The sequence below is a fragment of the Nitratireductor aquibiodomus genome (assembly GCF_900105565.1).
Classification (GTDB): Bacteria; Pseudomonadota; Alphaproteobacteria; order Rhizobiales; family Rhizobiaceae; genus Nitratireductor; species Nitratireductor aquibiodomus.
In genome coordinates this window covers 56,354-281,976 of the sequence record NZ_FNSL01000002.1, presented here as the reverse complement: position 1 = coordinate 281,976, position 225,623 = coordinate 56,354, and the positions used below count along the sequence as shown (strand labels likewise).

217 protein-coding genes, 1 pseudogene and 4 riboswitches (2 of these 222 running past the window's edge) are annotated in these 225,623 nt (G+C 62.5%); of the genes and pseudogenes, 111 read left to right on the top strand and 107 right to left on the bottom strand.

The genetic code is table 11. The features are described from left to right. Window positions 1-1,054: pseudogene (locus BLW55_RS20510) on the top strand (sn-glycerol-3-phosphate import ATP-binding protein UgpC); it begins 19 nt to the left of the window's first position. A 3-nt stretch (window positions 1,055-1,057) separates the two neighbouring features. Here BLW55_RS20510 and BLW55_RS20505 read toward each other — a convergent pair. The 5 genes from BLW55_RS20505 to BLW55_RS20485 are packed head-to-tail and all read right to left on the bottom strand — an operon-like array spanning window position 1,058 to window position 5,385. Then, on the bottom strand, window positions 1,058-1,543 hold the full coding sequence (locus BLW55_RS20505; protein WP_090330224.1) for a hypothetical protein: 486 nt from the start codon (window positions 1,541-1,543) through the stop codon (window positions 1,058-1,060). 27 nt (window positions 1,544-1,570) lie between these two features. Beyond that, window positions 1,571-2,629, bottom strand: coding sequence for a D-TA family PLP-dependent enzyme (locus tag BLW55_RS20500; RefSeq protein WP_090330223.1), 1,059 nt, complete (start codon window positions 2,627-2,629; stop codon window positions 1,571-1,573). A 4-nt stretch (window positions 2,630-2,633) separates the two neighbouring features. Next, a complete protein-coding gene (locus tag BLW55_RS20495; protein ID WP_007007188.1) occupies window positions 2,634-3,545 on the bottom strand; it encodes a MurR/RpiR family transcriptional regulator in 912 nt (303 codons plus the stop codon). 2 nt (window positions 3,546-3,547) lie between these two features. Beyond that, the gene (locus BLW55_RS20490) at window positions 3,548-4,615 is read right to left on the bottom strand and encodes an ABC transporter ATP-binding protein (RefSeq protein WP_007007189.1); all 1,068 of its coding nucleotides are present in this window, start codon (window positions 4,613-4,615) and stop codon (window positions 3,548-3,550) included. A gap of 11 nt (window positions 4,616-4,626) precedes the next feature. Beyond that, the gene (locus BLW55_RS20485; RefSeq protein ID WP_090330222.1) at window positions 4,627-5,385 is read right to left on the bottom strand and encodes an SDR family NAD(P)-dependent oxidoreductase; all 759 of its coding nucleotides are present in this window, start codon (window positions 5,383-5,385) and stop codon (window positions 4,627-4,629) included. A gap of 286 nt (window positions 5,386-5,671) precedes the next feature. Between BLW55_RS20485 and BLW55_RS20480 the strand changes: the two genes are divergently transcribed. From BLW55_RS20480 to BLW55_RS20455, 6 genes are all read left to right on the top strand, one after another. Continuing rightward, complete coding sequence (locus BLW55_RS20480; protein WP_007007191.1) at window positions 5,672-6,904, top strand: ABC transporter substrate-binding protein; 1,233 nt, start codon at window positions 5,672-5,674, stop codon at window positions 6,902-6,904. Window positions 6,905-7,000: 96 nt separating this feature from the next. Then, window positions 7,001-7,876 carry a carbohydrate ABC transporter permease gene (locus BLW55_RS20475; RefSeq protein ID WP_090330221.1) on the top strand — a complete coding sequence of 292 codons (876 nt, stop codon included), beginning with the start codon at window positions 7,001-7,003 and terminating at the stop codon, window positions 7,874-7,876. Beyond that, window positions 7,873-8,697: a carbohydrate ABC transporter permease gene (locus BLW55_RS20470; protein ID WP_007007193.1), complete on the top strand. Its 825-nt coding sequence runs from the start codon at window positions 7,873-7,875 to the stop codon at window positions 8,695-8,697. Before BLW55_RS20475 ends, BLW55_RS20470 begins: the two co-directional genes overlap by 4 nt. Before the next feature lie 26 nt (window positions 8,698-8,723). Further along, window positions 8,724-9,089: a RidA family protein gene (locus BLW55_RS20465; protein WP_090330220.1), complete on the top strand. Its 366-nt coding sequence runs from the start codon at window positions 8,724-8,726 to the stop codon at window positions 9,087-9,089. Window positions 9,090-9,113: 24 nt separating this feature from the next. After that, a complete protein-coding gene (locus tag BLW55_RS20460) occupies window positions 9,114-10,601 on the top strand; it encodes a M81 family metallopeptidase (protein WP_090330219.1) in 1,488 nt (495 codons plus the stop codon). A 118-nt stretch (window positions 10,602-10,719) separates the two neighbouring features. Beyond that, window positions 10,720-11,181, top strand: coding sequence for a pseudoazurin (locus tag BLW55_RS20455; RefSeq protein WP_007007197.1), 462 nt, complete (start codon window positions 10,720-10,722; stop codon window positions 11,179-11,181). Window positions 11,182-11,242: 61 nt separating this feature from the next. On the opposite strand, the gene BLW55_RS20450 is transcribed toward BLW55_RS20455, so the two are convergent. The 3 genes from BLW55_RS20450 to BLW55_RS20440 are packed head-to-tail and all read right to left on the bottom strand — an operon-like array spanning window position 11,243 to window position 12,642. Next, window positions 11,243-11,701 (bottom strand): Rrf2 family transcriptional regulator, encoded by a 459-nt coding sequence (locus tag BLW55_RS20450; RefSeq protein WP_306306740.1) that lies wholly within the window; start codon window positions 11,699-11,701, stop codon window positions 11,243-11,245. Window positions 11,702-11,711: 10 nt separating this feature from the next. After that, entirely contained in the window at window positions 11,712-12,182 is a 471-nt protein-coding gene (locus BLW55_RS20445) for a hypothetical protein (protein ID WP_090330218.1), read from the bottom strand. Then, window positions 12,175-12,642, bottom strand: coding sequence for a group III truncated hemoglobin (locus BLW55_RS20440; protein WP_090330217.1), 468 nt, complete (start codon window positions 12,640-12,642; stop codon window positions 12,175-12,177). The genes BLW55_RS20445 and BLW55_RS20440 overlap by 8 nt, the downstream gene beginning before the upstream one ends. Window positions 12,643-12,843: 201 nt before the next feature. On the opposite strand from BLW55_RS20440, the gene BLW55_RS20435 reads away from it, so the two are divergent. Beyond that, window positions 12,844-13,302 carry a GyrI-like domain-containing protein gene (locus BLW55_RS20435; RefSeq protein ID WP_090330216.1) on the top strand — a complete coding sequence of 153 codons (459 nt, stop codon included), beginning with the start codon at window positions 12,844-12,846 and terminating at the stop codon, window positions 13,300-13,302. 172 nt (window positions 13,303-13,474) lie between these two features. On the opposite strand, the gene BLW55_RS20430 is transcribed toward BLW55_RS20435, so the two are convergent. Both BLW55_RS20430 and BLW55_RS20425 read right to left on the bottom strand, forming a co-directional pair. Then, window positions 13,475-13,738, bottom strand: coding sequence for a hypothetical protein (locus BLW55_RS20430; RefSeq protein ID WP_007007202.1), 264 nt, complete (start codon window positions 13,736-13,738; stop codon window positions 13,475-13,477). 305 nt (window positions 13,739-14,043) lie between these two features. After that, the gene (locus tag BLW55_RS20425) at window positions 14,044-14,865 is read right to left on the bottom strand and encodes a GntR family transcriptional regulator (protein WP_007007203.1); all 822 of its coding nucleotides are present in this window, start codon (window positions 14,863-14,865) and stop codon (window positions 14,044-14,046) included. A gap of 196 nt (window positions 14,866-15,061) precedes the next feature. On the opposite strand from BLW55_RS20425, the gene fahA reads away from it, so the two are divergent. Genes fahA through BLW55_RS20405 form a run of 4 tightly spaced genes read left to right on the top strand, consistent with a single transcriptional unit; the run spans window position 15,062 to window position 19,079 of the window. Beyond that, a complete protein-coding gene (gene fahA / locus BLW55_RS20420) occupies window positions 15,062-16,387 on the top strand; it encodes a fumarylacetoacetase (protein ID WP_007007204.1) in 1,326 nt (441 codons plus the stop codon). A 19-nt stretch (window positions 16,388-16,406) separates the two neighbouring features. Beyond that, window positions 16,407-17,435 (top strand): ABC transporter substrate-binding protein, encoded by a 1,029-nt coding sequence (locus BLW55_RS20415; protein ID WP_007007205.1) that lies wholly within the window; start codon window positions 16,407-16,409, stop codon window positions 17,433-17,435. Beyond that, complete coding sequence (locus BLW55_RS20410) at window positions 17,435-18,253, top strand: ABC transporter ATP-binding protein (RefSeq protein ID WP_007007206.1); 819 nt, start codon at window positions 17,435-17,437, stop codon at window positions 18,251-18,253. Before BLW55_RS20415 ends, BLW55_RS20410 begins: the two co-directional genes overlap by 1 nt. Next, window positions 18,246-19,079: an ABC transporter permease gene (locus tag BLW55_RS20405; RefSeq protein WP_007007207.1), complete on the top strand. Its 834-nt coding sequence runs from the start codon at window positions 18,246-18,248 to the stop codon at window positions 19,077-19,079. The genes BLW55_RS20410 and BLW55_RS20405 overlap by 8 nt, the downstream gene beginning before the upstream one ends. 117 nt (window positions 19,080-19,196) lie before the next feature. On the opposite strand, the gene uxuA is transcribed toward BLW55_RS20405, so the two are convergent. The 11 genes from uxuA to BLW55_RS20350 form a co-directional block, all read right to left on the bottom strand. Continuing rightward, complete coding sequence (gene uxuA / locus BLW55_RS20400) at window positions 19,197-20,357, bottom strand: mannonate dehydratase (protein WP_090330215.1); 1,161 nt, start codon at window positions 20,355-20,357, stop codon at window positions 19,197-19,199. Beyond that, window positions 20,354-21,814 carry a mannitol dehydrogenase family protein gene (locus BLW55_RS20395; RefSeq protein WP_177175154.1) on the bottom strand — a complete coding sequence of 487 codons (1,461 nt, stop codon included), beginning with the start codon at window positions 21,812-21,814 and terminating at the stop codon, window positions 20,354-20,356. Before BLW55_RS20395 ends, uxuA begins: the two co-directional genes overlap by 4 nt. Before the next feature lie 6 nt (window positions 21,815-21,820). Beyond that, the gene (locus BLW55_RS20390; RefSeq protein WP_090330214.1) at window positions 21,821-22,882 is read right to left on the bottom strand and encodes an ABC transporter ATP-binding protein; all 1,062 of its coding nucleotides are present in this window, start codon (window positions 22,880-22,882) and stop codon (window positions 21,821-21,823) included. A gap of 2 nt (window positions 22,883-22,884) precedes the next feature. Next, a complete protein-coding gene (locus BLW55_RS20385) occupies window positions 22,885-24,126 on the bottom strand; it encodes an AGE family epimerase/isomerase (protein WP_090330213.1) in 1,242 nt (413 codons plus the stop codon). Continuing rightward, window positions 24,123-24,953 carry a carbohydrate ABC transporter permease gene (locus BLW55_RS20380; RefSeq protein ID WP_025030173.1) on the bottom strand — a complete coding sequence of 277 codons (831 nt, stop codon included), beginning with the start codon at window positions 24,951-24,953 and terminating at the stop codon, window positions 24,123-24,125. Before BLW55_RS20380 ends, BLW55_RS20385 begins: the two co-directional genes overlap by 4 nt. A 47-nt stretch (window positions 24,954-25,000) precedes the next feature. Beyond that, window positions 25,001-25,888: a carbohydrate ABC transporter permease gene (locus tag BLW55_RS20375; protein WP_007007211.1), complete on the bottom strand. Its 888-nt coding sequence runs from the start codon at window positions 25,886-25,888 to the stop codon at window positions 25,001-25,003. A gap of 78 nt (window positions 25,889-25,966) precedes the next feature. Then, a complete protein-coding gene (locus BLW55_RS20370; RefSeq protein ID WP_090330212.1) occupies window positions 25,967-27,289 on the bottom strand; it encodes an extracellular solute-binding protein in 1,323 nt (440 codons plus the stop codon). A 144-nt stretch (window positions 27,290-27,433) separates the two neighbouring features. Next, window positions 27,434-28,696, bottom strand: a complete 1,263-nt coding sequence (locus BLW55_RS20365; RefSeq protein ID WP_090330211.1) for a neutral/alkaline non-lysosomal ceramidase N-terminal domain-containing protein — start codon at window positions 28,694-28,696, stop codon at window positions 27,434-27,436. Next, the gene (locus BLW55_RS20360) at window positions 28,693-29,844 is read right to left on the bottom strand and encodes an N-acetylglucosamine-6-phosphate deacetylase (protein WP_090330210.1); all 1,152 of its coding nucleotides are present in this window, start codon (window positions 29,842-29,844) and stop codon (window positions 28,693-28,695) included. Before BLW55_RS20360 ends, BLW55_RS20365 begins: the two co-directional genes overlap by 4 nt. Beyond that, window positions 29,841-30,611 (bottom strand): sugar isomerase domain-containing protein, encoded by a 771-nt coding sequence (locus BLW55_RS20355; RefSeq protein ID WP_090330209.1) that lies wholly within the window; start codon window positions 30,609-30,611, stop codon window positions 29,841-29,843. The genes BLW55_RS20360 and BLW55_RS20355 overlap by 4 nt, the downstream gene beginning before the upstream one ends. Then, window positions 30,604-31,302 carry a 6-phosphogluconolactonase gene (locus BLW55_RS20350; RefSeq protein WP_040664725.1) on the bottom strand — a complete coding sequence of 233 codons (699 nt, stop codon included), beginning with the start codon at window positions 31,300-31,302 and terminating at the stop codon, window positions 30,604-30,606. The genes BLW55_RS20355 and BLW55_RS20350 overlap by 8 nt, the downstream gene beginning before the upstream one ends. A gap of 258 nt (window positions 31,303-31,560) precedes the next feature. On the opposite strand from BLW55_RS20350, the gene BLW55_RS20345 reads away from it, so the two are divergent. Beyond that, window positions 31,561-32,571, top strand: a complete 1,011-nt coding sequence (locus BLW55_RS20345; protein WP_007007216.1) for a LacI family DNA-binding transcriptional regulator — start codon at window positions 31,561-31,563, stop codon at window positions 32,569-32,571. A 205-nt stretch (window positions 32,572-32,776) separates the two neighbouring features. Here the strand turns inward: BLW55_RS20345 and BLW55_RS20340 are convergent, their stop codons facing one another. After that, entirely contained in the window at window positions 32,777-33,685 is a 909-nt protein-coding gene (locus tag BLW55_RS20340) for a LysR substrate-binding domain-containing protein (protein WP_007007217.1), read from the bottom strand. A gap of 137 nt (window positions 33,686-33,822) precedes the next feature. On the opposite strand from BLW55_RS20340, the gene BLW55_RS20335 reads away from it, so the two are divergent. The 16 genes from BLW55_RS20335 to thiD all read left to right on the top strand — a co-directional run bounded on the left by BLW55_RS20335 (window position 33,823) and on the right by thiD (window position 49,004). Further along, the gene (locus BLW55_RS20335) at window positions 33,823-34,797 is read left to right on the top strand and encodes a Bug family tripartite tricarboxylate transporter substrate binding protein (protein ID WP_007007218.1); all 975 of its coding nucleotides are present in this window, start codon (window positions 33,823-33,825) and stop codon (window positions 34,795-34,797) included. A 26-nt stretch (window positions 34,798-34,823) separates the two neighbouring features. After that, window positions 34,824-35,336: a tripartite tricarboxylate transporter TctB family protein gene (locus BLW55_RS20330; protein ID WP_007007219.1), complete on the top strand. Its 513-nt coding sequence runs from the start codon at window positions 34,824-34,826 to the stop codon at window positions 35,334-35,336. Window positions 35,337-35,363: 27 nt separating this feature from the next. Further along, window positions 35,364-36,857 carry a tripartite tricarboxylate transporter permease gene (locus tag BLW55_RS20325; protein WP_007007220.1) on the top strand — a complete coding sequence of 498 codons (1,494 nt, stop codon included), beginning with the start codon at window positions 35,364-35,366 and terminating at the stop codon, window positions 36,855-36,857. Continuing rightward, window positions 36,850-38,040, top strand: coding sequence for an acetylornithine deacetylase (gene argE / locus BLW55_RS20320; RefSeq protein ID WP_090330208.1), 1,191 nt, complete (start codon window positions 36,850-36,852; stop codon window positions 38,038-38,040). Before BLW55_RS20325 ends, argE begins: the two co-directional genes overlap by 8 nt. Before the next feature lie 93 nt (window positions 38,041-38,133). Beyond that, window positions 38,134-39,051, top strand: coding sequence for a LysR family transcriptional regulator (locus BLW55_RS20315; RefSeq protein ID WP_162129836.1), 918 nt, complete (start codon window positions 38,134-38,136; stop codon window positions 39,049-39,051). A 98-nt stretch (window positions 39,052-39,149) separates the two neighbouring features. Further along, the gene (locus BLW55_RS20310) at window positions 39,150-40,154 is read left to right on the top strand and encodes a TRAP transporter substrate-binding protein (RefSeq protein ID WP_025030181.1); all 1,005 of its coding nucleotides are present in this window, start codon (window positions 39,150-39,152) and stop codon (window positions 40,152-40,154) included. 34 nt (window positions 40,155-40,188) lie between these two features. Continuing rightward, window positions 40,189-40,692, top strand: coding sequence for a TRAP transporter small permease (locus BLW55_RS20305; RefSeq protein WP_007007224.1), 504 nt, complete (start codon window positions 40,189-40,191; stop codon window positions 40,690-40,692). A 15-nt stretch (window positions 40,693-40,707) separates the two neighbouring features. Beyond that, window positions 40,708-41,991: a TRAP transporter large permease gene (locus BLW55_RS20300; RefSeq protein WP_007007225.1), complete on the top strand. Its 1,284-nt coding sequence runs from the start codon at window positions 40,708-40,710 to the stop codon at window positions 41,989-41,991. A 37-nt stretch (window positions 41,992-42,028) separates the two neighbouring features. Beyond that, window positions 42,029-42,835 (top strand): carbon-nitrogen hydrolase family protein, encoded by an 807-nt coding sequence (locus BLW55_RS20295; RefSeq protein WP_007007226.1) that lies wholly within the window; start codon window positions 42,029-42,031, stop codon window positions 42,833-42,835. 11 nt (window positions 42,836-42,846) lie between these two features. Further along, entirely contained in the window at window positions 42,847-43,506 is a 660-nt protein-coding gene (locus tag BLW55_RS20290) for an RraA family protein (RefSeq protein WP_007007227.1), read from the top strand. Window positions 43,507-43,681: 175 nt separating this feature from the next. Continuing rightward, window positions 43,682-43,807, top strand: a riboswitch (TPP riboswitch). Between the two features lie 112 nt (window positions 43,808-43,919). Beyond that, window positions 43,920-45,734 (top strand): phosphomethylpyrimidine synthase ThiC, encoded by a 1,815-nt coding sequence (thiC, locus tag BLW55_RS20285; RefSeq protein ID WP_090330207.1) that lies wholly within the window; start codon window positions 43,920-43,922, stop codon window positions 45,732-45,734. A gap of 3 nt (window positions 45,735-45,737) precedes the next feature. Further along, entirely contained in the window at window positions 45,738-46,706 is a 969-nt protein-coding gene (thiO, locus tag BLW55_RS20280) for a glycine oxidase ThiO (RefSeq protein WP_090330206.1), read from the top strand. After that, complete coding sequence (gene thiS / locus BLW55_RS20275) at window positions 46,690-46,887, top strand: sulfur carrier protein ThiS (protein ID WP_090330205.1); 198 nt, start codon at window positions 46,690-46,692, stop codon at window positions 46,885-46,887. The genes thiO and thiS overlap by 17 nt, the downstream gene beginning before the upstream one ends. A gap of 1 nt (window position 46,888) precedes the next feature. Beyond that, window positions 46,889-47,662 (top strand): thiazole synthase, encoded by a 774-nt coding sequence (locus BLW55_RS20270; protein ID WP_090330204.1) that lies wholly within the window; start codon window positions 46,889-46,891, stop codon window positions 47,660-47,662. Continuing rightward, window positions 47,659-48,264 carry a thiamine phosphate synthase gene (locus BLW55_RS20265; RefSeq protein WP_090330203.1) on the top strand — a complete coding sequence of 202 codons (606 nt, stop codon included), beginning with the start codon at window positions 47,659-47,661 and terminating at the stop codon, window positions 48,262-48,264. The genes BLW55_RS20270 and BLW55_RS20265 overlap by 4 nt, the downstream gene beginning before the upstream one ends. A gap of 2 nt (window positions 48,265-48,266) precedes the next feature. Beyond that, on the top strand, window positions 48,267-49,004 hold the full coding sequence (gene thiD, locus BLW55_RS20260; protein ID WP_244509190.1) for a bifunctional hydroxymethylpyrimidine kinase/phosphomethylpyrimidine kinase: 738 nt from the start codon (window positions 48,267-48,269) through the stop codon (window positions 49,002-49,004). Window positions 49,005-49,011: 7 nt separating this feature from the next. Here the strand turns inward: thiD and iolG are convergent, their stop codons facing one another. The 5 genes from iolG to BLW55_RS20235 all read right to left on the bottom strand — a co-directional run bounded on the left by iolG (window position 49,012) and on the right by BLW55_RS20235 (window position 53,963). Next, window positions 49,012-50,013, bottom strand: coding sequence for an inositol 2-dehydrogenase (iolG, locus tag BLW55_RS20255; RefSeq protein ID WP_090330201.1), 1,002 nt, complete (start codon window positions 50,011-50,013; stop codon window positions 49,012-49,014). A gap of 37 nt (window positions 50,014-50,050) precedes the next feature. Next, complete coding sequence (locus BLW55_RS20250; protein WP_090330200.1) at window positions 50,051-50,836, bottom strand: ATP-binding cassette domain-containing protein; 786 nt, start codon at window positions 50,834-50,836, stop codon at window positions 50,051-50,053. Between the two features lie 16 nt (window positions 50,837-50,852). Next, the gene (locus BLW55_RS20245) at window positions 50,853-51,839 is read right to left on the bottom strand and encodes an ABC transporter permease (protein WP_333782879.1); all 987 of its coding nucleotides are present in this window, start codon (window positions 51,837-51,839) and stop codon (window positions 50,853-50,855) included. A gap of 122 nt (window positions 51,840-51,961) precedes the next feature. Beyond that, complete coding sequence (locus BLW55_RS20240; RefSeq protein ID WP_007007237.1) at window positions 51,962-52,906, bottom strand: sugar ABC transporter substrate-binding protein; 945 nt, start codon at window positions 52,904-52,906, stop codon at window positions 51,962-51,964. Between the two features lie 223 nt (window positions 52,907-53,129). Continuing rightward, window positions 53,130-53,963: a TIM barrel protein gene (locus BLW55_RS20235; RefSeq protein WP_177175153.1), complete on the bottom strand. Its 834-nt coding sequence runs from the start codon at window positions 53,961-53,963 to the stop codon at window positions 53,130-53,132. Window positions 53,964-54,215: 252 nt separating this feature from the next. On the opposite strand from BLW55_RS20235, the gene purU reads away from it, so the two are divergent. Beyond that, window positions 54,216-55,070: a formyltetrahydrofolate deformylase gene (purU, locus tag BLW55_RS20230; RefSeq protein WP_090330198.1), complete on the top strand. Its 855-nt coding sequence runs from the start codon at window positions 54,216-54,218 to the stop codon at window positions 55,068-55,070. 21 nt (window positions 55,071-55,091) lie between these two features. Here the strand turns inward: purU and BLW55_RS20225 are convergent, their stop codons facing one another. Genes BLW55_RS20225 through BLW55_RS20210 form a run of 4 tightly spaced genes read right to left on the bottom strand, consistent with a single transcriptional unit; the run spans window position 55,092 to window position 58,753 of the window. Further along, window positions 55,092-56,600: a tripartite tricarboxylate transporter permease gene (locus BLW55_RS20225; protein ID WP_007007240.1), complete on the bottom strand. Its 1,509-nt coding sequence runs from the start codon at window positions 56,598-56,600 to the stop codon at window positions 55,092-55,094. 4 nt (window positions 56,601-56,604) lie between these two features. After that, window positions 56,605-57,036, bottom strand: coding sequence for a tripartite tricarboxylate transporter TctB family protein (locus BLW55_RS20220; RefSeq protein WP_025031717.1), 432 nt, complete (start codon window positions 57,034-57,036; stop codon window positions 56,605-56,607). Beyond that, entirely contained in the window at window positions 57,033-58,001 is a 969-nt protein-coding gene (locus BLW55_RS20215; protein ID WP_090330197.1) for a Bug family tripartite tricarboxylate transporter substrate binding protein, read from the bottom strand. Before BLW55_RS20215 ends, BLW55_RS20220 begins: the two co-directional genes overlap by 4 nt. Window positions 58,002-58,060: 59 nt before the next feature. After that, window positions 58,061-58,753, bottom strand: a complete 693-nt coding sequence (locus BLW55_RS20210; RefSeq protein WP_090330196.1) for a GntR family transcriptional regulator — start codon at window positions 58,751-58,753, stop codon at window positions 58,061-58,063. Between the two features lie 149 nt (window positions 58,754-58,902). On the opposite strand from BLW55_RS20210, the gene BLW55_RS20205 reads away from it, so the two are divergent. From BLW55_RS20205 to nhaC, 4 genes are all read left to right on the top strand, one after another. Then, window positions 58,903-59,868: a hydroxymethylglutaryl-CoA lyase gene (locus tag BLW55_RS20205; protein ID WP_090330195.1), complete on the top strand. Its 966-nt coding sequence runs from the start codon at window positions 58,903-58,905 to the stop codon at window positions 59,866-59,868. 4 nt (window positions 59,869-59,872) lie between these two features. After that, complete coding sequence (locus BLW55_RS20200) at window positions 59,873-61,105, top strand: CaiB/BaiF CoA transferase family protein (protein WP_090330241.1); 1,233 nt, start codon at window positions 59,873-59,875, stop codon at window positions 61,103-61,105. Window positions 61,106-61,349: 244 nt separating this feature from the next. Beyond that, on the top strand, window positions 61,350-62,336 hold the full coding sequence (locus BLW55_RS20195; RefSeq protein WP_090330194.1) for an LLM class flavin-dependent oxidoreductase: 987 nt from the start codon (window positions 61,350-61,352) through the stop codon (window positions 62,334-62,336). A 54-nt stretch (window positions 62,337-62,390) separates the two neighbouring features. Then, window positions 62,391-64,037 (top strand): Na+/H+ antiporter NhaC, encoded by a 1,647-nt coding sequence (nhaC, locus tag BLW55_RS20190; RefSeq protein ID WP_483143538.1) that lies wholly within the window; start codon window positions 62,391-62,393, stop codon window positions 64,035-64,037. A gap of 26 nt (window positions 64,038-64,063) precedes the next feature. On the opposite strand, the gene BLW55_RS20185 is transcribed toward nhaC, so the two are convergent. Together BLW55_RS20185 and cobD are read right to left on the bottom strand one after the other, a co-directional pair. Beyond that, window positions 64,064-64,570 carry a tyrosine phosphatase family protein gene (locus tag BLW55_RS20185; RefSeq protein WP_090330192.1) on the bottom strand — a complete coding sequence of 169 codons (507 nt, stop codon included), beginning with the start codon at window positions 64,568-64,570 and terminating at the stop codon, window positions 64,064-64,066. Then, entirely contained in the window at window positions 64,570-65,616 is a 1,047-nt protein-coding gene (cobD, locus tag BLW55_RS20180; protein ID WP_090330191.1) for a threonine-phosphate decarboxylase CobD, read from the bottom strand. Before cobD ends, BLW55_RS20185 begins: the two co-directional genes overlap by 1 nt. Here cobD and cbiB point away from each other — a divergent pair. Continuing rightward, a complete protein-coding gene (gene cbiB / locus BLW55_RS20175) occupies window positions 65,609-66,574 on the top strand; it encodes an adenosylcobinamide-phosphate synthase CbiB (protein ID WP_090330190.1) in 966 nt (321 codons plus the stop codon). The genes cobD and cbiB overlap by 8 nt on opposite strands. A gap of 39 nt (window positions 66,575-66,613) precedes the next feature. On the opposite strand, the gene cobO is transcribed toward cbiB, so the two are convergent. From cobO to BLW55_RS20160, 3 genes are read right to left on the bottom strand one after another with little or no spacing between them, the layout of a single operon-like run. Next, window positions 66,614-67,228: a cob(I)yrinic acid a,c-diamide adenosyltransferase gene (gene cobO, locus BLW55_RS20170; protein ID WP_090330189.1), complete on the bottom strand. Its 615-nt coding sequence runs from the start codon at window positions 67,226-67,228 to the stop codon at window positions 66,614-66,616. Window position 67,229: 1 nt separating this feature from the next. Beyond that, window positions 67,230-67,748: a bifunctional adenosylcobinamide kinase/adenosylcobinamide-phosphate guanylyltransferase gene (gene cobU / locus BLW55_RS20165; protein WP_090330188.1), complete on the bottom strand. Its 519-nt coding sequence runs from the start codon at window positions 67,746-67,748 to the stop codon at window positions 67,230-67,232. Window positions 67,749-67,763: 15 nt separating this feature from the next. Next, a complete protein-coding gene (locus BLW55_RS20160) occupies window positions 67,764-68,384 on the bottom strand; it encodes a HupE/UreJ family protein (RefSeq protein WP_090330187.1) in 621 nt (206 codons plus the stop codon). Between the two features lie 35 nt (window positions 68,385-68,419). After that, window positions 68,420-68,619, bottom strand: a riboswitch (cobalamin riboswitch). 61 nt (window positions 68,620-68,680) lie between these two features. Next, a riboswitch (cobalamin riboswitch) is annotated at window positions 68,681-68,883 on the top strand. A 175-nt stretch (window positions 68,884-69,058) separates the two neighbouring features. On the opposite strand from BLW55_RS20160, the gene cobW reads away from it, so the two are divergent. The 6 genes from cobW to BLW55_RS20130 are packed head-to-tail and all read left to right on the top strand — an operon-like array spanning window position 69,059 to window position 76,748. Next, window positions 69,059-70,096, top strand: coding sequence for a cobalamin biosynthesis protein CobW (gene cobW, locus BLW55_RS20155; RefSeq protein ID WP_090330186.1), 1,038 nt, complete (start codon window positions 69,059-69,061; stop codon window positions 70,094-70,096). A gap of 4 nt (window positions 70,097-70,100) precedes the next feature. Beyond that, complete coding sequence (gene cobN, locus BLW55_RS20150) at window positions 70,101-73,433, top strand: cobaltochelatase subunit CobN (RefSeq protein WP_090330185.1); 3,333 nt, start codon at window positions 70,101-70,103, stop codon at window positions 73,431-73,433. After that, complete coding sequence (gene cobG, locus BLW55_RS20145; RefSeq protein ID WP_090330184.1) at window positions 73,430-74,617, top strand: precorrin-3B synthase; 1,188 nt, start codon at window positions 73,430-73,432, stop codon at window positions 74,615-74,617. The genes cobN and cobG overlap by 4 nt, the downstream gene beginning before the upstream one ends. Beyond that, window positions 74,618-75,250 (top strand): precorrin-8X methylmutase, encoded by a 633-nt coding sequence (locus BLW55_RS20140; protein ID WP_090330183.1) that lies wholly within the window; start codon window positions 74,618-74,620, stop codon window positions 75,248-75,250. After that, window positions 75,247-75,987, top strand: coding sequence for a precorrin-2 C(20)-methyltransferase (locus tag BLW55_RS20135; RefSeq protein ID WP_090330182.1), 741 nt, complete (start codon window positions 75,247-75,249; stop codon window positions 75,985-75,987). The genes BLW55_RS20140 and BLW55_RS20135 overlap by 4 nt, the downstream gene beginning before the upstream one ends. Beyond that, window positions 75,984-76,748 carry a precorrin-3B C(17)-methyltransferase gene (locus tag BLW55_RS20130; RefSeq protein ID WP_090330181.1) on the top strand — a complete coding sequence of 255 codons (765 nt, stop codon included), beginning with the start codon at window positions 75,984-75,986 and terminating at the stop codon, window positions 76,746-76,748. The genes BLW55_RS20135 and BLW55_RS20130 overlap by 4 nt, the downstream gene beginning before the upstream one ends. Here the strand turns inward: BLW55_RS20130 and BLW55_RS20125 are convergent. Next, the gene (locus BLW55_RS20125) at window positions 76,712-77,485 is read right to left on the bottom strand and encodes a cobalt-precorrin-6A reductase (RefSeq protein ID WP_090330180.1); all 774 of its coding nucleotides are present in this window, start codon (window positions 77,483-77,485) and stop codon (window positions 76,712-76,714) included. The two genes, BLW55_RS20130 and BLW55_RS20125, sit on opposite strands and share 37 nt — an antisense overlap. On the opposite strand from BLW55_RS20125, the gene cbiE reads away from it, so the two are divergent. Genes cbiE through cobF form a run of 8 tightly spaced genes read left to right on the top strand, consistent with a single transcriptional unit; the run spans window position 77,484 to window position 84,502 of the window. Beyond that, window positions 77,484-78,731, top strand: coding sequence for a precorrin-6y C5,15-methyltransferase (decarboxylating) subunit CbiE (cbiE, locus tag BLW55_RS20120; RefSeq protein WP_090330179.1), 1,248 nt, complete (start codon window positions 77,484-77,486; stop codon window positions 78,729-78,731). The two genes, BLW55_RS20125 and cbiE, sit on opposite strands and share 2 nt — an antisense overlap. Continuing rightward, window positions 78,710-79,114 (top strand): cobalamin biosynthesis protein, encoded by a 405-nt coding sequence (locus BLW55_RS20115; RefSeq protein WP_244509189.1) that lies wholly within the window; start codon window positions 78,710-78,712, stop codon window positions 79,112-79,114. The genes cbiE and BLW55_RS20115 overlap by 22 nt, the downstream gene beginning before the upstream one ends. Next, the gene (gene cobM, locus BLW55_RS20110) at window positions 79,111-79,875 is read left to right on the top strand and encodes a precorrin-4 C(11)-methyltransferase (protein WP_090330177.1); all 765 of its coding nucleotides are present in this window, start codon (window positions 79,111-79,113) and stop codon (window positions 79,873-79,875) included. The genes BLW55_RS20115 and cobM overlap by 4 nt, the downstream gene beginning before the upstream one ends. Further along, window positions 79,872-80,648, top strand: a complete 777-nt coding sequence (gene cobA / locus BLW55_RS20105; protein WP_090330176.1) for a uroporphyrinogen-III C-methyltransferase — start codon at window positions 79,872-79,874, stop codon at window positions 80,646-80,648. Before cobM ends, cobA begins: the two co-directional genes overlap by 4 nt. Then, window positions 80,645-81,958, top strand: coding sequence for a cobyrinic acid a,c-diamide synthase CobB (locus tag BLW55_RS20100; RefSeq protein ID WP_090330175.1), 1,314 nt, complete (start codon window positions 80,645-80,647; stop codon window positions 81,956-81,958). Before cobA ends, BLW55_RS20100 begins: the two co-directional genes overlap by 4 nt. Window positions 81,959-81,962: 4 nt before the next feature. Continuing rightward, window positions 81,963-82,715, top strand: a complete 753-nt coding sequence (gene cobS / locus BLW55_RS20095; RefSeq protein ID WP_090330174.1) for an adenosylcobinamide-GDP ribazoletransferase — start codon at window positions 81,963-81,965, stop codon at window positions 82,713-82,715. Between the two features lie 9 nt (window positions 82,716-82,724). Next, window positions 82,725-83,738: a nicotinate-nucleotide--dimethylbenzimidazole phosphoribosyltransferase gene (cobT, locus tag BLW55_RS20090; RefSeq protein WP_090330173.1), complete on the top strand. Its 1,014-nt coding sequence runs from the start codon at window positions 82,725-82,727 to the stop codon at window positions 83,736-83,738. 2 nt (window positions 83,739-83,740) lie between these two features. Beyond that, complete coding sequence (cobF, locus tag BLW55_RS20085; protein WP_090330172.1) at window positions 83,741-84,502, top strand: precorrin-6A synthase (deacetylating); 762 nt, start codon at window positions 83,741-83,743, stop codon at window positions 84,500-84,502. A 201-nt stretch (window positions 84,503-84,703) separates the two neighbouring features. Here cobF and BLW55_RS20080 read toward each other — a convergent pair whose 3' ends face one another. The 10 genes from BLW55_RS20080 to BLW55_RS20035 all read right to left on the bottom strand — a co-directional run bounded on the left by BLW55_RS20080 (window position 84,704) and on the right by BLW55_RS20035 (window position 95,129). Next, window positions 84,704-85,921 (bottom strand): GTP-binding protein, encoded by a 1,218-nt coding sequence (locus BLW55_RS20080; RefSeq protein ID WP_090330171.1) that lies wholly within the window; start codon window positions 85,919-85,921, stop codon window positions 84,704-84,706. Between the two features lie 312 nt (window positions 85,922-86,233). Further along, window positions 86,234-87,064, bottom strand: coding sequence for an amidohydrolase family protein (locus tag BLW55_RS20075; RefSeq protein ID WP_090330170.1), 831 nt, complete (start codon window positions 87,062-87,064; stop codon window positions 86,234-86,236). A 2-nt stretch (window positions 87,065-87,066) separates the two neighbouring features. Further along, complete coding sequence (locus BLW55_RS20070) at window positions 87,067-87,507, bottom strand: RbsD/FucU family protein (RefSeq protein ID WP_090330169.1); 441 nt, start codon at window positions 87,505-87,507, stop codon at window positions 87,067-87,069. Further along, window positions 87,507-88,547: an aldo/keto reductase gene (locus tag BLW55_RS20065; RefSeq protein WP_090330168.1), complete on the bottom strand. Its 1,041-nt coding sequence runs from the start codon at window positions 88,545-88,547 to the stop codon at window positions 87,507-87,509. Before BLW55_RS20065 ends, BLW55_RS20070 begins: the two co-directional genes overlap by 1 nt. Continuing rightward, window positions 88,544-89,839 carry an L-fuconate dehydratase gene (locus BLW55_RS20060; protein WP_090330167.1) on the bottom strand — a complete coding sequence of 432 codons (1,296 nt, stop codon included), beginning with the start codon at window positions 89,837-89,839 and terminating at the stop codon, window positions 88,544-88,546. The genes BLW55_RS20065 and BLW55_RS20060 overlap by 4 nt, the downstream gene beginning before the upstream one ends. Beyond that, the gene (locus BLW55_RS20055) at window positions 89,836-90,693 is read right to left on the bottom strand and encodes a fumarylacetoacetate hydrolase family protein (RefSeq protein ID WP_090330166.1); all 858 of its coding nucleotides are present in this window, start codon (window positions 90,691-90,693) and stop codon (window positions 89,836-89,838) included. The genes BLW55_RS20060 and BLW55_RS20055 overlap by 4 nt, the downstream gene beginning before the upstream one ends. 65 nt (window positions 90,694-90,758) lie before the next feature. Then, window positions 90,759-91,706, bottom strand: a complete 948-nt coding sequence (locus BLW55_RS20050; protein WP_007007277.1) for an ABC transporter substrate-binding protein — start codon at window positions 91,704-91,706, stop codon at window positions 90,759-90,761. An 84-nt stretch (window positions 91,707-91,790) separates the two neighbouring features. Then, the gene (locus tag BLW55_RS20045; RefSeq protein ID WP_090330165.1) at window positions 91,791-92,798 is read right to left on the bottom strand and encodes an ABC transporter permease; all 1,008 of its coding nucleotides are present in this window, start codon (window positions 92,796-92,798) and stop codon (window positions 91,791-91,793) included. Further along, the gene (locus BLW55_RS20040) at window positions 92,795-94,369 is read right to left on the bottom strand and encodes a sugar ABC transporter ATP-binding protein (protein WP_090330164.1); all 1,575 of its coding nucleotides are present in this window, start codon (window positions 94,367-94,369) and stop codon (window positions 92,795-92,797) included. The genes BLW55_RS20045 and BLW55_RS20040 overlap by 4 nt, the downstream gene beginning before the upstream one ends. A gap of 10 nt (window positions 94,370-94,379) precedes the next feature. Then, complete coding sequence (locus BLW55_RS20035; RefSeq protein ID WP_090330163.1) at window positions 94,380-95,129, bottom strand: SDR family oxidoreductase; 750 nt, start codon at window positions 95,127-95,129, stop codon at window positions 94,380-94,382. Window positions 95,130-95,270: 141 nt separating this feature from the next. Here BLW55_RS20035 and BLW55_RS20030 point away from each other — a divergent pair, with 141 nt between their 5' ends. From BLW55_RS20030 to BLW55_RS20005, 5 genes are all read left to right on the top strand, one after another. After that, the gene (locus tag BLW55_RS20030; RefSeq protein ID WP_090330162.1) at window positions 95,271-96,035 is read left to right on the top strand and encodes an IclR family transcriptional regulator; all 765 of its coding nucleotides are present in this window, start codon (window positions 95,271-95,273) and stop codon (window positions 96,033-96,035) included. Window positions 96,036-96,151: 116 nt separating this feature from the next. Next, complete coding sequence (locus BLW55_RS20025) at window positions 96,152-97,276, top strand: extracellular solute-binding protein (RefSeq protein WP_090330161.1); 1,125 nt, start codon at window positions 96,152-96,154, stop codon at window positions 97,274-97,276. A gap of 197 nt (window positions 97,277-97,473) precedes the next feature. Next, window positions 97,474-98,538, top strand: a complete 1,065-nt coding sequence (locus BLW55_RS20015; RefSeq protein WP_090330160.1) for an ABC transporter ATP-binding protein — start codon at window positions 97,474-97,476, stop codon at window positions 98,536-98,538. Then, on the top strand, window positions 98,531-99,412 hold the full coding sequence (locus BLW55_RS20010) for an ABC transporter permease (protein ID WP_025031030.1): 882 nt from the start codon (window positions 98,531-98,533) through the stop codon (window positions 99,410-99,412). The genes BLW55_RS20015 and BLW55_RS20010 overlap by 8 nt, the downstream gene beginning before the upstream one ends. A gap of 325 nt (window positions 99,413-99,737) precedes the next feature. Next, entirely contained in the window at window positions 99,738-100,544 is an 807-nt protein-coding gene (locus BLW55_RS20005; protein WP_090330159.1) for an ABC transporter permease, read from the top strand. Between the two features lie 205 nt (window positions 100,545-100,749). Here BLW55_RS20005 and BLW55_RS20000 read toward each other — a convergent pair whose 3' ends face one another. Further along, complete coding sequence (locus BLW55_RS20000; RefSeq protein ID WP_090330158.1) at window positions 100,750-101,181, bottom strand: Lrp/AsnC family transcriptional regulator; 432 nt, start codon at window positions 101,179-101,181, stop codon at window positions 100,750-100,752. Between the two features lie 137 nt (window positions 101,182-101,318). Between BLW55_RS20000 and BLW55_RS19995 the strand changes: the two genes are divergently transcribed. Continuing rightward, window positions 101,319-102,422 (top strand): saccharopine dehydrogenase family protein, encoded by a 1,104-nt coding sequence (locus BLW55_RS19995; protein WP_090330157.1) that lies wholly within the window; start codon window positions 101,319-101,321, stop codon window positions 102,420-102,422. A gap of 95 nt (window positions 102,423-102,517) precedes the next feature. Further along, on the top strand, window positions 102,518-103,453 hold the full coding sequence (locus tag BLW55_RS19990) for a DMT family transporter (protein WP_090330156.1): 936 nt from the start codon (window positions 102,518-102,520) through the stop codon (window positions 103,451-103,453). Between the two features lie 14 nt (window positions 103,454-103,467). On the opposite strand, the gene BLW55_RS19985 is transcribed toward BLW55_RS19990, so the two are convergent. The 8 genes from BLW55_RS19985 to BLW55_RS19950 all read right to left on the bottom strand — a co-directional run bounded on the left by BLW55_RS19985 (window position 103,468) and on the right by BLW55_RS19950 (window position 112,937). Further along, complete coding sequence (locus BLW55_RS19985; protein WP_090330155.1) at window positions 103,468-104,496, bottom strand: histone deacetylase family protein; 1,029 nt, start codon at window positions 104,494-104,496, stop codon at window positions 103,468-103,470. A gap of 9 nt (window positions 104,497-104,505) precedes the next feature. Next, the gene (locus tag BLW55_RS19980; RefSeq protein WP_090330154.1) at window positions 104,506-105,471 is read right to left on the bottom strand and encodes an NAD(P)-dependent oxidoreductase; all 966 of its coding nucleotides are present in this window, start codon (window positions 105,469-105,471) and stop codon (window positions 104,506-104,508) included. After that, complete coding sequence (locus BLW55_RS19975; protein WP_090330153.1) at window positions 105,464-106,765, bottom strand: ArgE/DapE family deacylase; 1,302 nt, start codon at window positions 106,763-106,765, stop codon at window positions 105,464-105,466. Before BLW55_RS19975 ends, BLW55_RS19980 begins: the two co-directional genes overlap by 8 nt. A gap of 245 nt (window positions 106,766-107,010) precedes the next feature. After that, a complete protein-coding gene (locus BLW55_RS19970) occupies window positions 107,011-108,633 on the bottom strand; it encodes an ABC transporter ATP-binding protein (protein WP_090330152.1) in 1,623 nt (540 codons plus the stop codon). Between the two features lie 9 nt (window positions 108,634-108,642). Then, the gene (locus BLW55_RS19965; protein WP_090330240.1) at window positions 108,643-109,482 is read right to left on the bottom strand and encodes an ABC transporter permease; all 840 of its coding nucleotides are present in this window, start codon (window positions 109,480-109,482) and stop codon (window positions 108,643-108,645) included. Beyond that, window positions 109,482-110,450: an ABC transporter permease gene (locus BLW55_RS19960; protein WP_007007294.1), complete on the bottom strand. Its 969-nt coding sequence runs from the start codon at window positions 110,448-110,450 to the stop codon at window positions 109,482-109,484. The genes BLW55_RS19965 and BLW55_RS19960 overlap by 1 nt, the downstream gene beginning before the upstream one ends. Before the next feature lie 76 nt (window positions 110,451-110,526). After that, the gene (locus BLW55_RS19955; protein ID WP_090330151.1) at window positions 110,527-112,074 is read right to left on the bottom strand and encodes an ABC transporter substrate-binding protein; all 1,548 of its coding nucleotides are present in this window, start codon (window positions 112,072-112,074) and stop codon (window positions 110,527-110,529) included. Window positions 112,075-112,157: 83 nt separating this feature from the next. Next, a complete protein-coding gene (locus BLW55_RS19950) occupies window positions 112,158-112,937 on the bottom strand; it encodes a class II aldolase/adducin family protein (RefSeq protein ID WP_090330239.1) in 780 nt (259 codons plus the stop codon). Between the two features lie 213 nt (window positions 112,938-113,150). On the opposite strand from BLW55_RS19950, the gene BLW55_RS19945 reads away from it, so the two are divergent. Beyond that, window positions 113,151-113,825, top strand: a complete 675-nt coding sequence (locus tag BLW55_RS19945; protein WP_007007297.1) for a GntR family transcriptional regulator — start codon at window positions 113,151-113,153, stop codon at window positions 113,823-113,825. A gap of 24 nt (window positions 113,826-113,849) precedes the next feature. Here the strand turns inward: BLW55_RS19945 and BLW55_RS19940 are convergent, their stop codons facing one another. The 3 genes from BLW55_RS19940 to BLW55_RS19930 form a co-directional block, all read right to left on the bottom strand. Continuing rightward, entirely contained in the window at window positions 113,850-114,257 is a 408-nt protein-coding gene (locus BLW55_RS19940) for a DUF4168 domain-containing protein (RefSeq protein ID WP_090330150.1), read from the bottom strand. A gap of 224 nt (window positions 114,258-114,481) precedes the next feature. Further along, a complete protein-coding gene (locus BLW55_RS19935; RefSeq protein ID WP_090330149.1) occupies window positions 114,482-117,568 on the bottom strand; it encodes an efflux RND transporter permease subunit in 3,087 nt (1,028 codons plus the stop codon). After that, window positions 117,565-118,767, bottom strand: a complete 1,203-nt coding sequence (locus BLW55_RS19930; protein WP_210184121.1) for an efflux RND transporter periplasmic adaptor subunit — start codon at window positions 118,765-118,767, stop codon at window positions 117,565-117,567. The genes BLW55_RS19935 and BLW55_RS19930 overlap by 4 nt, the downstream gene beginning before the upstream one ends. A gap of 170 nt (window positions 118,768-118,937) precedes the next feature. On the opposite strand from BLW55_RS19930, the gene BLW55_RS19925 reads away from it, so the two are divergent. After that, window positions 118,938-119,501 carry a TetR/AcrR family transcriptional regulator gene (locus BLW55_RS19925; RefSeq protein WP_007007300.1) on the top strand — a complete coding sequence of 188 codons (564 nt, stop codon included), beginning with the start codon at window positions 118,938-118,940 and terminating at the stop codon, window positions 119,499-119,501. A gap of 6 nt (window positions 119,502-119,507) precedes the next feature. Here BLW55_RS19925 and BLW55_RS19920 read toward each other — a convergent pair whose 3' ends face one another. Next, complete coding sequence (locus BLW55_RS19920) at window positions 119,508-120,560, bottom strand: LacI family transcriptional regulator (RefSeq protein ID WP_090330147.1); 1,053 nt, start codon at window positions 120,558-120,560, stop codon at window positions 119,508-119,510. Window positions 120,561-120,809: 249 nt separating this feature from the next. Here BLW55_RS19920 and BLW55_RS19915 point away from each other — a divergent pair, with 249 nt between their 5' ends. From BLW55_RS19915 to BLW55_RS19895, 5 genes are all read left to right on the top strand, one after another. Beyond that, the gene (locus tag BLW55_RS19915; RefSeq protein ID WP_007007301.1) at window positions 120,810-122,066 is read left to right on the top strand and encodes an ABC transporter substrate-binding protein; all 1,257 of its coding nucleotides are present in this window, start codon (window positions 120,810-120,812) and stop codon (window positions 122,064-122,066) included. A gap of 216 nt (window positions 122,067-122,282) precedes the next feature. Next, complete coding sequence (locus tag BLW55_RS19910; protein ID WP_090330146.1) at window positions 122,283-123,161, top strand: carbohydrate ABC transporter permease; 879 nt, start codon at window positions 122,283-122,285, stop codon at window positions 123,159-123,161. Next, window positions 123,158-124,036 (top strand): carbohydrate ABC transporter permease, encoded by an 879-nt coding sequence (locus BLW55_RS19905; RefSeq protein ID WP_025031298.1) that lies wholly within the window; start codon window positions 123,158-123,160, stop codon window positions 124,034-124,036. Before BLW55_RS19910 ends, BLW55_RS19905 begins: the two co-directional genes overlap by 4 nt. A 4-nt stretch (window positions 124,037-124,040) precedes the next feature. Further along, window positions 124,041-125,156, top strand: a complete 1,116-nt coding sequence (locus BLW55_RS19900; RefSeq protein WP_090330145.1) for an ABC transporter ATP-binding protein — start codon at window positions 124,041-124,043, stop codon at window positions 125,154-125,156. Between the two features lie 83 nt (window positions 125,157-125,239). After that, the gene (locus BLW55_RS19895; RefSeq protein ID WP_007007305.1) at window positions 125,240-125,455 is read left to right on the top strand and encodes a DUF4287 domain-containing protein; all 216 of its coding nucleotides are present in this window, start codon (window positions 125,240-125,242) and stop codon (window positions 125,453-125,455) included. Here BLW55_RS19895 and BLW55_RS19890 read toward each other — a convergent pair whose 3' ends face one another. The 6 genes from BLW55_RS19890 to BLW55_RS19865 form a co-directional block, all read right to left on the bottom strand. Beyond that, on the bottom strand, window positions 125,456-126,277 hold the full coding sequence (locus BLW55_RS19890; RefSeq protein WP_090330144.1) for a carbohydrate ABC transporter permease: 822 nt from the start codon (window positions 126,275-126,277) through the stop codon (window positions 125,456-125,458). Beyond that, entirely contained in the window at window positions 126,277-127,143 is an 867-nt protein-coding gene (locus tag BLW55_RS19885) for a carbohydrate ABC transporter permease (RefSeq protein WP_090330143.1), read from the bottom strand. Before BLW55_RS19885 ends, BLW55_RS19890 begins: the two co-directional genes overlap by 1 nt. A gap of 112 nt (window positions 127,144-127,255) precedes the next feature. Further along, window positions 127,256-128,587 carry an extracellular solute-binding protein gene (locus BLW55_RS19880; protein ID WP_025031293.1) on the bottom strand — a complete coding sequence of 444 codons (1,332 nt, stop codon included), beginning with the start codon at window positions 128,585-128,587 and terminating at the stop codon, window positions 127,256-127,258. 14 nt (window positions 128,588-128,601) lie between these two features. Next, a complete protein-coding gene (locus BLW55_RS21125) occupies window positions 128,602-129,471 on the bottom strand; it encodes an ROK family protein (protein ID WP_090330142.1) in 870 nt (289 codons plus the stop codon). Then, a complete protein-coding gene (locus BLW55_RS21120) occupies window positions 129,468-130,145 on the bottom strand; it encodes an N-acetylmannosamine-6-phosphate 2-epimerase (RefSeq protein ID WP_090330141.1) in 678 nt (225 codons plus the stop codon). The genes BLW55_RS21125 and BLW55_RS21120 overlap by 4 nt, the downstream gene beginning before the upstream one ends. 72 nt (window positions 130,146-130,217) lie before the next feature. Continuing rightward, window positions 130,218-130,967, bottom strand: coding sequence for a GntR family transcriptional regulator (locus BLW55_RS19865; RefSeq protein ID WP_090330140.1), 750 nt, complete (start codon window positions 130,965-130,967; stop codon window positions 130,218-130,220). 203 nt (window positions 130,968-131,170) lie between these two features. Between BLW55_RS19865 and BLW55_RS19860 the strand changes: the two genes are divergently transcribed. From BLW55_RS19860 to BLW55_RS19845, 4 genes are all read left to right on the top strand, one after another. After that, a complete protein-coding gene (locus BLW55_RS19860; protein ID WP_090330139.1) occupies window positions 131,171-131,584 on the top strand; it encodes an MbcA/ParS/Xre antitoxin family protein in 414 nt (137 codons plus the stop codon). Further along, window positions 131,581-132,288 carry an RES family NAD+ phosphorylase gene (locus tag BLW55_RS19855; RefSeq protein ID WP_090330138.1) on the top strand — a complete coding sequence of 236 codons (708 nt, stop codon included), beginning with the start codon at window positions 131,581-131,583 and terminating at the stop codon, window positions 132,286-132,288. Before BLW55_RS19860 ends, BLW55_RS19855 begins: the two co-directional genes overlap by 4 nt. 61 nt (window positions 132,289-132,349) lie before the next feature. Further along, a complete protein-coding gene (locus BLW55_RS19850; protein WP_025031291.1) occupies window positions 132,350-132,637 on the top strand; it encodes a hypothetical protein in 288 nt (95 codons plus the stop codon). Continuing rightward, complete coding sequence (locus BLW55_RS19845; RefSeq protein WP_086008133.1) at window positions 132,628-132,954, top strand: type II toxin-antitoxin system PemK/MazF family toxin; 327 nt, start codon at window positions 132,628-132,630, stop codon at window positions 132,952-132,954. The genes BLW55_RS19850 and BLW55_RS19845 overlap by 10 nt, the downstream gene beginning before the upstream one ends. A gap of 12 nt (window positions 132,955-132,966) precedes the next feature. Here the strand turns inward: BLW55_RS19845 and BLW55_RS19840 are convergent, their stop codons facing one another. After that, window positions 132,967-133,980: a 1-aminocyclopropane-1-carboxylate deaminase gene (locus BLW55_RS19840; RefSeq protein WP_090330137.1), complete on the bottom strand. Its 1,014-nt coding sequence runs from the start codon at window positions 133,978-133,980 to the stop codon at window positions 132,967-132,969. 144 nt (window positions 133,981-134,124) lie between these two features. Here BLW55_RS19840 and BLW55_RS19835 point away from each other — a divergent pair, with 144 nt between their 5' ends. After that, window positions 134,125-134,604 (top strand): Lrp/AsnC family transcriptional regulator, encoded by a 480-nt coding sequence (locus BLW55_RS19835; RefSeq protein WP_007007316.1) that lies wholly within the window; start codon window positions 134,125-134,127, stop codon window positions 134,602-134,604. A gap of 23 nt (window positions 134,605-134,627) precedes the next feature. Here the strand turns inward: BLW55_RS19835 and bla are convergent, their stop codons facing one another. Further along, complete coding sequence (gene bla / locus BLW55_RS19830) at window positions 134,628-135,512, bottom strand: class A beta-lactamase (protein WP_025031288.1); 885 nt, start codon at window positions 135,510-135,512, stop codon at window positions 134,628-134,630. Between the two features lie 167 nt (window positions 135,513-135,679). Here bla and BLW55_RS19825 point away from each other — a divergent pair, with 167 nt between their 5' ends. After that, complete coding sequence (locus tag BLW55_RS19825) at window positions 135,680-136,555, top strand: LysR family transcriptional regulator (protein WP_090330136.1); 876 nt, start codon at window positions 135,680-135,682, stop codon at window positions 136,553-136,555. Between the two features lie 9 nt (window positions 136,556-136,564). Here BLW55_RS19825 and BLW55_RS19820 read toward each other — a convergent pair whose 3' ends face one another. Next, entirely contained in the window at window positions 136,565-137,359 is a 795-nt protein-coding gene (locus BLW55_RS19820; protein ID WP_090330135.1) for a crotonase/enoyl-CoA hydratase family protein, read from the bottom strand. An 87-nt stretch (window positions 137,360-137,446) separates the two neighbouring features. On the opposite strand from BLW55_RS19820, the gene BLW55_RS19815 reads away from it, so the two are divergent. After that, on the top strand, window positions 137,447-138,049 hold the full coding sequence (locus BLW55_RS19815) for a TetR/AcrR family transcriptional regulator (protein WP_090330134.1): 603 nt from the start codon (window positions 137,447-137,449) through the stop codon (window positions 138,047-138,049). On the opposite strand, the gene BLW55_RS19810 is transcribed toward BLW55_RS19815, so the two are convergent. The 7 genes from BLW55_RS19810 to BLW55_RS19780 all read right to left on the bottom strand — a co-directional run bounded on the left by BLW55_RS19810 (window position 138,018) and on the right by BLW55_RS19780 (window position 147,872). Next, window positions 138,018-139,148, bottom strand: coding sequence for a M20/M25/M40 family metallo-hydrolase (locus tag BLW55_RS19810; protein ID WP_090330133.1), 1,131 nt, complete (start codon window positions 139,146-139,148; stop codon window positions 138,018-138,020). The genes BLW55_RS19815 and BLW55_RS19810 overlap by 32 nt on opposite strands. 19 nt (window positions 139,149-139,167) lie before the next feature. Next, window positions 139,168-140,331 (bottom strand): M20 aminoacylase family protein, encoded by a 1,164-nt coding sequence (locus tag BLW55_RS19805; RefSeq protein ID WP_090330132.1) that lies wholly within the window; start codon window positions 140,329-140,331, stop codon window positions 139,168-139,170. Between the two features lie 351 nt (window positions 140,332-140,682). Beyond that, the gene (locus tag BLW55_RS19800) at window positions 140,683-142,344 is read right to left on the bottom strand and encodes an ABC transporter ATP-binding protein (protein ID WP_025031744.1); all 1,662 of its coding nucleotides are present in this window, start codon (window positions 142,342-142,344) and stop codon (window positions 140,683-140,685) included. A 306-nt stretch (window positions 142,345-142,650) separates the two neighbouring features. After that, window positions 142,651-143,484 carry an ABC transporter permease gene (locus BLW55_RS19795; protein WP_244423343.1) on the bottom strand — a complete coding sequence of 278 codons (834 nt, stop codon included), beginning with the start codon at window positions 143,482-143,484 and terminating at the stop codon, window positions 142,651-142,653. Window positions 143,485-143,534: 50 nt separating this feature from the next. After that, the gene (locus BLW55_RS19790; RefSeq protein WP_090330131.1) at window positions 143,535-144,476 is read right to left on the bottom strand and encodes an ABC transporter permease; all 942 of its coding nucleotides are present in this window, start codon (window positions 144,474-144,476) and stop codon (window positions 143,535-143,537) included. Between the two features lie 150 nt (window positions 144,477-144,626). After that, window positions 144,627-146,252 (bottom strand): ABC transporter substrate-binding protein, encoded by a 1,626-nt coding sequence (locus tag BLW55_RS19785; protein WP_090330238.1) that lies wholly within the window; start codon window positions 146,250-146,252, stop codon window positions 144,627-144,629. A gap of 87 nt (window positions 146,253-146,339) precedes the next feature. Further along, on the bottom strand, window positions 146,340-147,872 hold the full coding sequence (locus tag BLW55_RS19780) for a M81 family metallopeptidase (RefSeq protein WP_090330130.1): 1,533 nt from the start codon (window positions 147,870-147,872) through the stop codon (window positions 146,340-146,342). Between the two features lie 213 nt (window positions 147,873-148,085). Here BLW55_RS19780 and BLW55_RS19775 point away from each other — a divergent pair, with 213 nt between their 5' ends. From BLW55_RS19775 to BLW55_RS19750, 6 genes are all read left to right on the top strand, one after another. Further along, window positions 148,086-148,895 (top strand): IclR family transcriptional regulator, encoded by an 810-nt coding sequence (locus tag BLW55_RS19775; RefSeq protein WP_007007330.1) that lies wholly within the window; start codon window positions 148,086-148,088, stop codon window positions 148,893-148,895. Window positions 148,896-149,661: 766 nt separating this feature from the next. After that, window positions 149,662-150,912, top strand: coding sequence for a plasmid partitioning protein RepA (repA, locus tag BLW55_RS19770; protein ID WP_090330237.1), 1,251 nt, complete (start codon window positions 149,662-149,664; stop codon window positions 150,910-150,912). Beyond that, on the top strand, window positions 150,909-151,985 hold the full coding sequence (repB, locus tag BLW55_RS19765; protein ID WP_090330129.1) for a plasmid partitioning protein RepB: 1,077 nt from the start codon (window positions 150,909-150,911) through the stop codon (window positions 151,983-151,985). The genes repA and repB overlap by 4 nt, the downstream gene beginning before the upstream one ends. A gap of 274 nt (window positions 151,986-152,259) precedes the next feature. Then, a complete protein-coding gene (repC, locus tag BLW55_RS19760; RefSeq protein ID WP_244509188.1) occupies window positions 152,260-153,579 on the top strand; it encodes a plasmid replication protein RepC in 1,320 nt (439 codons plus the stop codon). A gap of 99 nt (window positions 153,580-153,678) precedes the next feature. Then, a complete protein-coding gene (locus tag BLW55_RS19755) occupies window positions 153,679-154,050 on the top strand; it encodes an antitoxin Xre/MbcA/ParS toxin-binding domain-containing protein (protein ID WP_025031423.1) in 372 nt (123 codons plus the stop codon). Beyond that, a complete protein-coding gene (locus tag BLW55_RS19750; RefSeq protein ID WP_090330127.1) occupies window positions 154,043-154,555 on the top strand; it encodes an RES family NAD+ phosphorylase in 513 nt (170 codons plus the stop codon). The genes BLW55_RS19755 and BLW55_RS19750 overlap by 8 nt, the downstream gene beginning before the upstream one ends. Here BLW55_RS19750 and BLW55_RS19745 read toward each other — a convergent pair whose 3' ends face one another. Beyond that, a complete protein-coding gene (locus BLW55_RS19745) occupies window positions 154,556-154,792 on the bottom strand; it encodes a WGR domain-containing protein (protein ID WP_025031422.1) in 237 nt (78 codons plus the stop codon). Window positions 154,793-154,877: 85 nt separating this feature from the next. Further along, complete coding sequence (locus BLW55_RS19740) at window positions 154,878-156,065, bottom strand: tyrosine-type recombinase/integrase (protein ID WP_244509187.1); 1,188 nt, start codon at window positions 156,063-156,065, stop codon at window positions 154,878-154,880. 123 nt (window positions 156,066-156,188) lie between these two features. Here BLW55_RS19740 and BLW55_RS19735 point away from each other — a divergent pair, with 123 nt between their 5' ends. The 5 genes from BLW55_RS19735 to BLW55_RS19715 all read left to right on the top strand — a co-directional run bounded on the left by BLW55_RS19735 (window position 156,189) and on the right by BLW55_RS19715 (window position 160,463). Further along, window positions 156,189-157,130 carry a DUF1403 family protein gene (locus BLW55_RS19735; RefSeq protein ID WP_090330125.1) on the top strand — a complete coding sequence of 314 codons (942 nt, stop codon included), beginning with the start codon at window positions 156,189-156,191 and terminating at the stop codon, window positions 157,128-157,130. An 87-nt stretch (window positions 157,131-157,217) separates the two neighbouring features. After that, window positions 157,218-157,330, top strand: a riboswitch (TPP riboswitch). Then, window positions 157,324-157,932 (top strand): YkoF family thiamine/hydroxymethylpyrimidine-binding protein, encoded by a 609-nt coding sequence (locus BLW55_RS19730; protein ID WP_025031419.1) that lies wholly within the window; start codon window positions 157,324-157,326, stop codon window positions 157,930-157,932. Its footprint overlaps the riboswitch before it by 7 nt. Window positions 157,933-157,936: 4 nt before the next feature. Beyond that, entirely contained in the window at window positions 157,937-158,725 is a 789-nt protein-coding gene (locus BLW55_RS19725) for an ABC transporter permease (protein WP_025031418.1), read from the top strand. Next, window positions 158,722-159,477 (top strand): ABC transporter ATP-binding protein, encoded by a 756-nt coding sequence (locus BLW55_RS19720; protein WP_007007341.1) that lies wholly within the window; start codon window positions 158,722-158,724, stop codon window positions 159,475-159,477. The genes BLW55_RS19725 and BLW55_RS19720 overlap by 4 nt, the downstream gene beginning before the upstream one ends. Next, on the top strand, window positions 159,474-160,463 hold the full coding sequence (locus BLW55_RS19715) for an ABC transporter substrate-binding protein (RefSeq protein ID WP_090330124.1): 990 nt from the start codon (window positions 159,474-159,476) through the stop codon (window positions 160,461-160,463). Before BLW55_RS19720 ends, BLW55_RS19715 begins: the two co-directional genes overlap by 4 nt. Before the next feature lie 128 nt (window positions 160,464-160,591). Here BLW55_RS19715 and BLW55_RS19710 read toward each other — a convergent pair whose 3' ends face one another. The 8 genes from BLW55_RS19710 to BLW55_RS19675 form a co-directional block, all read right to left on the bottom strand. Then, a complete protein-coding gene (locus BLW55_RS19710) occupies window positions 160,592-161,470 on the bottom strand; it encodes a DUF1684 domain-containing protein (RefSeq protein ID WP_090330123.1) in 879 nt (292 codons plus the stop codon). 65 nt (window positions 161,471-161,535) lie between these two features. Beyond that, window positions 161,536-162,852 (bottom strand): acyl-CoA thioesterase/BAAT N-terminal domain-containing protein, encoded by a 1,317-nt coding sequence (locus tag BLW55_RS19705; RefSeq protein WP_090330122.1) that lies wholly within the window; start codon window positions 162,850-162,852, stop codon window positions 161,536-161,538. Between the two features lie 61 nt (window positions 162,853-162,913). After that, window positions 162,914-163,825 (bottom strand): Ldh family oxidoreductase, encoded by a 912-nt coding sequence (locus BLW55_RS19700; protein ID WP_090330121.1) that lies wholly within the window; start codon window positions 163,823-163,825, stop codon window positions 162,914-162,916. Continuing rightward, on the bottom strand, window positions 163,822-164,541 hold the full coding sequence (locus BLW55_RS19695; RefSeq protein WP_090330120.1) for a GntR family transcriptional regulator: 720 nt from the start codon (window positions 164,539-164,541) through the stop codon (window positions 163,822-163,824). Before BLW55_RS19695 ends, BLW55_RS19700 begins: the two co-directional genes overlap by 4 nt. A 21-nt stretch (window positions 164,542-164,562) precedes the next feature. Then, a complete protein-coding gene (locus BLW55_RS19690; RefSeq protein WP_007007346.1) occupies window positions 164,563-165,378 on the bottom strand; it encodes an ABC transporter permease in 816 nt (271 codons plus the stop codon). A gap of 1 nt (window position 165,379) precedes the next feature. Beyond that, window positions 165,380-166,186: an ABC transporter ATP-binding protein gene (locus tag BLW55_RS19685; RefSeq protein ID WP_244439639.1), complete on the bottom strand. Its 807-nt coding sequence runs from the start codon at window positions 166,184-166,186 to the stop codon at window positions 165,380-165,382. Further along, window positions 166,183-167,202, bottom strand: a complete 1,020-nt coding sequence (locus BLW55_RS19680) for an ABC transporter substrate-binding protein (RefSeq protein WP_007007349.1) — start codon at window positions 167,200-167,202, stop codon at window positions 166,183-166,185. The genes BLW55_RS19685 and BLW55_RS19680 overlap by 4 nt, the downstream gene beginning before the upstream one ends. Window positions 167,203-167,715: 513 nt before the next feature. Continuing rightward, complete coding sequence (locus BLW55_RS19675) at window positions 167,716-168,759, bottom strand: class I SAM-dependent methyltransferase (RefSeq protein ID WP_177175151.1); 1,044 nt, start codon at window positions 168,757-168,759, stop codon at window positions 167,716-167,718. Window positions 168,760-169,019: 260 nt separating this feature from the next. Here BLW55_RS19675 and BLW55_RS19670 point away from each other — a divergent pair, with 260 nt between their 5' ends. The 4 genes from BLW55_RS19670 to BLW55_RS19660 all read left to right on the top strand — a co-directional run bounded on the left by BLW55_RS19670 (window position 169,020) and on the right by BLW55_RS19660 (window position 173,706). Further along, window positions 169,020-170,999 (top strand): putative bifunctional diguanylate cyclase/phosphodiesterase, encoded by a 1,980-nt coding sequence (locus tag BLW55_RS19670; RefSeq protein WP_025029393.1) that lies wholly within the window; start codon window positions 169,020-169,022, stop codon window positions 170,997-170,999. Between the two features lie 104 nt (window positions 171,000-171,103). Next, window positions 171,104-172,582, top strand: a complete 1,479-nt coding sequence (locus BLW55_RS19665; RefSeq protein ID WP_177175150.1) for a serine hydrolase domain-containing protein — start codon at window positions 171,104-171,106, stop codon at window positions 172,580-172,582. A gap of 27 nt (window positions 172,583-172,609) precedes the next feature. Beyond that, on the top strand, window positions 172,610-172,774 hold the full coding sequence (locus BLW55_RS20870) for a hypothetical protein (RefSeq protein ID WP_155983364.1): 165 nt from the start codon (window positions 172,610-172,612) through the stop codon (window positions 172,772-172,774). 248 nt (window positions 172,775-173,022) lie between these two features. Further along, a complete protein-coding gene (locus tag BLW55_RS19660; RefSeq protein WP_007010290.1) occupies window positions 173,023-173,706 on the top strand; it encodes a DeoR/GlpR family DNA-binding transcription regulator in 684 nt (227 codons plus the stop codon). A gap of 15 nt (window positions 173,707-173,721) precedes the next feature. Here BLW55_RS19660 and BLW55_RS19655 read toward each other — a convergent pair whose 3' ends face one another. The 10 genes from BLW55_RS19655 to BLW55_RS19610 all read right to left on the bottom strand — a co-directional run bounded on the left by BLW55_RS19655 (window position 173,722) and on the right by BLW55_RS19610 (window position 184,053). Further along, window positions 173,722-174,810, bottom strand: coding sequence for an ABC transporter ATP-binding protein (locus BLW55_RS19655; RefSeq protein WP_007010291.1), 1,089 nt, complete (start codon window positions 174,808-174,810; stop codon window positions 173,722-173,724). Between the two features lie 2 nt (window positions 174,811-174,812). Further along, on the bottom strand, window positions 174,813-175,598 hold the full coding sequence (locus tag BLW55_RS19650; RefSeq protein ID WP_090330117.1) for an ABC transporter permease: 786 nt from the start codon (window positions 175,596-175,598) through the stop codon (window positions 174,813-174,815). Beyond that, complete coding sequence (locus tag BLW55_RS19645; RefSeq protein WP_007010293.1) at window positions 175,595-176,581, bottom strand: ABC transporter permease; 987 nt, start codon at window positions 176,579-176,581, stop codon at window positions 175,595-175,597. The genes BLW55_RS19650 and BLW55_RS19645 overlap by 4 nt, the downstream gene beginning before the upstream one ends. A 114-nt stretch (window positions 176,582-176,695) precedes the next feature. Next, window positions 176,696-177,805 (bottom strand): ABC transporter substrate-binding protein, encoded by a 1,110-nt coding sequence (locus BLW55_RS19640; RefSeq protein WP_090330116.1) that lies wholly within the window; start codon window positions 177,803-177,805, stop codon window positions 176,696-176,698. A gap of 89 nt (window positions 177,806-177,894) precedes the next feature. After that, window positions 177,895-178,986 (bottom strand): NAD/NADP octopine/nopaline dehydrogenase family protein, encoded by a 1,092-nt coding sequence (locus BLW55_RS19635; protein ID WP_210184124.1) that lies wholly within the window; start codon window positions 178,984-178,986, stop codon window positions 177,895-177,897. A 41-nt stretch (window positions 178,987-179,027) separates the two neighbouring features. After that, window positions 179,028-179,603, bottom strand: coding sequence for a peroxidase-related enzyme (locus tag BLW55_RS19630; protein WP_090330114.1), 576 nt, complete (start codon window positions 179,601-179,603; stop codon window positions 179,028-179,030). Continuing rightward, window positions 179,600-180,106, bottom strand: a complete 507-nt coding sequence (locus BLW55_RS19625) for a CMD domain-containing protein (RefSeq protein WP_025029390.1) — start codon at window positions 180,104-180,106, stop codon at window positions 179,600-179,602. Before BLW55_RS19625 ends, BLW55_RS19630 begins: the two co-directional genes overlap by 4 nt. 8 nt (window positions 180,107-180,114) lie before the next feature. Next, window positions 180,115-181,626: an NAD(P)-binding domain-containing protein gene (locus BLW55_RS19620; protein WP_090330113.1), complete on the bottom strand. Its 1,512-nt coding sequence runs from the start codon at window positions 181,624-181,626 to the stop codon at window positions 180,115-180,117. Continuing rightward, the gene (locus BLW55_RS19615) at window positions 181,623-182,600 is read right to left on the bottom strand and encodes a LysR family transcriptional regulator (RefSeq protein WP_090330112.1); all 978 of its coding nucleotides are present in this window, start codon (window positions 182,598-182,600) and stop codon (window positions 181,623-181,625) included. Before BLW55_RS19615 ends, BLW55_RS19620 begins: the two co-directional genes overlap by 4 nt. 112 nt (window positions 182,601-182,712) lie before the next feature. Next, window positions 182,713-184,053: a sodium-dependent transporter gene (locus tag BLW55_RS19610; RefSeq protein ID WP_090330111.1), complete on the bottom strand. Its 1,341-nt coding sequence runs from the start codon at window positions 184,051-184,053 to the stop codon at window positions 182,713-182,715. A gap of 533 nt (window positions 184,054-184,586) precedes the next feature. On the opposite strand from BLW55_RS19610, the gene scpB reads away from it, so the two are divergent. From scpB to BLW55_RS19540, 14 genes are all read left to right on the top strand, one after another. After that, window positions 184,587-185,249 carry an SMC-Scp complex subunit ScpB gene (gene scpB / locus BLW55_RS19605; protein ID WP_025029387.1) on the top strand — a complete coding sequence of 221 codons (663 nt, stop codon included), beginning with the start codon at window positions 184,587-184,589 and terminating at the stop codon, window positions 185,247-185,249. 169 nt (window positions 185,250-185,418) lie between these two features. Next, entirely contained in the window at window positions 185,419-186,639 is a 1,221-nt protein-coding gene (locus BLW55_RS19600; protein ID WP_007010305.1) for an ROK family transcriptional regulator, read from the top strand. Next, entirely contained in the window at window positions 186,636-187,895 is a 1,260-nt protein-coding gene (locus tag BLW55_RS19595) for a M20 family metallopeptidase (protein ID WP_090330110.1), read from the top strand. The genes BLW55_RS19600 and BLW55_RS19595 overlap by 4 nt, the downstream gene beginning before the upstream one ends. Window positions 187,896-187,936: 41 nt before the next feature. Then, window positions 187,937-188,995: a substrate-binding domain-containing protein gene (locus BLW55_RS19590; protein WP_090330109.1), complete on the top strand. Its 1,059-nt coding sequence runs from the start codon at window positions 187,937-187,939 to the stop codon at window positions 188,993-188,995. 57 nt (window positions 188,996-189,052) lie between these two features. Continuing rightward, a complete protein-coding gene (locus tag BLW55_RS19585) occupies window positions 189,053-190,117 on the top strand; it encodes a substrate-binding domain-containing protein (RefSeq protein ID WP_090330108.1) in 1,065 nt (354 codons plus the stop codon). Between the two features lie 73 nt (window positions 190,118-190,190). Then, window positions 190,191-191,150: an ABC transporter permease gene (locus BLW55_RS19580; protein WP_025029382.1), complete on the top strand. Its 960-nt coding sequence runs from the start codon at window positions 190,191-190,193 to the stop codon at window positions 191,148-191,150. A gap of 21 nt (window positions 191,151-191,171) precedes the next feature. Further along, on the top strand, window positions 191,172-192,377 hold the full coding sequence (locus BLW55_RS19575) for an alanine racemase (RefSeq protein ID WP_090330107.1): 1,206 nt from the start codon (window positions 191,172-191,174) through the stop codon (window positions 192,375-192,377). Window positions 192,378-192,379: 2 nt separating this feature from the next. Continuing rightward, window positions 192,380-193,135, top strand: a complete 756-nt coding sequence (locus BLW55_RS19570; protein WP_007009155.1) for an ATP-binding cassette domain-containing protein — start codon at window positions 192,380-192,382, stop codon at window positions 193,133-193,135. A gap of 256 nt (window positions 193,136-193,391) precedes the next feature. Beyond that, window positions 193,392-194,456: an ABC transporter ATP-binding protein gene (locus BLW55_RS19565; RefSeq protein WP_090330106.1), complete on the top strand. Its 1,065-nt coding sequence runs from the start codon at window positions 193,392-193,394 to the stop codon at window positions 194,454-194,456. A gap of 124 nt (window positions 194,457-194,580) precedes the next feature. After that, window positions 194,581-195,897 (top strand): ABC transporter substrate-binding protein, encoded by a 1,317-nt coding sequence (locus BLW55_RS19560; RefSeq protein WP_090330105.1) that lies wholly within the window; start codon window positions 194,581-194,583, stop codon window positions 195,895-195,897. 74 nt (window positions 195,898-195,971) lie between these two features. After that, window positions 195,972-196,901, top strand: a complete 930-nt coding sequence (locus BLW55_RS19555; RefSeq protein ID WP_090330104.1) for a carbohydrate ABC transporter permease — start codon at window positions 195,972-195,974, stop codon at window positions 196,899-196,901. Window positions 196,902-196,912: 11 nt separating this feature from the next. Beyond that, window positions 196,913-197,815 carry a carbohydrate ABC transporter permease gene (locus BLW55_RS19550; protein WP_025029380.1) on the top strand — a complete coding sequence of 301 codons (903 nt, stop codon included), beginning with the start codon at window positions 196,913-196,915 and terminating at the stop codon, window positions 197,813-197,815. Window positions 197,816-197,841: 26 nt separating this feature from the next. Beyond that, window positions 197,842-198,738: an L-threonate dehydrogenase gene (ltnD, locus tag BLW55_RS19545; RefSeq protein ID WP_090330103.1), complete on the top strand. Its 897-nt coding sequence runs from the start codon at window positions 197,842-197,844 to the stop codon at window positions 198,736-198,738. Window positions 198,739-198,868: 130 nt separating this feature from the next. Continuing rightward, the gene (locus BLW55_RS19540; RefSeq protein WP_007009162.1) at window positions 198,869-199,309 is read left to right on the top strand and encodes a PACE efflux transporter; all 441 of its coding nucleotides are present in this window, start codon (window positions 198,869-198,871) and stop codon (window positions 199,307-199,309) included. 3 nt (window positions 199,310-199,312) lie between these two features. On the opposite strand, the gene BLW55_RS19535 is transcribed toward BLW55_RS19540, so the two are convergent. From BLW55_RS19535 to BLW55_RS19510, 6 genes are all read right to left on the bottom strand, one after another. Further along, entirely contained in the window at window positions 199,313-200,236 is a 924-nt protein-coding gene (locus BLW55_RS19535; RefSeq protein WP_025029379.1) for an NAD(P)-dependent oxidoreductase, read from the bottom strand. A 21-nt stretch (window positions 200,237-200,257) separates the two neighbouring features. After that, window positions 200,258-201,100, bottom strand: a complete 843-nt coding sequence (locus BLW55_RS19530) for a fumarylacetoacetate hydrolase family protein (protein WP_090330102.1) — start codon at window positions 201,098-201,100, stop codon at window positions 200,258-200,260. A gap of 27 nt (window positions 201,101-201,127) precedes the next feature. Beyond that, window positions 201,128-201,862 (bottom strand): SDR family NAD(P)-dependent oxidoreductase, encoded by a 735-nt coding sequence (locus BLW55_RS19525; RefSeq protein ID WP_007009165.1) that lies wholly within the window; start codon window positions 201,860-201,862, stop codon window positions 201,128-201,130. Between the two features lie 125 nt (window positions 201,863-201,987). Next, window positions 201,988-202,866 carry a GntR family transcriptional regulator gene (locus BLW55_RS19520; RefSeq protein ID WP_244509192.1) on the bottom strand — a complete coding sequence of 293 codons (879 nt, stop codon included), beginning with the start codon at window positions 202,864-202,866 and terminating at the stop codon, window positions 201,988-201,990. A gap of 46 nt (window positions 202,867-202,912) precedes the next feature. Continuing rightward, entirely contained in the window at window positions 202,913-203,899 is a 987-nt protein-coding gene (gene denD, locus BLW55_RS19515) for a D-erythronate dehydrogenase (protein ID WP_090330101.1), read from the bottom strand. A 41-nt stretch (window positions 203,900-203,940) separates the two neighbouring features. Then, window positions 203,941-205,758 carry an IlvD/Edd family dehydratase gene (locus BLW55_RS19510; protein WP_090330100.1) on the bottom strand — a complete coding sequence of 606 codons (1,818 nt, stop codon included), beginning with the start codon at window positions 205,756-205,758 and terminating at the stop codon, window positions 203,941-203,943. Between the two features lie 279 nt (window positions 205,759-206,037). Between BLW55_RS19510 and otnK the strand changes: the two genes are divergently transcribed. From otnK to BLW55_RS19495, 3 genes are read left to right on the top strand one after another with little or no spacing between them, the layout of a single operon-like run. After that, window positions 206,038-207,300 carry a 3-oxo-tetronate kinase gene (gene otnK, locus BLW55_RS19505; protein WP_090330099.1) on the top strand — a complete coding sequence of 421 codons (1,263 nt, stop codon included), beginning with the start codon at window positions 206,038-206,040 and terminating at the stop codon, window positions 207,298-207,300. Next, window positions 207,297-207,944 (top strand): 3-oxo-tetronate 4-phosphate decarboxylase, encoded by a 648-nt coding sequence (gene otnC, locus BLW55_RS19500; protein ID WP_007009169.1) that lies wholly within the window; start codon window positions 207,297-207,299, stop codon window positions 207,942-207,944. Before otnK ends, otnC begins: the two co-directional genes overlap by 4 nt. Beyond that, complete coding sequence (locus BLW55_RS19495) at window positions 207,944-208,714, top strand: hydroxypyruvate isomerase family protein (RefSeq protein ID WP_177175149.1); 771 nt, start codon at window positions 207,944-207,946, stop codon at window positions 208,712-208,714. The genes otnC and BLW55_RS19495 overlap by 1 nt, the downstream gene beginning before the upstream one ends. Before the next feature lie 10 nt (window positions 208,715-208,724). On the opposite strand, the gene BLW55_RS19490 is transcribed toward BLW55_RS19495, so the two are convergent. Continuing rightward, window positions 208,725-209,399 carry a GntR family transcriptional regulator gene (locus BLW55_RS19490; RefSeq protein ID WP_007009172.1) on the bottom strand — a complete coding sequence of 225 codons (675 nt, stop codon included), beginning with the start codon at window positions 209,397-209,399 and terminating at the stop codon, window positions 208,725-208,727. 103 nt (window positions 209,400-209,502) lie between these two features. Here BLW55_RS19490 and BLW55_RS19485 point away from each other — a divergent pair, with 103 nt between their 5' ends. From BLW55_RS19485 to BLW55_RS19470, 4 genes are all read left to right on the top strand, one after another. Then, window positions 209,503-210,552: a 4-hydroxythreonine-4-phosphate dehydrogenase PdxA gene (locus BLW55_RS19485; RefSeq protein ID WP_007009173.1), complete on the top strand. Its 1,050-nt coding sequence runs from the start codon at window positions 209,503-209,505 to the stop codon at window positions 210,550-210,552. A gap of 66 nt (window positions 210,553-210,618) precedes the next feature. Continuing rightward, a complete protein-coding gene (locus BLW55_RS19480) occupies window positions 210,619-211,605 on the top strand; it encodes a TRAP transporter substrate-binding protein (protein WP_090330098.1) in 987 nt (328 codons plus the stop codon). 92 nt (window positions 211,606-211,697) lie between these two features. After that, entirely contained in the window at window positions 211,698-212,255 is a 558-nt protein-coding gene (locus BLW55_RS19475; RefSeq protein WP_025029371.1) for a TRAP transporter small permease, read from the top strand. After that, window positions 212,252-213,538 (top strand): TRAP transporter large permease, encoded by a 1,287-nt coding sequence (locus BLW55_RS19470; protein ID WP_007009176.1) that lies wholly within the window; start codon window positions 212,252-212,254, stop codon window positions 213,536-213,538. The genes BLW55_RS19475 and BLW55_RS19470 overlap by 4 nt, the downstream gene beginning before the upstream one ends. Before the next feature lie 85 nt (window positions 213,539-213,623). Here the strand turns inward: BLW55_RS19470 and BLW55_RS19465 are convergent, their stop codons facing one another. Continuing rightward, a complete protein-coding gene (locus BLW55_RS19465; protein ID WP_090330097.1) occupies window positions 213,624-215,222 on the bottom strand; it encodes a putative bifunctional diguanylate cyclase/phosphodiesterase in 1,599 nt (532 codons plus the stop codon). Window positions 215,223-215,226: 4 nt separating this feature from the next. After that, window positions 215,227-217,026, bottom strand: a complete 1,800-nt coding sequence (locus BLW55_RS19460; protein ID WP_090330096.1) for an ATP-binding protein — start codon at window positions 217,024-217,026, stop codon at window positions 215,227-215,229. A 222-nt stretch (window positions 217,027-217,248) separates the two neighbouring features. Here BLW55_RS19460 and BLW55_RS19455 point away from each other — a divergent pair, with 222 nt between their 5' ends. Both BLW55_RS19455 and BLW55_RS19450 read left to right on the top strand, forming a co-directional pair. After that, complete coding sequence (locus BLW55_RS19455; protein WP_007009179.1) at window positions 217,249-218,544, top strand: sulfite oxidase; 1,296 nt, start codon at window positions 217,249-217,251, stop codon at window positions 218,542-218,544. Window positions 218,545-218,632: 88 nt separating this feature from the next. Next, window positions 218,633-219,373 carry a c-type cytochrome gene (locus BLW55_RS19450; protein WP_090330095.1) on the top strand — a complete coding sequence of 247 codons (741 nt, stop codon included), beginning with the start codon at window positions 218,633-218,635 and terminating at the stop codon, window positions 219,371-219,373. Window positions 219,374-219,435: 62 nt separating this feature from the next. Here BLW55_RS19450 and BLW55_RS19445 read toward each other — a convergent pair whose 3' ends face one another. After that, entirely contained in the window at window positions 219,436-220,179 is a 744-nt protein-coding gene (locus tag BLW55_RS19445; protein ID WP_090330094.1) for a hypothetical protein, read from the bottom strand. Then, a complete protein-coding gene (locus BLW55_RS19440) occupies window positions 220,176-220,682 on the bottom strand; it encodes an RNA polymerase sigma factor (RefSeq protein ID WP_007010739.1) in 507 nt (168 codons plus the stop codon). The genes BLW55_RS19445 and BLW55_RS19440 overlap by 4 nt, the downstream gene beginning before the upstream one ends. Before the next feature lie 229 nt (window positions 220,683-220,911). On the opposite strand from BLW55_RS19440, the gene deoC reads away from it, so the two are divergent. From deoC to BLW55_RS19425, 3 genes are all read left to right on the top strand, one after another. Continuing rightward, window positions 220,912-221,871, top strand: a complete 960-nt coding sequence (gene deoC / locus BLW55_RS19435; RefSeq protein WP_090330235.1) for a deoxyribose-phosphate aldolase — start codon at window positions 220,912-220,914, stop codon at window positions 221,869-221,871. An 11-nt stretch (window positions 221,872-221,882) separates the two neighbouring features. Continuing rightward, a complete protein-coding gene (locus BLW55_RS19430) occupies window positions 221,883-224,279 on the top strand; it encodes an aldehyde dehydrogenase family protein (RefSeq protein ID WP_177175148.1) in 2,397 nt (798 codons plus the stop codon). Between the two features lie 212 nt (window positions 224,280-224,491). Further along, window positions 224,492-225,623 carry the 5' portion of an ABC transporter substrate-binding protein gene (locus BLW55_RS19425; protein WP_090330093.1) on the top strand. 383 nt of this gene lie beyond the right edge of the window, so only the first 1,132 of its 1,515 coding nucleotides appear in the window; its start codon is at window positions 224,492-224,494; the stop codon falls past the right edge of the window.

Below are 225,623 nucleotides of genomic sequence, written 5' to 3'. Positions count from 1 at the left end.
GCGACGTTCGCAAATCCTACGGCAAGACCGAGGTCATCCATGGCGTCAGTCTGGATGTGGCCGATGGCGAATTCATCGTCATTGTCGGCCCGTCCGGCTGCGGCAAGTCCACACTCCTGCGCATGGTGGCCGGTCTTGAGCGCATCACCGCCGGCACGATGGAAATCGGCGGGCGGGTGGTCAACGATCTGGAGCCGCGCGAGCGCGACATCGCCATGGTGTTCCAGAACTATGCGCTCTATCCGCATATGTCGGTCTTCGACAACATGGCCTATGGTCTGAAGATCGCCGGCAAGACGAAGGACGAAATCCGCCAGCGGGTCGATCAGGCCGCCGCCATGCTGCAGCTCGAACCCTATCTCGACCGCAAGCCGCGCGCGCTTTCCGGGGGCAGCGGCAGCGTGTTGCCATGGGCCGCGCGCTCGTGCGCAACCCGGCCGTGTTCCTGTTCGATGAGCCACTGTCCAATCTCGATGCGAAGCTGCGCGTGCAGATGCGACTTGAGATCAAGCAGATGCAGCGCTCGGTCGGCACCACCGCGCTTTACGTGACGCATGATCAGGTGGAGGCGATGACGCTGGCCGACCGGCTCGTGGTCATGAATGCCGGCATCGCGGAGCAGATCGACACGCCGATGGCCGTCTATGAACGCCCCGCGACACGCTTCGTTGCGGGCTTCATCGGATCCCCGGCCATGAACATTCTGAAGGGAAGCGTTTCAGGCTCCGACTTCGTGCTGGAAGGAGGCGGAAAACTAGCGCTCGACACGAAGCCGGCCGAGACCGGCCGTCCGCTGCTCTTCGGCGTGCGTCCCGAGCACCTGCAGATCGCCGCGGCGAAAGAGGCGACGCTCAGTCTCTCCGTCACGGCGGTGGAGACGCTGGGAGCCGACACGCTCGCCCATGGCACGCTTTCAGGCGCCAATGGTGCCGGCGGTGAGCTGATTGCCCGGCTTCCCGGCAGCGCCAGGGTCGCGCCCGGCGACACACTGCCGCTCACCGTTCAGGAGAACATGACCCATCTCTTCGATGCGGAGACGGGCAAACGCGTTTGAGCCTCAGCCGCCCAGCGGATGCGGCATGTAGCCGACAAAGCCGGTGATCTTCCAGCGCCCGTCAATCCTGGAGCAGAAATAGAGCGTCTGCCAGTTCAGCCGGTCGACGCTGCCATCGGCCTTGGCAACACTGCCATTGAACTTCTTGTGCAGCACGGCGCGGTCGCCATCGATGTCGATGTCGCGCATGTTCGTCACGCGGAAGAGCGCATCGCGCAGCGGCTCGGCAAACTCCGTTGCCGCCGTTTCCCTGCCCTGACGCAGCCATTCGTCGCGATAGGTTTTAACATCGGGAAACTGGAGCCGCCAGGAATCCGCGTCGTTGAGGAAATGCGCATGCATGCCAAAGAACCGGTCCTCGGCAAAATCCCCTTCCACCATCGACCAGTCCTGCGCGAGAAACGCGTCGATGTCGCGCCGCACCAGCATCTCCCAGAGATAGTGACGGTCGGCATCGCCTTCAGGGAAGGGGTTCTTGTCATAGGTCATTTGCTTGTTCCTCGGAATGACTGGTTCTCAGGTCAGGCGGCCGCGTGCGGCCACCGGAACCGTTTCGGTCACGCGGTCGCCATCGACGAGGTTCACCACGTCGTAAAGGTTCGACACCGGGCAGACATGATTGGGAATAATGCGTAGTTTCTCCCCGATCTCAGGCTTCGTCGCACAGTTCGAAAGGTCGACAATGCCGTGCTCCTCGCTAAGCGAGTCGATTACCGCATCGGGATACTCCACGATGTGCCCATGGCCGGGAACGGGTGCCGTGTCGGCGGCAAGCGCCTTGGAGCCGGCATCGATGATCGCGCGGTTTTCCGTGGGCCGGCTCACCACCGTGGCCAGCACTGTCAGCGCGCAGTCTTCCAGCGTGCCATGACCGAAAGCCACCTGCATGCGATCGGAATAGATATAGGTGCCGGGCCGGTGCTCGGTCGCGCTGGTCACCTGCTCGGCCCGATAGAAGTCGGGCGATCCGCCATTGGAAACCGTGTTGACCGCCAGCCCGCTCTCCTTGAGCGCGGCGATGGCATCGGCCAGCCAGCGCTCCACCATTTCCGGCTCGCCGCGCGGCGGGTAGGTCATCAGCCCTTCGAAGCGCAACCCCGGTGCTGCATCGATCTGTTTCGCCAGCGAAACGACTTCTTCCACCGTCTGCACGCCGCAACGGCCCATGCCCGTATCGCATTCCACGAGCACGGGGAGGGGATGGTCGGGATCGGTGAAATGCCCGGCATAGCCGGCAATCGTCACCCCACTGTCCGCCGTCACCATTAGCTTCACACGTTTGTGCAGGGCCAGAAGCCGGTCGAGCCTGGCAGTGCCCAGAATGTTGTAGGGAATGAAGATGTCGGTCAGCCCCGCATCGGCCATCACTTCGGCCTCGCCCACCTTCTGACAGGTGATGCCGGTCGCCCCCATCTCGCACTGCAATTTCGCGAACAGGGGCAGTTTGTGGGTCTTGATGTGCGGGCGCAGTTTCAGCCCATGAGCGCCTGCATGGGACTGCGCGCGGGCGAGGTTGGCCCGGACCTTCGCAAGGTCGATCACCACGGCGGGCGTTTCAAGGTCGAGAATGCGCAAGGCATCAGTCTCCGATGGGCAGGTTGGGGTTCTTGATGTTCTGGCTCGCCAGGCTGTGGCGCACACGCCGGAGCGGCTCCAGCACCTTCTTACCGAGCGTGAGCGCCGTCGCCATGGCGATCATGTCCACCGCCGAGAGCAACGCATAGCGCATGGAGGAGGGCTTGTAGAGATTGCCGTCCTCCTTGAAGGTGAGCGGCAGAATGTCGTCGCCGGCAGCGGCCAGCGGCGAGTTGGGTGTGGTCACGACAAAGGCGCGCGCGCCATATTGCCGGGCAATCGTCACCGCATCCATCACCGAGGCGGCCTGCCCCGAAACGGAAAAGCCGATCACCACCGCCTTGGGCTCCAGCACGGAGGCGCTCATGCGCTGAAGCTGCGGGTCGGTGTGAGCGGTCACGTGCAGCCCGAGCCGGAAGAGCCGGTTTTGCAACTCCACCGCCGCGAAGGAAGAGCTGCCGCCCGTGCCATAGACAAGGATCTGGCTCGCGCGGCTGATCTCTTTCGCCATGGGCTCAAGATCAATGTCTGCGAGCGCCATCGACATGAGGTCGAGCGCGGCATGGGCGCCCGAGGCAACCTTGGCCACCACCTGTCCGGAGAGTGGTAATTCTTCCACCGGTGCGCTCGGCTCGCGCAGATAGGCGCCACCAATGGCGAGCGCCTGCGCCAGATGAAACCGCATCTCCCGCGTGCCGGGAAACCCCAGCGCCCGCGCCAGCCGCGTGATGGTCGGCTCGCTCACGCCTGCGCGCTCGGCGATCTGCGCGATCGGCGCATGGGCGGCAAGTTGCGGATCGGCCAGAATGCTCTCCACCAGGCGGATTTCCGCGCCGCGCCCGCGCTCAAGGCGATCCTGCAACCGGGCGATGATATCGACCGTGCGTTCGCTGTCATCGGGCACGCGCTTGTCCATGATCAGTGCGCCTCCAGCCTTTGTCCGCCATCGTGGTCAAACAAATGCACATGTTCGACCGGCACGGAAAGCGCCAGCGTTTCCCCCGGTTTCGGCAATTCCCTGTCACGCAGCACGACGCGCACGTCCTCTCCGGCAATGGTGCCGAACACATGGATCTCCGGACCGGTCGGCTCCACGACTTCGACATGGAGTTTCAGCGGCCCTTCCGGGTCCCTTTGATAGGATTCGGGGCGAATGCCAACCGTCACGGTCTCATGGCCGAACCCCTGCGCGATGGGGAGGCTCGTCCCATCCTGAAGCACCGCCACCGGTGTCGCGCCCACCATGCCCGTTTCAGCTTGCAGAAAGCTCATCGCCGGCGAGCCGATGAAGCCGGCAACGAAGGTGTTGGCGGGCCGGTCGTAGAGTTCCAGCGGTGTGCCCACCTGCTCGATGTTGCCGCCATTCATGACAACGATCCGGTCGGCCATGGTCATGGCCTCGATCTGGTCATGCGTCACATAGACGATGGTCGTGCCAAGCTTCTGGTGCAGCGCCTTGATCTCGGTACGCATCTGGATGCGCAGTTTCGCATCGAGGTTCGAAAGCGGCTCATCGAAGAGAAACACTTTCGGATCGCGAACGATGGCCCGGCCCATGGCGACGCGCTGGCGCTGGCCGCCGGAGAGCTGGCCCGGCTTGCGGTCGAGATAGGCATCGAGATTGAGAATTTCCGCCGCCTTGCGGATGCGCCGCTCGGTCTCGTCTTTCGGTTCGCCGCGCACACGCGGCCCGAAGCTGATGTTCTCGCGAACGCTCATATGCGGGAAGAGCGCATAGGACTGGAACACCATGGAGGTGTCGCGCTTCTGGGGTGGCACGTCGTTGGCCCGGGCGCCGCCAATGACGAGGTCTCCGCCGGTGATCGGCTCCAGCCCGGCAATCATGCGCAGTAAGGTCGACTTGCCGCAGCCAGACGGCCCGACCAGAACCACGAATTCGCCATCGTCAATCGCCAGTGAGAGTTTCTCGATCACGGTCAGCGAACCGTAGCGCTTGGAAATGTCCTTCAGTTTCAGCTCTGCCATGAAGGGTCTCCTCAGCCGGCTATCTGTTCAAGAAAGGGCAGGTTCCCGGCGGAAATGCCCGCATCCACTGGAAGCACCGTGCCGGTGATGCCGCTTGCAAGCGGGGAGGCGAGGAACGCGGCAGCGCGCGCCACTTCCACAGGCTCAACCATGCGCCCCAGCGGATAGAGCTGCCGCACCTTGGCTAAGATGCCCGGGTCGCGTTCGATGCGGTGATCCCAGGCCATGGTGCGCACCGAACCCGGCGTAATCGCATTGGCGCGGATGCCGTGTCTGCCTTCCTCCGTGGCGATGGCGCGCATCCAGGCGATCAGCCCGGCCTTGGCTGCCGCATAGGCGGGGTTGCCATAGTGCGAAAGCGCGTTGATCGAGGAAATGAACACGAAGGCCACCTCCTTTCGGCCTGCGCGCAGGGCAGGCAGGAAAGCCTGTGAAAGCCGCGCCGCGCTGCGCAGGTTGAGATCCAGTTCATGGGAGAGCGCCTTGGGCGTCACATCGTCCAGCGTTTCGGCACGCGTCCAGCCGGCGTTGGAGATCACGGCATCCGGAACGCCCCCATCGCAGATGCGCCTGACCGCCGCTTCGACCGCGCTGTCGTCCAGAAGATCGAAGCGCTGGGCCTCCCCAACACCGTCAAGAGACAGGTCGGCTTCCTCCAGGTCGCATGCGACCACAAAGGCGCCAAACCCCGAAAGGACGTCCACCATGGCCCGGCCGATGCCACCGGCCGCACCCGTCACGACAATTCTGTGACCATTGAGATCGATCATTGCGCTCCCGTTCTTCCCCTCATCCGCCCGCTTTCGTGGGGTCTCTTCGTTCTTTCCAGGCAATCTGGCGCTGCCTGAAACACAGGCCGGCAGCCAAAGATTTGCCGATAAATCGTAATTTAGCAACATGAATGTGTGATTTCACTTGCTTATTTCCAATTTCTGTAAAAAAATTACACGAAAGATCGCTGCTCGCGCCGTGTGGCAATCCGCAAGAACAGTCAAGGCGCAGGTGCCCTTCACCGGGCACGCATCAGGAACCCGAGAGAGGAACAGGGAGACAGGAATGAACAGGACCGCATTGAAAGCCACCGTCGCCGGTGCCGCGCTTCTATCCATGGCTGGGTGGGTGCAGGCCGAGACCGTGCGCGTCACCGTGGCTGAATACAGCTCCAAAACCGGCCCCTATTTCGAAGAGGCCGCCAAGGCATTCGAAGAGGCCAATCCCGGCTCCGATATCCAGATCGAGGTGGTGCCCTGGGATGTGCTTCTGCAGAAGCTGACCACCGACATTTCCGGCGGCGCCAATGCCGATCTGTCGATCATCGGCACACGCTGGCTGATCGACTTTGTCGATCAGGGCATCGCCGCGCCGCTGGACGATTACATGACACAGGACTTCAGGGACCGGTTCTTCCCGGTCTTCCTCGAGCCCTCCGTGATGCAGGAAAAGACCTATGGTCTGCCCATCGCCGCGTCGGCCCGCGCCATGTACTACAACAAGGCACTGTTCGAGCAGGCCGGCATCGCCGAGGTTCCCGACACATGGGACGAGCTTGCCGAAGCGGCCAAGAAAATCGGTGCGCTGGGTGACGACATTGCCGGCTTCGGCCTTCAAGGCAAGGAGATCGAGACCGACGTCTATTTCTACTACGCTTTCTGGGCCTATGGCGGCCAGCTTGTTGAGGAGGACGGCACGTCCGGCCTCGACACGGATGCCGGCTACAAGGCTGCGGAGATGTACAAATCGCTGATCGATTCCGGCGCGACGCAGCCCGGTGTCACCTCCTATAACCGCGAGGATGTGCAGAACCTGTTCAAGCAGGGCAAGGTCGGCATGATGATCACCGCGCCGTTCCTCTCGAACCAGATCAAGGAAGAAGCGCCCGATCTCGAATATGGTGTTGCTGCCATTCCGGCGGGACCGGATGGAGACCGCGGCACTTATGGCGTGACCGATTCCATCATCATGTTCGAGAACTCAGAGAACAAGGAAATGGCCTGGAAATTCCTCGACCAGCTCTTCACCACCGAATGGCGCGCGAAGTTCACTTCGGGCGAGGGTTTCCTGCCGGTCAATCCGGAGGTCGCGGCGCAGCCGGCTTTTGCCGACAATGCCGACCTGAAAGCCTTCACGGGGCTTCTGCCGGACGCGCGCTTTGCCCCGGTCATTGCAGGCTGGGAGGAGATCGCCGCCACCACGTCGGATGCGGTGCAGACCATCTATCTCGGCAATGGCGAGCCCAAGGCAACGCTCGATGCCGCCGCTGGGGAGATCAATGGCATTCTTGGTCAGTAGGCCAAAAATCCGGTGAAACAGACATGCGCGGCGAGAAACCGCGCATGCTTCTCCTGACGTCCATCCGGCAAGGCGCCGGACAACCGTGACGGGACCATGATCCGCTCGCCCCTGACAAATCCCTATCTTCTGATCCTGCCGGGGTTTCTTCTCGCCGCGTTCATCATCCTGTGGCCGCTTTACCAGCTCGGCACGATTTCACTCAACGACGTCAACCGCTTCGGCCAGTTGCGTGGTTTCAACGGCGTCGAAAACTATGTCGCCGTCTTCACCGATCCGGATTTTCTGGGCGCGCTGTGGCGCACCTTCATCTGGACCGGCGGCATCGTGTTCGGCACGCTCATCATCTCCGTGCCTGTTGCCATGATCCTCAACGAGGATTTTTATGGCCGCTCGCTTGCACGCGTCATCATCATGCTGCCCTGGGCCGTGTCGCTCACCATGACCGCCATCGTCTGGCGCTGGGCGCTGAATGGCGAGAGCGGCATGCTCAATTCGGGCCTGCAGAACATTGGCCTGATCGATCAGAACATCCAGTGGCTTGCCCGCGCTTCGACCGCCTTCCCGGTGCAGATCATGATCGGCATTCTGGTCACGATCCCGTTCACGACAACCATCTTTCTCGGCGGCCTCTCATCCATTCCCGACGATCTTTATGAGGCGGCGAAGCTTGAAGGTGCATCGCGCTGGCAGACCTTCCGCGAGATCACCCTGCCACTGATGAAGCCGTTTTTGAACATCTCGATCGTGCTCAACATGATCTATGTGTTCAATTCATTCCCGATCATCTGGGCGACCACGCAGGGCGGGCCCGCCAACTCGACCGATATTCTTGTTACCTATCTCTACAAGCTCGGTTTCCGCTTCGGCAAACTGGGCGAGGCGTCCGCCCTGTCGGTGATGATGTTCGCGCTGCTTCTGGTCTTCACCATCCTCTATGTTGCGCTGGCCATGCGCAGGGAGCGGACATGAACCCCAAACTGAAGAAATCGCTTCTCTACTGGGCACTGCTGTCACCGCTCATTGTGCTGATCCTGTTTCCGTTTGCCGTGATGTTCATCACTGCGATCAAGCCGGCCAACGAGGTGCTGTCGCCAACCTGGTGGCCGCGTGAGGCGGCATGGCGGAATTTCATAGACATGTGGGCCGTCACCAATTTCGGCACCGCGCTCTGGAATTCGATCTATGTCTCGGTGCTGTCGACCGTTCTGGCGCTCGCGGTCTCCATTCCAGCGGCTTACGCCATGAGCCGTTTCCGCTTCAGGGGGCAGGGCTTTTTCCGCCAGTTCCTGCTCGTCACGCAGATGCTCTCGCCCATCGTGCTTGTCATCGGCCTGTTCCGGCTGGTGGTGTGGCTCGGCCTGCTCGACAATGTGAACTCCATCGTCTTCGTCTATGGCGCGTTCAATGTCGCTTTCACCGTGTGGATGCTGCAGAGCTATTTCTCTACCATTCCGAAGGATCTGGAAGAGGCCGCGTGGATCGAGGGCGCGAGCCCGGCAAAGGCGCTGGTGATGGTGTTCCTGCCGCTCGCCCTTCCTGCGATGACGGTCACCGCCATCTTCTCCTTCATCAATGCGTGGAACGAGTTCGTCATCGCGCTCACCATGCTGCGGCGTCAGGAAAGCTACACGCTGCCGATCCAGATTTTCTCTCTCGTCGCCGGCCGCTACACGGTCGAGTGGCACCATGTCATGGCGGCCACTTTTGTCGCCACGATCCCCGTCGCCGTCATCTTTGCCTGGTTGCAGCGCTATCTGGTGCGCGGCCTGGCCATCGGTGCGGTGAAATAAAGCAATTCCAGGAACGGAGTATATTCATGACCAAGCAGTGCTTTGGCACCTCCCATGTGCCGCTTTCCCCCGCCGTACGCGCCGGCGATTTCGTCTACATCTCCGGCCAGGTTCCGGTGGGTGCCGATGGCGTTGTCGTCAAGGGTGGCATCACCGAGCAGACCGGGCAGGTGATGGAAAACGTCAAGGCGGCGCTGGCGCTCGCCGGCTGCACACTCGACGATGTGGTGAAAACGACCGTCTGGCTGGAAGACGCACGCGATTTCGGCCCGTTCAATGCGGTTTACGGCAAGTATTTCCCCAAAGATCCGCCGGCGCGCACCACGGTTGAATCGCGGCTGATGATCGACATCAAGATCGAAGTCGAGGCCGTCGCCTACAAGCCGCTCTGATCCATAAAGCCGGAACCTTATCGCATGCGTGTCTTTACCGCCTCGCTCGCCACCGAAACCAACACCTTCTCGCCGATCCCGACCGATCGCGGGGATTTCGAGATGGCGTTTTATGCCGGGCCGGGGGAGCACCCCGAGACTCCGACGCTCTGTTCGGCACCCATCCCGGTTTTGCGGCGGCGGGCGCGGGAAGAGGGTTTCACCCTGATCGAGGGCACTGCCACCTGGGCGGAGCCGGGCGGCTATGTCCGGCTCGATGTCTATGAGGCGCTGCGCGATGAGATTCTGGATCAGCTTCGTGACGCCATGCCGGTGGACTGTGTGGTGCTTGGCCTGCACGGCGCAATGGTCGCGCGCGGGCTCGACGATTGCGAGGGCGATCTTCTCGCCCGTGTGCGCGAGATCGTCGGCCCGGACGTGATCGTCGCCGCCGAGCTCGACCCGCACAGCCATCTGACGGCGAAGCGCGTTGCGGCGGCGAACATCCTCGCCGCCTTTCTCGAATTCCCCCACACCGATTTTCTCGAACGTGCCGAGCATGTGGTGGATCTCGCCCTGCGTGCCATGCGCGGAGAAATCCGCCCGGTGATCTCCACCTTCGACTGCCGCATGATCGACGTCTTCCCGACAAGCCGCGAGCCCATGCGCGCCTTCGTGGACCGTATGAAGGCACTGCAGGGTAGGGAGGGCATCCTCTCCGTCTCGCTCATCCACGGCTTCATGGCGGGTGATGTGCCGGAGCTCGGCACGCAGGTCATGGTCGTCACCGACAATGTGCCGGAGAAAGGTGCGGCGCTGGCCGAAAAGCTCGGGCAGGAGGTGCGCGGCATGCGCGGCATGACCGCCATGAAAAGCCTCTCCGCCGCAGATGCCATCGCCAGGGCGAAGGCCGGCGGCGCAGGCGGCAAGCCACTCGTCATCGCCGACATGTGGGACAATCCCGGCGGCGGCACGGCGGGCGACAACACCGTTCTCCTGCATGCGCTCGTTCAAAGCGGCATCACACGTGCAGGTGTTGCCACCATCTGGGACCCGCAGGCCGTCGGCTTTGCGCATGGCGCGGGCGAGGGCACGATTCTCGACATGCGCATTGGCGGAAAGGCAAACGCCGCCAGCGGCACACCGTTCGACGGGTCGTTCGAGATCCGCAAGCTGGCTGAGGAAGGCTGGCAGACCTTTGGCACAAGCCGCGTCACGCTCGGCCCTGCCGCGGTGGTTCGGCTTGTCGGCACCGAAATCGACATCGTGCTCAACACCAATCGCACCCAGACCTTCGAGCCCGACATCTTCTCCAATCTCGGTGTCGATCCGCTCGAAAAACAGGTGCTTCTGGTCAAGTCGACGAACCACTTCCATGCGGGCTTCGCCCCCATCGCAGAAGAGATCGTTTATGCGGCGGTGGAGGGTTGCTACCCGAACAACCCGAAGACGGCCGGCTACAGGAAGCTCGCGCGCCCGATCTGGCCCATCGCCGAAGACATCTTCGATCGGGAAAACGCAATGCCTCTTTGACCCATCGCAAAGCGTGTCTCCATAACGGCGGCTAGAAAGAACCGTCGAACCAAAAAGCAATTCCAGGAAGCGTGGAAACTGGTTTCCCGCCTGGAATTGTCAGAAACGGAGACCGTTCATGACTGCGATCAAAACCGCCGCCTTTCTGGCGGCGGGCCTTGTTCTTGGCATCACTGTAGCGCCTGGCCTTGCAGCCGAGTTTGAGATCAGGATGCTCAACAAGGGCGAGAAGGGGGTGATGGTCTTCGAGCCGGATTTTGTCCGCGCCCAGCCCGGCGACACCATCAAATTCGTGTCTGTCGATCCCGGCCACAATGCCGAGACCATCAAGGGTATGCTCCCGGAGGGGGCAGCCGCGTTTCGCAGCAAGGTGAGCAAGGATTTCTCCGTGACACTCACGGAAGAAGGCGTCTACGGCGTCAAATGCACTCCGCACTATGGCATGGGCATGATCGCGCTGATCGCCGTGGGCGAACCCGTGAACGGGGAGGCCGCCGCAAGGGTGAAGCACCCCGGCAAGGCCAAAAAACATTTCGCCACGCTCTTCGAGGCGTTGCCGGAAAAACTTGCCGCGAAATAATTTCAGGAACCATGGAGGCCCGCCTGGAATTATGGGCCCAGGGGCGGGCAGGGGGCGGTTTTCATCCAGATGTGATTGCCATCGGGGCTTCTGCTCCGAGCCCGAGAAGGCCGGCAAGAGTCTGTCGATTGGCCACAAGATCGGCGAGGGAATAGCGGTCGAACACGGCAAGATAGGCGTCGAGAGCTTCCTTTACGACGCCTTTCAGCCGGCAGGCCGGCGTCAGGACGCAGGCGCTTTCTCCGGTCCCCATGCATTCGACCAGGGCGAGGCTCTCTTCCATCCCCCGAATGATCGTGCCCAGCCCGATTTCCTCGGGCGCGCGCGCCAGCGCGATCCCGCCTGCGCGGCCACGCAGCGTTTTCACAGCGTCCAGCTGTCCCAGCCGACGCGCCACTTTCAAAAGGTGATTGCGCGAGAGGCCGTAGGTCTCGGCAACATCGCTCACGGTGCAGGGCGCACCCTGTTTTGCCGCCAGATAAATCAGCATCCGAAGTGCATAGTCCGTGTGGAGCGTCATGCGCATCGCACTACCTTTCGGGTCGCGCGAGCGTGGCAAGCGCAACAAGGCCTGCTCCGGCAAGCAGAAGTGCCTTCACCGCCTCACCTCCCGCATAGAGGAAATGATGCATAGAGGCCGGCAGTGGATTGCCGGCAATCACGGCAGCGACCCGTGCATCCAGCGCGGGCAGAAGCCAGAATGTCTGCGCCAGGACGATAGCCACCGCAATGCCCGTCACAGCCAGAAGAGAGCGTTGCCTGTAAGCGAAAACCGTCGCCATCATCAGCAGGACCGCAAATCCCCACTCGACCCTGGAGAACGCCGCGAAGGTGACATTGCCCACTTCCAGCGCCACGGGCAGCGACAGGGCCTGCGCCTGAAACTTCACCGGGGTCGCAAGAAAAGAGACCCCGCAGACCATGCCCAGCCAGAAAAGCGCTACCAGTCCATAACCTGCAAGCGCATAGGGGTTGGCCTTCTCCCCTTCGGTGTCACGCATCGTCTCTGGTCCGGGCTCGTGCAGCATCGGGGCCAAGCGCGGCGGGCAGGCGGAAGAACATTGCGAGTTTCAGGCTCTTTGCAATGCGCTCAGCCCGTTCGATGAACACCGCGGCAACCGCTGGCGTGCAAAGATCTCCGACGGTCTGCCGAAAATGACCGAGCCAGATATCGAAATCCGCTTCCACCACCGTCTTGAGCCTCAGATGCGCGGGCACCGGCCGGCCATGATAGCTGCCGTCCTTGAGGATCACGGCGCACCAGAAATCGGTCATCTTCTCGAGATGCGGTTCCCAGTTGTCCTTTATCTCGCCGGCGAAAATCGGCCCAAGCCGCGCATCGCTGCGCACCCGTCGATAGAACTCCCGCACCAGCCGGCCGATGAAGTCCCTGTTCACGGCGGGGTCTTTCAAAGCCTCCTCCGGCCGAGGCTTTGGCCGGGCGATATAGGTGTCGCTCATGAAGCCCTCCTAAACTGGCATTTTACATACCTCTTTTATCATTCCAATGACCCGCCTCAACTGACGTGATGTCGCACATTCATAATTGGGAATGAAATTCTCATTCTTCTTTCCATGGAGCGGTAAATTGGAAATCTATCCTGCAAATTGTCTTGTGGCGAAACTCATCCCAGCCTAACCCTCGCGTACAAGGAGAACGCGATGGACATCAAGGAAACGCCCGACATGTGGGTTTTGAGCCTGCAGCAGCGGCTAGAGATTCCAGATATCAGGAATGCAGCCGCCCATTGTGCCGCCGAGATCGAGAGCTCGATCGAGAAGGAAGGGCTCACGGCTTCGGGCCCCTGGACATTCATATCCTGGAACCTTCCGCGAGACAGCAAGACCCTGTTCGACTGGCGCATATGCAGGCCGGTGGCGAAGCCCGACCTTTACCGGGGCAAAATCCCACTGCTTCACCTGGAGCCGATCATGGTTGCGGCACGCACCCATCTGGGTTCGCTGCGAACTCTGTTCACGCAGGGCTATGCACCGCTGGTGCAGGAGATACACATGTCACGGCATGCGTTTTCCGGCGAAAGCCGCGAGGTTTATCATGACTGGCGTGGTCCCGGCGTCGGCTATCAGCGCATCGAAATTCAATTCGGTCTGTCGCGGTGAACACAATGGAACAACGGTCTATCGGGCAGGCAGGAATGGCGCCTGGTCTTTCGCGCGCGGTGCCGCAGACTAGATCACCGCGCGTCCATCCGGACGCACAAAGGACGATTTAAACTGTTGATGGAGCATCGGAATAAACCGAAAACCGGATCCCACTTTTCGGTCCGATGCTCTAGTCCGTATGCGGCTTCCACATGGGCATTCCAAGCGCGATCGCCGAGCACGCAAAACCGATATGCGCCGGAGCGCCTTCCTGGCGGTATTTGGCAATTGTCGTTCTGGATATCTGCAATATTCTCGCCGCATGCCGCTCGCTGAAGTCGACATGCTTCAGCCACGCGCTGAACTCTTCCGCCGACATGGCAGGAAGCCGGGGTTTTCTGACGGTCTTTTCGGCATGCAGACGTTCCGGATCGTCAAAAGCGAGAATGTTCACCCGTTCCCCACCACGAAGAAGCTTGCAATATCTATGCCGCGTTAAAGTTGAAATGCACTACGCTGGATTGCATAATACAACCTGAGGCTACTGGCTACCCGCACCCTCAACATTTTTGTGGAATGCGATTGAGGGGAATGTTTCCGGTCGTCCGGTCCGGGCGCAGTCCCATCGCTATCCGCATGGCGATGCATCACACAACATGGCGGCTCATCACACAACCCCCCTGGCGAAAACACCCCGAACAAGGGGCGTGTCAAATTGTCTGGTGCAGTATCCGGGCCTCGGGCTTTGTCATCCTGACCCTAAAGCAGCTTGTAGAACTTTTCGAATGCGAGATAGGTCGATTTGACGTGCTGACGGGCGACCAGCTCGGCTTCCGCCGGGTTTCGAGCGGCAATCGCATCGGTGATCAGCTCGTGCTGCTGCTGAAAAAGTGCAGCCTCTTCTCGGGACACGAACTGTGCAAAACGGTGCGCGAAATAATATTGCATGTTCTTTCTGATCGAGCTCACCAGGCGTTCATTGCCGGAAGCAGCGAAGATCAGCCCGTGCAGTTCCCGATTCGATGTCAGGCGATCCGAGATATTGTCGAAATCGAGTTCCGAGCGGGCCTCTGTGGCGGCCGCGATTGATGCGACCTCTTCTTCACTCGCGCGAATGGCCGCCTGCGCCGTGGCGAAACCCTCCAGCGCCATACGCACTTCATAGGATTCGCGTATCTGGACGAGATCCAGTTTTCGAACCTCCCAGCCACGTTTGCGGCGGGAAAGAAGACCATCGGCCGAAAGCCGCTGCATCGCTTCGCGCACAGGCGTGCGGCTGACAGCCAGTGCGTCCCCGATCTCGGCTTCGATCAGCGGCGTACCGGTGGCCAGGGCACCGGTACGAATTGCGATCCGGAGCATTTCGTAGACGATCTCGACAAAGGGAACGGCCTGCGCACCGGTTTTCACAGGGTCGGCCTGTTGCGCCTTGTCATGGCGCAGCTCCCCGGCGATCTGCCAGAAATCATCGCCGGCAATGACGCGCTCCTCCAGCTCACGCAACCAGGAAGGCGATGTCTGGCCGGCAGGCGCCATGCGGTCGCGCGGCAGAGGCCCATCGATGATCCAGGCTCCGTTCATGTGATGCTGCTCCCGAGACTTGCTCATACGGCTCAAACTGCTCCTCAACCAGCCTGCGGAATCCGGCCTGCCGGTGCGGAATGAATATTCCACAAACCGTTCTGCCTTCAAACCAATATTTGCATCCCTTGACGTATTCGGATTTGGATGCTTTTTTGTATGCAAACTTTGTAACTATTCATCGGCACAACAATCAATGACAATCTGGACGCTCGACGAAACGCATGATCCCAACGCGGAAAGCTGGATTTCCAGCGCCAATCTGGAGAGCTCGGCGTTCGGCCTGCAGAACCTGCCTTATGGTGTTGCCACGGCGGGCAATAACGCGGAACCGGTGATCGTCGTTGCGATTGGCGACCAGGCGCTCAATCTCTCGGCCTGTGCCGCAGCGGGGCTTCTCGATGAAATCTTCGGTGTGGATGCATGCGGCATTCTGTGCCGGGACGATCTGAACGCGCTGATGGCGCGTTCGCCGGCTGAATGGCGTGCGCTGCGCCTGTGGCTGCACCGCGCGCTGCGTGCCGGCTCCGAGATGCAGTCCGGCATTGAAGGCTTCCTTTTGCCGATCGAAACCCTGCGGATGCGCCTGCCGGCGCGAATCGGCGACTACACGGATTTCTACTGCTCGGTCGAGCACGCCACCAATGTCGGCAAGGTGTTTCGTCCGGACAATCCGCTGCTTCCGAACTTCAAGAGTCTGCCGGTCGGCTATCACGGGCGCGCGTCGTCCATCATTGTGTCGGGAGCGGAGGTGCGTCGTCCCAACGGTCAGATCCGCGTGGATGGCGACATCGTGTTCGCGCCAAGCCGCATGCTCGACTACGAGCTGGAGCTGGGTGCCTTCATCGGCGGCGGCAAAAATGACAGTGGCGTGCACCGTCTGCCGGAAGCGCGCGAACGGCTATTTGGCGTGTGCCTCGTCAATGACTGGAGCGCGCGTGACATTCAGGCCTGGGAATACCAGCCGCTTGGTCCGTTCCTCTCCAAGAGCTTTGCGACGACCATCTCGCCCTGGGTGGTGACGATGGATGCGCTGGCTCCTTTCCGGGTGGCCGCGCGCGAGAGGCTGGCCGACGATCCGGCGCTGCTCGACTATCTCGCCGATCAGGACGAGGCCAGGGGCGGCGCTCTGACCATCGATCTGGCCGTGCGTCTTGAAAGCGCGGCGATGCGGGAGCGCGGCGATGCCCCGCTCACCGTGACACGCACCAATGCGGCGGGGCTCTACTGGACCTTCGCGCAGATGATCACCCACCACATGTCCAATGGCTGTCCGATGATGCCGGGTGATCTGATTGCCAGTGGCACGATCTCCGGTGAAACGCAGGGCTCGCAGGGCAGCCTGCTTGAGCTGACGCGTCGCGGCGCGGAGCCGCTGGATCTGGGCAATGGAGAGAGCCGCGGCTTTCTGCAGGACGGGGATGAAATCGTACTCGAAGGCCGATGCGAACGGGAGGGTTTCCGGGCAATTGGCTTTGGCGAGTGCCGTGGAGCCGTGCTCCCGGCATCTGACTGGTCGTAGGCAAAACAGGGAGGACCGAATGTTTAACGACTGCAAGACAATGGCACAGAAGGCATCGCGCTGGATGCGCCATATGGGCGTGGCGGCTGCCGCGCTCGCAATCACCGGCGGGGTCGCCATGGCCCAGGAGCTGAAGCAGGTCACGGTGGTTCTGCCGGGCTCTTCCGCGATGGCCTGGTATCCGATGATCGTCGCGCAGCAGCGCGGGTTCTTCAAGGAAGAAGGCCTTGAAGTCACGATCAAGAGCCTGGATGGATCGGGCGCCGTTCTTCAGGCTATGGAAGCCGGCCGTGCCGAGTTCGGCGCGCCTGGACCGGGCCCGGTGCTCAATGCCGTTGCGCGCGGCGCTGACGTAAAATTCTTCTACAATCTGTTCTCGCGCGGCCTGTTCGTGCTTGCCGGTGACCGCAATGACGGCATCGAAAGCGCAGAAGGCCTGCGTGGAAAGCAGATTGGCGTCTCAACGGCTGACGGCGCCGAGGTTTCGTTCGCCCGCAGCGCGCTTGCATCCGTGGGTGTCGAGCCGGACGAATACAAATTCGTCACCATCGGCCAGGAAGGCATGGCCGTAACGGCGTTCGATCGCGACACGATCCACGCATTTGCGGCATCCTTCACCGGTATCGCGGTGTTGAAGGACCGTGGTGTTGACGTGGTCGACCTCACGCCTGAGGGCCTCGACCTGTTCGGCAATGGTCTGGCTGTTCGTGGCGAGATCTACCGTGACAACCCGGAGATGGTGGCCGGCTTCGCAAAAGCGATCCACAAGGCAACCAAATGGGGCATGGAAAACCCGGAAGGCGTTCTCGAAGACGGCGAGACCTACAATCCGCAGGAAGTCGAACGTCGTGAATATGCGCGTGCTCTTCTCGACACCGTGAACCAGCAATATGCGCCCATCGGCGACAACACGCTCGGCTACCTGCCGGAGAGCGGCTGGAACGCATGGCACAAGAGCCTGCTCGACACGGGCGAGCTTGATGCAGCGATCGAGGATCTGTCGGTCGTCTACACCAACGAGTTCGTCGAAAATCTGGAGGCCAAGTGATGCATGATGTGCGGTCGGACGGGGACGCGATCCTTCGTCTTGATAATGTGAACAAGCATTACCGCCGCGCACGATCAGGCCAGGCTGACATCATCCATGCCGCCAAGGATGTGTCGTTTGAGCTGGAGAGGGGCCAAATGGCCTCTCTCGTCGGCGCGAGTGGGTGTGGCAAGTCGACTGTTCTGAAGATGATTGCCGGCCTGATCCCGCCGACGGGCGGAGAAATCACGCTCAGAGGCGAGGCTCTGACCGGGCCGAATGAGCATATCGGCATCATGTTCCAGCAGCCCACGCTTCTGCCCTGGCGCAGCGTGATGGAAAACGTGCTGCTTCCCATCGAAATCCGCGAGGGGCGAAAGGCAGCGAACGCTGCGCGCGAACGCGCTACGCAGCTTCTCGAGATGGCGGGGCTTGCCGAATTTGCCAGTGCGGTGCCATCGGAGCTTTCCGGCGGCATGGCGCAGCGTGCGGCCATTTGCCGGATGCTGGTGACACAGCCGGAAATCCTTCTCCTGGACGAACCGTTCGGCGCGCTCGATGAATTTACACGCGAGCAGATGAATGTGGAGTTCGAACGGATCTGTCGCTCGCGCGAGGCCACGGCCATCATCGTTACGCACTCCATTCAGGAAGCGATCTTCCTGGCGGATTCCGTCTTCGTGATGTCGCCGCGACCGGGCCGGATCGTCAAGCGCATCGACATCGATCTGCCGCGTCCGCGTACGCCCGACATGATCACCGGCAACCGCTTCAACGAATATGTCCGCGAAATTCACGACCTGTTGTTCGGAAGCGGAGAGGGGGCCAGCCATGACTGACCAGCAAACTGTCGATCCCGAGGTGCTGATCGCGCTTGCCGAAAATGAGCGCAAGACGCTGATCGAGCGCACGCCGCAATGGCTGCTCGTGCTGCTGTTCGGTGCGGCCGTTGTCACTGTGTGGCATCTGGCTGTCACCTATAGCGGCATCTCGCAGCTGGTTCTGCCGGGGCCCTATCAGGTTCTGCAGGATCTCATCTTCACGCTCAACAACCTGTTCACTGGCGGTTATGTGGCCCATGCCACCTGGATCACGCTGGTCGAGGTTGTCTTCGGCTTCCTGCTGGCTTCGGCCATCGGTCTCACGCTCGGCATGATCATCGGCGCGACCACGTTCGGCCGCAAGGCAATCATGCCCTATGTGGTGGCGATCAACACCATGCCGAAGGTCGCCTTCGCGCCGCTGTTCGTCGCGTGGTTCGGCTTTGGCATCGAATCGAAGATCATGATGGCCGCGTTCATCTCGTTCTTCCCCGTGACGATCAACACGGCGGCGGGTCTGGCGGCAACCGACAGCAACATGTCGATGCTGTTCAAGTCTCTTGAGGCAAACCGCTGGCAGACGCTCATCAAGCTGCAGATGCCCTATGCGACGCCCTATATTTTCGCGGGCCTCAAGCTGGCGGCGGTGTGGAGCGTGATCGGCGTTGTCGTCGGCGAATATATGGGCGGCGGCGAAGGGCTCGGCGAGCTGGTTCGTGTCGCGGCAAGCCAGCTGCGCGTTGGCCGTGTTTTCGCACAGATCCTTCTGCTCAGCCTGATGGGGCTCTCGGTGTTCGGCTTCGTGACACTGCTCGAGCGCTATTTTGTGCGCTGGAGGCGCTAGGGTTTTTACGTCAGGTTTCGGTTCCTGAGACCGCCCGCATCCGTTCTATCGCGGATGCGGGTGGTTCTTCTTTGTAGAGAATCCGTGGCGGGCTTGCGGCGCGGGAAGCCACCGGTGTCACGTCCGCACGTACTCAAGTGTCCGCATCACGCCGCGCAGTTCGGCCAGCCCTTTCAGCCTGCCGATACCCGAATAGCCGGGGTTCACCCGTTTGCCGAGATCGTCCAGTATCGCGTGCCCATGGTCGGGGCGCATGGGTATCTGCCCGCCACGTCGCCTCTCTTCATTCATCAGGGCAGCCACCACGGCAATCATGTCCGTGTCGCCTTCCAGATGCTCGGCCTCATGGAAAGAGCCGCATGGCTCCCGCTTCACGTTGCGCAGATGCGCGAAGTGAATATGCGGCCCGAGAGCCTTCGCCATGGCCGGAAGGTCGTTTGCCGGGTTCGCGCCGAGCGAGCCGGTGCAGAATGTCAGTCCGTTTGCCTCTGAGGGGACAGCCTCGAGCAATGCCTTCAGGTCGTCATGCGTGGAAACGATGCGCGGCAGGCCGAACAGAGGGAACGGTGGATCGTCGGGATGGATCGCCATCACCACGCCTTCCTCCTCCGCCACCGGCATGATCTCCCGGTGGAACTCGGCCAGGTTTTCGCGCAGGCCATCGGCCGAGATGTCGCGGTATGTGTCCAGCATGCGCCGGAAGCTCTCGCGGTCGTAGACGAATTCGCGGGCCGGCACCCATTCGATGAGATTGCGTTCCAGCCGCGCCAGATCGCTTTCGCTCATCGTCTTCAGGCGCTCGCGCGCAGCCTCCACCCGCTCGGCCGGGTGATCCGCCTCGGCACCCGGACGCGCGAGAATGAAGACATCGTAGACACAGAACTCGACTGCATCGAAGCGCAGCGCCGTCCCGCCATGCGGCATCGGATAGTCGAGATCCGTGCGCGTCCAGTCGGTGATGGCCATGAAATTGTAGCAGATGGTGCGCACCCCGGCGCGGGCCACATTGCGGATCGAGGTCTTGTAATTGTCGATCAGCGCGCGAAAGTCGCCGCTGCGCGTTTTCACATGCTCATGCACGATCACGCTTTCGACGACCGACCATTCAAGGCCGGCCTGTTCGATTTCGTGCCTGCGCTTGTCGATCTCGTCCTGCGGCCAGGCGCGTCCGTCATTGAGGTGGTGCAGGGCGGTGACAATGCCCGTCGCACCCGCCTGCCGCACATGGGCGAGCGTCACCGGATCGTCCGGACCGAACCACCGCCAGGTCTCTTTCATTGGATGATGTCTCCTCGAGCGTAATGGGCAAGGGTCGCCGAAACGCCATGATCCGAGATGCGCTGACAGGCTTCGAGGACGGCAGGCAGGTATCGGTCGACGCTGTCGAAACGGGCAGCCTGAAGAACGGCGGCGACAGTGTCAGCGGGACTGGTTGTGTTTGCGATGGCCGCTTTCAGCGCCTCATCCAGCGGATCGGTAAAGGCCGGCGGCTCGCCTCTATCGGCGAGCGCTGCAATCCAGAGTGCAACACCGGCTGCAAGATGCGGTGCATCCTCGCCTGCATCGAGCCGCTCCAGCAGCGGATTAATGAAGCGCTGCGGCAGTTTCTGCGAACCGTCATTGGCAATCTGCGCCGTGCGATGGCGCAGCGCCGGATTCGCGAAGCGGTCTGCAAGCCGCGCCATGTATTCGTCCGGCTTTAGGCCGGCGTCGCCGGAAAGCGTCCAGGCAGATTCCCGCCAGAGCCCCTTCACGAAACCATGGATAACCGGATCGGCAAAGGCATCCGCCACCGTCTCGTGCCCGAGCAGCTGTCCCGCATAGGCGATGGCTGAGTGCGCGCCGTTTAGAAGCCGAAGCTTCATCTCCTCGAAAGGGGCGACATCGGCCACCATCTCGACGCCATGGCCTTCCCAGGCGGGCCTGCCCATCGGGAATTTGTCTTCCACCACCCATTGCATGAAGGGCTCTGTCACCACGGGCCAGGCATCTTCAACACCGAGCGCCTGCGCAACCCTTTGGCGGTCGTCATCCGTGGTCGCCGGAACGATGCGATCCACCATGCTCGAAGGGAAAGCAACATTCTGCTCGATGTAACGGCCCAGTTCGGGATCGCGCAGAGTCGCAAATTCGGTCACCAGCCCGTGTAGCGTTTTACCGTTAGCGGGCAGGTTATCGCATGAAAGGACGGTAAAGGGAGGGATGCCGTCAGCCCTTCTTCGGGAGAGGGCTTCGGTCAGAAAACCAAGTATGCCGGTCGGCCGGTCGGGGTTGGCAAGGTCCGCCGCCACTGTGCGATCCTGCACATCCAGCGTGCCGTCCGCATTCCGCGGATAGGCCTTCTCCGTCACAGTCAGCGTCACAATCCGCGTCTGCGGACTGCTCATCGCGGCAAGAACGGACTGCGGATCCTCCGGCGCCACCAGCACCTTCATCACGGACCCGATGACCTTCAGCGTTTCACCGGAACCATCACGCTGTGCAAGTGTGTAGAGACAGTCCTGCGGGGCGAGGGCGTCGCGCATGGCGGAATTGCGGAGGGAGACACCGACGATGCCCCAACTGGCATCTCCCTCCGCGAGACAGGCATCCACATAGGCGGCCTGGTGGGCGCGGTGAAACGCCCCGATGCCGATATGCACGATGCCCGCGACCAATTGGGTTGGATCGTAGGCCGGACCCTGAATGGCGCCGGCCAGATGCGAAAGACTGGAGCGGTTAAGACGCTGCGCCATCACGGATCAGCCAAGCCTCTGGCTTGTCTCCGCGTCGAAGAGATGCGCCTTGGCCGCCTGCACACCAAGGCGCACTGTGTCGCCCGCGCGAATGTGGACGCGATCACGAAGCTGCGCCGAGACGATCTGCTCCCCCACGCGAACCTGAACGAGGGTTTCAGACCCTGTCGGCTCGACATTGGTCGCAACGGCCTCAAACCCTTCGCCGTCAGTGGCCAGGTGCAGATGCTCGGGACGGATGCCGTAGATCACCTTGCCGGCGGCAGGTGATGTGCCTTCAAGCGGCAGTTCCGCGCCACTTTCAACACGGACGTTCTTGCCACCATTGGTAAGGAGGCCCGGCAGAAGGTTCATCGAAGGCGAGCCGATGAAGCTTGCCACAAAGGTGTTGTTCGGCCGGTCGTAAAGGTCCAGCGGCGCGCCCACCTGCTCCACAATACCATCGCGCATCACGACAATGCGGTCTGCCATGGTCATGGCCTCGATCTGGTCATGCGTGACATAGACGGTGGTTGTCTTCAGGCGGGCGTGAATGTCCTTGAGCTCGGCTCGCATCTGAACGCGCAGCTTCGCGTCGAGGTTGGAAAGCGGTTCGTCGAACAGAAAGACCTGCGGATTGCGCACGATGGCACGGCCCATGGCGACGCGCTGGCGCTGACCGCCGGAAAGCTGGCGCGGATACCGGTCGAGATAGTCCGACAGGCCGAGAATGGCGGCGGCCTCGCGGACCCGCTGATCGATCTCGTCTTTCGGGCGCTTGGCGAGCCTGAGCGAGAAGCCCATATTCTCGGCAATCGTCATATGCGGATAGAGCGCATAGTTCTGGAACACCATGGCGATGTCGCGGTGCTTGGGTTCCACATCGTTGATCACACGCCCGCCAATGCTGATCGTGCCACCGGAAATGTCCTCAAGCCCGGCAATCATGCGCAGCAGGGTGGACTTGCCGCAGCCGGAAGGGCCGACCAGAACCACGAAGGCGCCATCCGGCACTTCGACGGTTACGCCCTTGATGGTTTCGAGCTGTCCGTAGAATTTGCGGACATCCTGGATGTCGACTGAAGCCATGGTTACCTCGAGGCGTAAGCGGTGTGTGACGTTGAAAGAGCCTCCGCAACGCGGATCGCGGCAAGAAGGCTCAGACCGGTGTGATATCCGGGGTCGAGATCGGGCGTGGCCGGCACATAGTCCGTCGGGCCATCCGCAGTGCGGGTCTGGTAGGCGATGGCCGGCGCACCGCGCCAGTAATGGTCGAAGAATGCGCTGTCCGCCTCTTGCCAGATGGCAAGGCTGTCGGCGCTTCCGGTCAGCTGGTGGCAGAGCGCGGCGGTGCGGATCGTTTCCGGCAAAGACCACCAGGGCCGGTAGGGGCTGAGCTTTTCGCCGGACGAAACCGAGACGGTCAGATGCAGCCCGCACTCGGCAAAGCTTGCCCGAAAGGACGCGATCAGGATGCGCTCCAGCGTGGCCACCAGCGCCGCGTTCCGGCGAACGGGCGCATGGTCCAGCGCAAAGCCTGCAAACTCGATGCCGTGGCCGACATTGCACTCATCGCCGCCGGGCACATTGCGCAGCAATCCGGTTTTCTCGTCCAGATGGTTCTTGATGACATGATCGATGAAACGCTGCGCATAGGCGGTGTGATCTGAAAGGCCGCAGCGTTCCAGCATGCCGGCACCGCCGAGCAGGATCATGCGCGGCCCGAAATCGTCCGGTTCGCCGGCGAGCGCTTCGCCCCCCAGAGGCTTTTCCTCACTCATCTGGAAGCGGCCATCCTCGATTGCCGCAATCACATCGGCGAGGTAGCGCAAATATCCGGGCCGTTCTTCAGGCGCATAGCGGGTGGCTGCCGCCACCAGTCCCTTGGCGGCGAAAGCATCGGAATAGGTGAACACGTCTCCCGCCGGTTCCTGCGCGGTCACCGTGCCATCGCCGTCCGCGCGAACAGGGCGAAGCCCGGCATCATAGCGGAAATAGACATGGCCATCGCGCGCCTGCAGTTCCTTGATGCGCGCGAAGAGCGAGCGCCCGGCATCATCGAGCCGCTGAGACAGCGCCGCATCGCGCGTCTCGAAGAAAGCCGCATGCGTGACCAGCGCTTCGAGACCACGCCCCTGAATCCAGCCATAGGTGTAGTCCGGCCCGCGCAGCCCGTCGGCCGCGCCATAATCGGCAAGCGTCAGGCTGTTGACCTTGGTGTTCAGGAAGCCCGCCCCAAGCAGGGGGCGATCCAGCATCCACCTGAGCGTGCCGGCATTGGCAGATGCATAGCGGTCGGCGGCCTCTGGAAAGAAGGCGTTCTCAGCGGTCATTCCTTCATCCCCGTGCTGGCGACGCCCTGCACAAAGTTGCGGCGCAGGATCACGAACAGGGTGATGGAGGGCACGAGCACGGCCGCAGACGCTGCACTCAACCGGCCGAGATCGACCGTGAAGCCGGTCTGGAACAGAGCGAGGCCAACCTCAATCGTGTAGCTGTTGCGGGTCGTCGTCACGATCATCGGCCAGGCAAATGACGTCCATGCCTGGAAGAAGGCGAGGACGGCAAGCGCGCCCAGAGCCCCGCGCAAGAGCGGGAGCACGATCCTCCAGAAGATCCAGAACTCTCCCGCCCCGTCGATGCGCGCAGCCTCGAGCAGTTCGTCTGGAATGGAATGCATCACATTCTGGCGGATCAGAAAGATGCCGAAGCTCATCACCAGATAGCCAAGCAGCAGGCCCCAGAGAGAATTGAGCACACCCAGCGCCTGTGCCTGGAAATAGAGCGGGATCATATAGACCTCGAACGGCACGATGGCTGTGGCGAGAATCAGGATGAAGATGATGTTGAGCGAGCGAAACGGAAACTTGGCCAGCACATAACCGGCGATTGCCGAGGTCATGACAATCGCCACCATGGAAAGGGTGGAGAAGGCGACGCTGTTGAAAATCCACAGCGGCAGCGGTGTGTCCGCCAGCACCGAGCGGAAATTCTCCAGCGTCGGATCGCTCGGGATGATGCGTGGCGGCCAGGCGACGATCTCCTCAGGTGTCTTGAACGCGTTCGACACCAGAAACACCAGCGGCAGGATCATCAGGATTGAGAAGCAGAACAGGAACACATCGATGGCGAAATCGATGAGTTTGCCCCGCGTTTTCATGCGCCCACCTGCTTTCGGGCGTGGTGTGGAAGCGGCTATCGTTTGTGTCATTTCCGCCCCTTTTCCCGAAGAAGACCGAACTGGATGAGAGTCAGCACGAGGACGATGGCCAGAAGCACCACGGCTTCGGACGCGGCATAGCCGACGCGATAATTGCGGAAGCTGTTTTCAAGCATGTCGAGCACCAGAACCCGCACTTGCCTGCCCGGCGCGCCTTGCGAATCCGAGGCAAGCACGAAGGCCTGCGCATAGACATTGAACCCGGAGATCAGCGTGACGACTGAAACATAGAGCGTGATGGGTTTCAGCATGGGCACCGAAACATGCCAGAAGCGCTGCACGCCGGACGCGCCATCAAGCTTGGCAGCCTCGAAGAGAGAGACCGGAAGGTTCTTGAAGCCGACGAGATAGATCAGCACGGCATAGCCGAGCGCCTGCCAGGAACACAGGACGATGATGCAGATCACCGAAAGAACGGGATCGAAAAGCCATGCCTGCGCCGGGATGCCGAAGAATTCGAGCAAAGCGTTGAGCGGGCCGAGCTTGGCGTCGAAAATCCATTTCCAGGCCATCGCCGCCGGCACCAGCGACACGACATGCGGGATGAAGACCGATGTCTCGTAGAACCCGGAGAAGCGCGAATGCGTGCGGTGGTGAATGAGCCCGGCGATCACCATGGCGGTGGGCACCGTGAGAATGACCACGCCGAAAGCAATGATCGACGTGTTTGTCAGGGCGTTCAGGAAGAGCTGGTCCTGAAAGAGCTCGCGGAAATTCGCCAGGCCGATGAACGGTTTGTTCTTCGACAGGATATTCCACTGATGCAGGCTCAGCCGCAATGTCTCGACGATCGGGTACATGCGCACCCAGGCAAAGATCGCCAGCGTCGGTAGGATCGCCAGAATGGCAAAGCGCCATCGCTTTTGTTGCAGCATTTTGTTCCCGTCCGCCTGAAGTCACTGATCGGAAACGGCGCGGACGCCGTTTCCGGGATGAGGGTATCGTTGAAGCGCTTACTCGGCGAGAAGGCCTTCGCGCTTCAGGATGTTGTTGGTCTCTTCGGCAGCCTTTGCAAGCACGGCGTCGATGGCGGCGTCATCCTCGGCAAGCGAGGCATCGCCATAGGCGTTGGTAAGCTGGGCGGCGAGACGGGTCAGCACCTCCTCGATCGGACCGATGGCCGGCAGGGTGAAGAACTTGTAGTCGGCCGGATAGTCGACGAATGCGCCGTAGGCGGGAACCTTTTCCGTGACAACGCCGTAGTCGACGCCCGAACGGTTGGGCAGCCAGCCGACATTGTCCAGAAGCCAGACGAGGTTCTCCGGGTCGTTGGCGGCCTGCACATAGGCCCATGCAGCCTCTGCGTCCTCACCCTCGACGGAGTTCACATAGAGATTGGCCGGCAGGGCGATGGAGCCGACCGGCAGCGGTGCGGTCGCATAGTTCAGGTCGGGTGCCTTGGCCGCGATGTCGGCGATAACCCAGGACTCGCGAATGAACATGGCCGTCTGACCGCGCTCGAAAGCCTCGGCATCTGCCGGCATTTCGGGCGTGACCGTCTTCAGCACATGCACGTTCTCGAGATACTGCTTGAGTGCCTTGCGGCCAGCCTCGTTGGCGTAGTTCGCCTGCCATTTGCCGTCGCTCACCTCTTCGATGACCGAGCCGCCATACTGGAACAGGTTGATCCAGAATTTCTCGGCAATGCCCTGACCCCCGCCCGAAAGGCGCAGGCTCCAGCCTGAAACGGTCGCCTTGCCGTCAGCGTCGCGTTGGGTCAGCTTCTCGGCATACTCCGTGTAGGCCTCCATGGTCTGCGGCGGCTCTTTGAGCCCCGCCGCTTCGAACATGTCGACATTGTAGAAAAGCGCGCCCTGTCCGCGGAAAAGCGGAACGCCGTAAACGGTGCCGTTCTTGGAAGCGGCGTCGACGAAGAACTCGCCGAAATTATCGCTGCTGGTAACAAAATTCGCCACGGCTTCCGGTGCCGCCGGCAGCAGATCGTTTTCGATGTAACGGCTGGCCGTGGAGCCCGCGAGTTCGATCACGGTCACGCCGGCGGAGCCGGAGGTGAGGCCGAGCGCAATGCGCTTTTCATGCTCGCGCAGGGCAATCGCTTCAACGTTGACCGTGAGATCAGGATATTTTTCCTTCAGCCCTTCCGCCACATGCTCATAAAACGGCGCCATTTCGGGGTAGCCGCTCCAGACATTGATCGTCTGGGCAAATGCGGAACCGGAGATCGCGGCAATCGCCGCCCCCAGTGACAGCGTCGCCACCCGAGCCGTGAAGCTCGTGCTGCCGGATTTTGTGTTGCTGGACCTGTACGCTCTCATCTTTTGTTCTCCCTTTCGACGTGAGCAGACTGCAATTTCGTTCCCAATGAAAAACTGCCATGCAACCGGTTGCGCGTCAAGCCGACTTCCTTTTGCATCAGCATGGGCCGCCCGCATTTTGCGAAGGCGCCGCCTCGTCTCCCTCTAATCCCTGCCAGAGTGCGTTTTCTTCAAAAGCGTCACACTGGCCGCAGCGAGTGCTTCTGCGCAACCGGGTGCGAAACTTGCCGGCTGGCCGTAATAGCGGTGCGCTTCATCCACCTCATATCCGCCGAAAGAAAATTCCTCTGACGGCGGGATATAGCCGGGATTGTCTTCCGCGAACCCGGCGATGAAGGCCGGGCGCTCGCCGCATGCAGCCCGCAGGCTAAGCGCGGTCGCCGCAAAGATCTCTCCGGGCAGGCCAATTACGGGCAGACCACCCCAGTCGAGCACGGAAACCCGGCCCGACAGGGCGTCGGCTGGCTCAAGCGCAATGGTCTCCGCCCAGTGGGTCCAGGCGTCGAGCAGCGCTGCCTGCGCGGGTTCAGCCCCAGCGCGCTCAGCGCGCCACCGCGCTGCCAGTTCTGCCGGCGTCTCTGTCTCACGCCGCTCGAATGGCAGGGAAACCTGCGCTTCCAGTGCCGTCACATCCCCGCCAAGCGCCAGTTCAGGTGCATCCATTGCCGCCTTTGCGATTTTTCCGCCAATCCGTTCGGCCGCGGCAAAGCTGCGATCCGGGTTGGCGGCAAGGCTGATCGACGCATGGGCGCTGTGGCCCGTGTTCGCGTCGCCCACACATCCGGTCACGAACAGGGCGGTGGCTCCGGGATAAGAGGTTTCCAGCGCCCGGCGCACATAGTGCGGATAGTCGGCGGTCCACAGCCTGTTGTCTGCGCCCAGCACGACTGGATGGCAGGCATAGCCTGTCATCAAGGCGATCATGTCGCCGCTCTCGTCGCGCACGCGCAGTAGCGGCAGAGCGCGATCCACCGGGCCGTCCGGATGGCGGCGATTGCGGGCAATGTCGGGGTCGGATCCGAGCCCGACCGAGAGCGTTGCAGGCCTTTGCGCGGCAACAGCCTGATCGATGGCCTCGACACAGGCATCTTCCAGCCTTTGCAGATAGGCCTCGTCGGTCTCAATCGTCAGGCGTCCGGCCATGGAAACCGGGCCGCCATGATTGTGCAAAGCGCTGATGATGACATTCGCGTCAGGAAGGGCGCAGCGGCGGCGGATGCGCGCGCTCATGTCTCCGTGCAGGCCGATCACATCGGCAACCACCATCGCCGTATCGTTGACAGCCAGCGCACGCACTGTCAGCGGGTCATGTGCACCAGTGGCCGGCAGGGTGCGGGCGGCAAAGCCGGAAAGCGGCAAGCCCGCGGGCGGGGTGATGTCTACCGTGGCGACGCCTGCGCGGATCATGCGGAGTACACCTCCTCGCCGTGAACAAGCGTGGTTTTCAGTTCAAAGGCTCCGGTTTTCCCGTCAATCGAAAAACGGATCAGATCGGCCGGTGCATCCAGCTTCATCACGCCCCGCCCATCGACAAACGCGCCGGGATTGGCCGTGGCGAGCCTGAGCGCCTGCGCCAGCGAAAGCCCGGCCATGCGCATCGCGATGGGAATGTTTGCAATCAAAGGCAGGCCGGCTCCGGCCAGATAAGGTGTTCCGGCAATGCCCACGCGCCCGTCGGCGCGCACTTCGACATCGCCGCCAATCGGCTGGCGGTAGATGCCCGGCTCCATGCCGGCCAGCGCCACGCTGTCGGAAACCAAAAGGGTGCGTTCCAGCCCCTTGGCGCGCAGCATGGTCTTGAAGGTGTCGTCCGGCAGGTGATGGCCATCGGCGATGAGCGTGGCCGTCAGCCGGTCATCGGCGAGCTGCGCCCAGATCAGGTTCGGATGGCGCGGCATGAGCGCGGCTGCACCATTGCCCAGATGTGTCGAGAGCCGCGCACCGGCCTCGGCTGCCGCATGCACCTGCTCGGGTGTGGCAGAGGAATGCCCAATGGCGACATGAACACCCTGCGCCGTGATGGCGCGAATATAGGCCGGGGCCTCTTCATATTCGGGCGCAAGGGTCACGAGGCGGACAAGGTCGCCGCTCGCCTTTTGCCATGCATTGAATTCATCGAGGGAGGGCGGCCTCACATGCTCTGCGGGATGCGCGCCGCGCGGCCCGTCCTCGGGCGCGATGCTCGGGCCTTCCATGTGAACGCCGGGGATCATGCGCGCGCAGAGAGGATCTTCGCGCCGCGCCGTAGCGATGGCATCAAGCCCATCGAGCAGCCGCTCGCGCGATCCGGTCACAAGGGTTGGAAGATAGGTGGTCACGCCGAGCCCGGCCATGATGCGGGTGAGCTCGGAAACGCGCTTCGGCGTCAGCGCGCCGTCGTTCAGGTCGAGGCCCGCATAGCCGTTGACCTGAAGGTCGACAAGGCCGGGCGTGAGATAGGTTTCATCCTGCGAATCCGTCTCGGCAATTGCCGCGATCCGCCCGTCGCGCATCGTGATGGCGATGCCGCCTCCGGTAACGGGATCGCGCCCGGTTATGGTCTTCTCCGTGCTCACAGCGCGCGAACCCGGTCGCGGAAACGGGCCAGAAAGCGGGCGTTTGCCTCATCGCCGCCCGGTGCATTTCCGCTGCGCCAGACCGGCGGTTCGACGCCACGGTCGAGCAGTTTGGCAACGGTGCGGATCACGAGGCAGTTCAGTGCGAACGCATTGGCAAATGTGGAGATGGCGGAGATGTTTTCCGTCATGCCGGGCAGGCTGACCACCGCATCGCCGATCGGGACTTTCGTGTCGATGGCGATGTCGACCACATCATGCAGGTTCTTCTTTTCCGGGTGGCGCGCCGGGTGATCCGGGCTCGTGCTTTCGGCATGTTCACGCGAGCTCACGCCAATGAGAAAAGCCCCGCGAGACTTCGCCTCCAGTGCAGCGTCGATCAGGGCTGCGTTGATGCCGTAGGCGTTTGCGAGGATCAGCACGTCGCCTTCGCCAAGCCGGGCATCGGCAATGACAACGCGGCCATAACCCGGCGTGCGCTCGATTGCCATGGAGCGCAATGCCCCGTTGGAAAGCAGCGTGCCTTCATCGAGAATGGCGCTCATGTGCATCAGGCCGCCGGCCCGGAAAAACACCTCCTGGCTGGCGAGATTGGAGTGTCCGCCGGGGCCGAAAATGTGGATAAGCCGGTCTGCCTCGATCTGGGAGGCGAGGCGCTCGGCAGCCTTGTCCAGAGTGTCGCGCTCTTCGACAAGGATGCGCTGCATGAGCGCGTGGCTCGTTGCGAGATAGTCTGCGCAGATCGCGTCGGCGTTGATCTCAGGCATCGGGGTCGGCCTCTTTGTCCAGATAGAGTGTGCAGTTCTCATGCTCGCGCAGAATGCTTGCCGGGCAAGCCGTTGTCCGCTCTCCGTGCAGCGTTCCGCGCACGGCGTCGCGCTTGTGAGCGCCGGGCACGATGCAGAACATGCGGTCGGCGCGCAACAGCCTTGGAATGGTGAGCGTCAGCGCGGTGCGCGGCACCGCATCGAGGCTCTCAAAGCCGCCATCATCATATTGCTGCTGGCGGCAGACCGCGTCGAGCTCCACGAGTTTGACGTCCAGCGGATCGTCAAAGTCGGCGATGGGCGGATCGTTGAACGCGATATGGCCGTTGACGCCGATGCCGAGGCACACAAAGTCGATGGGCGCTTCGTTAAGCAGCGCCGCGTAGCGTTGCGCTTCTCTCTCCGGGTCTGCGCCGGGATCGATCCGGTGTGCGGCAGCCAGTGGAAGCGCATCGAAAATGTGCCGGTTCAGCCAGTGCGCGAAGCGCTGGGGCGCATCCGGCGCAAGGCCGATGAACTCATCCATGTGAAAGGCGGTCACGCGCGACCAGTCGATGTCGGGCATGGCGCGAAGCTGCTCGATCATCGAGGCCTGGCTCGGCGCGGAGGCGAAAATGACGCGCACATTCTCCTGGCCGGCCAGCCGTTCGCGCAGCGCTTTGGCGATGTCGGCGGCAGCGGCGGCTCCCATCGCATCGCGGTCTGCAAAGGTTTTTACGGTGAGCCTGTCGATCTTTCGGTCAACGAGCGGAGTTGGCTCGAGCGCGGCTTGGCTATGCTGCAAATCATGTCTCCGAAGATTGCGCCCGCTGATCGCAGGGGCCTTGCGGCAGAGTAGAACAAGAATGCGGGCACTATGCTGTGCAACCGGTTGCATGTCAACCGGTTGCCTGACGCCTCGCGGCGGTGCATCTTGTCGCCAGAAAAGCACAGGGTTCGAGGGCAGGCGGTGGCAGCGGAACGCAAAGGCGGCGTCACGATCAGTCAGGTGGCGAAGGAGGCCGGGGTGGCGCGCTCAAGCGTGTCCCGCGCCTACACGCGGCCCGATATGCTGAGCCCGGAGACGGTCGAGCGCATCAAGGCGGCCGCCGGCAGGCTCGGTTACGTGCCAAATCATACGGCCCGCGCGCTCAGCACCGGGCGTTATGGCAATCTGGCGCTGATCGTGCCGGATGTCGCAAATCCGTTTTTCCCGCCCATGATCCGCGCCGCCCAGGTTGAGGCGGATCGCTCCGATTTCTGCGTGTTTCTCGGAAATTCCGACGAAGATCCGGAAAAAGAGGACCAGCTTCTCGGTCGTTTTTCCGGGCAGGTCGAGGGCATTATTCTGGCATCGCCCCGGCTTTCCGACGAGCGCATTGCGGCTCATGCGCTTCTGCGCCCTCTGGTTTTGATCAACCGCGATGTGAAGGGCATCCCGAAAGTGCTGATCGACAGTGGCACCGGCATTGCCGAGGCAACGCAGCATCTGGCGGATTTCAGGCACCGCAACATTGTCTATGTCAGCGGCCCATCCACATCCTGGTCCAACAAGCAGCGCCGTGCTGCCGTGCGCCAGGCCTCAAAGAAGCTCGGCCTTGATCTGAGCTTCGTCTCGGCCAGCGTTCCAAGTTTCGAGGCCGGTTTGCAGGCGGTCGATGCCATCCTCGCAAAGGGTGCGACGGCGGCGATTGCCTTCGACGACGTGACGGCGCAGGGCATTCTGGCCGGCCTCGGCGAGCGCGGCGTCAGCGTGCCCGGTGAATTCTCGGTGGTGGGCTGCGACGATGCGCTGGGACCGTTGACCGTGCCAAGCCTCACAACCGTTTCCAGCCGCTCGATAGAAGCAGGAAAACTGGCTGTGTCTCTGCTGCTGGAGGTGCTGGGCTCGCAGGCGGTGCGCGATGCTTCCTATGTTCTGGAGACCCATCTGATCGTGCGCTCGACCACCGGTCCGGCGCCCGAGCGCGGGCAGGGCTGAGAAAAGATACCGCACGGGCTGGTGCCCACCGGGTTTCCCCATGGGGGAGGCTAGAAAAAGCTCTCGTGTTCTTCCCTGCAGATGGCCTTGCCCATTTGCCTTATGGCCAAGTGGGCTGTGAATGCGACGGCAACGTTTGCTGCAATGTTGCAATCACCCCATTCAACAATAGCTCGCATAATATGCATTATGGAACTTGCGACCTTCACGAAAGAACACCCTCTTCTCGCAATTCGCCGATTTCGGCTCTGATCGTTTCGATGAAGGCATTCTCGATGCGGCTCAGCGGCCGGTCTTCATGGTGGAAAATCGCCATTTCCCAGGGAATGGAAGGCTCCAGTGGCCGTTCAATCACATCATCGCCCGATGGCAGGAGAATGCTGAACGGGTCGACGATCGCAATGCCCACGCCGCGTCGCACGAGACCGTGCACCGCGCGCAACGTGCGCGCTTCGGCGGCAATGCGCCGCTGTGCGCCTGCCGTCTGCATCATGTAGTCGACACGCGTGCGCAGCGGGCTGCCGATGGCCAGCTCGACGAACACCTCGCGCCGCAGGTCTTCAAGGCGCACAACGTCGCGGCTCGCCAGCCGGTGTCCGCGCGGGATCAGGCAACGCGCCTCGCAGGCGCCGAGCGGTATCAGGCGTGCGCCATAGGGGCTCGCATCGAGCGTGATGCCGACGCCCAGATCGCAGCTTCCCTCGTTGAACATGCGCAGCAGTTCTTCCAGTCCCGTATCGACGATCTTCACCGCCACGTCGGGATGCGTCTCCTTGAAGCGCGCCACCACGTCGAGGAGAAACGTGTCCACATAGATCGGCTGGGCCGCCACCACGATGCGCCCCACCTGACGGTTGGCGATGGCGCGCGCCTCGCGTTCGAGCTCCTGAAACGTGGTCAGCGAGCGTGAGACATTGGCGTGAAAAAGGATCGCCTCATGTGTCGGCATCAGCTGGTTGCGTTTGCGGACGAAAAGCGGAAAGCCGATCGTTTCTTCCAGTTGTCCCAGAAGCCGGCTCACCATTGGCTGGCTGATCTTGAGCGCGGCCGCTGCCCGTGTCGCCGAGCCATGGCTCATGAACGCATCGAAAGCTTCGAGCTGCTTCAGGTTCATCTGCGTATCCTCAATAGTCAGTATTCATAAATGTAATACTAACAGGCATAATTTGCAGAGGAAAGCATACTGTGCAAAAACCTCAAGGCGCTCGAACCCTTCGGGCGAATGAATTCACTCTCCCTGGGAGGATTTGCATGAAATCTCTGATGAAAACCGTTCTGGCGGCAGCGGTTGTCGCCCTTGCTGCCGGCACTGCCCACGCCGATTATCCGGAAAAGGCCGTGACCATCGTCGCCCCTTATGGCGCTGGTGGTGCTTCCGATCTGGCAGCCCGGGCGCTGGCCGAAACGTCCCGCGAATATCTCGGCGATCAGCCGGTCGTGGTGGTGAACAAGCCAGGCAATGGCGGCATGAATGGTGCCCGCTTCGTTTCCGAAGGCACACCCGATGGCTACACGCTGCTGCTCGCCCGCGTCGGCATGGCGTTATATCCCGCCGTGCAGGAAAGCTCGCCGGTCGGCTGGGACGATTACACCTTCCTCGGCTCTCTGGAAGCCACGCCGATGATCCTCGCCGTGGCGGAAAACTCTCCCTATAAGACCGCTGAAGAGCTGGTCGAGGGCCTGAAGGCCAACCCCGGCGCCCTCACCTATGGCGCATCGGGCGCCACCGCCATTGACGGTTTCACCGTTCAGGCGCTGCTGGCCGACAACGAGCTCGACCCGCTGACGGCAGCAACCCTCGTCCCCTACAAGGGCGGCGGCGCGCTGGCGACTGCGCTTCTCGGTGGCCATGTGGACTTCCTCGCCATCGCGGCCGGTTCGCTGATGCCGCACATCGAGTCCGGCAAGATGCGCGCCCTCATGGTCTATGCACCGTCGCGCATGGACACGCTGCCCGACGTGCCAACCGCCGCCGAGCTTGGCTTTGAAAAGGCTGGCCAGATCACCGGCTGGAGCGCGCTCTACGGCCCGAAGGACCTGCCGGAAGAAATCGTGACCCGCTGGCAGGAAACGCTTGCAAAGGTTGCCGAGGACGAGAAGTGGCTGGAGCTCGCCGAGCGTCGTGGCTCCATCTCCACCGCTGGCAAGGAAGACATGGCGGCCTACGCCAAGTCACAGTACGAGCTTTTCAACGGGCTCGCCCGCGAGTTCGGCTACATTAAGTAAGCCGGCACAACAAAGGAGGACGCGGCATGTTGAACAAGGCCATGCTCCGGGGGCTGCTGATAGCCCTGTTCTTCGGCACGGTGCTTTTCGCATTGATTCCGGTTCATGTGCCGCGTCCTTCCTTCATTCCGGGCTTCGCGCCGCCGCCGGACATGTGGCCGCGCACTGTCTCGATCCTCGGGCTCGCCCTTGGCCTGCTGGCGATGGCGTTCGCGGCGCTTGGCGGCGGGAACGAAACGAGCGATGAGCCGGAGCGGGGACCGGCGTCGGCGGTTGAATGGCGCAATCGGCTCATCCGGCTCGCGCTGGCGCTCGCCGCATTCGCAGGTTTTGTCGTTCTTGTGCCGTTGCTGGGTTTTCTCGCGTCTTCCATGCTTCTGGCGCTTGCCAGTTTCCTGCTTGCCGGCGCATCCGGGCGGTGGGTTGCCGTTCTGGCTCTTGCCGTTTTTCTGCCGCTCGGCCTGCAGCTCTTCTTCGGCAATGTGACGCACACGCCCTTTCCGCCGGGAAGCTGGGGCATCTTCCCCATCCTCAACTGACCGACCGCCACCGGGACCGCTCAACACATGTGGAACGATCTTCTTTTCGCATTCGAATCCGTCGCCACGCTCGCCAATGTGCTGGCCATGGGCGCGGGCATTCTGGCCGGCGTCGTCATCGGCGCCATACCGGGCATGACCGGCACGATGGCGGTCACGCTCGCTCTGCCCTTCACCTTCTATCTGCCGCCCGTCACCAGCATTCTGCTGCTTGTCGCGCTCTACAAGGGCAGCACCTATGGCGCGTCGATTTCGGCGATCCTGATCAAGACGCCGGGCACGGCATCGGCTGCCTGCACGGTGCTCGATGGCTGGCCGCTCGCCCAGAAGGGCAAGGCCGGCAAGGCGCTCAACATGGCGCTCATCTCGTCCTGCATCGGCGACTTCCTGTCGAACATCTCGCTGATCTTCCTCGCGGCCCCGCTGGCGCTTCTGGCGCTGCGCGTCGGTCCGCCGGAATATTTCATGCTGATGGCCTTCGCGCTCACCATGGTCGCCTCCATTTCCGGCGGTTCGCTCCTGCTCGGCGTGGTGTCGGCCTGTTTCGGCCTGCTGCTCGCCACGGTCGGTGAGGATATGTACGGCTCGTTCCGCTTCGCCATGACGGAAGACATGAAGAGCGGCCTTTCGGTTGCGCCGGTCCTGATCGGCCTGTTCGCCCTGCCAGAGCTTCTGCGCCTCATCATGTTTCGCGATGAAAACCATGGTCAGGCCATGAAACTCGGCGACAACCGCCTGACACTGGCGGAGTTCCGCGGCTCGCTGAAATCCATCATTCGCGGCAGCTTCATCGGTGTGGTTCTGGGCGCCATTCCCGGCATTGGCCCGTCAGCCGCCGCCTTCTTCTCCTATGGTGAGGCGCGGCGTTCCTCGCCCAACAGCGAGAATTTCGGCAAGGGCGAGCTGGAAGGCATCGCCGCGTCCGAATCCGCCAACAATGGCTGCTGCGGCGCGACCATGATCCCGCTTCTGGCGCTCGGCGTTCCCGGCGACGTTATCACCGGCGTCATGCTTGGCGCGTTCATGATTCAGGGGCTCACCCCCGGCCCGCTTCTCTTCCAGAACAATCTGAACGAGGTCTACATGCTGTTCATCGGCATGATGTTCTCTTCGGTTCTCCTGTTCGGCGCCGGCAAGCTCACAGTGCGCTTCTTCTCGCACATCTCCTCCATTCCGCAGGTGCTTTTGACGCCGGTCGTTCTGATGCTGTGCATCTACGGCATCTATTCGATTTCCAGCAGCATGTTCGATGTCACCGTCCTGCTCGTCATGGGCGTGGTAGGCTTCATCATGCTGCTCCTGAACATCCCCCCGGCACCGTTCCTCATCGCCTTCATTCTGGGGCCGATGTTCGAGGACAATCTGCGCCGCGCGCTGGCCATTTCGCGCGGCGATCCGTCCGTCTTTTTCCAGTCCGCCATTTCCTGGATTTTCGCAGGCCTCATCGTGTTCTTCGTCGGCCTGACGATCCGCCGGGAGTGGCAAAAATTCAGAGAGAATCGTGCAGCAAAGAATGCCTGAGGCCGAAAAGTCCACCATGTCACTGCTTGAGAATGCCAAGAGCCACCTGAAGGATCTGGTCGCCTTCGATACGACGAGCCGCTACACCAACCGGCCGCTCATCGACCACATGGCGGCGTTCCTGCGGGGATACGGCATCGAGCCGGTCATTCTGCTGGACGAGACGGGCGAGAAGGCAAACCTGATCGCCCGCATCGGCCCGGCCGACGTCCCCGGTGTCGTTCTGTCAGGTCACACCGATGTGGTCCCGGCGCTGGAAAAGGGCTGGACCTCCGGCCCCTTCGACCTGACCGAGCGCGACGGAAAGCTCTACGGCCGCGGAAGCTGCGACATGAAGGGCTTTGCCGCCTGTGTCATGGCGATGGTGCCGCAGCTTGTCGCCGCGAAGCTGGAGCGCCCTGTCTGGCTCTGCTTCTCGCATGATGAGGAAGTGGGCTGTCTTGGCGCGCCGGCCATCGCCGAATGGCTGGCGAAACGCGAGGTGCCGCCCATGCTCGCGATCATCGGCGAGCCGACCGACATGAAGCTGGTGACCGGCCAGAAAGGCAAGATCGCCATGCGCTGCCATGTCCATGGCACGTCGGGCCATTCCTCCTTCGCGCCGGATCATGTCAATGCGATCGACAATGCCGCCCGCATCATTGCGATGATCGCCGAGCGTGCCGGGGAGATTGCTGAAAACGGCCCCTTCGACCACGATTTCACCGTGCCGCATTCCACGATGCTGGCCACCATGATTTCCGGCGGTGTCGCCACCAATGTGACGCCGGATCTTTGCAGTTTCACCTTTGAAATCCGTAGCTTACCCAGTCACGATGCACGGGCCGAGCTGGAATTTCTGAAAACGCGTGCAAATTCGGAAGTTCTGCCCAGAATGCAGGAAAAATGCGCCGAAACCGGCATCGAATGGGAAGAAATCTTCGCCTATCCCGCGATGGGCGACAACACCTCGAGCGAGGGCTTCGCTTTCTTCCGCGACATCATGCCGGAATGGTCGGGAAAGGTCTCTTACGGTTCGGAGGGAGGCGTGTTCGAGACCATTGGCGGCATCCCTTCCGTGATCGTCGGTCCGGGCTCCATCCGGCAGGCGCACAAGCCGGATGAATTCGTCGAGGTCGAACAGCTTTCTCTCTGTCTTGCGTTTCTGGAAAAGCTGGCAGCGAAGATTTCCGAACCGGCGTGAACTTCGGCGCTATGGCGCGGGAGCAAAGCATCAACTAGCATGCGGCCTGCTGCCCGAGAGGGTGGTGGGCCGTTGTTTTTTGAGGTGCCTTCCGTGCAGTTGCGATTTCTGGAAACCTTCATTCACTTGGCGAAAGTGCGGAATTTTCGCAAGGTGGCCGATCTTCTGCACACCACCCAGCCGGTCATTTCCTCGCGCATCAACGCACTTGAAAATGAGCTGGGCACCAGGCTTTTCGAACGCTCGAAACGCGGGGTGCAGTTGACCAGCGAAGGCCGGGTCCTTCTTCCGCATGCGGAGATGGTGGTCGAACTCACCAATGAAATGAAATGGCTGGTCAACAAGAACAGAAAGATGACCGGTTCGCTGCGCGTTGGTGTGACCGACACGATCCTGCGCTCCTGGTTCGTCCAGCTCATGGAATGCTTTCGGGAAAAATATCCCGGCGTGAACATCGAGATGCTGTCCTCGACCTCTGCCGATGTCATCCAGTCGTTGCGGGATCATGCGGTGGATGTGGGACTGGCGATGCGGGATGGAAACGATCCCAAGCTCGATTTCGTGCCGTTGGGCTCCTTTCCGGTGGCCTGGGTGGCGAGCCCCACCGCTTTCCCCATCCGCAGGGCGGCGGTGGGTACGCTGCTCGACCTGCCGATTCTCAGCTTTCCCAAGAACTCGATCCCCTACAAGACACTGGAGCGCTATCTGAAAATGCACTCCAAGGTGCGGGTCAACGTGCACTCGTCCAACTCCATTGCAACCATTGTGCAGATGGCCGAGGAAGGGCTTGGCATCGCGCCCATGCCGCGTGCGGTGGTGATGAAAGAACTCGCGAGCGGCACCCTGCATGAAATTACCGTGGATGTGGAATTTCCACCGCTGGAGTTCTTCGCGATCACTGAGGCCTCACCCCGCAAGACGCTCAGGGACGAGTTCGTGGAAATGGCCCGGCAGCAGGCGATTGCCTATTCCAGCCGATTCCCGGATGACTATCTGATCAATCCTGATTGAAAAAAATTATCACCGGAAGCCATATTTTTCATTTGGACTTTTTAAGACGGCTCTCCGATCCTGTTCCCATAACCAGACAAAAATGATGGGGAAGGATAATGAACCGTATTCTACGCAATGTTCTGGCTGCAGGTGTGATGACGGCGATCGGCGCCGCCGCCACGGTCTCTGCGCAGGCCGAGACCTGGCGCATGGCTCACAAGATGCCGCCGGACAGCATTGAGGGTGAGCTTTTCCAGTTCTTCGCCGACAAAGTGGTTGAAAAGACCGGTGGTGAGGTTGAGATCAAGGTGTTTCCGAACGAGCAGCTCGGTTCCGATGACACCGTTCTTGAGCAGCTCCAGATCGGCACCGTGAACGTCTATCCCGAGGGCACCAGCTATCTTCAGAAATGGGTTCCGGACATCAAGTTCACCTCGGCTCCGTTCCTGTTCGACGACCGCGAGCACTGGGTCCGCTTCATGCAGTCCGATCTGGTGAAGGGCTGGTTCAAGCAGATCGAAGACGAAGCCGGTATTGCGCTGATCGGTTCACCGACCGCCTTCCTGCGCGGCCCGTACCGGGTGATGGTCACCGACAAACCGTGGACAAATCTGCAAGAAATGCAGGGCACGCGCCTGCGCATGCATCCTGACGAGCTGGCCGCGGCCGCCTGGCGTCATCTTGGTGCAGAGGTTCGCACACTTGCCTGGACGGAAGTCTACGAATCCATCAGCCGCGGTATCGTCGATGCGGTGAACAGCCCTATTGCACTCGTCGAACCGATGAAGTTCTACGAGGTGGCGCCTCACGTCATCCGTCATGACGAATATCCGCAGGGCATGGCCTTCATGACCAACGCGAAGCGCTGGAACGCTCTTTCCGACGAACGTCGTGCGCAGATCCTGGACGCTTTCGCCGAGATGGCGGTGGAATCGGAAAAGCGTATGAACGCGGCGGCCGACAAGGATCTTGAGGCCATGAAAGCCAAGGATGTCGCCTATTCCGAGCCTGACACGTCTGACTTCGTCGAGCGCATGGGAAGCTTCTATCAGGAGATGGAGGAAAAAGGCGAGCTCCCCGAAGGGTTCCTCGATGCGGTTCGCTCCTCGCGCACCGAATAGGTTTCCTTTGAACTCACATTGATGGGGAGGTTCCATGCCCGTCCTGGATCGAATCCTGGCCGTTATAGACCGGCTGTTTCTTGTGGGAGCGAATGCGGCCTTGTTCGCCATGCTCCTTGTGACCGCACTCAACGTTGCGTCACGTGCGTTTCTCGGCCAGGGGGTGGTCTGGGCCTTCCCCATCAGCATCGTCTGCTTCGTGTGGATGAGTTTTCTGGGCTTTTTCGTCGTCTACCGGCAGAACAAGGACATCACCGTCGACTTTCTGCTGAACGCGACCCCGCCCCCGGTGCGTCGCGCCGGGCGGATGCTGGTGGACATCGCCGTCATCGCGCTTTTGCTCATCATCCTGCGTGAGGCACCAGAACTGATCCAGCGTCAGGTGGGCAATATCGAGATGGTCGGCATCCAGCGCTATTGGCTGAGTGTCCCCTTCTTCGTCTCCTGCGGGCTCATCGCCCTGCATTTCTTCAGCGACTTCGTCCATGCCCTTAGAGGGCATCCGGAGCCTGAACATCATCATGTCGGCGACATCTAGGACCCGGGTAGAACCATGACCTTGCTTCTTTTCGCGGGCTTCGTCGCCCTCATCCTTCTGCGTGTGCCGATCACCATGGCGATCGGCCTGGCGGTGCTCTCCGCGCTCATCTATGCGGGCTTTTCCGACACGCTCTACATCATCCCGCTTCAGGTTCTCGACGGGGTCGACAACCCGTCCCTGCTTGCCATCCCCTTCTTCATCATGGCCGGCAATCTGATGAACGGCGTCGGCATGACCGACCGCATCTTCAACTTCGCCTCCGCGCTTGTCGGTCATATGCGGGCGGGCCTCGCACAGGTGAACGTTGTCTCGTCGCTGCTCTTTGCCGGTGTCTCCGGCGCGGCGGTGGCCGATTGTGCCGGCCTTGGCACGATCGAGATCAAGGCGATGCGCGAGCGCGGCTATCCAGCGCCCTTCGCGGCTGCTCTGACGGCGGCAAGCGCGGTGGTCGGGCCAATCATCCCACCCTCGATCAGCCTTGTCGTCTATGCGTTTCTGTCCAACACCTCGGTGGCGCGGCTTTTCCTCGCTGGCATCATTCCCGGCCTCATCGTCGGCATGTCGCTGATGGCATTCAACTACCTCGTCGCACTGAAGCAGGACTTTCCGCGCGAGGAACGCAAGAGCCTGCCGCAGATCGGCCGTTCCGCCATCGACGGTATCGCCGCGCTGGTTGCACCGGGCATCATCCTCGTAGCCATCCTCACCGGTTTCACCACGGCCACGGAAGCCGGCGTTCTGGCCTGCGTCTACACCATCGCGCTCGGCTTCGTTTACCGCACCTTCTCCTTCCGCATGCTCTGGCAGGCGCTGACGGAGACGATGACCATCACCAGCGTCATCATGATCATCATCGGCTTCTCGCATGTGATGGGCTGGCTTCTGGCCATCGAGCAGATCCCGCAGCAACTGGCGGACCAGATTCTTCTGTTCACCGAATCGCGCACGGTCTTCCTGCTCCTCCTGCTCGGCTTCCTGCTTCTGGTGGGCTGTTTCGTGGAAGGTGTGCCGGCAAAGCTGATCCTCGTGCCAATGCTTCTGCCGATCATCGACCAGTTCGGCATCGACCGCATTCACTTCGGCCTGATCATCACCCTGGCGCTTCTGATTGGCATTGCCACACCGCCCATGGGCATCGCGCTCTACATCGTCGCTGAGGTGGGCAAGGTGCCGTTCGAAAAGGTGGCGGTGGCGATCCTGCCCTTTCTCATACCACTGATCGTTGCCCTGCTCATGATCACCTTCGTGCCCGAGCTGGTGCTCTTCCTTCCCAATCTCGTTCTGGGGCCGGCCTGACGGCCGCCCCAATCAAACTCCAAAGCAAGGGATACTTATGAAAATCTCCGTCATTCAAATGAACTCGCAGGACGACAAGGCAAAGAACATTGCTGATGCGGAAGCGTTCGTCCGAAAGGCCGTTGCCGAGGACAAGTCCGATCTCGTCGTTCTTCCCGAGACTTTCACCTATATGGGCGGCACCGTGGAAAGCCGTCGCGCCAATGCGGAAACCTTTCCGGACGGCGAAGCCTATCGCGCCATGTCGGCTTTGGCCGCCGAACTGAAAGTGAACATTCACGCCGGCTCCATGGCCGAGGCTGCGGGCGAGAAGTGCTACAACACGACCATCGTGTTCGACCGGCAGGGCAAGGAGATTGCCCGCTATCGCAAGATCCATCTCTTCGACGTGAAGGTTCCGGGCGGCCAGAGCTATCTGGAATCCGACACGATGAAGCGCGGCGAGGACGTGGTCGTCTACGAGCTGGAAGGCGTGAAAATCGGTTGCGCCATCTGCTACGATCTGCGCTTCCCGGAGCTCTTCCGCAAACTGCGTGACAAGGGTGCCGAGGTGATCGTCCTGCCCGCCGCTTTCACGCTGCAGACCGGCAAGGACCATTGGGAACAGCTTCTGTGCGCCCGCGCCATCGAGACCCAGTCCTATGTAGCCGCATCGGCACAGATCTTCGGGCATGACGAAGGCAAAAAGCTGTGCTTCGGCCACTCTCTGATCATCGATCCATGGGGCGTGACCATTGCCAACTGCTCGGATCGCGTCGGCCATGCAAGCGCAACGATCGACACGGATTACGCAGCAAAAATCCGCAGCTCCATGCCGGTCGCAGATCATCACGTCGTCGCATAAGGAATACGCATATGTACCAGGTCAATTCGATGCCGGAGCAGCTGGCACAGGCCAAGATCGACAAGCTGATGCAGGTGGAGACCGCCACGGTCGGCCACTTTCTGCACGCAAACTTCCTCGACACGGGCATCCGCTCCATGCTGCCCAGGGTGCGGGCTGCTGGAACGGCGGTGACCCTGCGCCTGCCCCATGCCGACAGCACGCTCCTGCATTACGCGATGGACCATATCCGGCCCGGCGATTTCGTGATCATCGATCGTGCCGGCGACACACGCCACGCCTGTTGGGGCGGTGTCATCACCCACACGGCGGCCCGCAAGAAGGCCGCCGGTGCGGTGGTGGACGGGCCGGCGACAGACGTTGCCGATTTCGAGCGTCACGGTTTCCCCATGTGGTGCCGGGGCCCCTCGCCCATCACCACCAAGCTGCTGGGCGTTTCGGGCGAAATGAACATCCCCGTCAGCGTTGGCGGCGTGGTGGTCAATCCGGGCGATGCGGTGCTGGCCGATGAAAACGGCGTGCTGATCCTGTCTCCCGACGAAGTGGACATGGTGGCAGACCGCGCCATCCAGATGCAGGCGCGTGAAGTCGAGCTTCTGAAGCGCATCGACGCCGGCGAAAGCCTGCCGACCATTTCCGGCGCGAAAGCGCGCGTTGAGGCAAGCGCATAGGATCTCGACAACAGTATTGCGGTTGCGACCATCCTCCTTCTCCCCGCTTGCTGGGAGAAGGGGGTTTCGAGGGTGGAGGGTTGCGGTTTCAACCCTCCAAGCCGGACTTTCCCACACGTGTCCCCCGGCATCTGACATGGGTGCTTGACAAGAGTGCCCCTCTTCACTCACCTTGCGGCCTCACCTGGGGGGTCCCGCCAAGGGGCTGAGATTCTGCTGGGCATGGTTTTCCATGCAGCGCAGTGACCCGATGAACCTGATCCAGTTCATACTGGCGTAGGGATGGTGCATGCCTGGCGGGTCGCTGGCTCCTTCGAGCCGAAATCCATATCCATAGCGGATCGTCAGCGCTCTTCCTCCTCTCGGCACGAACTGGGTCTCCATTGCTGAACACGCAGAGGAGGCTCTGACCCATGGATGCTATCGCTCCGAAAGTGACAACCGGCCCGTTGCCGGCATCGCGCAAGATCTACAAATCCGGCACACTTCATCCCGATATTCGCGTGCCCATGCGCGAAATCGCCGTGCACCCGAGCGCCGGCGAGCCGCCGGTGACCGTCTACGATTCCTCCGGTCCCTATTCCGATCCGGATGCGCTGATCGAGATCGACAAGGGCCTGTCGCGCATCCGCGAGGCCTGGGTGAAGGCGCGCGGCGATGTGGAGGCCTATGAAGGCCGCCATGTGAAGCCGGAGGACAATGGCTTTGTTTCCGGTGACCGGCTGACGCCTGAGTTCCCGACGCGCCACCAGCCGCTGCGGGCCAGGGACGGCAAGGCAGTCACGCAGCTTGCCTATGCGCGGGCCGGCATCATCACGCCGGAAATGGAGTATATCGCCATCCGCGAAAACCTTGGCCGCGAGCAGGCGAAGGCCGCGCTGGTGCGCGATGGCGAGAGCTTTGGTGCCGCGATCCCCGATTTCGTGACGCCGGAATTCGTGCGCGACGAAGTGGCGAAGGGCCGGGCGATCATCCCCGCCAACATCAACCACCCGGAAGCCGAGCCGATGATCATCGGCCGCAATTTCCTTGTGAAGATCAACGCCAATATCGGCAATTCGGCGGTCACCTCCTCCATGGCCGAGGAGGTGGACAAGATGGTGTGGGCGACGCGCTGGGGCGGCGACACGGTGATGGACCTTTCCACCGGCCGCAACATCCACAACATCCGCGAATGGATCATCCGCAACTCGCCCGTGCCCATCGGCACCGTGCCGATCTATCAGGCGCTGGAGAAGGTGAACGGTATTGCCGAGGATCTGAACTGGGAGGTGTTCCGCGATACGCTGATCGAGCAGGCCGAGCAGGGCGTCGACTATTTCACCATCCATGCGGGCGTGCGGCTGCACTATATCCCGCTGACGGTCGACCGGGTGACGGGCATCGTCTCGCGCGGCGGCTCGATCATGGCCAAGTGGTGCCTGCATCACCACAGGGAGAGCTTCCTCTACGAGCATTTTGAGGAAATCTGCGACATCTGCCGCGCCTATGATGTGTCCTTCTCGCTGGGCGATGGCCTGCGTCCGGGCTCCATTGCCGATGCCAATGACGCCGCGCAATTTGCCGAGCTGGAGACGCTGGGCGAGCTCACGCAGATCGCCTGGAAGAAGGATTGCCAGGTGATGATCGAGGGCCCCGGCCATGTGCCGATGCACAAGATCAAGGAGAATATGGACAAACAGCTCGATGTTTGCGGCGAGGCACCCTTCTACACGCTCGGGCCGCTCACGACCGACATTGCGCCGGGCTATGACCACATTACGAGCGGCATTGGCGCGGCAATGATCGGCTGGTTCGGCACGGCCATGCTCTGCTACGTCACGCCGAAGGAGCATCTGGGCCTGCCCGACCGCGACGATGTGAAGACCGGCGTCATCACCTACAAGATCGCGGCCCATGCGGCGGATCTGGCCAAGGGGCATCCGGCAGCGAAGATCCGCGACGATGCGCTTTCGCGGGCGCGTTTCGAGTTTCGCTGGGAGGACCAGTTCAACCTCTCGCTTGATCCCGAGACAGCGCGCAACTTCCACGACGAGACGTTGCCCAAGGAAGCGCACAAGGTGGCGCATTTCTGCTCCATGTGCGGGCCGAAATTCTGCTCCATGCGCATTTCCCACGACATCCGCGCCGAGGCGCAGAAAGAGGGCATGGCCAAGATGGCGGAGAAGTTCCGCGAGGGCGGCGATCTCTACATGCCGCTGGAAAAGGTGGTCGAGCCCGGGGAGTGATCCATGCATGTCCTTGTTCGTGGGGCGGGCGTCGCCGGCCTCACGCTGGCGCATGAGCTGGTGCGGGCGGGTGTGCGAGTGACGGTGTGCGACACCCGCTCCGGCCCGGCGGGCAGCGCCTCGTGGCTGGCCGGCGGGATGCTGGCACCGTGGTGTGAGCGCGAGAGCGCGGAGGAGCCGGTGCTCACGCTCGGAAAGAGCGCGGCAGACTGGTGGGAGGCCACCCTTCCCGGCCATCTGCTGCGCAATGGAACGCTCGTTGTCGCGCCGGCGCGGGACCGGGCGGAGCTCGACCGCTTCGCCGCGCGCACTGCCGGAAATGAATGGCTGGAGGGCGAAGCGGTGACCGCGCTGGAGCCTGATCTTGCGGGCCGGTTTCGCCGCGGGCTTTTCTTTCCCGGCGAGGCCCATCTTGACCCACGGCGGGCGCTGACGGCGCTTGCCGAGGGGTTGAGGAAGGCCGGTGTTCGTTTCGTCTGCGAAATGGAGGTCGAGGCGGACAGGATTGCCGATTGCACCGGCATGGCGGCGGCGGATCCGGAGCTGCGCGGGGTGCGGGGTGAGATGCTTATTCTCAGGACGCAGGAGATCAACCTGTCACGCCCGGTGCGGCTGCTTCATCCGCGCATACCGGTCTATATCGTGCCGCGTGCGGATCACCATTTCATGGTGGGCGCGACGATGATCGAGAGCGATGACGATGGGCCGATCAGCGCCCGCTCGATGATGGAATTGCTCAACGCGGCCTACAGCCTGCATCCGGCCTTTGCCGAGGCGAAGATCGTGGAGACGGGTGCCGGCGTGCGGCCCGCCTATCCCGACAATCTGCCGCGTGTGAAGCGCACGCCGGAGGGCATCAGCGTGAACGGGTTCTACCGCCATGGTTTCCTGCTCTCGCCGGCCATGGCGCGTGAGGCGGCCACCCTCATTCTGAACGAATGCGTGGAGGTGTTCGATGAAGCTCACGGTTAATGGCGAAGAGCGGCAGGTGACAGCAGCAACGCTGGCTGCCCTGCTCGATGAACTGGACTATGCGCCCGATTTTCTCGCCACCGCGCGCAACGGCGAGATCGTTCCGGCAGCGGAACGAAGCCGGTGCGCGCTCAAAGACGGGGACCGGATCGAGATCCTTTCGCCCATGCAGGGAGGCTGACATGCTGGAGCTTTATGGCGAAACCCTGTCCTCGCGGCTTCTGCTTGGCACCGCGCAATACCCCTCCCCCGCCATCATGGCGGATGCGGTGCGGGCAAGCGGCTGCGAGGTCGTGACCGTGTCACTGCGCCGCGAGATGGCGGGCAACCGCACGGGCGGCCGGTTCTGGGAGCTGATCCGCGAGCTCGGCGTGCGTGTTCTGCCCAACACGGCAGGCTGCCATTCGGTGAAAGAGGCGGTGACCACAGCGCGGATGGCGCGAGAGCTTTTCGGCACGGAATGGATCAAGCTCGAGGTGATTGGAAATCACGACACGCTCCAGCCGGATGTGTTCGGCCTTGTCGAGGCCGCGCGCATCCTGAGCGATGATGGTTTCAGGGTGTTTCCCTACACGACCGACGATCTGGTGGTTGGGGAAAGGCTGCTAGAGGCGGGATGCGGGGTGCTTATGCCCTGGTGCGCGCCCATCGGCTCGGCGCGGGGGCCGATCAATGTGGATGGGCTTCGGGCCATGCGTGGAGCCTTTCACGATATCCCGTTGATCGTGGATGCGGGGCTCGGACGCCCATCGCATGCGGCCATGGTGATGGAGCTCGGGTTTGACGCCGTTCTATTAAACACGGCCGTGGCGAAAGCGGGTGACCCTGTGGCGATGGCAGAGGCCTTTGGCGGAGCTGTGGAAGCGGGGCGAAAGGCCTTTCTGGCCGGGCCGCTGGAGCCGCGCGACATGGCCGTCCCCTCAACGCCGGTGATCGGCAAGGCGGTGTTTGAATGAAACTCGACCCCTTTTACCTGATCGTCGACAGTGCGGCGTGGATCGCCCGGCTCGTTCCCCTTGGCGTGAAGCTCGTGCAGTTGCGCATCAAGGAGATGGATGTAGCGGGGCTTCGCGAAGAAATCATCGAGGCAAAGCACATCTGTGCCGAACACGATTGCCAGCTTATCGTGAATGATCACTGGCGGCTGGCCATCGAGACGGACTGCGATTTCATCCATCTGGGGCAGGAAGATCTGGCTGAGGCCGATCTCGATGCGATCCGCGCGGCGGGGCTGAAGCTCGGCATCAGCACCCATGACGGGGCGGAACTGCGCACGGCCCTCGCCGCGAAGCCGGACTATGTCGCGCTCGGGCCGGTCTATCCGACCATTCTGAAGAAGATGAAATGGAACCCGCAGGGGCTCGAGCGGCTGGCCGACTGGCGAAAGCGTGTGGGCAGTGTACCGCTTGTGGCGATCGGCGGCCTGAACCCGGAGCGGCTTCCCGGCGTGTTTGCGGCAGGGGCGGATAGCGCTGCCGTGGTGACCGACATCACGCTCAATGCCGATCCGGAAACACGCACACGCGAATGGCTGGCGGCCACCGCGCAATGGCGGTGAGCATGGCGCATGTGCTTGTGATTGCCGGTTCGGACTCCTCGGGCGGGGCGGGGGTTGCACGGGATGTCGAGACGCTTGCTGCCTTTGGCGTGAAAGCCTGCCTCGCGATCACAGCGGTGACGGTGCAAACGCATGACACGGTACAGAGTGTCGACCTATGTGCTCCAGATCTGGTGGAAGCACAAATCCGTGCGGCTTTTTCGGCAAACTCTGTCGCAGCCATCAAGATCGGTATGCTTGGGAGCTGCGAAACCGTGAAGCGTGTTGCGGCCGTCTTGCGTGAGCAGGCCCCTCTCCCGGTGGTTCTCGATCCCGTTCTTGCATCATCGTCCGGGCGGGCGCTGCTTGCCGAAGATGCCATTGAAACCATGCACGAAAGCCTGATGCCGCTTTGCAGCCTCGTTACGCCCAACCTGCCCGAACTGGCTATTCTGACGGGAGAGGAAGAGACGGCGAGCGCGGCGGATCTGCATGCACAGGCAGGCCATTTACTCGGAGGCGGGGTGCAGGCTCTCCTCGTGAAAGGCGGGCACGCTGAAGGCGCGCGCGCCGTGGACACGCTGTTTCAGACGGGGGAACCGCCGCTGCGGTTCGAGGGCCCGCGTCTTCCTGGCACGATGCGTGGCACTGGCTGCATGCTGGCAAGCGCCATCGCCGCCGGCCTTGCCCGGGGCGACGGGTTGCAGGCCAGCGTGCGCGCGGCAAAAACCCACTTGTCCGAACGCTGGCTTGCCAACTGACTCCCTGTCAGAGGATTTCCGACAGCTTGACCGCACGACCTTCCTTGATCGAAAGCAGCGCCGCATCGGCCAGCGCCAGCGCGCGCAGACCGTCCTCGCCCGAGGGTGACGCCGACTTGCCCTCGACAATGGCGGCGATGAAGCTGGCAATCTCGGCTGCATAGGCTTCCGTGTAGCGGGTCATGAAGAAGTCATGCAGCGGCGGGCGGGTAAAACCCTGCGCATTGGCGATCTCGATGGAAACGGGCCGCTGGTTTTCGGCAGCTATCGCGCCCGCCGCACCCAGCACCTCGATCCGCTGGTCATAGCCATAGGTGGCGCGGCGCGAATTGGAGATGCTGCATTGCCGCCCCGAGGCGGTGGTCAGGATGACGGACACGCTGTCGAAATCGCCCGCCTCGCCAATCGCCGGATCGACCAGCACGGAGGCGGTGGCAAACACCGTTTCGGGCTCCTCCCCCAGCAGGAAGCGCGCCATGTCGAAATCGTGGATCGTCATGTCACGCAGAATGCCACCCGACGATTTTATGTAGCTGATGGGCGGCGGGCCGGGATCGCGCGAGGTGATTTGCACCATCTCAACAGGGCCGATATGGCCTTCGTCGATGGCAGCGCGCACGGCAGCGAAATGCGGGTCGAAACGGCGATTGAAACCCACCATCAGCACGGCACCGGTTTCCTTCACCACGCCAAGGCACTGCTTCACGCGGGCAAGGTTCAGGTCGATGGGCTTTTCGCAGAAAACGGCTTTGCCGGCGCGGGCGAAGCGCTCGATCAAATCCGCATGGGTGTCGGTCGGCGTGCAGATGACAACGGCATCGATGCTCTTGTCGGCCTCTATTTCGTCAATGCTGCGCACCGCACAGCCATAGGTGTCGGCGACAGTCTGTGCGGCTTCTGCAAAGGCATCGGAAACGGCGACAAGCCGGGCGTCCCCATTGCCGGCGATCGCTTTTGCATGCACCTTGCCGATGCGCCCGGCACCAAGAAGCGCGAAGTTCACGGTCATAGAGGGTCTTTCTGTCTGGGTTCCTGAAGGTTTTGTCTCAGATGTAACTGGCGTTCTCGTGGACGCCGGACTGCACGCCGGTAATCAGCGAGACCACTTCGTTTCCGTCCGTCTTGTCGGCTTCCAGCATGCCGGCGATGCGGCCGCGCCGGAACACCCAGATCTTGTCGACCAGATTGAAGACCTGTCTGAGATTGTGGCTGACGAGGATCAGCGGAATGCCGCGTTTCTTCAGACCACGGATGATGTTTTCCACCTGCGTCGTTTCCTGCACGCCAAGGGCTGCCGTGGGTTCGTCCATGAGGATCAGCTTCGAGGCGAAGCTTGCCGCGCGGCTGATGGCGACACACTGGCGCTGACCGCCGGACATGTTGGCGATCGAGTTGTGCAGATTGGGGATTTTCACACCCGTCTGCTCGAGCGCTTCCTGGCTGCGCTGGAACATCTTCTTCTCGTTCAGAAAGCTGAACGGACCGAGTTTGAAATAGGTTTCCTCCCGGCCAAGAAAGATGTTGGAAGGCACGTCCAGATCGTCGGCAAGCGCCAGATTCTGGAACACCGCCTCAATGCCTGCCTCGCGGGCGTCGACGGGGTTCTGAAAATCCATCTCCCGCCCTTCAAACAGTATCCTGCCCGCGGTCGGGCGCTCGACGCCGGTGATCTGTCGCACGAAGGTCGACTTTCCGGCACCGTTGTCGCCGACAATGGCCACGTGCTCGCCGTCGAGGAGCTCGAAATCCGCGTCCTGAAGTGCGTGTACACCGCCATAGTGCTTGGTCAGACCCTCGGTTCTGAGGATGACCTTGCGTTCTGCGTTTGTCATTGGTTCCTCCCGGGGTTCAGCGCGACCGTGGCCGCATGCGCTGGCGGTACACATCGGCCACCACAGCGGCGACGATGATCACGCCCTTGATCATTTCCTGATAGTAGGCATCGAGCCGCAGGAAGGTGAAGCCGGATATGATGACGCCGAAGATGACGGCACCGATCAGCGTTCCGACGATGGAGCCGCGTCCGCCGGAAAGAGAGACCCCGCCGATAACGGCCATGGCGATGGCGTCGAGCTCATACATGACGCCCATGCCGGCCTGCGCGGTCAGTCCGCGGGCGGCGATCACCATGCCGGCAAGACCGGCGAGAAGACCCGCAATCGTATAGACCAGCACCAGATGCCGCTCGACATTGATGCCCGACATGCGCGCCGCCTGCTCGTTGGAACCGATGGCATAGGTGTGCTTGCCATAGACGGTATATTTGAGCGCCACATGGAAAAGAGCCGCGATCGCCAGGAAGATGAAGACCGGGGTCATCCCCTGCCCGAGGGCTGCAAAACTGTCGGTCGGGAAGGAGACCGGCTGGCCCTTCGTGTACCATTTGGCTATGCCGCGCGCCGTCACCATCATGCCAAGTGTGGCGATGAAGGGAGGAATCTTCGTGAAGGCGATCAGCAGCCCGTTGATCATGCCCGCGACAATGCCGCAGGCAAGGCCGATCAGAATGGGGATGATGACGGGAAGATCGGTCAGTTCCGGATAGACTGCACGCGGATAGGTGCTCACCTGCGCGAAACTCATGGCAATCATCGCCGTGGCGCCAACCACAGAACCCGATGAAAGATCGATGCCGCCGGTGATGATGACCTGCGTGACGCCGATGGCGATGATGCCAACCACCGAAACCTGCAGGATCATGATGGAAAGGCGCTGGGTGTTGAACAGGAAGCTCTGTCCCTGAAAAATCCAGCCGAGAATTTCGAAAATGAGAGCGATGCCGACAAGGCCGAGCAACGCATTCAATTCGTGAGAGCGCGGACGCTTCTGGAGCATTTCCGCGGCGCTGTCGGAAACTGCTTGTGCCTGATTTGCCATCGTTTTTTCCGCCAAGGGGAGCCGGCACGGGCCGGCGGGATGGCGGCGGCTCTGCGGCCGCCGCCGTCAGGTCCACAAAATCAGTTCTTGGTCGTGAACTGATCCATATTGTCCGGCGTTACGAGTTGGAAGGGAATATACACCTTCTGATCGACGTCTTCACCCTTGGCGAGCCTGAGGGCCGCATCGAGCGCGCCTTTGCCCTGGCCGGCGGCATCCTGGAACACGGTCACGTCCAGATCGCCCGCGGCCATTGCAGCCAGCGCGTCCTGGGTCGCGTCGACACCGCCCACGAGCATGTCTTCCATGGAGATGTTGGCGGCTTTCATGGCCTGGATAGCGCCGATGGCCATCTCGTCATTGTTGGAGACCAGCGCGTCGAATTCCAGGCCGGCGGAGAGCCAGTTGGTCATCAGGTCGGTTGCCTCGGTGCGCTGCCAGTTGGCCGTCTGTTCCTCGACGATTTCCATGAAGGAGCAATCGTCGGTGGCGATCACGTCGTGAACATCCTGGGTGCGCATGCGCGCTGCCTGGTTGGAGAGTTCACCCATCATGACGACGATCTTCGCGCCGTCACCCTTGCCCTTCTCCTTGAGGAGACGGCAGATTTCCTGTGTCTCCAGCGTGCCGGACTCGCGCTCGTCGGATGCGACGAAAGCCTGATTGTCCGGCAGATCGTCGACATTGACCGGCTCGCGGTTGACGAAGACGAGCGGCACGCCCGCATCGGCTGCTGCCTTGGTCATGGCGACGGTGGCGTCGGTGTCGACCGGGTTGACAATGACCGCATCGACGCCCGAGGCGATGAAGTTCTGGATCTGGTTCAGCTGTTTGCCGACGTCGTTCTGCGCGTCCTCAACCTGCAAATCCACGCCGTCCAGCGTGTCGGCATAGTCGACCATGCCATTGCGCAGAACGGTCAGGAAATTGTCGTCGAACAGAGCCATCGAGACACCGACCGTCTCGGCCATGGCCGAGGTGGACATCAGTGCCGAAACGGCAACGCCCATCATAAGCTTTTTCATCTGAATGCTCCTCCACACGATGGGTGTCCGGCAGCACCCGCTTTGGCCGGAATCCTGCAATGTGAATTTATGAACTCCATCGGGATGGACGGCAGAAGTCCTCAATTTTCAACCGCCCGGCACTCCATAAAATAGAATTCCGGAACCGTTAGGGGCCCAATATGTAATATTTATTCTATTTTGTGTGGCTGCGTCAAGGCGAAATTCCATTTTCCATTTCGCCTCAGGCGCGTGGCTGGAGAGCATTCTCGCGGATATGCGTCATGCTTTCCTCAAGGTCTCTCTTCAGGTCGGCAGTCCGGTGCACACTTTCGGCAAATGGCTCAAACGACAGTGGTCCCGAAAAACCGCCGGAAAGCAGGGCTGATATCTGCCCGACATTGTCCAGCCGGTCGCTTCTGTCGACCAGCACGCGGTGCCCGTCCCGCATGTCCCGAACCGCAAGCGCCTCGTCGACGACGCCGGAAATGTGAACGAGCCCCGTCTCTGCGACAAACAGCTCGTCCTCGCCGGCAAGTGTGTGGTGGAACGTGTCGTGCACAAGCCGGAAGGTGCCGGCGGCATCGAGCGATGCGATGGCTTCGACGGCTTCCGATTTCAGCCGCAATGAGCAGATCTCGAAGCCCAGCGGCTCCACCAGGCCGACAATTCCGGCGTCTTCCAGAAGCGGGCGCAATGCCTTGAGCGCGATCCGCAGATTGTTCTGCCGTTCGCCATCGGCCTGTCCCGTGCCGTCATTGACCGGCACGAGCACCAGCGCCTCGGCGCCGCAGTCGCGCGCATAGGCAATCAGCGATCGTGCTTCCTCCTCACGGGTGTCGTTCCATTCGTTGAAGCGCTGCAGCGCGTTGATGGAGAGAATGCGCAGGCCGCGCGCCTCCGCTTCCCGGCGCATAGCTGCGGCAGGCGTGCCATCCAGAATGGCATTGCCCTGCAGGTCGTTGCGAATCTCCACGCCCCTCATGCCGAGCGAAACGGCGAGATCGAAAAAGTCGGAAATCGTCTGATTGGGCGCGCTCATGTGATTGAGCGCGAAGAACGGTGCTGTCGCGGGCATCGATGTCTCCTCGGGAATGGCGGCTCTTTGGCCGGTTGGCGAAAACATGTCCATGCGACGCAACAGCGTCAACGCGATCCCGTTGGAAAAGCCGCATACAGGCTTTCGGGTCTGTGAAAATCCAGTTTGCGGGAAATGCTGACCGGCTCTCCATGCCGTGACATTAACGCAGTTTCAATCCCGGCCCGATGGCGTATAACCCCGGCACCCTCCCGGGTATTCACTCAGCAATCCATCAGTTCAGGCCGCGCCATGACCGAGAAGACGTTTCACATCAATCTGACCTGCGAAGACCGCCCCGGCATCGTGGCGGCGGTGACGACGGAGCTTGCCGGTCTTGGTGCCAACATCGCCGAATCCAACCAGTTCTGGGACCGGCAGACGAACCGCTTCTTCATGCGCATCGCTGCGACCGCGCCCAATGGTGTGGAGCGCGATGGGCTGTTGCGGGCGCTGGAGCCGGCCATTGCGCGTTTCGACATGAAGACGGCGATCGCCGACACGACGCGGCGGCCGAAAATCATCATCATGGTGTCGAAGTTCGATCACGCGCTATTGCACCTGCTCTACCAGATCCGCGCCGGCTGGCTCGATGCCGAGGTGGTGGCCATCGTCTCGAACCATGAGGATTCACGTCGCACGGCGGAGATGGAGGGCATCCCCTATTACTGCTGGAAGGTGACAAAGGACAACAAGGCGGAGCAGGAGGCAAAGCTTCTCGAGCTGTTCAAGGAGACGGGTGCGGATCTCGTCATCCTCGCGCGCTACATGCAGGTGCTTTCCAACGAGCTTTCGAACCGGCTATACGGCAAGGTGATCAACATCCACCATTCCTTTTTGCCGAGCTTCAAGGGCGCAAAGCCCTATCATCAGGCGCATGAGCGCGGGGTGAAGCTGATCGGCGCGACGGCGCACTACGTGACGCCGGATCTCGATGAAGGTCCGATCATCGAGCAGGAAACCGAGCGCGTGACGCATGCCATGACGGCTGAGGATTTCGTCGCCACGGGCCGCGACATCGAAAGCCGGGTTCTGGCCCGTGCCGTCAAGCTGCACCTGGAAAACCGGGTGATGATGAACGGGCACAAGACCGTCGTTTTCGGGTGACACCTGTCAACACATGGGGTCTCACCCCGCCGTCGCGCGGGCCCTTCTGCGTGCGCGGAAGGCGAGCAGGAAGGCGAGGCCGAGCATGGTGGCAGTGATGGCGTAGAGCGTCAGCGCGATGGGGCTTGAAAACAGGATCTGGAAATCGCCGTTCGAGATGGAAAGCGCGCGGCGCAGATTGTTTTCCATGTCCGCACCCAGAAGCAGACCCAGAATGACCGGCACCAGCGAGATGCCGAGCATGCGCAGGATGTAGCCCATCACCCCGAACCCGACCATGACGAACAGGTCGAAGGTGGAGTGGCTGATCGAGTAGACACCGAGAAAGCTGACCATCACGACGAAGGGCATCAGCACCCATTGCGGCATGGAGAGCATGCGCGTGAAGAACCCGATCATCGGAATGTTCATGATGAGCAGGGCGATGTTGGCGATGTAGAGCGCGGCGATCAGGCCCCAGACGAGATCCGGCTGCCGGTCGAAGAGCAGCGGGCCGGGCTGGATGTTGAGCGAGATCAACAGCGCCAGCATGACCGCTGTGGTGCCGCTGCCCGGCACGCCGAGCGTGAGCATAGGGATGAGCGCGCCGCCGGACGCGGCATTGTTGCCGGCCTCGGGTGCCGCGATGCCGCGCGGATCGCCCTCGCCGAACTTGCCGTCCTTCGCGCTCCAGCGCTGTTCGGCAATATAGGACATGAACGCGCCGAGCGAAGCGCCGGCGCCCGGCAGAATGCCGCAGACAAAGCCGATGACAGAGCCACGCAGATTGGCCCAGCCGCCGGCCATCATGTCCTTGAAACGCGGCAGGGCGCGACCGAGTGGAACCATTTTCTCCTGCCCCTGATGCACGCGCTCCAGATAGACCAGCACTTCGGAAATGGCGAACAGGCCGACAATGGCGACGATGGGGTCGAACCCGTCATAGAGATGGAAGGAGCCGGCCGTATAGCGCGCCGTGCCGGTGGCGGGGTCGAGCCCGACCGTGGCGATCATCAACCCGATGAACGCGGCAAGCAGCGTCTTGAACGGATTGACCGAGGTGATGCCGCCAATGGTGGCGAAGGCCATGACATAGAGCGCGAAATAATCGGCGGGGCCGAAATAGATGGCGGCCTTGGCCAGAAGTGGCGCGAAAAGCGTGAGCCCGATCGTGGCGAAGGTTGCCCCGACAAAGGAGGCGACGGCGGAAATGGCGAGTGCCTCGGATGCCTTGCCGGCTCGCGCCATGGGATAGCCGTCGAGCGTTGTCATGATGGCCGGCTCGTCGCCGGGGATGTTGAGCATGATCGAGGAGATGCGCCCGCCATACATGCAGCCATAATAGATGCATGACAGCATGATGAGCGCCGAGGTCGGCTCCAGCCCAAGCGAGAAGGCCAGCGGAATGAGGATGGCGACGCCGTTCACGGGGCCGAGCCCCGGCAGCGCGCCGATCAGCGTTCCCGCAAAGCAGCCGAACAGCGCCAGTGCCAGATTGGTCGGCGTGATTGCCACCGCAAAACCCTGCGCCAGGGCGGAGAGCATATCCATGAAATCAGCTCACGAATTCTGGGAGAAGCGGCAGCGGCAGGCCGAGCAGCTTGTCGAAGGCAAGAAACAGGAACGCGCTCATGATCGCCGCAGAAGCGATGGATTTCGGCCATGAGCTGCGCAGGATGCGCCCCAAAAGCGCGACGGCGATGAAGGTGGCAAGCGGAAAGCCCAGCACCTCCAGAAAGCCCGCATAGGCAAGCAGAAGCGAGACCGCTCCAACCTGCAACAGAAGCGGCTTGCCCGTGACCCAGGCCGGCTCCTCATCCGGGCGGATGATCATCGTCAGGCTGAGGATGGCCGCGGGCACGGACAGCATGATGGGAAAGGCCGCGGGGCCAAGAGGGTCGCCGAAGCTCGCCTCATAGTCTCCCGCGGTCACGCCGTACCAGATCGAAATGGCCAGAAGAAAAAGGCCGACGATCCTGTCTGTCACTTGATGACTCCGATCTCCTGGGAAATCTTGCGCATCTGTTCGGACTGGTCCTTCACATAGGCCTCGAACTCCGCGCCGCCGCGCCACACCGGCACAAGGCCGTTGCCCTTGGCGGTCTCTTTCCAGTCGTCCGTGTCATAGAGCTTCTGCAGGCGCTCGACCCAGGCATCATAACCCTCGTCGGAGACCTCGCCGCCCGTGTAGAAACCGCGCCAGTTGTAGCCGGTCACATCAAGGCCCTGTTCCTTTGCGGTGGGCGAATCCGGGAAGGCGGGAATGCGCTCGTCGGAGAGGGCTGCCAGAATGCGGATGTCGCCCGATTCCACAAAACCGGCGATTTCGCCCAGATCGGTGGAAACCGCCTGAACCTGCCCGCCGATCATCTGCGTGACGGCGGGGCTGCCGCCATCGAACTGCACCCAGCGGATCTGCTTGTACTCATCGCCCGAAAGGCCCGCGGCCTGCGCCAGCATGAGGAGGCGGATATGGTCCCAGCCGCCAGCGCCGGAAGAGCCGGCGACAGCAAGTGCGCTCGGGTCTTCCTTGAGCGCAGCCACCAGATCGTCAAGCGTCTTGAAGTCCGAATCCTTCGGCACGACGATCACGCCGACATCGGTGCCGAGCATGGCCACCCAGCGCATCACCGATGTGTCTGCCGGATATTTGCCCTGCGCGATCTGAGTGACGCCCACGGTGGAAGTTGCCACCATCAGCTCCGCATCGTCGGCGCGCGACGACATGACCTTGGCATAGGCGACCGCGCCCACGCCGCCCGGCATGTTGGTGACCTGCACCGGTGCGTCCACCAGCTTCTGGTCAAAGAGCATCTTGCCGATGGTGCGGCAGGTAAAATCCCAGCCGCCGCCGGGATCGGCGGGCGCAATGCACTCGGCAGCCGTGGCACCGGCCACGGAAAGCGACGTCCACAGGACAGCCGCTCCAAAAAGCTTTGAAAGTTTCTTCATCAAGTCCTCCCTCATTGAAGTCGAAATTCCAGTGTCCGAGACCGGATTGACGTCCGCTCTCAGCCTCCTTCCACAAACCCGCGCGCGCCGAAAAGGCGGCGCGAATCCTCCAGCGCTTGCAGGATCTGCCCGCGCACGTCGCGCGCATGCCGGCGAATGGCGGCGGCGGCCTCCTCGGTTTTCCGCTGCCGGACAAGCGCTATGATTTCATTGTGCTCGCGGTGGGCGATGGCGCGTGCCTCCCGCGAGCTCGCGACCAGCCAGCGGGCGCGGATCGTGCGGTTGACCGCATCCTGCACCGCGTCGCGCAGGAAGCGATTGCCCGAAAGGGCGGCAAGCTGCACATGCACGTCGAGCCCCGCCTCGAACCAGTCGTCAGGGGTGAAGTCGCTCAACCCCTGATCGACCGTGCGCAGGATGGCGTCCAGCTCCTCAGGCCTTGCCCGCTCGCAGGCAAGGCGGATCGCCGCGTCCTCGACGATTTCGCGGTATTCAAAGATCTCTTCGAGCTGCTGCAGGTCGAAGGGCGCGATGGCATAGCCCCGCTCGGCCTTCACCACGAGCCCTTCACGGATCAGCTCCGCCAGCGCCTGCCGGATGGGGGTGCGCGAAACGCCATAGGTGGTTTCCAGCGATCGTTCGGATACGACCTCGCCCGGCGCAAGCTTGAGCGACAGCACATCGGCGCGAATGCGCGAAAGCACGCGTTCACCGAGCGGCTGTTCAGTCATGTCTTTTGCAGCCTCACCCATGATGGACGGGCACTCCTCCCTGCATGTGCGGCGGTCCGGACAAGCCTCCCTGCCCTCCGGTCCGCCATTTTTGGAACGGGCATTGACCGTTCTTTGCAAGACGGTATACCAATCCGGTCTACCGATGCAATCAGGTGGGAGGAAAAATCGTGACAGCACCAGCCGGCCACCTTGTGAAAGGGTTCCCCGAGCGCGTCAGCGTCGTCGAAGTGGGACCGCGCGACGGATTGCAGTCGGAGCCGCAATTCGTGCCGACGGACAGGAAAATCGCGCTCGTCAACGGGCTGATCGATGCCGGCATCCGCCATCTGGAGGTCACGTCCTTCGTTTCGCCACGCGCCGTGCCGCAGATGCGGGATGCAGCAGACGTTCTGGCCGGCATCGACCGCTCGAAAGGCGCGGTGCTGACCGCGCTGGTGCCCAATGCGCGCGGCGCCGACCGTGCAGCCGAGGCCGGTGTCGATGCGATGGTCGTTTTCATGTCGGCCTCGGAGAGCCACAATCTGAAGAATGTGAACCGCACCCGTGCGCAATCGCTTGAAGGGTTCGCCGATATCGTGCGCATTGCAAGCGATGCGGACATTCCGGTCTATGGCGCGATTGCCACATCCTTTGGCTGTCCCTTCGACGGTGATGTGCCGGTCTCCTCCGTGGTGGAGATCGCCCGCGCCTATCGCGATATGGGCATTACCACGCTTTCGCTGGGCGACACGACGGGCATGGCGACGCCGCCCGTGGTGCAGGAGCGCTGCCGCGCGCTGAGAGAGGCGGTGCCGGAAGCCGACATCGCACTGCACTTCCACAACACGCGCGGCGTTGGGCTTGCCTGTGTTTATGCCGGGCTGCTGGAGGGTGTGACCCGCTATGAGGCGAGCATTGGCGGCCTTGGCGGCTGCCCCTTCGTGCCGCGTGCGACGGGCAATATCTGCACGGAGGATCTCGTCTACATGCTGAGCGAATGCGGGGTGGAAACCGGTGTCGATCTCGAAAAACTGATCGGTGTCGCGCAGGAAGCCGAAGCGATCATCGGGCGCACGCTTCCCGGCCAGGTGATGAAGGCGGGCCCGCGGCTCCAGACCGCCAGCATGGACAGCGTTGCGACCGCCAATGGCTGAGAACATGACCGAGAAAAAAGCGCCGCTTGAGGGCATTCGGGTCATTGATCTGACGCGGGTTCTCTCCGGCCCGTTCTGCACCATGATGCTGGGCGACATGGGGGCGGAGGTGATCAAGGTCGAACCCGCCAAGGGCGACCCGATCCGCGAACAGGGCACGCTGCGCGACGGGTTCTCCGCCTATTATGCAAGCTTCAACCGCAACAAGAAATCGGTCGTCATCGATCTCTATAGCGCGCGCGGCCGCGCGGTGCTGGAGCGGCTGATCTCTGGCGCTGACGTCCTCATCGACAATTTCCGCCCCGGCGTGATGGCGAAGATGGGTTTTGGCGAGGCGCGGCTGAAGGCGCTCAACCCCAGGCTGGTGACCGCCAATGTGAATGGCTATGGCTCGACTGGCCCCTATGTGGACCGCCCCGCCTTCGATTTCATCGCCCAGGCGATGAGCGGGCTCATGAGCGTGAACGGCGCGGAAGGCACGGAGCCGATGCGCGTCGCGCAGCCGATCACCGATCTCGTGGCCGGCCTCTACTGTGCATTCGGCGTTGTGAGCGCGCTGCGCGCGCGCGATCTGAATGGAACGGGCCAGCATGTGGAAAGCGCCATGATAAATGGCGCGATCAGCATGATGGCCTATCTGGCGTCGGAATATTTCACCACCGGAGAGCTGCCTGCCCGCACCGGCAACGACCACCCGCTGGTGGCTCCTTATGGTCTCTTCAGGGCGCGGGATGGCGAGATTGCCGTTGCACCCTCCAATGACGTGATCCTGAAGCGGTTTCTCGATGTGCTGGAGCTTGGTCACCTGATGGAGGATCCGCGCTACGACACGAATGACAAGCGCTTTGCCCGCCGCCCCGAACTCAACGAGATGATCAATCAGGCTGTCGGCCGGGACACGCAGGAGGCTTGGATTGCGCGGCTCAACGCCGCCGGCGTGCCCTGCGGCAAGGTGCAGAACCTGGCCGAGGCGCTGAACGACCCGCAGACGCAGGCGCAGGAAATGGTGATCGAGGTTGACCAGCCGAACCACGGCCCGATCCGCATGCTGGGCTTTCCGGTGAAGTTGAGCGGCACGCCCTGCCGCCTGCGCCATCCCGCGCCCGAGCTGGGGGCGGACACGAGGGCGGTTCTGGAAGCGAGCGGCTTCGACGCTGACGAGATTGAAGCGCTGGCAAAGGAAGGCGTCATCGGGGGGAATTGGATCGCGGTGCGTGGTTCGACAAGCTCACCATGAGGGCGGGGTTGGCGAATGAAAACGTTGCACCGTCTCCGCCCAAGGCTCATTGCCAGGCAAAGCTTTCCTCATGGTGAGCTTGTCGAACCACGCACGGCGATAATGCAATGGGCATCGGAACAATCTGAAGACTGTATGCCAGTGTTCTGCCCATGACGTCAGGGGCCATTGAAAACGCCACCCTTGGATCGGCGCAAATTGCCCCCATATGCCGGGGAGTGATTTTCCTCCCCGGAGTTCTCCCATGATCCCCTTTTCCGTTCTCGACCTGGCGCCTGTCCCTGACGGTTCGAGCGTTGCCGATGCGCTCCAGAACACGCTCGATCTTGCCCGCCATGCCGAGAGCTGGGGCTATCGCCGGTTCTGGCTCGCCGAACATCACAACATGGCGGGCATCGCCAGTGCGGCAACCTCGGTCCTGATCGGGCAGGTGGCCGCCGCCACGAAGACGATCCGCGTGGGTGCGGGAGGTGTGATGCTGCCCAACCACGCGCCGCTGATCATCGCCGAGCAGTTCGGCACGCTGGCCACGCTTTATCCCGACCGCATCGATCTGGGGCTTGGCCGCGCACCGGGCACCGACATGGCCACGGCCCGCGCCCTGCGGCGGGGGCTCGACGATGGTGAGGGCTTCCCACGCGATGTCATGGAGTTGATCGCCTATCTGGGTGACGATGAGCCGGGTCAGAAGGTGCGCGCCATCCCCGGGCGGGGCACGCATGTGCCGGTCTGGATCCTTGGATCGAGCCTTTATGGCGCGCAGCTCGCCGCACATCTGGGCTTGCCCTATGCCTTCGCCTCGCACTTCGCGCCTGCCGCGCTGGAACAGGCGATTGAGGTCTACCGCCAGACATTCCGCCCCTCCGAACATTTGGAAAAGCCGCATTTCATGATGGCGCTCAACGTGTTTGCCGCCGATACGGACGCGGAGGGGCAGTTGCTTAAAACGTCCATGCAGCAGGCCTTTGCCAATCTGCGCACCGGGCGACCGGGGCCCCTGCCCCGTCCCGTGGAGAATGTGGTCGAAACCTTCGACCCCGCCATCGCCGCCGGCGTGGCGCAGGCGCTTGCCTGCACGGCGGCCGGCAGCCCGCAAACCGTGCGGGAGGCGTTAAGCGCGTTTCTGGCGCGCCACAGGCCGGACGAAATCATCATCACGGGGCAGATCCACGATCATGATGCACGGCTGAAATCCTTCCGCATTGCCGCAGAAATTCTCGCCGAGACATAAATTTATCGATAATAAAATCTCTTCCGGAAATCTGTTTTAGCCATGACCTGATCTATCAGAAATGGAATATTTGGTCGATTAGACCTTGATAGCGGCAAATTAAGACCAAACGGGTTTTCACTCCTGTTATCGTCAAATGAACAAGAGCGCGGTCAACGCGCCCTCGACGAACAACAATGGGAGAGAGACATGTCGTCCCCGCAAAAGGCTCTGCCGAGCTTACCGCTCGCGCTGACGCCGGTGCTGCTCACGCTCATCGTGCTTGGCGTCCAGCTTTTCTATTTTGATGATTTCACACCCCATGTGCCCCTTGCCATAGGTCTCGCCCTTACCGGGCTGGTCGGCATCAAACTCGGTTTCGACTGGGAGGATATCGAAAAGGGCGTGTTTCACGTCATCCACGTATCGCTGCCGTCCGTATCGGTGCTCATCACCGTCGGCATGATCATCGGTGTCTGGATTGCAAGCGGCACCGTGCCAACACTGATCTATTACGGACTGACCATTCTCTCGCCGGAGATTTTCCTTGCCGCGGCGATGCTTCTGTGCGCCGTCGTGTCGCTTTCGCTCGGCACTTCCTGGGGCACGGTCGGGACGGTTGGCCTGGCGCTGATGGGCATCGGTGCCGGGTTTGGCATTCCGGCCTACTGGACAGCGGGCGCGGTCGTTTCGGGTGCGTTTTTCGGAGACAAGGTCTCACCGCTTTCCGACACCACCAATCTTGCGCCGGCAGTGACGGGCGTCGACGTGTTTTCGCACATCAGGAACATGTTGCCGACCACCCTTCCTGCCATGCTGATTGCGTTGGGGATCTATCTTTTTGCCGGCTATGGTCTGATTGAAACGGGCAGCGCATCATTCGAGAAGATCACCGCGATCACCGCTTCGCTGCAAGAAAATTTCGTGATCTCGCCCTGGCTGCTTCTTCCGGCCGTTCTGGTGATCGCGCTGGCGGTGAAGCGCATGCCGCCTATCCCGTCTCTCTTTGCCGGTGTGCTGGCTGGCGGCCTTGTGGCGATGATCGCGCAGGGCGTGGGGCTGCATGATGTCTTCACCTATGCCAATAGCGGCTACAAAATAGACACGGGCGTGAGTGAGATAGATCAGCTGCTCAACCGCGGCGGCATCCAGTCCATGATGTGGACGATTTCACTGGTGCTGATCGCGCTCGGCTTCGGCGGCGCGCTGGAGAAGACCGGCTGCCTTGAAACCATCATCAAGGCGATCATGACGCAGGTGAGAAGCTTTGCCGGGGTTCAGACGGCAGCGGTGGGCACCTCGATGGCAACCAATCTTGTCGCAGGCGATCCCTATCTTTCCATAGCGCTGCCCGGGCGCATGTATGCACCGGTCTATCGCGGCATGGGCTATTCCACACTCAACCTGTCGCGCGCGGTGGAAGAGGGCGGCACGTTGATCTCGCCACTCATTCCATGGAATGCCGGCGGTGCATTCGTGATCAGCGCTCTGGCGCTCGGCGTTTCCGATGGGCAACTGGTAAATCTGTTATACATTCCGCTCGCCTTCGCCTGCTGGCTTTCGCCGGTGATCGGGCTTGCCTATGCCTATACCGGGCTCTTCTCGCCGAAAGCGAGCGAGGCCGAGATTGAGGACTGGCGCGACAGTGGCGAAACCATTGCCGATCTCAGCGACCATGGCTGGGAGACACCTGCCATGGCGAACAGGACGCCGGCAGAATAGGCTCCGTAATGGGCCCTGTTTCGCATTCAGCGGGCGGGGTAGTGGAATGGCTCGCCCGCAAAGGCTTCCGCACCACGGCCAATCTCATGGATCGCGCGGATCATCCGGCCTTCGCGCTCAAGCAGCCGGTCGCCCAGCGCGACGATGCGCCGATTGGGCGTGGCGCTCGGGGCGCGCTCGCGCAGCATCCGCGCCAGGGCGAACTCGTCCATCTCGCGCACGAAGGCATTGGCGATGACATAGGCGGCGGCCGTGGAGCGGCTGATGCCCGCATGGCAATGCACGACCATCGGCGAGCGCCAGTCCCAGTCGCGGGCGAAATCGAGCAATTGCTCGACCTGATCCAAGGCCGGCGCGATCAGCCCCGGGCGCTGGTCCGTGATGTCGTGCATGGCCAGATGGAGACGTTTCGGAACCGTATCGATCTGGTCAAGAGCGGGCGGTTCACCGCTCGATGTCAAAGAGATCATGTGCCGCGCGCCGGTCGCTTTCAGCATGCGTTCCAGATGCGAAGCGGGGCAGACATAGAGCATCACCGGCTGCTCCCGGGCCAGCTTTCCAGCACCATACGAACGCGCTCGAAAGCCTGATTGTCTCCCGGCAGGCCGATGCGCAGGCAATCGGAACGCTCCGCGAAACGCCGCACGAGAATGCCGTTGCGGCCCAGATAATCGAAGAGCTCTGACGCGTGGGGATGGCGCAGGAAGCGGAAGAGATCGGTGCCGGCGTCGATCTTCAGTCCTGCGTCGTCGAAAAGGGCATCGAGCCTTATGCGCGCCTTGATGAGATCACGCCGCATGGCGCTCTGCCAGTCGCGGTCCGCGAATGCCTCAAGCCCGGCATGAAGCGCCGGCCCTGCAACTGCCCATGGGCCCAGCCATGCGGAAAGTTTCTGCGCAAGCTCTTCCGAAGCAAGTGCGAACCCCAGACGCAGGCCAGCGAGACCGAAGAACTTCCCGAACGAGCGAAGCACCACGATGTTGCCGGCTTCCACATCGCCGGCGAGGCTCTCGGCCTGCGGGCCGACATCCATGAAGGCCTCATCGACCACCAGAATACCGCCATTGCGGCGCAGATTTTCCGCAAGATGGAGCAATTCGCTGCGGCCGATCAGCCGCCCGTCGGGATTGTTTGGATTGACCACCACGGCAAGCCGCGCGCCATGAAGCGCATCGAAACGCTCCACCTCTTCGACCGTATGCCCGGCGAGTGCGGCGGCGCGCGCGTGTTCGGCATAGGTGGGACCGAGAATGCGGGCTGGGCCGGGCTCCAGAAGCGAGGCGACCAGCGGCAGGAGAAGCTGGGTTCCCGGCGCGGCGATGACATGGGCGGCAGACGGTGCGCCATAATAGGCGGCGGCTTGCTCCGTCAGGGCGGCGATGTCAACCTCTTCGGGCAGGCGCTCGACGGCGCTGGCAGGCAGGGGCGAAAAAGGATAGGGGTTCGGGTTGATGCCGGTGGACAGGTCGAGAAAGGGCATAGGCGCATCCGGAAAGAGCGCCGAAGCCTGTACGAGACTGCCGCCGTGATCGGTCACCCTGTCCGTCGCCCGGTCAGCCAGTCGAGGCCTGATGTCCATTCTGATCACCCTTTCATCCATGCTGGTCGAGCTCGCCATCGGTTATCCGCAGCGGCTCTTTCGCCTGATCGGTCATCCCGTCACCTGGATTGGCCGTCTTATCGCGCTGGCGGACGCGCGATGCAATGTCGAAACCCTTTCGCCGGGTGCGCGCCGCCTGAATGGCGCGCTCTCGCTGGCCGTCATTCTGATGCTTGCAGGTCTGGCGGGCTGGTTGATCCAGACGGCTCTTTCCGGCTGGGCCGGTCTGCTGGTCGCCGCGCTTGCCGGCAGTTCGCTGATCGCCCAGCGTAGCCTCGCCACCCATGTGAAAGCGGTGGCGGACGGGCTCGACGTCGGCGGCCTCCCGGAAGGCCGAAGAGCGGTTTCGCAGATCGTTGGCCGCGATCCCGAAAGCCTCGATGAGGCCGGCGTTTCGCGCGCGGCCATCGAGAGCCTTGCCGAAAATTGCTCCGACGGCGTGGTCGCGCCCGTGTTCTGGCTGGCGGTCGGCGGGCTGGCGGGCGGCGCGCTCTACAAGGCCGCGAATACGGGTGATTCCATGATCGGCCACAAGACCGCGCGGCACCTTCATTTCGGCTGGGCGGCGGCGCGTTTCGACGATCTGATCAACCTGCCCGCGTCGCGCCTGACGGCGTTTCTCTTCATTGCTGCAGCGTTCTTCATGCGCGACGCCTCGGCTGGAGCGGCATGGCGCGCGGTGCGGCACGATGCGCGCCATCATCGCTCGCCCAATGCGGGCTGGCCGGAAGCGGCCATGGCAGGCGCGCTCGGCCTCGCCCTTGCCGGCCCGCGCCGCTATGGCGGCGAGGTGGTGGACGACGCCGTGATGGGAGATGGCGGCCGCCGGGCGGCCAATGCCCACGACATCCGCCGCGCGCTCACGCTCTACCGGATTGCAGACGGGCTGTTGATCGGGCTTGTGGCGGTGGCGGCGGGGCTTTGGCAACTGGTTTGATCTCTTGTCGAACCACGCACCACCTCGAAGCAGGGCGTCCTAAAACTCCACACCCTTCTGCGCTTTCACGCCAGCGGCGAAATGATGCTTCACCTGCCCCATTTCAGTGACGAGATCGGCGGCCTCGGTCAATAACGGTTTTGCGTTGCGGCCGGTCACGACCACATGCAGGTCGTCGCGCCGCCCGGTCAGTGCGGTCACCACGCGTTCAAGATCGAGATAGTCGTAGCGCAGGGCGATGTTCAGCTCATCGAGAACGACAAGACCGATGCTCGGGTCGGCCATCAGTTCCTCGGCCTTTCCCCACGCGCGCTCGGCGGCGGCGATGTCACGCGCCAGATCCTGCGTCTCCCAGGTGAAGCCCTCGCCCATCGTGTGCCATGAGACCTGATCGCCGAAGGCTGCGAAGGCATCCTTCTCGCCGCAGTGCCAGGCGCCCTTGATGAACTGCACGACACCCACGCGGCGGCCATGGCCGAGCATGCGCAGCGCAAGACCGAAGGCTGCGGTGGATTTGCCCTTGCCCGGCCCGGTGTTGACGATCAGAAGCCCTTTCTCGACCGTCTTGTCGCGCACTTCGGCATCCTGAACCGCCTTGCGTTTGGCCATCTTGGCCTTGTGGCGCTCGGCTTCGTTTGCGTCGATCTCTCGCATGTCACTTCACTTTCATGGGCAAGCCGGCCACCACCAGCGTGACGTTGTCCGCTGTGGCAGCGACCTTCTGGTTCAAAATTCCCGCCTCGTCGCGGAAGTGGCGGCCGAGCGGCGTTTCGGGCACGATGCCGAAGCCGACCTCATTCGAAACGAGAACCGTGGTTCCCTCTCTCGCGGCAAGGGCTGCAAGCAGTCTCTCGGCGGCAGGCTTTGGATCATGGTCGTTCAGCATGAGGTTGCTGAGCCACAGGGTGAGGCAATCGACCAGAACCGTTTCGCGGGCCGGTAGTTCCTCAAGCACACCCGGCAGGTCGAGCGGGGCGTCGTGCGTCTGCCACGCCCCCGCCACCGCCTCCTTGCGCCGCGCGCGGTGCATGGCGATGCGTTCGCGCATCTCGTCATCGAAGGCCTGCGCCGTGGCGATGTAGTGCCAGGGCGCCGGTGCGGCCTCGATCAGCCTCTCGGCATGGCGGCTCTTGCCGGAGCGCGCGCCGCCCAGAACGAAATGAAGGGATCGCATCGCTATTTTGCCGGCTCAGCCGACAAGATGCCCGGCAAGGAAGGTCACGCCAACGCCAAGGATGGCGGCACCGGCAAGCCGGGGCTGCATGGCCTCAATGGCCCAGCCACGCGACTGGACCAGAAAATATGCGCCGAGCGCGATGGCGCTCTGGATTGCGGCGAGGCCGGCGAGATAGGCGATGAGCGGCGTCTCCTCGCTGCCGACAATGGCCTCGCCGAAGGCATAGCCATGGAACACGCCGACCACCAGAAACAGCGCGAAGACGAGTATTTGATTCTCCACCGCCCGGCCGCGCGCCAGAAGCCAGCCGCCGGCAAGAACGCTTGCCGCGATGATGATTTCAGCCGCCGGCAGATCGAGCAGCATCAGGTGCAGACCGACGCCGATCAGCGAACCGGCGACGAAGAGAAGCGGCGCGAAAAGGCTCATGCCGGCGACAGCGGCAATGAGGCCGGCAGCGACGATGAAGGCGAGATGGTCAAGCCCGATCACGGGATGGGCGAGCCCTGATACCAGCCCTTCGTAAAGGGTCGTGGGCGTTTCTCCACCCATGGCATGATGGGCCTCGGCGCCAGTTGCGAAGAGCGATGAAAAAACGAATGCGGAAAAAATGCGTGCGATACGCGAGGTCATGTCCGGTCCTTTCCCCTCCACCCGAGGGATACGGTGTTTCTTTCAGGTTGTCGGCAGGTTTCCTGGCTCACGGGTCGCAGCGTTTTCCAGCCTTCCCAAGACAAAAAGCCTCAGTGGCGATCAGGAAAATGCTCACCGCTTACAGTTGCGGGGGCAGCCATGGCCTTGGCGCTTTTGGCGCCGCACCATGTTCCCTCTGGTCCGCTTCAGCGGAACCGACAGCGGGCGGAGCATACAAGAATCGCCACGCCCCGCAATCGCTTTGTTGCCCGCATTGACAGACCCGTCGGGCGAGCCGTAAATGCGCGATAGACGGTCCTCTTCCCTCAAGGGAGGAGGCTAAGAGGGAATGCGGTGCGGGCCTTGCCCAATGCCGCAGCTGTCCCCGCAACTGTAAGCGGAGAGCGCACCTGACACGCCACTGGGGCAACGCCCTGGGAAGGCTGGAGAGCGCAGCGACCCGTGAGCCAGGAAACCTGCCGTCTGAAAGTGAAATCCTGACCGCCTGGCGGGTGTCCCGGGCAAGGAGTGTACATTATGACTGCCGACAGCGCCGCTGCGCGCCTTCTCCCGATCATTCATGGTGTCTCTGCCGGTACGCGGCCGCGAAAGCCCCGTGTGCCCCTCACCCGCGTCTTATCGTTCTCCACACTCCATCACCTGAAGGATATACCATGACAACGCGTTTCGACCGGGTTCCCTGCACCGTCGTGACCGGCTTTCTCGGCGCCGGCAAGACGACGCTCATCCGCAACATTCTGGAAGGGGCAAACGGCAAGCGGCTTGCCATCATCGTCAACGAATTCGGCGATGCGGGCGTCGATGGCGAGGTGCTGAAAAACTGCGGGCTCGACAATTGCCCGGAGGAAAACGTGCTGGAACTGGCCAATGGCTGCATCTGCTGCACCGTGGCCGACGATTTCGTGCCCGCGCTCGACCAGATCCTCGCCCGCGAGCCGAAGGTGGATCACATCCTGATCGAGACCTCGGGCCTGGCATTGCCCAAGCCGCTGGTGCAGGCCTTCCAGTGGCCAGCGATCAAGAATCGCGTCACCGTCGATGGCGTCATTGCGGTGGTGGACGGGCCGGCGCTGGCCGATGGCCGGGTCGCCTCCGACATGGATGCACTCGCCGCGCAGCGCGCCGCCGATGAAACGCTCGATCATGACGATCCCGTGGAAGAAGTGTTCGACGATCAGGTGGCCTGCGCCGATCTCATCGTATTGTCCAAGAGCGATCTTCTGGACGCGGAAGGCAATGAGCGCGCCCGCGCCCGCATCGAAGATCATCTGTCGCGCAATGTGCAGGTCGTGCCGAGCGCCCATGGCAAGGTGGACCCGGCGCTGCTGCTCGGTCTCGGCCTCGCGGTGGAAGACGACATCGAGAACCGCAAGACGCATCACGACGACCCGCACGATCATGAGCACGACGATTTCGACACATTCGTTGTCGACCTGCCGCCGGTCCTGCGCCCCGAAGATCTGGAAAAGCGGGTCAATGCGGTGGTGGAGACAGGCGAGGTTCTGCGCCTCAAGGGGTTCGCCCATGTGAAGGGCAAGCCCATGCGTCTTCAGGTGCAGGCCGTGGGCCCGCGCGTTTCGCATCATTACGACCGTCCGTGGAAGGCCGGTGAAGCTGCCGAAACGCGGCTCGTCGTGATCGGCCTCAAGGGCATCGACCGCGCGCGCATCGAAAGCCTTCTCTCGGCCTGATCCGATGCACATCCTCGCCACCACCACCGCCTCTCTGGACGATTTGATCGAACCTGTCGATCTGCAACAGTCGCCGGCGGACATGGTGGCGCTGTCGTTCACCGACAGCGATCTGGCGGGGATTGCCTCTGCGTGGCAGACCGGGCGCGAGGCCCTGCCCTCGCTGCGCCTTGCCGCGCTGCGCGATCTGAGACACCCCATGTCGGTCGATCTGTGGATCGACAACACGGCAGCGCATGCCCGCACCATTCTGGTGCGGGTGCTTGGGGGCTATGAGTGGTGGCGCTATGGCTGCGACCGGCTGGCGGAACTTGCGCGAGACAAGGGCATCGCGCTGGCGCTATTACCCGGCGAATGCCATCAGGACGATCCGCGCCTTGCCGAGCGTTCCACCGTTTCGGCTGAAGCGCGCGCGGCGCTGCTTGCCTGCTTTCGCGAGGGCGGACCGGACAATATGCGCGCGCTGACCATGCAGATGGCGTGCCTTGCGGGACAGGATATCGAAGCGCCGGAAGCCGAGCCGGTCGCCAAGGCCGGCTTCTATGCGCCGGGCCATGGCATTGTGGAGGCAGGTTTTTTCGCCGCGCAGCCCGGCAGGGCAATCGTTGCGATCCTCTTTTATCGCTCCATGCTGCTTGCCAGCGATGTCGCGCCCATCGACGCGCTGGTGGAGGCGCTTGAGGAACAGGGTCTTTGCGCCGTCCCGATCTTTGTTTCCAGCCTGCGGGACCCGGTTGCCGCCGGTTTCGTGCAGGACGCCGTGGAGAGGCTGAAGCCGCAGGCGCTTATCACCGCGACAGCCTTTTCCAGCGGCGCGGAGCCCGGCGAGAAAACGCTGTTCGACCGGTTTGGCGTGCCGGTTTTTCAGGTGGTCACCGCCACCACGCGGCGCGAAGCGTGGCAGGAAGGCCAGCGCGGTCTGGCGCCCGCTGACCTTGCGATGCATGTGGTGCTGCCGGAGCTCGATGGCCGTCTGATGGCGGGTGCGATTTCCTTCAAGGACGAGGCGGCGCTGGATGAAGGGCTGTCCTTCGGCGTTCAGCGCAACCGGCCCGAACCCGCGCGCATAAGGCAGGTGGCGGCGAGGATCACCGCACATCTGAAGCTTGCCCGCACACCAAAGGCCGAGCGCCGCATTGTCGTGCTCATCCCGGATTATCCGAGTGCGCCAGGGCGCACCGGCTATGCGGTGGGGCTCGACGTGCCGTCGAGCGTGCTCGCCATGCTGCATGACCTCGGTGAAGCGGGGTACGCGGTTGATGGCGTTCCCGAGACGCCAAGGGCGCTGATGCAGCGCCTCGAACAGCCTTCGGAATCGCTTTCGCTGGATGAATACCGGCGGGCCTTCGATGCGCTGCCCGAAGAGGCGCGCGAAACGCTGCTCGCCACCTGGCGACCGGCCGAAGACGATGCGGACGATGGCGTCTTTCCGTTCCGCGCGGCGCGGTTTGGGAATGTCACCGTGGCGCTTGCGCCGGACCGGGGGCGCTCGGCAGACCGGCGCGTCGACTATCACGACCCGACCCTTGCGCCGCGCCATGCGCTCGTCGCTTTCGGCCACTGGATGCGTGAAGGGCTTGGTGCCCATGCGCTGATCCATGTGGGCGCCCATGGCACGCTGGAATGGCTTCCGGGAAAAACCGTGGCGCTGACGGAAAGCTGTTTTCCCGAAATCGTCGCCGGCGCGCTGCCGGTGGTCTATCCCTTCATCGTTAGCAATCCGGGCGAGGCGGCGCAGGCCAAGCGCCGCATCGGCGCGCTCACGCTTGGTCATCTGACGCCGCCGCTTGCGGGTGCCGGGCTTTCTGAAGACCAGCAGGAACTGGAACGGCTGGTGGATGAATATGCGCAGGCCGACGGGCTGGACCGCCGCCGCCGCGACCGGCTGGCGCAACTGATCGTGGAAACCGCCGAGCGCACGGGCCTCACCCGCGATGCCGGTGTCGAGGACACGGGCGACACGGATGCAGCGCTGATGCAGATCGACGCCTGGCTCTGCGATCTGAAAGATTTCGCCATCAAGGACGGGCTGCACATCTATGGCCGGGGCAGCGGCATGGATGAAGCGCCCGAACGCCGCGCCTGCGCGGAGAGCGAAAAGCGCGCGCTTCTGGCCGCACTCGATGGCCGGCACATCGCGCGCGGCCCATCCGGCGCGCCGGCGCGGGGGCGCACCGATGTTTTGCCGACCGGTCGCAACATTTTCACCGCCGACCCGCGCACGCTTCCCACGCCAACCGCTACCGCGCTTGGCAGAAACGCGGCGGATGAGGCCGTGCGCGGCTATTTGCAGGAGCATGGCGACTGGCCGCGTTCGCTGGTGATCGACCTCTGGGGCAGCGCGAGCCTGCGCACCGGCGGCGAGGAGATCGCACAGGGTCTGGCGCTGATGGGCTGCCGGCCGCAGTGGGATCAGGCGACGGGGCGCGTGACGGGCATTGAAGTTCTGCCGCCGGCCAGCCTTGGCCGCCCGCGCATCGACGTGACCTGGCGCATTTCCGGCCTGTTCCGCGATATGTTCCCCACCCAGATCGCGCTTCTCGATACGGCGGTTACCGCCGTGGCCGCGCGCGATGAGGACGACAGCGAAAACCCGCTTGCGAGCGCCGCCCGAAAAGCCGGCAAGGCGCCGGCGCGCATTTTCGGCTCCGCTCCCGGCACCTATGGCGCGGGGCCGGAAGAAAAGCTGGCGCGTGGAGACTGGCAGGAGCGCGCCGAGCTGGGCGAAGCCTATCTCGCCGCCAGTGCCTATGCCTTCGGCGGTGCGGAGGGCGAAGGCCGGCTGGAAGACGGCGCGTTTGCAAGGCAGGTGGCGGATGCCGACATGCTCATCCACACCGGCGACGATGCCGGACGCGACATTCTCGAAGGTTCGGCGGATGTGGCTTTCATCGGCGGGTTCGCGGCGGCGGTGGAAGCGCTGGGCGGCAAGGCCGATCTGGTGGTGCTCGACACGACCGATCCGGAGCGCCCGCGCGCCCGCTCGCTGGCGCAGGCCATTGCCCGCACCGTGCGCGCCCGTGCGGTCAATCCGCGCTTCATCGAAGGGCAGTTGCGCCACGGCCCGCGCGGTGCTGCGGAACTGACGGAAACGGTGGACCGGCTGATCGGCTTTGCGGAGACCACGGATGCGGTTTCAGGCAGCCTGATCGATGCCGTGTTCGACGCTTATCTCGGCGATGAGCGTGTGCGTGATTTTCTTCTGGCGGAAAACCCCGCCGCGGCGCATGCGATGGCGGAGCGCTTTCACGCCGCCCGCAAGCGCGGCCTCTGGCACCCGCGCCGCAATTCCGTCGATGCCGATCTGGCCCCACTTCTTGCGGAGGCGACGGCATGACGATGCGGCGCGGCGCATGCCCCACACTCTCCGCCCCCATGAAAACCGGCGACGGGCTGCTCGCCCGGATCGCGCCGGCCCATGGCGTGCTGACGCCCGAGAAGCTGGCGGGCATCGCAAAAGCGGCGGGTCGCCACGGCAACGGCATTCTGGAAGTGACCGCGCGCGGCAAATTGCAGATACGCGGACTGACGGCTGAGAGCACGCCCCTTCTCGGCGCGGAGATTGCCGCGCTCGCCTTGGGGCCCGTGGAAGGGTTTGCGGTGGAAACGGGGCCGCTTGCGCCCCTGCCCCGACTCGCACAGCGCATCGACGCGCATGTCGCTGCGCATGGTCTTGGCCCATGCCTCGCGCCAAAAGTTTCCGTCACGGTCGATTGCGGCGGGGCACTGCATCTCGACGCGATCAGCGCCGACATAAAGCTCATCATGGCTGATGACGGGCGATGGCTGATCGGCATTGGGGGCAATGGCGCGACGGCAGACTGGCTCGGCAAGGGCGATGAGCAGGCGGTGGGCGCTGCGGCGCTTGCGGCGCTTGATCTGCTGGCGCAGACCGGCGGACGCGCACGCGATTTCACGCAGGCGGAAACGAACGCGCTACGCGCCGGGCTTGCACCGGCGAAAACACATACGCCACGCGCCGATGCGGCACCGGTCGGCCCGTTCACCATGGCAAGCGGAGAAAGCGTGCTTGGCATCGCCCTTCCCTTCGGGCAGATCGCGGCGGATCGGCTTGCCGCGCTCTGCGAGGCTTTATCCGATGCAAGCGAAATCCGCCTCGCGCCGCGCCACGGCCTGCTTCTGCTCGGCCTCGACGAGGTCCGTCACGAAGAGGTGTTTCGGGCTGCACACGCTCTGGGCTTCGTCACGCAAGGCGACGATCCCCGCCTCTCCATCGCCGCCTGCGCCGGGGCGCCGGCCTGCGCTTCGGCGCGGTTCGATGCGAAGGCGCTTGCCGCCGAGGCGGCTGCGGCGGGTTTGCCGGATGGCCCTTACCGTCTCCACCTTTCGGCCTGCGAAAAAGGATGCGCCCAGCCCGCCGGGCCGGTTGTGAACCTGATCGCGGTCGAAGGTGGCTGCACCCTTTCCTGCGTTGGCGCAAAACCTTCCGAACGCTTTCGCACCTTCCTCATCGAGCGCGGCGAGACGCTGCGCGCCGCCCTTCTTCGAAAGTCAGGCTGAATGCAAGAAACCGAGTACATACGCGACGGCAACGCCATTTACGAAAAGTCGTTCGCGATCATCCGCGCCGAGGCCGATCTCGCGCGTTTCAGCGCGGACGAGGCCGATGTCGCGGTCCGCATGATCCACGCCTGCGGGCTTGTGGACGCGGCGGAACATTTCGTCTTTTCCGAGGGGTTTGTGGCGGCTGGCCGCGCGACGCTGAAATCCGGAGCGCCGATCCTGTGCGATGCCGAGATGGTGGCGCGTGGCGTGACCCGCACGCGGCTGCCCGCCGACAATGCGGTGATCTGCACCCTGCGCGATGCGCGCACGCCGGAGCTTGCAGAGAAGCTTGGCAACACGCGTTCCGCCGCCGCGCTGGAACTGTGGCGCGAGCACATGGAAGGCGCGGTGGTGGCCATCGGCAATGCGCCGACCGCACTCTTTTACCTGCTCGACATGCTGCGCGCCGGTGCGCCGAAACCTGCTGCCATCATCGGCATGCCGGTCGGTTTCGTTGGCGCGATGGAATCGAAGGAAGCGCTCGCCGAAAGCGGGCTTGGCATTCCCTTCGCCATCGTGCGTGGCCGCATGGGCGGCAGCGCCATGACGGCAGCGGCCATCAACGCTTTGGCGAGGGCGGGCCTGTGAGCGGAACCCTGATTGGCGTCGGCACCGGACCCGGCGATCCCGAACTCATCACCGTCAAGGCGCTGAAGGCGCTGGAGCGGGCGGATGTGGTGGCCCATTTCGCCAAGCGCGGCCGTCGGGGCAATGCCCGCCGCACGGTCGAGGGGCTTTTACCGGAAGGCATCGAGGAACTCCCGCTCGAATATCCCGTCACCACCGAGATCGACAAGACCGATCCGCGCTACATCAAGGCCATCACCAGCTTTTACGAAGCTTCGGCGCGTGCGGTGGAAGCGCATCTGAATGCGGGGCGCACGGTTGCCGTTCTGAGCGAGGGCGATCCGCTGTTCTACGGCTCTTACATGCATCTGCATGTGCGGCTTGCCGCACGCTATCCGACCGAGGTGATCCCGGGCATCACCGCCATGTCGGGTTGCTGGTCGCAGGCTGGCATCGCCATCGTTCAGGGCGATGACATCATGACGGTTCTGCCCGGCACGCTCAATGAAGACGAGCTTGTGCGCCGCGTGAGCGACACGGAGGCCTTCGTCATCATGAAGGTGGGGCGCAATCTGCCGAAAATCCGCCGGGCGCTGGCCCGCGCCGGCAGGCTTGGCGGCACCGTCTATGTCGAACGCGGCACGATGAACAACACAAGCATGACCCCGCTCGCCGACAAGGCCGACGACACCGCGCCCTATTTCTCGCTCGTGCTCGGACCGGGCTGGCAGGCCAGGCCGCAGGAGGGCGTGGCATGAGCGGGCGTCTCGTCGTCATAGGCACCGGCCCCGGAAAACCGGCACAGACGACGCCGGAGGCGCGCGCGGCCATCGCGGCGGCAAGCGATTTCTTCGGTTACGGTCCCTATCTCGACCGGCTCGAACTGAATGACGGCCAGACCCGCCACGCCTCCGACAACCGGGAAGAACTGGCCCGCGCGAAGGCGGCGCTCACCATGGCGGCCCAAGGCAGGCATGTGGCCGTGGTTTCGGGTGGGGATGCGGGCGTTTTCGCTATGGCGGCGGCGGTGTGCGAGGCCATCGAACACGGGCCTGAGGACTGGCGCGCGCTCGATCTGGAGATCGTGCCGGGGCTGACGGCCATGCTGGCCGTGGCCGCCCGCGTGGGTGCGCCGCTCGGCCATGATTTCTGCGCCATATCGCTTTCGGACAATCTGAAACCCTGGGAACTGATCGAAACCCGGCTTGCGGCCGTCGCCGGCGCGGGCTTCGTGATCGCGCTCTACAATCCGATCAGCCGCGCCCGGCCCTGGCAGCTTGGCCGCGCCTTTGAACTGTTGAGCGGCATTCTGCCGGCCTCCACGCCGGTCGTGTTCGGACGGGCCGCCGGACGGCCCGACGAGCGCATGGCGATCGTTCCGCTCAACGAGGCGCGTGGCGAGATGGCCGACATGGCCACCTGCGTCATCATCGGCTCGCCCGAAACACGCCTGATCGAGCGCCCCGGCAAATCGCCGTTGGTCTATGCGCCGCGCTCGGCGACGGGAGCCGCCAGATGAGCCTCGATTGCAGCCATGGCTTCGTCGACACCGGTCACGATCGACGTGCCCGCCGGCTTTGGCCGGTCGATCATGACGACGGGCAGACCAAGCCTGCGCGCCGCCGCGATCTTGCCATAGGTTGCGGCACCGCCGCTGTTCTTGGCGACCACGATGTCGATGCGGTGATCGGCGAGCAGCGCAATCTCATCGTCTTCGCAGAACGGCCCGCGGGCGAGAATACATGCAGCATTCGCCGGCAGGTGGGCGGGGTCCACCGGCTCCACGCTGCGCACCAGATAATGATGCTGCGCGGCCGCGCGAAACATTTCAACTTCCTGTCGGCCAATGGCCAGAAATACGCGCCGGGGCTCTTGGCCGAGCAGCGTTGCCGCCTCGGCCATGCCGGACGCGATCTGCCACTTGTCACCGGCAACCGGCTGCCAGGCGGGGCGCATGAGCGTGATGAGCGGAACGCCTTTCAGGCGGGCCGCTTCCGCCGCATTGCGCGCCATGCGCGCGGCGAAGGGATGCGTGGCGTCCACCATCAGGTCGATGCCTTCGTCCTCAAGATAATGCGCAAGCCCCTCAGCGCCACCGAAACCGCCCACACGCACCTCGCCCTGCAAGGCTTCCGGTGTGCGGGTGCGCCCGGCAAGCGAGGTGATGACACGCAGCGAGCCGCGCGCGCAAAGCCGCTCGGCCAGAAGCCGTGCTTCGCCTGTTCCACCAAGAATGAGAAGGGTCTGCTTTGCCATGACGTCTTCTAATTCATTTGGTGCCGAGATGGGAACAGCCTCGCGCTGGCTTAAGATCGTGGGGATAGGAGAGGATGGGCTGGCCGGGCTTGGCGCGGAAGCCCGCCGCGCGATTGCCGATGCGGAGATCGTCTTCGGCGGTGCGCGGCACCTCGAACTGGCGGCAGAGGAGATTGCGGGCGAGCCGCGTCCATGGCCCTCTCCGTTTGAAACGGCGGTCGATGAGATCGAAGCGCTGAGGGGCAAGAATGTCTGCGTGCTCGCCTCTGGCGATCCGTTTCACTTCGGTGTTGGTGCGACGCTGGCGCGGCGCATTCCGGCAGATGAAATGCGGGTCTTTTCCGCCCCGTCTTCCTTCGCGCTTGCCGCTGCCCGGCTTGGCTGGCCGCTGCAATCGGTCGAGACGGTTTCGCTGCATGGCAGGCCCATTGCGCTGATCCGCCCGCTGCTTCATCCCGGCGCGCGCATTCTGGCGCTCACCTCCGATGGCGCGGGTCCGGCTGCGATTGCAGAGCTGATCACCAAAGAGGGGTTTGGCCCCTCGCGCTTTCACGTGCTGGAAGCGCTGGGCGGGCCGCGTGAACGGCAGGTCAGCGGTATGGTTGCCGCGCTTTCCGCAGAAAGCTTCGACGATCTGAACCTGGTCGCTATCGAGGTGGCGGCGGATGAGAATGCACGCATGCTGCCGCTTGGAACCGGGCTTGAAGACGGGCTTTTCGAGCATGACGGGCAGATCACCAAAGCGGAGGTGCGGGCTGTCACGCTTTCCGCGCTTGCCCCGAAACGCGGTGAACGGCTCTGGGACATCGGAGCGGGTTCAGGCTCCATTTCCATCGAGTGGCTGCGGCAGCATTCGTCGCCCAGCGCCATCGCCATCGAGGCGGACGGGGAGCGGGCGGCACGCATTGCCCGCAACGCGGAGCGCATGGGCGTGCCGCAGCTCACCGTGGTTGAGGGAACGGCTCCCGCCGCGCTTGCGGGCCTTGCCGCGCCCGATGTGGTTTTCATCGGTGGCGGGGCGACTGCACCGGGGCTGATGGATGCGGCGATTGCCGCTCTTGGAACCGGGGGGCGTCTTGTCGCAAACGGGGTGACGCTCGAAACGCAGGCGCTTCTGATCGACTGCCATGGACGGCACGGCGGAGAGCTGATCGAGATCGCCATCGCGCGCGCTGCCCCCGTTGGTGGCATGACGGCGCTGCGCCCGGCCATGCCGGTGCTTCAATGGCGCTGGAGGAAGCCATGATCTGCGCCGGGTTTGGAGCCAGAAAAGGTGTTTCGCGCGAGGCCGTTCTTGCCGCACTCGACGCCGCCCTGACAATGCACGACATCGCACGGGACAGGCTCGACGCGCTGGCGACCGTGCCACGGAAACGGGACGAGCCCGGCCTGACGGATGCGGCAACGGCGCTCGGTCTGCCACTTGTCATTGCTGACGAAGCTGCATTGCAGGCGGCGGCGACGCACTGCCTGACCCGCTCGGACCATGCGCTTTCCGCCACCGGCCTGCCTTCGGCCTCGGAGGCGGCGGCGCTGGCCGTCTGCGGCCCAGCCGCCCGGCTTCTCGGGCCGAGGCTCACATTTGACGGCGTAACCTGCGCCATCGCCACCACCGGAAGACAATCATGACCGTTCATTTCATTGGCGCCGGACCGGGCGCTGCCGACCTCATCACCGTTCGCGGCCGCGACCTGATCGCGCGCTGCCCGGTCTGCCTTTATGCCGGTTCGCTGGTGCCGGAGGAACTGCTCGCCCACTGCCCGCCCGGCGCGCGCATCGTCAACACCGCGCCCATGTCGCTCGACGAGATCGAGGCGGAATATATCCGCGCGCATGAGGCTGGCGAGGATATCGCCCGGTTGCATTCGGGCGATCTTTCCGTGTGGAGCGCGGTTGCCGAACAGATCCGCCGTCTTGCCGCACTCGGTATCGATTACACGCTGACGCCGGGTGTGCCTTCCTTCTCGGCGGCTGCGGCGGCGCTGGGACGCGAGCTGACCATTCCGGAAGTGGCGCAGAGCCTTGTCCTCACCCGCATTTCCGGCCGCGCCTCGAAAATGCCGGAGGGTGAAACGCTCGCCAATTTCGCGGCCACCGGCACGACGCTCGCCATTCATCTCGCCATTCACGCGCTCGACCGTGTGGTGGCGGAGCTGACGCCGCATTATGGCCCCGACTGCCCGGTCGCCATCGTCGCCCGCGCAAGCTGGGCGGACGAGCGCATTCTGCGCGGCACGCTTTCCACCATCGAGGCAGAGATGGCGAAAGACCCCATCGAGCGCACGGCGCTCATTCTCGTCGGGCCGGGGCTGGGCGCCAAGGATTTTCGCGAGAGCGCGCTCTACAGCGCCGATTATCAGCGCCGGTTTCGCGGGCGGGAGGGGTTATGAGTTTGCTTGAGGCGCTCGACCGCCTGCCTGTTGAACCGACGCCCTTTGAGCCGGGCCATGTGTGGCTGGCGGGTGCTGGCCCCGGCGGCTTTGGCTGCCTGACACTCGGTGTTCTGGCCGCGCTCGATGCGGCGGATGTGGTGATTTATGACGCGCTGGTGAACCCGGAGATCCTGAAAGCCGCGCCCCAGGCTCGACATATCTTTGTCGGCAAGCGCGCAGGCCAACCCTCCACGGCGCAGGATGAAATCAACCGGCTGATGGTGGCCGAGGCCGAGGCGGGGCACAGGGTTCTGCGCCTGAAAGGCGGCGACCCCAACATGTTTGGCCGTGGCGGCGAGGAAGCGCTGGTGCTGGCGCTTGCCGGCATTCCCTTCCGCTTTCTGCCGGGCATCACCTCGGCGGTGGGGGCGCTTGCCGATGCGGGCATTCCCGCCACCATGCGCGGCGTGAACAAGGCGGTGATCTTCGCCACCGGTCACGCCGCCGGTACGCCGGACGATCTGGACTGGGCGGCGCTGGCAAAAACCGGTCAGCCCATCGTCATCTATATGGGGATGCACAAGTTCGCTCTGATCGTGGACGCGCTCTCCTCCGGCGGTATGGCGGGCGACACGCCGGCAGCCCTCATCATGAATGCGACCAAGCCGGACGAACGCATTCTCACCACCACGCTCTCGTCCCTTGTTTCGCAGGCTAAGGAACAGGGCTTCGGCTCCCCTTCCATCATCGTGATCGGCGGTATCGTCGCGTTGCGCGAGGCGCTGACATGACGGCGCGGGCGATCATCATCGGCGCGGCCCGATCTGGTTCGGGCAAGACCAGCGTCACCATCGGCCTCATGCGCGCGCTCAAAAGGCGCGGTCGTGCCGTGCATGGCGCGAAATCCGGCCCCGACTATATCGACCCCGGTTTTCATCAGGCGGCGACGGGGCATCCGGGCGTCAATCTCGACAGCTGGGCCATGCATCCGGATCTGCTCGCCCATCTTGGAAGCCGGCAAAGCGAAGAGGCCGACATGCTGCTGATCGAAAGCGCCATGGGCCTGTTCGATGGCATCGTTTCGGAGCCGGGACGATCTGGCGCTGCGGCGGACATTGCGCGGCTTTATGACGTGCCCTGCCTGGTCATTCTCGATGTGTCCGGCCAGTCGCAGACGGCTGCTGCGCTGGCAAAGGGGTTCGCCGCCTATGACCCGAAGGTCCGGATTGCCGGCGTGGTGCTCAATCAGGTGGCCAGCCCGCGCCATGAAGCCATGGCGCGCGACGCCATCGAGGCGATCGGCATTCCGGTGCTGGGCGCGGTCTACCGCAATCCGGACATGGCGCTACCGGAGCGGCATCTGGGCCTTGTGCAGGCGAGCGAACATGCCGCGCTCGAAGCTTTCATCGAACGGCTTGCCGATGTGATGGAACAGTCCATCGATCTCGATGCGGTGATGAAAGCCGCCGTGCCGCTCTCCATGCAGGCGGGCGATGCGGCGCGGCTTCTGCCGCCGCCGGGCCAGCGCATCGCCATCGCGCAGGATGCCGCCTTCAGTTTCGTCTATCCGCATCTCGCCCGGCGCTGGCGCGAGGCAGGTGCCGAGCTTCTGCCCTTCTCGCCACTTGCCGATGAGGGGCCGGCAGAGAGCGCTGACGCCTGTTGGCTTCCCGGCGGCTATCCCGAACTTCATGCGGGGCGAATTGCTGCTGCGAAGAATTTTCATGCTTCGATGCAGGCTTTCGCGGAGACGAGGCCCGTTCACGGCGAGTGCGGCGGGTTCATGGTTCTGGGCAAGGCGCTGGAAGATGCGGACGGCACGACCCACGCCATGCTGGGGCTGCTTTCGCATGTGACGAGCTATGCGAAGCGCAAGATGAATCTCGGCTATCGGCAAGCCACGCTGATGAGCGACTGCGCCATCGGCCGCAAGGGCGAGACGATCCGTGGCCACGAATTCCACTATTCGCGGCTGGTGGAGCCCGGCAGCGACGACCCGTTAGCCACGCTTGCGGACGGTCAGGGCCGCGCGCTCGGCCCCTCCGGCGCGCGGCGCGGGATGGTCTCCGGCACCTATTTCCACGCCATCGCGCGGAGCTGAAGCGATGGCCGGTTTCCACAACCCGTTTCGCGACATTGCCGCCTGCCTCGGCTTCTACACGCGCCTTCCGCTGCCCGCGTTCGAGATGCCCGCGCATGGTTTTGCCAATGCGCAATGGGCGGCACCGCTTGCCGGCCTTTTTGTTGGTGCGGTGTGCAGCGCTGCTTTGGCGGGTGCCATCATTCTCGGCCTTCCGGCCACCATCGCCGCCGCCATTGCGCTTGCCGTGGGCGTGCTTCTGACCGGCGGGCTGCATGAGGATGGGTTGGCGGATGTGGCCGACGGTTTCGGCGGTGGTTCAACGCCAGAGAAAAAGCTCGCCATTATGAAGGACAGCCGCATCGGCTCCTATGGCGTTGCGGCGCTGATCCTGTCGTTTCTCATGCGCTGGTCGGCGCTCGTGGCGCTCGGCCTTGCTGCCATTCCCGCATTGCTGATCGCCCACATGGCCTCGCGCGCGCTCATGCCGGCGCTGATGCGCCTTTCGCCGCCCGCGCGCGAAAACGGGCTTTCGGCGGGCGCAGGGCAACCGACGCGACGCACCGTTCTTGTCGCGCTGGCTATTGGTGGCGTTCTGCTCCTTGTTCCCGGTCCCGGCTTTGCGCTCATTGCTGTGCCGCTTCTGGCGGCGGCGCTCTTTTTCATCAAATGGCTCGCCGAAAAACAGATCGGCGGCCAGACGGGCGATGTGCTCGGCACATTGCAGCAACTGGCCGAAACCGTTCTGCTTCTCGCCTGCGTCACGCATTTCATCTGAAGGATATCCATGCCCCGCTTTCTCTCGATCGACGATCTGCGCACCGCCTGCAACGACCGGCCTTCAGGCGACGAAAACGCCGCACAGGCCGCAACGGCCCGTCAGGCCGTGCTCACCAAGCCGCCCGGCAGCCTTGGCCGGCTTGAAGAAGCGGCCATCCGGCTTGCCCGCTGGCAGGGGCGCGAGAAGCCGGCGCTCGACGAAGTGCATGTGTTGATCTTTGCCGGCTCTCATGGCGTGACCGCGCGGGGCGTTTCGGCCTTTCCGGCCGAGGTGACGGCGCAGATGGTGGCGAATTTTTCCGCCGGCGGCGCGGCCATCAACCAGTTGGCAAAGCAGGCCGGCGCGCGTCTCACCGTCACGCCGCTGGAAATCGAGCGCCCCACGGCGGATTTCACGCAAGCGCCGGCCATGGACGATGCCGATTTCCTGCGCGCTGTCGAGGCCGGTTTCGATGCGGTTCCGGAGGGGGCCGATCTCGTTTCGCTGGGTGAAATGGGCATTGGCAACACCACCGCCGCCGCCGCGCTGGCCGCAGCCCTTTTCGGTGGCGGGGGCGCGGATTGGGTCGGGCGCGGAACAGGTGTCGACGATGCCGGGCTCTCGCGCAAGGCCGAGGCGGTGGATGCCGCCCTTGCCTGCCATGGCGAGGCGCTTTCCGATCCGCTGGAGGCGCTGCGCTGTGTCGGCGGGCGGGAGCTTGCCGCCATGTTTGGTGCCGCCCTTGCCGCGCGGCAGAAGCGCATTCCGCTGCTGCTCGACGGTTTCGTGTGCGGCGCGGCAGTCGCGCCGCTCGCGCGCCTTGGCGAAGGCGGACTGGCGCACGCCATTGCCGGCCATGTTTCCGCCGAACCCGGCCACCGCAAGCTGCTTGCCGAACTCAGCCTCAAGCCGCTGCTCGATCTTGACATGCGGCTTGGCGAAGGGTCCGGCGCGTGCCTTGCCATCAACATTCTGCGCGGCGCGCTTGCCTGCCACAACGGCATGGCGACCTTCGCCGAAGCCGGCGTTTCGGACGGTTGACCATGCGCACGCTCTCGCTCATCGGCATCGGCACGGGCAATCCCGAACACATGACGGTTCAGGGCATCAACGCGCTGAACCGGGCCGATGTGATCCTCATTCCCCGCAAGGGCGAGGCGAAAGAGGATCTGGCCGATCTGCGCCGTGTCATCTGCGAGCGGTTTCTGGAAAACCGGCAGACGCGGATCGTGGAGTTCGATCTGCCGGTGCGCGATGCGGCCAATCCGAGCTACCGCCGGGGCGTGGACGACTGGCACATGGCCATCGCCCGCGCTTATGCGGATCTGCTTGCGGCGCACACGGGCGAGACGGGCCGTGCGGCCTTTCTCGTCTGGGGCGATCCCTCGCTTTATGACAGCACGCTGCGCATTATCGAGCACATGCGCCGCGAGACGGCGCTTGCGGTCGCGCTGGAGGTCGTGCCGGGCATCACCAGCATTCAGGCGCTCGCGGCCAGCCACCGCATGCCGGTCAACACGATCGGCGGTTCGGTGCTGATAACCACGGGAAGACGGTTGAAGGCGGAAGGCTTTCCGCCCAATGCCGACACGCTTCTCGTCATGCTCGACGGCGACTGCGCCTTCCGCACGCTCGATGCCGACGCCTACGAGATTTACTGGGGTGCGTATCTTGGCACAGCGGAGGAGCTTCTGATTAGTGGGCTGTTGGGGGAGGTGATGGAGCAGATTGTGGAGACGCGGGCCAGAGCGCGGGAAGACAAGGGCTGGATCATGGATACCTATCTCTTGCGGGTCAGGGGGTAGGTTCGGCGGACTTCATCCCGCCCTCGCCCTTCGACAAGCTCAGGATGAGGGCTGTGTGGGCGCTTCACCTTTCTGTGGCGAGGAGGCTGAATTATACCCGTTTCCGCTCAACAGGGTTTCTAACCACGATTCATGTCCTCTCCCTCATCCTGAGCTTGTCGAAGGGCGAGGGAGAGGACACGCGCTGCCGGCACCCGCCCCTCAGGCGGCCTGTGCCCGCTGCCAGCGCGGGAAAGGGTCCGCCAGCGCACGGAATTCCGCGGGATCAAACCGCGTCTCGCTTCCCACCAGCGCCGCATCCAGCGCTGCGGTGATGCGCTCGCGGTCCATGCCTGTGCCGATGAAGACCAGCTCCTGCCGCCGGTCGCCATAGGGTTCGCGCCAGTAACGGTCCATGAAGGCGCGGGCTTCGGGATGCGTGGGATGCCGCTCGCGGGGAACCGCCGCCCACCAGGTGCCCAGCGGCTTCACGCTGGACAAGGCCCCGGCCAGGCTGAATTCCGCCACCCAGTCGGGCCGCGTCGCGATCCAGAAATGCCCCTTGGCGCGGATCACGCCGGGCAATGGCGCGTTCAGCACCTGATGCACCCTTTGCGGATGGAACGGCCGTCTGGCGCGATAGACGAAGGAGGAAACGCCATATTCCTCCGTTTCCGGCACATGATCGGCGAAGCCATAAAGCTCCTTGGCCCAGAGCGGGTGCTGGTGCGCCGCCTCGAAATCGAAAAGCCCCGTGTCGAAGATGCGCTCAGGCGCAACATGCGAATGATCGGTCTCGATGATCTGCGCATCCGGGTTGAGCGCGATGACGATCTTGCGCGCCGCGTCGAGCCGTTCCGGCCCGGCGTCGCTCACCTTGTTCAGGATCACGACGTCGGCAAACTCGATCTGATCGACCAAGAGGTCGACGAGAGTGCGCTCGTCCCCCTCGCCCGCGACCTCGCCCCGGTCGCGCAGGAAATCATGGCTGGCATAGTCTTCGAGCAGGTTCAGCGTGTCGACCACCGTGACCATCGTGTCGAGCCGCGCGACATCGGAAAGGCTCACGCCTTTCTCATCGCGGAATTCGAATGTGGCCGCCACTGGCAGCGGCTCGGAAACGCCGGTGGATTCGATCAACAGATAGTCGAACCGCCCCTCGGCCGCCAGGCGCCGCACCTCTTTCAGGAGATCGTCGCGCAGCGTGCAGCAGATGCAGCCATTGGTCATCTCCACCAGCTTCTCGTCGGTCTGCGAAAGGTCGGCCCCGCCCTCGCGCACCAGATTGGCGTCGATGTTCACTTCCGACATATCGTTGACGATCACCGCAACCCGACGCCCGGCCCTGTTGTTCAGGATGTTGTTGAGAAGCGTCGTCTTTCCCGCGCCCAGAAAGCCCGAAAGCACGGTTACGGGCAGGCGGTTGTCCTGGTTCGGCATGGATGGCTCCTTTGGCTGATGGATGGAATGTAATATCATAACATTCGAGATGCACAAGAGGGGCATCTTCGAAGAATGTGCAGCGAGAGGAAAATCATGTGAGTTGGCCGCGATGGCATGGGTACCCGGCTCAGGGCGGCGGGGCGAATGGCGTGGGAAGGCTCAAGGCTGTGATGCCGAGGACAGTCCTGAACGATTACAGCACTTTGCAGTCAGGTGGAATCACCTGACGTCCGCACAAATGCAGCAAATCGATAGATGGAATGGAGCGGCGTTTTCGTAAAACGGTAAACGGCTCCAGGAAAGCCGCGGTCAGCGCAGCCCGTAGATGCGTCCGGCATTGGCTCCGAGGATTGCTTCCCAGTCCGCCGCATCAAACCGCTGGAGCAGCGCGGCGGTCGCTTCGCTCCAGTCGGAATAGCTTGCGGCAAGCGTACAGACCGGCCAGTCGCTGCCCCAGATCACGCGGCCCGGCCCGAAGACCGTCAACACGTGGTCCGCATAGGGCTGAAGCTTTTCCCGGTTCCAGCCTTCCCCCGCTTCCGTCACGAGGCCGGAGAGCTTGCACGAGACCTGTTGACGCATGGCAAGAGATGCCATGTCCTCAGCCCAGTTTTCCATGGCACCCGATGCGATGTCCGGCTTGGCGCAATGGTCGATCACCACGCTCATTTCGGGATAGCGGTCTACCAGCACGGCGAGATTTTTCAGGTGGCGTGGCAGCACCAGCGCATCGAAGACGAGCCCGTGATCGATGAGCGCGCGAAAAGCCGCATTGAGTTGCGGGCGCAACATCCAGTCCGGGTCGGGGATGTCCTGAATCATGGGGCGCAGGCCCTTGAAGCGAGGATGTGCAGCCAGCTCCGCGATGCGCGCTGGTGCGTCCGGGCTCTCGAAATCCACCCAGCCGACAACGCCTCTGATAAAGGCGTTCTCGTCGGCCAGCGAGAGCATGAAATCCGTTTCCGCGTCGCTCGGCGCCGCCTGCACCAGAACGGTGCCTTCGATGCCTTCGGCCTCCATGAGGGGCTTGAGATCGTCGGGCAGGAAATCGCGGTAGATCTTGGAGAGCTCCGGTGTCAGCCAGCCATAATCGCCGCGCGAAAGCCGCCAGAAATGCTGGTGGGCATCGATCCGGCGCATGCTCAGGCGTCCTCTTGCGGCAGAACGCCTTTCTTCAGGATCACATTGCCATAGAAGCGCCGCTCACCCGTCTGGATGACGGCAAAGGCATCGCGCGCGCGATCGTAGAAGGCAAAGCGTTCCAGCGGGCGTATCTGCGCGGGGTTGTCCGCCACCCGGTCGATCACGGTCTGAAACTCTGCCACCACCGGCGGCATGCCATCCGGGTCGTCCACCATCTGCATGCTGATCGCGGGATCGTCGACGAAGGAATCGAGCGGCATCACGCTCAAAACCGCCTCCAGCACGCGCGGCGCGGAAATGCCGTCGAGCCGCACGAAATCGCGCGCGCTCGCCTCGCCGGGAAAGTTCGCATCGGCAATGACGATCTCGTCGCCATGGCCCATGGCGCGCAGGATGCGCAGGAGATCGGGTGAGAGAATGGGGTCGATACCACGCAGCATCAGTTTTCCTCCGGGGTCGGTGCGTCGGGCCGGATCAGGTTCTGGCCCTTGAGGTCAGACCACAGTCCGGCAGGCACGTTACGCGAAAAAAGCGCGATGTTCGCCTCCACTTCTTCCGGTGTCATCGCACCGGGGATAACCGTGCGCACCGCCGGGTGTCCCATCACGAATTGCAGGGCCGCTTCGATCAGCTTCACACCATGCGCGGCGCATACGGCCTCGATCCGCCGCACCCTGTCGAGGATGTCTGCAGGCGCAGTTTCGTAATTGTAACGCGCGCCCTCAATGGCCCCGGTCGCCAGAATGCCGGAATTGTAGGGTCCGCCCAGAATGATGCCGACATCGCGCTTCACGCAGAGCGGCAGGAAACTGTCGAGCGCTTCCTGTTCCAGAAGCGTGTAGCGCCCGGCCAAGAGAAAGGCGTCGAAATCGCCGAGCCCGAGCAGGCGTTCGCACACCTGCCATTCATTGACCCCGGCGCCGATGGCCCGCACTTGCCCCGCGTCTTTCAGCTCCCTGAGCGCGCGATAGCCGCCACCGTCGAAAAGCTCGCGCACCTTCGCGTCGCTTGCCTCCTGACTGCCGTGGGTGAAAACGTCCACATCGTGCACGAGAAGAATGTCGACACGCTCCACACCGAGCCGCGCGAGGCTTGCCTCATGGCTGCGCATCACGCCGTCATAGGTGTAGTCGTAGACGATTTTTTTCTGCGGCGTATCGACAAAGGCGGTGGATGTCACCGCGTCGGGCCCACAGTCTTCCAGAAGCCGCCCGACCTTGGTCGAGAGCGTGATCGCATCGCGCCCGAAGCGCCGGGTCGCCTGCCCGAAGCGCTGTTCGGAAAGCCCGAGGCCATATTGCGGCGCGGTGTCGAAATAGCGCATGCCGCCGTCGAAAGCGGCCTGCAACGTTGCCTGCGCGTCCGCTTCCTCAACCCGGCGATAGAGATTGCCGAGTGGCGCGCCGCCAAATCCCATGCGCGTCAGCGTGACCGGCTGCGCGGTGCTGGCGCGCAGCGCAACCGGGTCCGAAGCTTTCATGCCGGCACCCGCTCCCCGGCTGCGCGGTGGCGGTATTTCTCCAGCGAGGCCGGTTTCATCTCGATGGAGAAGCCGGGTGCCTGCGGCGGTATATAGGCCGCGTTGCGGACCACGCAGGGTTCGACAAAATGCTCATGCAGATGGTCAACATATTCGATGACGCGCCCCTCGCGTGTGCCGGCGATGCATAGATAGTCGATCATGGAGAGATGCTGCACATATTCGCAAAGGCCGACACCGCCGGCATGCGGGCAGACCTTGAGCCCGTGCTTCGCCGCCATCAGCATCACCGCTAGGATCTCGTTCACACCGCCCAGGCGGCAGGAATCGATCTGCACCACATCGACGGCCCCACGCATGATGAGCTGCTTGAAGATGATGCGGTTCTGGCACATTTCGCCGGTGGCGACCTCGACCGGCGCGACACCTTCGCGGATCCTGCGATGCCCTTCGATGTCGTCCGGGCTGGTGGGCTCTTCGATGAACCACGGTTTGGCGAAAGAGAGCCGGGTCACCCATTCGATGGCTTCGTCCACCTCCCACACCTGGTTGGCATCGATCATCAGATTGACATCCGGGCCGACCACTTCGCGGGCGATGGTCAAACGGCGAATGTCGTCGTCGAGATCCCGGCCGACCTTCATTTTCACATGGTGGAACCCGGCATCCACAGCCTCCCGGCAGAGCCGCCGGAGCTTTTCATCGTCATAGCCGAGCCAGCCGGCGGATGTGGTGTAGCAGGGGTAGCCCTCGCGCTCGAGCGTGGCGATCCGTTCTTCCTTGCCTGCCGCTTTTTCGCGCAGGAATGAAAGCGCCTCTTCGGGCGTGATGCAGTCGGTGATGTAGCGGAAATCGATGCAGCGCACGAGTTCCTCAGGGCTCATCTCCGCGACCAGCCGCCAGACGGGCTTGCCTTCGATCCTTGCCCACAGGTCCCAAACGGCGTTGACCACCGCGCCCGTCGCCAGATGGATCGCGCCCTTGTCCGGCCCGATCCAGCGCAACTGGCTGTCGGAGGTCACATGCCGCCAGAAACGGCCCATATCCTCGGCGACCCAGTTCATGTCGAGCCCGACGACGAGATGGCGCATGGCCTCGATGGCCGCACAGCAGATCTCGTTGCCGCGTCCGATGGTGAAGGTCAGGCCATGGCCTTCATGATCTCCATCGGTTTCAAGGATCACATAGGCTGCCGAATAATCCGGATCCGGGTTCATCGCATCCGAGCCATCCAGATGGTCGGAGGTGGGAAAGCGCACATCGATGGTACGCAGGCCGGTAATCTTGGTCATTTTGCGCTCACGACTTTCTGTGTCTGTACGCCCAGCCCTTCAATGCCGAGGCGCATCACTTCGCCACCTTTCAGATAGACCGGTGGCTTCTGCCCCATGCCGACGCCGGGCGGCGTTCCGGTGGAGATCACATCGCCGGGCTGCAGGCTCATGAAGCGGCTGACATAGGCAATCAGCTCCGGCACGCGGAAGATCATCGTTGACGTGGAACCGTCCTGATAGCGCCTGCCGTCGACCTCCAGCCACATGCCCAGACTGTCGACGTCGTTCACTTCGTCCGGCGTCACCAGCCAGGGGCCGGTGGGGCCGAACGTGTCGCAGCCCTTGCCCTTGTCCCAGGTGCCGCCGCGCTCGATCTGGTATTCCCGTTCCGAAACGTCGTTCACCACGCAGTAGCCGGCGACATGGGAAAGGGCATCCTCTTCCTCAATGTATTTCCCACCCTTGCCGATCACCACGCCGAGCTCCACTTCCCAGTCGGTCTTCAGAGAGCCGCGTGGCAGTTCCACATCGTCGTCCGGTCCGACAATGGACGAGGTCCATTTGTTGAAGATGATCGGCTCTTTTGGAATGTCCGCGCCGGTTTCGGCGGCATGGTCGGCATAGTTGAGGCCGATGCAGATGAATTTGCCGATGCTTCCCACGCAGGGTCCCAGCCGCAGACCGTCCTGCGGCCTGCCTTCGACCGCCGGCAGGCTGGCCGGGTCGAGCGCCTTCAGCCTGGCGATGCCCTCGGGTTCGAGCGCCGGGCCGGCCAGATCGGCAATCACGCCGGAGAGATCGCGCACGCGCCCCTCATTGTCCAGGAGGCCGGGTTTTTCCTGGCCGCGCGGGCCGTAGCGGAGAAGCTTCATGTCATGTCCTGTTGGCTTGAAAGATGCTCCGGGGAGGGCTTCCCCGGAGCGGTCGTGAAGATCCGTCAGTCGTAAAGAACGGCTGCGATTTCCGGATCGTCGATATTGGTCTTGTCGTAGTAGTAAAAGCCCGTGTCGATCGCCGCGGGCACCTCTTCGCCCTTGGCGGCGGCCACGGCGGCCTTGACCGTCTCGTAGCCGATGCCCACCGGGTTCTGCGTGATCGCGCCGGCCATCAGACCATCGCGGATTGCCTCTTTCTGCTGCGCGCCGGAATCATAGCCGATGATCACCACATTGGTGCGGTCCATCTCGCGCACACCATTGACCACGCCGATCGCGGAGCCCTCATTGGTGCCGAAAATGCCCTTCAGATCCGGGTTGGCCTGGAGGATGGATTTGGTGATCTCCGTCGACTGCAGGTGGTCGCCGCCGCCATACTGGATGGTGACGATCTCGATGTCCGGATATTTCTCCTTCACCTGATTGACGAAACCGTCGCGGCGGTCGATGCCGGTGCGGCTCGTCTGGTCGTGGGCGACCACGGCAACCTGCCCTGCCCCGCCGATGAGTTCTGCCATCTTGTCTGCGGCAAGGGCCGCTGCGGCCAGATTGTCGGTCGAGGCCGTCGCCTTCGGGATGTCGCTGTCGACACCGGAGTCAAAGGCGATCACGGGAATGCCCGCCTCGTCCGCCTGTTTCAGGAGCGGAATGGCCGCCTGGCTGTCGAGCGCGGCAAAGCCGAGTGCTGCCGGCTTCTTGGCAAGCGCCGCCGCCAGCATGTCGATCTGCCGGTCGACCATGGTTTCATTGTCCGGCCCCTCGAAAGTGACCTCCACATCCAGCTCTTCAGCGGCCTTGTCGGCACCGGCCTTCACGGCCTGCCAGAACTGGTGCTGGAACCCTTTCGAGATCAGCGGGATATACATCTTGTCCTGCGCCGAAGCGGCCATACCGCTTGCGACGAGGGCTGCGGCGCTGATGGCGCCCAGCATTGCGCGTCTCGTAAACATGTTTTCTCCTCCGGTTTTTCGTTCACACTCACTCATTGATCTGGTCGAAACTCGGGGCGTTCGCCGCCCTCTTTGTGTTGAAACTCATCCCATGCGCCGCTTGCGCATCATGTCGGCATAGACGGCGAGAATGATGATCGCGCCCGTCACCACGGTCTGCCACTCCTGTGCTACCGAAAGGATGCGCAGGCCATTGGCCAGAACCGCCATGATCAACGCGCCGATCAGCGTGCCGAGGATCGTGCCGCGCCCGCCGGCAAGCGAGGTTCCGCCGATGACGACGGCAGCAATGGCTTCCAGCTCGTAGCCAAGGCCGAGAGCGGGCTGCGCGGAGTTGAGGCGCGAGGCGATCAGCAGGCCGGCAATGCCGCATATGCCGCCGGCCAGCGCATAGACCGCCATCTTCCACGCATCCGTGTTGACGCCGGAAAGGCGCACCGATTCCTCGTTGGAACCCAGTGCAAAAGTGTAGCGCCCGAGCACCGTGCGGCCCAGAATGTAGCTTACGGCAATGGCCACCAGAAACAGGATCAGCACGCCATTGGGGATCGGCAGGGCGGGAACGATCTCGCCGATCAGCGACCCGCGCGAAATCTCGGTAAAGCCCGGCGTGTCGTTGAAATAGATCGGCCGCGTGCCGGATATGACGAGCGACAGCCCCTTGAGCATCAGCATCATGCCGAGCGTGGCGATAAAGGGCGGGATCTTCATCTTGGCGACGAAGGTGCCCGACGTGAGCCCGCACAACGCCCCGGCGCCAATGGCCGCGAGAACGCCGAATGGCAGCGGCAGGCCCCAGTAGGTGAGGACGACACCCGCGATGACCGCGCAAAAAGTCATCAGCGTGCCGACCGAAAGGTCGATGCCGCCGGTGATGATGACAAGCGTGGCCGCAATGGCCAGAACCCCGTTCACCGAGGTCGCCTGCAGAATGGCGATGATGTTCGAGGTCTGCATGAAGTTGGGCGAGGCCAGCGAAAAGCCGATCAGGAGTATGATCAGGCTCATGAAGGCCAGCAGTTTCTGGTGTGCGCCTGCCTGCAGAAGCCGTGCGGCAAAGCCGGCCTGCGGTGTGGCTTCCACGGTGCTCATTCTTCTCCTCCCACCGGTTCCATGGCGTTCTCGCGTTCTGTCGCAAGGCGCATGATGTCTTCCTGACTGGTTTCCGCCCCTCCCGGCAGAATGCCTGTCAGCCGCCCCTCGCACATGACGGCGATGCGGTGGCTGAGCCGAAGCACTTCCGGCAGTTCCGACGAGATCACGATGATCGCCCGCCCCTGCGCCGCCAGCCCGTTCAAGAGTTTGTAGATTTCGCTCTTCGCGCCGACGTCGATGCCGCGTGTCGGCTCATCGAAGATGAGGATGTCGCAGTCGCGCAGAAGCCATTTGGCAATGACCACCTTCTGCTGGTTCCCGCCGGAGAGCAGCCGCACCTCCTGCCGGTCGGAAGGGGTGCGAATGGCGAGCTGGTCGATATAGCCGCGCGCGGCATCGCGCATGCCCGCCTCGTCGAGCGCGCCGAGCCTGCCGGTAAAGCGCTCCAGGCTCGCCATGGCGACATTGGCGCGCACGTCCATGCCGACCGCAAGGCCGAAATGCTTGCGGTCTTCGGAAAGGTAGCCGATGCCGGCGGCGACCGCATCGGCGGGTGTGCGAATGTCGACAGGTGCTCCATGGATGGAGATCTCGCCGGCCTCGCGCGGATCGGCGCCGAAGATCGCCCGCGCCACTTCCGTGCGGCCGGCGCCCATCAACCCGGCAAAGCCGAGGATTTCGCCCTGCCGCACCGAGAAACTGACATTGCGGATTTCGCGTCCGCGCGTGAGCCCCTTCACTTCCAGCGCAACCGGCGCTTCATCAAGGTCCGGCACCTCCACCGCGCTGTCGGTCAGCGCCCGCCCCACCATCATGGAGATGATCTCGCTCACCGGTGTGTCGGCGGCGGAAACGGTGTCCACATATTGGCCGTCGCGCATCACCGTCACCCGGTCCGCGATGCGCTTCAGCTCGTCCATCTTGTGCGAGATGTAGATGATGCCGACACCTTCCGCCTTCAGCCGGCGGATGATGACGAACAGTTCCTCGATCTCGGCATTGTTCAGGGCCGCCGTCGGCTCGTCCATGATCAGCACGCGCGAATGGAAGGAGAGTGCCTTGGCGATCTCCACCATCTGCTGCTTGGCAATGGTCAGCCCGCCCACCTGTGCCCTGGGGTCGAGCTTCAGGTTCATGGAGGCGAAGATTTCCGCCGTCTGACGGTTGAGCGCGGCTTCGTCCAGCCGGCCGAAACGCAGGCGCGGCTCACGGCCGATGAAGATGTTCTGGGCGGCGGTCAGATCATTCATCAGGCTCAGCTCCTGATGAATGATGCTGATGCCCAGATCCTGTGCCGCGCGCGGGCTTTCGATCACGACCGGCTGGCCGTCGACCAGCACCTCGCCGTCATCCTTCGGGTAGATGCCCGACAGGATTTTCATGAGCGTGGACTTGCCCGCCCCGTTTTCCCCCATCAGGGCGTGCACTTCGCCAGGCATGAGCTCGAAGCGCACATTTTTCAGTGCGTGCACGCCGGGGAAGCGCTTCTCGATGCCGCGCATGGAGACGACCGGCCGGACACCATCTGTTCCGGCTTCGGTCGTCACGATTGTTGACACCGTTGCCATGGCACGATCCTCAGATCGTCACGCCGCCGTCGACGAGCATCGCCTGCCCGGTGACGAAGCGGCTTTCATCCGAAAGAAGATACAGCACCAGCGGTGTGATGTCGTCCACCGTGGCGAGCCGCCCCATGGGCTGGCGCGCGATGAAATCCTTCTCCGCCTGCACGGGATCGGCCGCCGAGGCGATGCGACCGCGCAGCGATGGCGTGTCGACCGTGCCGGGGCACAGCGCGTTGCACCGCACGCCCTGCTTGACGAAATCGGCAGCGACCGACTTCGTCAGCCCGATCACCGCCGCCTTGGTGGTGCCGTAGACCGCGCGGTTGGCGAAGCCTTTGATGGAGGAGGCCATCGAGGCCATGTTGAGGATGGAGACGGTTCCGGTCTTGCCGGCGCGGTCCAGCATGCCCGGCAGGAAAGCCTGCGTCATGCGATACATGGAGGTGACGTTGAGATCCGTGCTGAACGCCCAGTCTTCCTCCGACACGTCGAGAATCGTCCCGTTGTGAACAAAGCCGGCGCAGTTGAACAGCCCGTCGAACCCGCCGGTCTTTGTGGCGAGCGCATCGATTGCCGCGCGATCGCGCACGTCGAGGCGGTGCGTCTCTATGGTGTCGCCCCCGGCGGCCAGCGCGGCAAGCCCCTCTTCATTGATGTCGACGGCGATGACCGACGCCCCTTCAGCGGCGCAGGCAAGTGCACTGGCGCGGCCGATACCCTGAGCCGCAGCGGATATCAGGATCCGCTTCCCTTGTAGTCGCATACGATGACCTCCTCCCTGTTGAGCCGCAGCCCCATCATCGTTTATATACAAATAGTCTATTCATATATAAAAGAGCATTGCAACATCAAAGTTGACAAGAGGCTCAATTCCTCATCAAAGCAGCCGGTCGGAGGACATGACGTGAACAGCAAGAAGACCACCGAAGACCGCTATCGCGCCCCCGCGCTCGACAAAGGGCTCGACATTCTCGAGCTTCTGTCCAGTCAGCCTTACGGCCTCACCCGCGCCGAAATCGTCAAGGCGATGGGCCGGGGACCGAGCGAAATCTATCGCATGCTGGAGAGGCTCGTCGCGCGCGATTATGTGAGCCGCTCCGTGGAGGGCGACCGCTATGCGCTGAGCATGAAGCTGTTCGTGCTCGGCAGCCAGCACCCGCCGCTGCGTCGTCTTGCCGCCCGCGCCCTGCCGCTGATGGACATGTTCGCCCGCGAGACACATCAGTCGGTGCATCTGGTGGTGCCTGAGCGCGGTTATGCCATCGTGGTCGCCCAGGCGAGCAGCCCCGCCAACTGGGAGTTTCGCCTGCGCCCCGGTGCCCAGCTCGATTTGCTCACCACCGGTTCAGGCCAGACGCTGCTCGCTTTCCAGAGCCCGGACCGGCGCAGCGAGACCCTGGCGATCTGGGGCAGTTCCGCGCAGGTGAAACATCTGGCGGAGATGGAGCCGGCGCTGGAAGAGGTCCGCTCCAACGGCCACCGCATCGGCAACAGTCTCCAGCTCGTCGGCGTGCGCGATATCTCCGTCCCTGTCTTCGGCCCTTCGGGCGATGCGCTTGCCGTGCTGACCTGTCCTTACTTCGAGCAACTTGACGATGCGCAGGCGGCGAATGTCGAAACGGCCCTTGCCAGCCTGAAGAACGTGGCGGAAAGACTGTCCATTTCCTGAGACTTCAAGCAACTTTACGCGTCACCTCTGATTTTTGTTGCTGAACGGTCATCGCGCTGTAACATAGCGGGAATAACGCCTGCGATCTCAACGCAGAATTCAGGGGAGTGCTTTCCATGACATTGATCAGACGACGCAACTTCATCAAAGGCGCTGCCTCGATGGCAGGCCTTTCGCTTGTCGCGCCTTTCATTTCGCGCAGCTATGCGCAGGGTTCTTCCGGTTCGGTCAACATCTTCGCCTGGGCCGGCTATCTGAACGACGAGATGCTCGCCGCCTTCGAAAAAGAGACCGGCATCAAGGCGAACTACACGCCCTACGGCACCAATGACGAACTTCTGAACCAGCTTCGCGCCAACAATGGTGGCGGGTTCGACATCATCTGGCCGACGGTCGACCGCGTGCCCAACTATGTCGAGTTCGAACTCGTGCAGCCCATCGATGAGAGCAAGGTCAACGTCGACAACTGCCTGCCGAGCGCCTGGAAAAATTCCGAGAACCTTGGCGCCGTGATCGACGGCAAGCGCTATCAGGTGCCGACCGACTGGGGCACGGAAGCCGTTTCCTTCGACAAGGATCAGGCACCGCTCGAATATGGCACCGCATCCTATGGCGACATCTGGAAGCCGGAAATGAAGAGCAAGGCCACCGTGCGCGGCCATTCGGGTCTCGTTGGCCTGGGCCTCTGGCTCGAAGGCGAGGGCAAGCTGCCCATGCCGATGGCGGATGCCTTCAAGTCCGAAGAGAACATGGTCAAGATCTATGACGTGATTCTTGAGGAAGCGATTGCCCGCAAGGCCAACATCGCGCAGTTCTGGTCCAACGAGAACGAGGCGCAGGGTGCCTTCCGTGTCAATGGCTGCGCCATCGGCCAGACCTGGGATTCGACCGCAGCGGCACTCGCCAAGGAAGGTCTGCCCATCGGTTTCATCGCGCCGAAGGAAGGCGCGCTGGCATGGATGGAAGGTGTCGCGATCCCGAAGGGTGCGGAAAACCTCGATCAGGCCTATGCCTTCATCAACTGGTTCCTGACGCCGGAAGCCGGCGCCATGTACACCAACGCGACCTCGATCAACTCCACCGCCGTGGGTGCCGCCGACATGACGTCCGACGACGCCAAGGCATTCTTCGCGGCCGCCTATCCGGGCGACGCACTGGAGAAGCTATGGTGGTGGCCGATCCAGGAAAGCTGGTTCGTTGCCAAGCGCAACGAATATCAGGACCGCTTCCTCTCGGCCTGAGAAAGCCGGATGAACTGACGGCGCTCGCCCCTCACCCTTACCCTCTCCCCGCAGGCGGGGAGAGGAGGGCATAGACGTTGCGGCCATCTTCCTTCTCCCCGCTTGCGGGGAGAAGGTGCCGGCAGGCGGATGAGGGGCGGGCGCCACCGGGCAATCCTCACGCACGCCCACCAAACACCGGGAAACACTGGGGGACCATGTCACATTCCGTAGAGCTCGATCATGTCGGCGTTACATTCGGCACCACCCGCGCCGTCGACGACGTCTCCTTCACGGTTGAAGGCGGGGAGTTCTTTTCCATTCTCGGGCCATCCGGCTGCGGCAAGACCACGCTCCTGCGCGTCATTGCCGGCTTCCTGAACCCGACCGAGGGCCGCATCCTGATCGGCGAAAAGGACATGACACCACTGGGGCCGAACCAGCGCCCGACGGCGATGATCTTCCAGTCGCTCGCGCTCTTCCCCCTGATGCCCGTGTGGGAAAACATCGCCTTCGGGCTTGAGGCGCGCGGCGTCTCGAAAGCCGAGCGCCGCAAGAAAGCGAACGATCTTCTGAAGCTTATCGCACTGGATGGTTTTGGCGACCGCATGCCCGGAGAGCTCTCCGGCGGCCAGCGCCAGCGCGTCGCCATTGCCCGCGCGCTCGCGGTCGAGCCGCAGGTGCTTCTGCTCGACGAACCCTTGTCCGCGCTCGATTTGAAGCTGCGCCAGCACATGCGCGCCGAACTTCGCGCCCTGCAAAAGCGCACCGGCGTCACCTTCATCTACATCACGCACGACCAGTCCGAGGCGCTTGCCATGTCGGACCGCGTGGCGGTGATGAGCGCCGGCGTGGTGCAGCAGGTGGGCGCGCCGCGCGAGCTTTACGACAATCCGGCCACGCCCTTCGTCGCCACCTTCGTCGGCGAGACCAATGCGCTCTCCTGCACGGTGAAGGGCATCGACAAAGGCATCGCCACGGTGGAAACCGCCCATGGAACGTTGACCGGCCGCGCCGGAGACGGGCTTTCCGGCGGTGCGACGGCAAAGCTTTATGTGCGGCCCGAAGCGCTGAAACCCAGGGGCGGGGCGAACCGGCTTGCCGCCACCATCGAGCGCATCGATTTCGAGGGCGCCTTCGCGCTCGCGCACGGCGTTGCCGAAGACGGCACGCCACTGGTCGCCTCCATCGCCAGCACCGAACTTGCGAGCGCTCCCGCCATTGGCGAAAAGTCCGGGTTCGGCTTTGAAAGCACAAACGCGGTGGTCCTGCCCGATGTCTGAGCTCTACAGGCGTTTCGGCGGTGGCCTCGGCACGCTGTTTCTGGCGCTGGTGGGCGCGTGGCTCGCCGGCATGGTGCTTGCGCCCAATGTGATGATGATCGACTACGCGCTGCGGCCCAACCTGCCGCCGTCGCAGCTTGGCGGGCCGAACGATGTCTATTCGCTCGACAACATTCTCTATCTGGCCAATGAGGGCGTTCACCGCGCGATCTTCTTCAAGACCGTGTGGGCGAGCGCGCTTGTCGCCTTCATCACCTTTCTGGTGTGTTATCCCATGGCGTTCTGGCTTGCCCAGCACGCGACGGTAAACCAGACGGCGGTGGTGCTCCTCGCACTCACCATCCCGTTCTGGATCAACGAGGTCTTGCGCACGTTGGCATGGTATATCCTGCTCGCGTTTCGCGGGCCGCTGAATGCCTTCCTCCTGTCGCTTGGCATCATCGACGAGCCGGTGCGCTGGTATGGCGATGGCGGCGTGCTGGCGGGCATGACCTATGCCTACATCCTGTTCATGCTGTTCCCGATCTACAACGCCATCGAATCCCTCGACAAATCTCAGATCGAGGCCGCGCGCGACCTCGGCGCCTCCACCTGGCGCATTCACTGGCGGGTGGTCATCCCGCACGCCAAGGCGGGCATCGCCACGGGCTGCGTCTTCACCTTCATGCTTGCCGCCGGAAGCTATGTGGCCCCGGCCCTTCTCGGCGCGCCGGGCAGCCGCTGGTTCACCGAGATCATCTACAACTGGTTCTTCGAGGGCGGCGACTGGAACCGCGGTGCCGCTTACGCGCTGGTTCTTCTGGTTCTGTGCCTTGCGGTGGTGCTCGTCACGCTGCGCATTGCCCGCGTGAGCCTGACCGAGGTGGCGAAATGAGTGCGGTGGCCACGAACAGGCGTGGGCGCTGCCCCTCACCTGCCCTTCGGACTGCTTGTTTGCGCATGCTAGGAGAAGGTCCCGCCGTCATCCCGGCCGACCGGGGGGAGAGCCGGGACCCATTGAGAGACGCGGCCGATCTGCGCAGAAAGTGCCGGTATCTCCGGAATACACCCAAAGCAAAACCGGGCCACGCCCCATGGCATTCTTCCAATAGGTCCCGGATAGCCCTTCGGGCTTCCGGGATGACGCCTTCAGCAAGGCCAAGCCATAACGCGGATGAGGGGCCGCACCGGCCTCTCCGGCCAACCCCGGAGGGTCGCGCATGAGTGCCGCCGACCGCATCGCCCGCGCCCTGTTCGGCTTCTACATGGTGGCGTTCTTTCTCTACCTGTTCGCGCCGCTCGCGATCATGGGCGTCGCCACGTTCAACACCAGCCGCTTCCCCACGGTAACGCCGTGGCGCGGCACAACGCTGCAATGGTTCGGCGCGCTGTGGAGCGATGGCGGCATGTGGCAGTCGCTGTGGACCTCCTTCGTCGTCGCCTTCTTCGTGGTCATCACCGTCCTGCCCATCGGCACGGCGGCAGCGCTTGTTCTCACCAGCCTTCATGCGCGCGCCCGCAGCTTCATGTATGCGGTCATGGTGTCGCCGCTGCTCACGCCCGGCGTGGTCATCGGCATCGCCACGCTGGTTCTCTGGCGGCAGCTTGGCGTCGGCGGCGGTGTGTTCCTGATCGTGGTCGCGCAGGCAAGTTTCATCATCTGCTATGTGATGCTGATGATCACGGCGCGCCTCCAGCGCTTCGATCCCACGCAGGAAGAAGCGGCCCTCGGCCTCGGCGCGTCGAAATTCATGGTTTTCCGCCGCGTTCTGCTGCCCTTCCTGAAACCGGCGCTCATCGCCGCGGGTTTTCTTGCCGTTCTCCAATCCATCGAAAACTACAACACCACGCTCTTCGTGCGCGGGTTCGATACGCCGCTCACGGTCTACATCGCCACCAAGGTGCGCACGGGGCTCACACCCGCCGTCAACGCGCTGGCGCTCATCATGATCGCGATCACTGTGTTTGGGGCCGTCGCCTACGAGATTGCCCGCAGGCGCGGCGCGGCGCGGATGGCGGTGGAGTAGCGGTGCAACTTTGACGCCATCCCGGCCGACCGGAGGGAGAGCCGGGACCCATTGAGCGGCAAGGCCGATCTCCGCAGAAGGCGCCACCGGCATCCATCTAGCCGAACCACTGCCGGGCCGCGCTCCATGGCGTTCTTCCAATGGGTCCCGGATAGCCCTTCGGACTTCCGGGATGACGGTTTCGCGTCAGCGGATCGCTGAAGCCTTACTGGTCGATCCGCGTTGACAGGACGATCGAGCTCATTGTCCGGTCAACGCCCTTCAGCGCTCCGATCGTGTCGATCACCGCATCGAGCTCGGCCACTGACGGCGCTTCGACGATGATAATCATGTCGAACGATCCGCTCACCGAGTGAACCGTGCGCACGGCGGGCATCTTCTCCATCGCCGTAATCACATCGCCGGAAAGCTTTGGCGACACCGTGACGAGCAGATGCGCGCGGATCTGTGCTGCATCATATTCGCCCGAAAGCCGCACCATATAGCCGGCAATCGTTCCGCTGCGCTCAAGCCGCTCCAGCCGGCTCTGCGCGGTGGAGCGCGAGACGCCCAGCCGCCGGGCAATCTCCGACACCGGCATGCGCGCATTCTCACGCAACAGCGCAATCACCGCCCGATCTGCGTCCGTTGTCGTCATATTGCTAATTCCATTCGTCGATATGTTTAAAATCGTGAGTGAAATTACCCGGATTGATGCTTCGATTCAACGTCGATCAAAGCCAGACTGGACAAACATCCAGGCAGAATCGCCAGACAAATTCGAAAGGGAGCGGGATGAAAGAAATCGTTGTCACGGGAGCCGGGCGCATTGGCACTGCCATCGCAGACATGCTGGTCGCCTCGGGCGATTACACGGTAATCGTCGCCGACCGTTCGGCGGAGCAGCTTGCGGCCCTGCCCTCTCACCCGCAGATCTCCGGTGTCGCGGTCGATCTTTCCGACACGAAGGCGCTGGCCGCCGTTCTCAAGGGCAAGTTCGCCCTGCTCAACGCTGCGCCCTATCACCTCACGGTTCCCATCGCCGAGGCCGCCGCCGAGGCAGGCGTTCACTATCTCGACCTGACCGAGGACGTGAAAAGCACGCGCCGCGTCAAGGAGATTGCCGCTTCCGCCGAAACGGCCTTCATCCCCCAGTGCGGGCTGGCGCCGGGCTTCATCACCATCGCCGCCAATTCGTTGGCCAAGCGTTTCGACGCGCTGCACGATGTGCGCATGCGGGTCGGCGCGCTGCCGCAGTTTCCGGCCAATGCGCTCAACTACAATCTCACTTGGTCGCCGGAAGGCGTCATCAACGAGTATTGCGAGCCCTGCGAAGCCATCGTCGATGGCGAGATGAAGGAAGTCGCGCCGCTTGAGGGGCACGAGGAGTTCTCGCTCGATGGCGTGCGCTACGAGGCGTTCAACACCTCTGGCGGGCTCGGCTCCATCTGCGAATCGCTCAAGGGCCGCGTGCGCAATCTCAACTACCGCACGATCCGCTATCCGGGCCATGCCTCGATCATGAAGATGCTTCTGAACGACCTGCGCCTGAGCGAACGCCGCGATCTTCTGAAAGAGATTTTCGAGCACGCGCTGCCCACCACCATGCAGGATGTGGTGGTGATCTTCGTCACCATCACCGGCCTGAAAAATGGCCGGCTGGTGCAGGAGAGCTACGCCAACAGCGTGTTTGCGGACCCGGCCGGGCCGAATGCCCGCAGCGCCATCCAGAAGACCACTGCCGCCGGCATCTGCACCGTGCTCGACCTGCTCGCCAACGGCAAGCTGCCATCCAAGGGCTTTGTCCAGCAGGAAGACATTGCGCTCAAGGATTTTCTGGCAAACCGCTTCGGCCGCACCTACCAGCCCGAGACCGGCCCGAAGGCTCAGGCCGCATAAGGTCAAACCGGCCAGCGCGGGATTTCCCCGCTGGCCGTACCGTTTTGACGCCATGTGACATTGCGCGACCGGGCATCGCTCCATAGGGTCGCGCAATGTCAAACGACCGGCCGCTTGTCGGCATCCTTCTGATGATCGGGTTTTGCGCGGTCGCCCCCCTGGGGGACTCGATTGCGAAACTGTTGGGCGAGACCATCCCGCTCTTCGAGCTGCTGGTGGTGCGTTTCGCCGCGCAGGTGGTGTTTCTCCTGCCGGTCGTGTGGTGGAGCGGGAAAACGCTTCTCCTGCCGTCGCGCGTCATGCGCCTCACCGTGTTGCGCACGGCACTTCACATTGCCGGCATCGGCGCGATGTTCATGTCGCTGCGCTATCTGCCGCTGGCCGATGCCGTGGCCATCGCCTTCGTCATGCCCTTCATCATGCTGGCCTTTGGAAAGTTCTTTCTGGGCGAGGACATCGGGCCGAGGCGTCTCGCCGCCTGTTCGGTCGGCTTCATCGGCACCATGCTCGTTGTGCAGCCGAGCTTCCTCACCGTCGGCGCGCCAGCACTTCTGCCGCTTCTCGTGGCGGTGGCCTTCTCCGGCTACATGCTGGTGACGCGCCAGATCTCGCGCGATGCCGACCCCATCGCGCTTCAGGTGGTCAGCGGCATCTATGCCATGATCGGCTTTGGTTTCGTGGCCATGCTGAATCTGGGGCTGGATCTGCCGCAACTGCGCATGGTGCAGCCCGACATGCGGGAAATGCTGCTCCTTGTCGCCTCCGGCTTTTTTGGCACATTCGGCCACCTTCTCATGACATGGTCGCTGCGCTTTGCGCCATCGGCCACGGTGGCGCCGATCCAGTATCTGGAGATCCCCTTCGCCACGGTCATTGGCTGGCTCATCTTCCGCGATCTGCCCAATGGGCTGGCCGCACTCGGCATCGCCATCACCATTGGAGCCGGGCTCTACATCGTGTTCCGCGAGCGGGCGCTGGCAAGGCCGGTCACCCCGGTTCAGCCAGCACCCGATCCGCAAAGCGTACAATGACGCTCTGAGCTGTCTCAGCCAGCCAGCGCTTCGCGGCTGGCGGTGAGGAAGATTTCCGCGTTTCTGGAAAGCGATGGCCCCAGATACCCGCCTTCCTGGATCAGCGCCGTCGGCAGCCCAAGTTCCGCGATTTCGCGTGCCATGGTGGCAAAGCCGTCGCCCGTGAGCTTCACCTCCGAGAGCGGATCGTCCGCCGCCATGTCGAGGCCGAGCGAAATCACCAGCGCCTCCGCGCCAAAGGCGGTGATGGCCGAAAGCCCTTCGCGGAAGCGGCCAAGGATCGTGTCCGTGTCCGATCCGGGTTTCAGGCAGAGATTGAGCGTCGCCCCCTCGCCTTCGCCCTCGCCGCGCTCGTCCTCATAACCGAGATAGTAGGTCGGGTAGAGGTCAGGGTCCGTGTGCAGCGAACAGACGAAAACGTCGCCGCGATCATAGAAAATGTCGAGCGTGCCATTGCCCGTATGCGTGTCGATGTCGAGCACCGCCACCTTGCCGAAACGCGTGCGCAGGCTTTGCGCGGCGATGGCCGCGTTGTTGAAGAGGCAGAACCCGTTCGACGCGTTGGAAAGCGCATGATGCCCCGGCGGGCGGCAAAGCCCATAGACCATGCGTTCGCCTTCCTTCACGCGCTCGGCGGTTTCAAGCGCGGTCTGCGCCGACCAGTAGACGGCATCCCATGTGCCTTCCGTCAGCGGAACCGACGTGTCGGTCGCCCACCAGCCAAGCTGGCCGAAAACCGATGAGGAAGGCCGCCCCCGGCGCGGGCCGGGATGGCAGTTGGGGATCGGTTCCTGATCCGGCGCCTCCGCGCGCCAGCGCTGGTAGGCGTCTTTCCAGAAATCCACATAATCGGGATCGTGCACGGCCTTGATCGGCCCGTCGCCGAAATCGCGGGGTTTCTCGATGGGGAATTGGTTTTTGATCAGCATGTCGCGGATCAGGATCGCGCGTTCGGCCTGTTCGGGATGGGGCATATAGGCCCCGCGCCGGAAATAGCGCTCCGGTGTGTGCCGCAATTGGCGTTCGTCGAAAATGGCTTTCATTGTCGTCCTTCAATATCCGTTGGATCTGTCGACCACCGTTTCCGGTATTTCTCCCGCCACCACAGCCTGTGCGGCGCGGACAAGCTGTTCCGCCATGGTGTGCGGCGAGCAGTCGCCCGCCTGATGCGGCGTGACGAGAATGCGTTCATCCGCCCAGAATGGGTGCTCTTTCGGCAATGGCTCCACGTCGAAAACGTCGAGCGAGGCGGAGGCGATGCGGCCGCTGTCGAGCGCGCGCACAAGATCGGCCTCGATCAGATGTTCGCCCCGCCCAAGCTGGATGAGTGCGGCGCCTTCCGGCATGCGGTTAAAGAAATCGAGATTGAGCAGGCCGCGCGTCTCTCCCGTCAACGGCAGAACGTTGATGAGGATGGCGGCCTGCTCCGCAACGCGCTGGGCAGCCCCCTCCCCGCTCTCGAAGCGCACGCCCGGCACATCCTCCGCCGGCGTGTTGCGCACGGCGGCGATCACCGGAAACCCCATGGCCGTCACGGCGCGGGCGATTGCGCGCCCCATCAGGCCGAAACCGAGAATGCCCACCGGCGTCTCGCGCGGCGGCTTCGTGGTGGAGGGGATGAGCCGCGCCCATTCGTGCTTCGCCTCATGAACGATGTGATGGCGCATGTTTCGATGATGCCAGATCACATGCCATGCCGCGAACCCGGCCATTACGTCGCCCTGGTCCTCGTCGCGCACCCGCGCCACCAGCGCCTCTGCGGGCAGGCTCGGACAGTTGATGATGCTGTCAACGCCGGCGGCGATGGAGTTTGCCAGCCGCAAATTCGGATAGGGCAGAAAGGCATCGTCCGCCGGCCGCCAGCAAAGCGCGAAGCGGATTTCCTCCGGATCGTCGATCTCATGCGGATGGCGCAGGCGGATCTGGTCTGCATGCGGCGTCAGTGCATGGCCGTAAAGCGCATGCAGATCGAAGGCATCGCTGAGATAAACTCCCTCGATCACTTGCCCGTCAGCCATTTGCGGCCTCCGTCTCGATGGGTTCCACCCCGCACCAATCGGCGATGAAAAGCGCGATCGCGCCTGTCACCCGCTTGATGGAGGAAAGGTTCACACGTTCGTCAAAACCGTGGATGTTCTCTGTGATCGGGCCATAGACGAGGCACGGCATGCCCGCATAGATCACGAAGACCCGCGCATCGAGATAGCCCGGCGTGACGAAGCTTTTCAGTTCGCTCGCGGTCGCCGCGCGGTGCGCTTCGGCCAGCGCCTTTTCGGCGTCCGTCCCTTCCTCCAGCACATAGCCCCGCGCGAAAAATCCGTTCCAGGTCACTTCGGGCGGGCGGTTCCCAAGAAAGGGATCATCGGCCAGTTCGCGGGCCAGATGCGCCTCGATCTGCGCTGCCCGGTCCTTCGGGTCGTCGCCGGGATAAATGGCGATGCGGCAGGAGAGCTTGCACCAGGCCGCCACGGTGGAGGCCCAGTCGCCACCCTCGATCTTACCGACATTGAAGTTGATCGGGTGATCGAGTTCCTCGAAATAGGGATAGTTCGCCTTCTCGGCGTTCCATTCCGCGGTCAGGCGTTTCAGGCTTTCGATCACGCGGAAGCTCGCCTCGATGGCGTTGGCGCCCGTGCCCGCCTCACGCACATGCACGGGGTGGCCCGACACATTCACCTCGAACCACAAAACGCCCGTGTTGGCGCGCACCAACATCTCGTCTTCCGGCTCGGGAATGATCGCGGCATCCGCCGTATAGCCTTCCACCAGACAGGCGAGCGCGCCATTGCCGGTGCATTCTTCCTCCACCACGCTCTGCACATGCACTTTCGCCGCCGGTTGCAGGCCGATGCGGCGCAGCGCGTCGAGTGCGAAAATATTGGCCGCGATGCCGGCCTTCATGTCACCGCCGCCGCGTCCGTAAAGCCAGTCGCCCTCGCGCTTCGGCTCATAGGGTGCCGAGACCTCCCACATATCGTGCGGGCCTTCCGGCACCACATCCATATGACCGTTCAGGATCAGCGACCGGCCTTTCTCGATGCGCGGTGCGTGGGTGGCGATCACGTTCACCGCGTCGGAGTAATCGACAGCCACGGGCGAAAAGCCCGGGTGATCCTTGATCTTGTCTTCATCGATATGGAAGGTTTCGACCGCATAGCCACGCGCTTCGAGCGCCTTGTGAACGAATTCCTGCGCGGGCTTTTCCTTTCCGCGCAGCGAGGGAAAGCGGATCAGGTCTTCGGTAAAGCCGATTTGTTCTTCAAAGCCTTCCTCGACGGCTGCGAGGATCTTCTGTGCCAGTTGTTCGTCCACGTCGGTGGTTCCTGCAAATTGTTATTGAAGATGGTGAGCGATGGCGCGCGTCATCCCGCCCCCGCCCTTCGCCCTTCGACAAGCTCAGGAGGCTCAGGATGAGGGCTGATGGTGGAGACGCGGAGGTTTCGGCACTCCTTGCAGCAGACACCAGCATGTCCATGCCCGTTCCCTCATCCTGAGCCTGTCGAAGGGCGAGGGAATGGGCACGCACCGCGCTGAAGTGAGCTCCAGTCGTCACCGCGTTACCCCGCCGCCGCCAGCTCCTTCTCGCGGCCGGGAATGGCCTCGATCAGGGTGCGCGTGTAGTCGCTCTGAGGGTTGTTGAAGATGGCATGCGCCGGCCCCATCTCGACCACCCTGCCCTTCTGCATCACCGCGATGCGGTCGCAGATCTGGGCGGCGACGCGCAGGTCGTGGGTGATGAAGATCAGCGCCAGATTGAGCCGCTCCTTCAGCTCCGCCAGAAGATCGAGCACCTGCGCCTGAATGGAAACGTCGAGTGCCGAAACCGCCTCGTCGGCGATGATGACGCGCGGCTCCAGTGCCAGTGCGCGGGCAATGCCGATGCGCTGGCGCTGCCCGCCGGAAAACTCGTGCGGATAGCGGTCGATGGCGAGCGCATCGAGGTCCACCAGTTCCAGAAGTTTCACCGCGCGCGCATAGGCTTCCTGCCTGGAAACCCCATGCGCCATCGGCCCTTCGGCGATAATGCGGCCCACCTTGGAGCGCGGATTGAGCGAGGCATAGGGATCCTGAAAGATCATCTGGATCGACTTGCGCGCCTCGCGCAGCGCCTCGCCGGAAAGCTGCGCCATGTCGTGGCCGGCGAGCTTCACCGTGCCGGAATCGGGCTGCATCAGCCGCACGAGGCAGCGCCCGACGCTCGATTTGCCGGAGCCGGATTCGCCGACAATCCCCAGCGTCTCGCCTTCGCTGAGCGTCAGGTTCACATCGTTGACCGCATGAACGATGCGCGGCTTGGAAAAGAGCAGGCCGCCGCCGGTCACATAGGTCTTGTTGAGCCCTTCCACTTCGAGGATCGGCGTCTTTCCCGCCGTTTCCTCGCCCGCCTCGGCGGCAAGCTTCGGGATCGCCGCGATCAGCTTTTGCGTGTATTCATGCTGCGGATTGTCCAAAACCTCGTCGGCGGTGCCGGCCTCGACAATCTTGCCATATTGCATCACCGCCACGCGGTCGGCGATCTCGGCAACCACGCCGAAATCATGGGTGATGAACATCACCGCCATGCCGTGCTTTTCCTGCAGATTGCGGATCAGCTCCAGGATCTGCGCCTGTGTGGTCACGTCGAGCGCGGTGGTCGGCTCGTCGGCGATCAGCATGCGCGGTTCGAGCGCCAATGCCATGGCGATCATGACGCGCTGCCGCTGCCCGCCGGAAAGCTGGAACGGATAGGCCCGCGCCGCCTTTTCCGGATCGGGAATGCCCACTTCCGTCAGGAGTTCGATGGCGCGCGCTGCACGCTGCTTCGGCGTCAGGAGACCATGCGCCTCGAACACTTCGGCGATCTGGTCTTCCACCCGCATCAGCGGGTTGAGCGCTGACATGGGTTCCTGAAAGATCATGGCGATCTTCTTGCCGCGCAGATCCATCATCTCGGTTTCCGAGAGTTTCAGAAGATCCATGCCCTCGAAGAGGATTTCGCCGCCCACCGGCCGCACCAGATCGGGCAGAAGCCCCATGGCCGCATTGGCCGACATGGATTTGCCGGAACCCGATTCCCCGACAATGCAGAGAATTTCACCGGCATGAAGATCGTAGGAGACATCGTTGACGGCAAAGTCGCGGTCGGCACCCTCCGGCAGCGCGATCTTCAGGTTCCTGATTTTGAGAACGGGGTCTGTCATCGCGCCCTCCTATTTGCCGCGCCGCGCAAGGCGCGGGTTGAGCGCATCGTTCAGCCCTTCGCCGATCAGGTTCAGCGCCAGAACAGTGAGCAGAATGGCAACGCCGGGGAAAAAGGAAAGCCACCAGGCCTGCCGGATCACCGTGCGCGCCGCGCCAATCATGTAACCCCACGACATGAGGTTGGGATCGCCGAGCCCAAGGAAGGAGAGCGAGGATTCCAGAAGGATCGCCGTTGCCACCATCAGCGAGGCAAGTACGATGATGGGCGAGATCGTGTTGGGCAGAACCTGCCGCAGAATGATCGTCAGGCTCGTCTGGCCCGAGAGAATGGCCGCTTCCACATATTCGCGCGAGCGCAGCGAAAGCACCTCGCCGCGCACGAGGCGCGCGACCGGCGGCCAGCTCACAATGGCGATTGCCGCGATGATCGATTCGATCGAGGGCTGGAAGATCGCCACCAGAACGATGGCGAGCGCAAAGCTCGGCACGGTCTGGAAGAATTCGGTAAAGCGCATCAGCGCGTCGTCCACCCAACCGCCGAAATAGCCGGCAAGCGCACCGATGGGGATGCCGATCAAAAGGGCGGCGACCGTCGAGACGAGACCGACCAGAAGCGAGACCTGCGCCCCATAGGCAAGGCCGGAGATCACGTCACGCCCAAGCGCGTCGGTGCCGAGCGGATACTGGTCCATGGCAAACGGCGGCAGGAAGGGCCGTTGCACCATGCGCCAGGGCGATTGCGGAAAGATGAGCGGCGCAAGCAGCGCCACGAGAACCACGATGGCGAGGATCGCAAGGCCGATCACGGCGCCACGGTTGCGGGAGAAGCGTTTCCAGAAATCAGCCATCATGCCACCCGGATTCTTGGATCAACGAACCGATAGAGAATGTCGGTGATGAGGTTGAACAGGAGCACCATGGCGGCGGACACGAAGAAGACGCCAAGAAGCAGATTGTAATCGCGCTGGGCGAGTGCCTCGAACATCAGGCGCCCGATGCCGGGCCATGCAAACACGGTTTCGGTCAGCACTGCGCCGCCGACAAGCTGGCCCGCCTGAAGGCCGGCGAGCGTCACCACCGGCAGCATGGCGTTGCGGAAAATGTGACGGCGCTGGATGATGCCGGGTTTCAGCCCCTTGGCCCGCGCCGTTTTGACGAAATCGAGCTGGCTGACTTCGAGCATGGAGGCGCGCGTCATGCGCATATAGACCGCCATGAAGAAGAGGCCGAGCGTAGTGGCGGGCAGGATGAGATGCTGGCCGATGTCGAGCGCGCGGCGAAAGCCCGTATAGTTCGCCCCCACCGTCTCATAGCCGAAACCAGGCAGCCAGTTGAAATAGACAGAGAACAGAAGCACCGCCATCAGCGCCGCCCAGTAGAGCGGGGTCGCATAGAAAAGCAGCGCCAGGGTGGAGATCGCCGTGTCCGACCATTTGCCGACACGCGCGGAGGCGAGAACGCCGGCCAGCGTGCCAAGCAGAAGCGAAATGACGAAGGCCGTCATGGTCAGAAGCAGCGTGGCGGGCAGCCGGTCGAGAATGAGATCGGCCACCGGCATCTGCTGGCGATAGGAAAAGCCGAGATCGAACTGAAGCACGCCCTTGAGGTAAATTCCAAGCTGGGTGAGCAGCGGTTTGTCGAGGCCGAACTGCTCGCGAAGCTGCGCGATGAACTTGGCGTCGGCGGCCCCCGCCTCGCCTGCCATCACCGCAGCTGGATCGCCGGGCGCGGCATGGATCAGGAAGAAATTGAGCGTCAGGATGGCGATCAGGATGATCGCCGCCTTGCCCAGGCGCATGAGTATGAAGCGTAGCATCGGGCCCCTGCAGGATCAGAACCAAGGCAGGGATGCGCGAGAGGTTCCTCCCGCGCATCCGGATCAGGCTGTTGGCCTATTTTTCGATATAGGCGTCCTTGAAGCCGTCATTCACGCCGATTGCCGTGGTGACGAGATCCTTGACACTGCAGCGATAGATTGTCGGGAAGCCGAGTTCGAGCAGCCAGGCAACCGGCACGTCGTCCACCAGTTTCTGCTGCACCTCGGTGTAGAGCTTCTGGCGCTCCTCCGTCGTCACGGCAACTGCCGCCTTGGCAAAGAGATCGTCGATCTCCTTGTTCTCGTAGCCTTCCACATTGTTCCACTGCGAGCCCTTGGCAATGTTCGTGGAAATGTAGGTGCGGGCCACGCCCAGTGCCGGATCACCATACTGGTAGAGATAGGTGAAGGCCATGTCGTAGTCCCACTCGGCCAGCTTCTGGTTCCAGCCGGCCACATCGGTGGAGACGATCTCGACATTGATGCCCACTTCGCCGAGATTCTGCTTCACGGCCTCGGCCCAGCGCTGCCAGGTCTCGCCATAGGGCAGAGGCAGAAGGCGCACGGTCTCGCCGTCATAACCCATCTCTTCGAGCAGGGCCTTTGCCTTCTCCGGATCGTGGTCATATGCGTTCACGTCGTCGGTGAAGAAACGCGTCGACGAGGACACCGGACCTTTGGCAACCTTGCCGAGACCGTTCCACAGCGCGTCGCGGGCGAAGTTGCGGTCCATCGCATACATGACCGCCTGGCGGAAGCGTTTGTCGGCCGTCGGGCCTTCGCGGTTGTTCAGCCACATCCACGACAGCGGACCGAAATACTCCCAGCCCTTGTCGGTGATGCAGGTGTTCTCCATGTCGGCGATCCGCTGGACGTCGAAATTCTCGACCGAGCCGCCGGGCAAAATGTCCACCACGCCGGTTTCATAGGCAACGGCGCGCGAGGCAGCGTCCGGGATCACATGCCAGTAGATCTCGTCGAGATAGGGTTTGCCGTCCTCGTAGTAATCCTCGAACTTGGTCAGTAGGATGTGCGAGCCCTTCACCCATTCGGTGAACTTGAACGGACCGGTGCCGATCGGCGTGTTGTTGGCCGGGTTGTTCTTGTAGTCCGTGCCTTCATAGATGTGCTTGGGCACCATCGGCATCGTGCCGGCCTCGAAAATGCCGAGGAACGGGCCGAAGGGCTGCTTCAGCTTGAAGACGACCGTGGTGTCGTCGGGCGCGGTGATGGATTCCACATGCTCCAGCGAGGTGCGCAGGCGCGCGTGCGTCTCGCGCAGGAAGACATCGGCGGAAAACACCACATCGGCGGAGGTGAAGGGCTTGCCGTCATGCCATTTCACATTGTCGTGCAGCTTGAAAGTATAGGTCAGGCCGTCCTCGGAAACCTCCCAGGATTTCGCGAGCTGCGGCATGGGCTGCAGCTTCTCGTCGTAGCGCAGCAGACCCTCATAGATCTGACCGGCAACCATCTGTGTTGGGCCGTTCTGGACCAGACCCATCATCAGGCTTGGCGGTTCGGGCTGGATCACGACATTGGCGCGCCCGCCCGAGACCGGCTCGGCATGAAGCGCCGTTGAAACCAGCATGGCGGCGGCAAGTGTGGTCAGTCTTTTAAGCATGGCTTTCGTTCCCTTATCTGTTGCCCGGCGAGAGGTCGTTCTCCCTTGACCGGCCGGGATGGTGGCTTTGCTTCAGTCCGGCCTCATTCCACGAGGTCGGGATAGTGCTTGATGGCGAGGCGCTGAAACGCCTCCCATTGCGGGTCAGGCTTGTTGCCGGTGTGGTGGGTGTCCCAGCCCTCATATTGACGCGCCGTTTTCTCGGCCAGTTCCTCGGCGATGCGGATCTGCCTGCCGCCCGAAGACATGATGGCGAGCTGGGCGCGGCAGGCACGCTCCATGTTGAACATTAGCGCAAAAGCCTCGCCCACCGTGCGCCCGCAGGTCAAAAGCCCGTGATTGCGCAGGACCATGACATTGCGGTCGCCGAGGTCGGCCACAAGCCGCTCGCGCTCGCCCAGATCGAGCGCGATGCCTTCATAGTCATGGAAGGCAAGCCGGTTGTGAAATTGCAGCGACCACTGGTTCAGCGGCAGTATGCCCTCTTCCATGGAAGAGATGGCAACGCCGGCAACCGTGTGCGTGTGGAGCACGCAATGAACATCCGGTCGCGCCGCGTGAACCGCGCTGTGGATGGTGAAACCGGCCTTGTTGATGCCCGCGCCGTGATTGTCGCGCAGGATGTCGCCATTGATGTCGACGGTCACGAGGCTCGAAGCCGTCACCTCGTCGAAGCGCAGGCCGAACGGGTTGATCAGGAAGGCGTGCTCGCCTTCCGCCGCCGGCGCGCGGGCCGATATATGCGTGAAGATGCTGTCGTCCAGATGATAATGCGCGATCAGGCGGTAGGCGGCGGCCAACTCGATCCTCTCGCGTGGCTGCCCGGTATCGGCCGCCGAAACCGGTTGGGGCTGAACGTTCATCAACATCTCCCTCGCGCGAACCGCCCGGTGCCGAACGGTGTCCATGTCGTTTTTGCGCGGCTCCCCTCAGAGCCGTTTGTTGGGAGACAGGCAAGCACAGGCGTGACAAAGTGTCAATTGTCGACAATCGGCATTTTGCCTGTCATAGTGGATCGGCATCCGCCGCGTCTTCGCTGCGATGTCATTGGGAGGGGAAGTTTTGAGGAAACGGCCGTGAGCGTGTTTTCGGAAGTGTCCACGACGGATCTGGTGACGCAGATTGCCCGGCAGATTACCGAGGCGATTGTCACGGGACATCTGAAGCCCGGCGAGCGGCTGACCGAGCTTCAGCTATCGCGTCAGTTCGGTACCAGCCGCGCGCCTGTCCGCGAGGCTGCCCGGCTTCTTGAAAGCCAGGGCCTTGTCACCTTTTCACCGCGACGCGGCTTCTTCGTGCGCACGTTCAGCGCGAGCGAGATGCGCGACATCTACGAGCTGCGCATCGGCCTGGAGCTGCATGCGGGTTATCTCGCCGTGGAACGTGCCACGGATGCCGACATCGCCGCTCTGGAAAAGCAGCTTGGCCGTCTTTACGGTACGGCAGGCCAGGCATCGATCGAGACACAGATATTCGAAGACTTCGCCTTCCACCGCATGATCTGCAAGGCGAGCGGGAATGCCCGTCTCATAAGGGTCTACGATGAACTGGCGACCGAGATGCGCGCCGGCATCACTCTGATCGGCAAGATCTACGACGATCCGCAGCGCATGGCCGAGACCCACGAGCCAATCATGGATGCGCTGAGGAAGCGCGACGGAGACGAACTGCGCGAGGCGCTGCGCTATCACATCGCCGTTGCCCGCGATGCGGTGGTCGCGCTGTTTGAGGAGCTGGAAAAGGGCGTCTGACGACGCCCCTTCCCCGCGTTCACGTCACTGCTGTGACTTCGCGGCTTCGCCGATCATGCCGTTCAGCTTCTGGGCCAGCGCCTCATCGGTCTGGGCCGACTGGATGATCTGGTTGTACTCATCCACCGAAATGCCCTCCGTCTTGTCGACGGCCTGTTCCATCTCTTGTGTCGCCTCGACCTGAACCTTCTGCTTCTCGTCTTCCGAAGGCGCCTGACGGAACCGTTCCGTATATTGCTCCTTCACACCGCTGACGGCGAGAAATGCCACGGTGAAGGCCTGCAGCTTCTGATCGTCGAATGACTGCGCCTGCGCCTGGGGCGCCGGCGAAGGTACGGCATCCTGGGCCAGGGCCGGCGAGATCATGGCCGCGCCGGCAGAAATGGTAAAGGCAGCCGCGACGGTACGCAGTCCTGTTCGAAGTATCATCATGGAATTCCTTCCTTTCGGATGTCCCCTTCCAGGTCTTGACCCTGGAGGGAATTGAAATGCCCGACCCCGGGTTCATCCCGGATGCCACCCTCATCAAGAATGTGGCGAGAAGGAAGGAAGCGCCCGGTCGCTCCAATCAATTCGGATTGCCGGGGAAAACAAAAAATGAGTCGCCTGAATGACCCAAAAGAAAGGCCCCGCCGAAGCGGGGCCTGACCTTGCTGCTATTCAGCGGCCGGCGCGGGCTGCGCCTGTTCGCCCGGGTGGTCGTCTTCCTCGGTCACCAGCCTCGCCTTGGAAATGTAGGTATAGAACATCGGGACCACGAACAGCGTAAACATGGTGCCGATGATCAGGCCGGTAAAGATGACAAGACCCATCGAGTAGCGCGCCGCAGCGCCCGCACCTGCCGCCATGATCAGCGGCACGACGCCGAGCGCCATGGCGGCCGTGGTCATGAGGATCGGGCGCAGGCGCACCTTGGCCGAAGCGACGATCGCCTCGACGCGCGACAGGCCGTGCTCCTCTCGCTGCTGGTTGGCGAACTCCACCATCAGGATGCCGTGCTTGGTGATCAGGCCTATGAGCGTGATCAGGCCCACCTGGGTGTAGATGTTCAGCGTCGACAGTCCCAGATTGAGCGGCAGAATGGCGCCGAAGATCGACAGCGGCACCGTCATCATGATGATGAGCGGATCGCGGAAGCTCTCAAACTGGGCGGCCAGCACCAGATAGATCACCACCACGGCGAGCGCGAAGGCGATCAGGATGGTGTTGCCCTGCTCCACTTCAAGCCGCGACTGGCCCGAATACTCGATGAAGAAGCCGTCCGGGATGGTGTTCTGGGCTATGTCCTCGATCACGGCGAGGCCGTCACCGGTCGAAACACCGGGCACCGGCAGGGCCGAGATCGTTGCCGAATTCAACTGGTTGAACTGCTCGATCGCCGCCGCCGAAACATCGGTTGACACGGTGATGACCGCCGAAAGCGGCACCATCTCGCCCGTCGCGCTGCGCACGAAGAAGTCGCCCAGCCTTTCCGGATTCTCGCGGTATTCCTGCGGCACCTGCATGATGATGTCGTAGCTGTTTGAATCGCGGTCGAACTGCGCGATCGAACCACTGCCGACAAGCAGGCTGAGTGTCGTGCCAACATCGGAAACCGGCAGGTTGAGTGCTGCGGCCCGATTTCGGTCCACCGTCACCACAACCTGCTGCGCGTTGTAGGCGAGCGAGTTCTGCACGACGATGAAGCGGCCCGAGGCCTGCGCTTCTTCCTTGATCTTCTCGGCTACCTCGAAGACGCGCGCCGAATCGCTTGTCGACTGGATCACGAGCGAGATCGGCAGACCACCGCCGGCGCCGGGAAGCGAAGGCGGCGCGAAGACGAGGGCCTCGACGCCGGCGATACCGGAGAGCCTTGCCTGGATATCCTGCTGGATTTCCTTCTGCGACCGCTCGCGATCCGCCCAGTCCTTGAAGGCCCAGAGCGCGATGCCCGAATTGGTCTGCCCGCCAAAGCCGACGATGGAGAAGTTGGCCTTGAGCTCGGGGAGATCCTTGGTCAGCTCACGCATCTGCGTCGTGTAGAGGGTGGTATAGTCGGTCGTCGCATAGGATGGCGCGGTGATCAGCGAGAACAGTGCGCCCTCGTCTTCCTCCGGTGCCAGCTCGCTGGACGTATTCATGAACATGAAACCGGTCAGCCCGAGAAGGACGAGCACCACCAGCATCGTGACGGGGCGGTATTTGAGCGAACCGCTGACCATCCGTTCATAGAAATTGGCAAGCCTTTCGAACGTGGTGTCGACGATAATCTGGAACCGGCTGTGGTTGCCGCGCTTGAGAATGCGCGCCGACATCATCGGCGTGATCGTAAGCGCGACGACACCGGAAATCACAACGGCGCCGGCAAGCGTCATCGCAAACTCGCGGAACAGCGAGCCGGTCAGGCCGCCGGTAAAGGCGAGTGGCGCAAAGACGGCCGCCAAGGTGATCGTCATGGCGACAACCGGGCCCGTGATCTCCTTCATGCCGACAAAGGCTGCGCGGCGGGGCGAGAGCCCTTCCTCGATATGCCGGTGAATGTTTTCCACCACAACGATGGCGTCATCCACCACCAGGCCGATAGCCAGCACCATGGCCAGCAGCGACAGGAGGTTGATCGAATAGCCGAGCGCGAACAGGATGAAGCAGACGCCGATGAGCGAAAGCGGAATCGTCACGATCGGCATCAGCACCGAGCGGAATGAGCCAAGGAACAGGAGGATAATGACAATAACGATCAGCACCGCTTCCATGATGGTCTTGAAGACCTCGTCAATGGAGGCGCTGATGGATTCTGTCGCGTCGTAAAGAACCTCGATGCTCATGCCTTCAGGCAGGCTCGACTGGATCGACGGCAGCTCCTTCGTCACGGCACCCGCCATGTCGAGCGGATTGGCGCCCGGTGTCGGGAAGACGCCGATAAAGGTGCCTGGCTGACCGTTGAAGCTCACCACCATGTCCGTGCTCTCGGCGGCAAGCTCGATATCGGCCACGTCGCGCAGACGCACCACATCGTCGCCCGATGCCTTCAGTGGCAGCGCTCCAAATGCATCCGGCGTCTGCAGCGTGGACTCCATCGAGATCGCGTAGGCGACATATTCGTTTTCGGTCTTGCCGGGTGCGGCAAGGAAGTTCGATGCCTTGATGCCGGCTAACACCTCGGCCGCGGTAAGCTGGCGTGCAGCCAGCCGCACGGGGTCGATCCACACGCGCATCGAATAGTTCGCCGCACCGATGATCTGCACCTCGGCAACGCCGGGGATGGTCGACATGCGCGGGCGGATAACGCGTTCGATGTATTCGGTGAGCTGTTCGCTCGACATGTTCGGGTTCTGCATCGCCAGATACATGGTGGCGAACTGCATGCCCGTGCCCTTGACGATGGTCGGGTCCTTGGCGTCCGCAGGCAGTTCACTGCGCACCTGCTGCACCTTGGACATAACCTCCGTCAGCGCGACGTCGGGGTCCGAGCCAAGCCGCATCTGCACGCTGACCGTGCTCGCCGATGGGCGGCTCTGTGACGTGACGTAATCCACGTTCTCGGTCGTCGCCACCGCCCGTGCGATGGGGGCCGTGATAAAACCCTGGATCAGGTCGGCGCTGGCGCCGGGATAGATCGTGGTGACGGTGATCACCGTCTCCTCGACCTCCGGATACTGACGAACCTGCAGGTTGAACAGTCCCTGGAAGCCAAGCAGCAGGATCAGCAGTCCGAGGACGGTCGAAAGGACCGGCCTGCGGATGAAGATGTCGGAAAAACTCATTGGGCTGCCGCCTCTTCCGCCTTGGCGTCATCGTTGGCCGGCTTCTGCCCGGTCTCTGGCGCGCCGGAGTTTTCTTTGCCGGAGCTCTCTGAACTGCCGGGATTGATCGTGTTGTCGATGGCAACCGGGGTGCCGTTGGAGAGGCGGTTCTGTCCGGCTGTCACGATGATGTCGCCGGGTTCGACGCCCGAGCGGACTTCCACAAGGTTTCCGGAACGGCGACCGACCTGCACGAAGGTCTGGCGGGCCTCGAGTTTCTCCTCGCCTTCCGCGCCTTCATCTGCGTTCTCCGGCTTCCTGGCAACAAACACATAGTCGCCGTAGAGGCTGGTAACGACGGCGGTCTGCGGCAGCGAGATCACACCGTCTTCTTCCGGCAGGATGACCTGCACCTGCACGAACTGGCCGGGGGTGAGCTTGCCGGACGTGTTGTCGATGCGCGCGCGCACCGAAACGAGGCGGCTTGAAGGATCGACTTTCGGGTCGATGCCGGTGATCTCGCCTTCGAACTCTTCGCTGTCATTGTTGAGCGAAAGCCGCACCGGCTGGCCGATCTTCAGATTTCCGAGCTGCTGCTCGGGAACGGTGAAGTCCGCGCGCATCGTTTCGATGTCCTGCAGCGTGGCGACGATCGTTCCCGGCGAGAGATACTGGCCCTTGTCGATGCGCGGAATGCCGATCGTGCCGGAGAACGGCGCGCGAAGCTGGCGCTGCTGCAGGACGGCTTCTGCCTTCTGCACCTGCGCTGCGGACGCCTGGGCGGCGGCCTCGGCATTGTCGAGGGAAACGCCGGAACTCACGCCGCGGCTGCGCAGTTCGCGGGCACGATCGAGCGCCTGCTGGTCCAGTGCTGCCTGGGTGCGCGAGGCGCTCAGATCGGCCTGCTGGATGTTGTCCTCAAGCTGGAGGAGAACGTCGCCGGCCTTGACCTGCTGGTTGGCTTCAAAGCGGACCTCCGTGACGATGCCGGTGGTCTCGACCGTGAGGTCAACGCCCTGGTTGGCGTTGACGGTACCGATAGCCTCGATTGCGGGCGTCCATTTCCCTTCCTCCGCTTCGACGGTCGAAACGGTGACGGTGGGAACGGGCATGTTGGCGAAGAATTGCTGGATCGCCTGATCCCGGAACATATTGAAGCCAACTATGCCGCCCGCAACGAGCGCAAGCAGGACGATGGCAATGAGAAGACGCTTGATCATGTCGTCAGACCCCGGAGGCATTGGGAATAATATCGATTAGTTTACATAAGAGTGGCGCAGATAGCGACGCTGCCGCTCCTGAACAAGAGCGCATCGCAAACTTGGCTTGCCAAATGTCGACGCTTTACTGTACCGTCTGGACGGTATTGTCAAGCTTCAGGATGTCAGGAATGGTGAGACCGAGCTCCGGCGCACGGGAGAAAATCCTTGATGCAGCAGCCGAGATTGTCCGTGAGGCGGGTGCTGCCAGCATGTCTCTGGATGCGGTCGCTGCGCGCGCGGGCGTCTCCAAGGGCGGGCTGCTTTATCACTTTTCCAGCAAGTCGAAACTGTTCGAAGCCCTTGTCGAGGGGTTCATCAGTGAAGAGTACGACAAGTTCCAGGAGCGCAAACAGGCGCATGAAAAGAGCACCAATGGCGTCGTGCAGGCCTATATCGACCTGTTTGTCGAGGAGCGGAAGGAATGCCAGCCGCCGCCGTCCGGCCTGCTGGCCGCGCTGGCTGAAAACCCGGATTTCCTGAAGCCGGTCCAGAAATACGAGCGCGAAGTGCTCGACCAGATGAAAGCCACCGCGAGCGATCCGTCCCTCGCTGTGATCGCTCTTCTGGTGGTGCACGGGGTGCGGGCGATGGAACTGCTCTCCATCAATGTGGTCAACAATCAGGAAGTTGCCGAAATGATCGCCGCGCTGCGTGGTCTGCTCGAAGACAGGGAGGGCGCGGCCGGCTGCTGACCTGCCTCATGCGGTCTGGTGCGTGCCGATGGCGGCGCGGGTTCCGTGGCCGAGATCGGCAAAGCGCGGGACAGGCTCCTGCAGAAACTGCAGCGCACCCGGTCTTTCGCCGGCGATCCTTCGGATCAGCAATCTGCCGAGGTTTTCGCCCGCTTCCGCGATGTCCTCGTAGACGGCATCGATGCGCGGGCGCACCTCGTCGTAGAGCAGCGAGGTCTGCTTGACCACAAGGTCGAAATCCCTGCCCACAGTAAGACCCTGATCGCTCAGCGCGGCCATGATCGAAAGTGCGGAAACCTCACCGGCGCACACCATTCCATCCGGCGGTTCGGGCTGTTTCAGCCGCCAGCTCAGCCATGCGTATAAGTCGGCCGCATCGCTGTCGAGATTGATGTCGCCCGGCAGTTCCGACGCGACGCCGCTTTTCTCCACGGCCTCCTGAAACCCGTCGCGCAGGTGCCTTCGGAACATGAACCGGTCCGGCGGCAGGATCAGCGCCAGCCGGCGCCGGCCCTTCGATACAAGGCGCTCGACCGCCATTCGGGCAAAGGCTGCGTTGTCGTAGTCCACAAAGGCGTGCTCGACCCCGAGATCCGTGCGCCCGTGCGACACGAAGGGAAAGTCGTTTTCCATCAGCAGTTTGACGCGCGGATCCTTCGGTTCGGTCCGCGAAAAGACGACGCCGTCAGCCATCCGGTTGCGCAGGATGTACTCGATTGGATCGATCGAGGGCACTTCGGCGAAATGCGGTGTGATCACCAGATGATACTGGGTGTCGCGCAGGGCGCGCGCCAGGCCGCTGATCATCGAGGTGGAAAAGCCCAGCAATTCGTCATGAGGGTCGAGCACAAAGCTGATTACATTGGTGCGCCCCGTGCGCAGGTGCCGCGCGGCGCGGTCGGGCTGGTAGCCGATCTCGCGCGCCACGCGCTGCACGCGCTGGCGCGTCTCGAATGCGATCTGCGGCGCATCGAGCAGCGCGCGGGAAACGGTGGTGACGGCAAGGCCGGTCATCTCCGCGATGGTCCGCAATGTGGGGCGGTCTGATCGGCGCGCCATGTCATCTCCTCCCGGTTGCCGCTGAACGGCCTTCGATGGCGCCGGATTCGCCAAAAACCGTCATTTCAATCGATATAAATTTATGTTTCCACACGGATGAGGTGAAAAACTCGGAAAAATTCCCCTTGGTTTTCAATGTTTTATCTCCTCCCGTCAAACAGGCAAGAATCTGATTGACCTGTATGGGATTTATAACGTTATAAATAGATAGATCGCAAAGGAGCAAGCGATCCCATTGGGAGGAGTATCATGACCATTCGCAAATTCGCCGCGCTGGCGGCGGGCACTGCCCTTCTTTCCATGGCCGCCGGCAGCAATGCCGTGGCCGAGGACACGGTTGAGGTTCTGCACTGGTGGACGTCTGGCGGCGAGGCCGCCGCGCTGAACGTTCTCAAGGAAGATCTGGAATCCAAGGGCGTCACCTGGCAGGACATGCCGGTCGCCGGTGGTGGCGGTGAGGCTGCCATGACCGCGCTGCGCGCCCGCGTCACCGCAGGCAACGCGCCGACGGCCGTGCAGATGCTTGGCTTCGACATCATCGACTGGGCCGAACAGGACGTTGTCGCCAATCTGAACGCTGTCGCCGAGGAAGAAGGCTGGGCCGACGTTGTCCCGGCGGCCCTCCAGAACTTCTCGAAATATGACGGCAACTGGATTGCCTCGCCGGTGAACGTCCACTCGACAAACTGGGTGTGGATCAACAAGGCCGCGCTCGATGCCGCCGGCGGCAAGGCGCCGGAGAGCTGGGAAGAGCTCGTCGCCGTTCTCGACAAGATGAAGGAAAACGGCATCACCCCGCTCGCCCATGGCGGTCAGCCATGGCAGGACGCCACGGTGTTCGAGGCCGTCGTTCTCTCGCTCGGCAATGATTTCTACAAGGCCGCGCTCAACGATCTCGATCCCGAGGCGCTCGGCTCCGACAAGATGAAGGAAGCCTTCGACCGCATGGCGAAGCTGCGCACCTATGTCGACGACAATTTCTCCGGCCGTGACTGGAACCTGGCTTCGGCCATGGTCATCGAAGGCACGGGCGGCATGCAGATGATGGGCGACTGGGCCAAGGGCGAGTTCCTCAAGGCCGGCAAGAAGCCGGGCGAGGATTTCGTCTGCATCCGCTTCCCCGGAACCCAGGGCTCGGTGACCTTCAACTCCGACCAGTTCGTGATGTTCCAGGTCGGCGAAGACAAGCAGAAGGCGCAGCAGATGATGGCGTCCTCCGTGATGAACCCCGAGTTCCAGTCCGCCTTCAACGTGGTGAAGGGTTCCGTGCCCGCGCGTACCGACGTGCCGAACGAAGCGTTCGACGATTGCGGCAAGAAGGGCATGGCCGATCTGGCCGAGGCCAATGCCGGCGGCGGCCTGTTCGGCTCCATGGCCCATGGCCACGGCGCACCGGCTGCTGTGAAGAACGCGGTGAACGATGTGGTCACGCAGCACTTCAATGGCGAACTGACGTCTGAAGAGGCCGTCGAAGAGCTTCAGAACGCCGTCGCTGCCGCGCAGTAACGGCGGCAGCATCAGGGGCACAGGCGTCCCCCCCCTGCCTTGCCAGGCATCTCCCCCTCACGGGGGAGACTGGATGGCATCTATGGCTTCGCCAGCTGTAGATGGAAATAGATGGGGTCGTCGTTGCAACTGCCAATCTCCCCCCTTGAGGGGGAGATGTCCGGCAGGACAGAGGGGGGTGCAACCACCCCACACCGTTGAACACGGAAAACCAGAATGAACCGTAATCGTCTGCAGGAGATCATCCCGCGCCTGGTGCTCAGCCCGAGCATGGCGCTGATCCTGATCTTCGTCTACGCCTTCATCCTCTACACGTTCTACCTGTCGATGACGGATTCGCGCATGCTGCCGTCCTATGGCTTCGTCGGGTTCGAGAACTACGAGAAGTTGTGGAATTTGCGCCACTGGTGGCGGGCGCTGACCAATCTGGCGATCTTCGGTTCGCTCTACATCATCATCTGTTCCGTGCTCGGTCTCTTTCTGGCGATCCTGCTCGACCAGAAAATCCGTGGCGAAGGGTTCTTACGCCCCATCTATCTTTACCCGATGGCGCTCTCCTTCATCGTCACCGGCACGGCGTGGAAATGGTTTCTCGATCCCGGCATCGGGCTTGAAAACACCATGCATCAATGGGGCTGGGCAAGCTTCGAATTCGCCTGGATCAAGGACCGAACGCTGGCGATCTACACGGTGGTCATCGCCGCCGTCTGGCAGTCCTCGGGCTTTGTCATGGCTATGTTCCTTGCGGGCCTTCGCGGCGTCGACAGCGAAATCATCAAGGCTGCGCAGATGGATGGCGCGTCCAATGTCACCATCTATCGCCGCATCATCATTCCCATGATGCGCCCGGTCTTCCTGTCCGCCTTCGTGGTGCTCGCGCATCTGGCCATCAAGTCCTACGACCTCGTCATCGCGCTCACCGGCGGCGGGCCCGGTCAGGCCACCGAACTGCCGGCCACCTTCATGTATTCCTACACCTTCACCCGCAACCAGATGGGCATTGGTGCATCGTCAGCCATCATCATGCTGGTGATGATCTTCTCGATCATCATCCCCTATCTCTATTCCGAACTGAAGCCGGGGAGGCAGAGATGAGCGCTGAGAAAACCGCAGGCGTCAGCGGCAACAGGCTTGCCCGCGCCGCAATCTATTCCGTCCTCATCGTCTTTGCGGTCTATTATCTCCTGCCGCTCTACGTGATGCTGGTCAATTCGGTGAAGCCGCTCGACGAGATCCGCCAGGGCAATATGCTCGCCCTGCCCGATGTCTTCACCTTCGAGCCATGGGCCAAGGCCTGGTCGAGCGCACAGGTGGGCGTGCAGCCGACGGGTCTGAAACCCTATTTCTTCAATTCCATCCTCATGGTGGTGCCCGCCGTGGCCATCTCCACCATTTTAGGCGCGCTCAATGGCTATGTGCTCACCAAATGGCGTTTCAGGGGCGATGACCTCGTCTTCGGGCTCATTCTTCTGTCCTGTTTCATCCCCTTCCAGATCGCGCTCATTCCAGCCGCGCGCATTCTGGGGCTTCTGGGCATTGCCGGCACGACACAGGGACTGGTCCTGATCCACGTGGTCTATGGCCTCGGTTTCACCACGCTCTTCTTCCGCAATTATTATGCGGCCTTCCCCACGGAGCTGATCCGCGCGGCGCAGATCGACGGCGCGGGCTTCTTCCAGATTTTCAGGCGCATTCTCCTGCCCTCCTCCGCGCCCATCATCGTGGTCACGGTCATCTGGCAGTTCACCAATATCTGGAACGACTTCCTGTTCGGCGTTTCCTTCGGCGATTTCGATTCCCAGCCGATGACGGTGGCGCTCAACAACCTCGTGTCTTCGTCGGGCGGCGTGAAGGAATACAATGTCCATTTCGCCGGCGCGATCCTTGCCGCCCTGCCCACCCTGATCGTCTACATCGTCTCCGGACGCTATTTCGTGCGCGGCCTCATGGCCGGCGCCGTCAAAGGATAAGCCCATGGCCTTTCTCAAGATCGACAATCTCAGAAAATCCTTCGGCAAGGTGGATGTGCTGAAGGGCATCGACCTCGAAATCGAAGAGGGCGGCTTCCTGGTGCTCGTCGGCCCGTCCGGCTGCGGCAAGTCCACCCTGCTCAACACCATTGCCGGGCTTGAAGCCATCACCAGCGGCGAGATCAGCATCAATGGCAAGGTGGTCAACGATCTCCACCCCTCGCAGCGCGACATCGCCATGGTGTTCCAGTCCTATGCGCTCTATCCAAACATGACCGTGGCCGAGAATATCGGCTTCGGCATGGAAATCCGTGGCATTGCCAAGGCGGAGCGCGACGCGGCGATTGCCAAGGTTGCCGAAACGCTGCAGATCGGCGCGCTGCTCGACCGCAAGCCGAGCCAGCTTTCCGGTGGTCAGCGCCAGCGTGTCGCCATGGGCCGGGCGCTCGTGCGCGATCCGATGGTGTTCCTGTTCGACGAGCCGCTTTCCAATCTCGACGCTAAGCTGCGCGTCGACATGCGCACCGAGATCAAGCGCCTGCACCAGCGCATGGGCACCACCATCGTCTATGTCACGCACGACCAGATCGAGGCGATGACACTGGCCACCAAGATCGCCGTTCTGAAAGACGGCGTTCTTCAGCAGTTCGGCACCCCGGCCGAGATCTACAACCGGCCCAACAATCTTTTCGTTGCCGATTTCATGGGCTCGCCCTCCATGAACCTCATCCCGGCGAAGGTGAAAGCCGATGGCAGCGATGTCGCCATTGTCATGGAGCGCGAGGATGGCGCGCCGCTCACCCTGCCCATGGCAGGCGCCAATGGCGCGCTTGCAGGCCGCGACGGCAAGGAGGTGGTCTTCGGCATCCGGCCTGAAGCGCTGACGGACCCCGACAGCGCCGACCGCAATGCCCGGCAGGTCAGCGAACTTGACTGCGAGATCGAGGTGATCGAGCCCGCCGGTTCCGACACATTCGCGGTCACCCGGCTCGGCGGGCGTGAGATCGTCGCCCGCCTGCGCGCCGATGCACCCATCTCCGCCGGCCAGACCGCCCGCCTCGCCTTCAATCTCGACAAGGCGGTGCTGTTCGACCCGCAGACGCAAGAGCGGATCGGGTGAATCTGGCTGGGCATGTCGGAAACCGGATGTTTCAATCGTCTTGCGGTTAAGGTGCACACAATAGCCTGCAGGAGTGAAACGCCATGCCGGAAAAGCCAAAAGTGAAAGGCCCCGCTTCCTATTTCCCGTCCATCGAAAAGACCTATGGGCAGCCAATCGATCATTGGCTGTCCGTCATCGATAAAATGGCCGGCAAGAAACATATGGAGATGGTGGCGGAGCTCAAATCCGAGCATGGCCTCGGCCACGGCCATGCTAATGCACTGGTCGCCTTCCACCGGACAAAGAACGGGTCCTGACTACCCCTTCACGGCACCGGCCATCATCGTGCCGCTGATCTTGCGATACATGACGAGCCCGAGCAGCATGGGCGGCAGGGCGCCCACCATCATCACCGCCGCTGCCACGCCCCATTGCACACCGCCACCCGACGCCGCGAAAAAGAACGACGCCCCGACCGTCACCGGAACGGCTTTCGAGGTGGTCAGCATCAGGCCGAACAGGAACTCGTTCCACGCGGTGATGAAACCGAAGATCATGCTCGTCACGATCGCCGGCCGGCAGACCGGGCCGACGATCTTGAAGAGAATACCCGTGCGGCTCACGCCGTCGATCATCGCCGCCTCGTCCAGCTCGAACGGCACGTCCGAAATGGCGTTGACGAGAATGATCAGCACCAGCGGAATGTTGACGATGGTCATCACCAGCCCAAGGCCGAAGCGCGTGTCGAGCAGGCCCATGAACTGGAACATCATGTAGATGGGTATGGCGAAGATGACGAGCGGCACCGCCCGCAAATTCACGATCAACGGCAGAAGCGTCTTTTCACCAAACCGCCCGCGCACGATCGCATAGGCCGCCGGCAGCGCCAGCGCCACGGCCAGAAGCGTGCCCATGGCCGCGACGGCAAAGCTGTTGGCAAGGTATAGGAAAATATTCAGGCGGTCGGAAACCGTCAGCACCGTCGCATAGTTTTCCAGCGTCGGCGCGTTGATCCAGAGCCCCGGATTGGTCGAAATCTCACGCGCGCTCTTGAACGAGGTGACAAGCGTGACGATGAGCGGAAAGTTCATGGCAAAGGCGGCAAGGGCAAACACGGCCCAGCGGATCGCGTTGAGCATCATCGTCTCCTGCGCCTTGCAAGGCGGTTGAGGCCGTAAAGCACGGCAAAGGACGCGGCAAACAGGATCACCGATGCCGCAACCGCCTTGCCGATGGCCGCCTGCTTGAAGAAGGCTTCATAGATGTAGATCGAGAGCGAGGTGGTGGAACCGCCCGCCCCGCTGCCGGTCAGCACATAGACATTGTCGAACACGCGGAACCCGTCGATGAAGCGGATCAGAAGCGCCGCCGCCAGTGTCGGCAGCATCAAGGGCAGTTCGATGCGCCAGAAGCGGGCGAACCCCGTCGCGCCGTCGATCGATGCGGCCTCCCGCAGCTCCTCCGGGATCGCCTGATAGGCCATGTGAAAAAGCAGAAATGCAAACGGCGTCCATTGCAGCGTCTCGACCACAATCAGCGTCCAGAAGGCCGAGTTCGGTCCCAGAAACGCCGGGCTGTTGCCAAACCACGCCCACAGATAATGCGGCACCGGTCCGGCGAATTCATGCAACACAAGCCGATACATCAGCCCCATCAGCGCCGGTGCCACCATCAGCGGCAGCATCAAGATGGCAATCGGCCAGCTACGATCCTTGAAGAGCGGCGCGAGAAAGACGGCGAGCCCCAGCCCGATCAGGCATTCGAGAATGGCCGTCAGCAGACCGAAGCGCAGCGAAAACCAGTTGGCCCGCCAGAAACCGCTGTCGGTCAACACGGCGGCAAAATTGCCAAGCCCTGAAATCTCCGGGCTCCGCAGCGTCTCAAAGCTGATGTCGGAGACGGAGTAGATCAGGTTCACGATGGCCGGGAAGCCGAGACACACCAGCAGAAACGCCATCAGCGGCGTCGCAAGCAGCGTCCATTCAAGGCGATGGGTCGTTTCCATGGTGCGTCTTGGTCTGGTTTTCAGATCGGTTCGATGCTTGGCATCGGCCCCTCACCCTCTCCCGCAAGCGGAGAGAAGGTGCCGGCAGGCGGATGAGGGGCCAGCACCAGCCTTACTTCAGGAGATCCGCCATGCCCTTCTCGACATTGGCCAACGCCGTATCGAGATCCTGCTGGCCCGACCAGTAGCCTGTGAACTCCTTCGCCTGCAATTCGTAGATCGCAAGCGCGTTGGCCGATGCGCCGCCATTCATGACGTAGCCATAGGCACCGGCATATTCACCCAGCTGCACGAGGTCCGGCCGCTCTTCCGCAACAGCCGAAACCGCATCCGCCGAGAGCGCGGGCGCACCGCCCGCACGGGCGTAGATCAGGGCGGCTTCCTCGGTCGAGAGCCATTTCAGGAAGGCCTTCGCACCCTCCTTGTTTTCGGCACTCTTGTTGAGGCCAAGCCCCAGACCATGAATATGCGTGGCGCGGGCTTCCGGGCCCGCTGGCGGCGCAATCGTTGCCGTCACCTCGCCCACGGCGGGGGACTTTTCCGCATTGGTCAGGTCGGCTGCCGCAGCGTTCCACTGCACCATGGCCGCCACCTGGCCCGCCGCGTAGGCGGCATTCGCCTCGGCGAATTCATAGGAAAGGGAATCGCGCGGCGTCGCACCGGCATCATACAGCTTCTTGTAGAGCTCCAGCCCCTTGCGGAATGCCTCCGAGTCGACCGTGATCTTTCCATCGGCATCCATCCAGTCGCCGCCATAAGAGCGCGCGGTCGACTGCCACACCATGATGTTGAAGAGCAGGTTCTTCATCTGCAGAACCGTGCCATAGCGCGTCGGGCTGTCGGGGTTCACCGCCTTGGTGAAATAGAGCGCGGTCGCCGCATAATCGTCCCAGGTCCAATCATCCGGGTTCTTCGGCTCCATCGCCGTGCCCAGATGCTCCTTGCTGATGTCCGCATAGCGCGCCTTGGCATCGTCATCGCTCATCAGCGCGTCGATCAGGTCCTTGCGGTAATACATGAAATGGAGCGAAAGGTCGGTCGGCACACCATACTGTTTGCCGTCGAACTGCATGGTCGAAAGCACGGCATCGCCATAAAGCGCCTGCGCCTCGTCGGAAAGCTCAACCGGCTCCATGAAGGGCGCGTAACGGCCGATGGAATAGGTGGCGAGTAGGTTGAGATCGAACGCGTCCGAGCCTGCGGCAAGGTCCGCCTGCAACTTGTCCCAGAAGCCGTCGCGGTTGAAGAACAGAAGCTCGACCTTGTTCTCTTCGCTCACATCGTCCTTGGCGTTATAGGCGTCGGCGGCAGCGCGCAGCGCCGTTTCTTCCGGGCCGCCCGGCCAGCCGAGCACGGTCACTTCCGCATTGGCCGCCCCGGCATAAAGGCCGGCGGCAAAAACGCTGCCCAGAAGGGCGGCGGCAAATCGTGCAACAGGTTTCATTGTCATTCTCCCATTTATTGGTTTGTCTGGTTTTGGGTCTTGGTTTCACGTGCCAGGTCGGCGATCCCCACCACGCCGGCCTTGTCGCCGAGCCTCGCCGGCACAAGCCGGGGCCTCAGCCTTTCCGGCACATCGTTAAGATGCGCCTCGATGCGCGCCCGGTAGCCCGGCGCCAGCCCGATGCCACCGCCGATCACGATGCGCGCCGGGTCGAAGGTCAGTTGAATGTTGCGGCACAAAATGGCCGCGCGCCGTGCCGAAAGATCGAGAATGGCTTCGGCCCAGCTCTCGCCTTTCTCCGCTGCGGCAAAAACCTCGCGCGCGCTCGCCCCCGGCTGATGGCCTGCCGCCTCGGCGGCAATGAAATTGCCCGAGACATGATCTTCGAGAACCCCGTCGAAATCCTGCCCCAGCGCGAGGCCGAAATGGCCGGCGAGCCCGGTCTTTAATCTGCCGTCAAGAACCACACCGCCACCAATGCCGGTGGAGATCGTCAGGAAAACGAGATCCCCCTCACCGTCACCATATCGATATTCGCCCCATGCGGCGGCCTGCGCGTCATTGGCGGCGATGGCCGGCTTTTCTGAAAGACCCATCACCGTCTGCAACAGCGGAAACCGGTCTGGAATGTCGAGTGTCCTGCGGTTGAGAGGCGACCACAGCCCGTCATCGACAATGCCCGTCACCGCCACGCCAACACTCTCGTAGGTTCCTTGCCAGTGCGCGATCTCGGCAAACAGCGTCGCCAGCCATTCCGCAGGGCCGCCCTCCCCTTTCGGGGTCGGCAGGGTCACGCTGTCGGCAACGGTCTCGCCGCGCACGAGGGCAGCGAGCATTTTCGTGCCGCCGATATCGAGCGCCAGAACCGTTTCCGTCTTGCTCATGCTCCCATCGCCTCGTCCATGTCTGCACGGAACCATGAGGTCACATGTTCAGGGCGCGTGATCGCCGAACCGACCACCACCAGCCGCGCGCCGGCCTGGAGCGCGGCGCTCGCATGGTGCGGCTGGCGGATGCAGCCTTCAGCGACCACATAGGGGGTCAGCGCGCGCATAGCGCTTATCAGGTCGAGATCGGGCTCCGTCGGCTCCGGCCCGCCCGTGTAGCCCGAAAGCGTCGAGCCCACCATTTCGGCACCCTCATCCAGCGCCTGCCGCGCATCGGAAATGACGGAGCAATCGGCCATGGCGAGCTTTCCCGCTGCATGAATACGCTTGACGAGCTCGGCCGTCGGCACCGGCCGCGCGCGCTGTGTAGCGTCATAAGCGATGACATCCGCCCCTGCCGCCGCCAGCGCCTCCACATCCTCGATCCACGGCGTGATCCGCACAGGCGAATTGCCGAGATCCCGCTTCACGAGCCCGATGATGGGCGCGTCGGTCGCCGCCCGCACGGCCTTCACATAAGGGGCAGATTCAATCCGCAATCCCTGCGCGCCGCCTGCAAGAGCGGCCAGCGCGAAGCCCACGACAAAGGGTGCCGTATCCATCGGCCCGCCTGTCACCGGCTGGCAGGAGACGATCAGACCGTTCTCAAGCGACTGAATGCTGTCTGTCACGCTTTCTCCCCCGTTTGCACAGGGCATCATAGGCAGATCAGATACCAGATAACAACCAGTTTTAAACTGGTATTATCGGTGCAACTCGATCACGAAATCATAGACGTCGCCGCGATATTTGGTCTGCGTGAATTCCACGATCTGCCCGTCTTCCAGAAAACAGCGGCGCTCCACCACTAGCAGGCTGGTGTCGGCAGGCGCCTCGAGCAGACGCGCCTCTTCCGGCGTGATCGGTGTCGATTGCATGCGCTGCACCGCGCGTACCGGCATGGCACCGCGCGCCTCCAGCGCCTGGTAGAGCGAAGCCCCTACCGCTGTGGGTTTGGGCAGAAACCGCACGGGCAGAGCCGCGGTCTCGATGGCGATGGGCATGTCGTCGGCGGTGCGGATGCGCTTCAGACGCGCGATCTGGTCGCCCCCCGAAATGCCCAGCGCCATCATCTCGGCGGGTGAAGGGCGCGCGGTTTCCTTGGAAATCCAGATACAGCCCGGCTCCAGCCCGCGCGAGCGCATGTCTTCGGAAAAGCTGGTCATGGTGGAAAGCGATTTTTCCAGCCGTGAGGAAACCACCGTCTTCGCGCCGTGCCGCCGGTGCAAAAGCCCCTCCCGTTCCAGATCCTCGATGGCGCGGCGTATGGTGACGCGCGACATGGAAAGGGCAGCACACAGCGTCCGCTCGCTGGGGATCACCGCCCCCCGTTTCAGCCGCGAGGAATGAATGGCTTCCGCCAGCGCCATCTCGACCCTTCGATAGAGCGGTTCGGCGCTGTTGCCGCGCGCGATGTGCCCACGCATAAAGTCGAGAATTGCCGCTTCTTCCATCTCGGGTTCCTCTGGCCTGTCCTTGCCTGTCCATCATGGCAGATTTTTCACAGGTTTTGAACTGGTATTATTTTTTCGCTCATCTGGTGCCGTCATCCCACCGGGTGCATGAGGCCCATGCGGTCCATGTGGTTGGCCTGTATCCATCGGATAAGTTGCCAAATGGCATTATCTATATTATTTAATGCCAAAAGGAGAAAAGCATGGCGCAGTTGCAGCCGGTCGATACCCGAACTCAGGAATTCCGCCCCGCACCGATAACGGATGACGAGGCAGCGGCGATGTTTCGCGCCACGGTCAATCTCTTCCGGCTGTGGGAGATCACCGACGAGCAGGCGGCCATCCTGCTCGATCTGCCATTGCGCACCTATCGGCGCTGGAAAGCGGAAGGGCCTGGCCGCATCGACCGTGATGGCCGGGCGCGGCTTTCGAACATGATTGGCATCCACAAGGCGCTGCGTCTCATCTTCCGCGAGCCCCAGCGCGCCTATCGCTGGATCTCCCGACCCAATGAAGCGTTCGACGGCCACACCGCACTCGACATCATGCTGGGCGGCGAACTCACCGATCTGATGCGCGTGCGCCGCTATCTCGATGCCGAGCGGGGTGGCTGGTGACCGGCAGTGACACGCCGCCCCTCGCCTCCATCGACTGGCGTGGCGCGGTGCGCATCATCCGCAGCATCTATCCCCCGATCGATCTTTTCGAGGATATTGCCGATCCAGCCGACTGGCCGCTGCTCATTTCCGCCGAGCAGAAGACCAATCCGCGCATCATGGAAACAATCGGCAAGCTCGATCTCGTGCCGCCTGCGCGGCGTGTGTCGGGGCCGGGTGCCTCCTTTCTGATGGCGCCCTTCACCCATGTCAGTCCGGACCGCCCGAGCCGCTTCAGCGATGGACGTTTTGGCGTCCTCTATGTAGCGGCCTCTTTCGAGACCGCGCTGTTCGAAACCATCCACCACCATGCCCGCTTCATGGCGGCAACGGGCGAGCCCGCCGGCTGGACCTCCCAGTTCCGCGAGATCGTGCTCGACGTGAAGGCAGAACTCCACGATCTGCGTGGTGGCGGTTTTGATGCAGCACTCGCCCCTGACAACTATGCCGAGGCACAGGCGCTTGCCCTTGCTCTGCGCGCAGCCGGCTCCGAAGGCATTGCCTATCCGAGCGTGCGCCATCCGGGCGGCGAATGTGTCGGCCTCTTTTATCCCGACAGCGCGGCCAGCCCCGTGCAGGGCCGTCATATCGACTATCACTGGAATGGCGAGCGTGTGGATTTCTACCGCGATGCCGGCAGTGGTGCAGTGTTCAGGATCGTTTGAAAAGTACGCAAAAATATCTTACAATTTGCAAGATCAAATGTCCTAACCCTAGGGACGTGCCATGCCGCGAATGCAAAACCAGAAAGAAGAGTCGATCACCTTCCGCATTGATGGTGAGACGAAGAATGCGCTTGCGCGTCTTGCCAGAAAAGACCGGAAATCTCTCGGTGCGCTGATGCGCGGTCTCGCTCTTGAGAAGATCGAACAGGACAGGCGCCGCCGGTTTGAGGAGGAGGCCGCGCGGCAGGCACGTGAAGCCGCCGCTGCCAGCCGGGTCTCGTCCGACGAGGCGGCGGTCATGCGTGAGCTGGAAGACGATCTATCTTCCTTTGGTGACGAATGGAAATAAGGCGCGGGGATCTGGTGACCATCGCTGTCGCCGGCGATTATGGCAAGCCGCGCCCCGCGCTTGTCGTGCAGGACGATGCCTTTGCCGAATTGCCGTCTGTGGTGGTTTTGCGGATCACCAGCGATGTGCATGAATGGCCGCTTTTCCGCATCACCGTCGCGCCCTCGCAGGAAAACGGCCTCAGGGCCGTCTCGCAGATCATGGTCGACAAGCCCGCGGCCGTGCCGGTGGCGAAGCTCGGACGCCGCATAGGCCATATCGAGACACCATTGCTGGCGGAGGTGGATCAGGCGCTTGCGCGTTTTCTGGGGGTATAACCCCCTCTCCCCTCACCCGTTGCGAAAGGCATAGCTGTAGCCGTTGATGGCCGGCACGCCACCGAGATGCGCATAGAGCACGTTCGAACCTTCGGGAAAGAAACCCTTCTTCACCAGGTCGATCATGCCCTGCATGGATTTGCCCTCATAGACCGGGTCGGTCATCATGCCTTCAAGCCGCGCGCACAGGCGGATGGTGTCCTTCGTCTCTTCCGAGGGCACGCCATAGGCGGGGTAGGCGTAATCCTCGATCAGCACCAGATCGTCATCGGCAATCTCGCGGCCGAGCTCCACCAGCTTCGCCGTGTTGCGCGCGATCTCCAGCACCTGCGCGCGGGTCTGGTCCGGTGTGCCGGACGCATCGATGCCGATCACCTTGCGCGCCCGCCCGTCAGCAGCAAACCCGACCAGCATGCCGGCATGGGTGGAGCCCGTCACGGTGCAGACGACAATATAGTCGAAGGTGAAGCCGAGTTCTTTCTCCTGCGTGCGCACCTCTTCGGCAAAACCCACATAGCCGAGGCCGCCATATTTATGCACCGAGGCGCCGGCGGGGATCGCATAGGGCTTTCCGCCTTTCGCTTCCACGTCTTTCAGCGCGTTTTCCCAGCTCTCGCGGATGCCGATGTCGAACCCTTCGTCCACCATTTCGACATCCGCACCCATCACGCGGCTTAAGAGAATATTGCCGACCCGGTCATAGACGGCATCTTCATGCGGCACCCAGCTTTCCTGCACCAGCCGGCATTTGAAGCCGATCTTCGCCGCCGTCGCTGCAACCATGCGCGTGTGGTTCGATTGCACGCCGCCGATGGAAACCAGCGTGTCGGCACCTGAGGCAATCGCATCGGGCACGATATATTCCAGTTTGCGCAGCTTGTTGCCGCCGAAGGCGAGGCCGGAATTGCAGTCCTCCCGCTTGGCATAGAGCGAAACCCCGCCGCCCAGATGCGCGGAAAGGCGCTCCAGCTTTTCAATGGGCGTGGGGCCGAAAGTGAGCGGATAGCGTTCGAATTTCTCCAGCATGGCAGGCCTTTCGATGATGTCTGATCTGCGGCGAGCCTAGCCGAGAAATTGCGGAATGTGCTTTCAGATTTAAGCATCAGATTGCTTATGAATCGCAGACGTGACCTAATAGCTGATCCATTTTCCAATTCGATAGGATTCTGAATGGAAGAATCTTCCATCGAGAGTAATCTTGACCGCACCGACATGCGCATTCTCCGGCATCTGCAGCGCGATGGCCGGCTGAGCAATGCCGATCTGGCAAAGCTTGTCGGCGTCAGTGCCGCCACCTGCCACCGCCGCACCGAACGGCTTTTCAGGGAGGGCTATGTGCGCGGTGTTCATGCGGTGGTCGCTCCGCAGTCGGTCGGGCGCGGGGCCCTGGTCATGGTTGGTGTGGTTCTCGACCGTTCCACGCCGGAGAGCTTTTCCGCCTTCGAAGCGGCGATCCGCAAATTGCCCTTCATTCTCGATTGCCATCTGGTGGCTGGCGATTTCGACTATTTTCTCAAGATCCGGGTGCGCGACATGGCCGATTTCAACCGGCTGCACGGCAGCCAGCTGATCGCCCTGCCCGGCGTGCGCCAGACGCGCACCTTTTTCGTCATGAAGGAGGTGGTGGACGGCGCTGCACTCGATTTCTGAGCGCCGCGCCGTCCGTATCGTTCCTATCGGCGTTTCAGCACGTCCACGATGGCTGCACTGACATCCTTCAGCGCCCCATTGCGCGTTTCAAAATCCACATCCGTGTCGGAAATGAAGATTGAGACGAGGAAGGGCGCGCGCCCGGGCGGCGTCACCATAGCCACCAGATTGCGCGTGTGGCTTCCCGCGCCGGACTTGTCGGAAATCGCCCAGTCTTTCGGCAGGGAGGCGCGCATCAGGGCGCCGGTCACGCCGCCATGGCTCATCCATTCAATGAGTTGCGTGCGCGAGGCGGGTTTCAGCACATCGCCCAGGAGCAGGGCATGCCAGGTTTCGGTCATGGCTGCCGGCGTCGTCGTGTCGCGCGGGTCACCGGGCGCAAAGGCGTTGAGCTTCGGCTCCAGCCGGTCGAGGCGGCTGACGGGATCACCGATGCTGCGCAGGAAGGCGGTGACCGCCTTCGGTCCGCCCAGCCTCCCGATCAGGAGGTTCGCTGCCGCATTGTCGCTGATGTCCAGTGTAGCAAGGCAAAGATCTGCGATCGACATGGCCTTGCCCACATGCTTCTGGGTCACCGGCGAATAGGAAACGATATCGAACTGGCGAATGGGCAGGGTCTGATCGAGGGTCAACATTCCCTTGTCCAGCTCGGCAAGCACGCCGCCGCAAATTAGCGCCTTCACCGTGCTGTTCATCAGAAACCGTTCTTCCGCGCGGTGGCTCCAGCGCCAGTCCGAACCGGTGTCGCGGATCACGATGCCCACCCGTGCGCCGAGCGTGCTTTCAATTCGCTCGACTGTCTGGGAGAGCGTCGCAGCGCCCTCGTCTGCGCTGGCGGGGCCGAAAAGCGACAGGCCGAGCGCGAGCCCTGCCGCGAAGCGCGACAGAACAGATGTCAGTTTACGCATGTCTTGTTCCTTGTTCATGCCGGCTGGCGTTTGCCTGTCAGCCGGCGGAGGAGCCCCGCAATGCCCTTGCATGACATCAGACAATGTCATGACAACCCTATATTTCGGCTTGCCTTTGCCCCGCAAACGACAAATGATCAGGGGCATCATTAGATAAAGTAATGCCAATGGACAGAGCCGATATTCCGCTCAATGCGCTGCGCGTGTTCGAGGTCGCCATGCGGCAGGGCAGTTTCACCAGGGCGGCGGAGGAGCTGCGGGTCACGCAGGCCGCCGTCAGCCACCAGATCGCCCGGCTGGAGGATAGGCTCGGTGTCGCCCTGTTCCTGCGGGCGTCCGGCGGGCTAGTGCCGACCGATGAGGGGCGCCTCCTCTATCCCGTGCTGGAACACGGGCTCGACGGCATTGCCCGCACGCTTTCCCGCATCACCGGGCGGCGCGATGTGGAACTCCTGAAGATCGGCGTGAACACCACCTTCGCGCTCGGCTGGCTGTTGCCCAGGCTTGCCGCCTTCGAGAACGCCCATCCGGAGGTCGACCTGCGCATCTCCACAAACAACAACCGCGTCGACATTCTGCGTGAAGGGCTCGACATGGCGATCCGCTTCGGCAATGGCAGCTGGACCGGAAATGATGCGGCCCCCCTTGTCGCAGCACCCATGACGCCGCTTTGCGCGCCGTCCCTCGCGCTGCGTCTATCGGAGCCTGCGGATCTGGCCCAGATGGTTCTCTTAAGAAGCTATCGCAGTGCCGAATGGCCAGGCTGGTTCGAGGCGGCCCAAGCGCCCTGCCCGCCCGTCACCGGCCCGGTTCTGGATTCCTCCATCGCCTTGGCGCAGCTTGCCGCTGAGGGCGCGGGCGTCGCGCTTCTGCCGGTCGCCATGTTTGCGCGTCAGGTGGCCGAGGGACGACTGACCCAGCCCTTTGGCACCACGGTGTCTGCCGGCCGCTATTACCTCACCTGGCACTCGGACCGGCCGCAGACAAACGCGATGGCGCGTTTCCGGCAATGGATCGTTGCCGAGTCTTCCCGCGCCACCTGAACTGTGGCATCACCGCCCCTCATAGCGCGGCGTCCGCCGCTCGATCCACGCACCGAGCCCCTCATGTACGTCGCGGGTCACAGCCATTCTGGCAAACTGTTCGCTTTCGATCTGCAGCCCCTCCGCAATCGTGGTGTTGAGCCCGCGCGTCACCGCATGGAGGATACGCGCGCTTGCCAGCGGTGAATGACGCGTGATGCGTCCGGCGAGCTCGAAGGCCGTGTCGAGAAGCGTCTCATGCGGCACGACCCGGTTGACGATGCCCATCTCGCACGCGCGCTCGGGGCAGAAGGGATCGCCCGTCAGCAGATATTCGAGTGCCCGCTTGCGTCCGGCCAGTCTTGGCAGGCGCTGCGTGCCGCCGAAGGTGGGCGGGATGCCGATGTTGATCTCCGGCTTGGCGAAGAGCGCCCGCTCGCTCGCGATCGCCAGATGCACGGCCTCGGTGATCTCGCAGCCGCCGCCGAAGGCAAGCCCGTTCACCGCCGCGATGATGGGCTTCGGAAACGCCTCCATGCGCGACGTCATCGCCTGCCCGCGCCGCACGAAATCGCGCATCGCCACATCCACGCCGTCCTTGATGCTTTGCGAAAACTCATGGATGTCGCCGCCGGCCGAGAAGGCCCGATCCCCCGCCCCTGTCAGGATCACCGCCTTGATGGTCTCATCCTGCTCGATCTGATCCAGCAGCTCCATGAGCCTGTCATTGGTCGCGTAGTTCAGGGCGTTGAGCTTTTGTGGCCGGTTGAGCGTCAGCAGCGCGATCTGGCTGCGCTTCTCAAAAAGCACTGTGCTGGTCGACATGTCATCCTCCGATGCCTTTGCAGAAACCTGCATCCGGGCTAACATCAAACACCAATTATATAAACTCACTAGTCAGTGTAGATTGCCATGCCCAGAGACGCCGCACAAACCCGGGAAAAAATCGTCAAAACGGCCAGCCGCCTGTTCTATGGCAAGGGTGTGCGCGCCGTCAGCATGGACACGGTGGCCGAGAAGGCGGGCCTCACCAAGAAGACGCTCTATTATCATTTCCGCAGCAAGGACGATCTGGTCACCGCCTATCTCGCCTCCCGCGACCAGCCCAATCTCGACCTCTTCGCCGAATGGTTTGCGCAGGCGGAGGGTCCGCTTCCCGAGCGCATCCGCGCCATCTTCGACAACATCGCCAAAGGTGCAGCAAGCCGCCGTTGGAAGGGCTGCGGTTTCCTGCGCACGGCGGCCGAACTGGTCGAGACACCGGGCCACCCGGCGGTGAAGCAGGCCTCGGCCCACAAGAAGCGGCTTGAGGCCTGGCTAGCCGAGGTGATTGCCGCCGAACAGCCCGACCACGCGCCGCAGCTCGCGCGCCATGTCCTGCTTCTGCTCGACGGCGCCTTTTCCACCATGCTCGTGCATCACGACACGGCCTATATCCGCAGCGCCGGCGAGGCGGCTGCGGCGTTGCTGCGCGGAAAGGGTTTTATGTCAGCCGTGTCAAAAGCCCCGCCATAAGCTGCGCGCGCTCCACCAGGCTGTCGGTCTCGATATATTCGCCGAGCGTGTGCAGCCCCGCCCCGCGCACGCCGATGGAATCGAGCGTCGGGATGCCGAGCGCGCCGGTGAAATTGCCATCCGAGCCGCCGCCGGCGCTGGCATGGGTCAGCTCGAAGCCGATTTCGCCGGCAATGCCGCGCGCCAGTTCATAAACCGCCATCGTGCCGGCATCCGGCTCCCACACCGGCCGCGTCACGCCGCGCGTCACCTCGATCACCACGTCGTTTTCCTCGCCCGAAAGCGCCAGCATGCGCTCCACGCCATGGTCGAGATCGGCCTGGCGCTTGGCCATGGAAAGCACTTCCGCATCGCAGGTGGACGACACGCAATTCACCCATTGCCCCGCATGGATCACACCGACCGAGAAGGTGCAGTCCTCGCCTGTCATGCTTTCGATCTCCAGCACCTTGCGCGCCATGGCGGCGATGGCGGAGCGGCCATCCTTGAGCGCCCAGCCGGCATGGCTCGGCCGGCCCGCCGTTTTCACGTTGAAGCGCGCAATGGCATAGCGGCCCGTCACCGCGCCGCCGTCGGGGCGCGCGGGTTCGGGCACCAGCACCACCTTGTTCTTGCGCGCTTCCATCTCGATCAGCTCGCGCGTTGAAGGCGTCCCCACCTCCTCGTCGGGCGTGAACAGAACGGTGATCGGCAGCGGCGTCTCGATGCCGGCGCGGATCAACTGGCGGATCGCCTCAAGGCTTACATAATTGCCGCCCTTCATGTCCTGAATGCCGGGGCCATAGCAGCGCCCGTCCTCGATGCGCCACGGGTTCTTCTCCAGCGTGCCGATGGGATGCACCGTGTCGAGATGGCCGGAGATGAGAACGCCCGGCTTGCCGAAATCCATGTGCGGAAAGCGCGCCCGCACGGAGCCGCCAAAGCCCATCCGGCCCGGAATGCGCTCGATCTCCGCGCCGATCGCGGCGAGCTCGTAGGCCGCAAGATCCATCATGCGGTCCACGGCAGCCGCGTCGAATGTGGGGCTTTCGCAGAGAATCCACGGCTTGAGCCCGGCCAGCATCGTTTCGGTGTCGAAGGGCAGGTCTTTGATGTTCATGATGTGTGTCCTGTCTGGCTCAGAGCGGAAGGCGCTTTTCGACGATCCGCGCCATGATGCTCGCGCCCACGGGCAGCATGTCGTCGTCGAGAATGAAGCCGGGATTGTGCACCGGGATCGAGCCCTTGTGCCCAAGCGTGCAATAGGCGCCGGGAACAGCCTTCAGCATATCGGCGAAATCCTCGCTTCCGGTGACCAGCTCTTTGGTGATGGTCGCATTCTCCTCGCCGACGATCTCTGCCGCCACCTCGCGATAGGCCTCCGAAAGGTCGGCATCGTTCATCAGAACGTCGAAGACGGGCCGCAGGTCCGGCACGATCTCCACCTCATAGCTCGCCGCAAAGCCGGCGCAGAGCTTTGCCACCCGGTCGTGGATCAGGTCGCGTACCTCGTCGGAGAAATAGCGGATCGTGCCGGAGATCACTGCCTTGTCTGGCACCACATTATAGGCCGAGCCGGAATGGATCTGCGTCACCGAAAGCACCGCCGGCTGCGTCGGCTGCACATTGCGGCTGACGATCGATTGCAGGTTCTGCACCAGCGCTGTGGCAATCACGATCGGATCGCGCGCATGGTGCGGCATCGCGCCATGGCTGCCGACACCATTGATGGTGATGTCGAAGAAGGTCGCGCCTGCCATGGCCGGCCCCGGCTTGACGCCAAACTTGTTCGGCTCCGCAAGCGGGTTGTTGTGCATGCCATAGACTTCGTCACACGGAAACTTGTCGAACAGCCCGTCGGCCAACATGGCGCGCGCGCCGCCCAGCCCCTCTTCCGCCGGCTGGAAGATCATGATGGCGCGGCCCGCGAAGTCCCGCGTCTCCGCCAGATAGCGCGCGGCCCCCAGAAGCATGGTCGTGTGGCTGTCATGCCCGCAGCCATGAAACGCGCCGGGGTTCTTCGAGGCGTAGGGCAGATTGGTCAATTCATCCATGGGCAGTGCGTCCATATCGGCCCGCACACCGACCGAGCGGCTGCCTTCTTTCTTCCCCTTGATGACGCCGATCACTCCGGTCTTGCCAAGCCCGGTATGAACTTCATCCACGCCCCATTTTTTCAGGAGCTCGGCCACGATGCCCGAGGTGCGCACTTCCTCGAAGCCGATTTCCGGGTGCTGGTGGAAATCGCGGCGGATCTCCGTGAGTTCATCCGCGTAGTCGGCGATTTTGGGTAGTACGGGCATGATGGTCTCCGGTGTTGGATGGTAACTGACGGGTAAGGCGCACGCCCCTCATCCGCCTGCCGGCACCTTCTCCCCGCCTGCGGGGAGAAGGACGCGGTGGGGAAGCGGGCACACAGTCGTTCGAAAGCAGGTAAATGCGCTGACGTCCCCCTCTCCCCGCGTGCGGGGAGAGAGTAAGGGTGAGGGGCGAGCGCCGGGCGCGTGGTGGCGAAGAGAACACAGACATCGCCCTCTTCGACCCCGCGCCGACTGAATAAAGCCATAGCGCCAGCGCTGACGTCCCCCTCTCCCCGCGTGCGGGGAGAGGGTAAGGGTGAGGGGCGAGCGGAGGCGCTGGTCACGAAACGCGCCTCACACACTTTCCAGCTCACGGAAATTGGCGAAATCCCACTGGCGCCCCGGCGCGGCGTCGATCAGCGCGCGCGTATAGGCGTGTCTCGGCGCGGAAAGCACATTGGCCGCACTGTCATGCTCGACCACGCGGCCGTGCTGCATAACCACCACCTCGTCGCAAATCTGCGCTGCCACCCGCAAATCGTGGGTGATGAACAGAATGGCGATGCCGAGTTTCTGCTGAAGCTCGTCGAGCAGGTCGAGCACCTGCGCCTGCACCGAAACATCGAGTGCGGACACCGCTTCATCCGCCACCAGAACATCGGGCTCCATGGCGATGGCGCGAGCAATCGCAACACGCTGGCGCTGACCGCCTGAAAACTGGTGCGGATAGCGGTCCACCGCATCGTCGGGCAGGCCGACCAGCTTCAGGAGTTCGCGGGCGCGCGAAAGCGCGGCCTTTCTGTCCGTCCCCATGTTCAGCGGTCCCTCGACAAGGCTCCGCCCGATCGTCCAGCGCGGGTTCAGCGAGCGGAACGGGTCCTGAAACACGATCTGGATATGGCGGCGCAACGGCCGGAGCGCCCGGCGAGAAAGCGTGGCGATCTCCTGGTCGGCCACGCGGATCTCGCCCTCGGTCGGATCAATGAGCCGCATGATGCAGCGCGCGACGGTGGATTTTCCGGAGCCGCTTTCTCCGACAATGCCCAGCGTGCGCCCGCGCGGAATGGTGAAGTTCACATCGGTTGCCGCTTTCGTCGGCTCTGTGCGCTTGAAGACCCCGTGCGCGCCATAGACCTTCTGCAGGCTGTTGACCGAGAGCACGGGCTCGCCTTCCGGCGTGTCGCGCGCGGCACGCGGGGTCAGGCTCGGCACGGCCTGAAGGAGCTCGCGTGTATACTCTTCCCTTGGCCGGCGCAGCAGCTCCTCGACAGGCGCTTGCTCCACAATCCGTCCGAGTTTCATGACGTGGACCGTATCGGCAATCTCCGCCACCACACCCATGTCGTGCGTGATGAAGAGTACGGCGGTTCCATGCTTTTCCTGCAGTTCGGCGATCAGGCTCAAAATCTGCTGCTGCGTCGTTACGTCGAGCGCGGTCGTCGGCTCGTCGGCGATCAGAAGCTGCGGCTCGAGAATGAGCGCCATGGCGATCATGATGCGCTGGCGCTGGCCGCCGGAAAGCTGGTGCGGATAGGATCGGTAAATGCGTTCGACATCGGGCAGATGCACCTGGTTCATGATGTCGAGCACGCGCGCCTTTTTCTCCTTGGTGGAGAGTTTGGTGTGCGTGTTGAGCACTTCCTCGATCTGCTCGCCGACGCGGATCACCGGGTTGAGCGCGGTCATCGGTTCCTGAAAGATCATGGAAATCTTCCGGGCGCGCATGTCGCGCATGGCCTGGGGGCCGAGGTCGAGGAGGTTCTTGCCCTCCAGGCCGATCCGTCCGCCGGTCGCCTCCAGTGCGCCACGCGGCAGAAGCCCCATCACGGAGAGCGATGTCACGGATTTACCCGAGCCGGATTCTCCGACAAGGCAAACCGTTTCGCCCTGCCTGATCGTGAGAGACACCCGGTCGAGCACGGGCGCTGCCTTTTCGTTACCGGCCAGGCGCACGGTCAGGTTTTCGATTTCCAGAACGCTCGGCACATCGTCGAAATTGCGGGTCTTGAATTTCATATTGCGTGCTCCGGGATGTGATGCTTGGAGCACTGTCGGGAGTCACCTCCCGTTTCCGTCATCCCGGCCGACCGAAGGAAGAGCCGGGACCCATTGAGAGGCACGGCCGATCTCTGCAGAAGGTGCGGGTGATGCCAGTTCGCATTCGAACCGGAGCCGGGCCGCGCTCCACGATGTTCTTCCAATGGGTCCCGGACAGCCCTTCGGGCTTCCGGGATGACGCCGTTTGCGAGACAACACAACGAGATGCACTGGCCCATTGCGGCGGGACTGTTCGTAAGCTGGGTATACAACAGCACTGTCATTTCACCCCTCCCGCTTCTTGAGGCGCGGGTCCAGCATGTCGCGCGCGGTGTCGCCCAGAAGGTTGATCGACAGGATGCAGAGCGACAGCATCAGGCCCGGCCAGAAGATGAGCGATGGCTTCAGCTGGAAGTAGACCCGCCCCTCGGCCATGATGTTGCCCCATGTCGGAATTTCCGTCGAAACGCCCGCTCCAAGAAAGGAAAGGATCGCTTCGGTGAGGATGGCAGACGCGCAGATATAGGTGCCCTGCACGATGAGCGGCGCCAGCGTGTTCGGCATGAGATGCTGCCACAGGATTTTCGGCATGGAGGAACCGAGCGCGATGGCGGCCTCCACATAAGGTTCCTCACGCGCCGAGAGCACCACCGAGCGCACCAGCCGGACAACACGCGGGATTTCGGGAATGGTGATCGCGCCCATGACCGACCAGATGCTCGGCCCGTTGAGCGCGACCAGCGCAATGGCGAGCAGGATCGAAGGGATGGCCATCAGGCTGTCCATGATGCGCATGATGATGGCATCCGCCATCCGGAAAAAGCCGGATACGAGGCCGATCAGGAGGCCGATCAGCACACTGACAATGGCTGCTGAGATGCCGATGAAGAGCGAGACTCGCCCACCGGTGATGACACGCGAAAGCACGTCTCGCCCATAGGCGTCGGTGCCGAGCGGATAGGTTTCGCTCGGTCCCTTGAGGCGCTGGAGGGCGTCGATGGCCATGGGATCATGCGGCACGATCAGCGGTGCGAGCACCGAAAGCACGACAATGATGGCAAGCACGATGGCCGCGATGATCGGGCCGGCACCGAGACGCCAGCCGCGCGGCAGGGCCATGGCGCCGAAAAGCCACTGCATGCGGGATGCGGGTTGCGGAGAAGCGGCCATCAGTAGCGGATCCTCGGATCGAAGAATGTGTAGGACAGGTCGATAAGCAGATTTATCAGCACGTAGAGACCGCTCGTCAGAAGGATCATGCCCTGGATGACGGGATAGTCCCGCGCCAGAATGGCATCGACGGTCAGGCGGCCGATGCCGGGAATGTTGAACACGCTTTCCGTCACCACCACGCCGCCGATCAGAAGCGCAAAACCGGTGCCGATGATCGTCATGATCGGCACGGCGGCGTTGGAGAGCGCATGGCGGAAAAGAACCACCGTTTCCTTCACCCCCTTGGCGCGCGCGGTGCGGATGTAATCCTCGCCGAGCACCTCAAGCATGGATGCGCGTGTCATGCGGGCGATCAGCGCCACATAGATGGTGGCAAGCGTCAGGCATGGCAGAATGGCGCGGGCGAGGAACTTCCCAAAATCTTCCGATGGCGCGACATAGCCCTGAACGGGGAACCAGCGCAGCTCGATCGAGAAAATCTTTATGAAGATGTAGCCGATCACGAAAACGGGAATGGAAAACCCCAGAACCGAGAAGGTCATCACCGCATAATCGACCCAGGTGCGGTGCCGCCAGGCGGCGAGCACACCCATGGGCACGGCGATCAGCACCGAAAGCAGGATCGTCAGCACGGCGATGTTGACCGTCGGCCAGATGCGTTGCCCGATCATCTGGGTGACAGGCGTGCTGGAGATGAGCGACGTTCCAAGTTCACCCTGCAAAAGCAGCCCCACCCATGTGATGAACTGTTCGTGCAACGGATCGGCCAGACCGAGCGATGTGCGGATGCGCTCGAGCTGGTCTGGCGTTGCCATGTCGCCGGCGATGATCGCCGCCGGGTCGCCCGGGGTGAGCCGCAGCAGCAGGAAAACGAAGATGGCGACGATGATCATGACCGGTATGACGGCCAGAATGCGCCGGGTGATGTAGCCTAGCATCGGAACGTGATGTCCTTTGACACGCGCGTTTCATAAAAAGCGGGGCGCGCGATCCCGATCAGGGAGATGGAAGGAAACGCGCCGGGCAAGAGCCCGAATGCCCCGGAGGTGACCCCGCCCGGCAACCAGGCGGGGCGGGCTCTCAGGCGATCACTCCGCCTTCTCGATGTTCCAGAACACCGGAACCGGCGACGGGATCATGCCGGTCAGCCTGTTGTTGCGGGCCTGCGGCATGATGTACTGGCCAAGCGGAACGTAGAGAACGTTCTCCAGCGTGTGCTTCTGGATCTCGACCGCCACGTCCTTCTGCTTTTCCGGCGTGTCGGCGGCGATGAAGGCGGCGCGCAGTTCCTCGATCTTTTCGTCTTCCGGCCAGCCGAACCATGCGGCATCGCCACGACCGTTCAGCATGGGGCTGATGAGTGGCGAATTGATTTCCGGCACCATCCAGTTGGTGAAGAAGATGTTCCAGCCGCCTTCGGAAGGTTTCGACTGGCTGGCGCGGCGGGTGACGAGCGTCTGCCAGTCCATCGCCTGCATGTCGACATTGAAGCCGGCCTCGCGCATGGCCTGTGCGGCCACCACGGGCTGCGCCGTCAGGCTCACCACATCGGTGGGCTGCATCAGGACAATCGGCGTGTCGTCGTAGCCTGCCTCTTCAAGCAGCTTCTTCGCGCCCTCGATGTCACCGCCAGAGGTGAGCGTGTCGGAGCCCGCCTCGTCGCCCAGCGGCGTGCCGCAGCCGAAGATCGCGCCGCACACCTTGTAGTAGTCGGGATTGCCGATCAGCGTGGCGAGCACCGCTTCCTGGCTGAGCGCCATCTGCGCCGCCTGGCGGATTTTTGGATTGTCGAAGGGCGGGTGCTTGAAGTTCATGCGCCCGATCGTCTGGTAACCCAGGTCGTCGCGCGTCTCGACCGTCACGTCCTCGCTGGTTTCAAGCAGCGGCAGGAGGTCGATCTGAACCTGCTCGATATAGTCGATTTCACCCGAAAGCAGCGCGTTGATCGCGGTCTGGGCGTCGGGCATGGTGACCCACTTCACCTCATCGACCTTGACGTTCTTGCCGCCGGCCATCCAGCTCGCCTCGCCGTCGCGCGGCACATAATCCTCGAACTTGCGATAGGTGACGGAAACGCCGGGCTGATACTCATCCGCCACGAACACGAAGGGACCGGAACCCGTATAGTCGGTGATCGCCTCGTCGGCGGAGCCGCTGGCCACGCGCTCGGGCATGATGAAGGGCGGCACGGCCGACTGTTTGCCCACCGTGTCGAGCAGCGCCGGGAACGGGCTTTTCAGCTTCCAGACGATGGTCTTGTCGTCGGTGGCCTCAAGGCTCTCGGTCACGTCGAAAATAAGCTGACCGCCCGAGTCCCGCTTGCCCCAGCGCTGGAGCGAGGCCACGGCATCGGCTGCCGTCACCGGCGCGCCGTCATGGAATTTCAGCCCGTCGCGCAGCGTGAACGTGTAGGTGAGATTGTCGTCGGAAATGGTCCAGTCGGCCATCTGCGGCTGCGGCGCAAAGTTTTCATCCACAGCCACCAGAACGTCATAGACCATATAGCCATGGTTTCGGGTGATGTGCGCGGTGGTGATGATCGGGTCGAGCACGCGCAGGCCCGAATGCATGACGGCGGTGATCGTCTTGTCCTGGGCGAGCGCCGGCGTGGCTGCGCCGAGGCCCGCCATCAGCGCGGCACCGGCGGCAAGGCCGAGCGACACGCCGCGGGCGTGGTTCCGTAAGTGCTTTAGTCTATCCTGAAGACGCGACATGATGTTCCCTCTTTTGTTGAGCATGAAGTTTTGGTCGTCGTGACGTCTTGAACGCGGTTCTCCCGCCGCGCTGATTTATATCTCCCGCTATCCCTCCATCGCCAGCGCTTCGCCCGCCGCACGGCGGAAAACCGGCCCGTTGGGCGAAAGGCGCATTCCCTCGGCAAGCTTCGTCCACGGCAGGTCCGCCGGGTCGAGCGGCATTGGCCCGGGTGCCGTACACACCAGAACCGTCTCGGCGATGGGGTCGAAATCGGCGCGGAAATGCACCGAGCTCTTGTTGACCAGAATGGCCATTTCCGTCGGCTCGATGCCGACGAAACGATACATGGCAAGATCCGCCATCTGCGCCTTGTGCGTGGCGACGACGATCTTCACGCCGTCGATCGAAAGGCAGGCGGACGGGCCCACATTTATGTGCGTGCCGCCATAATAGGGGCCGGTCGCATGCAGGTCGCCATTGGAAAGTTTCTCTACACGGAACGTGCCCGTGAAAGGCTCGTCGCCGGGAATGCCGGACTGCCCGCCGAGCGGAATGGTGATCTCGGCCCCCTCCCCTGCCGCATGGGCGGCGCGAGCGGCCTGTGGATCGACGATCATGCCGATCGCGGCGCGTTCCGCGCCGTTTCGCAAGAGTGCACGCAGCATGCCCGTCGTGTTGGAATCCCCGCCCGCACCCGGATTGTCCTGCGTGTCGGCGATCACCACCGGGCGCGTTGCCGTTTTTGCAATGCGCATCGCCTCGCGCACGCCCTCATCGGGGCCGTAGGCGCGGCCGGCAAAGGCCGCTTCCGCGTCCATGATGCTCTGATAAAGCCGGTCGGCGGCCCGGTCCGCCTCTGCCTGCGTCTCCGCATAGGCGATCACCGTCTGCCCGCAGTCTGCAATGTCGGCAGCCGGAAAACCCATCCAGTAGGAGACGCTCGCAACATCGCCCGTCTCAAGCGCCGCCACCTCCTCATAGAGGCTCCTTGCCGGCTCGATGAAGGTGCATTGCCATGGAATGGAGGTCAGATAGGGCAGCCTGCGGAAAGCGTGGGCGAAGGGGCGCCCACGCGCCATCAGCCGGTCGAGCCCTTCGGCGGCGCGCCTTCCCGTCTCGGCCATGTCCACATGCGGATAGGTGCGAAAGGCGACGAGAAGATCGGCCTCGTCCACCATGCGCTCGCTGGTGTTGCCGTGCAGATCGAGGCTGACGGCGATCGGAACGTCTGGCCCCACCACGGCCCGCACCCGGGCGATCAGCTCCCCCTCCCCGTCATCCAGATGTTCGGCCACCATCGCCCCGTGAAGATCGAGGCACACACCGTCGAGTGGTCCGGCTGCCGCGATGCCGTCGACGATCTCACAGGCAATGCGCTCATAGGCATCGCGCGTTACATGAGCGGAAGGGATAGCCCCGGTCCACAGCACCGGAACCATCTCCCAGCCCGCTTTCTCACCGTGGGCCACGGCACCGGAGATACCCAGATTAACGCCGGGACAGCGCTTCAGGATTTCATCGCCGCGCGAGATCGGAAGGTAGCCACCCCCCTGCTCAAACTGCGCATAGGTGGCGCGCGAGGGCGCGAACGTGTTGGTCTCGTGCAGGAAACCGGCAAGCGCGACCCTGTTGCTCATACCGTCCCCTCCCCGGTCGGACTGCCAGCCCAGATGCAACGCCGCATTCACACGCCCCGCTTTTAAACGACTGCATTTTCGGGTCGACGCCTGGAAAATGCGTGATAGGGTGGAAGACAATGTATCGCTGTACGATACATTCGTATCGATAATACGATAGATGTGCAGCGGTTCTGGAGTCAAACAAATTCTGGCGGAAACCGGAGGCGGGGCGTGCGTTACATTCAGAAGGCGGAATACGGAGTGCCGCCGAACACCAGCATCGATGAGAGTGACCCTCTCTTCGTTCAGGCCATTGCCCGCGCCATGCAGGTGCTTTCCACGTTTCACGAGGCGGGCAAGCCGCTGACCCTCAACGAGATCGCTGCCGCGGGCGGCATGGGCAAAAGTGCTGCCCAGCGCGTTGTCCACACGCTGCGCCAGCTTGGCTATATAGACCGCGATGCGGATGACCGGGGCTATGTGCCGGGCATCCGCATTCTCGATCACACGCGCGACTATCTGCGGATGAACCCCCTGGTCGCCCGCGCCTCGCCGGTGTTGATGGAACTGCGCCGCAATGTGCGCGAGCGCGTGGACCTCAGCCTGCGTGATGGGCTCAGGCTTGTCTATGCCGCGCGTCTTCAAAGCAAGCGGGAAACCTTTTTCGCCACGCTGGTCGGGCAGAGCGTGCCGATCTACTGCACGTCGGGTGGTCGCGCTGTCATGGCACATATGAGCGATGCGGAGGTGGACGAGATCATCGAACGTTCGGTGCGACGCGAGATCACGCCCAGGACGATCACCGATCCCGCCGCAATCCGGGCGAAGGTCCAGGAGGCGCGAGAGAATGGCTATGCGCTGGCGCTCGAGGAAATTCTCCAGGGCGAGATCGCGATCGCCACAGCACTCGTGTCGCCGGACGGCACACCGCTCGGCGCGATCCACATCGCCGGCTCATTGAGTGAATGGGATGCGGAAAGCTTCTGTCGCCGCTTTGCCCCGCTTGCCGGCGAGGCAGCGGGCGCCATCAACAGGTTCTGACCTTCAGCGAACCCCCGTCCGCCGGGTTCCTTGCTGAAGCGATTGCCGGTCGCTCCGCTTCTTCCTCTCGCCAGGGGCGGGCGGGCGAAGATGTCCCTTCATTCGAATCAGGCCACCACCAGGTGTCTCGGTTTTCGACCCAGTCCGATTCTCGGGCCGGGCCGAGAAAACGCTCCTCGGCGCCCCTCTTTTCGGATGCCGGCATTTGCTTCGTGCAGAAAATCTGTTGGCTGATGGCCCCCTCCCCTTGCGTCGCGGTGTGCCCGTCCGTCGTGTAAGTGGTGGTAAGTGCGAAAGGATTCGGCGCGGGCGCATCATTTGTCCGCAGGCGTCGCCGGCTTCGTTAACCCTTTGTTAACCAAAAACTTCTTGACGCCGACACGCCTCCTCATGGCATTAGTTACGGCATTGAAGGCGATTGTCTGAAATCGGCGTAACCGCGATGCGGTTCTGTTAATTGCGGTTGTTTCCGGTTTCATGCGCAGTCGCAGCGCGTTTGCTTTTTGAGCGTATCTTGGCTCCCAGCCGTAGGCCACTCGCCCAGCGGCTGCGAATCGGGTTACGGTAAACGATCGTTTCCCATGGCCGGCATACGGGCGTCGGGAAGCGGGGTGAGCATGACGCGCTGCAGTCGCCAGTGGAATGCATCGTGTTGACAGCTGTCAACCGGTGCCCGGCAGGAATGAACGACGAGGAGCAGCGCGGCATGGATATCGCCAGCGACCATGAAGGAGAGCGGGAGTTGGACAAGGTGTCGGGGGCAGCGATGGGCGGCGCACACGGGCAGAGTGCGCTCGCGGCCGATGAGGCCATCGCCGCGGATGCAGCCCGGCTCTCCGAGCAGCTGCGCGTCATGCGCGACCGGCTCTTTCCCCCTGCGGCACAGAAGACGCTTCGCACATTTTCAAGCGGTGAGGCAGCAAAGCTGATCGGTGTTTCCGATGGCTATCTGCGTCAGCTCTCAATCGCCGGTGAAGGGCCGCAGCCCGAAACCGGCGCGGGCGGCAGGCGCTATTATTCGCTGGCCGACATCAATGCACTGCGCCATCACCTGGCGGCTCAGGCCCGTGCCAAGGGCAATCTCGCCAAGGCGCGCTCCTATGTGAAATGGCGCGATCCGGAACGTGAGCATCTGCAGGTCATTTCCGTCACCAATTTCAAGGGCGGTTCAGGCAAGACGACGACAAGCGCCCATATGGCGCAGCATCTCGCACTGTCAGGTTATCGCGTGCTGGCGGTCGATCTCGATCCGCAGGCGTCGCTCTCCGCCCTCTTCGGCTATCAGCCGGAGATCGATCTTTCGGGCAATGACACGCTCTACGGCGCGATCCGCTATGACGAAGAGCGCCGCCCGCTCTCCCAGATCATCCGCAAGACCTATTTCGACGGTCTCGATCTGGTGCCCGGCAATCTCGAGCTTCATGAATTCGAGCACACGACCCCGCGCATGCTGGCGGAACGGCAGGCCGGCGGCGGTGCGGATGATTTCTTCTTCGCGCGCATTCAGACCGCCCTTGCCTCGGTCGCCGATGATTACGACGTGGTGGTGATCGACTGCCCGCCGCAGCTCGGCTTCCTGACCCTTTCGGCGCTGTGCGCATCCACATCGGTGATCGTCACCGTGCATCCGCAGATGCTCGACGTCGCCTCCATGAGCCAGTTCCTCTACATGACGGCGGACCTGCTCTCGGTGGTGCGCGAGGCGGGCGGATCGCTCAATTTCGATTTCCTCCGCTATCTGGTCACACGCTACGAGCCGAATGACGGCCCGCAGACTCAGATCGTCGGCTTCCTGCGGTCGCAGTTCGGCGAGCGCGTGCTGACTGCGCCCATGGTGAAATCGACCGCCATTTCCGATGCCGGTCTCACCAAGCAGACGCTCTACGAGGTCGGTCGCGACAATTTCACCCGCTCCACCTATGACCGCGCGATGGAGGCGTTGACATCTGTCAACGCCGAGGTCGAGGCGCTGGTCGAGGCGGCCTGGGGCCGTCATGTGGCAGGAGACGTCGCATGAGCAAGCGCAAGGATCATCTGAAGGCGCTGTTCGGCGGCTCGGGCGAGGGCAACGCACCCTCGCCTGCTCCCGAACCGAAATCCATGCCGCGCGCGCCGGAAACGAAATCGGCTCCAACGCCGGTCAAGGCGGACCCCGTGCCGCGCAGTTCGTCCGGCGCGGTGAAGGCGATGGGGCTTACGCTCTCATCCATGACCCGCGAAGTGGAGGATGCCCGCGCCATCCGCGAGAGCCTGGCAAAGGGGGAGCGCATCGTCGAGGTTGATCCGGAACTGATCGATCCTTCGCTCGTGCGCGATCGTCTGAGCCGCGAGGACGATGGCGATGAGGATTTCAACGCGCTGGTGGAGAGCGTGCGGGAAAACGGCCAGCAGGTGCCGGTTCTCTTGCGCCCTCACCCGACCGAAAGCGGACGCTTTCAGGTCGCCTATGGCCATCGCCGTGTGCGCGCAGCCGCACGCCTCAAGCGTCCCGTTCAGGCCATCGTGCGTACGCTCAATGACGACGAGCTGGTGCTGGCGCAAGGCAAGGAAAACACGGAGCGGCGCAATCTCTCCTTTATCGAACGCGCCTTTTTCGCCGATGCGCTGATGCGCCATGGGTTTGATCGCGGCGTGGTTCAGCGCGCGCTGTCGCTCCACAAGGCGGAGATGACGCGGCTCCTGCAGGTGGCCGAGGCCGTCCCCGCGCATATCGCTGCAGCCATCGGTCCTGCCCCCAAGGCTGGCCGTCCGCGCTGGATGGCGCTTGCAGAGTTTTTGAAGCGTGAAGCGGCGGTGGTCATCGCCCAGGACGAAATCACCTCCGTGGCGTTCCGGGCTGCCGAATCCGATGAACGCTTTCGCAGGCTCTATGAGCGACTTGCCAAGCGTGCAGCAGCGCGCGGCAAGAAGGCGGACAGGACTCGTTCCATCGAGGACGGGAAGGGGCGGGCGCTTGCGCGTGTGACGCTTGGGGCAAAGCCCCGGTTCGACTTCGATGAAAAGGCCCGGCCGGGCTTCGCGGATTATCTGGCGGAGCGGCTGCCGGAACTCGCCGAACGTTTCGAGAAAGAACGGGCGAAAGAGACATAGCCGATCAGCCGCCCCAGGGCGGCGAGACCATCCCGGCCAAAAAAAGCCGGATCACGAGGAGCAAAGAGGACTGAGCTAGAGGAAAAACCGCAAGAAAAAAGGCCCCCAGAACGTTGCCATTCCGGAAGCCCCTTTCGATGTAGCAATCTGAAAGAATCACTTCCGTCGTGCAAAGTCAAGCATCGGAACGTTCCGGTGAGCGTCTTTTTCTTGCCTGAAGGAAGGTGAGACAATGACGGACAGATTTGCAATCTCGCCATTCGGCGGGAAAGGGATGGCTCGTGCCCAATTCCTGGTCAACGAACAGGTGCGGCGGGCGCGAAAAGCCCTGAATGAACACGCCACAGAGGCGCAATCTTCATCGGAACACACGGTAGACAAGTGGCAATTGCTGCGCGCCGTGACCGAGGCCCGGCTGGTGCTCGGGCTTTCGGACAGAACCATCGTTGTGCTGGAGGCGCTCGCAAGCTTCACCACGGAGCGACAGCTCGATCCAGCTGGTGATCTCGTGGTGTTTCCCTCGAATGCCGAGCTTTCCCTTCGGGCACGCGGCATGGCGCCGGCGACGCTGCGGCGGCATCTGGCGGCGCTCGTGAAGGCCGGGCTCATCCTGCGGCGCGACAGTGCCAATGGAAAGCGCTATGCGCGGCGCAGCGAAGAGGGGCAGATCGAGGAGGCCTTCGGCTTCGATCTCGCACCGCTCGTCATGCGCGCTGCCGAGATCGAGGCCCATGCGGCCGAGGCACGGCGTCTGGCGCGCGCCGTCCGGGCGCTCAGAAGCGAAATCACCATCCATCTGCGCGACATTGCCGCGATCGTCGAGGCGGCGGCTGAAGAGGGCAGGGGACGTTCATTCGCGCCCTATGTAGAGCGCCTGGCCGCACTCTCCGGCCGGCTTGGCCGCAACACCGACTGGGAAACGCTGAAAGCCCGCCGCGATGCCCTCCTGGCTTTGCGCAACGACGTGGAAAAAGCCTATCTGGAAGGTCTGAGCGAAGCCGACCTGGAGGCCCGTGAAGCAGGCCACATGGTTAATGAAAATATAAATATGAGCGCCAATGGCACTCAAAATGAGCGCCATATTCATAATTCAAACCCAGAATCCCAATTTGAAACCTACCAGGAAAAAGTTGAAGCGGGGCCGATGCCGCCTGACCTTGAAACCAAATCGGCGGTTGAAAGCGATCACGACACCGCATCCGGCCAAAGGGGAGGGCGCCGAAAGCCGGAAGCGGAGGGAAGCGGCCAGAAACCACCTGTCGGGTTCGAAACCGTGGCCTCTGCCTGCCCGCAAATGCGCGATTATGCGCCAAACGGGCTGTCTGACTGGCGCGATCTGATGAAAGCGGCCGAAACCGTTCGCTCCATGCTCGGGGTTTCGCCGGATGCCTGGGCCGAAGCGCGTGCCGAAATGGGCGACATCAACGCCGCGATCACAATTGCGGCCATGCTGGAGCGCGCGGAGGTCATTCGCTCGCCCGGCGGCTATCTCCGCAGGCTGACAGAACGTGCGAACTCTGGAACGTTTTCGGTAAAACCGATGCTGAATGCGCTGATTTCAGCCCGTCAAAAGGCGGTTTTGGCGGAAAAATAGCGTTTTGCCGCGTTTCTTGAAAACACATTTTGCGCACATATTTCTTGTAAAGTGCTCAATGTGTGATCAGTATGGTGTCGAAACAAGGAGGCACAGGTGATGACAGCAACGGAACTTGACTTCGCGGCAGCGCATTTTGCCGACGAAAGAGCACCGTTTCTCTCCGCGCGCCGGGTGTCGGAACTGCTCGGCGTGACGCTGGTGGAGCTGGCCCGTCTCATCGGCGTGGCCCGCAACACGCTGACGGCGAAATCCGGCCAGCGCAAGGTGGATCAGGCGCTGAGCCCGGTCGTGCGCATTCTTGCCATGGCAACCGAGATGGCCGGCAACGAACACCGGGCGGTGATCTGGTTCAAGCATCAGCCGATCCCGGGCTGGGCGGGCAAGACCGCCTACGATCTGGTGGGAGAGGGCAAGGCCGACAAGGTTCTCGCCTATCTCGAAGCGGTGCGTGCCGGCGTTTATGCCTGAGGAACTGCGGACCGAAACCCTTTGGCGCGCATACGTTCCGCGCTGGGCCCATGCGCCGCTTTCAGGCGATGGCGCCGCACGGTTTGGCGGACGATGGAACCCGGTGGGCGCACAGGCGATCTATGCCGCCCGTGAGCTTTCAACGGCCTGGGCTGAATATAATCAAGGCTTTGTGCAGCATCCCGCGCTCATTGCGCAGCTCACACTTTCCGAGGCACGGCTGGCTGATTTGACGAATGCTGCAGTCATGAAGGTGCTCGGTGTTTCGCCGGATATCCATCAATGCGAGTGGCGGGCTGAGATGGATGAGGGCCGCGTACCCGAGACGCATCGCCTGCGCGAAACCCTTATGGAACAAGGCTTTCACGGAGCGATCTACCCTTCCTATATGTCGCCGGGCGGAAGCTGTGTGGCGCTGTGGCAATGGAACGGGGAGGGGGCGCCTGTTCTTTCTGTCAGGGATCCCGAGCACCGCCTGCCAAAGGATGCCGCGTCCTGGCTCTAGTCAGCGATATCCACGGCGTTCCTTGATTTTCCTGAGCCGCAAGAGTGCGGCTTCGGCCGACCCGGTGTTGTCGAACAGGTTGATCTTGAACTGCCCGCGCGTGCCGATCCGCCCCCATTGACGGACAAGTGCGGCATCGCCGAAAAGGGTCGGCTCGACGGAAAGCGTGTAATAACGCGCCATGTTGCGGGCGGGGTCGACGCGTCTCAGGGAGCATTGATGCGGGTTGATAGCCATGAGGGGACGGTTGCCCGGTACGGGCGCGTGCGTCCAACGCATTTCGTGAATCGATTGCCGTCAACCGATTCACGACGGTGATCGTTCAGAGACCGCTTGCCCTGGTGAGATTGACGCGGAACCGGTCGCGCCGTCGCTGATAGCGGCGGGTCATTTCGGCGCTTGTGTGACCGAGCTGCTTTTGCACGAAACGCTCGTCGACCTCGGCCGAAGAAGCGAGGCCGGCCCGCAGTGAATGGCCCGAAAACAGCCTTTCGCGCTCCTTTTCCGGCAGATCCGGGCGCAGCCCCGCATCGAACGCCGTGCGCTTGACGAGACGGGCAATGTGCCTGTCGTTTAGACGGCTGTCCTCAACGGTCTTCTGGCCGCGAATTCTGCGGAACAGGGGACCGTGGGCAATGCGGGCAAGGCGGGTCCATGTCCTGAGCGCCTCGACGGGGCAGGAGCGGTCAGCCGAGCCGCGACCGATTTCCACTTCGCGCCAGCCGGTTTTGCCGCGCAGGGTGATCAGAATGCCCTTGTCGAAAAGCTCCGCCCAGCCATTGCCGTCCTCGGTCTGGTCCACCCCGGCATCAAGCCCGACGATCTCGGAACGGCGCAGACCGCCGGCAAAGCCGACGAGCAGGATTGCCCGGTCCCTGAGGCCTCGAAGGTCGTGCGGAAGGGTCTCCAGCATGGCGAGAATGTCCTCGGCCAGAAGCGCTTCTTTCTGCGCAGGCGGGCGACCGTGCTTTCGACGAATGCCGGCAAACACCTCTGCAATGTGGGGATCCTTGCGGTCTAACCGGTCGCCGCGCTGGGAATAGCCCTGCGAGAGACCGGAGAGCCGGCGTTCCAGCGTGGAGACGGTGGGGCGCGGGTTCGCGGAGGCACAGGCGGTCAGATAGAGACCGACCACCTGCGGGTCGGCGGGAAGCGGCTGAAATCCGGAGCGCCGGCACCAGGAAGCGAAGTGGCGCCAGTCAGCGGCATAGGCGCGCTGCGTAGCCTCGGAGCGGGCTGCGCGCGCATAGCTGCGTGCAGTCTCGACAAGCGGATCGACATTAGAGGGCAACGCAGGGGAGCGTCGCGTGGGGGAGGGGGGCTCTTCGTCCATGGCAAGCACCACGTCGATGAGGTCGGGCAGATCTGAATGATCCCCGGCGGGTTTGCCGGATTTTAACGCTGAGGTGCCATCATTCCCGGAAGCGGCCACACGGTTGGATGGCCTCTCTGGCGCAGCAGGCTGGATCATGCCCGGCATTCTGGGGTTTTGCTCGTTGTCAGAGCTCATTTCAGCCCGCTCGCTATAATGTCCGATAATACAATCTTATCGGACATTGAATGATAAAGACAAGCTGTGCGGTTTAGAGCGAGAATACTGGAAAAAACCGCACATACCATCTAGGTTGCGGGCATGGATTCGCCCGTTTCTTTTCCATCTTCAGACGCAGCCCTGCCGAAATGGGCAGTGTCGCGCGGGGCTGCCTCGAGCGAGCGCGATGCCGGTTTTGCCGCCGGTGTTGCGCTTGGGGCGCTCGATGATCTTGTGCGGAGTGAACCCGCCTGGTCGGGCTGCTGGCGCGCGCGCCAGGCGCTGAAATGCGCCGTTGCCGCTTCAAGGCTCATGGGACGGGGGGAGGACGAGAAGGCGCTGCGCGATGCCGTTCTGCTGACCGCGGCCGGTGACGATCCGGGCCCTGCGGGCAGGATATTTCTCGCCTACAGACGAATGGCAGCGCGCCGCTTCATGCCGTCCACGTCTTCCATAGCCGAACTCGCTGGCCTTCTCGGCATGGCGGTGGATGACAGGCTGGCGGCCGCCGTCGATCATGCCGAGGATGCGCTCCAGTCCGGAAGCGCGCCGCCCTTCGCGGCGGCAGAGCTCGTCCGGCGGATACTGGCGGAACATGCGGACGCCGAGCCGCTGGCATGGGCACTGGGGGATGGGTTAATCGCAACGATGTTGAACTGGCCTCGCCCGGTACCGCTTCTCATGGCGGAACGCTATGGGACCGCCTTTCGCGTGAGTGGGGAGAGCGGGCGGACCGGCCCGGCTGATCCTGCCTTTGCCCGGGCGGTGTGCCTCGCGCTGGTTCAGGGGACTGAGGGCGCGCTCCGCTCGGCTGGTGAAATATCTCGCCGCGCCGACACACTTGCCTCCGTTTTGCCGAAACTGCGCACAAAGGGGGCGGGCACGGTCGTTCAGAAACTGCTGGATGACGATGCCGTGCCGGCTTCAGCCCCCGGCTGCAATCTTTCCCGCTGGGCAGCCAAGCGGCTTTTCGAGCGGCTTGAGCATTTTGGTGCCGTGCGCGAACTCTCCGGCCGCGGGTCGTTCCGGATCTTCGGATTGTGAGGTCTGTGGATAGCCGGGTAATTTTTCATCCGGGCACCGTTTCCTGAACAAACTGCTTGCTTTGCGACACGGGATTTGGTTCGTACCGGGCATCCACAGGGGTGCCGCGTATCGCCGCGGCTGAGATGAGGGTGCAAATCCTCGGGCCCTAGAAGCTGATCTGGGTAATGCCAGCGGAGCAAGGAGGACAATCATGTTCGCAGGTGCGCAGCTTTCCCTTTATCCGATGACCGACAATTTCGTCGACGTCATCATGTCGTCGCTCTCTGCGTTCGATCCTTACCGGGACCGGTTGCGGATCGAGACCGACGACATCTCCACGCTCGTCGTCGGCCCGCCGGAAGTATTGTTCCCGGCGCTGCGCGATTTCTACGTCGCCGCCGCCTCCACCCGCCACCATGTGGTGCTGCGCGCCACGCTCTCGCGCGGCTGCCCCGGCGAGCCGGATGATCCGATCTGCAGCACCTCTGCACTCGCCAACCCGTCGGAGCCGCTCGCCGAACGGCAGAAGGCAGCACTTGCGGCGGTGGCCAATGCAAAGACCACATCGGAAACCGCACGCGCGCAGTTCTCGCTTTATGTGATGGGCGCCGGCGACCACATGGCGGAGATCATGGGCTGCATCGACTTTCTGAAGTCGAGCGGCGTCTTCGACCGCTCCAAGAATTTCTGCAGCCGTCTCACCGGCGATGCAGGCCCGGTTTTCGCGACGCTCGAACAGGCCTTCTGCAGGTTCGGTCCGCCCGAAGGCCATGTGACGGTCGATTTGACCGTTTCCGCCAACAGCCCCTCCACGGCCTGATCCCATGTCTAAGGGTCGGCCCCGTCCTGCGGGCGGACGGCTGGCGCGCGGCTTGCCTGCCCTGGCAAGCGTTGTCGGTGCGGTCCTCCTTTGGGAAATCTATGTGCGGCTGTCGGGCATTTCGCCGCTGGTTCTGCCCGCGCCCTCGCGCGTCATCGAACAGATGGGTGTCAACCGCGCCCTCCTGTGGGAGAACACGCTGCCGACGCTGAGTGCGACGCTGACCGGCTTTGCCTTCTCCGTCAGCATCGCCTTTGCCCTCTCCGTGGCTCTCGATTTCCTGCCGAAGCTGCGGCGGGCCCTGTTCCCGATCTTTGTCGTCAGCCAGACCCTGCCGCTGGTGGCCATCGCGCCGCTTGCCGTTCTGTGGTTCGGTTTCGGTCTCACGCCGAAAATCCTGCTCGTGGCGCTCGTCACCTTCTTTCCCATGCTGGTGGCGCTGGTCGATGGCTACGAATCCACCGATCCCGAGATCGAAACGCTGATGCGCTCCATGGGCGCGTCGCGGTGGAAGGTGTTCCGGGCGGCGCGCTTTCCCTCGGCCATGCCCTATTTCTTTGCCGGCCTGCGGATCTCCATCACCTATGCCGTGGTCGCCGCGATCTTCTCCGAATATGTCGGCGCGCGCGCCGGGCTCGGCATTGTCATCCTCAACGCCAAGAACAGTTTTCGCCCGGACCTCATGCTGGCGGCGGTGGTGGTCAGCTCGACGCTGACGCTGGTGCTCTTCGGTGTCTCGGCGCTTCTACAACGGGCGCTGCTGCGCTGGCGTGAAGCGGGGCAGACACGATGAGCGCTCTTGAAATGCGCAATGTGGGCGTGACGCTCGGCGAAACCGCCGTGCTCGACGATGTATCGCTGCATGTGGGGCAGGGGGAGTTCGTCTCCATCCTCGGCCCTTCTGGGGCGGGAAAATCCACCCTGTTTCGCCTGCTCACCGGCGCGCTTGCGCCGGATCGCGGCGAGATCCTGCGCGATTGCGCACCCTTGAAGCGCGACGGCCAGACCTTCGCCTTCATGCCGCAGCGCGACGCGCTCATGCCCTGGCGGCGCATCATCGATAACGTCATTCTGGGGCTGGAAGTGCAAGGCGTGCCCCGCGCCGAAGCGCGCGCCCGTGCGCTGCCGCTGTTCGCCGAGTTCGGGCTGGAAGGTTTCGAGCAACGCTATCCGGCAGAACTGTCGGGCGGCATGCGTCAGCGCGCAGCCCTCCTGCGCACGGTCATTCAGGCCCGCCCGATCCAGCTTCTCGATGAACCCTTCGGCGCGCTCGACGCGCTCACCCGCGCGCAGATGCAGCGCTGGCTGGAAGACCGCTGGCGGGCCGCGCGCTGGACCACGCTGCTCGTCACCCATGATGTGCGCGAGGCGGTGGCCCTTTCGGATCGCATCTATGTGCTGTCGCGCCGTCCCGCCCGCGTGATTTCCGAGGTCGTCGTCCGCGCCCCGCGCCCGCGCCTTGGCGCGCCCCTGCCGGACGATGCCCGCGCGCTGGAAGAAGACCTTTTGAACACCTTGCTCAGTCAGACAGGAGAAAGACCATGAAAAGCCTGATAGCCGCAGCCCTGATGCTCGGCGCGATGGCGCTGCCGGCAACGGCGCAGGAGCGCCTGAGCGTCGCGCTGGACTGGACGCCCAACACCAACCATGTGGGGCTTTACGTCGCCCAGGCGAAGGGCTGGTTCAAGGATGCCGGCCTTGACGTCGAAATCCTGCCCTACACCGACACCTCCTCTGGCACGCTGGTCGCCACGGGCGTCGCCGAATTCGGCATTCTCAGCTCCATCGGCTTCTACAGCCAGCGCGCCACGGGCGCCGACCTCACCGTGGTCATGGCGGTGATGCAGCACGAAACGGGCCGTCTCGTCTTCAATGGCGAGCGTGAAGACATCCAGCGCCCGGCCGATCTCGATGGCATGACCTATGCCGGTTTCGGCAGCGCGTGGGAGCAGGCCCTCATCTCCACCATTATCCAGAACGATGGCGGCAAGGGCGAGTTCGAGACCGTCACGCTCGGCACCTCCGCCTATGAGGCGCTTGCCAATGGCACGGTCGATTTCACGCTCGAGGTCAGCACCTGGGAAGGCGTGAACTCCGTGCTTCTCGACCGCCCGCAGCGCGCATTTCGCTATGCCGACTATGGCGTGCCGGATCAGCACACCACCTATCTCGGCGGTAACGGAACCTGGCTGAAAGCCAACCCCGAAACCGCCCGCGCTTTCGTTGAAGCGGCCCAGCGCGGCTATGCTTTCGCTGCGGAAAACCCGGATGAGGCAGCCGAAATGCTGATCGCTGAGACCGGCGGCATGCTCTCCAACCCGGAGCTGGTCCGCGCTTCCATGCAGGCCATCGTGGGCGGCGGCTACCTGCAGGACGAGGGCGAGCCGGTCGGCCTCATCGATGCGGACATGTTCGGCAACATCACGAAGTTCATGTTCGAGGCGGGCGTCATGCGCGATGCCGACGGCAAGCGCCTCGAGGAGATGCCGGACGTCTCCACCTGGTTTACCAATGCGTATCTGAAGCGGTAGACGAAACGGTCATATTATTTGACCCTGACTCTGGATCGTCGGCGTTCAGCCGGACGCACAAACGACGATCCAGGGTATTGATGGAGCATCGGACCGAAAAAACGGCTTCGCCTGTTCGGTCCGATGTTCTAGGCCTTTGCCTGATAGGTCATTGTCCGAACCACGTTCTGCACAGGACGTTTCTCGCCGGCCAGAACCTCGAAATCGAGCTGGTTTTCCGGTGGAACGAGGGGGCAGGTCACGAAGTTGGTGAAGGCGCAGGGCAGCGCGACCGCATAGTTGAAGTCGATCCAGTCGATGCGGGTGTTGGTCTCGTCGGTGAACTGCAGTTCGATGACGCGGCCTGCTCCATAGGTGATCGCGCCGTTGGTCTTGTCACGCACATGCGCGACCGGCTGCACGCCATGCGGCGTGTCCTTGCCGATGAGCACGATCTCGTAGCTCTTGCCCTTGTACTCGAAGGTGAAGGTGCCCATGCGTGGCGTGGACTCGCGCACACCTTCTTCTACCGTTTCGGCTTCGTAGTCCGTGCGCTCGGTGGGTGTGTAGAAGCCGGGGATGCGCCACTCGGGATCGTAATCGAAAGCGGTGACACCGGCGTCTTCCAGACGCGTGGCCTCGTGGGGGTCGCGCACGCGCACGCCGAAAAGCGGCTGGCCGTCATGCGTTGTGCGCAGAAGCGTTTCCACCTCGTTGCGGCCGAAATAGACCGGAAGGCTCTCGCCATGACCATAAGTCTGGTTGCGGCCCGGAATGATCTCCACCGGACCGGTGGGGTATTCGCCGTTCACCGACAGGTTCGGGCCTTCGGCGGGCGGGGTGAACATGATGCGTCCGTCTTCCACCGACCACGTGCCCGGCAGAAGGTCGAAGGTGACACCCTGATCGTCTTTCTCCAGCCAGTACTGCGCAACCAGCGAAGTCCAACCATACGGACGGAACATCTTGGCGACATGGGCATAGCGCCATTCGCGCCATTGACCTTCAAGGTGTTCTCTCGTGGGCATGTTCATCTTCCTTTCGAAGGATAGGGTTGTCTGCTTGCGCAAAAGAAAGTGGATGAGCCGGCGCTTCAGCCGGCCGGGCGTGTAAGCTCGTCGAGGAATGCGAGGACACCGCGCCACGAGCCTTCATCCGCCCGTGCGTTGCCTGATGGCGTGCCGCCATTCGTGTAGGGTACTTTCGAAACCGGGTGTTCGCGGCTCAACTGGGTCGAGGGCACGAAGGGCAGGTTGATCGCATGGCCGGCGTCATCGAAGTCGAGATGACGGACGAGGTGCGGGTGGTCGTGCCGGCTGAGGGTGGAAACCACCATTTTCGAATAGAGGCTCGATGGCCAGGCGCGGTCGTCGCGGCCTGAAACGAGCAGAACGGCGGCCTTCGTGTTCTCGATCGGGATGCGCGCGCGTGCGGCCAGATCGGTGTCCTTCAGCCCCTCGAAGAAGACGGAATGATGCCGGTTCGGTGGTGCTTCACCGCCCCAGGGGTGCCAGTGCACGGCCTTGTTGTCCTGCCAGAGATGGGTAAGCGGCTCACCACCCCGGGTCCAGGTCACGCCCTGCCAGCCGCCACGAGCGGGATCGCCCGCACCCTGTGCGCCATGCACCATGGCGCCGGGCACATAGGCGATCACGGCGGAGATGAGATCGGGGAAGGTCGCGCCGAGAAGCAACGAGAGTTCACCGCCGCGCGACTGACCGGCAACCGCCACGAAACCGTCGCGCGGCTTGAGCGTGCGGTGCGCCCAGTTGAGGCCGGTCTCCAGATATTCGAGCGGGGTCTCGGTGATGAAGGGCGACAGGCCCGGAGCCTTGAAATAGCCAAGCGCGAAAGCCTGATAGCCATGGGAGGCGTAAAGCGCGCCGCGCGGCTCGTTGATGCCGCCGCCGGAACCGTTGAGCACCACCACGACGGGATGCGGGCCGGGGCCTGCGGGCGTGAAGAGCGTGCCGACCAGACCGTCTTCGCGGATCTCCTGCCGCTCTACGCCTTCAGCTGCGAGGCGCTGGAGAAGCGCGCCCTGCGCCCTGACGCCGACGGCGGTTTCCGCCGTCAGCTCGGTCTTTAGCGGCTGCATGACGTCGTCCGGAAAAAGCTCCTGACTGTTGCTGTCGACCGGCTTCTGGCTCCAGATGAGACCCATTGCCGAGATTTCCGCATAGTCGCCGCCAACGGGCGCATCGCGCGTCAGATCAACGACGCCGTCGGCATCGGCCATGAATGTCGCTTGGCTGTACCAGACAACGCCGCCGGCCCGCACCGTCCGCGCGGAAATCGCGACGAGCTCGTCGGGCGCGAGGCCCGAAACGACAATGCGGCGTGGCTCGTCGATCAGCCCGTCAGCGGGGGTGACGGAAACAACGGGCGCGGAAGCAGGATTTGTCGTCATCTAAGGCACCATTTCTGCATAGGAGAATTTCAGCGGTTTGAGGAAGAGCGGTGCGGCATTGTCACTGCGCCCTGCCGGAAATGCGTGCGAGCTGTGCATCGAGGCGTTTTGCGAAATCATCGTCCAGCGCGGCTTCGGGCGAGCGCGCGCCGCCGCGCGGCCAGTGGCCGCCGCTTCCGGTCCAGTCGCTTTTGAGGGCTGCAAGCCGCGCCTGCCAATCAATGCTGTCTCCGGCCGCTTCAGGATCGAAGGCAAGCAGGAACACGCCCCGGCCTTTTGGGTCGTCGCGGCCACCGCCGGCGACGCCGGCCAGAAGTTCGACCACAAGGCCGAGCAGGGAGCCGACCTGTCCGCCGCGCGGCAGAAGTGCGGCGACCTCGGAGGCGATGGTGGTTGGCTGTCCTTCGCCATTCAGCGCAATTCCCTCCGGCAGGGGGGCGCCGGTGCTGCGGGCGTTGCGGATGTCGGCCATGGTGGCTGTGCTGCTTGCCACGTCGATCACCACGCGGTCTGCGCCGGTGCCTATGGCGAGGGCGAACGGATTGGTGCCGATGACGGCGCGCGTGCCGCCGTGGGCGGCGACGAAAGGCGGGCCTTCGGCCCCGGCGATCCCGACAAGGCCGGCATCGGCAAGATGGCGAACGAAGGGAGCGAGCCGGCCGAAGCCCCTGACGCCACGCAGAAAGACGGCGGCGATGCCCTTCGCCTGAGCGGCACCGGTGAGGTCCAGCGTGGCGCTCGCAACGGCAAGCGGTGCAAAGGAGGCCGAGCAGTCGAGCCAGCTTACGGCCTGCGGGGTTTCGGCAGCGCGAACGGGCGTGGTGTCGGCTGTCCACTCATCGAGCATCGCAATTCCGAAACGCGGCTGCCCGAGCGCATCGGCTTCGATCAGTGCTGCGGCTGCAAGTTTCGCTGCCGGACTGTCGCCAAGCGCTGCCGACAGCCGCGCAACTGCGTCGGGAAATGCGATCATTCGTCCATGCCCCGCGCTGCATTGCCGATCTGGACTTCGCCAGCGGATAGGTAACCGAGCGTCATCAGGCGTTCGATCAGGAACTCCCGGCTGTGTTTGATGTGGGCCGCTTCGATGGCGGCCGCCCGCTCGCCATCGCCGGCCTCGATGGCGTCGACAAGCGCTGTGTGCTCGTCCGAGTGCTCGCCGATCTTCACCGAGAAGTCGATTGCGAAGCGCAGAAGGCGCTCCAGTTCGTCGAACAGGGTTTCCGAGAGAGCGACAACGCGCTTGTTGCGGCTGCACCGTGCGATGGCGACATGGAAGCGCCGCGCCACCTGCTGCATGGCCCCGATGTCGAGCGGCGTGGCGTATTCGGCGACGATCTCGCGCAGCTCGGCGATGTCGGCGGGCGTGGCGTAACGCGCTGCCTGCCGTGCCGCGTGCGGGCCGATGGCCGCGCGCAGATCAAGAATTTCGTGCACGGCCTGAAACGTGATGGTGGCCACGCGATAGCCGCTGCGCGGCAGGATCGTCACGAGCCCGTCGGCCGCCAGCTTCTGCATGGCGTCACGCACCGGCGTTTTCGAGACGTCGTAGTCACGCGCAATGGAATTCGCATCGAGCGTGGTTCCCGGTGCTATCTCGCAACGCACGATCTTCTGCCGTAGCGCAAGGTAGATGCGCTCCGAAACGGGTGTGTGGGCGTTGGGGGCCGGGCCGGTGTAGACGGTCATGAGCCTCTTGTCCTCAGCCGATCAGTTTTTCGCCCAGGCTACGAAATGCCGCTCCAGCGCCTCAAGGGCGAGGATGGTGAGATAGCCCATGACCGAGATCACGACGATGCCGACGAACATGCGCGAGACCGCAAAGGTCTGCCACGACGCCCAGATGAAGAAGCCGACGCCGCTGCGTGCGCCGAGGAATTCGGCGGCCGCGATGATGATGTAGGACGAACCCGCGGCAAGCTTCAGCCCGGTGAAGATGCTTGGCAGCGCAGCAGGGAAGGCGATGCGCGTGAAGGTCTGGAACCGGCTCGCGCCTGCGTTCTTGGCAACATCCATGTAGATTTGCGGGGTCTGCAGGACACCGCCCATGGTGTTGTAAAACATCAGAAAGAAAACGCCGATGGCGATGACGACGAACTTGGAGGCGTCGCCGACGCCGAAGATCAGCAGGATCAATGGGAGGATGGCGATCTTCGGCACAGGATAGAGCGCGGAGAAGATCGGACCGAGGAGGCGGCGAACAGGCCGGGAGAGGCCGAGGATGAGGCCGAGCGTGATGCCGGGAACCGCACCCATGACATAGCCCACACCCACGCGGCGCAGGGTTGCGCCGATATGCTCAAAGAGCTCCAGGCTTACGATCATGCGCCAGGCCGTTTCGGCGATGGCGCTGGGAGCCGGGAAGAAGCGGCGGTCGATCAGGTTGAACTGGCTCGACAGCTCCCAGATCAAGAGAAGCAGAAGCGGGCTGAAATAGGATGCGAAACGGAAGAGTTTCTCACGTCGAGCCGGTGCTTTGAGCCGGCGCAGTTCGTCTTCGGTCAGTGTCGTGGTGGGAGCGCTCATCTCATGCCTCCGCAGGAGAGGCCAGCAAGCGCCAGACCTCGTAAGTCATATCCCAGAAACGCTTGTCGCGGCGCATCTCGACCACGTCGCGCGGGCGCTCGAAGGGGACCCGCATGTCGGCGACCAGCCTGCCGGGACGTGGCGACATGACGAGAACGCGATCCGCCAGCGTCAACGCTTCATCGACGCTGTGCGTGATGAAGACCACGGTCTTGCCGGTCGTCTCCCATATCCGCAACAATTCCTGCTGGAGGACCAGACGCGTCTGTTCATCGAGCGCGCCGAACGGCTCGTCCATCAGCAGAATGTCGCGGTCGTCGACAAGGGCGCGCGCCACGGAGACGCGTTGTTTCATGCCGCCGGAAAGCTGGTGGGGGAGGGCGCTGGCGAATTCTGTAAGGCCGGTCAGTGTCAGCATTTCGCGCACGCGTTCGGCCTGTTGTGAACGGGGCGTGCCTTTCAGGCTCAGCGGGAAAGCGATGTTCTGCGAAACGGTGAGCCAGGGCAGAACGGACGCTTCCTGGAAAACCATTGCCGGCGGTGTGGAGCTGTGAAGCTTCACCGTGCCGTTCAGCTCGTCCTCAAGGCCTGCGAGAATGCGCAGTACCGTTGTTTTGCCGCAGCCGCTGGGGCCGACAATGCAAACGAATTCGCCGCGTTCGACTTTAAAGCTGACATCGGAGACGGCCACGGTCACGCGGTCGTCCTGGCTGTCATAGAACGCCTTGGTAAGATGGTTGACCTCAATGGCCGCTCCGGCGGATTTCGCCGGAGCGGGAGGCAGTTTTTCCTGCGCGGCCTGCATCATTTCTTGCTTGCGAGTAGGTCGTTGGCACGCTGCAGAAGATCGCGGCGATAGACGCCGTCGATATCGGAAAGCCCTTCATATTCAAGTGCACCGCGCTGACGGAAGAACTCTTCCTGTTCACGCACGGACTCCATGTCGATGGCACCATCTTCGGAGCGAACCGTATAGGGGATGCCACGCAGGGCGTCTGGCTCGGTGCCGGTGTAGTTCGAGACGATTTCGAGAATCCTGTCGTCCTGCCAGCCGCCATTGTCGAGCTGGCGGGCAGCCTTGAGATAGGCTGCTACGAAGCGCACAACCGCGTCTTCGTTCTCTTCAACGAAATCCTGATTGAAGGCGATCAAACCAAGCTCTGTGCCAAAGGTGTGATCTTCGACCAGGCGGCGGCCCAGCCCCTGTTTTTCGAGCTGGTGAGCGAAAGGCTCGATGCTCCAGCCGGCTTCAAGGCCGCCATTTGCGAAGGCGGCAGCCGTTGCGGGCGGCGGCAGGTAAACCGCCTCGACATCTTCTATTGTCAGGCCGCCCTTCTCGAGTGCCTTTGCCACCGAATACATGCCGAAACCGCCGGGGCCGGGAATGCCGATGCGCTTGCCTTTCAGGTCGGCGACGGTGCGGATGCCTTCGTCCCACGCTTTCTGCGACACCATGAATGGCGAGGGGGAGGGAACCGTGTCGGGCATGCGTGCCATGGTGGCAATGATGGAGACGGTTGCGCCACGGTCGAGCGCGTTGAAAAGGCTGGAAGCCCAGGTGGCGGCACCTGCTTCGATGTTGCCGGAGGCAAGCATCTGGATGGTTTCGGCCGTGTTGCCCTTGGGCGAAAGCGTCACGTCAACGCCAAACTCCTCGAAATAGCCGAGGTCCTCGGCGACGAAGAAGGGCGCATAGTCGGCGAAGGGCGAATAGAGGAACTCGATCTCCGGCAGGTCCTGGGCCCTGACCGGCAGGGCGGCTGCGGGCGTCAAAGCGGCAGCGAATGCGGCTGCCATAAGAACACGACGACTGACTGAGAGCATGCGTGAGACTCCTCCTTCTCCGCAAAAATTGTTTTCCGCGCCCGGACGATCTGCTTGCCGGTTACGAAGATTGGCGCCGGCTTGCATAAGTCGGGCCTGAGAAGAAAGCCTACAACTGATGTATCAGATACGCAACTTGATATTTTAATTTTGTCGTGCCGGTTTGGCATTACCGATAGGGATCGGCTGCAGTGTCCCGTTATGCCGCCCGCGCCATCACATATGAAATGCCTGCGGTTTCGGTCTGTCGCAGGCAAAAAAATTGCGGGACCGAAGCCCCGCCTTTCAGAAGCCGGATCACGCCGTTTCAGGTTCCCGGATTTCCTCGACCCTGTATCCGCCATTGTGCACGCAGATCAACGATACCGGCTGCAGTGGCACCATGGTTCCGCGCGTGTAGATGATCTCGCCGCCGAATGGGCAGACCTAATTGCGAGAGGTCCCGTGGCCACCAAACCGAAGTTGGGTGGCCAGCCAGGTCTGGCTTTTCACGTGAGAGGATGAGGCTGTCGCTCAGGCCGTGTGCTTGCGGATGACACCGTAGACGATGTTGCGATTGCTGCCGTAAAACACCTCGGTCTCGGCATGGTTCCTGTCAATCGCGCGGTCGATTATGTCCTGCATGTCCTTGTCCGCACGCAGGATCAGCGGCCAGTCCATGAAGGTTTCCATGTAGCCATCGGTGGTGATCTCGTCGCTGAAATTGGCGAACAGGAATTCTCCGCCCGGCTTGACCAGTTCCATGGCGCGTTGCGTGAGGCGGATTGCGACTGCACGCGGCAGATAGTCGTAAAGCCCCGACGCATAGACGAGATCGAACGTGCCGAGACTGTAGGAGCGGCGCAGGATGCCTTTCACGGAACCGTCAATGGCCTCCACACCAGTGCCGGCCAGGTCCCGGTTGACCGTTCCCACACTGATCGGGTCCTGATCCAGCCCGATCCAGCGCTTCAGCTTCTTTCCGGCCAGGGCCGTCGAGAGTTCCGCTTCGCGCAGGTGACCGCATGCGATTGCAAGAACTTCCGCATTCTCCACACGCTCGGCGGTGGCATCCACCGTGCGCGCAAGAATGTCGCGCCGTTCGCGTCCGGCGACCGAACTCGCTGCTTCGCTGGTGTAAGCGTAGATTTCACGGCCGAGTTCCGTGGAAGAAGCCACGATCTCGTCGGCGCTTGGATGCTTGTAGTAGATGTCGAGCAGGCTGGCATCGCCGGAATAGCCGCGCGGCTTGTCGAAGGACCAGCGCGTGAAGGGATCCTGCTTCAGAAACTCTGAAACCGGATGCTCCTGAGCCAGGGGAATGAGCTGTTGCCATACGACAGGCGAAGCCTGGTTGCGGAGATCGTGCAGACGGGCCGCCAGACGGTCGACAATGTCCGCTGCCGGTGTGCCCGATTCGAAGCCCTGGCGCGCCAGATCGAGAACCAGCGCAAGCTGGGCAACCTTCTCCTTTAACTCCGTTGAATCGGCTACATCCGACGTGGTCGTATGCTTCTTGACGAGCTGAGATGTGATCAAACTCTGCTCATCAAGCTTCAGGTGAGAGGCTTGTGCCACTGGTCCGTCCCCATTGATTTGCACACTTTCACTATACCCACACAGACCGGGATGCGAAAGAATTTAATCAATTTCGACTAAAAGTTATCCGGGTTCAGGACCTCGATAAGCCGGGTAAAAGAGACGGATGATCGTGTCATCATTTACGCACTGTTAATATAAAATACCCTTTCCCGCGGCGCTCCGGCGGGGGAATGGGGAAGTTAAGACATCCTAACCGATTCCCGTGTACTGAGGGTCTGTTGCAAAGGAAGGTCACGATGCAACTATCCGCGGATATCGCACGAAAGGTTGTAGAAGCGCTTTCGAGCCCTCGTACGGGTCTTGCAGATCCGAAACTGCTCCGGCTGCTTTTTCAGCATGACGCTGCCCAGCAACGCCTGGTCGTTCGCTGGGGCATGTGGGCTGCCGTGCTCAGTTATATGGCCTATGGGGTCTTCGACTGGTTCCTGTTTCCCGACATCGCGGATCAGCTGGTGTTTGCCCGGTGCGCGATCGGCATTTCCTTTCTTGCGGTGATCGAGTTTGGTGTGCGCCGCGGCGCATCCCTTGCCGTGATGCATCTGGTGGCTGCCGCAGCTATTGTCGTCGGTGCTGTCGGGTGGTTGCTTCTGGCGCTTGAAACCTCACATCAGCAGGCGCTTTCGCACTTTGTGGCGTTCGGTATCGTCTTTGTGCTTGGCGCAAATCTGTTCTTCAATTTCCGCTTCATGCTGTCCGCGATCTCGTCGACGGTCATCGCCGTCGTCTTCATCGCTGCGACGCTGTACACGCTACAGATCGGCCTGACTGCACGGATCGTCATTGCCGCGCTCTTCGTCAACTGCCTTGTCTTTTCACTTTACCTGTCGTGGCGACTGGGGGTGGAGCGCTACTGGACGTTTCTTGAAGCGCTGCAGGCAAAATCTCAGGCCCATGCAGCCGTCAAGAAGGGCGACGAGCTCCACAGGATCGCTCACACCGATCCCCTCACGGGATTGCGCAATCGCCGTGCGATCACAAGCGCCTTCGCCGAGCTTCATGAATCGTGTGTTCGGGACGGGAAGGAGCTCGGCGTCGTGCTGATCGACGTGGATCACTTCAAGCGCTTTAACGACCGGCTGGGCCATCAGGCCGGTGACGATTGCCTGATACGGGTTGCCCAGACGCTGGAGGCGGCGGCGGATGCGAACGAAGCAATCGTCGGGCGTTATGGCGGCGAGGAGTTTCTGGTGTTGCGCCGCGTCTCCGGGTCGGACGAACTGCGTGAACTGGCGCAGGAGTTCTGCCGTGTGGTTGAGGAACTGGAAATCTACCATCCAGACCGGGGTGACGGTATCGACATTGTGACGATCAGTGCTGGTGCATCGCAGACGCTGGAAGATGGGGCCTCCGAGTTGCAGGAGGTTCTGCAGGAAGCTGACCGGGCACTCTATATCTCGAAGTTTACCGGCCGCTCCAGAGTGACGGTTTACGATCCGCAGATCGTCGACGCCGACCATTCGAATGAAAGCCTCGCCGGCCTGTTGGCGCACGCCATTGAAAGGCAGTGCATTTCAGTGGTCTACCAGCCGATCGTGCAACTGGGAACCGGCGAGGTTCTTGGCTATGAGGCGCTGATGCGGCTCAAGGGCAGCAATGGGCGGCTGGTGAAACCCGATGTGTTCATTCCGGTGGCAGAGCAGAACGGCGCGATCGTCGAACTGGGCGCATGGGTTTTCGAACAGGCCTGTGCGGACGTGGCGCGCTACAAGCTTACCGGGATTGTTGCCGTCAACATATCCGCCGTTCAGCTCAAGGCTCCAGGATTTGCGCTTCGCGTTGCCGAGATGCTGGCCCGCCACGGACTGGCGCCAAGACAGTTTGCGCTCGAACTCTCCGAACGGGGCGACATCCTGGGACAGTCGCAGGCCGCTCAGGCAGTGGAGCAGCTTCGGAGCCTCGGTGTGCAGATCTGGCTCGATGACTTCGGGACCGGTTACGCCGGGATCGACTGCCTGCGCCGCTTCGACCTCGATATTGTCAAGATCGACCGGAGCTTTCTGCCTGAGCGCCAGTGCGCGCAGGATGTCCGCATGCTCGAGGGCATGATCCAGCTTCTGCGCAGTCTTGGCCGTACCGTTCTCGTTGAAGGCGTCGAGACGGAAGAGCAGAAGGCGCTTCTTGAAGAACTCGATGTCGACCTCATTCAGGGCTTTCTTATCGGCCGTCCTCAGCCGGTCGGTGAAATCGTGGGGATCGAAAACTCTGAAGTCGCCTGAGCGGTGGCGCGCCGAACGACAATCCTCATTGACATGGCTTCTCGAAGGAGGCACCGCACGGCATCGAAGCTGTGATGAACAGCGCCAGCGGATGGGGACGGGGAATGTCGAGACGCGATTGGCCGGCTGCTGAAGCAGCCGCGCAAGAAAAGCTCAAAAGCTGGGTGAGTGACGGGCCAGGGGGTGTGGTTCTCGGCATGGAAAGAGGCATGCCACGCCTGATCGCGGCAGCGGGTCATTGCGGGGCAGGGCGCGGGCCGCTGGGGCCCGACAGCGTCTTTCGCTGGGCGTCCGTGACCAAGCATGTTTTCGCAACCTGTCTACTGGAGTCCGAGGCGTTTAGCCTCGACATGCCTCTGGGCGAGGCGCTGTGCGAGCTTGCAGCCGCACCCGCGGCGGTAACAGTCGCTCAGGCGCTGGCCATGCAGGGCGGTTTGCCGGATCCTCGCGAATGTCTGACGCTGCTGGGCGTCGGCGCGCATGAGCGCACCGAGGCGGATGCGCTCTATACGTGGATGGCCGGTTTTGACTGGCTCAACGCCGCGCCGGGGTCGGAGGTCGCTTATTCGAATGGCGGCTATCGCCTGCTGGAAATGGCGTTGGCACGACGGGGTTTTGTCTTCTCGGAGATGGTCGCGGCCCATGCGGCGCGGCTCGGGATCGGAATGCGGGCTTCGGAATTCTGGACCGATCCCGTGCCGGGGCTGGTGCCCGGGCACGTGCCCGAGGCCGGTGGGTGGTCCGAGGGCTTTCAGGGCATGCATCTTTCGGCAGCCGGCTCTCTGTCCGGGTCTGCCATGGATCTCGCCCGCTGGCTCGCGGACCTGATGCCGCGCGCGATTTTCGACCGGATAGCCCGGCCGATGCCGCTCGGCTCGGGAGAGGCAACGGGCTACGGGCTTGGAATAAGCCTGACGCGCATCGGCAATATGGCGGTGCCGGGACATGGCGGGGCGCAGGCCGGTTACCGTGCAGGTTTCCTGTGTGACCGGGAGCGGGAGATCGCGCTGGTGGTTCTCACCAACCGTGACGATGGCGACGCGACCGGGCTCGTAGCGCATGTCTGGGCAGCGCTTTACGGTGTGCCGAAGGGTGCTTTGCCGAAACCTGCGGGGGAATGGGCACCGCCGGGTCTCTATGCGGCTGCGGAGGGGGAGCTCTGGGCAGAGGTGCGGCCGGGATCGATTGTGGTCCGCGATGCGGAGGAGATGTTGTTTGAGGGGGATGACGGCTGGTTCGTCTCCAACGCGGCTCAGTCGCGCATGCGCCTGCGGTATGAGGATGGTGCACTGACCGGAGAGCTCTTTCATCGTCCAGTCAGGCTGTTGCCTGTGGCAGCCGATGACGAAGCGCCGGACCTCGACGGCGACTGGATGTGCGATGGCGCGCATCTTCAGATCAGGGGGCGGACGCTGCATTGGGGACGCGGCCCACTGCGCCAGACGGTGACATTGATGCCACTGGGCAGTGGGCGGTGGCTCTTTTCGGCCGGTGGTCGGCGCATTTGTCTGCAGCACCTGACGCGTGACCGCATCAGGCTGTCACTTGCGCGGGCGCGGGGCGTTGAATACCGGCGGGTATAGTGTTCCGGAACGAAGAGAGGGAGACGAATGCACAACATCATTCTGATGGGCATCATCGTTCTTGTCTCGGCAGCCGCCGTGATTCAGGGCGACACCTACATTCTCGGTATCAACACCCATCTTGTAACGCTGTTCTTCACCTCAATGCTGTTGGCACGAGCCATCATGCTCAGGTGCAGAGACGACGACTGATTTTCCTTGCTGCGGACACGGGGCTGCAGACACGGGTTTTCTCGAATTGATGAGCATGAGCTCCGGAGCAGTTGCTGGCATCAATATTGATCATTTCGTTTCAATATGATGGTATTCCATCAAAACTTATGAACCTTTGAAGTGCGGTGCCTACTGTTGCGACCATCGCTTCCGGCCACACAACAGGCTGGCGCTTCGTGGGCCTGGAGAAGCATTTGGCGAGACCTTCCGGACGAGAAGCGCGGATCATGGCGCTCAAGAAACTCTGTGCTTCGGGAAAGATACTGCACATCGCTGAGGCTGCGCGGGAACTCGGCACTTCGGAGATAACCATTCGCCGCGATCTGGGGAATGGTGAAAACGGGCTCTTGTGCCTGGGCGGCTACATCATGTCGGCCAATGAGAACGGCGAACGCTATTCGCTGTCGCACGCGCAGGGCACGAACACGCAGGCCAAAACGCAGGTGGCACGCCGGGCGGCAGCTCTGGTCGAACCGGAAGACACGATCTTCGTGGACTGCGGGTCGACGCTGCAATATCTCGCTGCGAGCCTTCCGCACAACGCGAATGTCACGGTGGTGACGCAGGCGATGAACATCGCCGAAATGGTCTCCCGGCTGGATGGCGTGACCCTAATCCTGCTGGCCGGCATCTATCATCCCGAGAGCGGAAGCTTCAGCTCCGACACCGCGCTTGGCATGCTGCAGGAAATCAACATCACCAAAGGCTTCTTCTCCGCCGCCGGAATCCATGAAAGCGAAGGTGTGACCTGCTTTCACTTTCATGAAGTTGCCGTCAAACGCGCGGCGATGGCGCGGTCGCAGCGGAGATTTCTTGTTTCCGATGCCTCCAAATGGGGAAAGCTGCGCCCGGCAACTTTCGCCCAGTTGGATGAGTTCGAGACATGGATCGGGAAGCCCGAAACCGAATGAAAAGGCTCGACGAAACTAGTCGCGCAGGACTGTCAAACGTTCCGGCTCCCAGCTAATCCAGAGCTGATCATTGGCAATTTCGGCAGCATTGCCAGCGTCCATATAGGCGCGGATGATGCTGTCTTCGCGCTCGCCGACACGGATGTCCAGCGAGGTGCGACTGCCTTTGAAGAGCTTGCTGATCACCTTGCCCTCGACGGCATTCTGATTTGCCGGCTTTTTGTTGTGGCAGGTCACGTTTTCCAGCCTTAGCGAGGCAGTGACGTTGTCGCCGGCGGCAGGACGGTGACCATGGCCCGAACCACGGACGGAAAGTCCGTTCCAGTCGAGAACGACCGCGTTCTCCTCCACGCCGCGCACGGTGCCGTTGATCAGGTTCGTTTCGCCGATGAACTCGGCGACGAAACGGCTTTCGGGCCGGAAGTAGAGATCTTCAGGCGTGCCGGACTGCTCGACACGGCCGGCATTCATGACGACGATGCGGTCGGACATGGTCAGCGCTTCTTCCTGGTCGTGGGTGACGAAGAAGAAGGTCTTGCCGGTGCGCTTCTGAATGTCTTTCAGTTCGATCTGAACCTGACCGCGCAGCTTGGCATCGAGCGCGCCGAGCGGCTCGTCCAACAGCAGGAGTTTCGGGTCCGGGGCAAGCGCGCGGGCAAGCGCGACGCGCTGGCGCTGGCCACCGGAAAGCTGGTCGGGCGTGCGGTCGCGGAAGCCGGAAAGCTGCAGGAAGTCGAGCAGCTCCGCCATGCGGCGTTCGATCTCGGGTCGCGACTTGCCCTTGAGTTCGAGCCCGAAGGACACGTTCTGGCCCACGGTCATGTGCGGGAAGAGCGCATAGTCCTGAAACACCATGTTGACGTCGCGCCGGTTGGGCGGCTGGCTTGTCACATCGACGCCATCGAGCACGATCCGGCCCTCGGAGGGGTTTTCGAACCCGCCCAGCATGCGCAGGGTCGTCGACTTGCCGCAGCCGGAGGGGCCGAGGAAGGTCACGAATTCGCCGGCCATGATTTTCATGTCCAGTTGATCCACCGCAACGACATTGCCGAAGCGTTTGGTGACGTTGTCGATATGGACGATGGTGTCCTTTTCGCCGGTCATGGTCAGGAACCTTTGTTCAGGCGCCGCATGGAACGCTCGGCCCACAGGCCGAGGATCGCGGTCATGATGAGAACGATTGTGGAAATGGCGTTGATCTCGGGCGACATGCCCGACCGCAGTTTGGCGAAGATCAGCACCGGAAGCGTCGGCTGGTAGCCGCCGAGGAAGAAGGCGCGCACAAAGTCGTCAAAGGACAGGAGCATGCAGAAGATGCCGGCTCCGATCAGCGCGGGCTTCAGGTAGGGCAGCGTGACGCGGAAGAAGGCGACGATGCTGTCGGCTCCCAGATCGCGCGCGGCCTCGATATGGCTTTTCGGCTGGGTCGAAAGGCGGGCCATCACCACCAGAGCAACGAAGGGCACATTGTGCACCGTGTGGCCGAGAATGATGGCGAACATGCCCGGCTCGATGTCGATCAGGCGGGCGAAGATGCGCAGCGCGATCGCCGAAATGATGCCGGGGATGACCGCTGGCAGGCAGGCGAGCGCAAAGATGATCGCCTTCCCGCGAAACTGGTTCGGACCGAGAAAGACGGCCACCCATGTGCCGATGATCAGCGACAGGATCGTGGTCGCAATGGCGATGGTCATCGAATAGCCGAAGACCGACAGGACCTGCGTGTCCTGTATGACGGCGGCGTACCAGTCGAGTGTCCAGGAGCGGATCGGGAAACCGATGAACTTCGAATCCTTGAAGCCCATAGTGACCATGAGCGCCAGCGGCACAAAGAGATAGACGATGAAGGCCCAGTAGATGACCGACATCAGAATGCGTGTGTTAGGGGTCATCGCATCATCCCCTTTCCGTCACGGCCCATCAGCTTGAGGAAAAGGCCGGTTACGCCGAGCGTCGCGATCAGCATGATCGAGGAGAAGGCCGCGCCCATGGGCCACTGATCGCCGGCGACGTGGAAGAAGCCGGCAATGGTTTCCGCAAAGACGGTCGAGCGTGGCCCGCCCAGAAGGACGGGCGTCGCGTAATAGCCGGTGGAAATCAGGAAGACGAGGGTGCAGCCCGAGGCGATGCCTTCTTTGGAAAGCGGCAGCGTGATGCGGCGGAAGCGCGTCCACGCACCCGCACCGAGATCGGCTGCGGCTTCGAGATAATTGTCTGGCAGCTTTTCCAGCGCCGAGTAGAGCGGCAGAAGCATGTAAAGCGCGGTCAGATAGATAATGCCGACACCGAGCGAGAAGCCCGTATACATGAACGGTATGGGTCGATCGATGAGCCCGAGCGACTTGAGCGCCAGATTGACCGCGCCGTTGTTGCCGAGCAGGATCATGATCGCGTAGGTGCGCACGATCTCGCCCACCCAGAACGGAATGAGCAGGAGCAGCAGGAACAGAAGCTGGTTCTTGCGGCTTACATGCTTGGCCAGAAAATAGGCCACCGGATAGGTGATGAGCAGCGTGATCGCGGTGAAGATGAACGAGAAGGCCAGCGTGCGGAAGAACGGGATGATGAACACCCGGTCCTGAAAGAACGCTGCCCAGTTTGCGAGCGTGAACTGCGGCTCATGACCCACTTTCGGCGGATAGGAGTCCAGAAATCCGATCCAGAACATCTCGACGATGGGGCCGAGGTTGGCAAAGAATATCCAGAAGAGCGGCAGGCTCGCCAGAATCCAGAACTGGCGGCGCTGCGACTTGAACAGCGTGTTGGCGACGGCCTGATAAGCGCCGTTCTGCAGCAGTGCTCCCCAAAAGGTCATCCTGCCATCCGGCGCGGTCGACTTTCGAAGGTCTGCCCTGTCGGTATCTGCGTGGGCCATTGAGACGGTTGCTCGTATTTTTCATTGCGCGCTGTCCGGGGTGTGATGAACCCGGCGGCACGACGAAGGTTTAAGACCTGCCGGGCGAGGGTTGCCCGCCCGGCGTTTTGGCCATCAGGCGGCCTTGATCTGCTCCACTGCCGGGTCGACGAGCTTGTATTTCATGTCGTTGGCCTCGGCGCGGAAGAACTGCAGACCGGCCAGTTCCTCTTCCGTGAAGGACGATGCCTTTTTCTCGATGTCCGAGAGATACTGGTCAGCGCCCTTGTAGGTGGAGATGAAGCCCGACGACTGGGTCATCTTGGCACCCACTTCAGGGTTGGCCAGCAGCGCATCGAGAAGCGCATAGGCATTGTCGGAATTGGGAGCGTTGTTGGCGACGTTCAGCGTGTAGACAAAGCCATAGGTGCCTTCCTTCGGAATGGTCATGTCGACCGGGAAGCCATCGGTGATGAGCTTGGCGATCGGGCCGTTCCAGGCGTGAGCCAGGACGATGTCCTGATTGATGAACATCTGCTGCACTTCTGCGCCTGCGTCGTAATATTTGCGCACGAGCGGCTTCTTCTCGATCAGGAAGTCGCGCGCTTCCGCAACGACCGCCGCAGCCTTCTCCGGATCGTCCATATAGGCGACCATGTTGCCATCATAGCCCTTGTAGAGCATCACGACGGACATCATGTCCTGAATGGTGTAGGCCGTCTGGCCGCTGTACTTGTCCGAGAAGAGAACGTCCCAGCTCTTCACTTCGTCTTCGCTGACGACTTCGGTGTTGTAGGCAAGGATTTCGGCACCCGAAAGGATCGGCGCGCCCCATTTGTTGCCGTTGATCGTGGCCCAGTCGCTTTCTGAATAGATCGGATTGATGTTGCCCCAGTTCTTGAGGCGATCCGTATCGAGCGGAGCCAAAAGATCGGAAGAGATGAACTGAAGGAAACGGTGCCCGGCGACCGTGACAATGTCGGCAGTCGGGTTCGGTGCTTCGGCGGCGAGCAGGTTGAACTGCTTGCCCTGATCGTCCACGAGGCGGATCTGGATCTCGATGCCCGTGTCCTTCTCGAACTCGGCCTTGAAATCATCGGGAATGAAGTTGGCGTAGGTCCACACATTGACGACGCCAGAGGCGCGCGCGGCAGTGGAACGGAGATAGGCGGGAGCAGCGACAAGGGCGGCGCCGGCGGCGCTGCTCTTGATGAATTGCCTGCGGTTGGTGATGAATTTGGTCATCGTTCTAACCCTCTTTCGGTTGTTGTCTGTTCGTCGCGTTCTGCGCAGTTCTGTCGGAGCTCTTTACGGCTCCTGTTGTCGCCCTGTTTTTATGCGGGTACCGTTTGTGCGCGATAGCCCTCACGACACAGGGTCTTCAGGTCATCGAGCGTCATGCTGTCCAGTGCTAAAGCGCCCAGAAGTTCGTTCTCGGCAAAGAAATTGCGCCCGTACATGGCCGAGAAAATCTCCACACCGGACCGGTGCAGACTGGCGTCACATTCGGTCATTTCGCCCAGCTTCACCGTCATCAGCAGGCCGTAGGGCACGTCTTCGGTGACGTAGCGGCTGTCTGCCGTGGCAGGACCGGTGCCGCCGCGGCCTTCCTCATGCATTTTCTGGTTCATGGCCGAGACGGTGTCCTGCGGCACATGGAACGACAGATGGAAATGTTCGAATATGGTGCGTACCGAAAGGCCAAGCGCTTCTGCGATGGCCAGCCGCTCACGGTCGAGCGCTTCGAGAAGCCGCCCCACATTGGGTGTGACGTTGAAACCCTGGCTCCAGGTTTCGCCATGCTCCATGCGGGTCATGTTGCAAAGGGCGATGCCCATATGGTTTTGCGGGTTCAGATTGCTGAGTGCAATGGCAAGCAGTCCGTCGCGCTCCACGAAACGGTCGCCGAAAAGACGCTGGCAAAGCGCCAGTCCTTCGCTGGCCCGGCTTTCAGGAACCGTGCAGAGATCGATCTTGCTGCGCACGGTGTTGACGCTGGCCTCCACCAGGCTCGGCTGGCGGCCTGTGGTGGCGGTGGTGCCCCATGCGACGATGGGGACGGTGATGCCGCGCGCGGCCAGAAGCTTGGACAGGTAGAGCGCGCCGAAGGAGGCGTGCGAGGAAATGATCACCGCCTGATCGGAGCGGATATGGGGGGCGATCGCATCGAAGACGTGCTTGTGGCCGTAGCCGGGCAGGGCAATCAGGATCACGTCTGCATCGGCGACGAGCGCCTCGGCCGACTGCGCAACGCCCGGACGGAACGTGCCTTCGACAGCACCGGTGGCAATCAGGGGTTCGCCCGCTGCCAGTCTCTTTGTGCGTTCGCCCGAGGGCGACCAGAGAACCGGGCTGTGGCCCGACTGCTCAAGAAAGGCCGCGGCGCCGAAGGCGATGGCTCCGGCCCCGGCGATGCCCACACGCAGATTGTTTTCCACTTTACTCAAAACATCAGCCCCAAAAGTTTCTACTCGACCACCGGATCGCCCAGCGTGTGCATCAGCCGGTTTGCCCAGCCGAACAGCGATGCGGACAGAATGAGATCGAGAATCTCGTCGTCCTTGAGCCCCGCATCGCGCAGCGCCTGCATGTCTTCTTCTGTCGCCTCGCTCGGCGCTTTGGACAGCTTTGCCGCAAACAGGAAGATCGCCTTCTGGCGTTCGTCAAGCTCGGCCTTCTCGCCGTCGGCGAAGATGGCCTCCATCACCTGCTCGTCCTTGATGAGCTGGTTGTACCGGCTTGCGTGGACGGCAGCGCAATAGACGCAGCGATTGACCACCGAGGCACCAACGGCGCTCAGCTCGCGCTCTGCCCGGCCCATGCCGCCACGATTATACATGATCGCGTTGAAAAGCGGGGTGCGGACTTTCAGCGTCTCGACATCATTGGCGAGCACCAGCACATAGTCGGAGACCTTCGTGTTGGAAGGCGTGACTTTCAGCGCATCGAGCTGTTCGGGTGTGGCCTCATCCAGCTTGATGGGCTGAACGCGCGGGCGCCAGGTCGGGATGCTGGTGGTGAACTCGTGGATGATGGTGCTCATGCTGTCGCCTTCATCAGCTTGAGGCCGGCGATCACGCGGATCTGATAGGCCAGGAATGCGTTCAGTTCGGAAAGCCGGACAATGTCGGCATCGGAAATGCCGGCGCTCCTTAGGGCTTCGATGTCTTCCGGTGCCGTGTCACGTGGATGCGCGGAAACGAGGTCGGTGTAGGCGAGAAGCGCGGCCCGGCGGGCGTTTCCTTCGCCGTCATGAGCCGGATCGGCCATGGATGAGACGGCTTCGTCAGCGCCTGCTTCTTCGAGCAGTGCCATGTAGTGCGCGGCAAGAGCCTCGTCTTCGTTGAGCCGGGCGACGCGTGCGGCGAGTGCGGCGCGTTCTCCATGGGAGAGGCCACCCGCATCACCGGGTTTCAGGGCGGCATCATGGGTTGCCTGCGTCATGGCCATGATGTCGGCACGACCTTCGAGCGCTTCGCGGACGGAGCCGCTCGCGTCGATCCCGGCCTGTGTGATGACGATGTCGTTGGGCGAAAGGTCGCTCATGAGGGTGTTCAGCCTCCAGTCTGATAGGTCGGTTCGCGCGCGCCCATGGCGGCACAGTCTTCCAGCTCGGTTTCGGTCCATTCGTCGCCGAGCAGTTCGGGTTTGTCGTAGTCGAGCATCGCCTGCCAATGGGTCTCGACGTCTTCGCCATAGAGCGTGGCCGCGATGGAATAAGCGAGCCAGCGGGCGCCGTCGCTGATGCCGGGAATGTCGCCGGAAACCTTGCCGAGGCTCGCGGATGCGCCGTAGTTGAAACAGTAAATGTTCGACAGCCACGGGGCGGCACCGGGCGTGCGCTCGCGGAACGAGAAGTCGGCGTTCAGATAGGGGAAGTTGGCCAGCTCGCGGCTTTCCTCGCCTGCCGGCGGTGTATAGCGGTCGCGCCAAAGCAGGATCTCGCCAGCAGCATCGCCGAGCTCGGCGCGGGCCAGGGGGTCGACGGTGAAACCGGTGCCGAGGATGAGATAGTCGGTGCGAACGGTCTTTCCGGCGGTGGTTTCGATGACAACCTCGTCGCCGTCGTTCCAGACGCGGGCTATGCCCTGTCCGAAATGGAAGAAGGCGTTTTCATGCCGGCTGACGCGCATGGTCGAGCCGCGCGGCGAGGGCGTCTGCGTACTGAAGGAATACTGCATGAAACGCCAGCGCCATTCGTCCGGCAGCGCGGCATAGCCCGAGGTGAAACCGAAGGAGCCGATGCCCATCATCTTGTTGATGGTGGGCATTTCGCGGCGGCGGATGAGGTGGCGCACTTCCTTGGCGCCGGCTTCCAGCGCTTCGGCCGAATTGTCGACCGCCGAGGCGCCGACGCCGATTACGACGACGCGCTTGTCCTTGAGCGAAGGGAAATCGATGTTTTCGGAGGAGTGGGCCCAGAGATGTTTCGGCAGGCCGGAAACGAAATCTGGAATGTTGGGGTGACCGGTGCCGTCGCGGCCCGTGGCCATGACGAATTTGCGGGTGAGGACGGAGCTTTCCTTCGCGCCTGCGCCGCGCAGCTCGAGCCGCAGGAATTCATCCTCCGGCGTGACACTGGTGACCTCCACCTCGTTCTCGACGGGGAGATCGAGAACGTTGCGGTACCAGATGAGATACTCCATCCACATGGGACGGGGGATCTTGTCGAGCCGTTCCCAGGCGTCCGCACCATGCTGCGCCTCGTACCATGCGCGGAAGGTCAGCGCGCCCATCCCAAAGGCCGGGCCGGGCAGGGTCTTCGGCGAACGCAGTGTCTCCATGCGGGCGTAGGTCAGCCACGGGCCTTCGAGCCCTTCCGGGTTTCGGTCGAAGATGCGCATGTTGCGGATGCCGCTGGTGCGAAGCGCAAAGCTTGCGACGAGGCCGCACATGCCGCCGCCGATGACCACCACATCGTGAGGCTTTTCGCCCCTGCCGCTCTGCTTCTCGGGCACCCAGTTGGGAGACGGAAGGTTGAGACAGTCGAGATCGAAGCGGATGCGCTTTGCCAGAGCATCCAGACTGTTCGCGGCGCCGGGCGTGGTGTGGGGCTGACTGGTCATTCTGATCCTCGGTGGGGGACCGGACTGTCTGAAGCATGCCGGTCTATGGTCTGCGCACTGCGTGCGGGGTCGAGTATCTGCAGGTCGGGAATGAGACGGAGCGCTTCGGCTTCGACGGCTTCGATCATCTGGGTGACGAGAGGGCGAAGGGGGCGTGATGACGCGGTGACGGCGCCCCAGTAAAACGGGACGGCAACATCGATCGGCCGTATCACCACACCGGGCAGTTGGACACCGTATGCGCTGACCGGGTCGATGATGGAAACGACGCCGGTTTTCTGCACAAGACGGAGTGCGGAATAGGACACATTGGTGCGGATCAGCGGACCGGGTCTGACGCCGCGCGCTTCCATCGTCTGCGAAACCTGTCGCTGGAAGCGGCCCGGATCGAGCATGGTCACGAACCTGCGGCCGGCGAAGGCCGAAAGCGGCACCACGTCATAGTCGGCAAGCGGATCGCCTTCGGGCAGGGCGGCAACGTCGTTGGCGCAATAAAGGCGCACGACCTCGAGACCGGGCACATCCAGCGGCATGCTGGAAAAGCCGAGTTCGGCACCGCCGGAGCCCACTTCCTGCGCAACCCGGTTGGGCAGATATTGTGCGATCTGGATTTCAGGCGGCAGTTTTTCGACGGCGAATTGGGAAAGCGCGGCGGGGATGACGCCGGTTGCGATGGCGGATGTCGCCGCCACCTGAAGCGTGCGGCCCCGGCCGGTGGCAATGGCACGCGCGCGGGCTGCCAGTCCCGTCAGCGAGTTCAGGACACGGCGGGCTTCTTCTTCGAAGGCGATGCCCTCATCGGACAGCATGACCCGCCTGCCGGCGCGCTGTAGAAGCGAAAAGCCGAGTTTTGACTCAAGTTCCTGGATGGTGCGGGTGACCGAGGGCTGAGAACGTTCCAGCAGCACCGCCGCTTTGGTGATGCTCCCTGTTTCGGCAACAGCCAGAAAAGTCTGAAGGTCCCGCGTCTCCATCCTTTATATGCTATATGAATGATTTCAAATAATCTATCCAAAATTGACATATATCAATGCGCGCCCGGAAAATGTCGGCGCGCAGAGTGGCGGAGCCCTTCTTCCCCCGGCTTCAGATGAAGCCGAGGCCGTTGATGAGGATCAGCAGGATCGCCACGGGCGCGACATAGCGGATAATGAACCGCCATGCTCCGACCAGAGCCGGAGCCAGAGTGGAGCCGTCGACAAATTCTTCTTCGCCCCTGTGCTTCAGAACCCACCCCAGGAACAGGGCGACCAGTAGCCCGCCGAGCGGTAGCGTGATGTTGTTGGTGAGATAGTCCAGCGCATCGAAGAGCACTTTTCCACCGATGGTGAAGCCGGACATTACGCCGAGGCTGAGAGAGGCGGGCACGGCAAGGGCAAAGGTGGCAATGCCGGCTGTGACGGCCACTTTCTTCCGGTTCGCGCTGCCCTCGTCCATGAAATAGGCGATGACCACCTCCAAAAGGGCGACCGCGCTTGTCAGCGCGGCGATGGCCAGCAGAAAGAAGAAAAGGGCGGCGAAAAGAAAGCCGAAGGGCATCTGTGCGAAGATCGAGGGCAGGGTGATGAAAGTGAGGCCCGGCCCGGCGGTCGGGGCGGCACCGAAGGCAAAGACCGCCGGCAGTATTACCAGCCCGGACAGCACGGCGACGAGTGCGTCCAGAACCGTAACGGCGAGGGCCGAACCGGCAATGTCGTCATGGCGCTGCATGTAGGAGCCATAGGTGATCATCGCCCCCATGCCGAGCGAGAGGGAGAAGAAGGCCTGCCCAAGGGCAGCCAGCAGGGTCTCCCACGTCACTTTTGAGAAATCGGGCTCCAGAAAGAACGCGATGCCTTCGACGGCACCGTCCAGGGTGACCGAGCGCGCGACCAGGACCAGGAGAATGAAGAACAGCGCCGGCATGAGGATGCGCGCCGCACGCTCGATGCCGCTGGCGACGCCGCCAAGCGCGACAAAGACAGTGAGCCCGATGAAAAGTGCGGTGTATAAGACCGGTTCGAGCGGATCGGTGATGAAAGCATCGAACACGCCGCCGATTTCTTCCGGATTTGCCGTCAGCACCGAGCCGGTGATCGACTTGATCATGTAGGCGACGGTCCATCCGGCGATCACGCAGTAGAACGACAGGATCACGAATGCGGTGAGAATGCTCATATACCCGACAATCGGCCAGGCGCCGCCGGCGAGTTTTCTGAACGCACCTGCGGGATCGAGCTGCGTTGAGCGGCCGATGATCAGTTCCGCGACAAGAACCGAGACGCCAATCGAAAAGACGATGCCGAGATAGATCAGGAGAAACGCCCCGCCGCCGTTCTCCCCCGTGACATAGGGAAAGCGCCAGACATTGCCCAGGCCGACAGCCGAGCCGGCGGCAGCCAGAATGAACCCCATTCTCGAGGTCCAGTGTTCGCGTGTTCGATTCATGATCTCAAAAAATCTGCTATCTGGAGGAAAAGTGTTTGCCTGAACGGAAATGACTCCGGTTTTCGTTCAGCCCGACCAGTTCGGGAGCCTCAAGGTTCCCTCTGGTGGGTCCCTCTGGGGGTTGCCTTTTGGGGATGCCTTTTGGGTGCATTCTGTATCGCCGGCCGGAGCCGGCGCGATGCGGTCCGCTGGCGTGTAGGATCATTCGCGCCGAACTGCAAAATCAATTTGGTCATCGCGCGGCAACATTTGATGATCCGAAAATGAACGGTTTTGCTTCATGCGCTTTCTGCTATCGCTGCCGCATTTGCGCTGCACACCGAAAACCTGTCGATGGGGCAGTGTTGCGGAAGCTCTTTCGTTGAAAGAGCCGGCAGGGTTCATCAAGGTGGAGACATGATTCGATCTGCGCCACAGCGAGCCAGAGGGTGGAACGGTCCGCCAGGTGGCAGCGCGATGTGCGCGGGATGTTTCCTTTGTTTGGCATCGGACGCCCGACAAGAAACAGTCGCCGCCGATACGGAATCTGAGAGATGAGCCCGCAAGCCAGCCGGCACAAGAGTGATGTGGATGCAGACAGTCCCCTGTTCGATCGGGAACTGGAGCATCTGCCGCCGGCCCTGCGCTGGCGCGAATGGATGGCGCGTGTGGAAGCGGTGATTTTCGCGGCGCCGGACCCGGTCAGCCGCGAGACACTGCTTCGGGTTGTGGGGCGCGACTGCAATCTCGATCTGATCATCGATGACATCCGCGCAGAACTTGCAGACCGGCCTTATGAACTGGTGCGTGTGGCGGGTGGCTGGCAGCACCGGACCCGTCCGTCCCTTGCCGAGGCGATACGAACGGCATTCGGCATTGTCGAGGCCGGGGAGAGCCTGAGCGATGCCGAGGCGCTGGTGCTGATGACCATTGGCTATTTCCAGCCGATCACGCGCGCCGAGCTGTCGAGGTTTTTTGCCCGCGAGATCTCGCGCGACGTGATCGGCAAGCTGCGCCGTTCCGGGTTCATCGCCTCCGGTCCGCGCAGCCCGCAGCCGGGCGCGCCCTATACCTATGTGACGACATCGGCCTTTCTTGGCCATTTCGGGTTTGAAACGCTTCGAGATCTTCCTGATTTCGAGAAGCTGGAGGATGCCGGCCTTCTGAACAAGGAGCGGCTCCTTGAAGACATCCCAGGCGCCATCGAGCGCTGGTAGAGTATCGATAATTTATTGAAATATAATAATTTTTGCGAATGCACTCCGAATGTGCCCGCTGTTGGCCGGGTGACGTAACTCCAAACGCCGAGCACCAATCCGACGTGAGAGCGATTGACTGAAATGCGAAACGGTGTAATAAGTTCGGTAACAGAACGAACTAAAAGAAATGGCTGTGAACGAAGCTCCGCGCATCTCCCGTCAATTCTCTCTCTGCATGGTCATGGAGGCGATCGTTCATTGCGGTCCGATCTCCCGCGCAAGCATTGCCAAGCAGACAGGTCTTTCCAAGCAGACGATCTCCGAGATCGCCCGTCAGCTCGAGGAGGATGGGTGGATCAGGGAGACCGGGCGCACCCAGGGGCATGTGGGGCGAAGCGCCGTCACCTATGAGATCGTCCCGGACGCAGCCTGCATAGCCACCGTCGATCTTGGTGGCACCAAGGTGCGCGCGGCGATTGCCGATCTTTCCTGTCAGGTCCTGGCGGAAGTGACCGAGCCGACGGATGCACGGGGTGGTGTTCATGTGATCAGCCAGATTGCCCGTCTTTGCCGCGAGGCTGCGGCGCACAACAATATCCCCTATGAGAGACTTCGCATGGCCGTTGTCGGTGTCCCGGGCGTGCCGGATCAGGAGCGCGGGCGCATTGTGATGTCACCCAATGTGACGGGTTTCGAGACGCTCGATGTGCGAGCGGCGCTCGCTGCTGAACTCGGGGTCGAGATCGTTCTGGAGAATGACGTCAACCTTGCCGCCATCGGTGAGCACTGGATTGGCAGTGTCGCCGGTGTGGACGATCTGGCCTACATCGCCATCGGAACGGGTATTGGCGCGGGGCTGATGGTCGGTGGCGACCTGGTGCGCGGCTTCGGCAACGCGGCGGGTGAGCTTGGCTTTCTGCCGTTTGGCACCGATCCGTTTGAAGCGGAATCGCTGAAGGTGGGTGCGCTGGAGCGGGTGACGGGAACCGTGGGCATCCGCCGGCGATATCGGGAGCTGTCCGGCCATGAACTCGACGTTCCGGGAATTTTCGATGCGCTTGGGGCGGGTGACGTCCACGCGCGTCAGGTTCTCGACGAAACGGCGCGTTATGTGGCGCGCGCCGTCGCCGCGATCTGCGCCATCACCAATCCCGGCAAGGTCGTGCTCGGAGGGTCCATAGGCAGCCGCAGAGAGCTGGTCGAGCGTGTGCGCGACCTGCTGCCGCTCTGCTTTCCGTCTCCGGTGGAGCTCGATGTTTCCGAGCTTGGGTCGCGTGTTGCGATTGTCGGTGGCGCGGCCGTGGGGCTCACACATCTTCATTCAACGCTCTTCGCAGGCGGTGTGCCGGGAGCCGAGATCAGCCTGCCTCCGGCGAAGGTGGTCAAGCTGGTGGAGGCGGCGCAATGACGGGCGACAGGAGCGTGCAGGACAGGCTGAAAAGCGCTCTCGATGCCGATTCCGCGCTGGACCTTCTTAAGGGCGCGATAGCGCGGGAGAGCGTGACCGGCAACGAGGCCAACTTCGTTTCCTTCCTTGAAACGCAGATGCGGAAACTCGGGCTCTCGCCGCAGAGTGCCGAATTCCTGCCAGGCCGTCCCAATGTCTGGGGCGAGCGCAAAGGGGTGGGCGGTGGTCCGCGGCTCCTTTTCGTCGGGCATACCGATACGGTCCATGTGCGCGGCTGGGCCGAGCACTGGGAGGGCACCGAGCGCGAAAACCCGTTCTCCGGCGTCGTCATCGACGGTGAAATCTGGGGGCGGGGCTCAGGCGATCTCAAGGCCGGTATCTCAGCCTCGCTTTGCGCGCTCGATCTGCTGGATCGAGCGGGACTGGCCCTCAAGGGTGACGTCTCCTTTGCGTTCGTCGGTGACGAGGAGAGCGGGGAGCCCGGAACGGGTGTAAGTGCCGGCATCAAGGACCTGGCGCAGCGCTTCGAACGTGGCGAGATCGCAAAGCCGGATTTCGCGGTTTATGTCGAGCCGACGAAACTCTCCGTTTTTCCCGCCCAGATGGGTTTTTTCATCGCCGATATCACGGTGACCGGAAAGTCGGCCTATTTCGGCGTTCCCGAAGAGGGCATCGATGCACTCAAGGCCATGCACGGTGTTCTCGACGCGATCTGGCGCCACTCGGACGCCATAGCCGCAAGGGCCAGCCACCCGCTTGTCGGACGGGCCTTTGCCCTTGTGACCGGCATTGATGGCGGCGGCTACATAGCCGTGCCTGGCGAATGCCGCATTTCGCTCATTCGCAAGCTTTTGCCCGGTGAGGCGCTGGACGATGCGGTTGCCGAGCTTGAAAGCGTCGTCAACGAGGCGGTCTCCGGCACGGGCACGACCGTATCGATGGACTATCCGGCCGGCCGGGACCATCGCCATGGCGGATCGCCTGCCGAAGTCGATTCCGAACGCCAGGACATTCAGGCCCTGGCGGCAGCGATGAATAAAGCGCTGCCGGGCCGGGGCGCGATCACCGGGGCTCCCTACTGGTCGGAAGCGCCTTTCCTGATCGACCGGGTCGGTTGCCCGACCGTCTATTGCGCGCCGGGCGATATCTCCAACTGCCACACATTCGAAGAGCGCGTGAGCGTGGAGGAATATTTCGCGGGCATTGTCGGCTTCGCGAGCTTTATCGCCGGCTATTGCGGCATCGAAAACGCATAAGCGCCCGCAAGGGGCAAAGAGAAGGGGAAGAGGAGAAAATCATGTCGATAGTCAATCTGTTGCGCGCGGCATCGCTTTCCGCGCTTTTCATCACGGGCGGCGCTTATGCGCAGACCGTTGGTCCGCAGGGCGAGACCGCTACGCCCACAGCCGAGGTTTCGGTTCCCGACGACAAGGTCGAGGGCCTGAAGGCCGGTGGCCATCGCGCAGCCCTTTTGTGGCACGACCAGTCGGATTTCGTGAATGCGGTGACGGCCGGCGCAAGCGACGAGTTCGCGCGACTTGGCATTGAAGTGGTGGCAACCACCAGCGCCGGTTTCGACGCCGCCAAGCAGCGCAGCGACATTGAAACGGCCATGGCCAAGAAGCCGGACATCATTCTTTCGCTGCCGCTTGACCCGGTGACATCGGCAGCGGCCTTCGAGGAAGCGAAGGCGCAGGGTGTGAAGCTTGTGTTCCTTTCCAACCTGCCGAAAGACTACAAGCACGGGTCCGACTATGCGGCGATTGTCACCGACGATCTGTTCCAGATGGGCAAGCAGGCCGCCGATGCGCTGGCAAAGGCCATGGGCAGCAAGGGCACGGTGGGCTGGGTCTATCACGATGCCGATTATTACGTGACCAACCAGCGTGACAACGCCTTCAAAAGCACCATCGAAAACAACTATCCGGAAATGAAGATCGTTGCCGAACAGGGCATCAGCGACCCCGCACGGGCAGAAGAGATCGCCAATGCGATGCTTCTGAAGAACCCGGATATCGGCGGCATCTTCGTGACCTGGGCAGGGCCTGCCGAAGGTGTTCTGGCCGCCCTGCGCGCCAATGGCAACAAGACCACGAAGGTGGTCACGCTGGACCTGAGCGAGCCGGTCGCGCTCGACATGGTGCGTGGCGGCAATGTGACCGCCATCGTTGCCGACGAAGCCTATGAGCTTGGCCGCGCCATGGCGGCGACCGGCGCACTGGCCCTGATCGGTGAAGAGACGCCGCCCTTCATCGTCGCGCCGGCGGTGACGGCGACGGCCGACAATGTGGGCGAGGCCTGGCACCAGTCGCTGCATGTGGATGCGCCGAAAAGCGTGATGCAGGCCGGAAAATAATGCCTGCGCGGCGGCCGCCGGGCGCGACCGCCAAACGGGGAAACGGGAGGAAATGACATGAAACTCAAAGCTCTTTTTGCAACGGTTCCACTTCTGGCAGCGACAACCGCGATGGCCTTTGCCGAACAGCCCGCGACGGTCGGGCCGAATGGTGAGGCACCCACGCCGGCGGCTTCGCTCACCCTCAGCGATGCGGATATCGAGACCATCAAGTCCGGCGGCCACACCGCCGCGCTCGTCTGGCACGAACTCTATGACTGGTCGAACGCCGTCGCGCAGGGTGCGAAGGACGAATTCGCCCGCCTTGGCATCGAGGTGGTCGCGGAAACCGATGCGGGTTTCGACACCGCGCGCCAGAAGGCCGATGTGGAAACGGTGATGGCGCGCAACCCCTCCATCATCGTGTCGCTGCCCATCGATCCGCCGACCGCCAAGTCCGTCTATGGCGTTGCCAGGGATGCGGGCGTCGAACTGGTCTTCATCGACAATGCGGTTCAGGGCTTCACCCATGGTGAGGATTACACGACCGTGGTTTCGGCCGATCTCTTTCAGATCGGCAACAAGGCGGCAGTGGCGCTGGCCGAGGCCATCGGTGGCAAGGGCAAGGTGGGCTATATGTTCCACGATGCCGACTTTCCCGTCACCAACCAGCGCGACGGTGCGTTCAAATGGACCATCGAAAACGAGTATCCCGAAATCGAGATCGTGATCGAATCCGGCATGACCGACCCGGCCAATGCCGAGGACATTGCAAGCGCCATGCTTTCGCGCAATCCTGACCTCGACGGCATCTATACTCCATGGGCCGAGCCGGCTCTGGGCGTGCTCTCCGTTCTCCGCCAGCAGTCCAACGACCGGACCAAGGTGGTGACGATCGATCTGAACGAGCCTGCCGCGCTCGACATGCTGAAGGGTGGCAACATTGCCGCCATCGTCGCCGACGAGGCGTATCAGATCGGTGTCACGGCGGCGCGGGCCGCCGCCGCCGGCCTGCTCGACAAGGCGGTGGAGCCTTTCCTCGTCGTCGATGCGCTGAGTGTCGGCTCCGACAATGTTGTCGATGGCTGGATGCAGTCGATGAACCGGCAGCCGCCGGAAAGCGTCAAGGCTGCGGCCCAGTAACAACTCCGGCAGGCCGTGGTGGGATCCTGAACCCACGGCCTGCCAACCCGTTCAGTTCTTTCAGAGATGTCACATGTTCAAGCGCACATCCGCGATAGCCAGAAAGTTCGATCTGCAGGGCAGCGTCATCTATCTGGGCTTCATCGCGATCTTTCTCTTCTTCGCCATCACGCTCGCGGATGACGGCTTCCTGACCACCAGGAACCTTTCGAACATCGTGCTCCAGACCGCGCCGGCGACGATCATGGCCATCGGCCTCGTCTTCGTTCTATCGGCGGGCGAGATTGATCTTTCCTTCGGCTCCATTGTTGCCGTCTCAGCCCTTGCGGCCGCTGTGGTGATGCAGGAGCATTCCATGCTGTTCGGCATTCTTGCCGGGCTTGGCGCGGGTCTCGCCATTGGCTGGATCAACGGGGTGATGGTGGCTTATCTGCGCTTGCCATCCTTTCTTGTGACACTGGCCACGATGGGGCTTTTTGCCGGTGTGGCACGGTCCATGACGGATTTGCGCTCCATTCCGGTTCTGAGCGACACGTTCACCGGCTTCTTCGGTTCGGGCTCGTTCTTCGGCATCCCCTCGCTTGTACTGTGGACGCTTGCCGCCGTGATCGTCGGCCATCTGGTCTACCGGGAAAGCCGGTTCGGCGCGCATGTGATCGCGACCGGTGACAATGCGCGCGCCGCGCAGGTTTCCGGCATCAAGGTTCCACGCCTCCGTCTTGCGGTGCTGATGATAAGCGGCGGCTGTGCCGGGCTTGCCGGGCTGCTCTATGCCGGGCGGCTGCAGGCGGCAAAATACACGCTCGGCGAAAGCGACCTGATGACCGTGATCGCGGCCGTGATCGTCGGCGGCACGGCGCTGAACGGCGGCAAGGGCTCCGTGATCGGCGCGCTGGTGGGCTCGCTTCTCATGGGCATGCTGAACAACGGGCTGATCCTGATGGGGCTCTCGGTCTCCGATCAGATGATCGTGCGCGGGCTCATCATCCTTCTGGCCGTTGCCATTTCCCTGCGCGACACCACACGCGCCTGATCCGAATTCTGGAGAAGTCCGATGTTTCTCGATGTTCTTAGACGCCGCAATCCCGCATTCATCGAAGCGGCAATCCGCCTGCATCAGGAGGGCAGGGTGCCCGCCAATGCCTATCTGCTCGATCTGGACGCGGTCGAGGAAAATGCCCGGCATTTCCGCACCGCTGCCGACAGGCATGGCCTGAAAGTGTTCGCCATGACCAAGCAGGTGGGGCGGAACAGCGGCTTTTGTCAGGCAGTGATGCGCGGCGGCATCGACCGTTCTGTGGCCGTGGACATGGCCTGCGCGGTGGCCTGCGATCGTGCAGGCCTCAAGACCGGGCACCTCGGCCATCTGGTGCAGGTGCCGCGTCGTGAGGCGCCGATGGCCGCATCGCGTCTAGCGCCCGATTTCTGGACCGTTTTCAGCAGGGAGAAGGCGCAGGAGGCCGCCCACGCGGCAAAGCTAGCCGGGCGCACGCAGCCTCTCCTCGCGCGGATTCACACGGAGAAGGACACGTTCTATCGCGGGCATGAAGGCGGTTTTCCCGCAGAGGACATCGCCGATGTGGCAGCGATGATCGACGGGCTGGATGGCGCGCGGTTCGCGGGTCTCACCACATTCCCGGCGCTGCTATACGATCAGGAGAAGAAGAAGGTTCTGCCCACGCACAACCTCTCGACTCTCGCTCGTGCCGCTGAAGCGCTGGCGAAGATCGGTCGCACCGATGTGGAGGTGAACGCGCCGGGCACCACTTCGTCAATCGTGCTCGACACGCTGGCCGAGGCGGGCGCAACGCAGTGTGAGCCGGGCAACGGCCTGCACGGAACGACGCCCCTTCACGCCATCGAGGATCTGCCGGAGCGCCCTGCCGTGCTCTACCTCTCGGAGGTTTCGCATCTTCACCAGCAGCGCGCCTACTGTTTCGGCGGCGGCCTTTACATCGATCCAGTTTTCCCGGACTACGACGTTCAGGCAATCGTGTCCGACACGCCGACGGCTTCGGCGCAGGCGATGGCCAGCGTGGAAATTCCGCCACCTTCGGCAATCGACTATTACGGCATGATCGATACGACCGGCGCGGTTAAGCCCAAGGCGGGCGACAGTGTCGTCTTCGGTTTCCGGGGGCAGGCCTTCGTCACTCGTGCCTACACAGTGGGAATTTCCGGCGTTTCCAGCGGCGATCCCAAAGTGGTGACCATCGAGAACCCGTTCGGGGTTGCACAAGACTGGCCGGAGCTGAGGTAAAAATGTCCGCGAATTCGGAAACCATCACCAGCCCCGTTCTCGAATTGAAGAACATTCACAAGGCGTTTGGCGGGGTTGTCGCCATTCAGGATTTCTCGCTCGACCTGAAGGCCGGTGAAATCGTTGCGCTGGTCGGCGACAACGGTGCCGGCAAGTCGACGTTGATCAAGATCATCTCCGGCGTGCATGCCCCGACCTCGGGTACCATCCGGCTCGATGGCGAGGCGGTCAGCTTCTCCGATGCCAGCATGGCGCGCTCCAGCGGCATCGAGGTGGTCTATCAGGATCTGGCGCTGGCCGATCTTCAGCCCGTTTACATGAACCTCTTTCTCGGGCGCGAGAAGGTGCGAAAGCCTTTCGGCATGCTCGACCGCCGCGCGATGATGCAGGAAACGCAGGCGCTTGTTGACGAACTGGACGTCCGGATTCCATCGGCCAATGCGATGATCCGCGATCTTTCGGGCGGGCAGCGGCAGGGTGTCGCGATTGCGCGGGCGACACACTGGGCCACCAAGCTGATCCTGCTCGACGAGCCGACCGCCGCGCTCGGTGTTGCCGAAACGGCCAAGGTCGAGGAAATCGTCCAGTCGCTCAAGGCCCGCAATCTGGCGATCCTCATCATCAGCCACAGCCTCGACCAGGTTTTCCGCCTCTCGGACAGGATCTGCGTCTTGCGCCGCGGCAATCAGATCGGCGTGCGCGAAACCGCGAAAACCGACAAGAACGAGATCGTATCCATGATCACTGGCCTCGCCTGAGGCAGTTCGCCGCCGGGTGCCCGCACCCGGCGCGGCAGGCGTTTTCATTGCCCTTCACGACCTGAATCCATTCGCACGGCGCGATGCGTAAAGCACCGCGCCGTCATCTTTTTGTCCGGCCGCTTCGCGATGCATACGTTATTGAGAAGGTGCCGGATTTTACAAACTTCCTGATGTTCCTTGTTTTGCATGTTGCGCTCCATTCGGATTGAAGCCACTATGCAACAATGAATACATTAAGGAGGGAGGAGCCTTAATGGCCACAGTGAAGTTTCGCGATGTCCGCAAGGCGTTCGGGCAGGTGGAAGTGCTGCATGGCGTTTCGGTGGATATCGAGGAGGGGCAGTTCGTCGTTCTGGTCGGACCGTCCGGCTGTGGGAAATCGACCCTGCTGCGCATGCTCGCGGGGCTGGAGCACATCACCTCCGGAGACATCGTGATCGGCGACCGGGTGGTCAACGCGCTTCCGCCCAAGGAACGCGACATCGCCATGGTGTTCCAGAATTATGCGCTTTATCCGCACATTACCGTGGCCGAGAACATGGGTTTCTCGCTCATGCTCAAGGGGGCGTCAAAGAGCGATATCGAGGCGAAGGTTCGGCCGGCGGCGGAAATTCTTGGCCTGACGCATCTGCTTGACCGCTATCCGCGCCAGCTTTCCGGCGGCCAGCGCCAGCGCGTCGCCATGGGGCGCGCAATCGTGCGCAACCCGCAGGTGTTTCTCTTCGACGAACCGCTGTCGAATCTCGATGCAAAGCTGCGCGTTTCCATGCGCTCGGAAATCAAGAACCTGCATCAGCGGCTGAAGACCACGACAGTCTATGTGACCCATGACCAGATCGAGGCCATGACCATGGCCGACAAGATCGTGGTCATGCATGACGGCATTGTCGAGCAGGTCGGCGAACCGCTGGAGCTCTATGATCGCCCGGCCAATCTTTTTGTCGCAGGCTTCATCGGATCGCCGGCGATGAACATGACACCGGGCATGCTGGCCGAGGGTGAGCCCGGCATTTTCGTGACAGGGCAGCGGCAACGCATTGCGGTTGCCAATGCCGGGGCCGCGAAGCCCGGTCAAAAGCTCATCTGCGGGATCAGGCCCGAGGCAATCCATCTGCGTGGTGATGTCGCCCTGCGGGTGAAGGTGGTGGAGCCGACAGGGTCTGAAACCCATGTCGTCGCCGAGCTCGACGGCAATGAGATGACCTGCGTTTTCCGCGAGCGCATCAAGGCCGGGCCGGGTGACGAACTGAAGGTCTCCATCGATCCGGAGGCAATCCATCTCTTTGATGCGGAGGGAGGACAAAGGCTCTCGGCATGATCGGATTGGCGCTGCCGGGGAGGGCGGCGTCAGGACGGGGCGTTTCAGCGCCCGGCGTTAATGCGGCAGTCAACCGCTTTGCGGCATCGGGAGGATGCACGCAGATTTGAGGAGGAGACGTGCAATGACGATCAATCGCAGGAGATTTCTTTCAGGCACGGCGGGTCTTGCCGCCGGTGGCCTTTTGGCGGGAACGCTGGGAACACGGCATGCGCTGGCGCAGGCATCGGCATCGATGTTCACGCCGGAAGAAGGCGCCACGCTCCGCCTTCTGCGCTGGGTGCCTTTCGTGACAGGCGAAGAGGAGGCCTGGAACGCCAACACCGCCGCTTTCACAGAAGCGACGGGCGTGGAGGTGCGGATCGACCAGGAAAGCTGGGAAGATGTGCGCCCGAAAGCGGCGGTGGCGGCCAATGTCGGCTCCGGGCCGGACATGGTGATGAGCTGGTTCGACGATCCCTTCCAGTATCCCGACAAGCTGGTGGATGTGACGGATCTGGCCAATGCGCTCGGCGAGGAGCATGGCGGTTGGTATGAAGGCCTTGAGGGCTACGCCCGGCAGGGCGACAAGTTCATCGCCATTCCGCTCTGCGCCATCGGCAATGCCGTTTGCTATCGCGACAGCCACATGAAGGCCGCCGGGTTCAGCGAGTTCCCGCAGGATACGGACGGCTTCCTCGAACTGTGCAAGGCGATGAAGGCCAATGGCACGCCGGCCGGTTTCCCGCACGGCAAGGCGGTTGGTGACGGCAACAACTACGCCCACTGGCTTCTGTGGAGCCATGGTGGCATGACGGTGGATGAGAGCGGCAAGGTGGCGATCAACAGCCCCGAGACGAAAGCGGCGATCGACTATGCCAAGGCGCTCTACGAGACCTTCATTCCGGGCACGGAAAGCTGGCTCGACATCAACAACAACCGCGCCTTCCTTGCCGGCGAGGTGTCGCTGACGGCCAATGGCGTCTCTCTATACTATGCGGCGACCAAGGACGAGGCCTTAAAGGAAATCGCCGAGGACATCCGCACCACCAATCTACCGGTCGGTCCGGTGGGCAAATCGGTGGAGCTGCACCAGACCTCGACGCTTTCGATCTTCAATCACTGCAAATATCCGCAGGCGGCCAAGGCCTATCTCGCCTTCATGTATCAGGCCGACCGCATGAATGCGTGGCTGGAAGGTGCGAGCGCCTATTGCTGTCAGGCTCTGAAGGGCTTCGAGAGCAACCCGGTGTGGACCTCGAACCCGGTTCACGCGCCCTATGCCAAGGCTTCGGCTTCGCTGCGGCCCAACGGCTATGCAGGCCCGCTCGGACCGGCATCCGCCGGTGTGATGGCCGACTATGTGCTGGTCGACATGTTTGCCGAAGCGGTGACGGGACAACGCACGCCTGAAGAGGCAATCGCCAACGCGGAGCGGCGCATCGCGCGCTACTACCGCTGATGGACAGGCGGCGCCGGCTGACCGTCGGCGCCGCTCCTTCATGCAGGTCAGTATCAAGAAAGGCAGGATGACCCATGCAGGCCAAGCCCGCGCGTTCTTTTTCGATCCTGGGATGGTTTCTGGAAAGCCGCAACGGGCTCGGACTACTGTTCATGCTTCCGGCAGCGGTGTTTCTTCTGTGCTTTCTCACCTATCCGCTGGGTCTGGGCGTGTGGCTCGGGTTTACGGATGCGCGGATCGGACGCGAGGGCATTTTCGTCGGGCTCGAAAACTATATCTGGCTGTTCGACGATCCGGTGTTCTGGCTCTCCGTTTTCAACACGATGCTCTACACCGTGGTGGCTTCGGTGTTGAAGTTCGTGCTGGGGCTCTGGCTGGCGTTGATCCTGAACCAGCATTTGCCGTTCAAGACGTTTTTTCGCGCGATCATCCTTCTGCCCTGGGTGGTGCCGACCGTGCTTTCGGCGCTGGCTTTCTGGTGGATCTACGATTCCCAGTTTTCGATCATTTCCTATGTGCTGATGAATCTCGGTGTCATCAGCGAGCCGATCAATTTTCTTGGCGACCCGAACACGGCACGGGCTTCCGTGATCGCCGCCAACGTCTGGCGGGGCATCCCCTTTGTGGCGATTTCGCTGCTGGCCGGGCTGCAGACCATTCCGCAATCGCTCAATGAGGCGGCGGCACTGGATGGCGCGACCTCGTGGCAGCGCTTTACCAAGATTACGCTGCCGCTTCTGACGCCGATCATTGCCGTGGTGATGACGTTTTCAGTGCTATTCACCTTCACTGACTTTCAGCTCATCTATGTGCTGACGCGCGGCGGGCCGGTTAACGCCACCCATCTGATGGCAACGCTTTCGTTCCAGCGCGCCATTCCCGGCGGGCAACTGGGTGAGGGTGCGGCGATTGCCGTGGCGATGATCCCGTTCCTGCTGGCGGCGATCCTGTTCTCCTTCTTCGGATTGCAGCGCCGCAAATGGCAGCAGGGCGGCGGCGACTGAGGAGGACGGCCATGAGCGAGATCATCCAGAACACAAAACAGGCCGGCCTTCACGACGATTCGGAAGGCATGGAGCAGTTCAACACGCTGCCGCGGCGCATCGTGACGGTCTATCTGCCGCTCGCGGTGTTCGTTTTCGTGCTGCTGTTTCCGTTCTACTGGATGGCGATCACCGCCATCAAACCGGATTACCAGCTCACGGATTACAAAAACTACAGCCCCTTCTGGGTGATCGAGCCGACGCTCGAACATGTGAAGTTCCTGCTGTTCGAGACGTCTTATCCGGGCTGGCTGTGGAACACGATGCTGGTGTCCTTTGCCTCGACCTTCATCTCGCTCGCAGCGTCGGTTTTTGCTGCCTATGCAATCGAGCGCGTGCGGTTCACGGGCGCGCGGGTGACGGGGTTGATGATCTTTCTCGCTTATCTCGTGCCGCCATCCATCCTGTTCATTCCGCTGGCTTTCATCGTTTTCAAAGTGGGCATTTTCGATTCACGTCTTGCGCTGATCCTCACCTATCCGACCTTTCTGATCCCGTTCTGCACCTGGCTTCTGATGGGGTATTTCCGCAGCATTCCCTTCGAGCTGGAGGAAAGCGCGCTGGTGGACGGCGCGACGCGCTGGCAGATCCTCACCAAGGTTATCCTGCCGCTGGCGGTGCCCGGTCTCATCTCGGCCGGTATCTTCGCGTTCACGCTGTCCTGGAACGAGTTCATCTATGCGCTGACCTTCATCTCCTCGTCGGAAAACAAGACAGTGCCTGTCGGTGTGCTGACGGAGCTGGTGCGCGGCGACATTTATGAATGGGGGGCGCTGATGTCGGGCGCTTTGCTTGGCTCCCTGCCCGTGGTTATCCTCTATTCCTTCTTCGTCGATTACTACGTCTCGTCCATGACGGGTGCAGTGAAGGAATGATAATTCCGGTCTTTTGGGAGTGAGCGATGCGGGTGATGGTGGTCGGCCTCGGGTCGATGGGAATGGGGGCGGCTCTTTCACTTGTGCGTGCCGGGCACGAGGTTTTCGGAGTGGACCCGCGCTGTGAGGCCCGTGCGGAACTTCGCTATGCGGGGGCCAGGGAGACCGGGCCGCGGGGGCTCGATTTTGCCTGTCGTGTCGAGGCCGTGCTGATCCTCACCGTCAATGCCGAGCAGGTGGAAAGCGTTCTCTTCGGAGAGGCGGGCATAGCCGGAAAGTTGCCGGCGGGAACGCCTGTCATGATCTCTTCGACGGTCTCGGCGGACGATGCGCGCCGTTTTGGCACGGACCTGGAGCAGGCGGGGCACATGATGCTCGATGCACCGGTTTCGGGTGGGCCGGCCAAGGCGCGTGAGGGCGCGATGACCGTGATGGCGGCAGGGTCGGAGGCTGCATTCGACAGGCTCGCACCGGTGCTTGAAGCCATCGCCGAGCGGGTTTTCCGCATTTCCGACCGGATAGGCGATGGCGCGGCCGTCAAGGTCATCCACCAGCTTCTTGCAGGCGTTCATATCGCTGCCGGCGCTGAAGCCATGGCTCTCGCCTCACGGGCAGGCATCCCGCTCGAGACCATGTATGAGGTGGTCACCAATGCTGCCGGCAATTCCTGGATGTTCGAGAACCGTATGCGCCATGTGGTGGACGGGGACTACACGCCACGATCCACGGTCGATATTTTTGTAAAGGATCTGGGGCTCGTCACGGACGCTGGGAGAGCGCTCGGGTTTCCGCTGCCGCTTACCTCCACCGCCTATACGATGTTCGCCTCGGCAAGCATGGCCGGCTACGGACGATGGGATGACAGCGCCGTCATCAAGATGTTTCCCGGTATCACGCTGCCGGGCAAGAATCCCGAAGAGTAGACGTCTGAGAGTGTCAAAAATCACTCTTGCATGATCCCCGAGTGCACCTATATTCCGCTCGAAAGCGAGGACGACCTCCCCCATTCAGGGAATCATGTCGGGACGGCCCGAGGACCAGATGGGGAGCAGTATGCGCACCGCTGCAGATCGTATTCGCCATGCCATCAGCTTCGAGCTGATTGCCCTTCTAATCGTTACACCGGCCGCTTCATGGTTGTTCGGCAAGCCCATGTTCGACATGGGTGTCGTTGTCATTGTGAGCGCCACGATCGCCACACTGTGGAACTATGTTTACAATCTCGGCTTCGATCACGCGCTGCGAAGGCTCACCGGCAGTGTACGCAAATCCGTGCCCGTTCGTGTCGTCCACGCGCTTCTGTTTGAAGGCGGGCTTCTGATGGCCCTCATGCCCACCACGGCATTGTTCCTCGGTGTTCCGGTGCTGGACGCATTGTTCGTCAACGCGTCTTTCGCGGTGTTCTACCTGGTATACGCCTTCGTGTTTAACTGGGCATATGACGTGATCTTCCCGGTGTCCGAGAAGCCAGCTTCCGCAGCGCACAGCGCCTGATCGTCATGCCTTGAGCGGCGGGGCGCTGGTTTCACCCGTGCCCAGCCGCTTGCCGGAATTGATGGCTTCGAGCCAGAGAAGATAGGCAGCGTGATCGTGGCGGCCCATCTTCATCTCATGGGCCAGCGTGTGGAATGCGTCGCGGGTTTTTTCCGTCAAGGGAAGCGAGAGCCCGGCACTGCGGGCCACTTCAAGCGCATTCTCCAGATCCTTGAGCTGCAGTTCAAGCGGGCCGCCGGGCACGAAATTGCGTTCGACCATCCGTTCGCCGTGCAGCTCCAGAATGCGGGAGGTGGCAAAACCGCCCATCAGTGCATCGCGCAGTGCGGCCGGATCGCAGCCACCTTCCTGCGCCAGAAGCATCGCCTCCGAAACCGCACCGATGGTCACGGCGACGATCACCTGATTGGCGAGCTTGGCGACCTGACCCGCACCATGAACGCCCACATGGGTCGCGCGACCCATGGCGGACAGAAGCGTCTCGGCCTCTGCAAAATCGGAAGCTTCGCCGCCGGCCATGATGGCGAGCGTTGCCTCGATCGCGCCTTTCTCGCCGCCCGACACCGGCGCGTCGAGATGCCGGTGCCCCGTCTTTGAAAGTGCATCGGCGTGGTCGCGCGCGACCGCAGGCTGGATTGACGACATGTCGATGAAAAGCGCGCCCTTCGGTGCGGCTTCCACGATGCCGTTCTCACCGAAATAGATCTGGGTGACGATGGGTGAATTGTCGACCATTGTCACGACGGCATCGGCGCTGGCGACGGCTGAGCGGGGATCATCAACGACGGTTGCAACGTCTGAAAGGGCCTCCGCCTTGGCGCGCGTGCGGTTCCACACGGTGAGACTGAAACCCGCCCTGGCAATGTTTCGTGCCATGGGAGCACCCATGATGCCGGTGCCGATGACGGTGACGTTTTTGATGCTCATGGCGGGCTCCAGTTTTTCGGTTCAGGCCTGAACGACGGTCTGGCGCTGTTCGCCAAGTCCGGTGATGGAGAGCGTCATGACATCGCCAGCCTTGAGATATTGAGGCGGTTTCATACCCATGCCGACGCCGGGCGGTGTGCCGGTGGAGATCACGTCACCGGGCATCAGCGTCATGAACTGCGAGAGGTAGGAAACGACATGCGGCACGTTGAAGATCAGCGTGTTTGAGTTTCCGGTCTGGCGACGCTCGCCATTGACGTCGAGCCACATGTCCAGATTGTGCGGGTCGGCCACTTCATCGCGGGTGACGAGCCAGGGGCCGAGCGGGCCGAACGTGTCGTGGCTTTTGCCCTTGGTCCACTGTCCAGAGCGCTTTGTCTGGAAGTCGCGCTCGGAAACATCGTTCATGATGGCGAAGCCCGCGACATGATCCATCGCTTCGGCTTCGCTGACATATTTGGTCTTCGAGCCGATGATGACGGCGAGTTCAACCTCCCAGTCGAGCGCCTTTGAACCGCGCGGGAGTTCGACATCGTCGTTCGGGCCGCAAAGGGCATTCAACGCCTTGGCGAAAACGATGGGTTCTTCCGGCGGTTCGGCGCCGGTTTCGGCGGCATGGTCGGAATAGTTGAGGCCAATGCAGATGATCTTCTGAAGGCCCGCGACACAGGGGCCCAGGCGGGGATTTCCATCGACGGCCGGAAGGGTCTGCGGATCGATGGCGCGCAGCCTGTCGAGGCCCGCCGGCGAAATGACGTCGCCGGCAATATCGTCAACGACGCCGGAAAGATCGCGCAGGGTGCCATCGGCAGCGAGCATGCCCGGTTTTTCCCGACCTGCCGGACCGTAACGCAACAGTTTCATATCGGTATTCCTCTGTGCTTGCCTTGATCAGTAGACGGCGCGGCCGCCCGAAATGTCGAACACACCGCCTGTCGTGAAGGAGCATTCCTGCGAGGCGAGCCACGCGATCATGGCAGCCGCCTCGGCCGGTTCGAGAAAGCGCTCGAGCGGAATTTTCGACAGCATGTAGTCGATGTGTTCCTGGCTCATCTGGTCGAAGATCGGGGTGCGGGCCGCCGCCGGGGTAAGGCAGTTGACGATGACGCCGGTTTTGGCGAGCTCCTTGCCGAGCGATTTGGTCAGCCCGATCAGGCCGGCCTTGGAGGCGGAGTAGTGCGAGGCGTTGGGATTGCCTTCTTTGCCGGCTATGGAAGCAATGTTGACGATGCGCCCGTAGCCGCGTTCGATCATGCCTGGCACGAGTGCGCGGCAGGTGAGATAGGGGGCGACGAGATTGACCTCGACCGTGCGGCGCCAGATATCGGGCGCCAGTTCCCAGGTCTTGCCATTGCCGCCGGTGATGCCTGCATTGTTGACGAGAATGTCGATCGCGCCGGCTTCCCGTGCGGCGTCGTTTACGGCACTTTCGTCGGTGAGTTCCACCACACGGCCAGATGCACTGCCTCCCAGCGCGTCTGTTGCCCTGTCGAGGTTCGCGGCATTGATGTCCCAAAGAACGACCTCTGCGCCGCTTGCAATGAAACGCTCCGCGGTTGCGAGCCCGATGCCCTGCGCCCCGCCTGTGATGATCGCCCTCCGTCCGGCAAGATCGATCTGGTTCATGAACGGCCCCTCCTCATTCTGTTCCGTTCGCTGTCATCGCACAGACGCGGCAAAAGGACAATGTATACATTGTTATCCGGTGCTGATGCGGCTGTCGCGTGGCTCCACCTGACTGCAAAAATGCCCTATTGGCTCAGCGGGAATGTCGCCTGCCGGCGCAGGAGGGAGACGAGCTGCTCGTCGGCGCGATCGCGGTGCTGCTGATGGAGGCGGGTTGCCTCCTCTTCGTTTCCCGCCGCGATGGCGGCAAGGATTGCGCGGTGTTCCCGGTCTGAAACAATCGGCAGGGGACGCAGTTTTATAATCGCGCGACGGGCGTGGTATTGCAGGTCCCAGAGCTGCCGCAGCATGGCCTGCAGGCGCGGGTTACCGCAAAGGCCGACCAGTTCGGAATGAAACTCGTCATCCAGCTCGGACCAGGCTTCAATGTCGCCTCGCTTTGAGGCGCGTTCCATCTGCGTGAGGATGCCGTCGAGGCGCTCATGGTCGGCCGCCGTGATGCCGCGTCGCGCCGTAAGCTGCGCCGCCTTGACCTCGAGGGTCGAAAAGACCTGGTAGATCTGTTCGATCTCTTCGACCGACAGCGACTTGACGGTGATGCCGTGGCGCGGTCGCACATCCACAAGCCCTTCTTCCTCAAGCCGTATCAGCGCTTCGCGCACGGGTGTCCGGCTGAGCGAAAGAAGGCTCGCAACCTCGGTTTCCAGAAGTGTGGTGCCGGGCGGCAGCCGCCCTTCCAGAATGCGGAACTTGAGCTCGTGATACGCCCGGTCGCGTGCCGGCATCTTGGCGATGCCCTGCAGGCTCGGGCGCGGGCGTGACGCCGCCTGCGCATCGGCGCTCCTGCTTGCCGGTTTCCGTCCTGCGGTTCCGACCTTTCTGCGCTCGCTCGTGCTCAGCACCCCCTCCATTTTTGCCCGGTGCGGTTCAGCCCTACCGGCGATGGTTGGCAGATATCCACTGTCATGTCCAAGCGCATGGGCGTCATCATACCGGTTCTTCACAGGCAAGGATGTCGTCGGCCAATCGTCTTCGGCCGTTTCAACCCCTTTATTTGCGTGCCTCTTCGTCAGCGATGTGCGCGCGTATGATGGAATCGAAATCCCGGTCGGCCGTGAAACCGGCTTCCTGCGCGCGCCGGGCGATGAAATCACGCGGCCAGCCATCCACGATCGCGGCGATCTGCGGATCGTGCCTGCGCTTTATATGGGCCACGACGTCATGGCCGGCAACGCGTGCGAGGGCCTCCATCATCTCCGCAATGGTGACGGAGAGACCGGGCATCGTGAGGGAACGCCGGTCTCCGAGCTGCGCAAGGTCCATGGTGCCGGCATGCAGCAGGAAACCCACCGCAGCATCAGGGCTCGCCACCCAGTGGCGCACATCGTCCGAGACCGGCAGGATGGCATCCTGCCCGGCGAGCGGCTCGCGGATGATGCCGGAGAAGAAGCCGGACGCAGCCTTGTTGGGCTTGCCGGGCCGAACGACAATCGTGGGCAGGCGAATACCGATCCCGTCTATGAAACCCTTTCGTGTATAGTCGGCCAATAGAAGCTCGCCAATTGCCTTCTGGGTTCCATAACTGGTGAGCGGGGCCCGGAAGAACTCGTCGTCGATCTTGTCGGGGAAGGGTGCGCCGAAGACCGCGATGGAAGAGGTGAAGACGAGGCGGGGCCGGTAGGAGCCTCCTCCATTTTCGCCCCGAAGGCGGATGGCTTCAAGCAGATGGCGCGTGCCATCCATGTTGATGCCGTAGCCCTTCTCGAACGCGACCTCGGCCTCGCCGGAAACGATGGCCGCCAGATGAAAGATGACATCGGGCTTTTGCGCGATCAGCCCCTCGACGGTTTTTGCATCCGCGATATCGCCGGCCTGCGCCTCGATCTGAATGCCATTGGCCGGGGCGAGCGGAGCTTCGACCACATCGAACGCGTGAATGGTTTCTATGCGTTCGCTGCCGAGCTTGCCATCGGAGAGCAGCTTTTCGGCCAGCCGGCGACCGACCATGCCGGCGGCTCCGATAATCAGGATGCGCATGCGGGTTCCTCCTCCCTGTGGCGTGTTTTCGACGGTTTGCTTCAGTGGTTGTCGCGCGGGACTGGCGGCATGTTGCCGTCCTTTCCGCCCTGTGCGAGCCGCTGGTAATTGACGGCGGGTTCCAGCACCATGCCGGCTTCGAGCTGGGCGACCATGCCGCGCTGGATTTCCTGCCAGGGCGTCTGGTGCGCGGGATAGGCATATCCCCCGGCCTTCTCCAGCCCTTCGCGGCGCCGGTCCAGTTCTTCATCGGAGGTGAGAATGTTTGCCGTGCACTTGTTCAGATCGATGCGCACGCGGTCACCGGTTTTGAGAATCGCAAGTCCGCCATTGGCGGCCGCTTCCGGCGAGGCGTTGAGGATGGACGGCGAGCCCGATGTGCCGGACTGGCGACCATCGCCGATGCAGGGCAGAGAGGTGATGCCGCGTTTGATGAGGTAATCGGGCGCGCGCATGTTCACCACTTCCGCCGCGCCCGGATAGCCGATGGGTCCCGCACCGCGCATGAAAAGGATGCTCTTCTCATCGATGGCGAGTGTCGGATCGTCGATCCGCGCGTGATAATCCTCCGGCCCGTCGAACACGATGGCGCGACCCTCGAAGGCCATGGGATCGTCGGGGTTGGAAAGATAGCGATCTCGGAACTCGTCGGAGACGACCGAGAGTTTCATGATGGCGGAATCGAACAGATTGCCTTTCAGAACCCGGAAGCCTGCATTCTCCTTGAGAGGGTTGGCGAAGGGACGGATCACCTTCTCGTCAGCGATGGCGGCATCGCGGCAGTTCTCGCCAATGCTTTTGCCGTTGACCGTCAGGACATCCTCGTTGATGAGCCCGACCGACATGAGCTGATTGACAACCGCCGGCACACCGCCGGCATGGTAATAGTCCTCGCCCAGATATTCGCCTGCAGGCTGGAGGTTCACCAGGAGAGGCACGCTCTCGCCATAGGTCTGCCAGTCGTCGATGGACAGTTCAACGCCCAGGTGGCGGGCGACAGCCGTCAGGTGGATGGGGGCGTTGGTGGAGCCGCCTATGGCGGAGTTGACGCGGATCGCATTGATGAAGGCTTCGCGGGTCATCACGTCGCTCGGCTTGATGTCTTCATGAACCATGTCGACGATGCGAAGGCCGGTGCGATACGCCATTTCCTGCCGGTCGCGATAGGGCGCGGGGATGGCTGCGGAACCGGGCAACTGCATGCCGAGCGCTTCGGCCAGCGAGTTCATCGTGGTGGCCGTTCCCATCGTGTTGCAATAGCCGGTGGACGGCGCGGAGGAGGCGACGAGCCGCACGAAACCCTCATAGTCGATCTCGCCGGCAGCCATCATCTCGCGTGCCTTCCAGACGATGGTGCCCGAACCCGTGCGCTCACCCCGGAACCAGCCATTGAGCATCGGGCCCACCGAAAGCGCGATGGCCGGGATGTTGACCGTGGCTGCCGCCATGAGCAGCGCCGGCGTGGTCTTGTCGCAGCCGACGGTGAGCACGACGCCATCGAGCGGATAGCCGTAAAGCACTTCCACGAGGCTGAGATAGGCGAGATTGCGGTCGAGAGACGCTGTCGGGCGCTTGCCGGTTTCCTGGATCGGGTGAACGGGAAACTCGATGGCGATGCCGCCGGCCTCGCGAATGCCTTCGCGCACGCGCTTCGCCAGTTCCAGGTGGTGCCGGTTGCAGGGCGAAAGATCGGAGCCGGTTTGGGCAATTCCGATGATGGGCTTGCCGGATTGCAGTTCTTCCTGCGACAATCCGAAATTCAGGTAGCGCTCCAGATAAAGCGCTGTCATATCCGGATTGCCCGCATTGTCGAACCACGCGCGTGAGCGCAGGGAAGAGGCTTTGGGATTGTTGCTCATGTCGTCTCCGGATATTCGATTGCGCGCCTATTCTAGCCTCTTGCCAATCAATGTATACACAAAAATCAAGACTGCGCCGAATTTCGAGAGTTGTCGAAGCCGGATTCCTTCGCGCTGATTTTATCAGGAAAAACAAATAGAAAAAGCACGGTTTCGTGAGATTTTCCCGGACCTTCTTTGTCCAGAATTCGCGCAGAACCTCTCCCATTCATCTGCATTGACTTTTATGGATACGTTGTCGCATTAAGCCGTGATGCATGCGCGAAGGAGGAGGTGCGAATGTTGCTCGGCTGTATTGGGGACGATTTTACAGGCTCTTCCGATCTCGCCAACATGCTGGCCAGAAGCGGTATGAAGACCATCCAGTATTGTGGTGTGCCGAACGGCCCTGCCGATCCCTCCGTGGAAGCGGGGGTGGTGGCGCTCAAGTCGCGCACGATTCCGGTGGCGGATGCGGTCCGCCAGTCGCTCGAGGCGCTTGACTGGCTTCTGGAGCAGGGCGCGGGGCAGATCTACTTCAAATACTGCTCGACCTTCGATTCGACGCCGGAGGGCAATATCGGCCCGGTCATCGATGCGCTGATGGAGCGTCTCGGTGCGGAGCAGACGGTGGTTTGTCCGGCTTTTCCGGCGACGGGGCGTACGGTCTACCAGGGGCATCTCTTCGTGAATGACCGTCTTCTCAACGAGAGCGGAATGGAACATCATCCGCTCACACCGATGCGCGATGCAGACATCCGCCGCTGGCTTGCGCCGCAGACGGACGGAGCGGTGGGCCATGTTTCCGCTCAGGTGGTGCGCGAGGGAGCGGCGGCCATTTCCGATGCGCTCGACCGGGCGGCGGCGGAGGGGAAGACGCGTATTGTCGTCGACACGGTCTCCGACGAGGATCTCTATCGCATTGGCACCGCCGTGCGCGGCATGAAGCTCGTCACGGGCGGATCCGGGCTGGGGCTGGGACTGGCGGCAAATTTCCGTGAAGCGGGACTGCTTGGAAAGAACAGAGAGGGCTGGCAGGGATCGTCAGGCCGTGCGGCCATCCTTTCAGGGTCGTGCTCGGGCCAGACGCGGCGGCAGATCGCCGAATATTCAAAGCTTCATCCCACGCTCAGGGTTGAGCCTGAGGCCGTTCTTTCGGGCACGATGACGCCGCAGGCAGCGGTGGAGTGGATCGGGGCGCAGGACGCAGGTGCCGCGCCGCTCGTCTATTCCTCGGCCGATCCCGAAGTGGTGCGCGCGGCGCAGGCTGCGTTCGGGCGGGAAGAGGTCGCTTCAGCTCTTGAGGGGTTTTTTGCTGCGACCGCCGTGCAGCTTGTCGCCGGTGGATATGAGCGGCTTGTGGTGGCGGGCGGCGAGACGTCGGGTGCGGTTGTCGAAGCGCTCGACTGCTCCGCGCTTGAGGTTGGCCCGCAGATCGCGCCGGGTGTGCCCGGGCTGAAGGTTGCGGGCCGCCCCGTCTGGGTGGCGCTCAAATCCGGAAATTTTGGTGACGATGCGTTTTTCATGAAGGCGCTTGATGTGTTGAAGGGAGAGGCGGCATGAGCGAGGAAAGCAGGCTTCGTGAGGAGATGTGCAGCCTTGCCGCCTCGCTTCATTCACGCGGGCTGACGCATGGGGCCACCGGCAATGTTTCCGCCCGCACGAGCGACGGTGGATTGCTGGTGACGCCGACGGGCTCGACGCTCGGCACGCTCGATCCGGCCCGGTTGAGCCGTTTCGATGCGGCGGGCCGGCATGTGGATGGCGATAAGCCGACAAAGGAAATGCCCCTGCACGAGGCGTTTTATGAGACGCGTTCCAAGGCCGGTGCGATCGTGCATCTGCATTCGACGCATTCGGTCGCCTGGTCGCTTCTTCCCGATGTCGACCCGGACAATCTGTTTCCACCGCTCACGGCCTATTCCATCATGCAACTCGGTAAGGTGAAGCTGCTTCCCTATTTCATCCCCGGGGACGTGGCCATTGGAGAGGCGATCCGCGGACTGGCAGGCAAGCGCTCGGCGGTGATGCTGGCCAATCACGGCCCGGTGGTGGCGGGCAAGGACCTGCGGGCAGCCGGTCAGGCGATCGAGGAACTGGAAGAGACGGCGCGTCTCGCGCTTCTCACGCGCGGGCTTTCGCCGCGTCTTCTCACACCGGAGCAGATCGATCAGGTGGTGACGAAATTCGATGTGGAGTGGTCGTGATGCTGCGTTTTTCCGCCAATCTCGGGTTTTTGTGGACAGAGCTCGCCCTTCCGGATGCGGTCCGGCGGGCGCATGCGGCCGGTTTCGATGCCGTCGAGTGCCACTGGCCTTATGCTGTTCCGGCTGAAGAGCTGCGCAAGGCACTTGAGGAAACGGGCCTGCCGCTGCTGGGATTAAACACCCGCAAGGGAGAGCGTGAGGGAGACTTCGGCCTTGCGGCGCTGCCGGGGCGTGAAGACGAAGCGCGGGCAGCGATCGACGAGGCGGTGTCTTACGCAGCAGCCGTGGGCGCGGGTGCGGTGCATGTGATGGCGGGCAGGGTGGCGGAAAGCACGTTGGCGGAAACCGCATTCGCCGAAAACCTCGCATATGCCTGTTCGGCGGCGGCAGCGCGGGGCATTGGCATTCTGATCGAGCCAATCAATCACCGCGACGTTCCCGGCTATTTCCTTTCCCGTGTCGAGCAGGCGGCGGATGTCATTGCCCGCGTGGGCGCGACCAATCTCAAGATCATGTTCGACTGCTATCACACGCAGATCATGCAGGGCGATGTGCTCAACCGGTTTATCGCGCATCGCCCGTTGATCGGACACGTGCAGATCGCGGCCGTGCCGTCACGCGCTGAACCCGACGAGGGCGAAGTCTGCTACGAGCGCCTTTTGCCGGCCATGCGTGATGAAGGGTATGACGGTTACATCGGTGCCGAGTACAGGCCGCGCGCCGGGACTGATGCAGGGCTCGGTTGGCGCGAGGCTTACACCCAAAGCTGACGCCGCTTCGTCACAGATTGTCCTTCACGCGATCCCAGGTGTTCATCAGGTGCTGCGCCATCACGCGGCCGAGGGCGTCGCCGTCGCGCTTTCTGAGGGCGGCGGCCATCTGCTCGTGCTCGGCAACGGCCGAGGCCCAGTAATCCGGCTTGCTGTTTCCCAGAAACCGGATGCGTTTGAGGCGTGCCTGAATGTTGGCCTGAACCTCGCGCAGCGATTCATTGCCTGCCAGTTCGGAAACGCGGGAGTGAAACTCCTGATTGAGCTTGTAATAGGGCAGGCGGTCGCCTTCGCGGTAGCGCTTCAGCATGTCTTCGTGGAGCTCGAGCAGCCCCTCGATGTCTGCGTCGCTGGCGCGTTCGCAGACGAGTTGCCCCGCCAGTTTCTCGAGATGCGAGAGCAGCTCCAGCATGGAGAACACGTCCTGGGCGGTGAGCTTGCGCACCACGCTGCCCTTTGACGGGCGAATGATGACCAGCCCTTCAGCCGCCAGGGTGCGCAATGCTTCCCGGAAGGGAGTGCGGGAAACGCCAAGCTGCTCGACAAGCGTTGTTTCATCAATGCGCGTACCGGGCGCCAGATGACCTTCGATGATGAGATCGCGAATCCGGTTCGCGACCTGGTCGTGCAGCGTCTGCTTTTCGATCGCGACGGTTTCCAGGGGGAAAGGGCTGCTGAGTTCCAAACGAGGTCTCCTGAATCATCCGGATTTGTCGATCATACAAAAAAGATGCGTTGACGTGTGAATTTTCAATAGTATATTTTGTATACAAAATAAGGAATACACAATGCAGCAGTCACGCATCGCCTTTGCGATTGGAGATCCGGCAGGCATCAGCCCGGAGCTTTCGGCCCGCATTCTTGCCGATCAGGACGCCAATCGCGGCGACCTGATCGTTATCGGAGATGAGCGTGTTCTTGCGCTGGGCGCGCGCCAGGCGGGCGTGACGCTGGATGTGCCGGTTGTCTCGCGCGATGCGCTGGAAGGCGATCTCCCGGACGGTACGGTCCTCGTGGACATGGCCAATTGCGATCCGGACGATGTGCCGCTTGGCGAGGCGAGCACGGAGGGTGGCCGCGCCGCGCTGGAGAATTTCGCGACAGCCTTGCGTGTTGGCAAGGCCGGCCTTGCGAAAGCGGTTTTCTTCACGCCGTTCAACAAGCATGCAATGCGGCTCGCGAAAGCCGACTATGTGGACGAGATCGGCTTTATCGATGCCACCATCGAGGCAGAACGCAGCGGGCGTGAGTTCAACGTTCTCGATGAAGTGTGGAACGCGCGCGTCACGTCGCATATTCCCCTGCGCGACGTGGCCGGCAAACTTTCGGTAGAGCGAATCTACGAGAGTCTGAAACTGACCACCGAGGTGATGGAGGGGGCAGGCATCAAGCGCCCGCGCATTGGCGTGGCCGCGCTCAACCCGCATGCGGGAGACGGGCGCAATTTCGGCTGGGAGGATGAGGACATCCTGCTTCCGGCAGTGCAGCGCGCGCAGGAGGAACAGATGGCCGTCACGGGGCCGATCCCGTCTGACACGGTCTTCGTGCGGGCGATCAGGGGGGAGTTCGACGCGGTGATGACCATGTACCACGATCAGGGGCAGATCGCGATGAAGCTGCTCGGCTTCGACCGCGGCGTCACGTTGATTGCCGGCTACCCGTTTCCAATCGTCACGCCGGCCCATGGAACGGCCTATGACATTGCCGGCAAGGGTATTGCCGACACTGGCGCGTCGTTCAACGCGCTGGCGCTTGGCCGGAGGCTTGGTGACCGGATTGCTTCGCGTGCTGTCGAGGAGGACGCCGGCACACGCAGATACCAGGAGGCTCAGGGTTAGGCGGACCGGCAACAGTGAGCGCGCAGCCGGGGAGGGCTGCGCGAAACGAAACAGAGGGAGGAAAACATGAAACTGAAGCACATAGCATTCTGCGTGGCGGCACTGATGCCCACCATGGGAGCCGGCGCCGCCCAGGCGCAGGAAGAGATCATTTTCGGGATCAGCGCGGCAACAGGGTCACTGCAGGAGCAGACGGCAAGCGAGTTTGCCCGCCGCGTCAACGAGAAGCTCGACGGCAAGGCGGTGGTCAAGGTCTTCGACAGCTCGCAGCTCGGCAAAGACAAGGACATGCTGCAGAAGATCAAGCTCGGAACCATGCACCTGACGCTTCCGTCTTCCACCATGCCCGACATTGCCGCTGAATACGCCATTTTCGATCTGCCGTTCCTGGTGGCCGACCGCGAACATCTGAAGAAGATCGACGAAACCCTGTTCAAGGATGTGCTGGTGCCGGCTGCCGAGGCGCAGGGTTATCGGCCGCTCGCGATCTGGGAAAACGGTTTCCGGCAGATCACCAACAATGAGCGCCCGATCAACACGCCGGAAGATCTGAGCGGGCTGAAAATCCGTACGCCAAATTCATCCTGGCGGGTGGCCATGTTCAAGGAATACGGCGCGAACCCCACCCCGATGGGCTTTTCGGAAGTGTTCGTCGCGCTGCAGACGGGCGTGATCGACGGGCAGGAAAATCCGCTGACCAACATTGCCGCCGGCAAGCTGAACGAAGTGCAGGAATATCTGTCGCTTTCCGGGCATGTCTATTCGCCCGCCTATCCGACGGTGGGGCTGGCGGCTTTTGAAAAACTGGACCCGGAGATCCAGACGGTTCTGGCCGAAACGGCTCAGGAAGTGGCCGGTTGGGCGCGGGAAACAGGCGCCTCCAAGGATGACGACCTTCTGAAGCAGCTTGAGGAAAGTGGCATGAAGGTCAACAAGGCGGATCGCGCGGCGTTCGTGGAAGCCTCCAAACCGCTTTATGAGAAATTCGCCACCGAAGTCGAAAACGGACAGGCGATGATCGATCAGGTACTGTCGCTGGCCGACGGTTCCTGACGCCGATCCTGACGCCACGGGGTGGTGCTTTCCTTGAAGTGCCACCCCGCTATCCACCAAATCGTTTTCCGCCCGGCTTGGGATTTCCTGACATGGCACGGCTTGCCCATTGGCTCGATCTTTTTTTACAGGTGGTGACGTTGACACTGCTTCTGGCGCTTTCATGTGTCGTGGTGCTTGGCGTCGCCTTTCGATATTCGGGCAATTCGCTAATCTGGTATGACGAGGTGGCAGCGGTGCTGCTTGCCTGGATCACCTTTTCCGGCGCTGCGCTGGCGACGCTCCGCAATGCGCATCTGGGCTTCAACGGTCTGCTGCTTGGCTCGCCACCTGCCATGAGGATGGTGCTTTTCTGGCTTGGCGAGGCGATCTTCGCCGCAGTCTTCGCCGCGATGCTCTGGGCGGGCTGGGCCATTCTGGACATTTTCGGCAATGAGAGCATGACCACGCTGCGTTTCGTGCCGCGCAGCTTCGTTCAGTCGATCCTGCCGATCAGTGCGGGCCTGATGCTTGCCGGGAGGCTTCTGACCCTGCCACAACGACTGGGCGCGGCGCAGGCCGGCATCGACCACGAAGCGGTCGAGATTGAACATGAAATCGCCCGCGCACAGGAAGAGCTGTCGCGCGTCCGCGCGGAGACGTCACGATGACCGAAGCCCTGATCCTCTTGTCCATGTTTGCGATGATCGCGATTGGCCTTCCGATTGCCGTTTCGATCCTGGCGAGCGCGCTTTTAGGCCTGTGGCTTCTCAACGGACATCTCGGTTTCCTGAATGCCGCGCTGTCCATCTTCGACGGCGCGACCAGCTTTCCGCTGATTGCCATCCCGCTGTTCATTCTCGCCGGTGCGTTGATGAACACGGGTGGCATCTCCACACGTCTTATCGCCTTCGTTTCCGCGCTTATCGGCTTCATTCGCGGCGGGCTTGCCATGGTGAATGTCGGCGTCTCCATGTTCTTTGCCGAAATTTCGGGCTCTGCCGTGGCCGATGTCGCTGCGACCGGGTCTGTCCTGATTCCGGCCATGAAGAAGCGCGGCTACAGCCCGCGTTTTGCCGCTGCGATCACCTCGTCTTCCGCATCGCTGGCAATCATCATCCCGCCATCCATCCCGATGATCCTTTATGGCGCGCTGTCGGACACGTCCATCGTGCAGCTTTTCGTTGCGGGCATCGTGCCGGGCGTGATCGGCGGCTTTCTGTTGATGGCGCTCTCCTATTATTTTGCCGTTCGCTACGACCTGCCGCGCGAAGCGGGTTTCAGCCTGCCGCGCCTGTGGGAGACTACGAAGGACGCTGCCTGGGCGCTGGTGCTTCCGGTGATCATTCTTGGTGGCATTTTCGGTGGTGTGGTTACGGCAACGGAAGGTGCGGGCCTAGCCGTCGTCACCGCGCTCTTCATCGGTGTTTTCATATACCGCGAGATCGATCTTGGCCGGCTCTATCACGCGCTGGTGGAAGGTGTGGTGCAGACGGCGGTGGTCATGCTTCTTGTCGCCACTTCCGCCGTGCTTGGGCTTTACCTGACCGAAACCGAGCTGCCGCAGCGGCTGGCGCAGGGCATTTCGGCCGTCACCACCAACAAGCTGGTCGTGTTGATGATCATCAATGTGTTCCTGCTGTTTCTGGGCATGATCCTGCATGGCGCGGCCGCGATCATTCTGACGGTCCCGATCTTCATGCCGCTGGTGCATCAACTGGGCATCGACCCCGTGCAGTTTGGCATTCTCCTGACGCTCAACATCGCGCTCGGTCAGCAGACACCGCCGGTTGCGAGTGTTCTGGTGACGTCCTGTTCCATCGCCAAAACCGATGTATGGAGCACGACCAAAACCAATCTGCCATTCATCGCCGTCCTGATGCTTGTGCTTCTGCTGGTGACCTATGTGCCGTCCGTTTCGCTCGGGCTTGTGGACGCCTTTTACGATCGCTAGAAAATCTCGCAGTCGCGAGGGTCTTCGGGATTGCAGAGAGATCGAAGTGGCGGCGTAGCCGGTTTGGGTCTTTCCCGAACTCGCCTCAGCGCTGCGAACGGTTTGGCGACGAGCGGGCAGGGGCCCGGGTGCGCGCCTGCTCCGGCTGCCGCGCTGCCGGAAGCGCTTCGTCATCCAGCGTGAATTCTTCCAGCGCGAACGGTTTGCTGAAGTAATAGCCCTGCGCGATCCTGATCGCCGTGTGCTGCTTCAGGTAGTCGACCTCTTCCCGGGTCTCGACCCCCTCGATCACCAGTGTCATGCCGAGGGCGCGGCCAAGCGACTCGATGGCCTTCAGCACGCTTTGGCTGCGTGGCCTCTGATGGACGTTCTGCACGAAAGACCGGTCGATCTTCAACTCGTCTGCGGTCACGGCAGCGAGCGCGGAGAGGGAGGAATACCCAACGCCGAAATCATCGATGGAGACTTTCACCCCGGCCTCGCGCACCATGGGCAGGATGTTCCTGCTCAGGAGATCGCCGTTCAGGAAAGCCTCTTCGGTGATTTCGAGAACAAAGCGCTCCGGGCGGCGATAGGAGGTCAGCCGGTCGAGCAGATTGCGCATGAAACCGGGATCGGTCGACTGGTGCGCCGTGATGTTGAGGCTGATTGAGGTGCCGAGCGAAAAAACGGCGTCAATCTGTGGAAGCGAGGTCATCACCTCGTCGACGACGTGTTCGGAAACCGCATCAATGATGCCTGCGTCGGTGGCGAGATTGACGAAGTCGCCCAGAACCCGGAGCTGGCCGTCGTCATCTCTCCAGCGCAGCAGTGTCTCGATCCCGACCACACCATTGGTATGGATGTCGACCTTCGGCTGATAGGCGCAACGGAGCCTGTGGTCGCGCAGGGCGGTGCGCAGGCGCTGTTCGACGGACATGTCGCCATTGCCGGGCCGGGCCGGTGTGTCCGGCTTGTAGCCGACTCTTCCCTTCGATTCCGACTTTGCGCCACGAAGCGCCTGGTCTGCCGAGACCAGCAATTCCTCGAAACTGGCACCATCCTTCGCAAACATGCTGATGCCAATGGAGGCGGAGGAGAAGGTTTCGATACCCTTGACCTGGAAAGGCTCCTTGGAGCGGTCGAGGATTGCGCCTGCGTAGTCCGGGAGGTCGAGGCCCGAAAGATCGGTCACGAAAACGCAGAACATGCCGTTTGAGAGGTAGCCGAGAATGTCGGAGCGTCGAACACAGCCCGACAGGCGCTCGGCGAATGCTGCAATGAGCCCGTCGGTAAAGGCTGCGCCGTAATAGTCGTTGGTGCGACCGAGCCCGTCGAGATCGATCAGAAGCAGGGCGGCTTCTGCGTTGGGCTGGGCCTCGAGTTCGGCGCCTATGGTGCGCGCCAGAAGCGTTTTGTTCGGCAGGCCGGTCAGTTCATCAAAGAAGGCGAGCCTGAAGATGTCTTCGTCGAATGCGGGCTCCGCTTCGATATCCAGCCAGAGGCTGCAATTGTAGGTGCGATCACCGGTCTTCGAGGCAAAACGCAGCTCACGCATCGACTGCGGTTCGAGTGCGGATGAGCACAGGCTGGCCTGCTGATTGGTGTAGACACGCCGCCCTTCGGAATCGGCAATGGCCAGGCCGAACGGAGCGTGCTCGAGAATGGCCTCCAGATCGGCGTCTGCCGGGCGAACCGGGTTCATTTCGCTACCTGCCCAGATATTCGCGCCGCGCCGACTGCAGGGCTCTGGCGATCTTGTCCTCAGCGGCTCCCGCGGATGTGCGAACCTGCCCGCTCGACCCTGTATCGGCAGCAGAGGGCTCCTGTGGCGGGTCGGTCTGAGTGTGGCTCATGATTGACCCGCGCCAGCGTTCCACGACAGCATTGACAAATTCCCGACGCGAGCCGGGATTGAGGTCTTTGGGAAGCGCTGCTGCGGCTTCGCTTCTGGGAAGCAGCTCTTCAGACAGGCGGTTGAAGACGAACTGGACGGGAAGCGGCATCCCCTCACCGAAGCCGATCACCTCGCCGGTACCGAGCGACGGAACGAAGTCCACCAGATTGGCCGTTGCGTCGGATACGGCCGATTTGAGCAGGGCCTGGTCGCGGTCATTGGCCATGCGCATCGCAAAGAGCGTGTTGCACTGTGAGATGATGGTCGCATCGAGCTCGGCCGGTCGCTGGGTCACGAGGCCGAGATAGACGCCGTATTTGCGCCCTTCCTTGGCAATGCGGGAGAGCGCGCTCTTGCTCGGCAGGAAGCCGACGCTCGGATCGGCTGCAGCAAATCGGTGTGCCTCCTCGCAAACGAGAAGCAGTGGCATGGCGCCGTCGCTCCACATGCCGAAATCGAAGGCAAGCCGCGAGATGACACAGACCACCGCATCCACGACCTCGATCGGTAAACTGGCGAGCTGGATCACCGTTACCGGACGGCCGTTCGCCTCGAGGCGGAACAGCTCGGTCAGTATCGTCACCATCGTATCGCCTCCGACTGTCGCATTGGCGAACATGAAGGCGTAGCGCGGATCGTTCTTGAGGGTTTCGATACGGCCGATCAGCCGGTGATGGGTCATGCGCGAGGAGCGGTTTTCCAGCTTGCCCATGCGCTCGTCGATCAGCGCCAGAAGGTCCTGCATCAGATAGGGAGCCGGCGTGTCGGCGGTAAAACCCGACTGCCGTGGCTCGACCTTTCGCAAGGCGCTCGGGCGTTCTGCGCTCTGGCGGCGGTTGAGATACTGGGTCTTCGCTAGAGGAATGAGTTCCGAAAGGATATCCTGCTCAGCCGGAACGGGCGGTTTGCCCGCGTAGAGGACGTCCGAGAACTCTTCGAAGTTGAAGAGCCAGAAAGGCAGGCGCAGGTTTTTTGCCCCGACGAGGTTGGCCTGGTCGCCGAAGACGCTGCCATACTCATTGTGATGATCGAGGATGAGAACACGCAGCTCCTGCCAGGTTCTGATCACCTGCCGAAGGATGACTGCGAGCCCGCTGGATTTGCCCACACCGGTGGAACCCAGGACGGCGAAATGCTTGGTGACGAGATTTTCGACATCCACATAGGCGGGAACACTGGTATCGTTATGAAGCCGCCCGACTTCAGCGAAGGTGGACTTGTTGCCACGGAAGATGAGGCGTAGCTGCTCACTGTTGATGATGCGCGCCCTGTCGTGGATTGCCGGATAGGCTCCGACGCCCCTCCGGAAGCGCTGTCGGCCTGTCTCGTCCGTGGAAATCTCGCCGACGAGATCAACACGGGCGATTGCCTTGAGCTCGGGACCGGAAACGGTATGGGGCGCCTTCAGGGAGACTTCCGTTACCACGCCGAGAAGTTCGCGCGTGCCGGCCATGATCGCCATGAATTTTCCGACAGTTGTGCGAAGCTCCTCCGTCGTTCTGACAATCGGCAGCTCGATATAGGCTTCCGAGCCCTTGACGGAGCATACGTGGCAGTCTGGTGCGTTTTGGCCGGGTGCCGCGTGTGCGATACCGTTTTGGTGCTCAACCATGAATGTCCGCTTCCTGCAACCTACCGGAGACATTGTTTTTGTTCAGGCGCGTAGGGCGGGAATTTGCCATGCATTCCATGATTTTTCGTTAAGACGCGTAGATTTCCGCCAGAAACGACGCGGAATGATGGAATAATTTTCCCGCTTCGCACGTCTCTGTGTCGACGCATACCTACAGATGTGTCCGCCAGCCAATTTCGCCAGCGCAGAGGGAGGAACCAGATGACGCGCATCGCCGAGACAACCAGGGCCCGGGACGGGGCCGCACCTGCGGATGATGGTCATCCTGCAGAGCCTTCGGAAGGCATCGTCAATTCGGGGCGTCGTGGTTTCCTGAAAAACACCGGGCTCGCCACCATGGCTGCCATGGTCGGGGCTTCGATACCGTTTCACCGCAACATGCCTGCGGGGCTGGTGCCGGCGGCATTCGCACAGGACAGCGACGTGCTGGCCGGAAAGGACGGGCTGACGCTTCTCAACGACCGCCCTGTCAACGCCGAGACCCCGGCTGAACTGCTTGACGATGCGGTCACGCCCACGAGCCGGCATTTCATTCGCAACAATGGCATCCCGCCACAGGATGTGAACCCGGAAAGCTGGACACTGACGATTGACGGTTTCGTCGACAACAAGCTCGAGCTCTCCATCGCCGATCTGCGCGAGCAGTTTGAAGTGGTGACGCTGCAACTCACGCTGGAATGCGGCGGCAATGGCCGCAGCGCCTTCGATCCGCCGGCGAAGGGCAACCAGTGGACCCATGGCGCCGTGGCCTGCTCGGAATGGACGGGCGTTCGGCTGAAGGACGTGCTTGAAAAGGCCGGTGTCCAGTCGAATGTCGTCTACACCGCCCACTACGGCGCAGACGGCCACCTTTCGGGTAACCCCGACAAGCTGCCGATTTCGCGCGGTCTGCCCATCGACAAGGCGATGACCGACAACATTCTCATTGCCTTCGAGATGAACGGCGAGGCGCTGCACCCGATGAATGGCGCGCCGCTGCGCCTGGTGGTGCCGGGCTGGCCGGCCTCGACCGCCCAGAAATGGCTGACCCGCATCGAGCTGCGTGATCAGGTTCATGACGGCCCCAAGATGACGGGCACCTCCTATCGTGTGCCGGCCTACCCGGTGGCGCCCGGCCAGGAAGTGCCTGAAGAAGATTTCGTCATCATCGAACGCATGCCGGTGAAATCTCTCGTCACCTTCCCGGCCAATGGTGCGGATATCGGCATGGAAACGGAGGTGCGCGGCCATGCGTGGTCGGGCGACCGTTCCATCAGCAGGCTGGATATTTCCATTGATTTCGGCACGACCTGGCAGGAAGTGGAACTGGACGATCCGGTCAATGACGGTGCCTGGCAGAACTGGCGCAGCAAGGTGACATTCCCGCAGGCCGGCTACTATGAGGTCTGGGCGCGGGCGACGGACAGTGAGGGCGACATGCAGCCTTTCGCGATCGCCTGGAATCCCAAGGGTTATCTCAACAACACGATGCACCGGGTTGGTGTGCGCGCGAGCTGATCGCACAGCGCAACTTGCTCAATCATCATGATACCGTGAAGCGGCGGAATGCCGCTTCACGGACCCCAATTCCATGGAGAAAAGAAGAATGAAGCTTGCTCGCGTTCGGCTGGGTGTTGTCGGACTTGCTCTCTTTGCCGCCACGCCCGCTCTGGCGGATGTTCAGGCCGGGCTGGCCGATGCCGACACCGCAAAAGGCGAAAAGCTCTTCAAGCGGTGCTTTGCATGCCACACGATCGATAAGGACGGCAAGAACAAGGTTGGCCCCAATCTCTATGGAGTGGTCGGCAAGTCGGTCGCACAGGTTGAAGGCTACTCCTACTCGCCTGCCATGAAGGCATATGGCGGGGAGTGGACGGTCGAACGGCTGGACGCCTATCTGCTTCAGCCCCGCGCCGAGGTGAAGGGCACCAAAATGGCCTTTGCCGGCCTCAAGAAGGAAGAAGACCGCGTCAACCTGATCGCTTATCTAGGCACCTTCTCCGACACGCCCGTTCAGTCCGGTGCCGCAGTGGAAGAGGCCGCCCCGGCCGAGCAGACAGCGAGCGCGGAACCTGCGAAGGGCGACGTTCAGGAGATCGAGGGTGATTTCGGACGTCTGAAGGTCGCGCCGGGGGTCGATACGACCTTCTACGCCTGTACTGCCTGCCATTCGGAAATGATTGTCGCGCAGCAGGGTCTCACCCGTGAGGGTTGGGACGAGATGCTTGAATGGATGGTTGACGAACAGGGCATGGACGACATTCCGGAGCCGGACCGCACCGAGATACTCGACTATCTGGCGACGCACTATAATGAGGACCGCCCCAACTTTCCCAATCCGAACTAGAGCATCGGACCGAAGCCTGCACCGCTTCACCGGGCCCGGGTGAAGCGGTGCAAGGGTTTGCTCTAGCCGCAGGATGTGGCCTGTGCGGTCGCGTCCCTTAGAGCGATCACGGTGTCGGGTTGCGCCATCCTGCGCGTCGCCTGTTCCAGATAGGCCGTGATTGCCGCGAACTTGCCTGCATCCATGCCGGTGGCGACGATCCGATAGAGGCGGTCGGGAACTTCCCATGCCGCGCTCTGCAGATCCGCGGCAGAGCCTCCTGCATTCAGCGGCTTTTCGCTCGAAAAGACCGTCAGGCGGCAACCCTCCCGGCCGGCGAAATGGGCTGCCATGCCATGCGGCACTTTCCTGACCGCGACAAGCGTGAGATTGGCCGCCGAGAGATCGGGGAACAGAGCGATCTCTTCGCCCGAAACAGTCTGGAAAACACCGTCTTGCGAAACAAATGCCTGAGCGGAGAAAGTCTCGTGAATGGCGAGTGGATCTTCCGGTGCAGGCGTATCCGGGCGGGTGAGCGGATAAGCGAGGACAATGGCGAGCGCGACGGAAGCCGCAAGGGTTGAGCCGACCCACCAGGGTCCCCATCGGCGCCCTGCACTACGGTTGTCGTTTCGCGCAGATGGTTGTGTGGCTGGCTGCGGCTTCAGGGCCTTCAGGCTGGCGGACATTTCGCGGATTTCGGCGAGTGCCGCCTTCAATTCCGGCTCTGCCTCGAGCCGGCGTGCAAAAGCTGCGCGGTCCTCGATCATTTCGCCGTCGTGAAATGCGTTGACCCTGATGAAATCCTCTTCCGTTACCTTGCTCATGGAGTCTGCTTTGCCTGCTCTTCATCCTGGCCGTCGCCGTTGACGCGGCGCAAAAGTTCTTTCCGGGCCCTGCTGACGCGGCTCATGACGGTGCCAATGGGCACGTTCATGACGTCCGCCGCCTCCGCATATTTGAAACCCATTATGTCGATGAGAAACAGCACCTCCCGTGTTTCGGGCGGCAGTCTCTCGAAGGCGAGGCGGATCAGAACATCGCGGCCTGCGCTGCCCGTTCCGTCGCTTTCATCCATAAGACGTTTTTGCACTGCGATATATTCACGGCGCACACGTCTTTTTCTGAGTTCGTCATAATGCAGGTTGCGGATGACGCGAAACATCCAGGGGCGCAGTTCGTCCATGTGTCCGGGGCGGGTTTGGTGACGCAGGGCACGTTCGACCGCGTCCTGAACCAGATCCTCCGGGCTTTCCGCAGGCCCGCAGATCGAGCGCGCATAGGCACGCAGCTCGGGAAGAAGCAGTTCGATCTGCGAAAGATGCCCCATTTGCTGCCGGCCGCGTCCCCTGTGCTCCGGTTGCGCCGGCATCGCCAAATGAGCCTTGCCGCCCGGAGTTGTCCTCTCGGCAAAGTAACCCCTGGGCTTGGCCTGTGGCAAGGCGGGGCGGCTTGACAGAGGGGTGGAAATTATGAAACGATCCAAACATAATGTTTCTATCGTAACATATCGACCGGGTGCCCGCCTCGCCGGCACAACCGAAACCACGGACGCAGCCATGACCGACGCACTCGCCCGAAACACCGGTACGCAACTGAAACCCGAATGGTTCGAGGATGTGACCGTCAACCGCACGGCGGCTGAGCGCCGGGCGGGCTCGCTGACGGCGCGTCGCTCGGTCAAGAAGGCCTATCAGGCGGCCTGGCTGGTGAAGGCCATCACCTGTATCGACTTGACCACGCTTGCCGGCGACGACACGCTGGGTCGCGTGCGCCGGCTCTGCGCCAAGGCCAGGCGTCCGGTGCGTGAAGACATTCTGGAGGCGCTGGGGCTTGCCGATGCGGGCATCACCACCGGTGCCGTCTGTGTCTATCCGACCATGGTTGGCCATGCGGTCAAGGCGCTGGAAGGGAGCAACATTCCCGTTGCATCGGTCGCAACCGGGTTTCCGGCAGGCCTCATGCCCCTGCCGCTGCGGCTGGCGGAAATCCGCTATGCGGTGGAGGAGGGCGCGCATGAGATCGACATCGTGATCACGCGCGAGCACGTGCTGACCCAGAACTGGAGCGCGCTTTATGACGAGATTGCCGCGATGCGCGAGGCCTGCGGCGCGGCGCATCTGAAAGCCATTCTGGCAACCGGCGATCTCAGCACACTCACCAATGTCTATCGCGCTTCGATGGTCGCCATGCAGGCAGGGTCCGATTTCATCAAGACGTCGACAGGCAAGGAAGGCGTGAACGCCACGCTGCCGGTGAGCCTGACCATGGTGCGGGCGCTGCGCGACTATCGCGACTATTCGGGCCAGATCGTCGGGTTCAAGCCGGCGGGCGGTCTCAAGACCGCCAAGGATGCGTTGGCCTGGCTGACGCTCATGAAAGAGGAGGCCGGCAATCGCTGGCTGGAGCCGGATCTGTTCCGCATCGGCGCAAGCTCGCTTCTGGGCGACATCGAACGGCAATTGGAGCACTACGTGACCGGCCGCTATTCCAGCGCCAACCGTCACGCGGTCGCATGAGGATCAAAGACATGTCTTCCATCAAGGATATTCTGAGCACCATGGAATACGGCCCCTCTCCGGAAGCCAATGGCGATGTTGTTGCGTGGCTCGACGCCCATGGCCGCTCCTTCGGTCATTTCATCGATGGACGGTTTGTCAAACCGAAGGGCGCGCGCCAGATTGTCGTGTCCAATCCGTCGGACGGATCGCAGCTGGCCGAAATCGCCTGCGGAACGGCAGAGGACGTGGACGCGGCGGTAAAGGCCGCTCGCGCTGCCTTTGGCAAGTGGTCCAAGCTTTCCGGCCATGAACGCGCCAAATATCTCTACGCCATTGCCCGCCATGTGCAGAAGCGCTCGCGTTTTCTGGCTGTGCTTGAGACCATGGACAATGGCAAGCCGGTGCGCGAAACGCGCGACATCGATATTCCGCTGGTCGCCCGCCACTTCTATCATCACGCTGGCTGGGCCGAGATGGTGGAAGACGAGTTCCGCGGCTTCTCGCCGGTGGGCGTTTGCGGGCAGGTGATCCCGTGGAACTTCCCGCTGCTGATGCTCGCATGGAAGATCGCGCCGGCGCTGGCCGCCGGCAACACGGTGGTGCTGAAACCCGCCGACCTGACACCGCTGACGGCTGTCGCCTTTGCGGAAATCTGCCATGAGGTGGGTCTGCCCGCCGGTGTGGTCAACATCGTTCAGGGCGACGGCGCGACGGGCGCTGCCATCTGCGGCCATGAGGGCGTCGACAAGGTGGCCTTCACCGGCTCCACGCAGGTGGGCCGCGTCATCCGCGAGCAGATTGCCGGTTCCGGCAAGAAGCTGTCGCTGGAACTGGGCGGCAAATCGCCCTTCATCGTGTTCGAGGACGCCGATATCGATGCGGCTGTCGAGGGCGTGGTGGACGCGATCTGGTTCAACCAAGGCGAGGTGTGCTGCGCGGGATCGCGCCTGATCGTGCAGGAAGGGATTGCCGAGCGCTTCCATGCCAAGCTGAAGGCGCGTCTTGAAACGCTGCGCGTCGGCGACCCGCTCGACAAGTCCACCGATGTGGGCGCCATCGTTTCGCCGGTTCAGGTGGAGCGGATTTCCGCGCTGGTGGCAAAGGGTGTGGAGGAAGGCGGTCAGCTCTGGCAGGCTTCCGCGCCGTTGCCTGAAAAGGGCAACTACATTGCGCCCGGCTTCTTCACCGATGTCGAAGCCGCCGCGACCGTCTGCCAGGTGGAAATCTTCGGTCCCATCGCCGCTTCCATGACCTTCCGCACACCGGACGAGGCCGCTGCACTCGCAAACAACAGCCGCTACGGGCTGGCCGCCTCCGTCTGGTCGGAAAACATCAATGTGGCGCTCGATCTTGCCGCGCGGGTGAAGGCCGGCGTTGTCTGGATCAACTGCACCAACATGCTCGATGCGGGCGCCGGCTTCGGCGGCTATCGCGAGAGCGGTTTCGGTCGCGAGGGCGCGCGTGAGGGGCTTTACGAATATCTCGCTGCCGATTGGGAGAAGAAGCTTTCCGCTCCCAAGGCATCGGAAGCCTTCGTACCCGCAGCCTCTCCGGCGGGTGAGGGCAAGGTTCTGGTCGAGGGCATCGACCGGACCATGAAGAACTATATCGGCGGCAAGCAGGCAAGGCCCGATGGCGGCTATGTCTATTCGGTTGCCGGCAAGGGCGGCGTGCTGATCGGGCAGGCCGGCATCGGCAATCGCAAGGACATCCGCAACGCGGTCGAGGCAGCGGCGAAGGCCGGTGGCTGGGGCGGCGCGACCGGTCATAACCGCGCTCAGGTGCTCTATTATCTGGGTGAGAACCTGGAGGCGCGGCGCGCGGGCATGGAAGCCCATCTGTGCGAGAGCACGGGCATGAGCGCGAAGAAGGCGGCCGAAGAGTTCGACACCGCGCTGCGCCGAATCTTCTATTACGCGGCACAGGCCGACAAGTTCGACGGGGCGGTGCACTCCACCCAGTCGCGCCATGTGACGCTTGCCATGAACGAGCCCTTTGGCGTGATGGGCATTGCCTGTCCGGACGAGGCCCCACTTCTGTCTCTGGTTTCGCTGGTGCTGCCGGCCATCGCCATGGGCAACCGGGTCGTGGTCGTGCCGTCCGCACGTCACCCCTTGATCGCAGGCGATTTCTATCAGGTGCTCGACACGTCCGATGTGCCGGGTGGCGTCGTCAACATCGTCACCGGCGAGCGCGATCTTCTGGTGAAGACGCTGGCAGAACACGATGAGGTGGCCGCGCTCTGGTATTTCGGCTCGGCGGAAGGAAGCGCCTTGGTTGAGAAGGCATCGGCTGGGAACCTGAAGGCAACCTGGGTCAACAATGGCCGCATGCCGAACTGGCTCGATGATGCCGAGGGACGCGGGCGGGACTATCTGCGGCGTGCCGTTCAGGTGAAGAACATTTGGGTTCCCTACGGCGCCTGACGCGCGTCTTGTGTTCTACGAATTAGCGTTCTGAAGGAATAGATTTCGCACCGGCCTGGCAGATATGCTGGTCCGATGCGAACATTTTGCTCTTTTCGGGATTCAATTGTCTCGCGGTCTTCGTGTTTGCCGGTTAGATTAGCCACGAAACCCGGATCCCCGGCCGTGTGCCGGGTGACCGCGCGGTTTGGAATTCGCAAAGGACAAGCAAGATGACAGCATCGCTGATAAAGACGGGTCTGGGCCTTCGCAGCCTGACGTTAAGTGTGGCGTTCTCCATTGTTGGCGCGACCGGCGCCATGGCGCAGGACAATGCAGATCCTTCCGCCGTCATTCGCATCGGCTCGCTCTATGAGCCGCAGAATCTCGACAACACGGCGGGTGCCGGGCAGGGCATCAACGAGGCCTTCAACGGCAATGTCTATGAGGGGCTGTTTCAGCTCACCGACGATGGCGACGTGGTGGAGAAGCTGGTCTCCGGTTTCGAGATGAGCGAGGACGGTCTCACCTACACCTTCACGCTGCAGCCGGACGTCACATTCCACTCGGGCGACCCGTTGACGGCGGCCGATGTGAAGCACAGCATCGAGCGCGTGACCGCCGAGACCTCGCAGAGCTCGCGCAAGCGCAGCCTGGCGAACATCGAGAGCGTGGAGGCGAAGGACGACAGCACGGTCGTCGTCACGCTCAAGGAACGGTCCATCTCGCTGCCCTACAATCTGACCTATGTCTGGATCGTCAACGATGCCGCCGAGGACCTGACCTCCGGCGAGGACGGCACCGGCCCCTACAAACTCGACAACTGGCGGCGCGGCTCCAGCATCACGCTTTCGCCCTATGAAAACTACTGGGGTGAGAAGCCGAAGAATAGCGGCGTGACCTTCTCCTATTTCAAGGAGGCGACCGCCCTCAACAACGCGCTTCTGACCGGCGCTGTAGACATCATCACCAGCGTACAGAGCCCCGATTCCCTGATGCAGTTTCAGGACAATCCTTCCTTTGTGGTGACCGATGGCCAGTCCACCACCAAGGAAGTGCTCGCCTATAACGACCGCGTCGCCCCATTCGACAATGTGAAGGTGCGCAAGGCCGTTGCCCGCGCCATCGACCGCAAGCGCCTGCTGAACTCCATCTGGGGCGATTACGGCACGCTGATCGGCTCCTTCGTTCCGCCGACGGACCCGTGGTATGTCGACCTGAACGATGTCGACGCCTATGACCCGGAAAGCGCCAAGGCGCTGCTGGCCGAAGCCGGCTATGCGGACGGTTTCACCTTCACGCTCGACACGCCGAACTACGACCCGCATCCGATCGTCGCCCAGTTCCTCCAGAACGAGCTGGCCA

Coding starts and splice junctions, on each gene's coding strand:
- BLW55_RS20410 (WP_007007206.1), top strand. CDS start 17,435: ATGCATGATGTGCGGTCGGACGGGGACGCGATCCTTCGTCTTGATAAT.
- BLW55_RS20115 (WP_244509189.1), top strand. CDS start 78,710: ATGGCGCTGGAGGAAGCCATGATCTGCGCCGGGTTTGGAGCCAGAAAA.
- BLW55_RS19455 (WP_007009179.1), top strand. CDS start 217,249: ATGACGCGCATCGCCGAGACAACCAGGGCCCGGGACGGGGCCGCACCT.
- BLW55_RS20340 (WP_007007217.1), bottom strand. CDS start 33,685: ATGAACCTGAAGCAGCTCGAAGCTTTCGATGCGTTCATGAGCCATGGC.
- BLW55_RS20035 (WP_090330163.1), bottom strand. CDS start 95,129: ATGCGACTACAAGGGAAGCGGATCCTGATATCCGCTGCGGCTCAGGGT.
- BLW55_RS20330 (WP_007007219.1), top strand. CDS start 34,824: ATGTTGAACAAGGCCATGCTCCGGGGGCTGCTGATAGCCCTGTTCTTC.
- BLW55_RS19820 (WP_090330135.1), bottom strand. CDS start 137,359: ATGTCGACCAGCACAGTGCTTTTTGAGAAGCGCAGCCAGATCGCGCTG.
- BLW55_RS20445 (WP_090330218.1), bottom strand. CDS start 12,182: ATGCGTGACACCGAAGGGGAGAAGGCCAACCCCTATGCGCTTGCAGGT.
- BLW55_RS19595 (WP_090330110.1), top strand. CDS start 186,636: ATGACGGGCGACAGGAGCGTGCAGGACAGGCTGAAAAGCGCTCTCGAT.
- BLW55_RS19665 (WP_177175150.1), top strand. CDS start 171,104: ATGTCGAGACGCGATTGGCCGGCTGCTGAAGCAGCCGCGCAAGAAAAG.
- BLW55_RS20335 (WP_007007218.1), top strand. CDS start 33,823: ATGAAATCTCTGATGAAAACCGTTCTGGCGGCAGCGGTTGTCGCCCTT.
- cobT (WP_090330173.1), top strand. CDS start 82,725: ATGCCCCGCTTTCTCTCGATCGACGATCTGCGCACCGCCTGCAACGAC.
- BLW55_RS19950 (WP_090330239.1), bottom strand. CDS start 112,937: ATGAACGTTCAGCCCCAACCGGTTTCGGCGGCCGATACCGGGCAGCCA.
- cbiE (WP_090330179.1), top strand. CDS start 77,484: ATGACGTCTTCTAATTCATTTGGTGCCGAGATGGGAACAGCCTCGCGC.
- BLW55_RS19840 (WP_090330137.1), bottom strand. CDS start 133,980: ATGCTGGAGAAATTCGAACGCTATCCGCTCACTTTCGGCCCCACGCCC.
- cbiB (WP_090330190.1), top strand. CDS start 65,609: ATGTCCATTCTGATCACCCTTTCATCCATGCTGGTCGAGCTCGCCATC.
- BLW55_RS20050 (WP_007007277.1), bottom strand. CDS start 91,706: ATGTTTACGAGACGCGCAATGCTGGGCGCCATCAGCGCCGCAGCCCTC.
- BLW55_RS19940 (WP_090330150.1), bottom strand. CDS start 114,257: ATGATGATACTTCGAACAGGACTGCGTACCGTCGCGGCTGCCTTTACC.
- BLW55_RS19485 (WP_007009173.1), top strand. CDS start 209,503: ATGCAGCAGTCACGCATCGCCTTTGCGATTGGAGATCCGGCAGGCATC.
- BLW55_RS19700 (WP_090330121.1), bottom strand. CDS start 163,825: ATGATCGCATTTCCCGACGCAGTTGCGCGGCTGTCGGCAGCGCTTGGC.
- BLW55_RS19810 (WP_090330133.1), bottom strand. CDS start 139,148: ATGAACATCAAAGACCTGCCCTTCGACACCGAAACGATGCTGGCCGGG.
- BLW55_RS19615 (WP_090330112.1), bottom strand. CDS start 182,600: ATGGAGACGCGGGACCTTCAGACTTTTCTGGCTGTTGCCGAAACAGGG.
- fahA (WP_007007204.1), top strand. CDS start 15,062: ATGACAATCTGGACGCTCGACGAAACGCATGATCCCAACGCGGAAAGC.
- denD (WP_090330101.1), bottom strand. CDS start 203,899: ATGCGCATCCTGATTATCGGAGCCGCCGGCATGGTCGGTCGCCGGCTG.
- ltnD (WP_090330103.1), top strand. CDS start 197,842: ATGCGGGTGATGGTGGTCGGCCTCGGGTCGATGGGAATGGGGGCGGCT.
- BLW55_RS20010 (WP_025031030.1), top strand. CDS start 98,531: ATGTCTGAGCTCTACAGGCGTTTCGGCGGTGGCCTCGGCACGCTGTTT.
- BLW55_RS20235 (WP_177175153.1), bottom strand. CDS start 53,963: ATGCCCGCGACAGCACCGTTCTTCGCGCTCAATCACATGAGCGCGCCC.
- argE (WP_090330208.1), top strand. CDS start 36,850: ATGCCTGAGGCCGAAAAGTCCACCATGTCACTGCTTGAGAATGCCAAG.
- purU (WP_090330198.1), top strand. CDS start 54,216: ATGACCGAGAAGACGTTTCACATCAATCTGACCTGCGAAGACCGCCCC.
- cobD (WP_090330191.1), bottom strand. CDS start 65,616: ATGGACATCAGGCCTCGACTGGCTGACCGGGCGACGGACAGGGTGACC.
- BLW55_RS19590 (WP_090330109.1), top strand. CDS start 187,937: ATGTCGATAGTCAATCTGTTGCGCGCGGCATCGCTTTCCGCGCTTTTC.
- BLW55_RS20465 (WP_090330220.1), top strand. CDS start 8,724: ATGACCAAGCAGTGCTTTGGCACCTCCCATGTGCCGCTTTCCCCCGCC.
- BLW55_RS20265 (WP_090330203.1), top strand. CDS start 47,659: ATGAAACTCGACCCCTTTTACCTGATCGTCGACAGTGCGGCGTGGATC.
- BLW55_RS20490 (WP_007007189.1), bottom strand. CDS start 4,615: ATGGCAGAGCTGAAACTGAAGGACATTTCCAAGCGCTACGGTTCGCTG.
- BLW55_RS20355 (WP_090330209.1), bottom strand. CDS start 30,611: ATGCCTGAGATCAACGCCGACGCGATCTGCGCAGACTATCTCGCAACG.
- BLW55_RS19905 (WP_025031298.1), top strand. CDS start 123,158: ATGAGCGCTGAGAAAACCGCAGGCGTCAGCGGCAACAGGCTTGCCCGC.
- BLW55_RS20470 (WP_007007193.1), top strand. CDS start 7,873: ATGAACCCCAAACTGAAGAAATCGCTTCTCTACTGGGCACTGCTGTCA.
- bla (WP_025031288.1), bottom strand. CDS start 135,512: ATGCGTAAACTGACATCTGTTCTGTCGCGCTTCGCGGCAGGGCTCGCG.
- BLW55_RS19475 (WP_025029371.1), top strand. CDS start 211,698: ATGGCACGGCTTGCCCATTGGCTCGATCTTTTTTTACAGGTGGTGACG.
- BLW55_RS19670 (WP_025029393.1), top strand. CDS start 169,020: ATGCAACTATCCGCGGATATCGCACGAAAGGTTGTAGAAGCGCTTTCG.
- BLW55_RS19795 (WP_244423343.1), bottom strand. CDS start 143,484: ATGGCCCTGCCGCGCGGCTGGCGTCTCGGTGCCGGCCCGATCATCGCG.
- BLW55_RS19740 (WP_244509187.1), bottom strand. CDS start 156,065: ATGAGCTCTGACAACGAGCAAAACCCCAGAATGCCGGGCATGATCCAG.
- BLW55_RS20195 (WP_090330194.1), top strand. CDS start 61,350: ATGATCCCCTTTTCCGTTCTCGACCTGGCGCCTGTCCCTGACGGTTCG.
- BLW55_RS20375 (WP_007007211.1), bottom strand. CDS start 25,888: ATGCTGCAACAAAAGCGATGGCGCTTTGCCATTCTGGCGATCCTACCG.
- BLW55_RS20380 (WP_025030173.1), bottom strand. CDS start 24,953: ATGAAAACGCGGGGCAAACTCATCGATTTCGCCATCGATGTGTTCCTG.
- BLW55_RS20080 (WP_090330171.1), bottom strand. CDS start 85,921: ATGCCGAACCAGGACAACCGCCTGCCCGTAACCGTGCTTTCGGGCTTT.
- BLW55_RS19850 (WP_025031291.1), top strand. CDS start 132,350: ATGCCGCGAATGCAAAACCAGAAAGAAGAGTCGATCACCTTCCGCATT.
- BLW55_RS20370 (WP_090330212.1), bottom strand. CDS start 27,289: ATGAGAGCGTACAGGTCCAGCAACACAAAATCCGGCAGCACGAGCTTC.
- BLW55_RS19985 (WP_090330155.1), bottom strand. CDS start 104,496: ATGAAAGCCATTTTCGACGAACGCCAATTGCGGCACACACCGGAGCGC.
- BLW55_RS20100 (WP_090330175.1), top strand. CDS start 80,645: ATGACGGCGCGGGCGATCATCATCGGCGCGGCCCGATCTGGTTCGGGC.
- BLW55_RS20125 (WP_090330180.1), bottom strand. CDS start 77,485: ATGGCAAAGCAGACCCTTCTCATTCTTGGTGGAACAGGCGAAGCACGG.
- BLW55_RS20385 (WP_090330213.1), bottom strand. CDS start 24,126: ATGACCGCTGAGAACGCCTTCTTTCCAGAGGCCGCCGACCGCTATGCA.
- BLW55_RS19650 (WP_090330117.1), bottom strand. CDS start 175,598: ATGACCCCTAACACACGCATTCTGATGTCGGTCATCTACTGGGCCTTC.
- cobU (WP_090330188.1), bottom strand. CDS start 67,748: ATGCGATCCCTTCATTTCGTTCTGGGCGGCGCGCGCTCCGGCAAGAGC.
- BLW55_RS20450 (WP_306306740.1), bottom strand. CDS start 11,701: ATGACGCTCCACACGGACTATGCACTTCGGATGCTGATTTATCTGGCG.
- BLW55_RS19800 (WP_025031744.1), bottom strand. CDS start 142,344: ATGAAATTCAAGACCCGCAATTTCGACGATGTGCCGAGCGTTCTGGAA.
- cobF (WP_090330172.1), top strand. CDS start 83,741: ATGCGCACGCTCTCGCTCATCGGCATCGGCACGGGCAATCCCGAACAC.
- BLW55_RS20000 (WP_090330158.1), bottom strand. CDS start 101,181: ATGACGACAACGGACGCAGATCGGGCGGTGATTGCGCTGTTGCGTGAG.
- BLW55_RS20015 (WP_090330160.1), top strand. CDS start 97,474: ATGTCACATTCCGTAGAGCTCGATCATGTCGGCGTTACATTCGGCACC.
- BLW55_RS20245 (WP_333782879.1), bottom strand. CDS start 51,839: ATGCTCCAGAAGCGTCCGCGCTCTCACGAATTGAATGCGTTGCTCGGC.
- BLW55_RS19610 (WP_090330111.1), bottom strand. CDS start 184,053: ATGAATCGAACACGCGAACACTGGACCTCGAGAATGGGGTTCATTCTG.
- BLW55_RS21125 (WP_090330142.1), bottom strand. CDS start 129,471: ATGAGCAAGACGGAAACGGTTCTGGCGCTCGATATCGGCGGCACGAAA.
- deoC (WP_090330235.1), top strand. CDS start 220,912: ATGACCGACGCACTCGCCCGAAACACCGGTACGCAACTGAAACCCGAA.
- BLW55_RS20290 (WP_007007227.1), top strand. CDS start 42,847: ATGTACCAGGTCAATTCGATGCCGGAGCAGCTGGCACAGGCCAAGATC.
- BLW55_RS19980 (WP_090330154.1), bottom strand. CDS start 105,471: ATGGCTGACGGGCAAGTGATCGAGGGAGTTTATCTCAGCGATGCCTTC.
- BLW55_RS19525 (WP_007009165.1), bottom strand. CDS start 201,862: ATGAACCAGATCGATCTTGCCGGACGGAGGGCGATCATCACAGGCGGG.
- BLW55_RS19750 (WP_090330127.1), top strand. CDS start 154,043: ATGCCTGAGGAACTGCGGACCGAAACCCTTTGGCGCGCATACGTTCCG.
- BLW55_RS19535 (WP_025029379.1), bottom strand. CDS start 200,236: ATGAGCATCAAAAACGTCACCGTCATCGGCACCGGCATCATGGGTGCT.
- BLW55_RS19990 (WP_090330156.1), top strand. CDS start 102,518: ATGTCAAACGACCGGCCGCTTGTCGGCATCCTTCTGATGATCGGGTTT.
- BLW55_RS19720 (WP_007007341.1), top strand. CDS start 158,722: ATGAGCGCTCTTGAAATGCGCAATGTGGGCGTGACGCTCGGCGAAACC.
- BLW55_RS20045 (WP_090330165.1), bottom strand. CDS start 92,798: ATGAGCACCGTGGAAGCCACACCGCAGGCCGGCTTTGCCGCACGGCTT.
- cobA (WP_090330176.1), top strand. CDS start 79,872: ATGAGTTTGCTTGAGGCGCTCGACCGCCTGCCTGTTGAACCGACGCCC.
- BLW55_RS19735 (WP_090330125.1), top strand. CDS start 156,189: ATGGATTCGCCCGTTTCTTTTCCATCTTCAGACGCAGCCCTGCCGAAA.
- BLW55_RS20215 (WP_090330197.1), bottom strand. CDS start 58,001: ATGAAGAAACTTTCAAAGCTTTTTGGAGCGGCTGTCCTGTGGACGTCG.
- BLW55_RS20225 (WP_007007240.1), bottom strand. CDS start 56,600: ATGGATATGCTCTCCGCCCTGGCGCAGGGTTTTGCGGTGGCAATCACG.
- BLW55_RS19540 (WP_007009162.1), top strand. CDS start 198,869: ATGCGCACCGCTGCAGATCGTATTCGCCATGCCATCAGCTTCGAGCTG.
- BLW55_RS19460 (WP_090330096.1), bottom strand. CDS start 217,026: ATGGTTGAGCACCAAAACGGTATCGCACACGCGGCACCCGGCCAAAAC.
- BLW55_RS19880 (WP_025031293.1), bottom strand. CDS start 128,587: ATGAAACCTGTTGCACGATTTGCCGCCGCCCTTCTGGGCAGCGTTTTT.
- BLW55_RS19960 (WP_007007294.1), bottom strand. CDS start 110,450: ATGCTACGCTTCATACTCATGCGCCTGGGCAAGGCGGCGATCATCCTG.
- iolG (WP_090330201.1), bottom strand. CDS start 50,013: ATGACCGTGAACTTCGCGCTTCTTGGTGCCGGGCGCATCGGCAAGGTG.
- BLW55_RS19915 (WP_007007301.1), top strand. CDS start 120,810: ATGACCATTCGCAAATTCGCCGCGCTGGCGGCGGGCACTGCCCTTCTT.
- repA (WP_090330237.1), top strand. CDS start 149,662: ATGGGCGGCGCACACGGGCAGAGTGCGCTCGCGGCCGATGAGGCCATC.
- BLW55_RS19430 (WP_177175148.1), top strand. CDS start 221,883: ATGTCTTCCATCAAGGATATTCTGAGCACCATGGAATACGGCCCCTCT.
- cobS (WP_090330174.1), top strand. CDS start 81,963: ATGGCCGGTTTCCACAACCCGTTTCGCGACATTGCCGCCTGCCTCGGC.
- BLW55_RS19555 (WP_090330104.1), top strand. CDS start 195,972: ATGCAGGCCAAGCCCGCGCGTTCTTTTTCGATCCTGGGATGGTTTCTG.
- BLW55_RS19890 (WP_090330144.1), bottom strand. CDS start 126,277: ATGCTCAACGCGATCCGCTGGGCCGTGTTTGCCCTTGCCGCCTTTGCC.
- BLW55_RS19965 (WP_090330240.1), bottom strand. CDS start 109,482: ATGGCTGATTTCTGGAAACGCTTCTCCCGCAACCGTGGCGCCGTGATC.
- uxuA (WP_090330215.1), bottom strand. CDS start 20,357: ATGAAAGAGACCTGGCGGTGGTTCGGTCCGGACGATCCGGTGACGCTC.
- BLW55_RS20060 (WP_090330167.1), bottom strand. CDS start 89,839: ATGACCAAGATTACCGGCCTGCGTACCATCGATGTGCGCTTTCCCACC.
- BLW55_RS19725 (WP_025031418.1), top strand. CDS start 157,937: ATGTCTAAGGGTCGGCCCCGTCCTGCGGGCGGACGGCTGGCGCGCGGC.
- otnK (WP_090330099.1), top strand. CDS start 206,038: ATGTTGCTCGGCTGTATTGGGGACGATTTTACAGGCTCTTCCGATCTC.
- BLW55_RS20270 (WP_090330204.1), top strand. CDS start 46,889: ATGCTGGAGCTTTATGGCGAAACCCTGTCCTCGCGGCTTCTGCTTGGC.
- BLW55_RS20140 (WP_090330183.1), top strand. CDS start 74,618: ATGCAAGAAACCGAGTACATACGCGACGGCAACGCCATTTACGAAAAG.
- BLW55_RS20870 (WP_155983364.1), top strand. CDS start 172,610: ATGCACAACATCATTCTGATGGGCATCATCGTTCTTGTCTCGGCAGCC.
- BLW55_RS19690 (WP_007007346.1), bottom strand. CDS start 165,378: ATGAGCGCTCCCACCACGACACTGACCGAAGACGAACTGCGCCGGCTC.
- BLW55_RS19925 (WP_007007300.1), top strand. CDS start 118,938: ATGGTGAGACCGAGCTCCGGCGCACGGGAGAAAATCCTTGATGCAGCA.
- BLW55_RS19495 (WP_177175149.1), top strand. CDS start 207,944: ATGCTGCGTTTTTCCGCCAATCTCGGGTTTTTGTGGACAGAGCTCGCC.
- BLW55_RS19565 (WP_090330106.1), top strand. CDS start 193,392: ATGGCCACAGTGAAGTTTCGCGATGTCCGCAAGGCGTTCGGGCAGGTG.
- BLW55_RS19910 (WP_090330146.1), top strand. CDS start 122,283: ATGAACCGTAATCGTCTGCAGGAGATCATCCCGCGCCTGGTGCTCAGC.
- BLW55_RS19930 (WP_210184121.1), bottom strand. CDS start 118,767: ATGATCAAGCGTCTTCTCATTGCCATCGTCCTGCTTGCGCTCGTTGCG.
- BLW55_RS19445 (WP_090330094.1), bottom strand. CDS start 220,179: ATGAGCAAGGTAACGGAAGAGGATTTCATCAGGGTCAACGCATTTCAC.
- BLW55_RS19585 (WP_090330108.1), top strand. CDS start 189,053: ATGAAACTCAAAGCTCTTTTTGCAACGGTTCCACTTCTGGCAGCGACA.
- BLW55_RS19465 (WP_090330097.1), bottom strand. CDS start 215,222: ATGAACCCGGTTCGCCCGGCAGACGCCGATCTGGAGGCCATTCTCGAG.
- BLW55_RS19550 (WP_025029380.1), top strand. CDS start 196,913: ATGAGCGAGATCATCCAGAACACAAAACAGGCCGGCCTTCACGACGAT.
- BLW55_RS19710 (WP_090330123.1), bottom strand. CDS start 161,470: ATGCCCACGAGAGAACACCTTGAAGGTCAATGGCGCGAATGGCGCTAT.
- BLW55_RS19835 (WP_007007316.1), top strand. CDS start 134,125: ATGGAAGAATCTTCCATCGAGAGTAATCTTGACCGCACCGACATGCGC.
- cobW (WP_090330186.1), top strand. CDS start 69,059: ATGACAACGCGTTTCGACCGGGTTCCCTGCACCGTCGTGACCGGCTTT.
- BLW55_RS20480 (WP_007007191.1), top strand. CDS start 5,672: ATGAACAGGACCGCATTGAAAGCCACCGTCGCCGGTGCCGCGCTTCTA.
- BLW55_RS20405 (WP_007007207.1), top strand. CDS start 18,246: ATGACTGACCAGCAAACTGTCGATCCCGAGGTGCTGATCGCGCTTGCC.
- BLW55_RS19655 (WP_007010291.1), bottom strand. CDS start 174,810: ATGACCGGCGAAAAGGACACCATCGTCCATATCGACAACGTCACCAAA.
- BLW55_RS20350 (WP_040664725.1), bottom strand. CDS start 31,302: ATGGGAGCCGCCGCTGCCGCCGACATCGCCAAAGCGCTGCGCGAACGG.
- BLW55_RS19920 (WP_090330147.1), bottom strand. CDS start 120,560: ATGGCGCGCCGATCAGACCGCCCCACATTGCGGACCATCGCGGAGATG.
- BLW55_RS20415 (WP_007007205.1), top strand. CDS start 16,407: ATGTTTAACGACTGCAAGACAATGGCACAGAAGGCATCGCGCTGGATG.
- BLW55_RS19815 (WP_090330134.1), top strand. CDS start 137,447: ATGCCCAGAGACGCCGCACAAACCCGGGAAAAAATCGTCAAAACGGCC.
- BLW55_RS19695 (WP_090330120.1), bottom strand. CDS start 164,541: ATGACCGTCTACACCGGCCCGGCCCCCAACGCCCACACACCCGTTTCG.
- BLW55_RS20505 (WP_090330224.1), bottom strand. CDS start 1,543: ATGACCTATGACAAGAACCCCTTCCCTGAAGGCGATGCCGACCGTCAC.
- BLW55_RS19575 (WP_090330107.1), top strand. CDS start 191,172: ATGTTTCTCGATGTTCTTAGACGCCGCAATCCCGCATTCATCGAAGCG.
- BLW55_RS20365 (WP_090330211.1), bottom strand. CDS start 28,696: ATGATCCGCGCAGGCGTCGCCACGGTAGACATCACCCCGCCCGCGGGC.
- BLW55_RS19640 (WP_090330116.1), bottom strand. CDS start 177,805: ATGACCAAATTCATCACCAACCGCAGGCAATTCATCAAGAGCAGCGCC.
- BLW55_RS19900 (WP_090330145.1), top strand. CDS start 124,041: ATGGCCTTTCTCAAGATCGACAATCTCAGAAAATCCTTCGGCAAGGTG.
- thiD (WP_244509190.1), top strand. CDS start 48,267: ATGGCGCATGTGCTTGTGATTGCCGGTTCGGACTCCTCGGGCGGGGCG.
- BLW55_RS20295 (WP_007007226.1), top strand. CDS start 42,029: ATGAAAATCTCCGTCATTCAAATGAACTCGCAGGACGACAAGGCAAAG.
- cobN (WP_090330185.1), top strand. CDS start 70,101: ATGCACATCCTCGCCACCACCACCGCCTCTCTGGACGATTTGATCGAA.
- BLW55_RS19660 (WP_007010290.1), top strand. CDS start 173,023: ATGGCGCTCAAGAAACTCTGTGCTTCGGGAAAGATACTGCACATCGCT.
- thiC (WP_090330207.1), top strand. CDS start 43,920: ATGGATGCTATCGCTCCGAAAGTGACAACCGGCCCGTTGCCGGCATCG.
- BLW55_RS20065 (WP_090330168.1), bottom strand. CDS start 88,547: ATGAAAGCTTCGGACCCGGTTGCGCTGCGCGCCAGCACCGCGCAGCCG.
- BLW55_RS20160 (WP_090330187.1), bottom strand. CDS start 68,384: ATGACCTCGCGTATCGCACGCATTTTTTCCGCATTCGTTTTTTCATCG.
- BLW55_RS20200 (WP_090330241.1), top strand. CDS start 59,873: ATGACCGAGAAAAAAGCGCCGCTTGAGGGCATTCGGGTCATTGATCTG.
- BLW55_RS19955 (WP_090330151.1), bottom strand. CDS start 112,074: ATGCTTAAAAGACTGACCACACTTGCCGCCGCCATGCTGGTTTCAACG.
- BLW55_RS19885 (WP_090330143.1), bottom strand. CDS start 127,143: ATGGAAACGACCCATCGCCTTGAATGGACGCTGCTTGCGACGCCGCTG.
- BLW55_RS20325 (WP_007007220.1), top strand. CDS start 35,364: ATGTGGAACGATCTTCTTTTCGCATTCGAATCCGTCGCCACGCTCGCC.
- BLW55_RS19865 (WP_090330140.1), bottom strand. CDS start 130,967: ATGGAAGAAGCGGCAATTCTCGACTTTATGCGTGGGCACATCGCGCGC.
- BLW55_RS20250 (WP_090330200.1), bottom strand. CDS start 50,836: ATGACAAACGCAGAACGCAAGGTCATCCTCAGAACCGAGGGTCTGACC.
- BLW55_RS19560 (WP_090330105.1), top strand. CDS start 194,581: ATGACGATCAATCGCAGGAGATTTCTTTCAGGCACGGCGGGTCTTGCC.
- BLW55_RS20025 (WP_090330161.1), top strand. CDS start 96,152: ATGACATTGATCAGACGACGCAACTTCATCAAAGGCGCTGCCTCGATG.
- BLW55_RS19825 (WP_090330136.1), top strand. CDS start 135,680: ATGGACAGAGCCGATATTCCGCTCAATGCGCTGCGCGTGTTCGAGGTC.
- BLW55_RS19600 (WP_007010305.1), top strand. CDS start 185,419: ATGGCTGTGAACGAAGCTCCGCGCATCTCCCGTCAATTCTCTCTCTGC.
- BLW55_RS19755 (WP_025031423.1), top strand. CDS start 153,679: ATGACAGCAACGGAACTTGACTTCGCGGCAGCGCATTTTGCCGACGAA.
- repC (WP_244509188.1), top strand. CDS start 152,260: ATGGCTCGTGCCCAATTCCTGGTCAACGAACAGGTGCGGCGGGCGCGA.
- BLW55_RS19645 (WP_007010293.1), bottom strand. CDS start 176,581: ATGGCCCACGCAGATACCGACAGGGCAGACCTTCGAAAGTCGACCGCG.
- otnC (WP_007009169.1), top strand. CDS start 207,297: ATGAGCGAGGAAAGCAGGCTTCGTGAGGAGATGTGCAGCCTTGCCGCC.
- cobG (WP_090330184.1), top strand. CDS start 73,430: ATGACGATGCGGCGCGGCGCATGCCCCACACTCTCCGCCCCCATGAAA.
- repB (WP_090330129.1), top strand. CDS start 150,909: ATGAGCAAGCGCAAGGATCATCTGAAGGCGCTGTTCGGCGGCTCGGGC.
- BLW55_RS19715 (WP_090330124.1), top strand. CDS start 159,474: ATGAAAAGCCTGATAGCCGCAGCCCTGATGCTCGGCGCGATGGCGCTG.
- BLW55_RS20130 (WP_090330181.1), top strand. CDS start 75,984: ATGAGCGGGCGTCTCGTCGTCATAGGCACCGGCCCCGGAAAACCGGCA.
- BLW55_RS19450 (WP_090330095.1), top strand. CDS start 218,633: ATGAAGCTTGCTCGCGTTCGGCTGGGTGTTGTCGGACTTGCTCTCTTT.
- BLW55_RS19790 (WP_090330131.1), bottom strand. CDS start 144,476: ATGCTAGGCTACATCACCCGGCGCATTCTGGCCGTCATACCGGTCATG.
- BLW55_RS20305 (WP_007007224.1), top strand. CDS start 40,189: ATGCCCGTCCTGGATCGAATCCTGGCCGTTATAGACCGGCTGTTTCTT.
- BLW55_RS20475 (WP_090330221.1), top strand. CDS start 7,001: ATGATCCGCTCGCCCCTGACAAATCCCTATCTTCTGATCCTGCCGGGG.
- BLW55_RS20040 (WP_090330164.1), bottom strand. CDS start 94,369: ATGGCAACGGTGTCAACAATCGTGACGACCGAAGCCGGAACAGATGGT.
- BLW55_RS19470 (WP_007009176.1), top strand. CDS start 212,252: ATGACCGAAGCCCTGATCCTCTTGTCCATGTTTGCGATGATCGCGATT.
- BLW55_RS20460 (WP_090330219.1), top strand. CDS start 9,114: ATGCGTGTCTTTACCGCCTCGCTCGCCACCGAAACCAACACCTTCTCG.
- BLW55_RS19785 (WP_090330238.1), bottom strand. CDS start 146,252: ATGTCGCGTCTTCAGGATAGACTAAAGCACTTACGGAACCACGCCCGC.
- BLW55_RS20440 (WP_090330217.1), bottom strand. CDS start 12,642: ATGAGCGACACCTATATCGCCCGGCCAAAGCCTCGGCCGGAGGAGGCT.
- BLW55_RS19805 (WP_090330132.1), bottom strand. CDS start 140,331: ATGCCCGTACTACCCAAAATCGCCGACTACGCGGATGAACTCACGGAG.
- BLW55_RS19510 (WP_090330100.1), bottom strand. CDS start 205,758: ATGAGCAACAATCCCAAAGCCTCTTCCCTGCGCTCACGCGCGTGGTTC.
- BLW55_RS19570 (WP_007009155.1), top strand. CDS start 192,380: ATGTCCGCGAATTCGGAAACCATCACCAGCCCCGTTCTCGAATTGAAG.
- BLW55_RS19745 (WP_025031422.1), bottom strand. CDS start 154,792: ATGGCTATCAACCCGCATCAATGCTCCCTGAGACGCGTCGACCCCGCC.
- BLW55_RS20005 (WP_090330159.1), top strand. CDS start 99,738: ATGAGTGCCGCCGACCGCATCGCCCGCGCCCTGTTCGGCTTCTACATG.
- BLW55_RS19685 (WP_244439639.1), bottom strand. CDS start 166,186: ATGATGCAGGCCGCGCAGGAAAAACTGCCTCCCGCTCCGGCGAAATCC.
- BLW55_RS19440 (WP_007010739.1), bottom strand. CDS start 220,682: ATGGGGCATCTTTCGCAGATCGAACTGCTTCTTCCCGAGCTGCGTGCC.
- BLW55_RS19995 (WP_090330157.1), top strand. CDS start 101,319: ATGAAAGAAATCGTTGTCACGGGAGCCGGGCGCATTGGCACTGCCATC.
- BLW55_RS19625 (WP_025029390.1), bottom strand. CDS start 180,106: ATGAGCGACCTTTCGCCCAACGACATCGTCATCACACAGGCCGGGATC.
- BLW55_RS19580 (WP_025029382.1), top strand. CDS start 190,191: ATGTTCAAGCGCACATCCGCGATAGCCAGAAAGTTCGATCTGCAGGGC.
- BLW55_RS19970 (WP_090330152.1), bottom strand. CDS start 108,633: ATGACAGACCCCGTTCTCAAAATCAGGAACCTGAAGATCGCGCTGCCG.
- BLW55_RS19895 (WP_007007305.1), top strand. CDS start 125,240: ATGCCGGAAAAGCCAAAAGTGAAAGGCCCCGCTTCCTATTTCCCGTCC.
- cobM (WP_090330177.1), top strand. CDS start 79,111: ATGACCGTTCATTTCATTGGCGCCGGACCGGGCGCTGCCGACCTCATC.
- BLW55_RS19630 (WP_090330114.1), bottom strand. CDS start 179,603: ATGAGCACCATCATCCACGAGTTCACCACCAGCATCCCGACCTGGCGC.
- BLW55_RS20300 (WP_007007225.1), top strand. CDS start 40,708: ATGACCTTGCTTCTTTTCGCGGGCTTCGTCGCCCTCATCCTTCTGCGT.
- BLW55_RS19530 (WP_090330102.1), bottom strand. CDS start 201,100: ATGAAACTGTTGCGTTACGGTCCGGCAGGTCGGGAAAAACCGGGCATG.
- BLW55_RS19730 (WP_025031419.1), top strand. CDS start 157,324: ATGTTCGCAGGTGCGCAGCTTTCCCTTTATCCGATGACCGACAATTTC.
- BLW55_RS19705 (WP_090330122.1), bottom strand. CDS start 162,852: ATGACGACAAATCCTGCTTCCGCGCCCGTTGTTTCCGTCACCCCCGCT.
- BLW55_RS20240 (WP_007007237.1), bottom strand. CDS start 52,906: ATGAAAAAGCTTATGATGGGCGTTGCCGTTTCGGCACTGATGTCCACC.
- BLW55_RS19620 (WP_090330113.1), bottom strand. CDS start 181,626: ATGACCAGTCAGCCCCACACCACGCCCGGCGCCGCGAACAGTCTGGAT.
- BLW55_RS19845 (WP_086008133.1), top strand. CDS start 132,628: ATGGAAATAAGGCGCGGGGATCTGGTGACCATCGCTGTCGCCGGCGAT.
- thiO (WP_090330206.1), top strand. CDS start 45,738: ATGCATGTCCTTGTTCGTGGGGCGGGCGTCGCCGGCCTCACGCTGGCG.
- BLW55_RS20310 (WP_025030181.1), top strand. CDS start 39,150: ATGAACCGTATTCTACGCAATGTTCTGGCTGCAGGTGTGATGACGGCG.
- BLW55_RS20070 (WP_090330169.1), bottom strand. CDS start 87,507: ATGCTGCGTGGTATCGACCCCATTCTCTCACCCGATCTCCTGCGCATC.
- BLW55_RS20390 (WP_090330214.1), bottom strand. CDS start 22,882: ATGGCTTCAGTCGACATCCAGGATGTCCGCAAATTCTACGGACAGCTC.
- BLW55_RS20185 (WP_090330192.1), bottom strand. CDS start 64,570: ATGCTCTATGTCTGCCCCGCTTCGCATCTGGAACGCATGCTGAAAGCG.
- BLW55_RS20485 (WP_090330222.1), bottom strand. CDS start 5,385: ATGATCGATCTCAATGGTCACAGAATTGTCGTGACGGGTGCGGCCGGT.
- BLW55_RS20395 (WP_177175154.1), bottom strand. CDS start 21,814: ATGGCGCAGCGTCTTAACCGCTCCAGTCTTTCGCATCTGGCCGGCGCC.
- thiS (WP_090330205.1), top strand. CDS start 46,690: ATGAAGCTCACGGTTAATGGCGAAGAGCGGCAGGTGACAGCAGCAACG.
- cobO (WP_090330189.1), bottom strand. CDS start 67,228: ATGCGAGAGATCGACGCAAACGAAGCCGAGCGCCACAAGGCCAAGATG.
- BLW55_RS19680 (WP_007007349.1), bottom strand. CDS start 167,202: ATGCTCTCAGTCAGTCGTCGTGTTCTTATGGCAGCCGCATTCGCTGCC.
- BLW55_RS20075 (WP_090330170.1), bottom strand. CDS start 87,064: ATGCGCCGGATCGATGCCCACCAGCATTTCTGGCGGCTTTCGCGCGGC.
- BLW55_RS20055 (WP_090330166.1), bottom strand. CDS start 90,693: ATGAAGCTTCTCCGCTACGGCCCGCGCGGCCAGGAAAAACCCGGCCTC.
- scpB (WP_025029387.1), top strand. CDS start 184,587: ATGAGCCCGCAAGCCAGCCGGCACAAGAGTGATGTGGATGCAGACAGT.
- BLW55_RS20435 (WP_090330216.1), top strand. CDS start 12,844: ATGGACATCAAGGAAACGCCCGACATGTGGGTTTTGAGCCTGCAGCAG.
- BLW55_RS19860 (WP_090330139.1), top strand. CDS start 131,171: ATGGCGCAGTTGCAGCCGGTCGATACCCGAACTCAGGAATTCCGCCCC.
- BLW55_RS19780 (WP_090330130.1), bottom strand. CDS start 147,872: ATGAGCAACAGGGTCGCGCTTGCCGGTTTCCTGCACGAGACCAACACG.
- BLW55_RS20425 (WP_007007203.1), bottom strand. CDS start 14,865: ATGAACGGAGCCTGGATCATCGATGGGCCTCTGCCGCGCGACCGCATG.
- BLW55_RS19480 (WP_090330098.1), top strand. CDS start 210,619: ATGAAACTGAAGCACATAGCATTCTGCGTGGCGGCACTGATGCCCACC.
- BLW55_RS20455 (WP_007007197.1), top strand. CDS start 10,720: ATGACTGCGATCAAAACCGCCGCCTTTCTGGCGGCGGGCCTTGTTCTT.
- BLW55_RS20495 (WP_007007188.1), bottom strand. CDS start 3,545: ATGGACAAGCGCGTGCCCGATGACAGCGAACGCACGGTCGATATCATC.
- BLW55_RS19935 (WP_090330149.1), bottom strand. CDS start 117,568: ATGAGTTTTTCCGACATCTTCATCCGCAGGCCGGTCCTTTCGACCGTC.
- BLW55_RS20210 (WP_090330196.1), bottom strand. CDS start 58,753: ATGGGTGAGGCTGCAAAAGACATGACTGAACAGCCGCTCGGTGAACGC.